This window comes from Paenibacillus sp. FSL R5-0928 (assembly GCF_037970385.1).
Taxonomy (GTDB): Bacteria; Bacillota; Bacilli; order Paenibacillales; family Paenibacillaceae; genus Paenibacillus_AQ; species Paenibacillus_AQ odorifer.
In genome coordinates, this window is sequence record NZ_CP150225.1 from 4613716 (window position 1) to 4844401 (window position 230686).

The 230686-nt window shown below is 44.1% G+C and carries 207 protein-coding genes, 1 tRNA gene and 4 pseudogenes (2 of these 212 running past the window's edge); 43 read left to right on the forward strand and 169 right to left on the reverse strand.

Going from position 1 to position 230686, the window contains the following annotated elements; all coding sequences use genetic code 11:
- From rbsC to MKZ16_RS20870, 7 genes are all read right to left on the reverse strand, one after another.
- Window positions 1–94 carry the beginning of a ribose ABC transporter permease gene (gene rbsC, locus MKZ16_RS20840; RefSeq protein WP_036688938.1) on the reverse strand. Its footprint begins 875 nt before the window's first position, so 94 of the gene's 969 nt are visible here — the first part of the coding sequence; its start codon is at window positions 92–94; its stop codon lies off the left edge, out of view.
- Window positions 95–96: 2 nt separating this feature from the next.
- A complete protein-coding gene (locus MKZ16_RS20845) occupies window positions 97–1578 on the reverse strand; it encodes a sugar ABC transporter ATP-binding protein (RefSeq protein WP_036688940.1) in 1482 nt (493 codons plus the stop codon).
- A gap of 21 nt (window positions 1579–1599) precedes the next feature.
- The gene (gene rbsD, locus MKZ16_RS20850; protein ID WP_038572233.1) at window positions 1600–1995 is read right to left on the reverse strand and encodes a D-ribose pyranase; all 396 of its coding nucleotides are present in this window, start codon (window positions 1993–1995) and stop codon (window positions 1600–1602) included.
- Window positions 1996–1997: 2 nt separating this feature from the next.
- On the reverse strand, window positions 1998–2876 hold the full coding sequence (gene rbsK / locus MKZ16_RS20855; protein ID WP_036689135.1) for a ribokinase: 879 nt from the start codon (window positions 2874–2876) through the stop codon (window positions 1998–2000).
- A 27-nt stretch (window positions 2877–2903) separates the two neighbouring features.
- Entirely contained in the window at window positions 2904–3884 is a 981-nt protein-coding gene (locus MKZ16_RS20860; RefSeq protein ID WP_036688945.1) for a LacI family DNA-binding transcriptional regulator, read from the reverse strand.
- A gap of 147 nt (window positions 3885–4031) precedes the next feature.
- Entirely contained in the window at window positions 4032–4499 is a 468-nt protein-coding gene (locus MKZ16_RS20865) for a DinB family protein (RefSeq protein WP_076105268.1), read from the reverse strand.
- A 60-nt stretch (window positions 4500–4559) separates the two neighbouring features.
- Window positions 4560–5465 carry a LysR family transcriptional regulator gene (locus MKZ16_RS20870; protein ID WP_081384084.1) on the reverse strand — a complete coding sequence of 302 codons (906 nt, stop codon included), beginning with the start codon at window positions 5463–5465 and terminating at the stop codon, window positions 4560–4562.
- Between the two features lie 158 nt (window positions 5466–5623).
- Between MKZ16_RS20870 and MKZ16_RS20875 the strand changes: the two genes are divergently transcribed.
- Window positions 5624–6241 (forward strand): histidine phosphatase family protein, encoded by a 618-nt coding sequence (locus MKZ16_RS20875; RefSeq protein ID WP_076100194.1) that lies wholly within the window; start codon window positions 5624–5626, stop codon window positions 6239–6241.
- 62 nt (window positions 6242–6303) lie between these two features.
- Here the strand turns inward: MKZ16_RS20875 and MKZ16_RS20880 are convergent, their stop codons facing one another.
- The 3 genes from MKZ16_RS20880 to MKZ16_RS20890 all read right to left on the reverse strand — a co-directional run bounded on the left by MKZ16_RS20880 (window position 6304) and on the right by MKZ16_RS20890 (window position 9567).
- Window positions 6304–6549, reverse strand: a complete 246-nt coding sequence (locus MKZ16_RS20880) for a hypothetical protein (protein WP_036688955.1) — start codon at window positions 6547–6549, stop codon at window positions 6304–6306.
- Window positions 6550–7241: 692 nt separating this feature from the next.
- Window positions 7242–7793 carry a polymer-forming cytoskeletal protein gene (locus MKZ16_RS20885; RefSeq protein WP_076105266.1) on the reverse strand — a complete coding sequence of 184 codons (552 nt, stop codon included), beginning with the start codon at window positions 7791–7793 and terminating at the stop codon, window positions 7242–7244.
- Between the two features lie 184 nt (window positions 7794–7977).
- The gene (locus MKZ16_RS20890) at window positions 7978–9567 is read right to left on the reverse strand and encodes a peptide ABC transporter substrate-binding protein (RefSeq protein ID WP_051491588.1); all 1590 of its coding nucleotides are present in this window, start codon (window positions 9565–9567) and stop codon (window positions 7978–7980) included.
- 201 nt (window positions 9568–9768) lie between these two features.
- Between MKZ16_RS20890 and MKZ16_RS20895 the strand changes: the two genes are divergently transcribed.
- On the forward strand, window positions 9769–10680 hold the full coding sequence (locus tag MKZ16_RS20895; protein WP_076100191.1) for a LacI family DNA-binding transcriptional regulator: 912 nt from the start codon (window positions 9769–9771) through the stop codon (window positions 10678–10680).
- Between the two features lie 66 nt (window positions 10681–10746).
- Window positions 10747–11994, forward strand: coding sequence for an MFS transporter (locus MKZ16_RS20900; RefSeq protein ID WP_339203292.1), 1248 nt, complete (start codon window positions 10747–10749; stop codon window positions 11992–11994).
- A 23-nt stretch (window positions 11995–12017) separates the two neighbouring features.
- On the opposite strand, the gene MKZ16_RS20905 is transcribed toward MKZ16_RS20900, so the two are convergent.
- Entirely contained in the window at window positions 12018–12545 is a 528-nt protein-coding gene (locus MKZ16_RS20905) for a hypothetical protein (RefSeq protein WP_036688960.1), read from the reverse strand.
- Between the two features lie 242 nt (window positions 12546–12787).
- Window positions 12788–13837: a phosphotransferase gene (locus MKZ16_RS20910; protein ID WP_036688963.1), complete on the reverse strand. Its 1050-nt coding sequence runs from the start codon at window positions 13835–13837 to the stop codon at window positions 12788–12790.
- Between the two features lie 156 nt (window positions 13838–13993).
- On the opposite strand from MKZ16_RS20910, the gene MKZ16_RS20915 reads away from it, so the two are divergent.
- Window positions 13994–15856: a rhamnogalacturonan lyase gene (locus tag MKZ16_RS20915; RefSeq protein WP_162164293.1), complete on the forward strand. Its 1863-nt coding sequence runs from the start codon at window positions 13994–13996 to the stop codon at window positions 15854–15856.
- 86 nt (window positions 15857–15942) lie between these two features.
- Here MKZ16_RS20915 and MKZ16_RS20920 read toward each other — a convergent pair whose 3' ends face one another.
- The 14 genes from MKZ16_RS20920 to MKZ16_RS20985 form a co-directional block, all read right to left on the reverse strand.
- A complete protein-coding gene (locus MKZ16_RS20920) occupies window positions 15943–16515 on the reverse strand; it encodes a DUF305 domain-containing protein (protein WP_076105264.1) in 573 nt (190 codons plus the stop codon).
- 65 nt (window positions 16516–16580) lie between these two features.
- On the reverse strand, window positions 16581–17345 hold the full coding sequence (locus tag MKZ16_RS20925; protein WP_076105263.1) for an ABC transporter ATP-binding protein: 765 nt from the start codon (window positions 17343–17345) through the stop codon (window positions 16581–16583).
- Window positions 17346–17359: 14 nt separating this feature from the next.
- Complete coding sequence (locus MKZ16_RS20930) at window positions 17360–19699, reverse strand: FtsX-like permease family protein (protein ID WP_076105262.1); 2340 nt, start codon at window positions 19697–19699, stop codon at window positions 17360–17362.
- A gap of 166 nt (window positions 19700–19865) precedes the next feature.
- On the reverse strand, window positions 19866–21113 hold the full coding sequence (locus MKZ16_RS20935) for an MFS transporter (RefSeq protein ID WP_179090013.1): 1248 nt from the start codon (window positions 21111–21113) through the stop codon (window positions 19866–19868).
- 42 nt (window positions 21114–21155) lie between these two features.
- Complete coding sequence (locus MKZ16_RS20940) at window positions 21156–21779, reverse strand: TetR/AcrR family transcriptional regulator (RefSeq protein WP_076105260.1); 624 nt, start codon at window positions 21777–21779, stop codon at window positions 21156–21158.
- Window positions 21780–22363: 584 nt separating this feature from the next.
- The gene (locus MKZ16_RS20945) at window positions 22364–23041 is read right to left on the reverse strand and encodes a DUF1266 domain-containing protein (RefSeq protein ID WP_051491590.1); all 678 of its coding nucleotides are present in this window, start codon (window positions 23039–23041) and stop codon (window positions 22364–22366) included.
- A gap of 16 nt (window positions 23042–23057) precedes the next feature.
- Window positions 23058–24506: a J domain-containing protein gene (locus MKZ16_RS20950; RefSeq protein ID WP_076105259.1), complete on the reverse strand. Its 1449-nt coding sequence runs from the start codon at window positions 24504–24506 to the stop codon at window positions 23058–23060.
- The gene (locus MKZ16_RS20955; RefSeq protein WP_076105258.1) at window positions 24503–26203 is read right to left on the reverse strand and encodes a molecular chaperone HscC; all 1701 of its coding nucleotides are present in this window, start codon (window positions 26201–26203) and stop codon (window positions 24503–24505) included. The genes MKZ16_RS20950 and MKZ16_RS20955 overlap by 4 nt, the downstream gene beginning before the upstream one ends.
- 218 nt (window positions 26204–26421) lie before the next feature.
- The gene (locus tag MKZ16_RS20960; RefSeq protein WP_076105257.1) at window positions 26422–26991 is read right to left on the reverse strand and encodes a hypothetical protein; all 570 of its coding nucleotides are present in this window, start codon (window positions 26989–26991) and stop codon (window positions 26422–26424) included.
- 86 nt (window positions 26992–27077) lie between these two features.
- Entirely contained in the window at window positions 27078–27269 is a 192-nt protein-coding gene (locus MKZ16_RS20965; RefSeq protein WP_076105273.1) for a cysteine-rich CWC family protein, read from the reverse strand.
- A 533-nt stretch (window positions 27270–27802) separates the two neighbouring features.
- Window positions 27803–29128 (reverse strand): adenosine deaminase family protein, encoded by a 1326-nt coding sequence (locus tag MKZ16_RS20970; RefSeq protein WP_143759062.1) that lies wholly within the window; start codon window positions 29126–29128, stop codon window positions 27803–27805.
- Between the two features lie 222 nt (window positions 29129–29350).
- Window positions 29351–29794 carry a hypothetical protein gene (locus MKZ16_RS20975; protein WP_143758655.1) on the reverse strand — a complete coding sequence of 148 codons (444 nt, stop codon included), beginning with the start codon at window positions 29792–29794 and terminating at the stop codon, window positions 29351–29353.
- Window positions 29795–29845: 51 nt separating this feature from the next.
- The gene (locus tag MKZ16_RS20980; protein WP_076105255.1) at window positions 29846–30262 is read right to left on the reverse strand and encodes a DEAD/DEAH box helicase; all 417 of its coding nucleotides are present in this window, start codon (window positions 30260–30262) and stop codon (window positions 29846–29848) included.
- A gap of 146 nt (window positions 30263–30408) precedes the next feature.
- Window positions 30409–30618: a hypothetical protein gene (locus MKZ16_RS20985; RefSeq protein WP_038572277.1), complete on the reverse strand. Its 210-nt coding sequence runs from the start codon at window positions 30616–30618 to the stop codon at window positions 30409–30411.
- Between the two features lie 68 nt (window positions 30619–30686).
- Here MKZ16_RS20985 and MKZ16_RS20990 point away from each other — a divergent pair, with 68 nt between their 5' ends.
- Window positions 30687–30845: a transposase gene (locus MKZ16_RS20990; RefSeq protein ID WP_162636765.1), complete on the forward strand. Its 159-nt coding sequence runs from the start codon at window positions 30687–30689 to the stop codon at window positions 30843–30845.
- 152 nt (window positions 30846–30997) lie between these two features.
- Window positions 30998–31274, forward strand: a pseudogene (locus tag MKZ16_RS20995) (DUF711 family protein); the annotation flags it as partial.
- Window positions 31275–31440: 166 nt separating this feature from the next.
- Here MKZ16_RS20995 and MKZ16_RS21000 read toward each other — a convergent pair.
- The 8 genes from MKZ16_RS21000 to MKZ16_RS21035 all read right to left on the reverse strand — a co-directional run bounded on the left by MKZ16_RS21000 (window position 31441) and on the right by MKZ16_RS21035 (window position 41705).
- Entirely contained in the window at window positions 31441–33399 is a 1959-nt protein-coding gene (locus MKZ16_RS21000; protein ID WP_076105254.1) for a carbohydrate-binding protein, read from the reverse strand.
- An 83-nt stretch (window positions 33400–33482) separates the two neighbouring features.
- On the reverse strand, window positions 33483–33641 hold the full coding sequence (locus MKZ16_RS21005) for a hypothetical protein (protein WP_178944312.1): 159 nt from the start codon (window positions 33639–33641) through the stop codon (window positions 33483–33485).
- A gap of 140 nt (window positions 33642–33781) precedes the next feature.
- On the reverse strand, window positions 33782–34792 hold the full coding sequence (locus tag MKZ16_RS21010) for a glycoside hydrolase family 130 protein (protein ID WP_038572282.1): 1011 nt from the start codon (window positions 34790–34792) through the stop codon (window positions 33782–33784).
- 56 nt (window positions 34793–34848) lie between these two features.
- Complete coding sequence (locus MKZ16_RS21015; RefSeq protein WP_038572285.1) at window positions 34849–35685, reverse strand: carbohydrate ABC transporter permease; 837 nt, start codon at window positions 35683–35685, stop codon at window positions 34849–34851.
- Window positions 35686–35699: 14 nt separating this feature from the next.
- Window positions 35700–36602 (reverse strand): sugar ABC transporter permease, encoded by a 903-nt coding sequence (locus MKZ16_RS21020; RefSeq protein ID WP_076105253.1) that lies wholly within the window; start codon window positions 36600–36602, stop codon window positions 35700–35702.
- A 104-nt stretch (window positions 36603–36706) separates the two neighbouring features.
- On the reverse strand, window positions 36707–38089 hold the full coding sequence (locus MKZ16_RS21025) for a sugar ABC transporter substrate-binding protein (protein WP_038572290.1): 1383 nt from the start codon (window positions 38087–38089) through the stop codon (window positions 36707–36709).
- A 172-nt stretch (window positions 38090–38261) separates the two neighbouring features.
- Window positions 38262–39893, reverse strand: a complete 1632-nt coding sequence (locus MKZ16_RS21030) for a response regulator (protein ID WP_076105252.1) — start codon at window positions 39891–39893, stop codon at window positions 38262–38264.
- A gap of 3 nt (window positions 39894–39896) precedes the next feature.
- On the reverse strand, window positions 39897–41705 hold the full coding sequence (locus MKZ16_RS21035; RefSeq protein WP_076105251.1) for a sensor histidine kinase: 1809 nt from the start codon (window positions 41703–41705) through the stop codon (window positions 39897–39899).
- A gap of 213 nt (window positions 41706–41918) precedes the next feature.
- On the opposite strand from MKZ16_RS21035, the gene MKZ16_RS21040 reads away from it, so the two are divergent.
- Complete coding sequence (locus tag MKZ16_RS21040; RefSeq protein WP_076105250.1) at window positions 41919–42206, forward strand: hypothetical protein; 288 nt, start codon at window positions 41919–41921, stop codon at window positions 42204–42206.
- A 226-nt stretch (window positions 42207–42432) separates the two neighbouring features.
- Window positions 42433–42642: a hypothetical protein gene (locus tag MKZ16_RS21045; RefSeq protein WP_076273775.1), complete on the forward strand. Its 210-nt coding sequence runs from the start codon at window positions 42433–42435 to the stop codon at window positions 42640–42642.
- 551 nt (window positions 42643–43193) lie between these two features.
- On the opposite strand, the pseudogene MKZ16_RS21050 reads toward MKZ16_RS21045, so the two are convergent.
- The 4 genes and pseudogenes from MKZ16_RS21050 to MKZ16_RS21065 form a co-directional block, all read right to left on the reverse strand.
- Window positions 43194–43963, reverse strand: a pseudogene (locus MKZ16_RS21050) (IS5 family transposase).
- A gap of 23 nt (window positions 43964–43986) precedes the next feature.
- On the reverse strand, window positions 43987–44118 hold the full coding sequence (locus tag MKZ16_RS21055) for a ParA family protein (protein WP_080742533.1): 132 nt from the start codon (window positions 44116–44118) through the stop codon (window positions 43987–43989).
- A 66-nt stretch (window positions 44119–44184) separates the two neighbouring features.
- Window positions 44185–44673: a hypothetical protein gene (locus MKZ16_RS21060; protein WP_143759060.1), complete on the reverse strand. Its 489-nt coding sequence runs from the start codon at window positions 44671–44673 to the stop codon at window positions 44185–44187.
- 12 nt (window positions 44674–44685) lie between these two features.
- Complete coding sequence (locus tag MKZ16_RS21065) at window positions 44686–44847, reverse strand: hypothetical protein (protein ID WP_155288153.1); 162 nt, start codon at window positions 44845–44847, stop codon at window positions 44686–44688.
- 108 nt (window positions 44848–44955) lie between these two features.
- On the opposite strand from MKZ16_RS21065, the gene MKZ16_RS21070 reads away from it, so the two are divergent.
- Window positions 44956–45447, forward strand: a complete 492-nt coding sequence (locus MKZ16_RS21070; protein ID WP_339814686.1) for a MepB family protein — start codon at window positions 44956–44958, stop codon at window positions 45445–45447.
- Here MKZ16_RS21070 and MKZ16_RS21075 read toward each other — a convergent pair.
- Window positions 45417–45947, reverse strand: coding sequence for a hypothetical protein (locus MKZ16_RS21075; RefSeq protein ID WP_038572309.1), 531 nt, complete (start codon window positions 45945–45947; stop codon window positions 45417–45419). The genes MKZ16_RS21070 and MKZ16_RS21075 overlap by 31 nt on opposite strands.
- A gap of 107 nt (window positions 45948–46054) precedes the next feature.
- On the opposite strand from MKZ16_RS21075, the gene MKZ16_RS21080 reads away from it, so the two are divergent.
- Both MKZ16_RS21080 and MKZ16_RS21085 read left to right on the forward strand, forming a co-directional pair.
- Window positions 46055–46663 carry an isoprenylcysteine carboxylmethyltransferase family protein gene (locus MKZ16_RS21080; RefSeq protein WP_036688989.1) on the forward strand — a complete coding sequence of 203 codons (609 nt, stop codon included), beginning with the start codon at window positions 46055–46057 and terminating at the stop codon, window positions 46661–46663.
- A 128-nt stretch (window positions 46664–46791) separates the two neighbouring features.
- Window positions 46792–48060: an alkaline phosphatase gene (locus MKZ16_RS21085; protein WP_076105247.1), complete on the forward strand. Its 1269-nt coding sequence runs from the start codon at window positions 46792–46794 to the stop codon at window positions 48058–48060.
- 69 nt (window positions 48061–48129) lie between these two features.
- Here MKZ16_RS21085 and MKZ16_RS21090 read toward each other — a convergent pair whose 3' ends face one another.
- Window positions 48130–48330, reverse strand: coding sequence for a hypothetical protein (locus MKZ16_RS21090; protein ID WP_076105246.1), 201 nt, complete (start codon window positions 48328–48330; stop codon window positions 48130–48132).
- Window positions 48331–48398: 68 nt separating this feature from the next.
- Entirely contained in the window at window positions 48399–48920 is a 522-nt protein-coding gene (locus MKZ16_RS21095) for a PadR family transcriptional regulator (protein ID WP_036688994.1), read from the reverse strand.
- Window positions 48921–49101: 181 nt separating this feature from the next.
- On the opposite strand from MKZ16_RS21095, the gene MKZ16_RS21100 reads away from it, so the two are divergent.
- Window positions 49102–51027 (forward strand): FAD-dependent oxidoreductase, encoded by a 1926-nt coding sequence (locus MKZ16_RS21100; protein WP_052097144.1) that lies wholly within the window; start codon window positions 49102–49104, stop codon window positions 51025–51027.
- A 390-nt stretch (window positions 51028–51417) separates the two neighbouring features.
- Here the strand turns inward: MKZ16_RS21100 and MKZ16_RS21105 are convergent, their stop codons facing one another.
- The 7 genes and pseudogenes from MKZ16_RS21105 to MKZ16_RS21135 all read right to left on the reverse strand — a co-directional run.
- The gene (locus MKZ16_RS21105; protein ID WP_076105245.1) at window positions 51418–52512 is read right to left on the reverse strand and encodes a winged helix DNA-binding domain-containing protein; all 1095 of its coding nucleotides are present in this window, start codon (window positions 52510–52512) and stop codon (window positions 51418–51420) included.
- A 106-nt stretch (window positions 52513–52618) separates the two neighbouring features.
- Window positions 52619–53590: a ring-cleaving dioxygenase gene (locus MKZ16_RS21110; RefSeq protein ID WP_076105244.1), complete on the reverse strand. Its 972-nt coding sequence runs from the start codon at window positions 53588–53590 to the stop codon at window positions 52619–52621.
- A gap of 87 nt (window positions 53591–53677) precedes the next feature.
- On the reverse strand, window positions 53678–54145 hold the full coding sequence (locus MKZ16_RS21115; protein ID WP_076105243.1) for a MarR family transcriptional regulator: 468 nt from the start codon (window positions 54143–54145) through the stop codon (window positions 53678–53680).
- A gap of 80 nt (window positions 54146–54225) precedes the next feature.
- On the reverse strand, window positions 54226–54939 hold the full coding sequence (locus MKZ16_RS21120) for a type II CAAX endopeptidase family protein (RefSeq protein WP_076105242.1): 714 nt from the start codon (window positions 54937–54939) through the stop codon (window positions 54226–54228).
- A 98-nt stretch (window positions 54940–55037) separates the two neighbouring features.
- Window positions 55038–56378: a HAMP domain-containing sensor histidine kinase gene (locus MKZ16_RS21125; RefSeq protein ID WP_076105241.1), complete on the reverse strand. Its 1341-nt coding sequence runs from the start codon at window positions 56376–56378 to the stop codon at window positions 55038–55040.
- Between the two features lies 1 nt (window position 56379).
- Complete coding sequence (locus MKZ16_RS21130; RefSeq protein WP_076105240.1) at window positions 56380–57075, reverse strand: response regulator transcription factor; 696 nt, start codon at window positions 57073–57075, stop codon at window positions 56380–56382.
- Between the two features lie 79 nt (window positions 57076–57154).
- Window positions 57155–57477, reverse strand: a pseudogene (locus tag MKZ16_RS21135) (phosphotransferase); the annotation flags it as partial.
- A gap of 281 nt (window positions 57478–57758) precedes the next feature.
- On the opposite strand from MKZ16_RS21135, the gene MKZ16_RS21140 reads away from it, so the two are divergent.
- Together MKZ16_RS21140 and MKZ16_RS21145 are read left to right on the forward strand one after the other, a co-directional pair.
- Window positions 57759–58106: a PadR family transcriptional regulator gene (locus MKZ16_RS21140; RefSeq protein ID WP_036689003.1), complete on the forward strand. Its 348-nt coding sequence runs from the start codon at window positions 57759–57761 to the stop codon at window positions 58104–58106.
- The gene (locus MKZ16_RS21145; protein ID WP_076105239.1) at window positions 58093–59088 is read left to right on the forward strand and encodes a hypothetical protein; all 996 of its coding nucleotides are present in this window, start codon (window positions 58093–58095) and stop codon (window positions 59086–59088) included. The genes MKZ16_RS21140 and MKZ16_RS21145 overlap by 14 nt, the downstream gene beginning before the upstream one ends.
- 382 nt (window positions 59089–59470) lie before the next feature.
- Here MKZ16_RS21145 and MKZ16_RS21150 read toward each other — a convergent pair whose 3' ends face one another.
- From MKZ16_RS21150 to MKZ16_RS21210, 13 genes are all read right to left on the reverse strand, one after another.
- Window positions 59471–60748, reverse strand: a complete 1278-nt coding sequence (locus MKZ16_RS21150; RefSeq protein WP_076105238.1) for an alpha-L-fucosidase — start codon at window positions 60746–60748, stop codon at window positions 59471–59473.
- A 48-nt stretch (window positions 60749–60796) separates the two neighbouring features.
- The gene (locus MKZ16_RS21155) at window positions 60797–61747 is read right to left on the reverse strand and encodes an ROK family protein (RefSeq protein WP_036689009.1); all 951 of its coding nucleotides are present in this window, start codon (window positions 61745–61747) and stop codon (window positions 60797–60799) included.
- 28 nt (window positions 61748–61775) lie between these two features.
- The gene (locus tag MKZ16_RS21160) at window positions 61776–62468 is read right to left on the reverse strand and encodes a copper homeostasis protein CutC (RefSeq protein WP_038572334.1); all 693 of its coding nucleotides are present in this window, start codon (window positions 62466–62468) and stop codon (window positions 61776–61778) included.
- Between the two features lie 23 nt (window positions 62469–62491).
- Window positions 62492–63931 (reverse strand): leucyl aminopeptidase family protein, encoded by a 1440-nt coding sequence (locus MKZ16_RS21165; RefSeq protein WP_076105237.1) that lies wholly within the window; start codon window positions 63929–63931, stop codon window positions 62492–62494.
- A gap of 41 nt (window positions 63932–63972) precedes the next feature.
- The gene (locus MKZ16_RS21170) at window positions 63973–64965 is read right to left on the reverse strand and encodes a dipeptide ABC transporter ATP-binding protein (RefSeq protein WP_094903192.1); all 993 of its coding nucleotides are present in this window, start codon (window positions 64963–64965) and stop codon (window positions 63973–63975) included.
- Window positions 64962–65963: an ABC transporter ATP-binding protein gene (locus tag MKZ16_RS21175; protein ID WP_038572340.1), complete on the reverse strand. Its 1002-nt coding sequence runs from the start codon at window positions 65961–65963 to the stop codon at window positions 64962–64964. The genes MKZ16_RS21170 and MKZ16_RS21175 overlap by 4 nt, the downstream gene beginning before the upstream one ends.
- A 13-nt stretch (window positions 65964–65976) precedes the next feature.
- The gene (locus tag MKZ16_RS21180) at window positions 65977–66888 is read right to left on the reverse strand and encodes an ABC transporter permease subunit (protein ID WP_076105236.1); all 912 of its coding nucleotides are present in this window, start codon (window positions 66886–66888) and stop codon (window positions 65977–65979) included.
- Between the two features lie 66 nt (window positions 66889–66954).
- Window positions 66955–67878 carry an ABC transporter permease subunit gene (locus MKZ16_RS21185; protein ID WP_036689023.1) on the reverse strand — a complete coding sequence of 308 codons (924 nt, stop codon included), beginning with the start codon at window positions 67876–67878 and terminating at the stop codon, window positions 66955–66957.
- 112 nt (window positions 67879–67990) lie between these two features.
- On the reverse strand, window positions 67991–69595 hold the full coding sequence (locus MKZ16_RS21190) for a glutathione ABC transporter substrate-binding protein (protein ID WP_076105235.1): 1605 nt from the start codon (window positions 69593–69595) through the stop codon (window positions 67991–67993).
- 89 nt (window positions 69596–69684) lie between these two features.
- On the reverse strand, window positions 69685–70689 hold the full coding sequence (locus MKZ16_RS21195; RefSeq protein ID WP_076105234.1) for an asparaginase: 1005 nt from the start codon (window positions 70687–70689) through the stop codon (window positions 69685–69687).
- A 28-nt stretch (window positions 70690–70717) separates the two neighbouring features.
- On the reverse strand, window positions 70718–71875 hold the full coding sequence (locus tag MKZ16_RS21200; protein WP_036689029.1) for an ROK family transcriptional regulator: 1158 nt from the start codon (window positions 71873–71875) through the stop codon (window positions 70718–70720).
- Between the two features lie 530 nt (window positions 71876–72405).
- Window positions 72406–73089, reverse strand: coding sequence for an MgtC/SapB family protein (locus MKZ16_RS21205; RefSeq protein ID WP_244886359.1), 684 nt, complete (start codon window positions 73087–73089; stop codon window positions 72406–72408).
- Window positions 73090–73214: 125 nt separating this feature from the next.
- Complete coding sequence (locus MKZ16_RS21210) at window positions 73215–73769, reverse strand: GNAT family protein (RefSeq protein WP_076105233.1); 555 nt, start codon at window positions 73767–73769, stop codon at window positions 73215–73217.
- Between the two features lie 185 nt (window positions 73770–73954).
- Between MKZ16_RS21210 and MKZ16_RS21215 the strand changes: the two genes are divergently transcribed.
- Entirely contained in the window at window positions 73955–74350 is a 396-nt protein-coding gene (locus MKZ16_RS21215) for a DUF2871 domain-containing protein (protein WP_036689034.1), read from the forward strand.
- 58 nt (window positions 74351–74408) lie between these two features.
- On the opposite strand, the gene MKZ16_RS21220 is transcribed toward MKZ16_RS21215, so the two are convergent.
- Window positions 74409–77057 carry a glycoside hydrolase family 6 protein gene (locus MKZ16_RS21220; protein ID WP_256718548.1) on the reverse strand — a complete coding sequence of 883 codons (2649 nt, stop codon included), beginning with the start codon at window positions 77055–77057 and terminating at the stop codon, window positions 74409–74411.
- A 455-nt stretch (window positions 77058–77512) separates the two neighbouring features.
- Between MKZ16_RS21220 and MKZ16_RS21225 the strand changes: the two genes are divergently transcribed.
- Entirely contained in the window at window positions 77513–77941 is a 429-nt protein-coding gene (locus MKZ16_RS21225; protein ID WP_036685812.1) for a VOC family protein, read from the forward strand.
- A 52-nt stretch (window positions 77942–77993) separates the two neighbouring features.
- Here MKZ16_RS21225 and MKZ16_RS21230 read toward each other — a convergent pair whose 3' ends face one another.
- From MKZ16_RS21230 to MKZ16_RS21245, 4 genes are all read right to left on the reverse strand, one after another.
- Window positions 77994–80336: an ABC transporter permease gene (locus tag MKZ16_RS21230; RefSeq protein WP_076105231.1), complete on the reverse strand. Its 2343-nt coding sequence runs from the start codon at window positions 80334–80336 to the stop codon at window positions 77994–77996.
- A 2-nt stretch (window positions 80337–80338) separates the two neighbouring features.
- On the reverse strand, window positions 80339–81112 hold the full coding sequence (locus MKZ16_RS21235) for an ABC transporter ATP-binding protein (protein WP_036685808.1): 774 nt from the start codon (window positions 81110–81112) through the stop codon (window positions 80339–80341).
- 160 nt (window positions 81113–81272) lie between these two features.
- On the reverse strand, window positions 81273–82547 hold the full coding sequence (locus MKZ16_RS21240; RefSeq protein ID WP_076105230.1) for a HAMP domain-containing sensor histidine kinase: 1275 nt from the start codon (window positions 82545–82547) through the stop codon (window positions 81273–81275).
- 2 nt (window positions 82548–82549) lie between these two features.
- Complete coding sequence (locus MKZ16_RS21245; protein WP_038572354.1) at window positions 82550–83233, reverse strand: response regulator transcription factor; 684 nt, start codon at window positions 83231–83233, stop codon at window positions 82550–82552.
- Between the two features lie 66 nt (window positions 83234–83299).
- Here MKZ16_RS21245 and MKZ16_RS21250 point away from each other — a divergent pair, with 66 nt between their 5' ends.
- Window positions 83300–84571, forward strand: coding sequence for a serine hydrolase domain-containing protein (locus MKZ16_RS21250; protein ID WP_051491413.1), 1272 nt, complete (start codon window positions 83300–83302; stop codon window positions 84569–84571).
- A gap of 40 nt (window positions 84572–84611) precedes the next feature.
- Here the strand turns inward: MKZ16_RS21250 and MKZ16_RS21255 are convergent, their stop codons facing one another.
- The gene (locus tag MKZ16_RS21255) at window positions 84612–84971 is read right to left on the reverse strand and encodes a hypothetical protein (protein WP_036685802.1); all 360 of its coding nucleotides are present in this window, start codon (window positions 84969–84971) and stop codon (window positions 84612–84614) included.
- A 280-nt stretch (window positions 84972–85251) separates the two neighbouring features.
- Here MKZ16_RS21255 and MKZ16_RS21260 point away from each other — a divergent pair, with 280 nt between their 5' ends.
- Entirely contained in the window at window positions 85252–85461 is a 210-nt protein-coding gene (locus MKZ16_RS21260; protein ID WP_036685800.1) for a hypothetical protein, read from the forward strand.
- Here the strand turns inward: MKZ16_RS21260 and MKZ16_RS21265 are convergent.
- The 6 genes from MKZ16_RS21265 to MKZ16_RS21290 form a co-directional block, all read right to left on the reverse strand.
- Window positions 85458–85949, reverse strand: coding sequence for a DinB family protein (locus MKZ16_RS21265; protein ID WP_063829829.1), 492 nt, complete (start codon window positions 85947–85949; stop codon window positions 85458–85460). The two genes, MKZ16_RS21260 and MKZ16_RS21265, sit on opposite strands and share 4 nt — an antisense overlap.
- A gap of 28 nt (window positions 85950–85977) precedes the next feature.
- On the reverse strand, window positions 85978–87081 hold the full coding sequence (locus MKZ16_RS21270; RefSeq protein ID WP_052097155.1) for an LCP family protein: 1104 nt from the start codon (window positions 87079–87081) through the stop codon (window positions 85978–85980).
- An 8-nt stretch (window positions 87082–87089) separates the two neighbouring features.
- Window positions 87090–87899, reverse strand: a complete 810-nt coding sequence (locus tag MKZ16_RS21275) for a GNAT family N-acetyltransferase (RefSeq protein ID WP_076105229.1) — start codon at window positions 87897–87899, stop codon at window positions 87090–87092.
- A 207-nt stretch (window positions 87900–88106) separates the two neighbouring features.
- On the reverse strand, window positions 88107–88334 hold the full coding sequence (locus MKZ16_RS21280; RefSeq protein ID WP_038572358.1) for a hypothetical protein: 228 nt from the start codon (window positions 88332–88334) through the stop codon (window positions 88107–88109).
- A gap of 64 nt (window positions 88335–88398) precedes the next feature.
- Window positions 88399–88599, reverse strand: coding sequence for a cold-shock protein (locus tag MKZ16_RS21285; protein WP_036685790.1), 201 nt, complete (start codon window positions 88597–88599; stop codon window positions 88399–88401).
- Between the two features lie 684 nt (window positions 88600–89283).
- Entirely contained in the window at window positions 89284–91392 is a 2109-nt protein-coding gene (locus MKZ16_RS21290; RefSeq protein ID WP_076105228.1) for a methyl-accepting chemotaxis protein, read from the reverse strand.
- A 176-nt stretch (window positions 91393–91568) separates the two neighbouring features.
- Here MKZ16_RS21290 and MKZ16_RS21295 point away from each other — a divergent pair, with 176 nt between their 5' ends.
- Complete coding sequence (locus MKZ16_RS21295; protein ID WP_038572361.1) at window positions 91569–91973, forward strand: CBS domain-containing protein; 405 nt, start codon at window positions 91569–91571, stop codon at window positions 91971–91973.
- A gap of 54 nt (window positions 91974–92027) precedes the next feature.
- Here MKZ16_RS21295 and map read toward each other — a convergent pair whose 3' ends face one another.
- A complete protein-coding gene (gene map, locus MKZ16_RS21300) occupies window positions 92028–92774 on the reverse strand; it encodes a type I methionyl aminopeptidase (RefSeq protein ID WP_036685786.1) in 747 nt (248 codons plus the stop codon).
- Window positions 92775–93173: 399 nt separating this feature from the next.
- Here map and MKZ16_RS21305 point away from each other — a divergent pair, with 399 nt between their 5' ends.
- The 3 genes from MKZ16_RS21305 to MKZ16_RS21315 all read left to right on the forward strand — a co-directional run bounded on the left by MKZ16_RS21305 (window position 93174) and on the right by MKZ16_RS21315 (window position 96806).
- A complete protein-coding gene (locus MKZ16_RS21305) occupies window positions 93174–94781 on the forward strand; it encodes a cellulase family glycosylhydrolase (protein WP_076105227.1) in 1608 nt (535 codons plus the stop codon).
- 832 nt (window positions 94782–95613) lie between these two features.
- Entirely contained in the window at window positions 95614–95931 is a 318-nt protein-coding gene (locus MKZ16_RS21310) for a transposase (protein ID WP_036683594.1), read from the forward strand.
- 11 nt (window positions 95932–95942) lie between these two features.
- Window positions 95943–96806, forward strand: coding sequence for an IS3 family transposase (locus tag MKZ16_RS21315; protein ID WP_256717136.1), 864 nt, complete (start codon window positions 95943–95945; stop codon window positions 96804–96806).
- 387 nt (window positions 96807–97193) lie between these two features.
- Here MKZ16_RS21315 and cysI read toward each other — a convergent pair whose 3' ends face one another.
- The 5 genes from cysI to MKZ16_RS21340 all read right to left on the reverse strand — a co-directional run bounded on the left by cysI (window position 97194) and on the right by MKZ16_RS21340 (window position 106367).
- Window positions 97194–98918, reverse strand: a complete 1725-nt coding sequence (gene cysI, locus MKZ16_RS21320) for an assimilatory sulfite reductase (NADPH) hemoprotein subunit (protein WP_076100127.1) — start codon at window positions 98916–98918, stop codon at window positions 97194–97196.
- A gap of 46 nt (window positions 98919–98964) precedes the next feature.
- Window positions 98965–100821: an assimilatory sulfite reductase (NADPH) flavoprotein subunit gene (locus MKZ16_RS21325; RefSeq protein WP_076100412.1), complete on the reverse strand. Its 1857-nt coding sequence runs from the start codon at window positions 100819–100821 to the stop codon at window positions 98965–98967.
- A gap of 234 nt (window positions 100822–101055) precedes the next feature.
- The gene (locus MKZ16_RS21330; RefSeq protein WP_076100126.1) at window positions 101056–104316 is read right to left on the reverse strand and encodes an ATP-binding protein; all 3261 of its coding nucleotides are present in this window, start codon (window positions 104314–104316) and stop codon (window positions 101056–101058) included.
- Complete coding sequence (locus MKZ16_RS21335) at window positions 104294–104674, reverse strand: response regulator (RefSeq protein ID WP_036685780.1); 381 nt, start codon at window positions 104672–104674, stop codon at window positions 104294–104296. The genes MKZ16_RS21330 and MKZ16_RS21335 overlap by 23 nt, the downstream gene beginning before the upstream one ends.
- A 61-nt stretch (window positions 104675–104735) precedes the next feature.
- Entirely contained in the window at window positions 104736–106367 is a 1632-nt protein-coding gene (locus MKZ16_RS21340) for a diguanylate cyclase (RefSeq protein ID WP_038572367.1), read from the reverse strand.
- 217 nt (window positions 106368–106584) lie between these two features.
- Between MKZ16_RS21340 and MKZ16_RS21345 the strand changes: the two genes are divergently transcribed.
- Window positions 106585–106854: an ACT domain-containing protein gene (locus tag MKZ16_RS21345; RefSeq protein WP_036685776.1), complete on the forward strand. Its 270-nt coding sequence runs from the start codon at window positions 106585–106587 to the stop codon at window positions 106852–106854.
- Window positions 106855–106871: 17 nt separating this feature from the next.
- Window positions 106872–108227, forward strand: coding sequence for a PFL family protein (locus MKZ16_RS21350; protein WP_244886527.1), 1356 nt, complete (start codon window positions 106872–106874; stop codon window positions 108225–108227).
- Between the two features lie 89 nt (window positions 108228–108316).
- Here the strand turns inward: MKZ16_RS21350 and MKZ16_RS21355 are convergent, their stop codons facing one another.
- Window positions 108317–108727, reverse strand: coding sequence for a hypothetical protein (locus MKZ16_RS21355; protein WP_232061415.1), 411 nt, complete (start codon window positions 108725–108727; stop codon window positions 108317–108319).
- A 207-nt stretch (window positions 108728–108934) separates the two neighbouring features.
- On the opposite strand from MKZ16_RS21355, the gene MKZ16_RS21360 reads away from it, so the two are divergent.
- A complete protein-coding gene (locus MKZ16_RS21360; RefSeq protein ID WP_076106484.1) occupies window positions 108935–109972 on the forward strand; it encodes a glycosyltransferase in 1038 nt (345 codons plus the stop codon).
- Between the two features lie 13 nt (window positions 109973–109985).
- Complete coding sequence (locus MKZ16_RS21365; protein ID WP_036685768.1) at window positions 109986–111053, forward strand: glycoside hydrolase family 99-like domain-containing protein; 1068 nt, start codon at window positions 109986–109988, stop codon at window positions 111051–111053.
- A 33-nt stretch (window positions 111054–111086) separates the two neighbouring features.
- Here the strand turns inward: MKZ16_RS21365 and MKZ16_RS21370 are convergent, their stop codons facing one another.
- Window positions 111087–112547 carry an MFS transporter gene (locus tag MKZ16_RS21370; protein WP_076106486.1) on the reverse strand — a complete coding sequence of 487 codons (1461 nt, stop codon included), beginning with the start codon at window positions 112545–112547 and terminating at the stop codon, window positions 111087–111089.
- A 164-nt stretch (window positions 112548–112711) separates the two neighbouring features.
- On the opposite strand from MKZ16_RS21370, the gene MKZ16_RS21375 reads away from it, so the two are divergent.
- The gene (locus tag MKZ16_RS21375) at window positions 112712–113131 is read left to right on the forward strand and encodes a MarR family winged helix-turn-helix transcriptional regulator (protein WP_036685765.1); all 420 of its coding nucleotides are present in this window, start codon (window positions 112712–112714) and stop codon (window positions 113129–113131) included.
- A 59-nt stretch (window positions 113132–113190) separates the two neighbouring features.
- Here MKZ16_RS21375 and MKZ16_RS21380 read toward each other — a convergent pair whose 3' ends face one another.
- The 6 genes from MKZ16_RS21380 to MKZ16_RS21405 form a co-directional block, all read right to left on the reverse strand.
- Entirely contained in the window at window positions 113191–114858 is a 1668-nt protein-coding gene (locus MKZ16_RS21380; RefSeq protein WP_051491407.1) for an extracellular solute-binding protein, read from the reverse strand.
- Window positions 114855–116261: a response regulator gene (locus MKZ16_RS21385; RefSeq protein WP_076106488.1), complete on the reverse strand. Its 1407-nt coding sequence runs from the start codon at window positions 116259–116261 to the stop codon at window positions 114855–114857. Before MKZ16_RS21385 ends, MKZ16_RS21380 begins: the two co-directional genes overlap by 4 nt.
- A complete protein-coding gene (locus MKZ16_RS21390; protein ID WP_036685760.1) occupies window positions 116254–117999 on the reverse strand; it encodes a sensor histidine kinase in 1746 nt (581 codons plus the stop codon). The genes MKZ16_RS21385 and MKZ16_RS21390 overlap by 8 nt, the downstream gene beginning before the upstream one ends.
- A 134-nt stretch (window positions 118000–118133) precedes the next feature.
- A complete protein-coding gene (locus tag MKZ16_RS21395; RefSeq protein ID WP_036685758.1) occupies window positions 118134–119969 on the reverse strand; it encodes an ABC transporter substrate-binding protein in 1836 nt (611 codons plus the stop codon).
- A gap of 91 nt (window positions 119970–120060) precedes the next feature.
- Window positions 120061–120957, reverse strand: a complete 897-nt coding sequence (locus MKZ16_RS21400; RefSeq protein ID WP_036685756.1) for a carbohydrate ABC transporter permease — start codon at window positions 120955–120957, stop codon at window positions 120061–120063.
- A gap of 17 nt (window positions 120958–120974) precedes the next feature.
- Window positions 120975–121934, reverse strand: a complete 960-nt coding sequence (locus MKZ16_RS21405; RefSeq protein WP_036685755.1) for an ABC transporter permease subunit — start codon at window positions 121932–121934, stop codon at window positions 120975–120977.
- A 1299-nt stretch (window positions 121935–123233) separates the two neighbouring features.
- On the opposite strand from MKZ16_RS21405, the gene MKZ16_RS21410 reads away from it, so the two are divergent.
- Both MKZ16_RS21410 and MKZ16_RS21415 read left to right on the forward strand, forming a co-directional pair.
- On the forward strand, window positions 123234–123551 hold the full coding sequence (locus tag MKZ16_RS21410; RefSeq protein WP_036683594.1) for a transposase: 318 nt from the start codon (window positions 123234–123236) through the stop codon (window positions 123549–123551).
- A gap of 11 nt (window positions 123552–123562) precedes the next feature.
- Window positions 123563–124426: an IS3 family transposase gene (locus MKZ16_RS21415; RefSeq protein ID WP_256717136.1), complete on the forward strand. Its 864-nt coding sequence runs from the start codon at window positions 123563–123565 to the stop codon at window positions 124424–124426.
- Window positions 124427–125661: 1235 nt separating this feature from the next.
- Here the strand turns inward: MKZ16_RS21415 and MKZ16_RS21420 are convergent.
- The 12 genes and pseudogenes from MKZ16_RS21420 to MKZ16_RS21475 all read right to left on the reverse strand — a co-directional run bounded on the left by MKZ16_RS21420 (window position 125662) and on the right by MKZ16_RS21475 (window position 139304).
- The gene (locus tag MKZ16_RS21420; protein WP_076104473.1) at window positions 125662–127209 is read right to left on the reverse strand and encodes an MDR family MFS transporter; all 1548 of its coding nucleotides are present in this window, start codon (window positions 127207–127209) and stop codon (window positions 125662–125664) included.
- Between the two features lie 40 nt (window positions 127210–127249).
- Window positions 127250–127921 carry a hypothetical protein gene (locus tag MKZ16_RS21425; protein WP_076104472.1) on the reverse strand — a complete coding sequence of 224 codons (672 nt, stop codon included), beginning with the start codon at window positions 127919–127921 and terminating at the stop codon, window positions 127250–127252.
- Entirely contained in the window at window positions 127914–128600 is a 687-nt protein-coding gene (locus MKZ16_RS21430) for a hypothetical protein (protein WP_076104471.1), read from the reverse strand. Before MKZ16_RS21430 ends, MKZ16_RS21425 begins: the two co-directional genes overlap by 8 nt.
- Window positions 128601–128612: 12 nt before the next feature.
- Window positions 128613–129257, reverse strand: coding sequence for a YhbD family protein (locus MKZ16_RS21435; RefSeq protein ID WP_076100120.1), 645 nt, complete (start codon window positions 129255–129257; stop codon window positions 128613–128615).
- A 271-nt stretch (window positions 129258–129528) separates the two neighbouring features.
- Window positions 129529–131359 (reverse strand): annotated as a pseudogene (locus MKZ16_RS21440) (fibronectin type III domain-containing protein).
- 330 nt (window positions 131360–131689) lie between these two features.
- A complete protein-coding gene (locus MKZ16_RS21445; protein WP_051491406.1) occupies window positions 131690–132298 on the reverse strand; it encodes a 50S ribosomal protein L25 in 609 nt (202 codons plus the stop codon).
- Window positions 132299–132508: 210 nt separating this feature from the next.
- Window positions 132509–133474, reverse strand: a complete 966-nt coding sequence (locus MKZ16_RS21450; protein WP_036685744.1) for an oligopeptide/dipeptide ABC transporter ATP-binding protein — start codon at window positions 133472–133474, stop codon at window positions 132509–132511.
- Window positions 133467–134450, reverse strand: a complete 984-nt coding sequence (locus MKZ16_RS21455; RefSeq protein ID WP_036685742.1) for an ABC transporter ATP-binding protein — start codon at window positions 134448–134450, stop codon at window positions 133467–133469. Before MKZ16_RS21455 ends, MKZ16_RS21450 begins: the two co-directional genes overlap by 8 nt.
- 11 nt (window positions 134451–134461) lie before the next feature.
- Window positions 134462–135385 carry an oligopeptide ABC transporter permease gene (opp4C, locus tag MKZ16_RS21460; protein WP_036685740.1) on the reverse strand — a complete coding sequence of 308 codons (924 nt, stop codon included), beginning with the start codon at window positions 135383–135385 and terminating at the stop codon, window positions 134462–134464.
- A 16-nt stretch (window positions 135386–135401) separates the two neighbouring features.
- On the reverse strand, window positions 135402–136355 hold the full coding sequence (locus tag MKZ16_RS21465; protein WP_036685739.1) for an ABC transporter permease: 954 nt from the start codon (window positions 136353–136355) through the stop codon (window positions 135402–135404).
- Between the two features lie 64 nt (window positions 136356–136419).
- Entirely contained in the window at window positions 136420–138168 is a 1749-nt protein-coding gene (locus MKZ16_RS21470) for an ABC transporter substrate-binding protein (RefSeq protein ID WP_076104470.1), read from the reverse strand.
- Window positions 138169–138401: 233 nt separating this feature from the next.
- The gene (locus MKZ16_RS21475; protein ID WP_038572383.1) at window positions 138402–139304 is read right to left on the reverse strand and encodes a winged helix-turn-helix domain-containing protein; all 903 of its coding nucleotides are present in this window, start codon (window positions 139302–139304) and stop codon (window positions 138402–138404) included.
- A 1675-nt stretch (window positions 139305–140979) separates the two neighbouring features.
- On the opposite strand from MKZ16_RS21475, the gene MKZ16_RS21480 reads away from it, so the two are divergent.
- Window positions 140980–141273 carry a GNAT family N-acetyltransferase gene (locus MKZ16_RS21480; RefSeq protein ID WP_076104469.1) on the forward strand — a complete coding sequence of 98 codons (294 nt, stop codon included), beginning with the start codon at window positions 140980–140982 and terminating at the stop codon, window positions 141271–141273.
- Between the two features lie 82 nt (window positions 141274–141355).
- Complete coding sequence (locus tag MKZ16_RS21485; RefSeq protein ID WP_036685729.1) at window positions 141356–142201, forward strand: GNAT family N-acetyltransferase; 846 nt, start codon at window positions 141356–141358, stop codon at window positions 142199–142201.
- A gap of 97 nt (window positions 142202–142298) precedes the next feature.
- Here the strand turns inward: MKZ16_RS21485 and MKZ16_RS21490 are convergent, their stop codons facing one another.
- From MKZ16_RS21490 to MKZ16_RS21505, 4 genes are all read right to left on the reverse strand, one after another.
- Window positions 142299–143054 (reverse strand): hypothetical protein, encoded by a 756-nt coding sequence (locus MKZ16_RS21490; RefSeq protein ID WP_143759022.1) that lies wholly within the window; start codon window positions 143052–143054, stop codon window positions 142299–142301.
- A 13-nt stretch (window positions 143055–143067) separates the two neighbouring features.
- On the reverse strand, window positions 143068–143520 hold the full coding sequence (locus MKZ16_RS21495; protein WP_076104467.1) for a flavodoxin: 453 nt from the start codon (window positions 143518–143520) through the stop codon (window positions 143068–143070).
- Between the two features lie 171 nt (window positions 143521–143691).
- Window positions 143692–144057: a VOC family protein gene (locus MKZ16_RS21500; RefSeq protein WP_076104466.1), complete on the reverse strand. Its 366-nt coding sequence runs from the start codon at window positions 144055–144057 to the stop codon at window positions 143692–143694.
- Window positions 144058–144142: 85 nt separating this feature from the next.
- Window positions 144143–144973, reverse strand: a complete 831-nt coding sequence (locus MKZ16_RS21505) for a helix-turn-helix domain-containing protein (protein ID WP_076104465.1) — start codon at window positions 144971–144973, stop codon at window positions 144143–144145.
- Window positions 144974–145204: 231 nt separating this feature from the next.
- On the opposite strand from MKZ16_RS21505, the gene MKZ16_RS21510 reads away from it, so the two are divergent.
- Window positions 145205–146068 carry a class I SAM-dependent methyltransferase gene (locus MKZ16_RS21510; RefSeq protein WP_036685718.1) on the forward strand — a complete coding sequence of 288 codons (864 nt, stop codon included), beginning with the start codon at window positions 145205–145207 and terminating at the stop codon, window positions 146066–146068.
- A 3-nt stretch (window positions 146069–146071) separates the two neighbouring features.
- Complete coding sequence (locus tag MKZ16_RS21515) at window positions 146072–146818, forward strand: RluA family pseudouridine synthase (protein ID WP_076104464.1); 747 nt, start codon at window positions 146072–146074, stop codon at window positions 146816–146818.
- 676 nt (window positions 146819–147494) lie between these two features.
- Here MKZ16_RS21515 and MKZ16_RS21520 read toward each other — a convergent pair.
- The 6 genes from MKZ16_RS21520 to MKZ16_RS21545 form a co-directional block, all read right to left on the reverse strand.
- Window positions 147495–147926: a MarR family transcriptional regulator gene (locus MKZ16_RS21520; protein ID WP_036685713.1), complete on the reverse strand. Its 432-nt coding sequence runs from the start codon at window positions 147924–147926 to the stop codon at window positions 147495–147497.
- Window positions 147927–148118: 192 nt separating this feature from the next.
- Window positions 148119–150560 (reverse strand): DNA gyrase subunit A, encoded by a 2442-nt coding sequence (gene gyrA / locus MKZ16_RS21525; protein ID WP_036685712.1) that lies wholly within the window; start codon window positions 150558–150560, stop codon window positions 148119–148121.
- Window positions 150561–150738: 178 nt separating this feature from the next.
- Window positions 150739–152721 carry a DNA topoisomerase IV subunit B gene (parE, locus tag MKZ16_RS21530; protein ID WP_036685709.1) on the reverse strand — a complete coding sequence of 661 codons (1983 nt, stop codon included), beginning with the start codon at window positions 152719–152721 and terminating at the stop codon, window positions 150739–150741.
- 169 nt (window positions 152722–152890) lie between these two features.
- Window positions 152891–153880 carry an ABC transporter permease gene (locus MKZ16_RS21535; protein WP_036685819.1) on the reverse strand — a complete coding sequence of 330 codons (990 nt, stop codon included), beginning with the start codon at window positions 153878–153880 and terminating at the stop codon, window positions 152891–152893.
- Window positions 153873–154853, reverse strand: coding sequence for an ABC transporter ATP-binding protein (locus MKZ16_RS21540; protein ID WP_036685707.1), 981 nt, complete (start codon window positions 154851–154853; stop codon window positions 153873–153875). Before MKZ16_RS21540 ends, MKZ16_RS21535 begins: the two co-directional genes overlap by 8 nt.
- Window positions 154854–154955: 102 nt before the next feature.
- Window positions 154956–155795 (reverse strand): GDSL-type esterase/lipase family protein, encoded by an 840-nt coding sequence (locus MKZ16_RS21545; protein ID WP_076104463.1) that lies wholly within the window; start codon window positions 155793–155795, stop codon window positions 154956–154958.
- Window positions 155796–156034: 239 nt separating this feature from the next.
- On the opposite strand from MKZ16_RS21545, the gene MKZ16_RS21550 reads away from it, so the two are divergent.
- Window positions 156035–156107: transfer RNA gene (locus MKZ16_RS21550), tRNA-Lys, on the forward strand.
- A 132-nt stretch (window positions 156108–156239) separates the two neighbouring features.
- On the opposite strand, the gene MKZ16_RS21555 is transcribed toward MKZ16_RS21550, so the two are convergent.
- The 3 genes from MKZ16_RS21555 to MKZ16_RS21565 all read right to left on the reverse strand — a co-directional run bounded on the left by MKZ16_RS21555 (window position 156240) and on the right by MKZ16_RS21565 (window position 159868).
- The gene (locus tag MKZ16_RS21555) at window positions 156240–156956 is read right to left on the reverse strand and encodes a CAP domain-containing protein (RefSeq protein WP_076104462.1); all 717 of its coding nucleotides are present in this window, start codon (window positions 156954–156956) and stop codon (window positions 156240–156242) included.
- 304 nt (window positions 156957–157260) lie between these two features.
- Window positions 157261–159225 (reverse strand): WG repeat-containing protein, encoded by a 1965-nt coding sequence (locus MKZ16_RS21560; protein ID WP_076104461.1) that lies wholly within the window; start codon window positions 159223–159225, stop codon window positions 157261–157263.
- A 193-nt stretch (window positions 159226–159418) separates the two neighbouring features.
- Window positions 159419–159868, reverse strand: coding sequence for a hypothetical protein (locus tag MKZ16_RS21565; protein WP_076104460.1), 450 nt, complete (start codon window positions 159866–159868; stop codon window positions 159419–159421).
- Window positions 159869–160037: 169 nt separating this feature from the next.
- Here MKZ16_RS21565 and MKZ16_RS21570 point away from each other — a divergent pair, with 169 nt between their 5' ends.
- Together MKZ16_RS21570 and MKZ16_RS21575 are read left to right on the forward strand one after the other, a co-directional pair.
- The gene (locus MKZ16_RS21570) at window positions 160038–160190 is read left to right on the forward strand and encodes a hypothetical protein (RefSeq protein ID WP_155288159.1); all 153 of its coding nucleotides are present in this window, start codon (window positions 160038–160040) and stop codon (window positions 160188–160190) included.
- 295 nt (window positions 160191–160485) lie between these two features.
- Window positions 160486–160713: a hypothetical protein gene (locus MKZ16_RS21575; RefSeq protein WP_143760468.1), complete on the forward strand. Its 228-nt coding sequence runs from the start codon at window positions 160486–160488 to the stop codon at window positions 160711–160713.
- 337 nt (window positions 160714–161050) lie between these two features.
- Here the strand turns inward: MKZ16_RS21575 and mglC are convergent, their stop codons facing one another.
- The 17 genes from mglC to leuC all read right to left on the reverse strand — a co-directional run bounded on the left by mglC (window position 161051) and on the right by leuC (window position 185913).
- Window positions 161051–162058: a galactose/methyl galactoside ABC transporter permease MglC gene (gene mglC, locus MKZ16_RS21580; protein ID WP_076104458.1), complete on the reverse strand. Its 1008-nt coding sequence runs from the start codon at window positions 162056–162058 to the stop codon at window positions 161051–161053.
- Between the two features lie 92 nt (window positions 162059–162150).
- Window positions 162151–163662 carry a sugar ABC transporter ATP-binding protein gene (locus MKZ16_RS21585; protein WP_036685693.1) on the reverse strand — a complete coding sequence of 504 codons (1512 nt, stop codon included), beginning with the start codon at window positions 163660–163662 and terminating at the stop codon, window positions 162151–162153.
- A 146-nt stretch (window positions 163663–163808) separates the two neighbouring features.
- Window positions 163809–164879 carry a galactose ABC transporter substrate-binding protein gene (locus MKZ16_RS21590; RefSeq protein ID WP_143759021.1) on the reverse strand — a complete coding sequence of 357 codons (1071 nt, stop codon included), beginning with the start codon at window positions 164877–164879 and terminating at the stop codon, window positions 163809–163811.
- Between the two features lie 198 nt (window positions 164880–165077).
- Complete coding sequence (locus MKZ16_RS21595; protein WP_038572394.1) at window positions 165078–166100, reverse strand: substrate-binding domain-containing protein; 1023 nt, start codon at window positions 166098–166100, stop codon at window positions 165078–165080.
- The gene (locus MKZ16_RS21600) at window positions 166097–167926 is read right to left on the reverse strand and encodes a sensor histidine kinase (RefSeq protein ID WP_080742537.1); all 1830 of its coding nucleotides are present in this window, start codon (window positions 167924–167926) and stop codon (window positions 166097–166099) included. The genes MKZ16_RS21595 and MKZ16_RS21600 overlap by 4 nt, the downstream gene beginning before the upstream one ends.
- Before the next feature lie 2 nt (window positions 167927–167928).
- Window positions 167929–169581 (reverse strand): response regulator, encoded by a 1653-nt coding sequence (locus tag MKZ16_RS21605; RefSeq protein WP_036685685.1) that lies wholly within the window; start codon window positions 169579–169581, stop codon window positions 167929–167931.
- A 194-nt stretch (window positions 169582–169775) separates the two neighbouring features.
- Entirely contained in the window at window positions 169776–170240 is a 465-nt protein-coding gene (locus MKZ16_RS21610; protein ID WP_232061416.1) for a GNAT family N-acetyltransferase, read from the reverse strand.
- A complete protein-coding gene (gene purT / locus MKZ16_RS21615) occupies window positions 170230–171420 on the reverse strand; it encodes a formate-dependent phosphoribosylglycinamide formyltransferase (RefSeq protein WP_038572395.1) in 1191 nt (396 codons plus the stop codon). Before purT ends, MKZ16_RS21610 begins: the two co-directional genes overlap by 11 nt.
- Window positions 171421–171569: 149 nt before the next feature.
- Window positions 171570–175256, reverse strand: a complete 3687-nt coding sequence (locus tag MKZ16_RS21620; protein WP_256715458.1) for a dynamin family protein — start codon at window positions 175254–175256, stop codon at window positions 171570–171572.
- A gap of 343 nt (window positions 175257–175599) precedes the next feature.
- Window positions 175600–175866 carry a hypothetical protein gene (locus MKZ16_RS21625; RefSeq protein WP_036676334.1) on the reverse strand — a complete coding sequence of 89 codons (267 nt, stop codon included), beginning with the start codon at window positions 175864–175866 and terminating at the stop codon, window positions 175600–175602.
- A 32-nt stretch (window positions 175867–175898) separates the two neighbouring features.
- A complete protein-coding gene (nth, locus tag MKZ16_RS21630) occupies window positions 175899–176579 on the reverse strand; it encodes an endonuclease III (RefSeq protein WP_036676333.1) in 681 nt (226 codons plus the stop codon).
- Between the two features lie 313 nt (window positions 176580–176892).
- Window positions 176893–179625, reverse strand: coding sequence for an S-layer homology domain-containing protein (locus tag MKZ16_RS21635; RefSeq protein WP_081384340.1), 2733 nt, complete (start codon window positions 179623–179625; stop codon window positions 176893–176895).
- An 87-nt stretch (window positions 179626–179712) separates the two neighbouring features.
- On the reverse strand, window positions 179713–180372 hold the full coding sequence (locus MKZ16_RS21640; RefSeq protein ID WP_076104455.1) for a GerMN domain-containing protein: 660 nt from the start codon (window positions 180370–180372) through the stop codon (window positions 179713–179715).
- A gap of 116 nt (window positions 180373–180488) precedes the next feature.
- Window positions 180489–181928 (reverse strand): N-acetylmuramoyl-L-alanine amidase, encoded by a 1440-nt coding sequence (locus MKZ16_RS21645; protein ID WP_038572397.1) that lies wholly within the window; start codon window positions 181926–181928, stop codon window positions 180489–180491.
- 149 nt (window positions 181929–182077) lie between these two features.
- Complete coding sequence (locus MKZ16_RS21650; RefSeq protein ID WP_143759020.1) at window positions 182078–183670, reverse strand: N-acetylmuramoyl-L-alanine amidase family protein; 1593 nt, start codon at window positions 183668–183670, stop codon at window positions 182078–182080.
- Between the two features lie 186 nt (window positions 183671–183856).
- Window positions 183857–184459, reverse strand: a complete 603-nt coding sequence (gene leuD, locus MKZ16_RS21655) for a 3-isopropylmalate dehydratase small subunit (protein ID WP_036676325.1) — start codon at window positions 184457–184459, stop codon at window positions 183857–183859.
- 29 nt (window positions 184460–184488) lie between these two features.
- Window positions 184489–185913, reverse strand: a complete 1425-nt coding sequence (gene leuC, locus MKZ16_RS21660) for a 3-isopropylmalate dehydratase large subunit (protein WP_036676324.1) — start codon at window positions 185911–185913, stop codon at window positions 184489–184491.
- A gap of 748 nt (window positions 185914–186661) precedes the next feature.
- Here leuC and MKZ16_RS21665 point away from each other — a divergent pair.
- Window positions 186662–187573 carry a LysR family transcriptional regulator gene (locus MKZ16_RS21665; protein WP_076101451.1) on the forward strand — a complete coding sequence of 304 codons (912 nt, stop codon included), beginning with the start codon at window positions 186662–186664 and terminating at the stop codon, window positions 187571–187573.
- An 84-nt stretch (window positions 187574–187657) separates the two neighbouring features.
- Here MKZ16_RS21665 and MKZ16_RS21670 read toward each other — a convergent pair whose 3' ends face one another.
- The gene (locus tag MKZ16_RS21670; RefSeq protein WP_076104453.1) at window positions 187658–187855 is read right to left on the reverse strand and encodes a hypothetical protein; all 198 of its coding nucleotides are present in this window, start codon (window positions 187853–187855) and stop codon (window positions 187658–187660) included.
- Window positions 187856–188287: 432 nt separating this feature from the next.
- Between MKZ16_RS21670 and proB the strand changes: the two genes are divergently transcribed.
- The 3 genes from proB to proC are packed head-to-tail and all read left to right on the forward strand — an operon-like array spanning window position 188288 to window position 191595.
- The gene (proB, locus tag MKZ16_RS21675) at window positions 188288–189391 is read left to right on the forward strand and encodes a glutamate 5-kinase (RefSeq protein ID WP_076101454.1); all 1104 of its coding nucleotides are present in this window, start codon (window positions 188288–188290) and stop codon (window positions 189389–189391) included.
- A gap of 37 nt (window positions 189392–189428) precedes the next feature.
- Entirely contained in the window at window positions 189429–190676 is a 1248-nt protein-coding gene (locus tag MKZ16_RS21680) for a glutamate-5-semialdehyde dehydrogenase (protein ID WP_076104452.1), read from the forward strand.
- 49 nt (window positions 190677–190725) lie between these two features.
- A complete protein-coding gene (gene proC, locus MKZ16_RS21685; protein WP_076104451.1) occupies window positions 190726–191595 on the forward strand; it encodes a pyrroline-5-carboxylate reductase in 870 nt (289 codons plus the stop codon).
- A gap of 52 nt (window positions 191596–191647) precedes the next feature.
- On the opposite strand, the gene MKZ16_RS21690 is transcribed toward proC, so the two are convergent.
- From MKZ16_RS21690 to MKZ16_RS21815, 26 genes are all read right to left on the reverse strand, one after another.
- Window positions 191648–192373: a hypothetical protein gene (locus MKZ16_RS21690; protein ID WP_051490914.1), complete on the reverse strand. Its 726-nt coding sequence runs from the start codon at window positions 192371–192373 to the stop codon at window positions 191648–191650.
- Window positions 192370–193476, reverse strand: coding sequence for a hypothetical protein (locus tag MKZ16_RS21695; protein ID WP_036676314.1), 1107 nt, complete (start codon window positions 193474–193476; stop codon window positions 192370–192372). The genes MKZ16_RS21690 and MKZ16_RS21695 overlap by 4 nt, the downstream gene beginning before the upstream one ends.
- 15 nt (window positions 193477–193491) lie before the next feature.
- Window positions 193492–193989, reverse strand: a complete 498-nt coding sequence (locus tag MKZ16_RS21700; RefSeq protein ID WP_143763131.1) for a hypothetical protein — start codon at window positions 193987–193989, stop codon at window positions 193492–193494.
- Window positions 193980–194576, reverse strand: coding sequence for an RNA polymerase sigma factor (locus MKZ16_RS21705; protein WP_179089120.1), 597 nt, complete (start codon window positions 194574–194576; stop codon window positions 193980–193982). The genes MKZ16_RS21700 and MKZ16_RS21705 overlap by 10 nt, the downstream gene beginning before the upstream one ends.
- Window positions 194577–194659: 83 nt before the next feature.
- Window positions 194660–195412, reverse strand: a complete 753-nt coding sequence (locus tag MKZ16_RS21710; RefSeq protein ID WP_038572407.1) for a DnaD domain-containing protein — start codon at window positions 195410–195412, stop codon at window positions 194660–194662.
- Between the two features lie 31 nt (window positions 195413–195443).
- A complete protein-coding gene (gene asnS, locus MKZ16_RS21715; RefSeq protein ID WP_036676308.1) occupies window positions 195444–196742 on the reverse strand; it encodes an asparagine--tRNA ligase in 1299 nt (432 codons plus the stop codon).
- Between the two features lie 21 nt (window positions 196743–196763).
- Complete coding sequence (locus MKZ16_RS21720; RefSeq protein ID WP_036676305.1) at window positions 196764–197972, reverse strand: acetate kinase; 1209 nt, start codon at window positions 197970–197972, stop codon at window positions 196764–196766.
- Window positions 197969–198841 carry a 3-hydroxyacyl-CoA dehydrogenase NAD-binding domain-containing protein gene (locus MKZ16_RS21725; protein ID WP_036676304.1) on the reverse strand — a complete coding sequence of 291 codons (873 nt, stop codon included), beginning with the start codon at window positions 198839–198841 and terminating at the stop codon, window positions 197969–197971. Before MKZ16_RS21725 ends, MKZ16_RS21720 begins: the two co-directional genes overlap by 4 nt.
- Before the next feature lie 133 nt (window positions 198842–198974).
- The gene (locus MKZ16_RS21730; RefSeq protein ID WP_076104449.1) at window positions 198975–200477 is read right to left on the reverse strand and encodes an AAA family ATPase; all 1503 of its coding nucleotides are present in this window, start codon (window positions 200475–200477) and stop codon (window positions 198975–198977) included.
- Complete coding sequence (locus MKZ16_RS21735; RefSeq protein WP_036676301.1) at window positions 200470–201012, reverse strand: hypothetical protein; 543 nt, start codon at window positions 201010–201012, stop codon at window positions 200470–200472. Before MKZ16_RS21735 ends, MKZ16_RS21730 begins: the two co-directional genes overlap by 8 nt.
- Before the next feature lie 410 nt (window positions 201013–201422).
- Window positions 201423–201941 (reverse strand): DUF5590 domain-containing protein, encoded by a 519-nt coding sequence (locus MKZ16_RS21740; RefSeq protein WP_076104448.1) that lies wholly within the window; start codon window positions 201939–201941, stop codon window positions 201423–201425.
- Between the two features lie 172 nt (window positions 201942–202113).
- Entirely contained in the window at window positions 202114–203415 is a 1302-nt protein-coding gene (locus tag MKZ16_RS21745) for an amidohydrolase (RefSeq protein ID WP_076101458.1), read from the reverse strand.
- The gene (locus MKZ16_RS21750; RefSeq protein WP_036676294.1) at window positions 203402–204055 is read right to left on the reverse strand and encodes a redox-sensing transcriptional repressor Rex; all 654 of its coding nucleotides are present in this window, start codon (window positions 204053–204055) and stop codon (window positions 203402–203404) included. The genes MKZ16_RS21745 and MKZ16_RS21750 overlap by 14 nt, the downstream gene beginning before the upstream one ends.
- 130 nt (window positions 204056–204185) lie before the next feature.
- A complete protein-coding gene (gene dinG, locus MKZ16_RS21755) occupies window positions 204186–207047 on the reverse strand; it encodes an ATP-dependent DNA helicase DinG (protein WP_076104447.1) in 2862 nt (953 codons plus the stop codon).
- A gap of 126 nt (window positions 207048–207173) precedes the next feature.
- Window positions 207174–207815, reverse strand: a complete 642-nt coding sequence (locus MKZ16_RS21760; RefSeq protein WP_038572413.1) for a hypothetical protein — start codon at window positions 207813–207815, stop codon at window positions 207174–207176.
- 111 nt (window positions 207816–207926) lie between these two features.
- On the reverse strand, window positions 207927–208310 hold the full coding sequence (gene panD, locus MKZ16_RS21765; RefSeq protein ID WP_036676288.1) for an aspartate 1-decarboxylase: 384 nt from the start codon (window positions 208308–208310) through the stop codon (window positions 207927–207929).
- The gene (panC, locus tag MKZ16_RS21770) at window positions 208303–209193 is read right to left on the reverse strand and encodes a pantoate--beta-alanine ligase (protein WP_076104446.1); all 891 of its coding nucleotides are present in this window, start codon (window positions 209191–209193) and stop codon (window positions 208303–208305) included. The genes panD and panC overlap by 8 nt, the downstream gene beginning before the upstream one ends.
- Window positions 209194–210060 carry a 3-methyl-2-oxobutanoate hydroxymethyltransferase gene (gene panB, locus MKZ16_RS21775; RefSeq protein ID WP_036676283.1) on the reverse strand — a complete coding sequence of 289 codons (867 nt, stop codon included), beginning with the start codon at window positions 210058–210060 and terminating at the stop codon, window positions 209194–209196.
- Window positions 210061–210399: 339 nt separating this feature from the next.
- Complete coding sequence (locus MKZ16_RS21780; RefSeq protein WP_051490911.1) at window positions 210400–211200, reverse strand: biotin--[acetyl-CoA-carboxylase] ligase; 801 nt, start codon at window positions 211198–211200, stop codon at window positions 210400–210402.
- The gene (locus tag MKZ16_RS21785; RefSeq protein ID WP_076104445.1) at window positions 211190–212539 is read right to left on the reverse strand and encodes a CCA tRNA nucleotidyltransferase; all 1350 of its coding nucleotides are present in this window, start codon (window positions 212537–212539) and stop codon (window positions 211190–211192) included. The genes MKZ16_RS21780 and MKZ16_RS21785 overlap by 11 nt, the downstream gene beginning before the upstream one ends.
- A 10-nt stretch (window positions 212540–212549) precedes the next feature.
- Window positions 212550–213710, reverse strand: coding sequence for an N-acetyl-alpha-D-glucosaminyl L-malate synthase BshA (bshA, locus tag MKZ16_RS21790; protein WP_038572418.1), 1161 nt, complete (start codon window positions 213708–213710; stop codon window positions 212550–212552).
- A gap of 234 nt (window positions 213711–213944) precedes the next feature.
- On the reverse strand, window positions 213945–214637 hold the full coding sequence (gene bshB1, locus MKZ16_RS21795; protein WP_038572419.1) for a bacillithiol biosynthesis deacetylase BshB1: 693 nt from the start codon (window positions 214635–214637) through the stop codon (window positions 213945–213947).
- On the reverse strand, window positions 214634–215056 hold the full coding sequence (gene mgsA / locus MKZ16_RS21800) for a methylglyoxal synthase (RefSeq protein WP_036676275.1): 423 nt from the start codon (window positions 215054–215056) through the stop codon (window positions 214634–214636). The genes bshB1 and mgsA overlap by 4 nt, the downstream gene beginning before the upstream one ends.
- Before the next feature lie 15 nt (window positions 215057–215071).
- Entirely contained in the window at window positions 215072–215875 is an 804-nt protein-coding gene (gene dapB, locus MKZ16_RS21805; protein WP_036676273.1) for a 4-hydroxy-tetrahydrodipicolinate reductase, read from the reverse strand.
- 34 nt (window positions 215876–215909) lie between these two features.
- Window positions 215910–216431, reverse strand: coding sequence for a tetratricopeptide repeat protein (locus MKZ16_RS21810; protein ID WP_036676272.1), 522 nt, complete (start codon window positions 216429–216431; stop codon window positions 215910–215912).
- A gap of 59 nt (window positions 216432–216490) precedes the next feature.
- On the reverse strand, window positions 216491–216820 hold the full coding sequence (locus MKZ16_RS21815; RefSeq protein WP_036676271.1) for a nucleotide pyrophosphohydrolase: 330 nt from the start codon (window positions 216818–216820) through the stop codon (window positions 216491–216493).
- Between the two features lie 167 nt (window positions 216821–216987).
- Between MKZ16_RS21815 and MKZ16_RS21820 the strand changes: the two genes are divergently transcribed.
- Window positions 216988–217857 carry a YitT family protein gene (locus tag MKZ16_RS21820; RefSeq protein WP_036676270.1) on the forward strand — a complete coding sequence of 290 codons (870 nt, stop codon included), beginning with the start codon at window positions 216988–216990 and terminating at the stop codon, window positions 217855–217857.
- 60 nt (window positions 217858–217917) lie between these two features.
- Here the strand turns inward: MKZ16_RS21820 and MKZ16_RS21825 are convergent, their stop codons facing one another.
- From MKZ16_RS21825 to MKZ16_RS21880, 12 genes are all read right to left on the reverse strand, one after another.
- On the reverse strand, window positions 217918–218820 hold the full coding sequence (locus MKZ16_RS21825) for a sporulation protein YpjB (protein WP_076104444.1): 903 nt from the start codon (window positions 218818–218820) through the stop codon (window positions 217918–217920).
- A gap of 154 nt (window positions 218821–218974) precedes the next feature.
- A complete protein-coding gene (locus MKZ16_RS21830; RefSeq protein WP_051490910.1) occupies window positions 218975–219622 on the reverse strand; it encodes a DUF1405 domain-containing protein in 648 nt (215 codons plus the stop codon).
- A gap of 91 nt (window positions 219623–219713) precedes the next feature.
- Window positions 219714–220586 (reverse strand): menaquinol-cytochrome c reductase cytochrome b/c subunit, encoded by an 873-nt coding sequence (locus tag MKZ16_RS21835; RefSeq protein ID WP_036676267.1) that lies wholly within the window; start codon window positions 220584–220586, stop codon window positions 219714–219716.
- 26 nt (window positions 220587–220612) lie between these two features.
- Complete coding sequence (locus MKZ16_RS21840) at window positions 220613–221284, reverse strand: cytochrome b6 (RefSeq protein WP_036676266.1); 672 nt, start codon at window positions 221282–221284, stop codon at window positions 220613–220615.
- Between the two features lie 5 nt (window positions 221285–221289).
- The gene (locus tag MKZ16_RS21845) at window positions 221290–221844 is read right to left on the reverse strand and encodes a ubiquinol-cytochrome c reductase iron-sulfur subunit (RefSeq protein ID WP_036676264.1); all 555 of its coding nucleotides are present in this window, start codon (window positions 221842–221844) and stop codon (window positions 221290–221292) included.
- A 239-nt stretch (window positions 221845–222083) separates the two neighbouring features.
- Entirely contained in the window at window positions 222084–222503 is a 420-nt protein-coding gene (locus MKZ16_RS21850; protein ID WP_036676262.1) for a DUF2487 family protein, read from the reverse strand.
- Between the two features lie 184 nt (window positions 222504–222687).
- Window positions 222688–222867 (reverse strand): IDEAL domain-containing protein, encoded by a 180-nt coding sequence (locus MKZ16_RS21855; protein WP_036676261.1) that lies wholly within the window; start codon window positions 222865–222867, stop codon window positions 222688–222690.
- Between the two features lie 246 nt (window positions 222868–223113).
- A complete protein-coding gene (locus tag MKZ16_RS21860) occupies window positions 223114–224199 on the reverse strand; it encodes a hypothetical protein (protein ID WP_036676259.1) in 1086 nt (361 codons plus the stop codon).
- A gap of 89 nt (window positions 224200–224288) precedes the next feature.
- Window positions 224289–224876 (reverse strand): histidine phosphatase family protein, encoded by a 588-nt coding sequence (locus tag MKZ16_RS21865; RefSeq protein WP_036676257.1) that lies wholly within the window; start codon window positions 224874–224876, stop codon window positions 224289–224291.
- 178 nt (window positions 224877–225054) lie between these two features.
- A complete protein-coding gene (locus tag MKZ16_RS21870) occupies window positions 225055–225501 on the reverse strand; it encodes a hypothetical protein (protein ID WP_051490909.1) in 447 nt (148 codons plus the stop codon).
- Window positions 225502–225653: 152 nt separating this feature from the next.
- Complete coding sequence (locus tag MKZ16_RS21875) at window positions 225654–226241, reverse strand: sigma-70 family RNA polymerase sigma factor (protein ID WP_036676255.1); 588 nt, start codon at window positions 226239–226241, stop codon at window positions 225654–225656.
- A 551-nt stretch (window positions 226242–226792) separates the two neighbouring features.
- Entirely contained in the window at window positions 226793–226969 is a 177-nt protein-coding gene (locus MKZ16_RS21880) for a hypothetical protein (protein WP_141240288.1), read from the reverse strand.
- 196 nt (window positions 226970–227165) lie between these two features.
- Between MKZ16_RS21880 and MKZ16_RS21885 the strand changes: the two genes are divergently transcribed.
- Both MKZ16_RS21885 and MKZ16_RS21890 read left to right on the forward strand, forming a co-directional pair.
- Window positions 227166–227732, forward strand: a complete 567-nt coding sequence (locus MKZ16_RS21885; protein ID WP_076104443.1) for an XRE family transcriptional regulator — start codon at window positions 227166–227168, stop codon at window positions 227730–227732.
- 217 nt (window positions 227733–227949) lie between these two features.
- Window positions 227950–229254 carry an MFS transporter gene (locus MKZ16_RS21890; protein WP_080742539.1) on the forward strand — a complete coding sequence of 435 codons (1305 nt, stop codon included), beginning with the start codon at window positions 227950–227952 and terminating at the stop codon, window positions 229252–229254.
- Window positions 229255–229747: 493 nt separating this feature from the next.
- Here the strand turns inward: MKZ16_RS21890 and MKZ16_RS21895 are convergent, their stop codons facing one another.
- Window positions 229748–230686: the 3' portion of a prephenate dehydrogenase gene (locus tag MKZ16_RS21895; RefSeq protein WP_036676253.1), read on the reverse strand. It continues 156 nt past the right edge of the window; 939 of the gene's 1095 nt are visible here — the last part of the coding sequence; the start codon falls outside the window, past its right edge; it ends in the stop codon at window positions 229748–229750.

Below are 230686 nucleotides of genomic sequence, written 5' to 3' on the forward strand. Positions count from 1 at the left end.
TTAGAATAATCAGCCCTAGTAATGGACCTAGCTTCTGTGTAATTTGCCCGATTTGAAAACCTTTATTTTCTCTCTCACCTTTGATAGTTGTCATTACTATTGCCCCCCTGTAGCTAACGTCATGATTTTTTCTTGCGTAGCTTCTAGTTGTGATAGCTCTCCACTAATTTCCCCTTCATGAACCACTACGATCCGGTCGCTCATTCCTAAAACTTCAGGAAGCTCTGACGATACCATGATAATGGCGACTCCACGTTCCGTTAATTCGTTCATGAGCTGGTAGATCTCCCGTTTAGCTCCTACGTCCACTCCACGGGTAGGTTCATCGAGGATAAGCACACTTAAGCCAATCCCAATCCATTTGGCGATGACCACTTTTTGTTGATTCCCCCCGGATAAATTCCGGACTAAAGTGGAGGAAGACTGTGTCTTGATGTGCAGCCGTTTGATAAGTATGTCTACAAATTCTTGTTCTTTTTTATCAATGATTACACCCTTAGGAGCGAAGCTATATAAATTTGTAAGGACCATATTGTCTCGAATAGAGAAATCAAGCACTAACCCTTCATCTTTCCGATCCTCCGTAACGAATCCTATCCCCGCCTTCATCGCATCATTGGGATTTCGAATCGTGACCTTTTCTCCCCGTACCATAATCTCACCACGGTCTAACGATTCCAATCCGAATAAGGTTCTCATCATTTCTGTTCGTCCAGATCCCATTAATCCTGAGAAGCCTAAGATCTCACCAGAACGAACGGAGAAATTAACATCTTTAAATTGCCCTTTTTTCGTGGCATTTTTGACTTCAAGAACAACCTCTCCGGGTTTGGAGGTACGCTCAGGAAACCGGTCAGTTAATTCACGCCCTACCATCTTCCGAACTACATCATCGAAGTTAGTCTCTGGAATGGGCTTCGTGTCTACTGTTTTCCCATCTCGCATGACCGTTATTCGGTCACATATCGTAAAGATCTCTTCCATCCGGTGCGAAATATACACGATGGAGACGCCTTCCTTTTTAAGGGAAGTTATGACTTCGAACAATTTTTGGATTTCCCGTTCGGTTAATGCCGCTGTCGGTTCGTCCATGACGATAACTTTTGCATGAGTCATAAGCGCTTTTGCAATCTCAATCATCTGTTTCTCACCTACCGAACATTCCCCCGCCTCTTGATTTAAGGGAATCGTTACGGAGAGCTTACGAAATTGTTCATTTGCTAACGCTTTCATCTCTTTCATATTTAAGATCCCTAGTTTGGAGGTTCGTTCCTTACCAATAAACAGATTATCTAGAACCGTCATATCCGGCCACACGTTCAGCTCCTGATGGATAAAAGCGATCCCATAACGTTCAGCCTCTTTGGGATTATTAAAGTATGTTTCCTGACCATCTATAGTAATGGTCCCTTGATCACGCTGATGCAGTCCAATCAGAATGTTCATCAGAGTAGACTTGCCTGCGCCATTTTCTCCCATTAGGGCATGAACTTCGCCATCCTTCAGTTCAAAATCCACACCCGTCAACACACGGTTAGCCCCAAAAGATTTATAAATATCTTTCATCGTAATGTGCATACGCTTTGAACCCCCTTTTTATCAAAAATAGACCCCGGCTTGTAAAATACAATTTGCATAAGGCTTAGCTTCCCCCGTACGAATGATGACCTTCGCATGCTGGGTTAACCATTTAAATTGTTCATGTGAAATCGCCTCTATAGGTATTTCCTTAAATTTGTCATTCAAGTATTCAGAGGTATCTTTATTTTTTTCAGCTAATTCCTCTGCTACGATAACTTTCTCAATGACCATATCCTCTGAAATGATTTCGACAAGCTCTTGAAAGCTGGGAACTCCCAATTTAAGTGCTAAATCAATCTTTGGAACACCAGGTGGAACGGGTAATCCAATATCAGCAATGACAATCGTATCGGTGTGGCCTAAATCAGTAAGCACTTTGGAAATATGACTGTTTAAGATTCCTTGTTTTTTCATAATTAAAGACTCACCTCCACCTCTACTCTTGTTGGCATGCCACCTTGGGCACCAAATTTTGTGACGGATAAAGAAGCCGCGCGATTGGCAAACTTTACACTAGTTCGAATAGACTTGCCTTCAGCTAGAGCAACAGCAAATGCCGCATTAAAAGTATCTCCTGCTCCAGTGGTATCTATAGCATTTACTTTATAGGTGGGAACTAAAACTTCCTGTTTACCATCGTAATAACGCACACCATTGCTGCCCTCGGTTATAAATAACTTATTGGGATATTTGCGTAAAGCTTCAGCAGTACTCATCTCAGGAAATAATATTGCACATTCATGTTCATTGGGTGTTAAATAGGTGGCATTGTTTATAATCGTTTCACTGATAGGACGAGCAGGTGCTGGGTTTAGCAACATAGGCACATTGAATTTGTGGCAAATCTCACTTACAAAAGACACCGTTTCTTCCGGAATTTCTTGTTGGATTAATACCATGTCAGAGCCTTTAATATTCTCAAGTGCCCGTTCAACCAATGCAGGAGTAACTAAATCATTGGCTCCTTTTACAACGATAATGCTGTTATCGCCTTCCGCTAAAATGATGTGAGCTGTTCCGCTTTCGGCATGTGTAACCGGTTCCACATTGGCGGTAAAAACGCGATTCTTTTTCAGATTATCCATGATAGCGGTACCATAGAAATCATCACCTACACAACCAACCATCGTAACTTCTGCTCCAAGACGGGCTGCAGCGACTGCTTGGTTCGCGCCCTTACCGCCCGGAACGGTGGAGAATTGTTCTCCAAGCACAGTCTCACCCGCGTGAGGTCGCTTATTCGAAGTCACTACTAAATCCATTGAACAGCTGCCAATTACACAAATCTTAGCCATTTTCATCAACCTTTCTCATGTTGTCATCTATTCTTTACTTCTTGTAGTTTCCCGCTCCACAAAGCTAACGGGTAGTTGAATAATCTTCTCTTCCACCTTATCTTGCTCAATTAGCTTAATAAGTAAACCCGCGGCTTCTCTACCCATATCATGTGCCGGCTGGCGAATGGTGGATAAAGCAGGTGACAACAAGCTGCTAAGCGGGATATCATCAAATCCGATGATTTGCAGATCCTGCGGCACTCTTTTACCTAAACGATGTGCTTCATGAATGACTGCCGTCGCCACAATATCATTACTGGCAATTACGCCATCTGTATCTATATATTTAGCAAATAACTCCACAGCCCATTGTTCTGCTACTGTATGGGAGAAGGATGAAGTTTGGATCACATTATAGCTGATTCCCATTTCATTAAGTACTTCAATCGCCCCAAGAAATCGATCTTGTGCAGGTTTGATATGCGCCGGTCCTTGTATTACTGTGATTTTTTTGCTTCCCCGTGCGATAATCTCTTGTGCTGCAAGACGTCCGCCCTTTTTGCCATCTGCGTATACGGAAGGGCTATCGTTAGAAGTACGGTCCAGAAATACGACCGGAATTTTCAAGTTAGAATAAACGTCGCTCTCAGGGAAGTTGGTTGACGATATCATGCCAATGACATTATTTTGGATAAAGGTTTGAATATAATCCATCTCTTTGTCCTCGTTCTCATCACTATTGCCAAAGATGATCCGATAACCTTGCTCCTGCATCCGATCCTCTATCCCCCGCGCTAACTGCGGGAAGAAGGGGTTGGTAATATCAGGCAAGAGCAGCCCGATTAATTTAGATTTCCGCTTGTACAATGATCTTGCAACCTCATTAGGGGTATAATTCATTTCTTTGATCGCTGCCTCAACCTTTTTGCGAGTATCGATATTCACATATCCAGATTCATTTATAACCCGTGAGACTGTTGCTACCGAAACTCCAGCTATTTTTGCGACATCTTTGATCGTCATCATTCTTTAATTCATCCCCCAATGTGTAACCGGTTACATGTATTACATAAATTAGATTATCACATAACCTTTTCATTTACAAATCTTTTTTTTGATCATAAAGCTAACAAAAGATACCAATTATATATCGATATCTTTTGTTATTTGAATTTATTTATCTGCAAAGCGATTTAATAATTTTATTGTATTGAAGTGCATACCTTCATGGTAAAGTGTGAAATTTATGAATTCACCGATTGAATTTAAGGTTAATCCACTTCCTGTTGTAAGAGGGGTTACTTGCTCACTTAAGCGATTGTGAAAAGCTTCCTGGATCCGTTTGGGTTGCTCCGTAAGCATCTCAAGTAAAACTTCAAGCGTTGGCGGTTCCTCATTCCACTCGGCTGGTTTAGTCCCTTTCGCAAATAAGCGTTCAAAGCTTGCCGGCAATTGCATAAGCTCCCTAGCAGAATGAAAGGCAAACTTCTCTTGCACCAAATAAATATGTCCCAAGTTCCAGCGGATATTGTTATTAAAACCTTCTGGAATACTATCTAAAATTCCCTCAGAAAGTCCCTCGACAGCACGAACAGTAACACTACGCACAAACTTAAGTTGTTTGAATATGATTTGATCCATTATGACCCCTCCTAACTTTTATCCATAGTTTACCATAAGCTTATCTTTAATTTCCTAATATTATTTTAAACTTAATTGTTTCATAACGAGCGTAATAAACGACTGCATATAGCTTTCTTGAAGTTCCTTCTTTCTGTAACCCATCCATATCGAATGCTTGGAGACTACATTTTCTACTGCTACATTAGCTAATGTTCCCTGATCAAGATAAGGTTTCGCCAACAAAGCGGATACATAACTAATTCCATAACCGGCAATCACAGCTTGAATAACTTCATTCACTCCATTAAATTGAAGCCCAATCGTTGGCTGCTGTACACTTCTTTCTTCACACAACCGGACAAGCCGCTCTCTGGCTGCACTGCCCTCTTCTCTCATAATAAATGCTTCAGACATCACTTCTTCAAAGCTAACCTGCTGATTGGCAAAAGGGTGATGGGAAGAAACCACGAATACATACTCGTCCCTATATAACTCCCGATGTTCGAACACTCCTGTATTATGCGTAGGAAACTCCATATCACTGTAAATCGCTACGTCTGCTTCAAAATTATTCAATTTTTCCATGACTCCATGAGAATTAGTAGTAGTGATCTGAATGTTAACTTCCGGAAAAGATTGTTTGAATAATGACGCCCACCGGGGAATGAGGATGCTTGTTGCCAAATAATTACCTGCAATCCGCAGATTCCCCTCAGGAAATTTGTGATAGTCTTCAATGATTTGCTGGACTTGATCACCCATGGCAAAAAACTTCTCAAGAGGTTCGATTAACCTTTTTCCTAAAGGGGTGAGCACCATCCTCTTTCCTTTAATTTCAAATAACAAAATATGATTCTCCCGTTCAAACTTACGGATTTGCGCTGATATAGCGGGTTGACTGATATGCAAACGTTCAGAGGCTTTGGTCACACTACCTGTGATCGCAACGTAATAAAACAATTTTAATACATGATAGTTCATCATGATTTCTTCCTCACCTAATAAAATAATATCTCTAATCGCCGCTTATCTATCCTCAGCCATTTACTATAACTATACATTATGGATGTTAACTATTATATATTGTTTATTTATATTTTTTTCTCTTATACTTACAACTATTCATAAGGGAGGTTTTGTTAATGACAAAGACAGTATTATACTTAACCCGCCACGGGCAAACAGAATGGAATTTACAAAAACGAATGCAAGGGCATCAAAATTCTGCGCTTACAGCCTTGGGCGAACAGCAGGCCGAATGGTTAAGGGATCGTTTGCAAGTAGAAAACTTAGGCGCAATTTATTCTAGTACTAGTCCAAGAGCATTGCATACTGCGCAGATTTTACGGGGAAAGCGGAGTTTACCTATTCAACAGCAAGTTTCTTTAATGGAAATAAACATGGGGAGCTGGGAAGGAATGAATACGGATCAGATACAACTAGAATCCCCTTTACAATATTCCCATTTTTTCACCAGACCCGATCTATATATTCCTCTAACCTCAGGTGAGACTTATAAGCAGCTTGAAGAAAGAGTAGTGCCGACAATGGAGCGCATCATAAACGATAACGTAGGGCTAGAGGTGCTCATCGTCACCCATCGGATGACTTTAAAAGTCATTATGGCTTATTTTCTTAATAAATCATTGCAGGAAATAGGGGAGTTACCGGATATTCTCTCTACTGCATTATGTAAAGTAACCCTAACTGATAACAATACAACCATCGATCTGTATGGAGATACTTCACATTATCAATGACTATGGGTCAAAAAATAAGAAGGTAACTCCGATTAACGGGGCTACCTTTTTAGCGTTCAACATTAAATATCCACACTTTTGATTATAAAACTGCGGACCTTCATCCATTTGCCTGAAATGAATTCATCAATCGTTTTCGTCTTTGGTCTAACGCAAAAGCGGTGTTTTGCCCCTTTATCAAAGCCCACAGCTTCAAAAATTAGGCTGTCCCCTATTTGCTCCTTGAAGAACACCTGCTTTAATCCCAACCTATTTAACATTTCAAGCTTTACGCTCTCAATATATGTGCGCGAATACTCCTTAGACATATGTGTTCCTCCTAGTAGTGATAGTAATATTATAAGTCAATAGGAAGAAAATCAACAATAGTTCATATATTCATCATCCACAAAAAAACAACCAGGCAGCAATTCTCCGTTATTGGAGGTTCGCTGACTGGTGTTTTGGGTCTGTTGTGATTTGCTTGATAGGTTATGAGCTAAGCTTAATCATTCGTAGCTTTCGGATAACCACTCCGTTGTAGCGCACTATCTTGATATATCTGTAAGATAACTGCAATCTATACACTTATTCGATATCCACAAGGGCTAATTCTAACTTTAAGTGTATTCTATACAATTAAAAACTAGAGAAATAGCCTATAGAGTATTAAATCAGGAAAATAGATGTACAAAATACAGCTATTTGCATTGGCCGGGCGTTTTGAGCATTTTAGTTGTACAAAATACAGTTAAAACCATCTACTGTACACTTCAATGTTTCATACTCCATTACTTCATACTCCATTACTTCATACTCCATTACTTCATACTCCAATAATTCACTGCTTCAATACTCCATTACTTGTTACTTCGAAGCCGTTGGCTCTCATATGGTAACTAGATGGGGTGTAGTCCATTATGAGTCAGCCCATTCATTACTGATTCCTTTTGCCTATCCTATCCGGATAATTCTATCTATTTAGTCCTTCTACTTCTACCTAATCGAAATCATCACTAACTTATTTAACTTCAGTTGCCCCAGTCACTTTACCTTCAATCCCTGCAGTTGCTTTCACATCTTCGTTTGCGAAGTAAAGATTTCCATCAATAGTCGAAGTTTCATGCAGATTAAATCCGTTCGCTTCTACATAAACATCACCTTTAATGGTTCCGCCTTGAACTCGTAAATTTTCACTTTGTACAGTTAACTTAGGTACAGTGAGTGTGTAATTGGCAGTAACTTTGTGATCAGCGTCTTGGGAATAAAGAGCAATCTTACGGTAGATGTCGCCGTCTGCGGCCCCTTTATCATGGAATTCGCCTTCAACAACAACATCTTGGGCAATGGTCACATCATTTAGAATGGCAATAATCCAGTTTCCATCTTTACTTACAGCCTTGGTAAACGCATCTGCTTGATTTACGATTGAAGCTGTAGTAACTGCATCCGTTTGCTCTGTAGCTGGAGCCGTAGTAGCCGCTGAATTAGTTGCATTATTATTATTCGCACCACAACCAGACAAGACTGCAACCGAGACGCCTGCTACTAACATCATTTTAAATAACTTCATTTTAAATCCCCCTTGTTTTTGATTATAAATTAATTATATATTAAAATTTTTAATAAACAGGTGAAAATTTTCACAATATTGTGTCGTTATCTGAAGCGGTTTCACAAAGGTGATTAATTCCATACAAAAAGGACACTCCCAATAACTGCGGAAGTATCCTCATAGTCTTTATTACTATAATTTTTTAGATTAAATACCCTCTTGAAAAAGATATGGAACCATCATACTCTACACTTACTTTTTTAATGTTAGGTTTATGCAAAACATCAGCATAAAAATAATACAGCGGAAGGATGACCATTTGGTCAATGAGCATTTTTTCAGCTTTTGCATAAAGCTTGTTTCGTTCGCTAGTGTCTAATGTAAGCCTAGCTTGTTTAATATAACTATCATAAAGTGCACTGCTCCAGCCCGAATCATTATCGCTGCTCCAAGATGTGAAATAATCTAAAAAAGTCGATGGATCGTTATAGTCGGCTGCCCAAGCCGCTTTTGCCATTGTATAATTCAGCTTAAGACGATTATCAAGCAGATCTTCCCAGGGTTGAACCTCAAAGCCTACTGTAATGCCCAGATTTTTGTTCCAGCTGTTAATAACGGCTTCTGCAATTTCTTCATGACCTTCATTTATAATAATCGAAAAACTAGGAAGCTGAGTTAAGCCCTCTTCCTTCAAACCTTCCTGAAGTAATTTCTTAGCCTGTATTACATCCTCTTTGAAATACCGTGTATCAATAATCTCTGATCTAAAATTCAACTTGGAACCACGAATACTCCGAGGAATAAAACCGTAAGCAGGTGTACCATAGCCGATAGATTCTCGGTTAGCTGCCATGGCTAATGCTTTACGTATCTTCAGATTTTTGAAAGGTGCTTTGCTTAGATTGAACTGATAATAATATGTAGAAGCATACGGCAATGCATATAACTCCTGAGGGAATACAGAATTTAAAGAAGCCTTATCTATCAGCTCATCTTTTGCCCCTACCCAGTCAACTTCATTGTTTAAGTAGGCCATAGTTGGCGAAGGTGTTCCAGCTTTAGGCCGAAGTAGATGCACCTCTGAGAAACGAATTTCTTGCGCCGCATAATAGTTTGGATTTTTAATTAGATGAATCGAATTTTCATCCCACTGTTGCAGTTTAAAAGGGCCATTAGTAACCATAGTTTTAATATTGTACGCCCAATTCTTATCTGCTTTCGCGACTTGCGCATTAATTGGCATGTAAATACTTTCCGCGAGAAGCTGCGGGAAATGTGAAGTTTTTTCATTCAAAGTCACTTGGAGTGTATCGTTATTTAACGCTTTCACACCCACTTTCGAAGACTCCTTTAGCTTCCCTTTATGATAATTCTCTGCGTTAGCAATTATGAACATTTTGAATGCATAGCTATTCATAGACTGAGGTGCAAGCGCTTGTTTCCATGCATACTCAAAATCTGAAGCCTTAACCTGCTGCTGATTACTCCATTTTGCGCTCGGCCGCAAGGAGAACGTGTATGTTTTCCCATCCTTGGAGACTGTCCACGACTTGGCTATCCCGGGAACCGCCTCTCCCGCATCATTCAAACGCACCAATCCCTCAAATATCCCTTTAATGACCGTAGTCGTACTACTATCTGTGGAAGAGGCAGGATCTAGATCTACAGGAATATAATCAAAACCAATACGCAACACCTGTTTAGCCTGTACAGCAGATGCAGTGTTCCCTTCACTTACATTTAAACCTATTAGTAATACTAAAACAAAGAGAACATGGAGCAATTTTTTCATCGACACTTCCCCTATTTCTATTATTTTTATTAACTAGAATAACATGGAATCTATTGATTCCGATAGATTAATTTCACCGCAATTCTTCCATTTCTAGAACCTAGCAGGGTCATCTAACTGCACACTCACTTCCCATTGACGCTTTGGGATCAGAATGTTAATCTTTAGAAAATATCACAAGGATAAGGGAGCTATTTACTGGTGAAAAAGACAACCATGAAGGACATCGCACTTCGTGCCAATGTCTCCGTCGCAACAGTGAGCTATGTTCTGAATCGTGTCGGCAACCAAACCATTCCTGAGAAAACGCGCCAGCAGATTCTTCAGCTTGCCGAGGAACTACACTACATACCCAATCTGGCGGCACGTTCACTTGCGAATCAGAAAACAGGATTGGTAGGTGTGCTCGTTAACACCTCAGCCCATACCCCACACTGGAAGCTCCATGCCCAGTTCTCATTTATACATGCCTTGGAACAACGGTTAACAAATGCTGGTTACCATACGCTGCTATATTCACTTGATGTTGACCAGCCTTCTTTGGATATTATCGTAGAAAGAAAGCTGGAGGCTGTATTTCTGATCGATGTGCGCGAGGAAGCCTTTTATTCGATCTCCAAGCATTTTGTAGAAGGAATTCCTTTGATTCTGATCGACAGCATGATTGAAGATAAACTCTTTAAGCAGGTCCTTTTCAACTATCGAGCAGCTCTACAAAAGGTAAAACCACAGGACCTTTCACAGGTATGTTTAATTATGGAGAGCTTCAATAACTCTTTCCTCACCCGTTTTATTCAGGACAGTATTCCATTACCTGAAGAAGCGATATTCACCGTTGTCAATTTGGAGAAATTAAATACATTCTTACAGGAGGGGGGCTATAAAGAGGCCATTGTCATTAATGAGTTTATTGGAAGTTACGTTGAAAAAAACGGGAGGTTCGAACAACTCTCTGTGCTTTGCACCTGCAATTGTCCGGAAATATTAGGCGATGACGTTCATAAATTCATTTTCACAGGGGATAAAGCGGCTACTGCATTTGAACTAATGGACAAATTATTGCATCATTCTGACTACTCCGCACAAAAAAATAATTGTTATTTTGTAGAATAATTTTTTTGGCTATTCACTTAAGCGTTTAAGTTGAAGGGAGCATAACTTATGTCTGGTCCTTTATTAGTGAAACAAGTTCCCCCTGCTGTTCAAGCTCATCCCTCTCTTTGGGGAAATCGGAGATTCCTGCTGCTACTCAGTTCGTACTCCATTTCCTTATTCGGTAACACTTTTCATAGTATTGCTTTAAGTTTATGGGTACTGCAAACGACCGGCAGCGCCAAAATGATTGCCATCATCACGATAATCAATTTAGTGCTCAGTTCTTTACTTGGATCGATAGGGGGAACTTTTGCGGATAGGGTCAATCGTCGAACCCTCATGCTGATCACCGATCTGATAAGTTGCGGACTCGTAGTGACACTTGCTTTAGCCATTTCCCTGCCCTCTACATCGTTCATTATAGTCGCTATACTGACGGGTCTTACGACCGTTTCAGCTTTATTCCAGTCCCCGGCATACCAAGCTTCTATCACTACTGTTGTTGGTAAAGAACATCTACAAAAAGCGGTAGGATTGTTGAACTTGTCTGAAAACATCTGCCGTACTATTGGTTATTCAGCCGGTGGTATTTTCGTAGCGAGTTTTGGAGCAGCCGACGCTATTTTATTTGATGGAGCTACATTTTTCCTCTCCTTTCTGCTCGTTTTAGCAGTTCGCTCCCTTCCTTTGCCAACTCAATTAAATAACGCACCCAAGAAAGAACGGAAATTCACACAGGATCTGGTTGATGGAATTCGCTATATTTGGAGGTATCCTTTCGCACGCGCCGTTATGATTATGCTTCCTACCTTAACCTTATTTTTTGTCCCCTCCCTGATGTTGACGCAGGTTATGGCCGTCAAAGTGTGGGATTCCACTCCCTTTCAGTTTGGACTTATTGAAGCCTGTATTCCACTTGGTTATATGATCGGGTCCGGACTGATCTTGCTGCTTGGCTCCAAATTGAAAAACAGAGGTTTCCTTATTATGACTGGACTGCTATGTCTCGGTCCCCTGTACCTCCTGTTATCATTCGTCACTTCCGCTGCGATTGCCATTCCTATCATTCTTGTGATTGGCTTCATGTTCTCATTCTCCACGTTGCTGATTAATACAATCCTTAGGCTGGAAGTTTCAGAAGACATCCAGGGTAGGGTGTTCGGTGTATTAGGTTCTATCATGAGTGTAGCCCCATCCATTGGTCTTACTGCTGTCTCGTTCTTGTCTGATCTCTTCAGCCCTGGTCCTGTCATGGGTTCAATCGGAGTCTTACTGCTGCTGTTTGCCTTATCAACTATCACTAAATTAAAGGTAATTCGAAACTACAAGTAATTTCAGAATGTATCCTGTGTTCTTTATCGCCTTCTTTTTCTAATAACGCGTCTAAGATAAAGCTCAAACAGTAATAGAACAACCAGAAAAATCAATAACAGGAGACCCGCTATTCCAGTTAGAAACGGAAATAGGAGTGGGAAGAAAATACTAGGATAGGCCTTAGTAACATCTGAATAATATCCCATACCCATAAGGGAGGTACCGGAGAACTCGATTAGCTTGACACCTAAATGATTGATGCTTCTTTGCGCATAGCTGAGAACCTCTTCGTCTACTTCTCCGTTTTGTGCAATCGTGATGATTTTCCATTTTCTTGTTTCCATGGGTTGACTATCATCGGTCAGTCTTTGGACTATACTTACTTGTTCCTCACCAGTCTTTCGGTCCTTTACTGTGAGAATATCTATCCACGAAAAATATCTGCTGCCTCTGTCCCGATTGGATAGCCATATTTCATCAGGGGTGGAGATTTTTTGATCATTTAATAAGAACTGAACTTTGACAATATCACCAGGCGGGGCTTTCTCCTCTTCATCCCATGGAGTCATATCTGCTTTCCTGCCTGTTTTCACGTATATAGTTGAACAATGGGTTAAAAGAAATCGCCAGCAAAAATAGCGAGACGCCAGATATAACTATAAACTTCTTCATAAGTCCTCCTTTTTAACTTACAGTCAGTTTAAACTTTTGGCGTGAACCCCCTTCCGGTCCATCGGGAACATATTCCTGCAAAGGACTAAATCCAAATTTCCGATAAAACTCCCTGGCAGGTTGGCCTGCTAAATGTTCCTCACCAAAGGTAGTGACGGTTATCTAAATCTCCCAACCATAATAAACATTGTGGAATAAAATCAGCGTAGTCGTGTACTGCATTAATCGTACGGATTACCTCACGAGTACCCAGCTCCCGTTCTGCGTCATCCGAGCTCTCCAGTCCTAGCGAACGTCTGATATTGTAAGCTAACCATTCTAATTTTCCCAAAAAGCAATAGTTAAGCACAACCTGCCAATCCGCATAAATCTTTCCGCCATGCTCCAGATAGCTGCTAATCAAATTTGAGAATGCCTTTTTGCTTAAATCTCCCGATTCAGAACCTGACCAATATAAAGCTACATCTATCAGCTCTAACGTCGGATGAATAGGTCCTGCTGCTTCCCAATCGATTATTATTGGAGCTTGCCGCTCATCCCACAAGACATTTTTGGGGTCTAAATCCCGATGGCTGATAACATATTGATTCGTCAATAGACTCGCTGAAGAATGAATCAATGCCTCCCAATTCTCTATCTTATGCAGGTGATCTGCTAGCAAGCTTGACCATTCTATACCCTGCTGCTCTCCTTTGAGAGCAAGCTCTTTCCAATTGGCAACTGAACCATTAGACGCTATAAGCGTTTCAAAGTGATGCTCATCCGTTCCCTGTGAGAAATCAATATTGTGGAGCTGCGCAAGAATTGCCCCAATCTTTTTACAACAATCTAAATCTATTATGCCTGGAGGTAATGCCGTCCCCTGAACCCATGGAAACAATAAATAAAATTGCCCCTCAACCTCGTGCATACTACTGCCATTAGATACGATTGCCGGAACAGCATGGATCCCCTTTTGATAAGCCAGGTTCGCAACCATTTCAGAAAAAATATAATTGGACATTGCTGTATCTCGTTGCATAATTTGAGGATTTAAGGCCTTTACTGCGTATTGCGCTTTATCCGTTTGCAGGCGATACATTCTGTGCAAGAGTCCACCTGTTATCGGTTCAGGTTCATTCATCAACAGACCCAGATTATATTTGGCACAAAGTGTTGCGAATTTTAAATTATAGCTTATATTTTCCATGTTATGTATTCCTTTCTGTGTGAGTAAAGTCGTACTCATTTAAAATGGTTCAAGTAAATTTAAAACATATTTTTATCTATATGAAATATTATGTACTGTTCACTATGACATCCTGTGTAACCCTCGTGAACCAAAAATGAAAAGGAGGCTTCGTTAATGAGTAAGCGGTTACATCAGTCAGGATATCTTGTAATCATTTGGTTTTTAGTCTTTACGTTAGGGACGGCAGCTTTTGGCTCTCTTTCCTCTGTGTCGGCAGCAGCTGCCCGGCAAGCGGAAAAGCTAAATCGGGGACTAGTAGCAGTGAAGGTATCCAGCGGTGTATTTGTGAGCTGGCGGCTACTCGGAACAGAAGAACTGTCGGTTTCTTTTAATTTATACCGCAATGGCACAAAAGTAAACGTTACCCCAATCACGGACAGCACGAATTATCAGGATAACGCCGGCACAGCTTCGTCTAGCTATACAGTTCGAGCAATCGTTGGCGGTATTGAGCAATCTGATTCTCCAGCAGCAAATGTATGGGCCAACAATTATTTGGACGTTCCAATTCAGATTCCGGCTGGCGGCACTACGCCAGATGGCGTAAGTTATACCTATAGTGCCAATGATGCCAGCGTGGGTGACTTAGACGGTGACGGGGAATATGAAATCGTATTGAAGTGGGATCCTTCCAATTCCAAAGACAACTCGCAAAGTGGCTATACTGGCAACGTCTATCTGGATGCCTATAAGCTGAATGGAACTCGGCTATGGCGAATTGATCTGGGCAAAAATATTCGGGCTGGCGCACATTACACTCAATTTCTAGTCTATGATTTCAATGGTGATGGTAAAGCCGAAGTAGTCTGCAAAACAGCAGACGGTACGGTTGACGGAGTTGGCGTAACCATTGGAAACGCAAGTGCAGATTATCGCAATTCCAGTGGATATATCCTGACCGGACCTGAATATCTGAGTGTATTTTCCGGACAAACGGGGAAAGCCTTAACCACAATTGATTATGTTCCTGCCAGAGGAACGGTATCCAGTTGGGGTGACAATTACGGCAATCGAGTAGACCGCTTTTTAGCAGGAGTAGCCTATCTGGATGGAGTACATCCAAGCATCATTATGGCACGTGGTTATTATACACGCACAGTCGTTGTAGCTTTTGACTGGAATGGCAGTGCTTTGACTCGTAAATGGACCTTTGATAGCAATAGCTCCACCAATGCTGGAACCGCCGGTCAAGGTAATCATAGCTTAAGTGTAGCCGATGTGGATAACGATGGTAAGGATGAGATCATTTATGGTGCCTTAACCATTGATAATAACGGTGCGACCTTATACAATACAGGGCTGGGTCATGGAGACGCGCTGCATGTAGGCGATTTAAATCCGAACCGCCCCGGTCTCGAAGTTTTTAAAGTCATGGAAAATACTAGTTCTCCCTATGGCGCTGCGGTATGGGATGCTGCAAACGGGACGGTCTTATGGGGTGTATACACGGGAAAAGATACCGGCCGGGGGATGGCTGCCGATATTGATCCCAATTATCCCGGGGAAGAGGTATGGGCTCACGGTGTTGGCCTATACTCCATTACAGGCACCAAAATAAGCAGCACAATGCCTTCTGTGAATTTTGGAATCTGGTGGGATGGCGACTTGTCCCGCGAACTGCTGGATGGTGTCAAGATTGACAAATGGAACCCTGCAAGCAACTCCGTTACCAATTTATTAACCGGAGCGAGCGTAGCATCCAACAATAGTACCAAAGCAACACCAAGCCTACAGGCCGACCTGCTTGGAGACTGGCGCGAAGAGGCTATCTGGAGAAAGTCCGATAACTCGGCTCTACGAATCTATACAACTACGAACATCACCACTAATAAAATATATACCTTAATGCATGATCCAGTATATCGGTTGAGCATTGCCTGGCAGAATACAGCTTACAATCAACCTCCGCACACAGGATTTTTCCTAGGCAACGGTATGCCCACTGTGTCTAAACCCAATATCTACGTAGTGCCGTAAGCTTTCTAAAGAATTAGTAAGTGAATAAAAAAGCAATTGCAGTTATCCGGATGTGCCGGGGCAATTGCTTTTTTGTTCGGTTTATATCAGCAATGATCGAGGTGCGTTAATAGTTTTTTTAATTGTTTAATGCCTTCGCATTGAGTGGTTATTATTGCATATAAAATAGGTTTTAGTGCTGGGCAGATATTAAACTGTAAAACGTTGTTTGACATTCGTACAGCGCCCTCATGATGGGGTATCATCTCTCGTACAAAATTCGCATTCACTCCGTTGGTTACAGTTGCCGATCCCATTTCTGAGAACATCGTTTGCGTTATTTGCTCGAATTTCTTCATGTATTGAGATCGTTCAAAATCTGTATTCGTCAGCATTCTACATTTGCACTGGATAGCTTGCATATTGGAGATACTTTTGGTTTGTGCTGAAATGATATTTGTAGCAATACGCTGTATTTCAAGATTGGTCGTGTATTTAAGAATATTACGAGACATCTCAATAGCTGCGATATGATGCGGTATCATCTGTTGAATAAAGGTGTCTGATATACTACACGATAGCGGAACACATGTCATTCTTCTAATCATGGTATTTAGAATATTATAATAAGCATTCAGATAAGCTTGTGTCACATTGCTTAGTTTGCAGTTTCTATCCATAAGGTTCATAACTCCTTTCTGGATAGTGTATGAGAAACGTTATGGGTATGATCCTAGATTCCCAATCAGAATCCCAGCTTTAATAGCCAGGCCGCAAGCTTCTCCTCCCGCCTTTTCAATTCACCATCTACGCGATTATATTTTCCAAGCTGTTGCTCAGCTGCAATGCTGCCATCTAGCATATATAAGACACGCTCAGCTTGAGCAGCGACTTTAGCATCATGTGTGGCGATTATAAGCGTTGTTCCTGATTGATTAATATCTGCTAATATGTCCATGATTTCACTAGCTGCTTTTGAGTTAAGCGCCCCGGTTGGCTCATCGCCAAACAATATATCTGGCTGATTAATGAGTGCTCTGCAGATTGCTGCTCTTTGCAATTGTCCTCCTGACACCTGTGTAATATCACGTTCAGCCAGCGTAGCAATTCCTGTTTTGTTCATTAACTCGGCTGCTCTTTTATTGATAGTTCTACGGCTGCTGGTTCTCGCCCGATAAGCAGACAGGATGATATTGTCGCGGATATTCAAGTTTTTTAACAGATGCATTTGCTGAAAAATAAAGCCCATATGCTTTAAGCGCAGTCCGGCTAATTCGTTCTCTGAAACTCCGCTGATCTCCTGCCCTTTAAAAATAACACTTCCCGCTGTCAACTTATCCATCCCGCTGATCGTATACAGCAATGTTGATTTTCCTGAACCAGAAGGTCCCATGACAGCTATGAATTCCCCCTGTGACACCTGAAGCTGAACATCCTTTAATATCGACTGCGGAGTTCCTTGCCCTGTTGAATAACTTTTTTTTAACCCCTTCGTCTCTAATATGAACATTCTGCCACCTCCTATCATTCGACAATTAGTTTGGCTATACTGGATTTTCTCATTGAGATCGTGCTTGTTACGGTGGTGAGCGCTACAATCAGCATGAAAAGTAGCGGAAGAATAAGATAGGCTACCGCCGGATTGATTACAAACTGTATCTTAGAAGCACCCATAAAAGAGCCTAGCATTTGTGCAATTTTTTGCCCGAGAGTGTTAGCCGCAAAAGTACCAAGAATGACGCCCAGCCCTGATATTATCAGCATCCTTACCAGATACTGCCTACGAATATCTCCTAACGTAAAGCCAACACTTCTCAAAATAGCGGTTTGCGAAGAATCCTTGGCAAGCAGCATTTTCAGAAATAAAGAGGTAATCAATATCGAAATCGAAAATGCGATAACGATGGATAAGCCTGTAACCAGCTTCAATTGGCGAATTGTATTTCCTAATGTCTGAGCTAAATAGCTTTGCAGATGAGTGATTTTTGCTGGATAAAATAATTTGGTGTACTGATCCATTTTTGCCTGGACGGAAATTCCCGGGTTCACATCCAAAGCTACGACATACCAGAGAACCGTCTTCGGATCATATGACAATTGCGCTTTTGCGGTTCGGCCACCATTAGTTATATCCTGATAGATCCCGCTAACAGTCAATTTTTTTGCCACCCCAGCAACTTCTAAAAGAACGGTATCCCCCACCTTTTTATTCAGTTCCTTGGCGTTCAGGTCAGAAAGAGCGATCTCACTTGCACTGCTAGGAGTTCCTCCATTAACATACGAGAGCGGAAAAATAGTAAAGTCACCGGTTTCAACATTTAGCGATTCCCATACACCATCACTACCTAATACCTTAAATCTAGAAGTAATCAGTGGAGATAATTTAGAGATGTCCGGGTCATTTTCAAGCTTGGTTATCATCTCATTAAAACGCTTCTCTATTTGGTTCGATTGCTGCAAATCTATACGAATATCGCTCTGACCGACGCCCATATAAGAAACAAACCGGGGAGACTGAAGGGTATTCAATATATTCACTGGCACTAGAACGATAAACAAACTGATCACAAATACGAAGAACAATAATCCGTACATGGTGAAGCGCCCGTAAACATCTTTTACCCCGAGAAAAGCATTCACGTTAACAAATTTACGCTTACTAAGTGAAAATCTGCTTGTGTTAATCCTTGCTTCACCCCTCGTACCTGACCGTAAAGCTTCTACAACCGTGATGCGATTAAAGCGTCTAAGAATCATCCGGCAAAAGAATACAACAACTCCAAAGATCAAACCTACCGCCAGGACAGGAACAAAATATTGAAGGATACTGGCAGGAGCAACGCCCAAATACAAAGTAATATTGGCTGTAAACAAACGCACCACACCTAAAGATAGTAAATATCCACATACAGAGGCGACGGCTGCCATCACGATATATTTTGCTAAATAAATGCTGCGAATATCTTGCTGCGTGATCCCAATCGCTTTCATGACACCTATCTCTCTGTAATCCTCTTCCAAGGTAGCGATCATCGTAAATCTGAGACATAAAATAGCAATCAGCATCAGCAGAACACTTACCAAAATAATAACAACTGCGATAATCCCATCCGTCAGTGCATTCAGCGTTTTAAATAAAGGATAGTCAATAGAGGGGCCTTTATTGGGCAGATTTGAGGATTGATACTCATTGCGGAAATCATTGAGCTTGGATAGATCCGTAAGCTGAAATTCAATCAGGTATTCAGGTTCGCCGAGCTTTTGTTTAAGCGCTGTAAAGTCAGCAGCGTTTACGACAAAACGTTTGGAGCTGACCATGGCTGGATTCATTTGGACATCCCTTACAAAATCAGTAATCACAAACTTTTTATCGAACTGTTCACCTAAAACGCTAACTACGTCGCCGATTTTCAGATTCTTTTGCTTCATATAATAAATGGGGACAGCGATTTCTCCTGCCGATACCTCAATCACCTTGTTCTCTAAATTCAGCAGCAAATCAAACGAAGGATTCTGCTCTACAAAGCCGATATCCATCACGCTGTTTGCTTCCGAGCCTTGGTTACTGCCTAGATAAACGTTAGATCCATCCAAGTTAAGCATCTCTACGGTTTGTTGATCTTTCACCAGTGGATTAGTAGCTGTAAAGCTCTCGATTGCTGAGCTGTCGATTTGTCCTGCGTGCATCTGCACGAAATGAGGGGCTTTGGATTTAATCAATAGCTGATTCAAGGACCCCGACAACTCCATAATCACTTGCGACGCAGAAGCAACAAGCAAAGCCGATAACATGATAAACACAAATAATCCGAAGGTAATGATTTTATTGCGTTGAAGGTCTCTTTTTACAATTCGTAGCAGCATTGACGGGCCTTCTCCTCTCCTTAGTTGAATCCACCTACAGATAATCACTAGAATTAGTGTCACTGCGCGAAAATTTGGACTTCCGGAGACAAAGGCGGTCGCTATCGCTCCTACAGTTCCAAACTTTCTCTTCGTTTCTTTCCTTTATGGTTTTTAATTCGTTTAATTATTCATGTTCAAGGCAGCGAATGGATTTCATTCGGGGGATCACAAATGCCATAATAATGATGAGCAAACCAGAGATGATAAATAATAAACCGATTCCCCGTCCTTCCCCTGTGCCTATCACCTTACCTACTGATGAAGTAAGCAGACCTCCCTCTCGCAAAAGAGGATTAAACACTTGATCAGCCAATATGCCAGCAAAAGCATACGCAGCCACATAACCGAGTTGTGATAAAATGCCAATGATCCCCCATGCCCGCCCCTGTGTGTCATTTGGGATATGGTTGCGAATCATAACGTCAGCACTGGTATTAACAAAAGGCAACGTTGCAAAAAATAAAAAGCCAGCAGCTGTAATAAAAGCAACATTCGTGGTCAGACCCACCAAAGAAAAAAACAAACCGGCGAATCCTAGGCCGAGCGCTAATACTTTAATATATTTACGATCGATGCTAAAAACTCCAATAATCAGACTGCCGAGCAACATCCCTATAGCACTTACAGACAATACCGTGCCTAGAGTTTTCGTATCCGTAAAGGGTAGAAGCATAGGCGTATATAAGGTTTGGAGAAAACCCACATAAAAAGTAATGACAGACAAAATGATCGTAAGCTGCAGTACACCTTTCGTGTAAATAAGAGCATCCCAGCCCTCCTTCAAATCTTTTACAAACGACTGATTCATTGGGACTCTGTGTTCAGTCTGTAGATTCCTGCGAACAGCCATCACTGCAAGAACTGTAACTAGAAAGGTTGAGATATCTATAAGCAGGATAGTTGTTATATCCATAAAGCTAAGCAAAATCCCGGCAAGGATAGGGGAAAGAAGATATTTTGAGGACGCAGCAAGCTGAACTAAACCACTGGCCTTGGCAAATTGCTTCTCTGTTAATAAATCTGTAATGGTAGCCTTGTAGGCAGGTTCAAGCAAGGATACAAAAATCGAACAAAACGTCACGCCTAGACAAATCTGCCATAAATGAGGTTCACCCAGCAGCATGATGATGAGAACATATACTAGTCCAAAAGCAGATAACAAATCCCCTGCTATCATCATCAATCGACGATCAAACCGATCCGCTAACACGCCGCCAAAAGGACTGAGCACAATGGAAGGGAGAAAAGCACATAAGGTTAAAAGTGCCACGCTAGAGGCAGTCTGCGTCATCTGGAACACATAAACCCCTAAGGTGAAAGCCGTCAACCCGCTGCCAATACTGGATATCCACTCCCCCATCCAAATGATCATAAAATTTCCGAAGGATTTGTTGTTCAGATTATTCCCTCTCCCCTACTCAAACATTTGAAACACATAGTCGAAGCTACCTTTCTCCGCCCCTAGCGTAATTTCCATCGTATAGATAAAAGCTCTTATCTTCTGGATGATTTCCTCAGGCTGCCACTTGAATATACCTTCATCAAAAAGAAATTGAGAGGTGATCAATAGAAATTCCATCGTCTCCCGGGGATACGGATTGTGAAACAGTCTCTCCTCTATGCCCTGCTCAATGACCTCCGTCAAAACAGGAGTTAGCCGCAAAATGGTTTCCACCAAGCTTTTCTGGTGCAGCTGTGCATTATCAGCCTGATGGAACTGCTCAATCATTTGGCTTTTTCTGTCCGTATCCGGCTTTTGCGCCATAATGATTTGCAGCAGCTTTTCATGAACGGTCAGCTTAGGATCTGCAGCAATTTGCTTAGCGGTTGCTACACCAACATCAATAAATCGCAGCACTACAGCATCCATGACCTCTTCCTTCGATTTAAAATAATAGTAAAAGGTTCCCTTCGCAATACCTATAGCCTGCAAGACATCATTCACTGTCGTTTTGGTATACCCTTTCGTAAAAAACAGCATTTCTGCTGTATCCAATATTTCATTTCTACGTTCTTCCGCTTCTTTGGAAATTCTCATCTGAAACGTCCTCCATTCTATCGACCGACCGTCGGTCTATTCCAATTATATACAAATATCAGATCCTGTCAAGATTAATCCGGCATCACAAAAAGAGAGAATTCCAAAAGCTATGTTATAGCAGCTGGAACTCCCTCTTTTTTGGATAAACTGTTGTGTTTTACTGTTGTGTTTTACTGTTTGGTTTTATTGTTTGGTCTTACTGCTGCGTTTTACTTTTAGCTTGCTCTTTGATCTGATCCGTTGAGCGAAACCTTTGCTCGTGTTGTAACACTAAACTTCGTTTGCTTATATCACATTTACACTTACGACATAATAGCCTATCGGACACAGCTGACCTTATATGCTGCATTATCCCCCATTTGGAATCCTAACGGACCGCATAGCCACTATTGACATGAAAAACACCACAAAAGACCCCTTCCTCAAGGAATAGCTGCACTGGAGTCCGAAAACCGGCTCAAAGGGCTATAAATTTGCAAATAGCGTCCTTTGGGTCCTTAAGCAACACGGGATAGGTATTCAATAGGTATTCAATAGGTATTCAATAGGTATTCAATAGGTATTAATTACCTAAGTACGGACTAAGTGGCTTCCGGCTGCAGATTTTGCCCCCAAACGGCTTCCCTGTATAGAATGCTGCTATTTCGCATGAGCTTCTGCAATCCCGTCTCAAAAAGATTATCTAATCCGCCGGATTGTACTAATGAAAATTTGCTGCCCAAGGAATAGGCTATATAATAATCCGCCCAACTGCTATAACGTTCTTGTAGCTGCCTTGCTGCTTCTATTTTGTATTCCCAGGCTTCTTCCTTCTTCAAATAATCCTCAACATAACCAATCCGGCTCAGATAAATTACCCAAGCTAACCCAAAAGCAGAAATGTCACCAGAAGGCAACTGATGTATTCCTTGTGCAACAACCTTCAGATTAACAAAATCCTCATGATCCTTATGTGCCTCAAGATATTTACTGCGTGAGGTTTCGGAAAGTGTGGCTAATCGAGCATGTAAAGATCTATATTCTGCACGGTTGCCATCCTCTAGAAGCCAGCGAATCTGGCGATGAAAGGAGTTAGCATCCTCGATATTCCATCTTTCACAAGCATTTTTGATTAATCCTCTTTTGAAGAAGACATTACTGAAATCAAACTCATAAACCACATAGTATCTCCCTAAGAGACCACGTATGCAGGTAGAGGAAAGACAGCGGAAATACATTTCCAATCGTTTTCTTTGCTTAACATTGTATTCCTTCAGCATATAGAGCCTCCTGATATTAGTTCGAGAATAGGTATGCTGTTTTGCAAATGTTCCTGACTTTCCATAGAATAATAAGAATGAACACTGCATTGACAAGCGGGGGAAGCTCAGATACTGAAAAATAACATATGGTATATACCAACATATAGAACCAGCTTAATTTCAGGAAAACCAATAGATAGAATAATATAGGCCTTATAATGTTCTTTCCAATGGTTACGAGCGAAGAGATACGAAGACGTTGTGGATACAGTTTTTTGTTGTTCAACATGGACTTATTCGCAAGGTAACGAAAATGAATGAACTCGTCCTTTTTAGGCTCATTAGTCTCCGTTTGTGTAAGAGCTTCCTCAATTTGAGAACATGCAATCTTACATTCCAGAATTAAACATTGCACATCTCTATTTCCAGCATCCTCTTGCAACAAATATTCACAATCCTTCATCGCTTCCTCATAACGCTGCAAATAGTAGAGAAGCCGCCCTCTTAATAAGTAACCGTCTCTTTCGTTAGGCCACATAGTGGTTACTCGGTCCAAGCACACCAGCGCTTCCATATAATCAGCAGTATCCAGACAATACTTAGCTCGCATTAATTGCAGATCCGGATCATTCTGAAACAGCTTATTTGCTTCATCGAGGAGTTGGCCAGCTTCAGTATGTTTATCCTCCATCAGCATGAATTGAGCGGATTGCCTCAGATTTAGATAGTGTTCTATGTCGAACTCAAGAGACTCCTGCAAAAGGAAACACTCATAACGCATCTCCATGCTTCCGTCGACCTGCCCTAGTATGTACTCGACTAACTTTTTATCAAAACGTTGAAGAAATATTTCCTTGTCCTCACGAAAATGAAAAAATGAATCCAACGCCTCCCATACGGCATGAGGCAAATTCCGATGCTGATCAAGGAACAACATAAGCTTATCCCTTAGCCGATCGCGATGCTCTATACTCCACATGAAATCTTCATTCAAAAGTGAATGCCACGAAGCTTGCTTAATCCGGCGCGAGAAATCCGCATACAGTTCCCTAATTTGTCTGTCAAAAATATCTGCTGGCTGTTCTTGAAGATCAGCATCAAGTTGGATGGGAAGAGGGCGAAACAGCGCCCACTCGTTTTCATGAGGTATAGAAGGTGCCCCTTCTGCTTTTTCCTCGCCTTCTTCCTCCTCAGCTTCATCTACTCGTATTACTTTTTCTGCTTGTATCACCATTTCTTCTATTTCTTTTGATATTGCTTCCGCTATTTCTTTCTTATCCTCACCTACAAATGAAGGGACAGTGCTTGCTATACGCTGCCCGGAGCGGGCCCATTTCACAGCTGTATCATAAGCTTCTCTAAGCTGCTGGTATCCTTCAGGGTCATCTTCGGGGTGATGCGATTTCAGTTTCTTGGCATAGGCCTTCTTGATGATAGCTAGTTCATCTGTGGGTTCAATCTCCAACATACTCCAGATTGTCATGTGAAGTATGACCACCCTTCAATTTCCGCCAATTGCTCATTGAAAGCTTGTGCCGCTTTTTCAATCACTTTCTCGTTCTGAGTATATAAAGCATCTTCGAATACTTTCAGACATTGTGCGATAAATTTCCGTTGGTCCCCAAGCACCTCTTCATATAAACGCTCACCTCTAGCAAGCAGAAGCCTGTTCTCGGTACGCTCACGCGGATGAATTTTGATACTCCGCAGTTCCAGTAAACGAGCTTCAATTTGCTTTTTCGTCATTGCACCAGCATTTTGCTCGATGATCATCTGATGCTTCTGACCTGTTGAAACTGTTGTAACCTCCACCTCAAGAATCCCATTCACATCATATGTATATCTGACATCTATACTTTCTTCTCCCCGAGGTGCTTGCGGAATCTGAAACTCCATTTCTCCCAGGAAAAGATTATTTTCAACGCGAGGACTCTCCCCCTGATACACATCCACACTTATGATCTTTTGATTATCTGCAGCTGTATATAGACGTTCTACCCGGCTAACAGGAATCGGAGTATTACGTTCAATGATCGGAAAGTAATGTCCAGATGACGTTTGTCCGCTTGAACCTCTACGCAGAACACTGGTCCCTAATGTATAGGGGCAAACGTCCGTCAAAATCATTTCGTCCAGCGCTTGATTACGCTGCTTCAGGGCCACCTGAACCGCAGCTCCAAGTGCGACGGTCTCATCTAGGCTGATATTCGCATAAGGCATTTTCCCGAACATACGGCTGATAATTTGCTTAATCAGAGGCATTTTAGTCGCACCCCCAATCATCACAATCCCATCCAGATCGGAAGGCTGCAAAGAAGCATCCCGCAATGCTCTTTCTATCGGCTGCCTTAGACGTATTAGTAACGGTTGCACCAATTGCTCAAGCTCTAAGCGATCTATAGTCAGCACGTATTCTTCCTCTTTAATAACTATCCGCATAGTCGCAGCAGACTCTGTACCAAGAATTCGTTTACTCTGCTCTGCCTGCTTATACAACATCGACCTCGTTATTGGTGTTAACGATTCCGCGTCCAGCTTATTCTTTTGGATAAAATAGGCCACTAGTATCTCCGTGAAATCTTCCCCGCCTAGATAGTTATCTCCGGCAATCGACTTAACATCCATTACCCCTTCGAAAAGCTCCAGAATTGACACATCAAAGGTTCCTCCACCCAGATCAAAAACAAGAAATGAAGTCTCCTGATTCTGATGCAGACCATAAGCGAGTGCTGCCGCCGTAGGTTCACTAATAAGCCGCTCTACTTGTAAACCGGCCAGCTCAGCCGCTTTCTTAGTTGCTTTCCGCTGAACATCATTGAAATAAGCCGGAACACTGATTATAGCTTTCGTTACGGACTCACCTAGATGATTTTCCGCATCCTCTTTCAGTGACCGCAGAACAAAAGAAGATAACTCTTCAGGAGTAAAAGTCATCGTACCTAGCGTGTATTTTTTTGCTGATCCCATAAAGCGCTTAAAAGTCGAGGCAGTTAACTGTGGATGTGTAATCAGTCGTTCTTGTGCGATTCTTCCAACTAATACTTCTCCCCCTGCATCTACACTAACAATCGAGGGTGTTACATGCTCCCCGAGTACATTGGGAATAATTACAGCCTGACTGCCGTCCCAATAAGCAGCAAGACTATAGGTCGTTCCTAAATCAATTCCGATTGTTCTCACTACTATCTCCACTCCTTTTATATACAATAATATACAAAGAAAAGAGTCCAAGAATCGAAATGTCACTAATTCAACATATTTACATCCAGAGCATAAAAATGAAATTGTCCTTCTGCAATAGACATAAAAAAGATATCTCAAAAGCCACAATGGCTAATGGGATACCTTCATTTATTGGCGGAGGATATTTTTCTGTACATCATCTATAAAAAACAGTCTCATTCATTCTCTGGACGTCTTAACATCTGATCTATCTTCTCTTTTGCACCTTCCCATGAGGTCAATAATGGAAAAGCATATTGTTCACGGGCCCGCAAATTCCATGGATGCGGAATACAAAGCACTTTTCTTCCCCCCTGCAATGCCGGAACCAGGTTATGCACCCCGTCATCGATCAATAGATCGTAGCTAATAAGATTTTTTCGCTTACAGGTAAAGAAATTTTCAATCGGAATAAACGGCATATGCTTCTGCAGCCAGTTCCATTTTTCCACCACCGACTGGGGTTGGGCTGCTGTAACAATAATTACATCATAAGCGTTATGCAGTTTCTCCATTTCTTCTACGACATGTTCGTCAAACAGTTCAAGCTCTTCATACAGACCGGGCCGCCCATAGAAAATCTCTTGTGTACAATCCGGATGACGTAAATGATCCGTATTCCAATCAAGCATTTCCTCATACCGCAGCAGATGCGTGGGATAATCATTATTATTATGGTATATGGCTCGCTTCACTAGATGGCAAATTGTATCATCCATATCTACTGCAATTATTGGCTTCCTCATCTGCGCCTCCATTATTTTTTTAGATTACACTTTAATTATATACAATGAAATTACGGTTTTCGTCGAGAGTTTAATTAAAATCCCGGTTAATGTTTATTAAATGCTTCTACGCATTTTTGGCAGATACAAGCTTTCCCTCTCAGTTCTTCCGGGATCTGTTCTTGCAATTCGAGTGGAATTTCTGTATGGAAACACCAACAGTCACCACTTTCAGCGCCACAATGATTCAATTCTTTACATAAAGGACAATATCGTTCTTCAACCAGTATGTTCATCATATCCAAAATTTCTACTCCCCCAAAAATCACAAACTATTTTTCTTTGGAAAACCATATTAATAAAAAAATCCATCAAATGACAATACGTCAGTAAGTAAAACAAACAACCCCCGTATAGGTTTCCGACATAACCACTTCTGAAGATCCCTAGTTTAGCATAAGCCCAATTTCTCTATTATTCCTAGACTTGTGAACTCGGTTCACTTGCATTAAGATAGTGAACATTACGAACTCAAATGGGAGAATAACAGATGAATGATAAGAAGATGAGCTTTTTAGAGTGGGTTCGGGAAAGAAACAGTCTCGTATTTATCCGCTTCAAACCCCCACTGCCATATTTTCATGTGTACCTCCAACAGTATTATTTCACTCTTCCAAGTGCTATCTTTCCTTCTATAAAATCTTTTCTTATTTCATGCAAAGCTTTAACTCCTTCATTCGTAAGTGCGACCTGATTATAGTTTAATCCAACACCCATCCTTTGCCTATCATCCAGAAGGGATGCAAATCAGTGGTCGTTAGTATCTCTTCACCTATATGGATATTCCAGTATCTGGATTATTGGACCAGACCATATCACCAATTTGAACCTGTTCAATCGGCTTGGCACCTTCTTGGTTATTCACCAGTGTGCCAGGTGAGAAGCAATTACACGGGTTGAATTTATAGATTTGCCTGAATATCCGTGCTACAAGAATAAGTTTCTGTCCACGAACAAGATATAAAATGGAGTTGAGTCCATCAGGACCCGCCCCAAGGATAGGAATAAATCCACCATACCCAATCAAACGTTGCAGGTTATCCATTGTAGACATATTGGGATCATAAACAAAATTCTCGGTTGTCACCCAGAACGGTAATGGGTACAAATACTTGGTCTCGACTTGTTGTATCGACCGTAAGACAAACAAACCGCAAAAATAGTTAAAAATGAATGAATTACGTATTAATTCAATAATTTGTGCCTTAGAAAAATCAAAGGTTTCTGCAATTTTAATAATATTTCCTGTTAGATCATAGTGAAAACAAGGTGGGTCGTCAGAATTAATGCATACTTTCACTTCGTTGTCTATTAATTTTTTGATTGGATATTTATCCCACGACGGATATACTTCTAAGCTTATATTAGAAGCTGGACATAGAGTAAGTAATATTTTTTTATCTGCCAACCATTCTAATAACTTTTCGTCCTCTACAGCACGAACACCATGATCTATTCTATCAAATGGTATCGATTGGATGGCATCCCAAATACCTTCTGGACCAACTTCTTCACCAACATGACCCGTAATAAAGAATCCATTTTCTTTTGCAACAGCAAAAGCCTCAGCTTGCCGATGAGCCGGATGTCCAAGTTCTTGCATATCCATTCCCACAGCAATCAATGAAATCATATCTCTGTACTTCACTAACTCTTGAATATATTTACAGTTATCCTTAACTTGAGCTGTTCTATCGAGGTTTGCAATGAAACGTATATCAATATTATTAAACTTTTGTTTTACTAATTTTAAGCCTTTAGCAAAGCCATTCATAACAGTTTTTAGTGGAATTCCTCTACGTCCATAGCAAGCTGTGTAATCAAACATTGCTTCACGATAAATAATATTTTGTTCTACCATTTCACGAGCACACTCAAAGACCATGTCAGCGAAGTCATTTTCTGTTTGAATTGAAGAGATCGCTGTTAACATCACAGTAATAAATTCATTAGCAATAATTCTCAGAATACTATTTCGCTTTAATCCAAATATTTTTTCTTTTTCTGGCCAGGTTAAATTATCCATATTTCTATTTGAAAGAATCTCAAAAGCCCTTATGAAATAAGTTCTCTCTATTAATTCTTTGCTTGAATTCAAACCGTATTCACAACTACAGTCAGGACAAAGAAAATACTGTTTAGAATGCAGCAAGTGTGATAAGTACGCCCTGCAGAAGACGAAGCAAGGATGTTGGGAGTTCTCTTGATACTAAAAGTGAATTAGGTTCATCGATATCTGGATGAAGAGAACTAACCACAATTACAGCGACTACGGGTACTGTTATTTTATAATCGGCTAACCCTAAGATCGAAATAGTAATCAAAGAAACTGCTGCGCTTGGCTTAGAGTAGCACAAACCTCGGAAATTTCAATCTTGGTTGTCATAAGCTTGAAGGCAAGTAATCCTCCTTGATCATCTCTCATCTTCTTTCCTACTTGAGCGTACACTTCATCAATTTGCTGGTGAAAAGTTTGACGAAGCTGAGCAAGCTCGATTTGATTTCCATGATCGAGTTCCGAAAATGCACTTCGTTTGAAGATTGCTTCAAATAAAATTTCAAAACGGTTGATATCTACTTTCTTTTCGAAGACATTGCAGCATACATCCTCTATTTCATGTGCTTCGTCAAAAATGACGGCATCATATGCTGGAAGAGTACCATTCCCCGTCTTCATTCTCATTTTTAGATCATTAAAGAAGTAAGCGAAATTTGTGACAATTATATGGGAGGTATACATCTTTCCTTTCAGGTCTTCTAACATGCAGTTGCTTGGTTTAGTATTGGCTGGACAATTGGAAGCACTAATCTTTTTTCACACATTGTCTTCAACATCGAATCCTAGAGCCGCACGATCCCCAACCCGTTCTTGTTTCACCATCTTTGAAATTTCACGTACAAGTTTAGCTTCAGAATCATTACTGCGTAACTTTTCTTGCCAGTGAGCTTCTAATTTTGTATTACAAATATAATGATCTTTTTCTTTGACATGTTGGAACTTAAGTGATAACTTCTCCATCTTAAGAATGTTAACTACTCTTGGCAGCTCCACATTAACGATTTGATTCATTAAAGGGATCGTATGCGTACAGACAATAACTGTTTTCTTATTAACGACAGCCCATCGAGCTGCAGGAGTTAAATATCCAAGTGATTTACCAGTCCCGGTGCCGGCTTCGCAGATTAAATGCTGTGAATTTTCTAAAGATTCGCCAACCTTTTTCGTAATCATTATTTGGGGGGCTCGTGGGATATATCCATTTACTAACTTAGACAAATGCCCTTGAGCCCCGAAAGCCCGTTCAATAAATAATATATTGTAAATGCCTTTGTAGGAAGCTTGATAAATAAAATCTATGCTATCACTCTCATACTTATTTATTCATCTAAAATTTTGGAAGCATCTGATTCGTAAAAGTATTCATTTTGTCGATCTTTATACTCCTGCGGAATTTCCTTCCCCCAATATTTTGCATACGAATGTAATGTCCTCTTGTTCCCTCCACTTCCAGGTTTCCCAAAATAAAATTCGAGATAACTCTCGGGTTTGCTAATAGGATCAAAATCCCGATCACTAATATCTTCCACGATGGATTAGGCAACCCTCTAGCTTTTCTACTGACGGGTGGTCAAGTTATTCTTTTCCAGCGATTGAATTGCTTCAGGAGTTAGATATTATTGGAAGTCACATTCTTGGCGACAAAGCCTATGGCTCAGAAGCGATTCGGAACTGGATTACGACTAAACAGGCCACTTACACCATTCCACCTAAAACGAATAGTCAACATCCATGGAAGGTCGATTGGTATCGGTAGAAAGAACTCCACTTGGTTGAATGCTTTTTCAATAAAATCAAACACTTTCGCCGTGTGGCCACTCGTTACGATAAGTTGACTAAGTCATTCCTCGCGTTTATATACATAGCTTCCATTTTTAAATTGACTCAATGATAGTTTTCAGACACGCCCTAAATGACAATATTAAAAAAAGTGGCGTAATGGCCTCCTCCTATGTAGGTGGGCTTAATAGTAGAGCCTTTATTCCGTTCCATGAAGATCACGGCATGATTAAAGCGGCTCAGCGGGGTACCCTTACACTAGAGAAGCTGGAATCTATGACCTTTGGTCGAATTTGGCAGCCTGCTCGGATATGCACCAGTTATAGCAGTAAACGGCTTCAACTGCGCGAACTTCGTTAATCGTGGCGGACGAATCCCAGCTCCAATTCATAGCTTTAAGAATTAATTGAAACCTCAAACAGCAAGTCCCTATTTCACTTCACTTAGGAGACTTGCTGTTTTTTTGTGTTAGTTGGTCAGTCGTAGAAAAAAACTTTAGCTGAATGTAGAGGCATATCATTTGATATACCCCTTTATCCATCTTATTGCAATTAAATCAAACCGTTTCCATTCTATTTGAACTGGAACCAAGTTAAATTTGCAACTGTGGTTGAATCTGACTTAACAAAAGTAACATATACTGTATGGGTTCCTACAGCTGTCCCGGCATTAAGCGAGATATTCTTGACTGACCATGTCTGCCATCCGCCTGTGCTTTCTGCCGTCCAATAACCCAGCATAGTGCCTGTAGGGCTGTCCAAGTGGAATTCTATTCTTCCGCCGGAATTAGCGGATGCGACCTTCAAATCAATACTTGTTTTAGCTGTACTACCAAAATCTACATTTTTAAATGCTATATAGTCGCCATTACTCCCTCCACCAACATCCAGCCCACCATCAGTGCTTGCCTCATAGGAAATAACACCTGAACTAAGGTTATAGCCTTCCGCTTCAAATTTCAATGTGTTGAATTTTGGAGCTTCAGCATAGCTGTTAGTATCTGTTATTTTCAATTCTGTCAATGTAGTTGCCGCAACTCCACCGACGCGAACATTGTTTAATGTAACTCCGGAGACAGTAAATGTATCACTCCAACCCTTCATTACTGAAATTTCACCTAAAGCGCGTAAATTGATATTATTATAGACCACATTTTTTATCGGTCCGCTTTTTGCAGAAAGATCAAACCATCTGGAGTGAACACCGGATCTTGGCCAGAAGCCTTCTACATCTATATTGTCAAATATGATGTTTTGTGCTGGTGTAGTCCCATAAAGATGACCTACCGCTAAAGCGCGCCAGCACCTGTATACATAAGAGTTTTTAACAACAATGCCATCCTGAAGCTGTTTAACTCCATCTCCAACCTTAAATGCTCCACATCTGCTCCAAGCCAAAGCATCATCCACAACTACATTTGACTGGTTTTCAGGACTTCCCGGCCAGTTTGCAGCTATATCCGTAGTTGCTACATCCCATGTCTTAAATGAGTATGTGTCATCCTCCGATACTGCTACCGTGTGCTTTATTAGTACATTCTGGCTCTCTTGAATGTCTATTGCATCATTTTCATAATCAAGTTCATTGTTGTTGAAATGCTTTGTATTCTGGAATGTGACGTTATTGGATCTTGTAACTATGGTAGCCCAGCCCCCGCTGTCTCTTATTGTTATGCCGTCAACCGTGAAGTTGCTGCACTGCAAGGGTACAAGAATATTGTTCAAATAATTCTTTGTATTTCTCATATAATGGCCATTGCCGTCAATAGTCCCCCTGCCGTATATCTTAATATTGTTTGCATTTGTTTCGGTGTAAATAAACCATGTTCCATCCTTACCCAGAGAATTCTTATGAAAATGGGTAGTGTAATCGCTCGGATTTCCTGAACCCCTTATAACAGAACCACCCTCCAGATAAACCGAAACATTGCTTTTTAAAACAAGGTTTCCGCACTTATAAACACCGGCTGGAACGTATACTATACCGCCACCTGCTGCGTTAGCCGCATTTATGGCGTTTTGTATTGCAGTTGTAGCCATAGCGGCACCGGTACTGTCGGCACCGTATTGAGTTTTAACATTGTATATACCTGTACCGGATGAAGCCGGAACATTGGTTTCAAGAGCATCTGCCGCAATAACCAGATCTTTCAGGTTATTGATTTTAACTATAAGATATGTTGGTGATGAAAGTGTAAATGTAAGTGTATTTCCGCTCTTTGTTGCACTAATTCCCAAAGCTTTGGGAGAAATATTATAGGTATTGATTGTCTCGCTTGCTGTTATTGTGATTGTAGTAGTACCTGAAAAAGAGAAATTACAATAATTATAGTTTACAAATACCGCCGAAGTGTCGATTACCGGTATATTTGTAGAGTCTGCTGTTACCGTGTATTGACTGGTCGTGGTATAGATCGACGGTAATGGATAGCTTACAATTGTATCCGCCGCTCTTGCTGTCAAAGGAACGACAGCTAAAAGACTGGCGAGCATACAAACAATTAAGCTTAATAATTTTAACTTTTTCAGCATAAATAAACACCTCTTTCATATTTTTAGGAAATACTCTGTCATCAGTGAATAATGATTTCACCAGTGATGCTCTATTACTCTTTTCATAAAATCGACATATTCCTGTTCAGCTTCGGAAGTGGCAGAGTAATACTAACCTTTTCTGCATCAGCAAAGTTTCCTTTTAAAATACGGTCCTGGTTTTGTTGCACCTTGTGCAGGATTTCTGCGTTGGTCGCTACTACTGAGCTGTATTGTTGCATTTTATGGATAATCTCCCCACGGTCGCTGTTGTTGATTTAGCATTGTTGCACTTCATGCACAAACTCCGCGCAAGCCGCTCCAATCATGGCACATGGCCCCACTGTTACTCCGCATTTCCGCCCTCAGCCTGCTTCCAATCTTATCTATGCTCCGGCTCCAGACAGAGTCGGAGCAGATCGTCCACATGGGCCGTTGCCAGACATTCTACCGTATCCGCAGAGCCATAATAGATCTTGACCTCGCCGTTATCCTCCAGAATCATCCCTCCCGGAAAAATCACATGATTGCGGAAGCCCCCGCCAATCTCATAGTCTGTCTCCGGTGCCAGCAGCGGCTGCCTGCTCATGCCGATCACCTTGCGGGGGTCCTCCAGATCCAGCAGCATAATTCCGGCGGTATAGCGCTTCTTCCAGGTGTCCTCCCAACCATGCTTGCCTCTGGCCGGGTCCACATCCACCGCATGGAAGGTGGTCAGCCAGCCCTTATCCGTCCGGACCGGAGGTGCGGCCGGACCGACCTTGTCATTGGCAAACGGCACCTGCTCGACGGCGAGCAGTAGGCTGGAGTTGCCCCAATGCTTCAGGTCCGGCGACTCGGAGATCCAGGCATCGAAGCGGTCCCTGCCGCCGCGGCTGTATACCGTGAAGGGACGCTCCAGCCGGACATACTTGCCGCCGATCAACTCGGGAAACAGTACCATATTGCGCAGGTCCGGTGTAGACAGGCTGAGCACCTCGAAGTGTTCCAGATCATCGGTAACGGCAATTCCGCCGCGGATGCCATGGTGCGTATCCACGGCAAAACACATATAACAACGGCCGCCGATCACGGTCAGGCGCGGGTCGTAGGCGCGGATAATTTCCTCGTCATGCATTTTGAACACTGGCTTCGGGCCGGCGGTCCAGCTCAGCCCGTCGTCACTGTAAGCAATGCCGAGATCCGTGGTGTGGTGCGGCTCAAGCGTCTGATCGGCCAGTGAGCCGTAATCATTGCGGAAGATCATCACATATTTGCCGTTAAATTTCGTTACACCAGCATTGAATACCAGTGCGGTGGGGTAAGGAATCTTCGCTGCAGCCAGCACCGGATTGCCCGGATACCGCCGGATGAACGGGGCAGATTGCAGAATCGCCGGAACGTGTTGAGTCATGGGGTGTACCTCCTTGAATGTTAAAGATGGATTATGGGTTGCGCAGGGCCGGACCGCTACCCTTTGAGGGAACCGGCCGTCATCTGCATGAAGGATTTGTTGGCGAACAGATAGGCCACGAGAATCGGCAGAATGGACAAGCAGGCGCCCGCCATCATATAGTGGGTCTGGGAAGCGGCCGAAATCCCGTATTTCAGGTTCGCCAGCCCGACAGTCAGCGTCTGCAGCTCCGGCTTCGTCATCGTGAACACGAGCGGCAGCAAATATTCATTCCACGCGCCGCGGAAGGTGAACAGCGCACCTACGCCGAGTCCGGGTCCGAGCAGTGGCAGAATAATTCGCCAGAAGGTGCGGCCAGGGGAGCTGCCGTCCATCAGCGCCGCCTCATCCAGCTCACGGGGAATCCCCTTCATGAAGCTGGACAGAATGAAGAAGATCGAAGCATGGGCGGAGATCAGAATCAATATGACCCCCCACAGGCTGCTGTGCAGATGAAGCTTGACCATCAGATCAAACTGCGGGCGCAGCACGACCGCCCCTACTGCCACGAACATAGTGAAGGATTGCAGGCCGATATACAATTTCTTGCCTGCAAAATCCATCCGGTCCACCACATAAGCCGCCATGGATGATACCAGCAGCGTGCCAACCACCGCCGCCAGAGAGACAATCAGGCTGTTCAGCGTATATCTGGAGAAATTCGCCTGCGCCCAGGCTTCGGCATAGTTCGAGAAGTGCCAGCTATCCGGCAGGAAGGTGGCTCCCGCAGTCAGTTCGGCATTTGTCTTGAAGGAGCCGAGAATGGTGATAACGACCGGAATCAGGGTGATAAAAGCAAATGCCAGCAAAAAAATCCACAGGATGATATTGCCCAGTATGGTTCTTAGTCTCATAATATCCTCTCTCCTCAATCGGTCTGATTCATACGTCTGGATGCGTAGAAATAAATGAGCGATATGATCCCGACGATGACCGCAGACACGAAGGCGACCGCACTGCCGTATCCGAACTCTTGGACCTGGACCGCCGCGCTGCCTCCGCCGACAGGGAAAAATAATTTGTACAAATACAGGAACATCACCTCTGTCTTGCCTACGGGGCCGCCTTCGGTCAGCACCATAATGCTCTCGTAGCCCTTCAAAGCTGTAATGATCGCCAGCATAATGACCATCTGCATGACAGGCCCGAGCATTGGCAGGGTGACATAGCGGAACTGCTGGATTCTGCCTGCTCCGTCCAGGGAAGAGGCCTCATAAACATCCTCCGGGATATTCTGCAGACCGGCAAGGAAGAGCAGCATGTAATTGCCGACCGCCCCCCAGGCTGCAACCAGAATGACGGTGAGCATGGCATATTTCGGCCCCAGCCAGTCCACACCGGAATCGGAAAGGCCCGAACGGATCAGAAACTGGTTGAGAATCCCGTTATACGAGTTAAAGATCGTGAAGAAGACTACGGCCATTACGGCAGTACTGATGACGGTCGGCATGAAGAAAATCCCCCGCAGCAGCTGTCTGCCCCGCAGCCCTCGATTCAATATGGCGGCCAGCAGCAGAGCCAGCGGAATGGTGATCAGCAACTTGCCGCCTGCATAGACAAACGTGTTCACCACCGACTCCCAGAACTGGGTATCCTTCAGGATGCGTCTGAAATTGGCCAGCCCGGTAAACCGGGCCGTTCCGAACCCTTTGTAATCATAGAACATATAGCGGAACGCCCAGGCAATCGGATAAATCCCGAGGACCAACGTGAGCAAGGCACTTGGAAAGATAAAGCTGTATGAAAATAAGGCTTGTTTTGTTTTGTTCATCTGGTTTCTTCCGGCTCCTCTCCCTTGCGGCCAGAGCAGAGGGAGAGGAAAGCTGCTTCCCCATCCCTCTGCTTTGGCCTATATCTCTATCCCTAACCTTCCGTCTACTTGGCGAACTTGCCGCCCAGTGCGGCGGGGTCAAAGCCGGCATCCGGCTCGGCCTTCACGCCATCATTCGCAATCACGCTGTCCAGTGCAGTGTTATAGCGTTTGTTCAGATCGGCGATAATCGCCTTCAGATCGCCGCCGTTCAGCATATACTTGAAGAAGGCGTCATCCGATTTCATCCCTTCCGGTGCTACAGACGGATAGACCGGCCACACTCCATCGTGCTTGTTCGGCAGGAAGCCTTCAATGCCGTTCACATCCGGTGTCTTGGCTACTGCGCTGACGGATGGAACCATGGAGATGCCAAAGCCTTTTTCCTGATAATCCGTCAGCACCTGATCGCCGTACATGAACTCCATGAACTTCCAGGCTGCTCCTTTGTGCTCCGACTTCGAGCTCAGCGCCAGCCACTGGCCCCCGAGGAAGCCCGAAGCCCCCTTCACGGTGCCGTCGATGGTCGGAACCGGAGCGGCTGCCCAGTCAATCTTGGCCGGGAACTGATTCTTGTAGACGCCCGGCTCCGAGGAGTAGGACATATACATTCCGATTTTGCCCTCTGCAAACTGCGACCGCAGCGGATCAATATCCAGTGATTCCACACCCGGCAGCATGCTGCCGTTGTCCCGGATCTGCTTAAAGGCATTGATGATCGGCTCGAAGCCGCTGAAATCGTAGCGGGCCGTCTTGAAATCATACCCGAAGCCGCCGTAGCCGCTCATCTCCGCAATCACCCGCGCCGAACGCCCGAACGCGCTTCCGGGGCTTTTGAAGTTCTGGGCGAAGCCGTAAGCGCCATCCGCTTTACCGGCTTCCGTCAATTTTTTGGCGGTTTCCACCAGCTCCTGCAGGGTAGCCGGCGGATGCTCAACGCCTGCTTTGGCGAACAGATCCTTGTTGTATACAAGACGCATGGTTGTTCCATAATTCGGCAGACTGTAACGCTTGCCGTCGAATTCATTCAGATCCGGCATGGCCGGGAATTTCGTCTTCAGCTCATCGGTGAGGAACTCGTCAATGGGAGCGAGAAAGCCTTTTTTGTAGAAGGTCTGGATGGTATTCTCCTTCACCCGGATTACATCCGGCGCATCGGAGGTCTGGAAGGACAGATCGAGTGCGGTATCGAAGTCGTCGCCCTTGACGACCAGTTCCACCTCAATCCCGTCGGTATTGGTTGCGTTGAACTCGGCTACCTTGTCCTTCACGAAATCCGCATCATGACGGTCGCCGGTCCAGTAGCTGATTTTGGTCTTGTCCCCCGAGCCGCCTGTCTTCCCGTCTCCCTTACCTTCTGCAGCATTGCCGCCGTTACCGTTGCCGCAGGCTGTCAGGCCAAGTGCCAGGACCAGGCTCAGAGATGTTATTAGCATACGCTTCATCATTGGTAGTTCCCCCTTATATATCCCTGCTGTATTCGCTTACAACCTGATTATAGACGGATTGGCGCATCCGGATAAGGCGGGTAAGCCCACTTTAAGGGCAGATTTCTGCAGAAGCTTTATACAGTGAAGGGAGGCCACCTCCGCCCTGCGGACATGCCTCCCCTGCGCATTTTTATTCTTTTCCAAGATAATGCAGTTTGAACTCGGACGGGGTCATTCCGGTATATTTCTTAAACACCTCGCTGAAATAGCGCCTGTGCTCATACCCAAGATCCTGGGCGATCTCCTGAACCTGCCGTCCGCTGATCAGCATCGCCTTGGCCTTCTCCATCTTCTCGTGCATCACATACTGCTGAAACGAAATCCCCTGCACCTTCTTGAACAGGTTGGAGAAATACCCCTGGCTGAGGTTAATCTGCTTCGCTACCTGCTCCAGCGACAGTCCCGTATCCAGATGGCTATCGATATAAGCGGCGGCCTGGCGGATAATCCGCGTGGACTCCAGGGAACGGGTCTCTGTAACCAGCGCACAGGCCTCCCGGCACAGCCCGGACAGCAGGTCCCGGATATCCTGCAGGGAAGGATGCACCTGGTTCTTCATGACGGCAATCCTGCGCTCCAGCGGCTCCACCTGCCCGTAGGGGAACTGCTCCAGCAGGACCCGGCAGATCCTGTAGCCCAGCTCATAGCCGACGCTTTCCACATAACGCGGCTCAGGCAAAAGCCCGCTGTCCAGCAGCTCCGCGAATAGCTGATCGAGCATCTGCAGGCTTTTGGCAGAATTGCCGGAACGCAGGGCGAACAGCAGCTCCTGCTCGACGGCGGCGGAGTAGCTGTGAAGTGCGAGCGGTTTATTCTCGATATTGCTGTAAATGTAGACCCCGTTGCCTCCGGTGTAGAAATGATAACCCAGCGCGCTAATCGCCTGCCTGTACGCTGCGCTCAGCTCCTGAATCGCCGCTGCGCCCAGCCCCACGCCAATGGAAAGCGTATGCCGGGAGAACCGGCTTACATTCGTGCAGCAGGCCTCCGTAACCAGCGCGGCCGTATCCGGGTCCGAGCCGTTCATGATGCAGACATACCGGTCTGTCGCCTCCCGGATGATGACGCCGCGGGTCCAGGCGGAAATCGTCTCTTCGAGAATATTGTGCAGGCTGAACCGCAGCAGCTCGACCTCCTGCACAGGCTGGCCGCTCAGTTTCTCCGTGAAATGATCGATTTCGGCGACAAACACGAAGAAATCATGCTGGTCCAGAGGGATATCGAGATAGGCCCAGCGGGAACGTGCATCCGATTCTGTCGTCTGGTGGTGCAGCAGGAAGATGAGATATTCCTGGCGGAGAATAGGCAGACTTTCTCTGATTTTGGCCTCCATCACAGCAAGTCTGGTGGTCTCCTGACGCTCCTCCCGGCACAACTCCCTGGCCTTCAGCACAGCCTGCATAATCTCGTCCAGCGAAAAGGGCTTCTTGACGAAATCAAGCGCCCCTAGTCGGATGGCTTCCTGGGCATAAGAGAACTCCGAGTAGGCGCTGAGGATAATAATCTTGCAGTCCGGAAGCACCTCCAGAATCGCCCGGGTCATCTGCAGGCCGTCCATTCTTGGCATTCGGATATCCGTCAGCACAATGTCCGGCCGGGTCTCGCGGATAATCTGCAGCCCCGCATCACCGTCAAGCGCCGTACCGACGACCTCAATACCGTGCTCCTGCCACGGCGGCTTGCGCGAGACCATCTCCACCACACTTTTAATATCGTCGATTACACATAACTTGAACCTTTCCTGCTCCAGCTCCCAGTCCATCCTTCATCTCTCCTCCCCTAACGGAATCCACAGATCTGTCCGTGATCCCTTACATGGTTCGCCACCAACGTCCATACGTGCTTCGGCCCCGTAATACAGCGCCAGCCGATGCCTGATGTTGAACAGGGCATAACCTTTCCTCGACTGCGGAGCCCTGACCATCCCCTGCTTGACCCGTGCAGCATCAAGACCCCGCCCGTTGTCGGTAATGCAAATATGCAGCAGTTCCTGCTCCCGGCTGACCGTGATGTCGATCCGGCCGCCGGCGGTCCGGTCGCTGAACCCGTGCTGAATGCTGTTCTCCACCACCGGCTGCAGGATAATCTTGGGCAGCAGGCAGGACAGCAGGGCCTCGTCCTCAACAGTCACCGTGTATTCAAACAACCCTTCATAGCATTTCTGCTGAAGGGCGAAATACTGCTGCATGTGGGACAGCTCATCCTCAAGGGGAATCAGATCCTTGCCGCCGCTGAGCCCGATCTGAAACATCTGCGACAACGACAGGATCATCTCATTCACATCATCATTCTCGCCCATGACCGATTTGCAATAAATGGTATTCAGAGTATTGTACAGAAAGTGCGGCTCCATCTGCGCCGTAAGTGCGCGGATCTCTGCATGACGCTTGTCCTCCTCCTTGGCCTTCACATCTGCAATCAGCACCTTAATCTCCGACATCATCCGGTTGAACTGATAGCCGACCTGGGCAACCTCATCCTCATAACGGCTCTCATAAACTACGCTTAGCTGGTTCTCCTCAACTCTGCGCATCAGCCGCCGCAGCTTGAACAGCGGCTTAAGCAGCACAGACGTCAGCTGATTGGAGATCAGCCAGGTGGCCAGCAGGAAGAATGCGATGACATAGAGGGTGATGCGCTGCACCCGCTGCAGCTTGCCCAGCAGCTGGTCCCTCGACTGCATGCCGGAGATGATCCAGTCCGGCGATGCCGCTGAGCCTGTATAATTAACCAGATACTCCTTCCCGCCATAGCTGTAGTTGTAATCCTTGGGACCGGCTGCTGTCCCGGCTCCGGCAAGCATCGGCTTCCAGGGGAACCTGCCTTGGAAGGGCCAGTGGGACTCCACCACCGCCTCGCCTTCACCGCTCACCAGGTAATAATCCCATCCCGCTTGTTGTCCCCCTTTATTCAGCAGCTCATTTATCCGGCTCTCCCTGATATTGACCACAATAAATACATTGCTGATCGGTGTGTAAGGGTATTCATAAATTCCCCGGACCACGAAGGAGACCACCCGCTGGCTGCCCGTGAATAACCGGTCATAATGTCCTTTGGCCCAGTAGCCGCCCGGCTTCCCCTTGCTCAGACCATATAATTCCGAGTCGTAGAATGAATGGTCCTGCGCCCGGGTCTGCGTAGTGGAATAGAAATCGCCTATCGGGGTAACGATCAGTACATTCTCAATGATCGGCTGATTGAACGTTGCCTGGGAGAGCACATATTGCAGATCCGACAGATGCACATAGTAATTCGACACATCATGGCTGAACACATCGAGCATCATCTTGCGGTACGCATCGCTCAGCATCAGGGACTGCACGGACAGCGCCACATCATTCAGGCGGGAATCCAGCAGCTGTGCCGTCTTGCTTACGGTCTCCTGGCTGCCCGCGTAGGCATTGTCCTCGATCTCCTGCGCGGCAATCCAATACGAGAAGCTGCCCATCGCACTGATGGACAGCGTGATCAGCACGATGAACGAGAACAGAATTCTCTGCTTGATGGATATCCGGTAATACCTGCTGACGATCTGCCGCCGGATCTGTCGGCCATAGGCTGTGAATTTATTCATAGTTCCCCCTTCTTGAGCATGTGTTTGTATGTTTGTATGTTTGTATGTTTGTATGTTCTTGTCACTTGTACCATACGGCTGCTCCAGCCCGGCGTCAAGACAGGGCATGACTATTTAGCTGATTCTGTCCCTTATTATCAATAGGCAGGGGGCCTCCGCTTAACATGGTGCGGATTCATTAATCATGGCTCAGGTTGACGGGAAGCTACGCGATTGAGTAATTATGCTTGTGACGGTCAGTCCACTCCGTTTGATGCCTTTCTGCGGCAAATGTTGAACGATCCAACAGTAGCAGAGCTCACTGATTTTGTTGCCTCATACGTAAAAAATAATACAATTAGCCAAACTGACGGTTTCAAGGGCGATTCTATGAAGCATGAAACAGAGATGGGGGGAACGTTGAGCGAAGTCCTGCCCCAACTGAATACTGGCGGCAACGCAGTGTTCACTTATTATGGCGGCAAGCAATCTGGTCCGCTTCATGTGGTATTCCATGTATAGGTCTGGGAACAATAAACTGCTTCCATTTGCTGCTTCGACACCTGGATGAATAAGGGCTGGGACCAGTTGTTGGCATTACGATTGCGGATGTAGAGCGCTATTGAGACCAGGAACATTGACGGATTGATCGAACGACTGGCTGCTGACGACTATGCGGCCCGTCTTCTGGATACCGGACATCGTCAATTTCAGCTAATCGGCTAATGTTTGGGAGGACTGATCGCGGTTGAAACAGCTGGTCGTTTGTTGGAGGCAGGGACTGGAGGTTGTAGACTTGGTGCTGGTAGACAGCCATCCTGTTTTTCATTCCATTGAAGATGAATTAGCAATGGAAGCGCTATTAGTACCGAACCTTAATATTTCACTGGAGCAGACCGGTTTTGTCGGAGTTGCCTCGGGACAACTTATTCGCGACCTACAGACAGTTTTTCTGTGAAAATAAGGGGAACTAGACGAATCGACGAATTTTAGTTTTTGGAGTCGGCCTTCTAAGTAAGCTTCTTTGTTTTTCAGCATGCTATAGGCTATGACCAGTAGGGTTCGTGCCATAGCAATTGGCGTTAGCATGAAAGAAGTACAAGAATGGCTAGGTCACAGTGTCTATTCCACCACAGCCAACATCTATGCTCACTTGGAATACAGTTTTAAGGTCACTTCCGCAAACCGAATGAATGAAGTAATAAAAATAAAAATAGTCCACCAGATTTTTAATCTATTGAACTGCTCTTAGTAAAGGGCGAGAGGACTCGAACCTCCACGGTTTCCCACTCGATTTTGAGTCGCGACTGCTATTGAGAAGATAGCAGAAATCAAGTCCAAGAAGAGGAGTTTAAAGACCGTAAGGGTTCCCGGTATCTGGGCAAAATGAAGCTTTTTGGGACGTTGGAGAGAACTCGGGAAGAACTCAGAAAGAACAACAACAGAACGGCCCGCTCCCTACCATTGACAAAATAATGAAGCATCTGTGTAGGGCGTATCTGAAAACTATCATTGAGTCAATTTAAAAATGGAAGCTATGTATATAAACGCGAGGAATGATTTAGTCAACTTATCGTAACGAGTGGCCACACGGCGAAAGTGTTTGATTTTATTGAAAAAGCATTGAACCAAGTGTAGTTCTTTCTACCGATACCAATCGACCTTCCATGGATGTTGACTATTCGTTTTAGGCGGAATGGTGTAAGTGGCCTGTTTAGTCGTAATCCAGTTCCGAATCGCTTCTGAGCCATAGGCTTTGTCGCCAAGAATGTGACTTCCAATAATATCTAACTCCTGAAGCAATTCAATCGCTGGAAAAGAATAACTTGACCACCCGTCAGTAGAAAAGCTAGAGGGTTGCCTAATCCATCGACCATGGCATGAAGTTTGGTCGTCTTGCCGCCACGACTGACGCCGATGTGTTGGTTTACTTCGTGTCCATCTGCGTTTTTTTTTGCACCGGCACTGTGTCGGTGGGCTTTGACCGATGTAGAATCGATGCTCAAGTTTTTAAAATCGGGTTCGATGTGAAGGGCTTGGAAGATGGCGAGAAGGAGTCCGGAGTCTCTCCATTTGCAGAAACGACTGTAGGCCGTTTTCCATGAACCATAACGTTCTTCCGGCAAGTCTCGCCATGCCGCACCACTTCGGGCAATCAAGGAAAGGCGTTAAACATCGTACGATTGCTTAATTTCGACGGTCTTCCTGTTTGATAGGGGGAACATGTCCTTTATTTGTTCCCACTGTTCATCGGTTATTTCGTACCGTCTTGGAATCATGCTTGTTTCTCCATTCGTTTTTCTCATATCATACCATAGGATTCTTTAGTTTTCAGACACGACCTAGATAAAGCGTAAGCAAGATTGTATGCAGTGGTCGTTTTGCCTGTACCGCCTTTCTGATTGGCAATGGTAATAACCGTCGTTTTGGACATTTCAATTCCCTCCCTGAAAACAGTAGGCTATTAAAATGAGTAAAAAAGATTTTATATCGTTCTCCTTTAACTGTTTCGCTTCTCTTCAAAGTCAGCCAAAACTGGCTCGGGAAGTTTGCGTTTCAAATGTGCCAGTATATGCTCAAAGCAATATACCAATGATTCGCGGTTTAAGTTCGGTATCCGTCCTAGCAACTCCCACTCGGCATTAGTCAGATTCTCTTTACACTTCAGGCATTTATGGTTTGAAACCGCAAATGATTGTATTGGAGCGGCTCCATCCTCTACTCCTGCAGGTGGTCCACTCTGTTGTAAATGTGCAAGCGCTGGGTTCCCTGCCCAGTCCTCAAGCTTGTAGGGGGCGAGATCCTTCCATCCCATCTCATAAGTATCAATCGCGTCGATGAAAGCTTCATTGACTGCCTGATCGACCGCTGTACGTATTAACTTGGGCTCGGCAGCAGGATCTCCATTCATAATCGATACTCCGTAGCCATCACGAGTATAGGGTCCAATACGGATCTGTACGATCGCCTTTACATAGCGATGTGGCACACTAATATCCAGCTACTTAATCTCCTTATCCCACTCACTGCCTGTTGCAGTCTCAATTCGATCTGTATAGACCTGATTGGGGATATAAACTCCCTTCTTATCTTTTCGGTGTGTTACTGTCCCTTCCGGAAAGCGCTGCTTCAGCGAAGCTATGATCTCCTGATAGTTATCCATCCTCTCATACCTTTCTATTAGTCATATTTTTTCATGATTTTAGAAAATCGTTCATAAACCTGGATGGCCATGTTTACTTCTATCCTACATAGTGACTTACTTGCTACCATGGAAGAAGTATATAATCCTTGCAGGTTTGATTGCTCCGAACCAATTCTTGAACCGCAAAATGCGGAATACGGAGCATATATCTTTACCTTAAATGCGCTGGCCATTAGATTCCGGGTGGCTATAATCACACCCACTAAAGTCGGGCAATTTGTGACACTATGGGAGCGAATTGGAGATCATCCCATCCAACCCTATGACATCTCAGATCCTGCTGATCTCTTCGTTATAAGTACACGAAATGGGAATCACTTTGGCCAATTTATTTTCCCAAAAGCTGTCCTAGGAGAACATGATATTCTATCTGCTAAAGGTGAAGGTGGAAAAAGAGCTTTTCGAGTCTACCCGCCTTGGGACAATCCCACGAGTCGCCAAGCTCAAAAAACGAAAACATGGCAGTCGGAATATTTCTTGGATATCCCTGCAAATAAACCCATAGACTACCTTCGTGCGCAAGCACTTTACGGTTTACCTGTAAATCTTACGGTCTGACCTATCTCCTCCACATGTTCCTTATCGCCCTGCAAAATAAAATAATAGTATACATCATCTCCTATTTTCACTGCTTCGGGATATTTAATTATAAGCGCCGCTTGATGATTCCATTCCTCTCCTTGGTCAGTAGAAGGCATTATCAACTTTGCCTTCTCTTCCTCTTTTAACCCCTCTAATGTCAGTTCAGTGATTTGCGGATTGGAGCCATATGGTTTCAGCTGATGGGAGGCAATGATTTCAGCTACTTCATCTATTGATTGTCCCTCTCCAGACATAGCGGATAATTGAAAAAAACCATCCTCCCCCTGACCCTTCTCATCATCTGCTGAATCGACGACCCATTCCGTTGGATACTTCAAAGAGACTCCATAAGCATTGGATGTAAAGGTTGCAAGCCCAGTTTGCGTAAGCAGCATACCGATTACAGTACCTGCAAGTGCAATAACCACGATAACCAACACCCAAAGCCACCGTTTTTTGTATACATTTGTTTTCACGATATCCTCCTAAATCAATAATTAGTTGACATGTACAATATTAGGAAATAAGATATAAACAAACATATGAGCAATCATTCATATGTATTGGTAAGGAGGAAATCATAATGAGCGATCTTAAAAATATCCTATCTCTACTTCTTTTCTTTATCTTCCTAATTTCTTATCTATTAAAGCTCCTTATACTTTACAAGAAAAACCACATTAAAGGAAACGTTCTGGCTAAAGGCGATAAACTATCTAAGATCCATTATACCGAGCTATTGGTAAAAACCTCTACTTTTTTATGGGGCGCAGCATGGTTTGTTTTTTCCGTAGCAGAGTCCTTTATGGTTACACTTGTAGGTAAACCGTTTGATATTCCTGTAATTCACTTTAGCGGTGTTGGTGTAGCTGCCCTCGGATGTTTTATTTTCATTCAAGCTATGATTGCTATGCGCACTTCATGGAGAGTTGGGATTGATAAGACTACTGTAACCAAACTCATCACACACGGTATTTATAAATATAGTAGAAACGCTGCATTTGTCGGGTTTGATCTCATGTTTCTGGGATTGTATCTGATGTACCCCAATCTGTTAACACTCCTAATATTCATTCTTAACATTGCCGCGATTCATTTACTAATTCTTCAAGAAGAGCAACATTTAAAGTCCGTATTCAGAGATGAATATATCCAATATTCCAATAATACACCTAGATATTTTCTATTTTAAAATCTTTTATCACAGCTCGGATAATTTATATTCGCTATATCATTTTACATTTTTTACAAGACAAGAAAACATTCTCTTAATGTAACTACTATAATATGAGACTGTAAACATACATTAGGAGGGAAATTATGAAATCACCGAAAAAGCATGGCGTCAAAACAGCAATTGTAGCGACAGCGGCAACGGCTCTTTTTGTATCCAGCATAGTCACTACTCATGCACCTAATCAAGCAGACGCAGCATCTTCGAACACAAGAAATGTAATTCTGTTTATTGGAGACGGAATGGGTGCTGCTCAGCGTGATGCCATCCGGCTTGCCACCGTAGGTGAAAAAGGAAATCTAGCAATGGATTCGATGCCATACGTTGGATTAATTCATACAAGCTCCACTGTCCCTGTTACAGATTCGGCTGCTTCTGCTTCAGCCTATGCCAGCGGTGTGAAAACTTATAATGGAGCTATCGGAATGGATGCCGATAAAAAAAGTGTTAAAACCATTATGGAATATGCTAAAGATGCCGGAAAATCAACAGGTGTCGTTACTACTAGTCAGATTACAGACGCGACTGGCGCCGCATTTGGTGCTCACGTCGAAGACCGCTCAAAGCAAAGTGATATCGCCCTCCAGCTTCTGACTAAGAGCAAGGTTGATGTTCTGCTTGGTGGGGGTGAGGATTTCTGGTACCCTGCAGGCAATCCCGGGAAATTCCCAGATGAACCCGCTGAAGATCCTTCAGAGAAAAGCAAAGGAACACAAGGTAACCTTGTTGATAAAGCTAAACAATTGGGCTACACCTATGTAACGAACAAAGCGGATATGCAAAAAGCAAAAGACGGCAAGCTACTGGGAATATTCGCAAACGAGGAAATGTTCCAGCAAAATCCTGAGGGTGAAGGGGATATTTATAATCCGGTGGTATCGCTGCCCGAGATGACTAAGAAAGCTATAGATACGCTAGCAACAAATAAAAAGGGATTTTTCCTTATGGTGGAAGAAGAAGGCACTGACGAATTTGCACACCAAAACAACGCTAAAATGACGATTAGATCAGGTCAAGAACTGGACAAATCCGTGCAAGTAGCCAAAGACTTCGCCAAAAAGAATCCAGATACACTGGTTCTAGTTCTTGCCGATCATGAGACCGGCGGATTTTCTATTGAAGCAGTTGACGCAGATGATGAGTCCGGTGACGGCATATCCAAAGAAGACGGTCCATTCGCCATCGCCAATTCCAAACACAATTTTGTAGTGGACTGGACGACCTCAGGCCATACTGCGGTTGATATTCCAATCACAGCTATGGGCAAAAATGCACAATTATTTACTGGAATCTACGAAAACACCGAAGTATTCACCAAGCTTATGCAAGCATCAGGTTTTAAAGCCAAAAAATAAAGGCGAACAATAAAAGACTAGCCAAATTAAGGAGGATGCCCCCTGCTCTCTATTGAGCAGGGGGCATCCTCACTTCTGATTACCTCGGTTGATATTAGCATCAATTAAAGCATTTTTGTGCTTGTTATCTTCTTCTTCTTCTTCTGTTACAACTACGCTTTTCAAAAATAACGGACTGTTATTAGTAATCATCAAATTATACTCATTATCGTTTGCTACTTTTGTATCATACTTAAGTATTTCTTCACAGTCATAAGCTTGACTCTCCAATCTTATATTCTATTGTACCTCCTCATATTTTAAAAAATGATTGGTTCATAGGGTGCTAAACTGTTTCCTTATGCTTCTAATTTACGTGACAGCTCCTTAATTAACTCGATCTCTCGTAAAACCATACTTCGGGTGTAAAAATAGAGCTCCTCAGAGTAATCCATATCCTCACTATTGCCTACTACTTTGGATAACTGCTGTAAATGGTCCAGCTTTTCGTTCATATAAGTCTCTCTGTAATCAAGCAATCTTCTACGTGTCTCCTGATCCAAAAGCTCATAATAAGCAAGACGAATAGACCATTCATTATCAATTCGAATAGTCTCCAGCGTAAATTCTGTTAAGCAGGTGTTAAACCGCTCCTCACCCTCAGTAGTTATAGAATATACATAACGTTTAGGCCGGCGTTCCTGAATTTCCGTTTTTTTGATTACCCATTTTCGCTTTTCAAATAATTTCAGCTTTGGATAAAGCGAGTTATTGTTTACGATTTTATCATTGCCCATTACAAAAATAATGTTTTTTTTAATTTCATAACCATGTTTGGCCCCTTTCATTAATTGGGCCAGAATCAAAACTTCAATATCCATAATCATCCTCCGGGCTTCCGGAATACGTATCCGGTTCATCATTTTCTTATATTACCTCAATTACTACAATCCTGCCAAATCACTCGTGATTTTTTGCACATACTTTCAGCCCTCCCTTTCGCTAATATAGGTTAAAATAACCTATTTATTTTTAACCTATATGTAGAGAGGAAGTTATCATATGGAATTCACACATTTATTTAGCAAGGGCACAATCGGAAATATGGAGCTTAAGAACCGGGTCATTTTACCAGCGATGGGCACGAAAATGAATGCGCCGGGTGGATACGTCAGTGATCGTCTGATTGATTACCATGTAGCACGAGCTAAAGGCGGCAACGGCTTAAATACTGTAGAAGTAACAACTATTCACCCAACGGCGGCCTCCGATGATGCTCCTGCCCTTTATGATGATAAATTTATTCCAGGTATGGCTCAATTAGCATTAGCTATTCGAGAGGCAGGAGGCAAAAGCTGTCTACAGTTATGGCATGGAGGTAAAGTAACTCCCAACCTAATTCAGGTCTCCTCTTCACCTGTTCCATTTGAAGGCGTAAGTCATATACCACGTGAACTTGCGCATCATGAAGTCGGCGAGATGGTTCAAGCTTACGCAGATACAGCCTCACGTGCGAAGAAAGCCGGATTTGACAGCGTGGAATTCCATGCCGGCCATGGTTATTTGCCCCAACAATTTCTAAGTCCTGCAATGAATTTTCGTCAGGATGAATACGGCGGTTCTTGGGAGAATCGTTGCCGCTTCCCGTTGGCTTGTATCCGCGCTATCCGGGAAGCGGTTGGACCTGGGTTCCCTATCTTGATGAGAATTTCTGCAATTGAGGATCTACCGGGCGGACTTACGCTGGAAGATATGAAGCTCTTCTCGAAGCTCGCTGAAGAAGCTGGAATTGATGCTATTAATGTATCTCGTGGGGTCCCTGCTGGCGCTGCAATTAAATATGAAGTTCCGCCAATCGATTTACCTGTGGGCTTCAATGTAGATAACGCAGCACAAATTAAATCTGTGGTTAACATCCCTGTTATTGCCGTAGGCCGTATTAATGATCCAGCAATTGCAGACCGGATAATCGCGGAGGGTTTGGCTGATTTTGTAGCCATTGGGCGTGCGCAGCTGGCTGATCCGGAATTCTGCAATAAAGCTTTAGCCGGACGTGCAGACACCATCGTTAAATGTGTGGGTTGCGACCAAGGCTGCTTCGATGGATTCGTGAATCCTAATGTGCCATTTATCAGCTGTGTGTTTAATCCTGCAACCGGCCGTGAAAGTGAATATGAATTGCAGCAAACGAATATCCCCAAGAAAATACTTATTGCTGGTGGTGGCCCTGGTGGATTAGAAGCAGCTGTCACACTGAAACGACGTGGGCATCATCCAATATTATGCGAAAAAAATGACATTCTAGGCGGACAGCTTTATATTGCCGGCGCCGCACCACGTAAAGAGGAAATGGCTGCAGCCGCTCTGAATATGGGAGAAACCGCTAAACGTGAAGGTGTAGACATTCGATTGAATACAGAGGTTACACCTGAATTAATCCAAGAAATTGGTCCAGATGAGGTCATTCTTGCAATCGGATCTTCTCCTATTATTCCGCCTGTGGAAGGCGTCGACAGTTCACATGTGGTCAATTCACATGATGTGTTGTGGGGAACGGTTCATCCAGAAGGAAGAGTCGTTATTATCGGTGGCGGTTTAGTGGGGCTTGAGGTCGCAGAGCTGCTTGTAGAACGCGGACATCAAATCACTGTAGTTGAAATGCAAGCCGATGTTGCTAATGATCTAGGACTTTTGCGTAAAATCTGTGTCATGGAAAGTCTATATGGACATGGCGTTGAATTAATAACCAACAGCAAATGTATGGCGATTCAAGGGGATAGCGTAATTGTTGAAAAAGACGGCGAATCTCACAGCCTACCTGCTGATTATGTAGTAATCGCCGTAGGTTCACGCGCCCTCAACAAACAACCTCTTCAGGATTTCTTGGAGGAAAGCTCCATCCCTTATCATGTAATTGGCGATGCGGTGCAAGCGCGTAGAGCGCTTAATGCGATTTGGGAAGGCGCTGAATTAGCTAGACGAATCTAATTAAGCTAGCTATAAGATTTATGAAACAAACCCGGCAGGTCGCCCTGCCGGGTTATTTTTTACTCAGAGTGCATTCGTGAGCGGTTATCCGGTAATCGGTATCCATTCAACCATTCACCCATTATGCCGTTCTGTCTTTCGGACTCAGGAGGCGCTATTGAGCTAAAAGTAGTCTTTTTACGAATCTATCGGACCCAGATGCCGCTATTCCGCAAAAACAGGGGGCAAAAGTGGTGCTGCGACGGGAATAACTGCATTGGAGTCCGAAAAGCTCAGCAAATCAGCATTTAGGAGCTAATAAGTGCACTGGTGTCCGTTAGCGTTAAAGGTGCGCACAAAAGTATGGTAAGAAAGATGAAAACGGTGAGAATGATGAGAATAGTGAAATACTCATGTCAATGAACCACTCACATTCATTTTGAGTATCGGCAGCCCAATAAATGCCGCATATCGCTCAGCTTCTTTAAGTACCAACTTTTCCGTATCGCCCAGATCGGCAAAAGGATGGATCACAATCTCAATCCCCTTGGTCTTTAGGGTTCTTTTCCATGTACCCACAACCTGACCCTCCACAACAATCGTTGGAAGAAAAACACCATTATTCCCCGGAACTATCAAAGGAGCAACGTCGGGCTCTAGAACGGCACTTCGGTCTTTATAACCAAGAATGTACTCATCAAAACCCGGAAGCAGATGAACGCCCGAGTCCTCAGCAGTTGGCTCTAGCCGATGAGCAGACATCCAATACTCACTGCCATCAATAACCTCTGATTGCAGTTGACTTTTGGCCGCTTCCAGTCCTCGTCTGGCATCTGTAAGGGTTATGCCTGCCCACCAAGCAAAATCTTGAACAGTTGCTAAACCATGTCCAGTGAAATATCTCCGAGCGAGTTCATACAATGACTCTTCGTAAGTAAGATCGCGAAAATGAGGCACCCATTCCTCTAGCAAAACAATCGTTTGCTGCTTACCATTCATCGGCCCGAAACAAATCAGCCCTTGGTACGCAACATTCCACAACATATGATAACCACGCTGGTTCCCTGTGTGAATACCTTCTTCTTCTATTAGCTGAAGTAAAAGAGCACGATCTAGCTGCTTTCCACCTTGTAAAGCATTAACTATAATATGTCTACAACGTTCTAGTGTCTGATCATCTAGCCCAAGCTCTGCATTTCGTCGCTTTGTTTGTCCCGCTAAACGCGGCACAGATAGCTGATGCATCCACTTTACATCTTCCGGTGGGACAAAATGAAGCGTACCACGCAGCGTCCAATTCAGAATCATCTTGCGATCAACGATAGCACACTCTATATCAGCTAAATTCGAAGATGGAGTACGTAATCCGATCGCCCACATCGCCTGCATGTAGTCCTGCGCCTGTATTGCCCCTAATTCTTTAACGACCTGTTCGGGCTTGATTAGCTTGGAATCAACGATCTTCTGATTATATAAACGCTGAGCAGCTATCATTTTATTCGTCACACTTTACCTCCTTAAGTGAACCTTATCAAACCATCGTCTAACCTTATAGGAATGATTTTAATATAATTTTTTCCAATCTCATAGTTTTTCTTATTTCTTAGCTATATTATTGGATAGGATGAAGTTTCGATTCAATCTCTTCCCGGCGTTCTTCCAGAAAAGAAGGTAAGGTCAAATTCTCGCCCAGCGCATCAAAAGATTCATCAATCTCAAACCCTGGACCATCTGTAGCAAGCTCAAAAAGAATATGGTTCGGATCACGGAAATACAAAGAATGGAAGTAATAACGATCAATGACCCCTGTGTTCTTGAACCCTGCAGCTGTGATTTTAGCAGCCCATGCGGTTAACTCTTCCAGATCCTTCACTCTTATAGCCACATGATGAATACTGCCTTTTCCCGGTCTTTCCCGGTCTTGATCATTAACTTCTTTGAGCTGAAGTTCAGTGTACAAGCCGCCTTTAGCTGTTTCATAAATATCCACCATTACCTTCGGGTCACCCATGGATGGCACTCTACGAACTTGTGTATAGCCTAAAACATCCTCTAAAACAGCCTTTGTACGGCTAGCCTCACGGACAGTCAATTCAACGGGACCCAAACCAACAATGGCATATTGTGGTGGAATATCATCAGTAATCCAAGGTTCTACCAGCTGAGTCACATTATCTTTTTCTGCGGACACCAGATGAACCGTTAATTCATCACTATCCTGAAAAGTAAGCGAATTACGCTCCTCTATACTTACGATAGCTTCATGAGCGATTTCAAATGTATCTAATCTGTTAGCCCAATATACTAAGGCCTCATCGCTAGGAACGAGAAGAGAGATTGCAGAAATACTGTTCGTTCCTTTCCGGGTCTGCCCTGCATTTGGCATTTCAAAAAAAGATACCTCGGTGCCTGGAGCGCCATTAGGATTGCCATAGAATAAATGGTACATGGTTGGATCGTCCTGATTTACGGTTTTTTTGACAAGTCTTAGTCCCAGTACTTCTGTATAAAACCATAGGTTTTGTTTAGCGTCTTTAGTAATCATTGATACATGATGTTGTCCGGTTATTTGTTGTTGGCTCATTTTAATTTCCTCCTAATATGATTATGGTTTACTAGTAAACTGATGCTGAAAAAAGGAAGCTTTATTCACAATAAAGCTTTTACAATACTACTGAACTCCTCGGGAAATTCGATTCTCATTCTGGCTATGGCGGTGAATCTTCTTAAGCATGCTGTAAAATACTTTCTTCTCGTCGTCCGTCAGTGGATCGAATAACGAAGCTTGGAAATCCGATTGCAAAGGAAGAACCTTCTCGATAAGCGCTTGGCCCTTTTCAGTTAAAGAAATATACTTCACCTTCCAATCCTGCTTACGCTCAATCCATCCTTCTTTTTCTAATCTGCCAAGCATATGTGATACTCCACCTTTAGTAATGGTTAAATGCTCGGCAATTTCCATCTGTGTCACAGGCTGATGTAATAGTATTTGTACTAACGCATCAAACTGGCTAACCGTTAAATCAAACTGCTTCAAGAACTCATTGGAAAGATCGTTACTATTGTCATAAACTCTTACCAGCCGCAGCCAGATCAACAAGCTTAGTTTGTTGTCTTCAGTGAATCCATTGTCTCGCATTATGCCACATCCATTGCTTTGGAATTGGATCTATTTGATTATCAGTTTACTAGTAATCTGATATGAAGTCAAGTTTCGTATTAACTTAAGAAATAGAGAAGCACAGATAAACCATTACTAAACATGTGCGCGCCTATAGGCACTAATATATTTTTTCTTTTCTCATATAGGTAGGCAAAGATTAATCCAGCAGCCATATAAGAGAAGATATTCCACATTTCGTTATAGTTACTCTGGAACACCACGGCTCTATAGACATGTTGAAAGCCAAATAAAAAGGAGGATATCAGATAAGCCAGAAGACGACTCTTCCTGCGGATCGTTCTATAAATGGTAACCCGATATACTAATTCTTCAATCAAGGGGCCAATCCATACCACGTTCACTGTAAAAATAAATGGATACGAGGACAACATTGCCCGTAAATCCACCTCATTAACAGACTTTGTAATAGGATGAAAAATGGAGATTAGTGTGGGAATCAACATACTTCCGATGATAATAATCAAACAAAGTCCCCAAATCATCCATAACATATTACGGACCCAGTATTGTCTGAAATCATGGATAGCTTGTTTATAGAACCCCCTAAAACCTAAAATCACTCCTATGTAGATCAGACCATTCAACAGTAAGGCCATTCGATTTTGTTGTTCTGGCTGCCAAATAAAAACATGGTTAAGAATCTCCATAACCGGCCTGATCAAGAGAATGGAGAACAATCCTAAAAAGTACATTACTGCTAATATAACGCCCAAGATCAATTGCCTTTTACTTAATTTTTCATCAATCATTATAATCTATTCCCCCAAGTAAAATTGTTAATAAACTGAATATCAACCATTTTAGCATTAGGAAATTTCATACGACTTAATGTAATCTTACATAGACCTTAAATTTGCCGGTTCAGCTCAATTATAATTTCAAACTGGTTATCTTGCGTATTCAGCTGAACAGTCCCTCCATGAGCAGCTATTATTTTTTGAACAATGAGTAGCCCTAATCCAGAACCTGCCGGGTTCAAGGCTGATGGTTCGCCGTAATTAATAAAAGTAAGCTTGGCTCCATCATTCACCTTTTCCAGCACAACTTGAAACGTAGAACCTTGCTCCTGATAAGCGATGGCATTATAAAGCAGGTTTGAGAATACTCGATTCATTCTTTTTTTATCAAACTGTAGAATTATTTCTTCTGGCTCGATTACAAAATCAGGGATCAGACCCGCAACCTCAAGCTCGGGCAACATATGTATCATTTCTTCTCTCAAGTATTCTGAGAAATCATCTGGTGTAACATCCAAGCGGAATTCGGGACTTTCCATTCTCGATAATTCAAACAAATCCTGAATTAATACATTGGCACGGATACTATTTTCGTATATTATTTTGGCAAATTCCAAATGTTCTATCCGACCGCTCACCTGTTCTTTTAGTTCAAGCTCTGCGTAACCCATAATACTTGTTAATGGATTTTTTAAATCATGGGATATATCTAATATTAGATTTTTTCGATTGTTTTCACTCTGTTCTTTTAACGAGGTCTGGATCTGAATCACTTCTGCCATATGATTAAAAGCCTGCTCCAGTTGACTAAACTCCCGATTCCCGCCTACCTGCACTCTTGCTGAATAATCCCCATTCTTAACTTTTTCAACAGCAGCGGACAACTGGTCTAAGGGTTTAATGAAACTAACCGCCGTAATTCTCGCATAAATCATCGTGCTTAGAATCAGAATCAACAAATAACCTAACCCAATAAACCCAAGCATTCGAAGGGTATGATCCTGCATAGGTGAATCTGAATTCCAATGGAAACTGCCTGTCATTTTCACTTGTATAGGTAAAGAGACGATCAGCCAAAATTGTTCCTGCTCATTATATTCAACAGTGATCATATTTTTGTTAGCGCCAGTATTCATTAGAAAATCCGTAAATTCTTTGACACTAATCTGCTCGGACGTAAATGGATTGTTGCCAATGGAGTCTATGACTTCGTAATTGGAATTCACAACCTGTAAACTGCCCCCGACATCATTAATAACACTAGTGTCAATTCTTTGATAGTCATTTTGCATAAGCTTAGCAGCCGTTAACTGATTATAAATAATATCTTTAGATCCCAGCCTGTTCATGCAAAATAAAGCAACAATCACCAATATCGTTATAACCGTTGTTATAAGAAAGATCGCGATATAGTTTTTTAACAATTGATAGGATATATTTTGTTTTCTCATCTTATTTACCTGGGTTGTAGAATTTGTAACCTAGTCCACGCACTGTAACGATATATTCGGGATGGTGTGGGTCCCGTTCGATCTTATTCCTTAGACGGCTGATGGTAACCATAATCGTATTATTATCACTATAGAAATCTTCTTCCCACGCTGCTGCATATAACTTTTTGGGCGTAAAAATTTGATTAGGACTCTGCATCAGACATTGTAACACCTTATATTCCTTGGCATTTAAAAGAACCGGACTTTCATTTATGTACAACATACATTCCTTTAAATTCAGCTTCAATTCTCTATGTTGGATTGTTTCTTCAGTTATCGATTGGCTAAGATCGTATACATTTCTTCGTCTCAGCTGCGCCTCAACCCTAGCCACAAGCTCTGAAGCACTAAATGGCTTCACCATATAATCGTCCGCTCCAAGACCTAAGCCCACTATCTTATCAATTTCTTCACCGCGGGCAGTTAACAAGATAACCGGAATATGGCTTTTCTCTCTTATCTGTCGCAACAGATTAAGCCCATCAAGCTTGGGCATTACAATATCCAGAATGGCAAGATTTATTTCATGTTGATTAACAACCTCTAAAGCCTCAATGCCATCCTTGGCTTCGAATACTCGATAGGATCGATCTTCTAAATGTATTTTCACTAGTTTTCTTATATCAGTTTCATCTTCAGCAATCAGTATATTCATCGCTCAATTCCCCTAACTAATCTCAAATAGCTGAGTCTTTTCACTCAGTATAACTTGCCAAATACCACTTCGGTATATAAAGCCTAAAGAAAAGATCTGGAACATCATGATTAAAATACCCATGGATTCGGCCCGATGCGAACTCTGGACTCGTTAGTGCACACCAAGAAATGCGATTAAATTCCTCCCAAGGATCACCATAATCAAATCTATTAAAATCAATAATTCCAAGTTCCCTCGACTTCGTAATGATCATATTCCTACATGATAGTCGCCGTGTTGAAAAGTCTGCGGCCGCCCCTCCAATAAGTAACGATTCGCCTCCACAAACTCAATGACCTGCTCTGCTCCCTTTAGAACAATGCCGAATGTTTGATATTTCGTGATGTACTTATCGATCTTCCACCCCAAACTGAAGAGGTCATTTCACAACCTCCTTTTAATCAAACTGCTTCACAAAATAGAAAAATTTTCTTATTTATTTCTTAGAAGATTATTTTATTCAATTGATGTTGGAACAATAATAGTGTATGATGCATAGTATAGATCGAATACTGTATGACACATAGTAAGTATAAGCGGCTTCGAAGTCCTCTCAAGGACAACAAGCGTTTAAACCAAAAATATAAGAACAATTTATAAGAGATTATAAATCCTTATATTTTAAATAATGAGGTGGGTGAATGAGTACTTTATTAAATTCTTTAATCACAGAGCTTAGAAGAGGTACGTTAACGCTAGCCGTTTTAAGTCAATTACGAACACCCCAGTATGGATATTCGCTCGTTCAATTGTTGGAGGAATCCAGCATCATCATCGATCAAAGCACCTTATATCCATTACTTCGCCGATTAGAGAAACAGGAATTAGTGACGAGCAGCTGGGACACATCCGAGAGCAGACCCCGTAAGTATTATGTTCTAAGTGACTATGGCGTAGAGATTTTTTTACAGCTAAAGGAAGAATGGCTTAAGAATTCGAAAGAACTCTACGGCCTATTACAAGGGGAGGATGACCATGAAGCTAATTGAGATTTACATTCATGAAGTTACTCGGAGGTTACCGGAACAAAATCGGGAAGACATCGCATTAGAATTACGATCAACCATCGAGGATATGTTACCGGATGATTATGACGAAAAAGAGGTAACGGCCGTCCTTGAAAAATTGGGCAATCCAGCTATTTTAGCTAGTGAGTACCGCGATCAGCCCATGTATCTCATCGGCCCACGCTATTTCGATTTATATGTTACGTTATTAAAAATGATTATACCAATCGCTGTAGTTGTTTCTTTAATCGCTCTGGTTGCTGATTACTTGATTGGCTACAGCGGCGATAAAACAGTTGCGGATATTGTTACTGCAGTTATAAGTACAGGAATTGGAACCTTCCTTGAAGTAGGAATCCAAGTCTTTTTTTGGATAACTGTTGTGTTCGCTATTATCGAACGGGCGGATAAAGGAAAGGAAGGGCATCCGCTTACTACAAAATTAAGGAAATGGACTCCTGATGATTTGAAGGATATCGCGCTTGTCCATAAGAAAAAAGCAATTACAAGCTTCGAAGTGTTCGGAAGTTTACTGTGGACTGCCATTTGGGCTACTGTTTATTTTAATGCTGAACACCTGATCAGAGTCTATAGAGGCGGTGAAGGCGCACTTAACTTCGTAGCCCCAGCTTTTAATCAGCATGTGTTACTTGATTATTGGCCTATTATTCTTATTGTGATCGGATTAGAAGTCGCATTAACTATATATAAATTAATCAAGAGACAATGGACTAGAGAATTAGCATTATGTAATACGGTCCTCGAGCTCATTGTACTTATTGTATTCGCTGTTATCCTTATAAATCCGAATGTATTTAACCAAGAATTCATTAACTACATGTCTAATTTATTAACTACTACAGCTAACCAATTTGAAACGGGGCTAGTAGGTGGAGGTATAGCAGTCTTGATTTTAGTTGCGGTCCTCAATATATATGAAGGCTTCCGCAAGGCTCGCCTCTAGTATTAGCAGAGCGGTGATTCTCCTGTTATTTGGAGAATTGCCGTTTTGTTTTCTGACTCGTTGAATGCCTGCTTCAAATGCTTCAACAGTATTGTCACCCTCTAAGAGTTACGGACCCAGATGACGTAATTTGCACATTTTCTGCCTTTGGAACAGGGCTTCGGACTCCAATGACGTTATTCCCTCGAAAGAGCTCCATATCGGGGTGTTTCAAGCCAATAGCGGCTATAAGGTCCGTTGGCATCCCAAACGTTCGGTATTTCTAGGTTTAGAGTCATCTGTGTCCGATAGGTGTTTCGTATGTGCAAATGTTGGCGAAGAATACGAAAAAAAGGAGTTGTCCCATAAGCCATGAATGGCTGCTAGGACAACTCCTTCTGATTTAATTAAATAGTTCAAGCTCGATAACCGTATCCATCTCATCAGGTAACATCGCGCCTTTTAATGTAATAAACGCTCCACCGTCAACATCCGAATATTCCTCAGCCATCCACGGCGCCTCCACCTTTAGCTCGGTACCATCACGTAGTAATCTGGCCTTTTTAATCTTCCCTTTCAAGCCTTGGAAATAGATCGGGCCAATTCCACGGTCGTAAACGTGCGCATATAACTTATTGCCCTTTTGCGTATAACGTCCCCACTCTGGCTTAGGTAGCAAAGACTTCCCGCATCCATAAATACTGTCTCCATTAAGGCGCATCCACTCCCCAACTTCGTCAAGGATAACCAGTGATTCCCGTGTCATTTCACCTTTAGCATCTGGTCCAACATTGAGGAGCAGGTTACCATTCTTACTGATACATTCGACCATCGAGCGGATGACTTGTTTGGTCGATTTATAATTCTTATCCTCGGAATGATAACCCCAGTTGTCATTAAGGGTAATGCAGGCTTCCCAAGGGATGGATTGGCCGTTTATGTCAACAATGCCGCCAGGCGGAATGATCTGCTCGGGGGAGAAGAAATCTCCAGCATATTCCTCAGGTTCTGCCGCACGAATATTGCCACCTAATCGATTGTCGATAATAATATCAGGTTGTATGGAACGAATCATCCGGATAAGCTCCGTCGCCTTCCACTTCTCCCCTGTCATATTATCGTAGGAGAAGTCAAACCACATAATGTCGATTTTACCGTAATTGGTGAGCAGTTCCTTTACTTGCCCATGCATATACTCCAAGTATCTATCGAAATCAATCGGCTTATCTTTAGCCGCTTCGTTATCCCGATCAGGATGTGCCTTATCTCCATATCCGGGATAATCCTCATGGTGCCAGTCTATGATAGAGTAATATAGACCTACTGCAATCCCTTCAGCCCGGAAAGCGTCTACATATTCCCGCACTAGATCACGCCCAGCGGGCGTATTAGTGGCTTTGAAATCAGTCAGCTTACTATCGAACAGACAGAACCCGTCATGATGTTTGGTCGTAAGAACAGCGTATTTCTGACCCGCAGCTTTTGCTGCACTTGCCCATTTCTTCGGATCATATCGAGAGGCGTCAAATTCATCGAAATACGTCATGTAATGCTCTCTACTCATCCGCTCGTTACCGCGTATCCATTCCCCTCTAGCAGGAATTGAATATAATCCCCAATGGATAAACATCCCGAACCTATCCTGTAAGAACCATTTCGTTCTTTCTTCTCTTGCACCCATCTCACCAACTCCTCGTTAATGAAAGCTATAATCAATCTTTCACTCCACCTAAGCGGTATGAAATAATGCTGCGGCTCCAATTAAACCTACATCGTCTTTGAGAGCGGCAGGTTCAATTGTAAAAGTACCCTTATATGGATCCATGACAAATTGCTCCGTCTTCTCCACCAGTGCAGGGAATAACAAATCTCCAGCCTTACTCACGCCTCCACCGATCACGATCCGATCAGGATTGAACGTATGAACTGCATTGGCTAGACCTAGTGCCATATAATGAATACTGCGGTCAATAACCTCGACGGCCACGGCATCGTTAAGTGCCATGGCTTCAAATACGTGCCGCGAAGTAATTTTTTCTCCATTTATATTAGCCAGTTCCGTAATCATCGACGGTCTGCTCTCCATACTTCGCAGCGCCATATCCCGAATCGCTGTGCCCGAAGCGAAAACTTCCCAGCAGCCGAATCTTCCACAGCTACATTCCGTTCCGTTCGGGTCAATAATATTATGACCTAGTTCACCAGCAAATGAATTTTTGCCAAGAAGCAGCTTGCCGTCAATGACGATACCTGCTCCAATCCCTGTGCTAAAGGTAACATAAACCATGTTGTCTGCACCTTTGCCAGCTCCTCGGACATACTCACCCCAAGCCGCAGCGTTCGCATCATTCACTACCTTTACTTCAACGCCTAGCTCCGACTCCATCCAGTGCTTCAGCGGAACATTATCCCATTCCGGAAGATTGGTGCCGTGAATAACGATCCCGTCCTGGCTATTTACAGCTCCGGGAGAAGCCAGCCCCACTCCAGTGAGTGGTCGTCCTTCGGATACGGAGCGGATCATATCGATCATTCGCTGCACCACTTCTTTAGCGGTACGTGCCCCAGCCGTTTCCATCAGTTCCCGTTTCAACACGGTCCCCTTTGAATCGAACAATGCTGCGGCAATTTTTGTGCCTCCTAAATCGATTCCAACTACGTAGCTCTCAACCTTCTGCATAACCCATTCACCTTTTCACTATCTATTATTAGCCGTTAGAATGAATACTCTCTGCTAACGCCCGTAAGGCTGCTGGATCGATTGGCGACAAAGCGTCTTTATCATAACGAACAGCCGACCCAAAATGCACTTCTGTTACTCCAGTCTGATGTATAAATGAAGTAATACCTTCCGGCTTCAAACCGCTTCCAGCCAGTATACTTACCGTTTTACCTCTTGATTCCTCGACTAGCTTCCGCATAGCAGGAATAGCTTCTGGTGCCGGACCTGGCCCAGCAGAAGTGAGTACACGCGTAATTTGCGGATACTTACAAAGCGTTCGATAACCTTCTATTTGATCCTTCAACTCATCAAAAGCACGGTGGAAGGTTACTTGCAATCCATCGGTCAACGGCAATAATGTTTCAAGCGCTCGCTCGTCGATAGTCCCTTCCGGTGTTAACGCACCAATCACAATCCCCGCCGCTCCGCTGGCTGCAATTTGCTTTATCTCTGCTGCCATGGTCAAAATGTCATACTTTGAATAGCAAAAAGAACGGCTGTGCGGGCGAACCATAACAAACGCAGGAATGCTAACCGATTTAGCAACTTGTTGCACCAATCCTATCCCTGGTGTTAGACCGCCTTCCGTAATCGCAGTAATGAGCTCCAGGCGGTCAGCCCCGTTCGCTTCGGCTGTAAGAGCATCGTCCATACAGGTAGCGATGACTTCCAATCTCATAACTTTCCCCCACTCTTCCGTTGTTATTGTTGTGCCTGTTTCATGACATAATCAGCGAGCAGTCGAGCACCATAGCCCGTTGCTCCAGCTTCTGAATACCCCACATCCTGCTTGTACTGAACCGTCCCAGCCATATCAATATGAACCCAGCTCAGCGATTCCGCTACAAAACGCCGTATAAAAAGCGCTGCTGTAATCGCACCTGCAAAAGGTGAAGTACTAACATTACGTAGATCAGCGTAATTGCTTCGAAGATCGACTTCATATTCATCCATAAGCGGCATGGGCCACAGTCGCTCACCATTGCGCTCACCGATTTCGACGAGGTTCTGCGTCATCTCTCCATCACCCCATATGCCGGCGATACCTAATCCTAGCGCTGCGCCAACATTTCCAGTAAGTGTTGCAATATCGATGACCTTAGTTGCCCCGATATTTGCTGCATGAATAAGCGCATCCGCGATAATAAGCCGCCCCTCGCCATCCGTATTTGCAACCTGAACCGTCAGCCCATTAGGATAGCGTATAACAGACGATGGCAGCATCGCTTCAGCATCTGGTACGTTATCAACAACTGGGATCAATGCGGTCACATTTACATGAGCTTGATTCCGTACTAAAATATCCAGCGCCCCAATAACAGCTGCTGCGCCACCCATATCCATACGTGCATCGCTGATATCACTTGCGGTCTTAACATTCATCCCACCCAAATCGAAGGTAACACCTTTACCCACCAATGCCAGCATTGGCAATTCAGGGTTACTCTCATAGCGAATTTCAACGAGGGCCGGGGAGTGTTTACTGCCTGCTCCAACCGCCAGCAACCCATTCATCTGTAGGTCAACCAGCTCCTGCCCCCGGTAAACATGAACTTTCACTGCTGCGTTATCACGCTCGAAATATTCGACCATCCATTCTGCGAACCGATCCGGATTTAGAGTCCCGGGCACCTCATTCACCAGATCGCGAGCAACCACTGCTCCTTCAGCGCGTATGCGGCCAGTACTTAGTACAACTTCCAGTTCAAGCTTAGTCAGCTCAGGCCAATCGGCTGTCTGGAGCAGCAAATCAACTGAATTGTCTATTTTAGTAACGCCACGATAGGTTTGGAAACGATATAATCCGAGAAGCCAGCCTTCAATCCATGCTTGCAGCTCATCCGCAGCGGAAATATCACTTTCTGCTGTCCTACGAACAAATGAAGCGAAATTCAGCCCTTCTCTTAGAGCTAAGCGGGCGGCAGATCCCGCTGCTCGACGAATTTTCTCAAGCGTAAGAGCCTTGCGTTTTCCCATTCCAACAGCTAACACATCGGACTCTTCCTCAGAACGAGCATATAACCATGTCACACTGCCACTCTGTTTGTGAGCTTCACCCAGCCGAAGAGGAAAAGGCTCCTCTTCATAGGCTAAGTAGATAAGCATATCCGCCCCATTAGCAGAATCGAACAAGATATTCATAGCTGTCCCTTCTTTTCCGTAAAGTGTACTCACATTTAAAATTATCGTTCTAGTTTCAACATTTCTTCATCAAACAGATGACAAGCGAGCTCATGACCTGGTTCAACTTCCCGGAATACAGGCACATGTTGCTTACAGATCTCCATACAGGAAGGGCATCTTGTATGAAAGCGACAGCCCGTCGGCGGATCAACGGGACTTGGAAGGTCACCTTTTAGAATAATGCGTTCCTTCTTCAAGCTTGGATCGGGCACGGGAACTGAAGATAGCAGCGCTTGGGTGTAAGGATGCAAGGGACGGTCATACAATGTATCCTTATCAGCCGTCTCCACAAGGGAACCCAGATACATGACCCCAATTCGATCACTAATATGCTCGACCACACTAAGATCATGAGAGATGAATAAATAGGTCAGGCCATATTCCTCCTGCAAGTCCTGTAACAGATTCAACACTTGAGACTGAATCGATACATCCAGTGCTGACACGGGTTCATCCGCCACGATTAGACTAGGGCGCACCGACAAAGCCCGGGCAATCCCAATCCGTTGCCGCTGTCCACCGCTGAACTCAAACGCAAATCGCTCAGCGTGCAAACTGTTCAATCCAACGGTCTCCAGAAGTTCGCAAGCTAGCTTATCCCGCTCTTTGGAGGACAGCTTTGTATGAATAAGCAGGGGTTCGGCGACAAGATCCTTCACCTTCATGCGTGGATTAAGTGAAGCGTAAGGGTCTTGAAACACCATCTGCATATCTTTGCGCAGAGGCCGCATTTGGTTATCTGAGATATGGCTAATATTTTGCCCCTTAAACCACACTTCTCCATGATTGGGTTCCAGTAAGCGAGTCACTAGTCTGCCCGTAGTCGATTTCCCACAGCCACTTTCACCTACAAGGCTGAACGTTTCTCCTTTACGAATGGCGAATGAAATCCCATCAACGGCGTGCAAATATTTAGTCGTTCCGAAGAAGCCCTTCTTCACAGAAAACAACTTCTTCAAACCCTTAACTTCAATTAGTGGAGTCTCTTTCATAAACATCCCGCTCCTTCCGTGTCCTCCTGCTGTGTAAGCCAACAACGGCTTTTGCGCTCTAGTCCCTCAATCGGAAGTAGCTCAGGTTCGTGCGACAGACAACGCTCCATGGCAAAGTCGCAGCGAGGCGCAAACTTACAGCCGGCAGGCATTTGTGAAAGGTCTGGCACATTCCCTTTTATTGACTCCAAGCGATGTACATTCTGGCGCAGCTTAGGTACCGATTGAATCAATCCCTTGGTATACGGATGCTGCGGTCTGGCAAACAGCTCCTGAACAGAGGCTTCCTCCACCACACGACCTGCATACATTACAACTACCCGGTCACATAATTCGGCAACTACTCCAAGATCATGGGTAATGAGCAGCATTCCCATATCCTGTTCATCTTTCAACTGCTTCATCAGATCAAGAATTTGCGCTTGAATCGTTACATCGAGTGCGGTCGTGGGTTCATCGGCAATCAACAGCTTAGGATGACAAGACATGGCCATTGCAATCATGACCCGTTGTCTCATCCCGCCGGATAGTTGATGCGGATATTCATCGATTAATTCCTCTGCGCGAGGGATACCTACAAGCCGCAACATATGAATCGCATGCTCACGAGCCTTCTTGCGTCCATAACCCAAATGCAGTCTAATCGGCTCTGTTAATTGCAGCCCAATCCGCAGCACTGGATTAAGAGAGGTCATCGGCTCCTGAAAAATCATTGCCAGATCATTTCCCCGGATTTGGCGCATCTCCTTCTCAGAAATCTTCGTCAAATCCTTTCCTTCAAAACGCACAGAACCTTCAGAAATTCTACCCGGCGTATCTTTAAGCAACCGCATGATCGATAATGAGGTTACACTTTTGCCACAACCAGATTCACCAACCAGGCCTAGCACTTCACCTTTTTTAATAGCAAAGTCTACCCCCGCAACCGCAGTAATACTTCCATCGCCGCGTTTGAACTCCGTTTTCAGCCCTTGTACATCCAGCAAATGTTGAGTCATGTCTTGTCCCTCCTTAGTTTTTCATTTTGGGATCAAGAGCATCACGCAGTCCGTCCCCGACCAGGTTAAATGCAAGTACAGTTAAAAAGATGGCTATCCCCGGAAAATAAACGATATGTGGAGCAATACTTAAATAATCACGTCCCATACTTAACATTGCGCCCCAATCAGGCTCCGTTGTTTTTGCACCCATTCCGAGAAAGCTTAGTGATGCAGCGGCCAAGATCGCTCCGCCAATCTTCATGGATAGATTAACGATAATGCTGGGCACGGTCTCAGGAAAAATATGACGCCAAATAATCCGGCGATGCTTCGCTCCCATGGAACGAGCAGCTTCCACAAACAATGTTTCTTTCGCAGACAGCGTTACGCTCCGAATAATTCGGGCGAACGATGGAGTACCAAAGACTGCAACCGCGATAACAACATTGGATAGACCCGGACCGAGGATGGCGACGATCCCAATGGCAAGCAGCAAGTCTGGAAATGAAAATAGTACATCACTGCCACGCATAATAATCCGATCTAGCCAACCGCCATAATATCCACTTAACAGACCTAGGATGGTTCCAAGTACGCTTGCGATTAAGACGGAACTGAGACTGACAGCTAAGGTTAAGCGAGTACCATCAATCAAACGGCTTAGAATATCACGGCCATATTCGTCTGTCCCGGCCCAATGTGCAGCAGAAGGACCCGCCATAAGGGCATCGTAGTTTGGTTCATCAGGATTATACGGGGTCAGAAATGGCCCGAAAATTGCAATTAGGAATAGCAATATAATAAAAAATGCGGCCACAAGGGGCATCTTTTGTTTACTGAACTTACGTAAAAAAACACCCATACGGCCTTTTGTTTTCTCCGGGGCCAGTACCTCTCCGGGTAATGGAGATTTTGCTCCCATCACCGCCGAATTGTCACTCATGATATCCCTCCTGATCCTAAATTCACCCTATAAATCTATTGAAATTCTGCTTCTTAGTCGCATTAGCTACTGAGAAAACCTTATTTTCGGATTAAGTACGCCATACAATAAATCTACTAATAGATTGATAAGAATAAATTGTGTAGCAAACAGAAGCAGTAAGGCTTGAATGACTGTATAATCCCGGAACAAAATGGAGTCTACTAGCAGCCTGCCAAGACCCGGAATACTGAATACCGTCTCAACCATTACAGAGCCGCCGAGCAGGAACCCAAACTGAAGTCCAGCTACGGTAACCACCTGAATCAAAGAGTTGCGCAGCGCATGCCTGCCGATAACAACATACTCGCGTAAGCCTTTTGCACGTCCTGTACGGATATAATCCTCCCGAAGGGTCTCCAGCATAGATGACCTAGAATAACGGGCCAACATAGACATAATTCCCATCCCAAGTGTAATGGAAGGAAGAATATAGGACTTCCAGGAATCAACACCACCTGTTGGAAACCAACCAAGCTCTACCGAGAAAATTTGAATGAGTACCAAGCCTAACCAAAATCCAGGAATAGACATCCCTGAAATGGCTGTCAACGTCCCTAAATGATCTGGCCACCGATTGCGATAAACGGCTGAAACCACGCCAATTAGAAGACCAATAATTAGAGCCCAGGCCATACTGAGAAAAGTCAGCCACAACGTTGGCATTACTCTGCTTTCTAGCATGTCGGTAACCGGGATCCCTGAACGGATCGAATTGCCCAGATTCCCACTTAGCAGATCACCCATGTAGTTTATGTATTGCTTCCACAAAGGCAGATTGAGACCCAGCTGCTCCTGAATTCCACGAATCTCTTCAAGTGTGGCATCTTTACCGGCAATAAGTCGGGCTGGATCGCCTGGGATTAAGTGAATAAACAAAAAGACAAGCACCGATACAATGAACAACAGCGGAATAACCCCGAGGAGTCTTTGTAAAGCATATCTACCCAACTCATAAGCCCCCTTCAGTATCGACAAATGATTTAGTGAGGCCGCTTCCCACCATACTACAGAAGCGGCCTCGTTCATTTCTTGGGATATTAAACCTAACGTTTGTTTAGCATTATTTCACTTCTGCATTCAGGACATTAATGGAACCATCCGGGAAGACCTTAACTCCTTCCAGATACGATCTTTTGCCTGAGATGATTTGGTCGACGCCCATGAATGCCCATGGAGCATCTTCCCATATTGTTTTTTGAATATTGCCATAAATGGATTTAGCCGCTTCTGGATCAACAGATTTATTCGCCTCAGCGATCCACTTGTCTACATTTTCATTTTTATAATAAGCTGTATTTGAGCCAGCAGGCGGGAACATTTCACTACTGAACAACCCTCTGGTTGCACCATCTGCATCACCTGAAGACGGAGACCAGCTGACATACCACATTTGAATTTTTGCTTCTTCTGGCGTCTTAGCAGAGTTAATTTGGTCGGACAATGTGCCGCCTTCCATGGATTTCACGTCTACCTTAATCCCTACAAGTGCTAGCTGTTGCTGAATAAATTGCATACCCTTCATAGTTTCGGATTCATTTTCACCCCAAATTTCGGTTTCGAATCCATCAGGATATCCTGCCTCAGCAAGCAATTGTTTAGCTTTTTCAATGTCATAGTCATAACCTGTTTGTGGGGAATAGTATTGTGTTTTGGAAGACATCGTGGAATCAAGCTTAGCGCCAAGACCCGATTTCACAACTTTGATATAAGCTTCTTTATTGATAGCATAGTTAATGGCTTGACGAACCTTCACATCATCAAAAGGTTTTTTCATCGTATTTAACGTTACATAACGAACAATTGTCGAATCGATGGTATCTACAGTAATTCCTTCAAGACCTTCAACCTCAGATACTTGCTCCGTTGGCATTGGATAAATGAAATCTGCCTCGCCGGTTTTTAGCATGGCTATCCGTGAACCATTCTCTGGTACAGGTCTAAAGGTCACACTATCCACTTTTGGCAACCCCGCTTGCCAGTAATCAGGGTTCTTAACGACAACCAAGCGGTCGCCTTGCACCCATTCTTTGAACTTAAATGGTCCCGTTCCTACAGGATTTTTCGAAATATCGGTGCCATTTTCTTCTAAAGTTTTCGGACTAATAATAGGTGCCATAGCTACTTTATTTAAAAATGCGTTGTACGGCTCGCTGAGTGTAATAACCACGGTTTTAGCATCAGGAGTCTCCACTTTCGCTACCTTTGCGAAGCTTTTGCGCAGTCTTAGATTGTTCTTCTCATCTTGAATACGGGCGATGTTTACTTTAACCGCTTCAGCATTAAAGTCAGTACCGTCTTGGAATTTAACATTCTCTTGCAGTGTGAACGTGTAGACCAACCCGTCTTCACTTATGGAATGGCTTGCGGCAAGAACAGGAACTACGTTCATATTCTCATCAAAACCCATCAGACCTTCGTACATCGTTCTGGCAGCGCTGATTGAATGCGTATCGCTTGCGTTATGAGGGTCCAGCGTAATAAAGTTAGAATTGATGGCAATTACAATGTCTTTATCATTCTTTGTAGTTGGGGTGCTAGTTTCAGTTCCACCAGCAGTATTGCCGTTTTGTCCCTCGTTGCTCGCTTTGTTGCCGCACCCTGCAGTCACTACTACTGTAATAAGCAGCAGCATGAACATTGACCATACTTTTCCTTTTGCTTTCATTTTTTACACTCCCCTATTCAAACGATGTATTAGAAAAGCTTCTAGTCCGATTAATCACCAAACTTGAAGATTATTCTTGACCTTATGCTCTAGATCTCCCATTGAAATACAGCACGGCGTTCGCCGACCACAGTACCGCCATCATTAACAATCGTGTTAGGCACAAGTGCATATAAGCGATCAATTGTGTCTTGATTGCTGTAACCAATACGTTCTAGAATCGATGCGATAATACATGGCCAGACTTGTTCTGATCCGTCGGATACTTTCAGTGATATACCCATTCGTTCCTTACGGAGTCCGATACCGTATACCCCTTTTGCTCCACCTTTAGCTGTCAGATTGTCATCCTTCAGGAGCTCTGAGCATACAAATTTCGTGTCAGCAATCATAACTGGGTTATCGTTCATAAGTTTTGCAATGGCAGCGGCTGCCTTACGTATATCCGTATCCTCAATCAAATCGGGACACGCTAGCTTTAGATAGGAATAAGCGATTTTATGAAGCGGAAGTGCGAAGATAGGAAGTCCACAGCCATCAATACCTTGCGGGATGGACGCTTTGGGAACTTCAGCGATATAAGCCATCATCTCAAGAATCTCCTGTTGTACAGGATGGTTAGGATCGTAATAAGTGTCTATATCCCAACCCATATATTTGCTAAGGCCCATTAAACCTGCATGTTTGCCTGAGCAGTTATGAAAGATTTTACGAGTTGGCTCATTTGCCCGGTGACGTTCTGCTTTGGCTTCTTCATTCAGCGGGTATGTAGAGCAGCAATGAAGTGACTCTTCTTTTAATCCCATTTTCTGAAAAAGAGCTTCAAGCGCTTCAATATGGAAGGCTTCTCCCCGGTGTGAAGCGGTAAACAGCGAAGTTTCTTTACTTGTCAAACCATATACTTCATCGATCCGGCGTTTCATTACCGGCAAAGCTTGGAATGGCTTAGCAGCAGAGCGAAGATAAGTCATATGCTCCGGATCGCCTGCTTTGTACAAAATGTTGCCCTTCTCATCGACTACACTAACTGCACCATAATGCACATTCTCCAGCAGGCCAGCACGATATTCTTCTACCAATGTTGTAAATCCCATCTGTACAACCTCCCCAGCAGTAGTTAATTTAATCTAAGGCAAAAAATCGATTCTGTGATAAAAGTCCCGATCCGATAATTACACCCTTCTCATTCAGCAACGAGCGATGAATCGTAAAGGAACCACGAAGCGGCTCCCATGTAAAGCGCGAGAGGTACAGCTGCTCAACTTCTTCGTATATATCCGGGAATTTGTCCACGAGTTCTCCACTTAAAATCACGCTGTCGGGGTTATACATGCATACGACATTATTAATGGTGATGGCCATATACATGAGTGCACGGTCGATCAAGTGAATCGCCCATTGTTCTCCTGCATGTTTTGCTGCGAATAACTCCTCAATCGTACGGATCGGGCGAATCCGATTAGCTTCAGATAATAAAGAACTGATATTTATATAGGTCTGTAAACAGCCCGCTTTGCCGCACTCACACATCATTCCGTTAGGATCCACTGTCGTATGCCCAATTTCACCCGCACTGTTCATCACCCCTCGATAAATCTCTCCCTCGAGAATCATCGCAGAACCCACGCCTTGACCGAAACCCAATAATGCCGTACGGCTGGAGCCGACTGCGGCTCCTTTAAGATGTTCAGCAAGAGCCCTTACTTTCAGCTCATTGTCCACAGCGATTTCAAAACCTGTCAGCTCTTTCAAGCGTTTGGCTAACGGCACATTTTTCCATCCAAGCTGAACAGAGAAGACAACAATTCCTTCTTCGTTATTCACAATGCCGGGAAGTCCAACGCCAATACCCACGATACGTGTTCTGTCAATCACATGCTGCTGGAACAATTGATCGATGGCATCCTTAATTCGTTCCAGCGTTCGATCTGGACTTTCGTCTGGTGTACGGGGAAATTGACTACTGCAGATAAGCTGTCCTTGTAAGTCCACAATTCCAATAGACATAAGACTGCGATCCAGTTCAACGCCAACCGATAATACAGAAGTGTCAATCATACCTATTAACGTTGATTTCCGACCTAATCCTGATGATACTTGCTCAGAGTCGAGTAAATATCCTTCCTCCGTCAACTCTCCGACGATTCGACTTACAGTCGTAGGGCTCATACCAGTCTGTTTAGCAATAGAAGCGCGAGAAATCGGTTGTTGATTTTTTATAATTTCGAAAACCGTTAAACGATTTTGTCGCTTCATGAAATCCTGATCGTGCTTTTTCACGGGCATTCTCCTAATTATTTTCTCCAGTGCATTAATTGGATTAATAAACCACAAAAACAAGAAAATATTTGCAAATAAAGCGCTGATAATGTATTGTTTGATTTAAATTTTAATTTAGTTTCTCCAGTGATGGGATTAATAATAAAGGGTCATGGTTTATGTGTCAATATAAATGACATATTTTTTATTTAAAAATAAATGTAAGCGGTTAACGAAAGATAACCGACACAAAAACCATTAAATATATAACACAGACATAACACACATACCCATGAATTAGCATTTAATTTGAATCTTGAACCTATTAATTGGGATAGAAAGACTGAAAGAAGTATTTTGCTTGGATGAATGTGAGGGGGTTGAATGAAAGATTGATAATGGGAGCTGGAGCAATCTGTAGATTGAAAATATACAGAACGATGTGTGAATCGAAAATACAATGGAGGTAACACTCGCATCAAAAGGAAGCTCTCTAAAGGGAGGTAACCTTTGATGCGAAGTGAGTTAGTTACATCGAGGGTGCTAAAAAATCATTGAAACTCAACGGTCTTAACGGCTGCGTCCTCTTGGATCATCGATAACAATTGCACTGGATTAAATGATTCAGGCAATCTTACAACGATTTCTACGTTTAATTCGGATTCTACACTGTTATTTTCAGCATGAAAACTTAGAACAGCGATTTTGTGTTCTTTAAGTAACTCTTGAATTCGGCCCATAGCGCCTTCTGTGTTAGCTAGACTTATAACGAGCTGTTGGGTTTTTGGTGCGGCCAGCCAGCTGTTACGACTGTGTAAGATCTTTTGCCCAAGTAAAATGATTATCGTTGCTCCTACGCCAAGAATATAAAGACCAGACCCTATAGCCATGCCCACTCCGGCTGTTGCCCAAATCCCTGCAGCAGTAGTGAGCCCTTTGACTGTGTGTCTTTGCATAAAAATCATCCCTGCTCCCAAAAAACCTACTCCGCTTACTACCTGAGCAGCTATCCGAGCGGGATCAAGAGAAAGATTAGGCCAATCCGCTTGGTCCTGAAACCCATATTTGGAGATGACCATCATGAGTGCAGCCCCTAAGGCTACAACAAAATGTGTTCTAACTCCAGCTTCTTTCATCCGGCTTTTGCGTTCATATCCAACTAATACGCCACAAATTCCCGCGCCAATTACACGAAGCAAATACTCAAACTCCATACCTTCACCTTCTTTCATCATGATATGTATGTTGGATTAGTACCACGTAGGATAAATTCGATAATCTATTTATTGTATCACAAACAAAAAACCATAATACGTCCTCTCGCATTATGGTTAACTTGCTTTTATTAATTTTAAACTTCTTAGTTCGTATCGGAAGCTAACAAAGAGCAAATCTCCGCATCTACAAATCTACCTTTTTCAAAAAAAGATTCGCGTAACAACCCCTCATACTTAAAGCCCGCTTTCAAAAGCGACTTCTTGGAGGCAATATTAGCCGGATCATAAAACGCCTCAATTCGATGGAGCTTCATATGCTCAAAGCCATACGCAATAATAGCTGTCAGAACTTCCGTCATCACACCCTGCCGCCAATAAAGTGGAGATAATTCATACCCAATCTCTGCTTTGAAATTTCTGTGCGCCCAGTTATGATATCCGCATGAACCAATCATTATATTATCCTCACGCCTGGCTATTCCCCAGCGAATGCTTTGTTTGCCTTTGAAACGTTCATCCCATCTTTCGATAAGGTTGATCGCTTGCTGTATATCGGTGAAGCTATCCAGATCATAATACTGGGTCACTTCATCTTTTGAAAAATAATCATATATTTCTTTAGCATCATCCAGTGTAATTCTTCTCAAAATAAAGCGGTCAGTTTCGAGCACCGGAAATACTTCAATGTTATCATTCATATTTTCCTTAAGTCTCCTCTCATTTCTCTAGTAGTACAGTTCGTCGTGGAAAGTGAAACTTCCTTTAGGATATAATGTATTTATAAACTAGTGATTTTTTTCACCTTGTAATCATTTGTTCATATTGCGTTCTTAATTGCTTGATACACTTCAATCATAACGATAACTACAAAGGAGATATTCTTATGAAAAAATTGTATTACACGTCTTTTTTCTATGCAATTCTTGGTTTGATAGCCGGAGTGGCCTATCGCGAAATTACTAAAATGAATGATTTCACAGGAGATACTATATTAGTTGCGCTTCACACCCACATTCTAATCTTAGGATTCTTTTTCTTTATTATTGCTATGATCTTAGATAAGTTATTTAATATCCATGAGGCTAAATCTTTTGGTGCATGGTACATTGTCTATAACATTGGTCTTCTAATCACGATTGGTGCAATGGCTACACGTGGAATGCTGCAAATTAACGGCAGTGATATTAGCTTCCTGCCCCATATTGCGGGGCTTGGTCACGCCATTGTTGGGGCTGGAATCATCTGGCTGCTTGTGCTACTCGGTAAACGAATTAAATAATACAGAAAGAGCCGCCAGGATCACTCCAGCGGCTCTTTTAAATATCCCCTGCTTTCCGTTACGGAGCAATCCCCCATACGAGAGCATCACTTTGATAAAGCGTCACTTTATCCCAGTTAGTATAAGCAGTTTTAGTAGCATCAAAGGAGTAGTCATTGGCTTCGTTAAAATTAGTCCAATCGGATTTATATATTCTGAGCTGAATATCTCCGGACTGGCCTCCAGCTGGAATGGAACCAGCTGCAGAAGTAAACGAAAGCTCAACGTAAGTGTCTGCATTCGTGCCTGTGTAGTCTGCAAAGGCGACTTGAATATTACTGTTGCCAACTTGTGCCCAGTCAATTGCGCTGTTTAACGTCTGATTACTATCTTTAGTGAAATAATAACGGATTTTAAGATCGCTTAAGTTCACTGCGGCTGTGCCGTTATTTTTAATATTAAAATAAGGTTTGATCTGATTGTCTGTCGCATTAGTATCTCCCGCCCGATACTGCAACGTCAGACTAGTTGCTGCCGGAACTTGTGGAACAGCACTCGCTTGTGCCGAATACACACTCTCTCCCGCACTATTGGTTGCGCTTACAACATAGTAATAGGTTGTTCCGTTCGTTAAGCCCGTGTTGATGTAGCTCGTTGCCGTTAGCCCTGTTGCTACAGTGGTGTACGGTCCTCCGCTTGTGGTTGCACTTTTCACAGTGTAACTCGTCGCACCACTGGATGCGCTCCAGCTCATGCTCACTTTCGCATCTCCTGCTGTCGCTACCAAGTTAGTTGGTGCCACTGGAACAGTTGCCACCGCTGCTGGGATCGCACTTGCTTGTCCCGAATTCACACTCTCTCCTACACTATTGGTTGCGCTTACAACATAGTAATAGGTTGTTCCGTTCGTTAGGCCCGTGTTGGTGTAGCTCGTTGCCGTTAGCCCTGTCGCTACAGTAGTGTACGGTCCTCCGCTTGTGGTTGCACTTTTCACAGTGTAACTAGTCGCTCCACTGGATGCGCTCCAGCTCAGGCTTACTTTCGCCTCACCTGCTGTCGCTACCAAATTGGTTGGTGCCGCGGGAACAGTCGCCACTGCTGCTGGAGTCGCACTCGCTTGTGTAGAATCCGCACTCTCTCCCACACTATTGGTTGCGCTTACAACATAGTAATAAGTTGTTCCGTTCGTTAAGGCGGTGTTGGAGTAGCTCGTAGCTGTTAATCCTGTCGCTACTGTGGTATACGGCCCTCCGCTTGTGGTCGCTCGTTTTACCGTGTAACTAGTCGCACCACTGGATTCGCTCCAGCTCAGGCTTACCTTTGCATCTCCCGCTGTCGCTACCAAGTTAGTGGGTGCCGCTGGAACTACAGTGCCCCCTCCGTTGCTCAGAGGAATTACAGGGTAAGCATTCTGTACCAGCTGAACAAATTGATCATGGAACCAGTGACCTGATACAGGCGCATTAGGTAATGCACCGGTCAGTGTGCCGCTTGAGCTGGTATAAGTCGGATCACACATTCTGTCAAAGCCCTTGCCTTCATTATTTGGAATGGCACTGCTGGAACCATCAGATTCTCCCGGAGGTTTCACCCAGACAAATGCGTCCAAATGTGAGGCTGCATAACCTGCAGGGGCTGCTTGTGGAACTTCTCCAATTCCAGCGCCGCTGGCATTACACCAATTGCCGCGATGGAGACGTTTATCAATCCGACCGGAATCTGCATAAGCGTTAACGGTTGTTCCGCTTGCACTAGTCGGACGATTAGGTCCACCCCACCCGTTACGGGAGGTATCAATAAGGAAGCCGATCGTGGAAGGCCAACCTTTTGCTACAAAACCTGAATACAAAGCTGCTGTGAAATCGGCTTCATCAAAATACGGATTCCATTCATAATAACTTGCGGAGCGAAGCTGCTGGCTGCCTATCGTAAGATTCGGATCTGGAAGATTAGGTTCTACTAGTGGAGTGGTATTGGCTGTATTCGTAATAAATCCATCGACACTAGCAAGTCCAGCTGTAGTGCCTGACACAACCGAAGTAAAGAGGTCGATAGCGGGGCCACGGTTAGTATCCCATCCGAGCCAGCCGGAGTGACCAATATCCATGTAAGTATATACATTCGGAATGGCATGGAGAGCATTTAAAGTGTAACGCGTAGCATCACGGTAAATATTCGTGGAGTTAGCTTGAGCACACTGTGGTGTGCTGAGATTGGTGACTAGATTCGGAAGCGAGTCCGGCTCTACGATAGTCACTATACGAATGTCACTATATTTGGGCTTTGCAAAAATACTGGCGATTACGTCAACATAATCTGACTTATAGGTTGTAAGACCCGCAGCTGTCAGTGGCAGCTCGCCATTGGAGGCAAGAGCGTGGCAATCCCGACCAGGCATGTCATAAATTACGAACGTGGCTGTAATCGGCGTATTGGGTTGCTTTTGCGCGAGTACGGCATCTAAAGTCTGTTCCAGACTTTTTCTACCTCCATTGTCCTCTCCGCCATAAATTGCAGCAATTCGATCCAGCCATACGGCTGTCGGATATTTTTTTATGGTCTCCATCTTGGAAACTAAAGTACTATCGGTAACCTGAGCAATAGAGGTATCAATCAGTGCGGCATAATCAGGATTCACATATGCTGTAGCTCCTACAAACGGATTGTCAACATGTGCCTCACTGGCATACGTGGTAGAAGGAGCATATCCGGTGATAACTAAAGCCATGATCGTAAGCAATAACAACATTTGCTTCCTTAGTGCTTTTGTCATTTATTATTCTCCTTTCGACAATTAAATAAATTCGCAAATAATTTATTAATAGCCACGCGATGCTACAATTGCAGTATTCACTCCTTTAAAGAATTGTCACCTCCTCTATGCCTTACCCGCACTCACCATCACCTCCTCTCAGTGGTAAAGATCAAACACGAGCCCAAATAAACCCCAACTATTTAACATAAATATAATTTTATTTAATTTATAGAAAATTATCCCTTTTCTTGAATACTACCATATCCTATTTTTAATTAGAAGATAGTAGATGAAATAAAAGTTTAATAATGAGACTAAAAGTATATTTGTTTATAAACTGGTAAATGATACAATGTGGATGTGATAAGGTATTTTGAATTTTAAGAACTTTTGATGTGCCGCTAACAAACCTTTAAGGAGTGAAAAAAATGTCTATCGATGTTTATCTTAATTTCAACGGGAATTGTCGTGACGCAGCAGAGTTTTACGCAGAGGTGTTTGGCACTGAACGTCCACAAATCATGACCTTTGGTGAAACACCACCCGATCCCAATTTCACTCTTCCTGAGGAAGCTAAAGATTTGGTTATGCATACCCGCTTGAATATCGAAGGCAGTAATGTAATGTTTTCTGATGTTTTTCCAGGCATGCCTTTTATCGAAGGAAACAATATTAGTCTTTCCGTAGTTAGTAAGGATTTAGATAACATAAAGAAATATTTCAATAAACTTCAAGAGGGCGGTAAAGTAGTTATGGAACTGCAAGAAACCTTCTGGAGCTCTTGTTATGGTAGTCTAAAAGATAAATTCGGCATCGATTGGCAATTCAATTATGATGATGGACGAATGAATATGTAAAAAAAACAACGAGTATGGAGTAACCTCCTGCTCGTTGTTTTTTGTCTTTTGCTTAGTCCATAATCAAATCGTACACACTAACCTTCCGAATTCGCCGGGCAACAAGCATAGACACCGCATAAGCGACTACTAGAATGGCTGCACACAATAGCAATACTTGTGGCAAACTAACCGCCAGTTGGACGTTATAAATCCCTAAACTCGAGAGCAATAGTACAAACGCAGAGTCCGAGAAAAAATAACCGCCTATACTCCCCAAAGCTACTCCCACCACAATCACCGGAAACAGACTAAAGGTAATCTGCGTCATCAGATTAAAAGTGGTATAACCCATTCCTTTAAGAATGCCGAACTCACGCTTCCGCTTCAGAATCAAAGTCTTAATCACTAAATATAAAATCAGACTGACTACTATAATCGTCACCACAGTGATGACTGCTGTCATAGAAGATACTGCGGCAGTGAATGTACTGAGCGTACTATCAACCGTTTCTCGAATGTTAGTAATGTTCCATTTTCCGGGGAAACGTGCTTCCAGATCCTTCACAAAAGCTTGCGCATCTCCCCCCTCTTTCAGATACACATTGATGGACAGAGGGGTGTACTCCGGTTGAAGTCTTCTCATTCCATCACCGGTCATACTCGCCACCATTCCAAGTTGGCTAATCTGCTGGCTTAAGCCAGTGACCAAATAATTCTCCGTCACACCATTAAAAGTGATAGGTACCTCGTCCCCTATTTCTGTATTTTTCAACTTTGCAATAACACCGGAAATCACAATTTCATTATCATAAATAGGCTCTCGCCCTTTGTATATGGTTTGTGTCTCCAGCTTGCTATAATCGTCAGATACCCGGAGCATAAAGCTGGTATTTTTAATCGAAGCGACCATGCTATCCAATACAGTCAACTTTTCAACCCCTGGCATGGCTTCTAATTCTGTAAACTTCCCCTGCTGTAGGTCACCGTTTTTCGGCAACAACAAAAAGTCGCTGCGTTCTATACCTACCAGTTTTATAACTGCTGAGGTGTCTCCCTTAAAGTTGAAATTCAATATAGAGCAAAAAATACTAGAAAAGGTTAATCCGGCAACGATCAATACGATCATCATATTCTGCTTCATTTGCCTTACTAAAGCTTTAAGGCTTAAGCTGAATTGCAGATTCATTCGGGATGTTTCGAGTGGAATTGGGTTCCTCTTAAAATTGTGAGTGAGGATTCCGCTCTGCAGAGCTGTAATTGGAGTAATGTTCCGAATTCGCCGGCTCGACAGATAGGTAACAAGTAGCACTAGTCCAGAGACAATAACCAAACTAAGTACTGCACTGACCCCTTCAAAGGATATTGGCCACAGAAGTCCGATTGAAGACGAAATCATATTCCCTACCAACGGCATAACCAGCCCAGATAACCCACCTCCCGGTATAGCTGCGATGATTGACACTGAGGTGAACTGTAGCAGAAGCGCGTTTTTAATCTGCCATGAAGTATAACCGTTGGCTTTTAAAATACCGATATTCGTCAAATTGTCTTCAATATGTCCCAATATTTGAAACCTGATGACAATAAGCGAGATTAGAACCATAATCAGGGCAAATACGATCAGAATGGCCGCTAAAAGATTAACAAAAACACGGTTCCCTTGGAGACCAACCTCTGCCCGCATGACTTGAAATTGATCCGTATTTCCTGAGGCAAAAATCCGCTCACTTAGCATTTGTTCCAGCTTTACATCCTTTGAAGGATCGGTTAAATCTGCTGATAGAAAGCTGTACTGAGCTTCTGTTTCAAGACGTTTCTCCAACTGCTTATAACCTTCATCATTCAAAAATACTTTTAAAGCTCCATTAGTTAACGTCCCTAGCAACGGCTCCTCAATAAAGCCACCTATGGTATAAGAGAATGGCTTATTATCGTATACAAAAGAAAAGGTATCGCCAAGGTTATACCCCGATCCAACATGGAACAAATAAGGCAAATAGATCATATCCGCATCCTTAGATCCTAGCGGAGTCGTTGTCTTGAATAGTCCCTTGGTCCGCGGTGTATCCATGTTAAGAATTATAAAAGCTACCGTAGTGTCCGTTTGTCCGTACTTCATTTTAGCGTCTGCTAACAGAATTGCTGCTTCATTCTCCCAGGTTTCTGTATATGAATAACTATCCACAAGCTCCTCATACTCTTCTAGATGATCATCTTTTGGGAAAAATGCACTTATTTCTGGAGTCCTTAATTCAGTCATTTTTTCTTGCTGAAAAGAATTTAGCTTTAAACTGACCGTAAGGCCAATGTTCAGCAGCAGCACAGCTATCATGATCAAAATGAAGAGTGTAAGCGTGGCGCTTTTTCTTTTACGAATATTTGACCAAGCTAGTTTTCCTATTAGGCTGCTCATCCCTACCACCCCAATTCGGTTAGAAAGGACTGTACTTGCTGCTGCCGTTCAGGTCCGTTATCTTCGCTATAAGGGGTAAGACGCAAATCACCAACGATGACTCCGTCCCGCAGATACAATATCCGATTACCACGCAACGCGGTTTTAAGATCATGTGTAACCATAATTATGCTTTGCCCTTGCCTATTCACCTCAGTGAGGACGCGCAATACACCTATTCCTGCTGAACTGTTTAACGCACCTGTCGGCTCATCAGCGAAAACCGCTTTTGGACTGTTGATCAATGCCCGGATAATACCCGCCCGCTGAGCTTCGCCACCTGAGATTTGCGCCGGAAACTTGCCCCAGACAGAGTCATCCAGACCTACATCTGAGAGTAGCTTTTTGGCTTTTTTCACAGCCCCTGCTCTATCCTTTTGTACAAGAAAAGCACTAGATAATACATTGTCGAGGACACTCATCGTATCCAGCAGATGAATCTGCTGAAACACGAACCCACAATTCTTCCGCCGGAATATCGCAAGCTGATCATTACTCATGGCTGTGATATCCTGACCTTCAAATAGAACCTCTCCAAGCGTTGGCTTATCCATACCCGAAATGGCATACAGCAGTGTTGATTTACCAGAACCAGAGCTGCCCATGATAATCGTGAAATCACCATGATATAAGGTCAGATCCAGATTTTTCAAAACATGCTGCTGAGTTCCTCCATGGGAGAAGGTTTTTCCAAGCTTATTAGTCTGCATCAGCACTTTATTATTCACTTCGCTCATGTTGAACACTCCATTTACATTCATGCTCATTAATTGCGCTAAAAGAAAATCATTGCTCTACGCGAAATATAATGGCTGCAATCACAAGCTCATTCGTAATTGCAACCTTATCGTACGTTAAATGTTCTTAACATGTCTTTGTGCAATCCTTAGCTAATTCTTAATTCTGTCCTGCTAAAGGAATTAGCAGTTTGACTGTAAATCCATCCTCCCGATTGGAGCACACAATGTCGCCTTGCATTTTTTGCATCATATAACGGGAAATGTACAGGCCTAGACCCGCACCATTCTGGCTCACGGCCAGACTGCCCCGAAAAAATTTATTAAATACTAAAGGCAGCTCCTCCTCAGGAACTCCGGGGCCATAATCCAGAATATCTACCTCCAGATAATGATCCGTAATCTCGAACTTAATATCAATAGGTGTGTCTATGTAGGCATATTTGTAGGAATTATTCACAACATTATCAATCACCTGCTGCAGCCGCAAGGAGTCCACCGTAATGATACAGTCAGGCACTGCTGCTGCTAAAATCCGTTCATAGAAATTTACATTATTTATAATTTGGATCAGCAGGTGGCTTTGCTCCTCCGTTAAGCTGACTTTAAGTTCATTTAGTTCCTCTAAGGTCGAATGGAACATATCGGTCACCAGACGATCAATCTGATCCGCTTTGGAATACAAAGTGTTAAGCTGTCTGCTGGTCTTCTCATCCCTTGCGCTTAATAACATCAGTTCCGTGATCGCCTTTAACGAAGCAACTGGTGTTTTAATATCATGACTGAGACTAGCAACCAGTTCTTTTTTACTTTTATTCGCCAAATATTCGCTGTGTCTAGCCGCTGCAAGCTCTTCCCGCATCATATCAAAGCTTTCGGTAAAAGCACCAAACAGATGATTACGATCCATCTCCAGCGGAACTTCCAGATCACCTCTCGCGATATGCTTCGCGAATAGCTGCATTTTGCGAAATGGACGGAGAACCGATCGATTCAGGAACCAAATATAGAGAATGCCTAAAACCGTAAGCAGTAGCAGCATCACAATAGAAACTTGTATAAATTGTTTTTTCATATGTATAAAAATCGCACGGTAATCATTATTAATAATCACCTTACCCACCATCTTATCCTGAACAAAAACGTCCACTAGAGTATCCCGATTGTTGATGGCTTCGTTAACGGTAACGGAAATCGCATTTCCCGTCTGATATTTAAGTACTCCCGCGGTATCGATAATGGCAAATTCATAAGGACCTTCCTTGTACAGCTTCGGATCAAGCCTGTCCCAGTTCTGTTCCGTGAGCTTCACAATGGTATTGATAGCCACTCTATCTGTTCCTGTCTCCTCCTGCAAATTAAGAATTAGGAATGTGAGCGTTAAACTTGCGGCAAATATAGTAAGTAGAAGAGCCAACAGCAGTTTTTTAGTCATAACTATTTGTCCTCAAAAGCATAACCGATGCCCCATACTGTACGGATGTACTGAGGATCATTAGGATTCTGCTCAATCTTCTCGCGTAGATGGCGAATATGTACATTTAAGGTGCCATCCCCCGCAAAAACATCTCCCCATACCTCTGTAAATAACTCCTCTTTGGGGATTACCCTATTTTTATGCTGAATCAAATAGCTGAGCAGTTTATATTCCATCGTTTTCAGCTTGAGAGCTACGCCATTAAGGCTTGCCCTCCTAAGTTCAGGGTCTATCTGGATAGAGCCGGCTTGAAGGACCGCTGCCTCAGCTATAACTTCGTTATTGTGGCGTTTAAGCACTGCCTTCACTTTTGCGAGCAGCACTCTCAGGGTATACGGCTTATGAATATAGTCATCTCCTCCGATATCAAGAGCAATCAATACATCATCTTCACTGGAGCGGGCACTAATAAACAAGATAGGAATCCCCATCGTCTGACGCAGCTCTTTGCATAACTGGAAGCCGGATTCACCGCCTAAATTAATATCAAGCAGTAACATTGAGACTTGATGCTCACGCAAAAAGCTCCGGCAGGCAGCAGCGCTTGTAACAAACGCGGTTTGAACATCAAACAAATTAAAATATTCGCAGGTGCTCTCCGCAAGTTCAGTTTCATCATCAATAATTAAACAATCATATCTCATGCATTTCTCTCCGCTTCAACAGAATTTAGTATTATGTTAGAATATGCCTTTAAGGAGGGGTTACCTGTGGATAAACAATCCCAGCGTCTGGAGCAATATTTAGAAAAATACGAACAAAGCTGGCCACTGAGCGGCACAGTCTTAATAGCTCAGCATGGAGAAATCAAGCTACAAAAAGCATACGGATATGCGAATCTTGAACATCAGGTTCCGAACACTATAGATACCAAATTCCGGATCTGGTCATTAACCAAGTCATTCACTGGCATGGCAATTCTGATGCTAAAAGAACAAAAACGTCTGCGACTGGAAGATCCGATCCTTAAGTATCTTCCTGAACAGCATGCATTCGAGGGGATTACCGTCCTTCATCTGCTGGGACATACCTCGGGTATAGCCAACTACACTTCTCTACCCGAATACAATCAAAAATTAAATAAGCTGAAGCTGACTCCACTGGAGATGTTACAGCTATTTGTGAGTCAACCGCCTGCATTTATGCCTGGCACATCGTTTTCCTATAATAATTCAGGTTATTATTTATTAGGAATGATTATTGAGAAGATTACAGGCATGACATTTGAAGATTATATCACTACTTTTATATTACAGCCTCTTGGCATGGTAAATACAGGAGTTTATAACAATCAGCAAATCATTTCAAAATTAGCCTCACCTTATCATTCCTCATGGGGTGAGTATACTCAGGGTGAATACATAAATATGAGCTCTATCCTATCAGCGGGTGCTATGTATTCGACGGCTGCTGATCTTTTCCTGTGGGATCAAGCGTTATACTCCGATCAATTAGTATCCCACGATACTTTGGAGATGGCTTTTCATTCAAGTAATCTCAAATATCGTTTTGGTTGGTTTTTGGACGAACGTTATGATCGCAAAAGAATGTATCACGGCGGCGCTTATCGCGGCTTCCGAAGTGAAATGCACAGATATCCAGAAGAGCAGACGACCGTCATCATGTTGACCAATTATGATTGTGTCCCCATTACCAAGTTAACGGAATCTCTATCTGGATTAGTATTCGGTGAGCCTGCCGAGATGCCGATATTCCCGCAAGCCTTCCCACTTGATGATAGCATGTATGCTGAATATATGGGGACCTATGAGGGATTTGGCTGCAAAGCGAGCGTAGAGCGTAGGGGCCAGGACTATTATTTTGTCTGGAATGATGAAGAGGTTACACCGTTCTATCCTATCTCAGAAACAAGATTCCATCATACCAAGCATGACAGTGAATTTGAATTTAAACGGAATGAACAGGGTGAGCTTTCATTTCTGGGGATGAAAAAAAACAAACGAGTGCCGCATAAGCCATGAAATGGCTGCTGGGGCACCCGCCTTTTTTTTCAGCTAAAGCCTAAGCCTTGGCCAAAATAATAAATTGTGTGAGCATCACGATTACCGCTGAAGACACCCCCAGCGAATTAATGATTGTTAAAGCATTTGGATAACTTTCTTTCCGAAACTGTGAGAACAAAGATACCGTCCATAACACGCTGAAAAATAACGACGACAACCCAGATACAGCTTCACTATCAATTCGTCTGCTCCGGAGAAACAATCCGGCAAGGGTGGCGACAGTATAAACAATATATATTACTAGCTCTATCGATGTGATAACGATCGCCTCGCCGGCAGAGAACAAACGCATTAACAAGTATTGAAAACCTAAACAGATAAACACAAGCTGGTTAAAAGATAGTCTCTTCACTCTCATAGCTTAGCTCCTTTAGGATATATTTTCACAAAAAGATAACGCTTACATTGTACTAGTGATTGAATATATCTTCTGTGACTTTCCATACCCTGCCAAATATTAGTCAGATAATATCCTCACATACAAAAAAGGAAGTACACTTTGCGAAAAAGATCCGCAAGGCATACTTCCTTTTTTTACGATTCGATTGTAGATTTAGACGGAATGGGACATCTTAGTTCCAAAATAGAATGAACAGTGGATTTATAAGATGTTTTCTTAAAATTAGGAGGTCATTGCTGTGAGAAACAAACAATCTATTGTCTTCGTGACCATTCCATTATCCGAGATCAAGAAGTTCATCCTTATTGATATTGTTGCTGGATGGGTCTTTTATTTTGCTATAAAATTTCCCTTCCATTCCTTAATTGCCGCCTCTGCCGGAAGCATGTTTGGTCCTATCCTCATACGCCAATCCATGAAGTTAGTTCAAAATCGCGCCAAGGTTTAAGGTTTCAAGAACTGCTCAATCTGTTTTTTATGATGCTTATCATGTGGGATAAAACTTCTCAAATACTTGCGAACGCTGAATTTTTTGCGATCTCCGTCCTTATATTCCTGATTGAATTCATCTTCCGTTAACCCTGCAGCTGCATCTATGATTTTAGTTCTATAACGAACAAATTGTTCAATTAATGTTTGTTCAGATAATAATTTAGCATATTCTACAGCGTTAGCATTAAACTCGTTAAAATCCAAATGCTTAGTTGTGATCGGTTCCCGGAGAATTATTTTCTTAATCGCACCTTCATAAAAATATTTATCCCATAACATGAGATGACAGATGATATCCTTTACAGTCCATTTACCAGCTGCAATAGGCTGATTCCAATGTTTGTCTGATACTTCCCCTAAAGATTCTACGAACGGGATGAGGGACTTAAATTCGAGTAACATTTGCTCATTTGTTTTTGCAGCCAGAGAGATCAACCTCCACATGAAAAATAAAATAATTCAGTCACAACATCTATGCTGCGTCATCCGCAGAAGCTGCGGCCAGATCCATATCGGTAGAGTCAGGATTCAGCCAAATCTCAATCAACTCATGGGTACGCTTCACATCATTTTCGTCAAGCATATAATACCATTGATCCTTCCGTCTGCCTTCACCCTGCAACATATGGCTTGTGATCTCAGGAGTACCCCCCTCGAGAATTACTCTTTTCGCCAAATCAAGAATAAAGTCTGACTTCATATTGGTTTGGAAATTACTGCCTGCTATTTCGATGATTTTCTGTATATTAAGGATATTATCTACTCTCTTCATCCGTTCAAGCGCAGATTTCAAAAAGATCCGCTGCCGCTCCGTTCGTTTAAAATCAGAATCCTCACGGTATCTTACATACATTAATGCTTCAGCGCCAGAATAAATCGGTTTGTTCGGTTCAATTCTTAATTTCTCATGATCCGGGCTCTTGTTCTCAATCACCTTGGTAATCGGAAGTTCAACACCCCCTAGAGCATCTGTAACGCCCACAAGACCGTTGAAATTAATAGTAGCGTAATATTCGATAGGCGCGTTTAATAAATTTTTAACGGTGTCTACACTCATCTGAGGACCGCCATAGGAATGTGCTGCATTAATCTTGGTTTCTTTCCTAGCTCCTTTAACATTTTCCGCTCCGATAATTTCTGCATAGGAATCACGAGGGATCGACACGAACAATACTTTATGATCAACTGGCCGAATCACAGTATATATAATCGAATCAGAAAGCCCGTTCTCTTTTCCCCGCTGATCAGTACCCAATAGGAGGATAGAAAATGGACGATCCTTATTATCCGTCGTGGGTTGGAATCCAGGAGCTTCAGCATTTTCATTATTTTTTAAAGGAACGTATGACCCATCAAGCGTGTGTTCAATAGTCGGAGCCACAACATTATTAAATCCGAAAATCAGCAGTTCTTTACGAAAAACATAAGATCCTAGCCCAGCAATAAGTACGATAGCAAGCGTAAATAGCCAGATCTTTTTTTTCTTGCTGGTCTTAGTTTTCTTCTTCACCTTCTTTTTCTCAATTCTACTTAAAGAAAAAGAAGAAGCTGAATGGGTAATCTGTTTATTTTTCATTCGGATCCTTAACCCTTCCTGATGACGGATTCTACCAGCCGATAATAGGGAATCATGTAGGTTGTCTCAAAGCCTAATCTATGCGCTAAGTTGAAAGAACCTTCGTTATCCAGACGACACGCCCACACCGGCTCAAGCTGATGTTCTAGACAGTATTCGATTAAGGCTGAACAGACAGCGCAGGCATAGCCCTTCCCCCGATGTGCTTCTGAGGTTTCTATGCCAATTTCCAGTTGATGCTCATTAACAAAACCCGAAAATGCCGTAGAGGCAATTTCCCCAGCGTCAAGAATATTGAAGCCCAGCCCCTCAGCAAGAAATTGCTCTTCATTCCTCCAAAAATCCTTAGGATTGACACCTCCTGTTGCCGCCATAAACCGTTCTTTGTTCATTCGCACCACTTCAAGGTCTTGGTTAAGATAAGAAGCTTTCTGGTTCAGATATCTCTCGCGGTTAAAGCTGAAGTTGACCCTTGTATTTCTATGGAGCATTTCCTGTTCACTCCAATGAGCGATAACTTCCGGCCAACCTCCCGCTGGATCAGCCTGCAGCAACTCTTGATGATGCCGAATCATATTTTTATTGGTTATGTAATCAAAAAGGTCGCGCTTAAACTCTTCATTATCCGACTCACCAATTAATAAAGACATTCCACAAGGGTGTGCAATGTAAAAAGCACGCGGGTTAACGATATCGTCAACATATAAGCTGCCAGGTATGACTTGCTTCACCACTGACTCAGCGAACATCGTATTTATTTTCACTTTTCCTAAAGGCTCAATAGCTTTGTAATAATCTTTACTCTCTAGTCGTTTCATAATTTTCTCCTTAGATATCACGTAATGTTTTGATAGATAACCACCAGTATGTGAGGATATTTTTTGCTGGATGACACTGTTACCTAAAATATCCCATTATTATAGACGATCTTCGGGTCGATAAGTTTCTATTTATAAGAAATTTGTGAGACAAAAAAAGACCATATCCTATCAAGGATTGGTCTACCCTATTTATTAATGATGATCTTAGGTTTTTTTCACAATCATATCGATCTCGCTCTTCAGTAAAAGATATCTGACGACACTTCTCATGATCGGAACTTTAGTCAACTTATGCTGATCTACATAACTTTTCATTTGATCTTTAGACAGCCCAAGCAAGCTTCCCGCTTCAGATACCGTCAATACTTCCTTGTTACTTGTAGCGTTAAAGGTTTTCTTAACTTTTAAATTCCAGTCTTCAAACACCTGCATTTACATCCGCCACCTTTCTATAAAAAAATCCCCAAACGATACGTTTGGGGATTCATTTTACTACTTACAGTTTTACAACATTCTCAGCTTGTTGACCACGATTGCCTTGAACTACGTTAAATTCTACACGTTGTCCTTCATCCAGGGACTTGAATCCGTCACCAGTAATTGCGCTGAAATGTACGAATACATCTTCTCCACCTTCAACCTCGATAAAACCAAAACCTTTGTCTGCGTTAAACCATTTCACTGTTCCTGTTTGCATAATATAATTACCACCTTATTTTTATTTACATGTTATTCTTATCCTCAAAAAATCTCTTACAAAATCTCTAAAAAAATAAAAATTCACATATGGTACAAGGTTATTAACGTCTAAAGAATAACCCTCTACGCTATGTGAATTCGCCAGGTAAATACTTTCGATAGATTGATTATAGCACAGCTAACACCAAATAGATACTCTTCTGCATTATGAACAAAATGGGAAGAAAGAAGGAGCTGTGTCATAAGTGATTCTACGAGTGGAGACTGACCTCCTCACTTTCAAAATCTTAAAATCAACAAAACAGCGATTCTTCTGTTCTCGAAGAATCGCTGTTCGGCGTTTTTTGGTCATTCGCGGTCTGCTTCAACTACACTTTCATTATCCTGCGGGGCTTTCGGACTCAGTTGACGTTATTTACATGTTTTTATCCTTTACAGCTAGAATTCGGACACCAGCGACGTTATTCCTTGGAAAGAGGCTCATATTAAGCATTTTTTGGGCCAATAGCTGCACTGGAGTCCGATAACATTCCAAATATCGGATAATCCTACGTTTAAGGACCACTGTGTCCCTTAGCAGGTTACTAAGCGTATTTTCCAGTGACTAAGCATGTGCTTTCGACACAGCAGTCATTTTCATAGCTTAGGGGATAGCCCTTTTTCTAAAATTTGAAAAGGGAATTTAAATTTTAAAATAGGACAATTTATCCAACAGGTCTTGCACCATTGAGCTAAGTGACTCCGACGAAGCTGAGATCTCTTCCATAGAAGCAAGCTGCTCCTCTGAGGCTGCTGCCACACTTTGGGAGTCAGATGAAGCTTCCGAAGCAAGATCGGCTAATTGTTTAACTGTAACTGAAATTTGCTCCGTACCCGCGGTCATCTGCTGTGCAGCTGCTGACACCTCTTGGATTTGATCAGTCACCTGCGTCATCTCTGTCAGAATCGAAGTAAATAAAAGATCACTATCAGATACACTTTGCACACCAAGAATTACTTTTTCATTGCCGACAGCCATTGCTTGTGAAGCTTGATTAGTATCTTGCACCACATCTTCAACCAAAGCAGTAACTTGTTCGGCAGCTTTTTTAGTCTGATCTGCCAGCATACGAATTTCTGAGGCCACTACAGCAAAACCTCGGCCATGTTCACCCACTCTGGACGCCTCAATAGCCGCATTTAGTGCCAACAGATTGGTCTGTTTACTTATGTTCGAAATCAGGCCTATAATCCCGCTGATCTGAGCAGATCGTTCGCCTAAACGTTCGATTGCCAGACTCGTCTCATCCACAGACAGCTTTAACTCTGACATTTGGTTCACTGCCATTTGAAGCTGCGCACTGCCCTTTTTCGTCTGATCGGTAACTTCATCTGCAGACGCAGACACCGATGACGAAGAGTCAGCGATCCGTTGCACTCCAACATTCAGCTCGCTCATCGCCATTGAAGAATCACCCGCATAATCACTCTGCAGCTGCGCTCCTTCGGCTACTCGTCCAATTGCCACAGCAATTTGTTCAGCAGCTTTCCCAGTCTGCTCAGCGTTAGCTGTCAGCTCTTCAGAGGTAGCTCCCACAGACATTGATAAATCAGCGACAAGTCCAAACATTTCTCGAAGCTTATGGGTCATATGATTAAAATGTGTAGCCATCTTGCCGAATTCATCATCATTTCGAACCTGCAGGGTTTGAGTCAAATCACCCTGAGACATCAGCTGAAATTTATCAGATAACAAGCGAAGCGGTTTAACTACCATCAACCATAGCTGAAGACCAACAATAACAGCTAAAATCAAAATACCAATAATCATAATGATAAAAAATTCTGTTTTGGCTTGTTCATAATCAGCCATGATAACATCCTTAGAAATCGCTGTCTGTGTGTACCAGACCTGGTCACTTCCAGGCATTGGTATCGGAACAAAAGTCCGCAGCACGTCTTCTCCCTTGGAATTTATCGTGTATCCCAGTGTGGCCTCCCCATTCTTCACACGCTTCCACAGTAATGTTTTATCTTCTGTATCACCGAACTCTTTGAGTACACTTTGAGGATCATTTGGATTGGCTGCATATTTGCCATTACCAGTGATTAAAGAAACATAACCTCCCAGAGGTTTATAGTTAACAGCTTCTTCCTGCAATTGGGTTAACGAAACATCGAACCCTACAGTCCCAAGAAATGCACCCGTTTTATCCAAAATCGGCAGCATGACCGAAATCATCTCTATTGCTCCACCAGTCGTCTCATAGGAATAGGGTTCAATATAGACCGGTTTTTTCTCTTTTTCAGGTAAAAGGTAATAATCACCTGCACCTTCTACATCGTAATTTTTTAAGGGTTCAACCTTAATTGCACCTTGATTTCTAAAGACATAAGGAATAAAACGCCCCGTACCATCATCATATGGCATCTTATTTATATTAGCCTGATCGTTCTGATCAAAAGCATTGGGTTCCCATAATATGCTCATCCCAAAAATTTCTGGTCTGTGCTCAAGCATAGTTTTCATTGTAGAAACAACATCTTCACGGTCCAAGGTTTGACGTTCTCTTGATTCAATCAGTACCTCAGCGAGCGCTTCACCCGTCGACTGAATGTCTATCATTCTATTCTGAATGGTCTCCGCATAACTTTTCCCTGCGATCTCTGCCTGAAGTTCACCGTTGGATATGCTCACACTACGCAGATTAGCCAGGTTTGCGACTAAACTAAAGAAAAAGATCACAATAATTACTAAACTTACCACCATAACAAACTTAAACGTTAAAGAAAGCCTTCGATACAATGCCATCTGAACAACTCCACTCTAGGATAATATATCTTTAATCGACAAAATACGACCTCTATTCAATAGGACTTATTACCTATAATTCAAGGGATGAAAATTTAAAATTCTATCCATTCCAAAAGTATGTTTAAATAAAAGTAGCCTAATCAAAAAAACATAATACAAAGGAGTTCATGCCGATGGAAATATCCTCTTTTTTGTTGCCAAAAGATCAAGTTGCCTATATCACTAACTCACTATCCATGCTGGAAGCCTTAGAACAATTAGAACAGCACCATTACACGGCTATCCCTATTATTGATAATGAAGGAAAATATGTAGGAACACTTTCGGAGGGTGATCTATTGTGGAAGCTGAAAAACACAGCAGATTTAACCTTTGACAATATAGGGGAAGTTCCAGTAAGCGACATCCAAAAGCATGTTCATAACGAAAGTGTTCTCATAAATGCAGAAATGGAGGATATGCTGACGCTTGCTGCGGATCAGAATTTCGTTCCTGTGATTGATAATGAGGGTGTATTTGTTGGAATTATTAGGAGAAAAGATATCATTGAATATTACACTCGCAACATTACAGATTAATAAAAAATGACCAATCTCCATTACGGAGACTGGTCATTTTATTTTTCATCAAAATTACAGTTCAGTCAGGATAATCGTTCCTTGTGGGGTAATCGCTAAAGTATGCTCATATTGTGCTGACAATCCGCCGTCAATGGTACGCGCAGTCCAACCATCCGCATCAATTTTTGTTCTGTAACTGCCTGTGTTCAGCATGGGCTCAATGGTAAATACCATCCCCTCTTTAAGACGAGGCCCTCTCCCTGCTGGACCATAGTGAGGCACTTCCGGAGCTTCATGCATTTCTGAACCGATCCCGTGGCCAATAAAATCACGTACTACAGAAAATCCGTTAGACTCTGCATAAACTTGGATGGCATGCGCAACATCCCCGATACGGTTGCCTGCAACCGCCTGCTCGATTCCACGGAATAACGATTCCTTAGTAGTGTCTAGAAGTTTGGTCGCCTGTTCACTAATATTGCCAATGCCGTAAGACCAGGCCGAATCTGCCAACCAGCCGTTTAAGTTAACAACCATGTCAATGGTTACGATATCCCCGTCTTTTAGCGGCTCTTTTTTCGGGAATCCGTGGCATATTACATCATTTACAGATGCACAGGTTGCGTACGGGTACCCATTATATCCTTTTTGCTCAGGAGTAGCTCCTTGAGACAATATAAATTTTTCTGCAAATTCATCAATTTCCCAGGTCGTAATACCAGGCTGCAAAATTTGCGCAATTTGACGATGACATTCAGCGAGAATTTTTCCCGCCGCACGCATTTTTTCGATCTCTTCCATCGTTTTCATGATAATCATAATATCGCCTCTTCTGTACAGAACTCATCGCTCTCGGGCAACGGTTCTTCTTTTGTATTTAGTTTACCCTTTATATTATGAAAGAAAATCGCGAGAAATCCAAATCATTAGTCAAAAAAAATTATATTTTCCTTCCTGAATCTAAAAATAACATCATTTTTTTATGATAATGTTAGATGAAAGACGAGTGCCTGATCAGCACTTCGTCTTATTTTCTAATAAAACATAAAATTATTGTTATCGTTAAATTATTTATTATTCCTAAAAATTCCTTTATATGTTATATTCAAAATAACTGAGGAGGTGATACATGCCTGTAATTGAGTGCATTTACTGCAACCACCTGAAGGATACGCATAATCTAAGAAGCAACCCTATTTGATTAAGGAGGAAATGTTGATGAAATTCAGTAAGCATTTTTCGTTCCGGAAAATCAGTTTGTTAGTATTAATTAGTATCCTTACTCTTTCTATTTCTTTACCTCAACAGCAGGCAGCGGCAGCAAACACTTCTGTTAAGGGCTTTTATGTAAGCGGTACCACTTTGTATGATGCCACCGGCAGTCCTTTTGTAATGCGTGGGGTTAATCATGCACACACTTGGTACAAAAACGATCTGGCTACTGCAATACCGGCCATTGCAGCCACTGGCTCCAATACCGTCAGAATTGTACTTTCTAATGGCAGCAAGTGGTCTCTCGATACCTTGGCGGATGTCCAAAATATTCTTAAGCTTTGTGATCAGTATAAATTGATTGCCATGCTGGAAGTGCATGATGCTACTGGCTCAGACAACACATCTGATCTTAACGCTGCAGTCAACTATTGGATCAGCATCAAGGATGCTTTGATTGGTAAAGAAGATCGTGTCATTGTGAATATTGCTAATGAATGGTACGGTTCTTGGAACACTGCAACATGGGCCAGTGGTTACCAAGCGGCAATTCCGGCGTTAAGAAATGCGGGCATTAAGAACACTTTAGTTGTAGATGCAGCGGGATGGGGTCAATACCCACAATCCATTTTCACTAGTGGTCAGGCTGTATATAATTCAGATACCTTAAAAAATACTATTTTCTCGATTCATATGTACGAATATGCCGGAGGTAATGCTGCTACCGTTAAGAGCAATATCGATAGTGCCTTGGCCATTGGAGCCCCCGTGATTATCGGCGAATTCGGTGACAAGCACACGGGTGGAGATGTCGATGAAGCCACCATTATGAGCTACACTAAGGAAAAAAAGGTAGGATGGCTCGCCTGGTCCTGGTATGGTAATGGCGGAGGCGTCGAATATCTGGATCTAGCCAGCGGTCCAGCAGGAACACTCAGCAACTGGGGAAATACAGTCGTTAATGGAGCAAACGGAACCTTAGCAACCTCCGTGCTTAATAAAATTTATACAACGCCTGGTTACCAACCTGTGCCGGATGGTGGCACAACTCCTACACCTACACCTACACCTACACCTACACCTACACCTACACCTACGCCAACACCAACGCCAACAGCAACAGTAACAGTAACACCTACAGCCACTCCTACCGGCTCGCCATCCAGTAATCTGGCACTTTACTACCGTGCAGCAGATACCAATGCTACAGATAACTCAATCAAACCTTACTTCAACATTTATAACAACGGAACAACGGCAGTCAATCTAAATGGACTGAAAATTCGTTATTACTTTACTAAAGATGGAAGCGCCTCCCTCAATGGTGTGATCGATTGGGCGCAGATCGGTGCTTCTAATATATCGGTTGCCCTTGGGTCCACTAGTGGAACGAACGCCGACTCTTACGTTGAGCTTACTTTCAACGCTAGCGCGGGCTCCATACCTGCTGGTGGACAGTCAGGAGAAATCCAATTACGAGTGCATAAAAGCGACTGGTCTAACTTCAATGAAGCAAATGACTATTCGTTCGACCCAACCAAAGTTTCCTTCAGCACTTGGAACAAAGTAACCTTGTATCAAAACGATGTACTGATCTCCGGCATCGCTCCTTAAAAACATAAACCAGCGAGCCTCCCAAGATTGGAGACTTGCTGGTTTTTAAAATTAGATCTGTTGTAGCGCAGATGTTAGGATAATGCTTACTTATAGTAGCTCAAAAGATGACTGTTGTTAGATTTGTCAGTCAACAGTGATTTACTGCTGTTAGTCTACTGCTGGATTAGTCTGCTGCTGGACTGTTACTACTTTGATGTTAGTTTACTATTGCTCGTCTATTGTTCCGCTAGTCGATTGCTGCTCTTTTGTTTGGCTATTCTGCGTACTACTCTACTGTTGCTCCTACTGATCTGATTTCACTCTTTCACACTATCTAATTCGACTCTTTCATTACTCTGACGTTAATCTACTATCGCTCATCTGCCGTTCATCTGCTGCTCATCTGCCGTTCTTTACTTTTTGAACACTCGGTTGTGGTTTTCGGACTCAGATGACGCTATTTGTGCGATTTAAGCCGTTTTGAGCAACTTTCGGACTGGAGAGACGCTATTCTTCTGAAAAAGGCCTGTTCCTGCCTCTTTTCATCCCCATAACGGCGCTGGGGTCCGAATACTCTGCAATTAGGCAAGATTTCAGGAAATAAGGGCTCCTGAGTCCGTCACCTTGTTAGTCTACTGCCGCTCGTCGCGCTCATCTACTGCTCTGCTCATCTGCTGCTCATCTGCCGTTCTTTACTTTTTGAACACTCGGTTGTGGTTTTCGGACTCAGATGACGCTATTTGTGCGATTTAAGCCGTTTTGAGCAGTTTTCGGACTGGAGTGAAGCTAGAATAAAAAGTGGACAGTAGTTAACAGACTGGCGATAATGAGTCCACGGAGGTGTGTTCACATGGGAGAACATCGACAACGGTATAACGAAGAATTTAAAAAACAGACAGTGCAGTTCATTCAAGAGCAAACAAAGACAGTGGGCGACTTGGCGGAAGAGCTCAACATCCCAAAAAGTACCCTGCATCAATGGATGAGCCAGTATCGAGAACTAAAGAATGAACCGGCAGCTAGCGTGGATCGAGTACGGGAACTCGAGGCACAGTTGAAAGAAATGAGCCGTCAACTTCAAGAAAAAGATAACAAGATTGCTGATGTGGAAGAGGAATTAGCGATCGTAAAAAAAGCAGTGCACATCTTCAGCAAACCAAGGAACTGAGATTCCAGTTTATTGAAAAACATCGCTCCGAGTTTCTCTTGGAGAAGATGTGCATGACCCTACATGTGTCACGGAGCGGGTACTACAAGTGGCGGACAGAAAAAAACAGTACGCATATGCTTCGTAAGGCTGCGATAATGAAGCGAATTCAGTATCATTTTGCCGACCATCAAAAGCGGTATGGGAGTCCGAAGATCACCCGCCTGTTACATCAAGAAGGTTATACCGTTACCGAACGCACGGTGAGTGTGTACATGCGACATATGAAGCTTCGCTCCATTGTCTCCAAAACGTATCGCGTACAGACCACTGACTCCAATCATGACCATCCGATTGCCCCGAATACGCTGAACCAGCAATTTAAAATACTCAAACCCAATTCAGTATGGGTTACCGACATTACGTACATTCCTTGCCGGGGAGGGCGCTTGTACCTGGCTAGTGTGATGGACCTTTGCACGCGCGAAATCGTGGGGTGGCGCTTGGAGAACCATATGGAAACTAGCTTAATTTCGGGCGCCTTACAAGATGCTTACGAAGCTAAACAACCGGAAAAGGGTCTATTACATCACTCCGATAGAGGTTCTCAATATACTTCTCATGAATACACGAAGCAGTTGAAAGCGTATGGCATGGAGTCCAGCATGAGCCGCAGAGGTAACTGTTATGATAACGCCTGTATCGAGTCGTGGCACAGCATTTTGAAAAAGGAGCTCATTTATTGTAATCCACGATTCAAAACTAAGGAGCAAGCCTACCAGACACTTTTTCAATATATTGAGTTTTACTATAACCGCAAGCGAATGCATGGCGCGCTGGGGTATCTTTCTCCAGTTCGTTTTGCTGAGCAATTGACTAGAATGTCTGTTGCATGACTGTCCACTTTCTTGACAGAGGTCCAGAGAGACTCTATTCCTCTGAAAAAGGCCTGTTCCTGCCTCTTTTCATCCCCATAACGACGCTGGGGTCCGAATACTCTGCAATTAGGCAAGATTTCAGGAAATAAGGGCTCCTGAGTCCGTCACCTTGTTAGTCTACTGCCGCTCGTCGCGCTCATCTACTGCTCTACTATCGCTCATCTACTACTCATCTTCCGCTCATCTGCTACTCATCTACTACTCGTCTGCGCTCACCTACCATTCTTTACCTTTGGAGCATTATGTTTACGACACGACACCTCGGCACCTAACTACGCCCAAACCACAAAAAATACCCCGGCAGCCATCCAACTGGCCCCGGGACATTTTTAAATCTACTTTCATTTAGTCATGGAAATTAAGTCCAGAGGTAACGGCTTTAACATAATCTGCACGGATCACGAAATCTCCAAAATGCTCACCTTGTTGACGTTCTTTGGCATATCGGTGAAGAATAGGTTCAAGCGTCTCTAGGATCTCCTTCTCATCTATGTTTTCTTTATACATTTTATTCAGGCGATCACCCGTAAAGCCTGCTCCTAAATACATATTATATCTGCCTGGAGCCTTGCCGATAAACGAGATTTCACCCAGCGCTGGTCTAGCACATCCATTAGGGCAGCCGGTCATCCGGATTACAATTTCCTCGTCGCGCAAACCAGCTTTATCTATAACAAGCTCCAGCTTATCTATCAACGAAGGCAGATAACGTTCCGCTTCAGCCATCGCAAGTCCGCAGGTTGGCAGTGCTACACAGGACATGGAGCTGCGCCGCAATGCAGAAAGATGTGCTCCATCTGTAAGTCCATGCTGTTTAGCCAGCTCAGCTACTTTTCGTTTTTTGGCAGTAGTGACGTTGGCAATCGTTAGATTCTGATTCGGCGTTAGCCGGAAATCTCCAGTATGGATTTTAGCAATCTCCCGCAAGCCAGTCATCAAGGTGTATCCTTCTTGGTCATGAATCCGTCCGCTTTGGATATAAAGTGTCAGATTCCATTTTCCATTGGTACCCTTCACCCAGCCGTAACGGTCTCCGTTGTGATCAAAATGATAATCATGTGCCGCTTCAAGCTGCCATCCGAGTCTTTCATGCAGTTCGTCAACGAACCATTCCAGACCGTGGCGGTCAATCGTATATTTGAACCTTGCATTTTTGCGGACAGAGCGATTGCCATAATCCCGCTGGATCGTTACGGTCTTTTCTGCCACATCAATCAACTGTTCGGGACGGCAAAAACCAATAATACGTCCCAACTGAGGATAAGTACTGGTATCCCCATGAGTCATCCCCATACCGCCGCCTACAGAAACGTTAAAGCCTACTAGCTTCTCATTTTCCAGAATAGCGATAAAACCCAGATCTTGCGAGAATACATCCACATCATTAGAAGGTGGCACCGCTAAACCAATCTTAAATTTACGAGGTAAATATACCGGACCATAGATTGGTTCTACTTCCGCACGTTCGCCTAAGCTATCTACTACCTTTTCACCGTCTAGCCAAATCTCATGGTAGGCGGGAGTACGTGGGGATAAGTGATCACTCACTTTGCGCGCCCATTCATAGACCTCTGCATGCACCTCTGACTGGTAAGGATTCGGATTACTCATTACGTTACGGTTAACATCGCCGCAAGCTGCCAGCGTCGTCATCAGCGTATCATTAATGCTGCGAATGGTTTTCTTAAGATTCCATTTGAGTACCCCGTGCATTTGAAACGCCTGTCTGGTAGTCAGACGTAAGGTCCCATTACCGTATTTTTGTGCCAGATCATCCATCACTAGCCACTGCTCTGGTGTCGCTACCCCGCCTGGGGCAACTACACGAAGCATGAACTGAAATGCAGGCTCCAGCTTTTGCCGTTCACGCTCATTGCGTAAATCCCGATCGTCCTGCATATAACTTCCGTGAAATTTCAGCAGCCGATTATCATCTTCCGGCAAACCTCCGGTAATCGGATTGCTTAATGTCTCAACAAGCGCGCCCCGCAGATAGTTACTCTCTTGCTTAATGTGTTCAACATCACTTGGAGGCCCGCCGATCGGCTTAACCTTTTCATTGTTTGCCATTGTTGTTATCTCCCCCCGAAGTCATTCGATAACTTTCCTCTATCCATTAGTAAACATCACGTTGGTAGCGCTGCGCCTGCTGCATATTATCCAAATAAGCTGCCGCTTCTTCAGGACTCAGCCCACCCTCATGCTGGATGACAGTAATCAGAGCAGAATGAACATCATGTGCCATATGCTTCTCGTCACCGCAAATGTAAATATGAGCTCCCGCTTGCAGCCATTCGTAGACCTCGCGGCTCTTTTCCAGAATGCGATGCTGAACATATACTTTCTCTTCGGTATCACGGGAGAAAGCAACATCCAGCTTAGTTAACAAGCCGTCTTTTAGCATTCTCTGCCAGTCCGTCTGATAGAGGAAGTCCGTCACGAAATGCCGATCTCCGTAGAACAGCCATGATTTACCTTCCACCCCAAGCTCGCCACGTTCCTCCAAGAAAGAGCGGAAGGGTGCAACGCCTGTCCCCGGTCCAATCATAATGATCGGCGCATCAGGATTTGTTGGAAGCTTAAAGTTAGGATTATGTTGAATGTAGATGGGCAACGTATCTCCCGGCTGGACTCTTTCAGCACAATGTACCGAGCAGACCCCATAACGCTCACGGCCATGTGCCTCATAACGTACAGCTCTAACCGTTAAATGAACCTCATCTGGATTAGCTTTATAGCTGCTAGCAATTGAATAGAGTCGTGCTGGAAGCTTGCGCAAAATAGTCACAAAGTTACTGGCTGAACCTTCCCATGGAGAGAAGTCCTGAACCAAATCGAGCAGATCGCGGCCTTGAATATATTCCTTAAGCTGTTGCGCACGTTCTGGCGCCAATAAATCCTTTAGTTTGTTAGAAGAAGATAACTTCGCCGCTTGCTCAAGCAACGGTTTGGTTAATACAGTGATTTCATAGTGGTGAAGAAGTGCCTCACGTAAGGAACCTTCTTCCCCTTTTTTATTAAATGGAACAATATCATTAGGATTCCAGCCCATAGTATGAATAATAGCGTCTACCAATTCAGGATGATTCTCCGGGTAGACACCCAGCGCATCCCCTGGCTCAAATTGTATGTTAGAGCCTTCTAGTGATAGCTCCAAATGGCGGGTCTCCCGGTCGGAACCGCGTCCGTTCAGATTTAGATTTTCTAATACTTCCGCTTTAAAAGGATTGTTGCGGGTATACAAAGGCTCCTGAGAATCTGTGTCTTCCGCAGCTTGAACCGCTTTTGCCGCAATGGCCGGAGCATTTAAATGTGCATTTAAGGCACCAATCACGCCTTCAAACCATTCGGTAACCGAATCATCATAATCAAGATCACAATCCACACGCGGACTTAACCGCTTGCCGCCAAGTTCCTCAAGCCGCTGATCGAAGTCTTTGCCGGTCTGACAAAAGAATTCGTAAGAGGTATCCCCCAGTGCCAACACTGAGAACTTCAGATTCTCTAATTGAGGGGCTCTTTTGCTATAGAGAAATTCATGGAACATCCGTGCATTATCTGGCGGCTCGCCTTCACCGTGAGTACTGACCAGCAATAGGAGGTTCTCAACCTTCTTAAGTGCATTGGGCTTAAAGCTGTTCATCGCAGTGATCGTGACCTGAAATCCTTGCTCCTCCAGCTTGCGGGACAAGCTCCCAGCCAGCCGTTGGCAATTCCCTGTCTGGGACCCAAACAACACGGTCACTTCACGTGAAGCTACAGGTTGACTAACGGCACTACCTTCCGCATTTCCTATCGTATTTGATTGCACTGCTTGAACCCCGGCACCTGCCGATGGTGCAGTAGTAAGGCCCATGGCCGACAAATAACCGCTAAGCCATATTTGCTGTGTCTCCGTTAAGGATGGTAGAAGACGATTGAGTAGCTCGACTTGGCTCTCGTTAAAAGGACTGTTCGTTACCTGTAGTTGCAACAATATCCACCTCTCCTAAACATGAAATCTTCTGATGATCCGTACCTCATGAAATCAGGCTATCACAATAATTGTAAACGATCAATGATGTCGATTTAACCTAATAATTGTAATTTATTGAAAAAGTATCTATATAGTACGTAAAAACCGATCAAAACAGTATGATTTAACCTGTTTTGATCGGTTTCATTATAAAAAGTGATACTATTTATAAAATATTGTGATAAATAAAAGCTATAATTTTTGCTTACTTTCGGGAAATAACACCTCGCCGATCCCCGTCTTAATCTTCACTATCTCCTCAAGCGTATTCGATAGCTCGCCGGGCGGATAAGGTTTAGTTAAATATTTTTGAATTACATCGTTTAATTGATTCTTATCCGATTGATCCAGAGCAGAAGAAATAACGATAGGGATATTTTCAGTTCTTGGATCTTCTTTAAGCATTCGGATCAAATCCCAGCCATCCAGCTCTTCACCCAACATCAAATCTACCACTATCGCCACAAATGGTGTTTTCAAGGCCTGATCAAAAGCTTGCTGTGGATGGTAATGATGGGTAACACGGAAGCCCTTCCCTTTAAGCTCTTCTGATAAAAGCAACGAAAGACTGTAATCATCTTCAACGATCATTACATTAGGCTTGAGCTCTTTATCGGTGCTCCATTTATTAAGCTCATCCTGTTGCCGGCTCGCTTCCGCATGGAGGATAGGGAGGCTAAACCAGACGGTAGTGCCTTCTCCTTCTACGGAATCTATACCGATATTTCCCTTTTGCTTCTCAATGATCTCCTTACAGATAGCAAGTCCAAGTCCTGTTCCTCCAATTCTTTTAGAGGCGCTATTATCCACTCTTCTGAATTTTTGGAATAGCTGTCCTATTTGATCCTTAGGAATGCCAAGACCATTATCCTGGATACGTACAATAATCCTATCCGACTCGTTATGCAGCAGTACTTTAACTTCATTGTTATCAGGCGAGAACTTAATCGCATTACTTAACAGATTCGTCAGAACTTGGACAATCTTATCCTTGTCCACATCAACATCCGCATTCAAAGCCTCATCCACTAGGAGCACATGATGGGTACTGCTCAGTTTATATTGATCAATTACGCCTAATACAATTTCACTGAGATTCAAATGCTCCGTGATATATTGCTGCTTACCTGACTCCATTCTCTGCAAATCAAGAAAATCATTTATGAGCTCCGTCAGTCGTTTAGCTTCTTTATGAATCGTCTCCAGATATTTAAGCTGCTTCTCAGGCTTCATGGTCTTAGACAATAGCAGTTCTGTGAAACCAAGCACACTCGATAGCGGTGTTCTTAGCTCATGACTTACCGTACTGACAAGATCAGATTTCATAAGGTCCAGCTCATATTCTCTAGTGATATCTCTATAGACAAACAATGTACCAATACGCAGCTCGCGACGGAATACAGGGATCGCATACACATCAATATGCTTCATCGATTCAGTTCCAATGGAGTATTGCATGCTGCTGGATTCCAGAGCATCCTCAGCAATCGCTTTTTCAAAAAACATCCGAAGTTCATGGTTCTCATTCGAGTGCTCGATGAAATAATCCATCCATTTCTGTCGGGGAATCAAAGTTCCTTCTGTCCACTCATAATTAAAAATGTTGCTCAACGCTTTATTCATCTGCAGGAGCATACCTTCTGTATTCACAAATTGTATGCCCTCGTTCACATTATTTACGATGTCCCGATTCAGCTTTCGTCCATGTTCAATCTCTTCATACATGAATAAACGTTCAATCGCCAGCGCTACGCGGTTCATCATCCCCTGAACCTCATTAATCTCTTCTTTGCTGAAGGAATGACCAATCCGGCTGCCACAGAACACTGCAAGAATCTCATCCTCTGCGTTCACAACAGTAGTGTAGAAGTCGTAAACATAGACCTCACTCGCAGAAATCCCTTGCTCTGGTTGTGTGGCCAAACGCTTGATTAGGTACGTTTTTTCCGCTTGCAAGCGATATAACATCTCATTGTTCTCATGATCAAGATAACGCTCCACATTCTCCTGCGGAATGCCTTTCACAGCCGCGATATTATCTTTCACAAGCAGGAAGAAACTCGAATCAAAGGCATACAGGCGATGCATAAACTCAATAAACTTATCGGCAAATTCATGCTTATCCAAGGTATAAGTAATATCATGATTCAGCTGATTATTAAGCTCAAGCATCATCTTGGTCTGTTCTGTATTTTTTAACGTTTCGGCTAGCTCCTGCTGCACGCTCTTCATTGAGGTGATATCGTTCGCAATAAGGATGTATTGATAAATCACACCCTCTTCATTCAGGTACGGCACAATCGTTAGTTGCAGCCAGATGGGCAATCCGTCTTTGGCTAGAATCTGCAGCTCATTGTTCCACACTCCGCCTGTATTTAATTTGTTAAAAATTTTCTGATAACCCTCGTCAGAGATATTATAAAGTTCAAATAACTTATAGGTGTAACCGATAATCTCAGACTTTTTATAGCGGGTATATCCACTTAAATTATCATTCGCGTAGGTAAAGACACCTTTAGCAGTAAGGATCCCGACCGCAGACGATTGATCCAAAGCTTTCATCATACTTTCAATTTCACTAAGCGAGCGTTGCAGCCTATATTGCTGATCCTGAAGTTCATCCTGCTGCGCATGCAGCTCTTCATTCTGCATCATCAATTCTTCTTCTTTATCTTGAATACTTCTAGCCATATTAAGAAAAGCATCATAAAGTCGGCCAATTTCATCTTGATTCTTAAGCTTGCCCAGAAGAATTTCTTCTCCTGCAGCCAGGGAATGGGTTGCCCCTTCCAGCTTCAGAATAGGATCTATAAGGTTCTTCAGAATCCGCCAGATCATAAAGGTGAAGATTAGCAGAATAATCGTGCTGAAAAAGAATGCGATAAAGGTAAATTCATTGGCACGTTTGATGTAATCCATAGCCATAGTATTTAATGCGGCATCGGATCGTTGCTTGTACTCTTTTGTATACATTAAAAAATCATTCACTGATTTCGTGTTCCCATCTGCGGATAGAGCTCTCAAAGACACATAATCATCTGCCTCGACAAACCGAATCGCTTCAGGTAAAACTTTAGTTTTGTACTGAACATAAAATGCTTTCAAACCATCTCTAAACAAGGCTTCTTCCGGAGATAAATTGAGATTAGAATAGGTATCCAGAATCTTATCAAAGTTAACAAGTCCTAGGTTTAGGAGATCTAATTCATTGGCACTCTTAAGTGCGCTGAATCCCCTCGCTCGGAAAAAAACCTCATTTAATGCAGTCGCCAATTCGTTAATCGTGTCCGCCTTATTCTGCAGAACTTCACGGTCTCTACTTAATTTGTTCTGCTCATTATTTATGAAAAATAAAAATACAGATCCCATAATAATGATTAACGAAAAAACCAAGGCAATGATACGAAAATATCTATTTTTAATACTGTGATTAGAGCTGCTTCCCTTTGTCACTTAGGATCCCCTCCACAATCTGCAAGAGTTCCATCGGACTAAAAGGTTTTGGCATAAAATAACGTGCGCCTGCATCTACCGCTCGAAGACGATCTACATCTTGGGCTTTGGCTGTTAACATTAAAATAGCTGTAGCCTTCTTTTTCTCATCATCCAGTTGGCCTAGGACTTCAATCCCTGTCATTTCAGGCATCATATAATCCAATATCACCAAATCATAATGATCCTGTGACAATTTTGAAAGCGCCTCTAATCCGTTCTCGGCAGTATGGATCTCCACGTCTTCCAAATCTTCTAAGGTGTCTACAATTAACATTCGTAATACTTCTTCATCATCCACTACCATTACCTTTTGCATAGCTGCCTAATTCCCTCCGCTTTAGATCTCTCCTGGTGCTCACAACATATTCAGAAACCAATTAGAACAAAAATCTATGAGCCAACCGCTCTATTCTCGACAATAACTCAGGCATATGAACCGGTTTCACTACATAATCATCGGCACCCATCTGCAGGGCATGTACAATATCCGCCTGATTATTTCTTCCCGTCAGCATGATCACTAATATATTTACTTCCGGATACGTTTTGCGGATTCTTTCCAGAACTTCTACTCCATCCAGATCAGGCATCACACCATCCAGCAAAATAATATACTTCTCATCCACGGCATACCAATCCGATTGCAGAAAATCAAGCCCATTCGCATAGCTGCTAACCTTCACCTCAGCAATATTATCCGGCTCCCAAATGGCGAACTGACTGGTCACAATTCTACGAATTAGCGTATCATCATCTACAACAATCACATTCAGAACCGAATGCTTTTTAGTAGTGGATAAATGGTCCGAATAAAGCGTTGTCTGATTCCTTCCAGCATGCTTACTGGCATAAAGAGCCTGATCTGCTTCCTCAATCAATTTATCGGCTATATTCTCGGCATCTGTTACCTCAGAAATCCCGCTAGAGATGGTCACATGAAAGATTTCATTTTTCGCAAAAAAGTCAGTAGCCGCAAACCGCTCTTGAATACGCTGTATAACCAACATTGCAGATTCCGCATCCGTGTTAGGTAAGAACACTGCAAACTCTTCTCCCCCATAACGGCAAAAGGTATCCTCCAGACGGATGGAATTCTTCACAAGCTCGGAAAAGCCCTGCAGAACTTCGTCTCCGATTAGGTGACCATATGTATCATTAACGTTTTTAAAATAATCCAAATCAATCAGCGCTAACGAAAATACGCGGTTGGTCCGCTTAAAATCACCAATCAACTGCTTCATGACTTGATTAAAGTGTTTGCGATTGAATGCGCCGGTCAAATCATCCACGATGATGGACTCCTGCCATTCTCTCTTAAGCTGAAAGCGATTTTTGATCAATACCAGAAATAAATCAATATCTACAGGCTTCGGTAAAAAATCCATCACCCCCAGCGAATACGCATGCATTTGCGTCGCTTTGGAGTACTCCCCACTTATAATGATAATGGGAATTCGTTCCTTTTTAGCCTTGCCGATAATTTGGTTCAACACCTCAATCCCACTTTTATCCGGTAAAAGAATATCCAGCAGAATGAGATCTGGTTTCGTTTCATAAAAGATTTTGAGTCCCCGTTCAGCAGATAAGGCTATGCTTACATAGTAATTCTGCTTCTCCAACGACTCTTTCAGATAAGCAACTAACTCTACATCGTCGTCGATAAGAAGAATATCATTCTGCGTGAGCGTCTCAGCAGGTCCCTTTTTATCCAATGCTTTAACAGAGCTTGAAGCTGCCAATGAATGGACATTAAACAATGGAATCAGTGGATATAAATAATCCCCCCATTCCTCAACCGACCAACTCTTAAGACTGCTTTCCATGAAATAGGGCAGCGTATCCTCGGCAAATTGTTCGACATCTGGTAATCCGACAGTTCCAGCAGTGCCTTTTAAATTATGCAAAAAACGATAAATGTCCTTTTCCTTCACTTCCGCCTGTTCCGTCCATTCCTGGAGGGTCATCTTCGTTCTTTGCTCAACCATGTCTTTATATTTTTGTGTAGTCATATTTACTCCTTCAGACTATCATATCAAACTCTCAGTTCATCACATTTTTTATAGGCTGTCAAATGAATTTTCTATAATTTCAGCTGTCAAAATAAATATTTAATCAAACTGACAAAAAACCTTTGGTTGAAGCTTGTTTCATCATTTGCAATAATAGTTGGAATGGTTCATTCCGTATACACGGTGAAATCAATAAATATAAAGGGAGGCTGTATTCATGAAGGGAATTATTACTGTATTAGGAAAAGATAAAGTAGGGATTATTGCTAAAGTATGTACATATCTAGCCGAACACAATTTGAACATTCTGGATATTTCGCAGACGATCGTTCAGGATTATTTTAACATGATGATGATTGTAGACATTTCTAGCTCAACTAAAGCTTTTGAGAATATCGTAGAGGAATTACATTTGCTTGGCGAATCGATTGGCGTGGAAATCAAGCTTCAGCATGAGGATATTTTTAATATTATGCACCGAATCTAGGAGGATGGCTGACCATGATATCACTAGTGGAAGTACAAGAAACGAATAAGATGATTCGTGAAATGAATCTGGATGTGCGTACCATAACAATGGGGATCAGCCTCATGGATTGTGCCCACACGGATATGCGCACCTTTAATCAAAATGTATATGACAAAATCACCAGATCCGCTGAAAAGCTCGTAAAGACGGGTGAAGATCTGGAAAGACAATTTGGGGTTCCTATCGTTAACAAACGGATTTCTGTCACACCCATCGCTATTGCCGCTGGTGCGGTGAAGACAGATACCTATGTACCTGTTGCTGAAATCCTGGACAAGGCTGCAAAAGAGGTAGGCGTTAACTTTATTGGCGGCTTCTCTGCACTTGTACAAAAAGGCTGCACCAAAGGCGATCGTATTCTGATCGACAGTATTCCTGAAGCACTGGCAGTCACTGAAAGAGTCTGCTCCTCGGTCAATGTCGGTTCCTCCAGAAGTGGAATCAACATGGATGCTGTGAAATTAATGGGCGACATTATTATCCAAACTGCAGAACGCACCAAGGATCGGGATTCCATCGGCTGCGCCAAGCTGGTAGTCTTCTGTAATGCAGTCGAGGACAACCCTTTTATGGCCGGAGCATTTCACGGGGTTGGGGAGCGGGAATGTGTCATCAACGTTGGCGTCAGCGGTCCTGGTGTAATCAAACGTGCGCTTGAAGAGGTTCGAGGGCAGGATTTTGAAACCTTATGTGAAACCATTAAACGGACAGCCTTCAAAGTCACACGTGTCGGTCAGCTAGTTGCTCAAGAGGCTTCCAAACGGATGAATGTTCCTTTTGGGATTATCGATTTATCCTTAGCCCCTACTCCAGAAATCGGAGATTCCATTGCCGAAATCTTTCAAGTCATGGGTCTGGAGGAAGCTGGCGCACCGGGAACAACCGCTGCTCTGGCGATCCTAAATGACAATGTTAAAAAAGGTGGCGTGATGGCCTCCTCCTATGTAGGTGGCCTTAGTGGAGCCTTTATTCCAGTCAGTGAAGATCACGGCATGATTCAAGCCGTTCAGCGGGGTGCCCTTACACTAGAGAAACTGGAAGCTATGACCTGTGTTTGTTCCGTGGGACTGGATATGATAGCTATCCCAGGAAGCACCACCAAGGAGACCATTTCCGGTATCATCGCGGATGAAGCTGCAATCGGCATGGTGAATAACAAAACCACTGCGGTTCGCGTGATTCCAGTAATCGGCAAGGACGTAGGTGAAATGGTCGAATTTGGCGGCCTGCTCGGATATGCACCAGTCATGGCAGTGAACGGCTTCAACTGCGCGAACTTCATTAATCGTGGCGGACGAATCCCAGCTCCAATTCATAGCTTTAAGAATTAATAGAAACCTCAAACAGCAAGTCCCTATTTGTACTTAGGAGACTTGCTGTTTTTTATTAATCTGATGCTGAGAATGTTAGTTTACCTTGATTAAGCCCGTTGGATGCCAATATTAGGTGTTCCGCCAGTCAAATCGATAAATAATACATAATCATTTCCATCTGTGCCCTTCAGCACGAGACCAGTCTGACCTACAGCACCTACAGAAAAGTATCGAACTTGTTGCAGGCTGGTAGGAGCGCCTGGTGGCAATGTTGCTTGGTTCGTAGCGATCAACCGGGTTGCAGCTCTAATGGTGCCTGCCCCGCTAATTTCACCGGTTACCCCCAGATGACCAAGTATGGATTCACTGCCGTTCACATTTAGGCTTCCCATTATGGTCTGACTACCATTCAAATGAAGATTCGAATCGATAGTCTCATTTCCATTAACGTGCAGATCATTTTGAATGGTCTGACTTCCTGTAACTAGAACGTTATCGAAGGTTGGCAAGGCGATCATCCCTTTCAGGTTTTATAGCATATCTTATGTTAAACAAGCCAGCCCTGTCATAGATAGATATACAGCTTTCACTAAATCCGCTTTTTATCTTCAGGGCTCTGATTAATGGTCTTATACCTAAAGTCAAAATAACCCCCTACACATATAATGATTAGCAAGACTCGGTGCTAGAGCGGACGACTGGCTCCACAGAATACAGGAGGAATTATGAAGAAGACAGCTAATAGGCTCACTCCTGAAAGGCCTTCAAGTCACGAAGTCACCATCAGCCAAGTTAATCCATCGCAACACCATAACCTCATCCTTGAGATGAACTCTTATAGAGCAGAGCCGCTGCAACGGGAACTCAAGCAATTAAGAATATTGCTGCTGGTTCCTACAGAGGCCAGCGATAAAATGCCTAATGTACGACTTTTTAAAGATCAACTAAGGCATTTGGTCAAAGAAGTACTTGCTATTAAATTCCAGCATAATCTGGAGGAATATTTAGCCCATTTTCAACCTGATCTAATATTAGCTCTAGGATCGGAGACCCTATTTCCGGAGGAGAACCTCCCTGCTCTGAAAACTTCCAACGTTCCCAAAGCGGTATGGATGGCAGATGCAGCTTGTCTTACTCCAACAGAACGTAATCTGGCATTGTTATTCGATTATATTTTCACACAGAACATAGCTAATCTGATCTATTATCAGGGTTTATGGGGCAAACATTCCAGTTATCTCCCATATGCTGCGGATACGGATCTCTATTATCCAAGACGTGTGGAGGACTGTTATCAGAGTGACGTACTCATTCTCGGCGATTTTCAAATCGATAGTGTGCTTTACACGTTGGCGTATTCAGACCTGCTTCAAGGCCTTAAGGTAATGATCGCCGGGCGTGGTTGGGCCCCCCCCAGAAATTTCCTGGATATCACCCATAGTAAAGATATGTCCAGTTATTATAATGGAGCAAAAATCGTCATCAATTGCACTGGTTCTATGCAGCAGATTATGGAGGTCACCGCTTGCGGTGTATTTCAGTTAGTGGAGGATCATCCCCATCTTCATAATTACCGAATTGCAGAAGAAGATCTCATTCGTTTCCAGAACTTCAAAGAGCTCTCCGAAAGCTTTAAGCACTATTTTTCACATAGTGAAGAAAGGAGAATTTCTGCCTCTCGTGCTCTAAAGGAACTTAAATATAACCATTCTTATATCCAGCAAGGAAAGTTACTGCTGAGAAAAATATTCAAGGAACCATAGGGGGTGGCATGACTTGAGATGCATTGCTTTTGTATTGCCTCAGTTTCATCAGATCACAGAGAACGATTCCTGGTGGGGTGAGGGTTTTACAGAATGGACAAATGTCAGGAAGGCTGCAGCCCTTTATCCTGAACATGATCAGCCCAAGAAGCCATTAAATAATAACTACTATGATTTAACGGATCCTAAAGTGAAACAATGGCAGGCAGAGACTGCAAGGGCTCATGGCATTTACGGTTTTTGTTATTATCACTATTGGTTTAATGGCAGGCGACTACTGGAACAACCGGTTCAGCAGATTCTTGCGAGCAAAGAGCCTGACTTCCCCTTTTGCCTTTCTTGGGCTAACGAACCATGGACACGTAGCTGGGATGGCACCGAAGAGGATGTACTGATGCCACAGGAATACGGAGAAGAACGGGATTGGCGAATGCACTTTTTTGCGTTGCTGGAAGCCTTCAAAGATGATCGTTATATCCGGGTAGAAGATAAGCCTGTCTTTATCATTTATAGATCTGCTAGTATCCCGCGCTGTGAAGAAATGCTTCAATATTGGCGCGAATTGGCTCTGCAGAACGGACTTAAAGGACTTCATCTGGTCCGGACACTAGGCGGTTTCCCCCTACAGAAAGAGCAAGGATTCGATGCCAGTCTGGAATTTGAGCCGCATTACACATTCGCACATGGCGGGGTTAAGCATTTATGGAGCTCAAAGCAGGTGGAGGATCAGAGGCATATCGTAATTGATTATGATGAGTTATGGGAATCCATGTTGGAGCGGACACCCCATAGGGACGGAGAAATCATATATCCGGGAGCCTTTGTCAACTGGGATAACACACCACGGAAAGGCCCTGCCGGACAAAGCACCTTAGGTGCTAATCCTCAAAAATTCGGCCAATACCTTTCACGACAAATTGAGCGCGCCAAAAAAATGTTCAAAAGTGAATATATTTATATCAACGCCTGGAATGAATGGGCTGAAGGCGCCTATCTGGAACCGGATGAGCGTTATCAATATCAATACTTGCAAGCCGTTAAGGAAGCCCTACAATTTCATCACAAAGAAGATCCTTCTTAGCCGTAGCGCCAGAAGGATCTTTTTCATTTTATGTTATCTTTCCGATGACTGCACTCTGGCGCTTCTTGCACTCACCAATCTCCAGCCAGTTAATAAAGCAGCCACTAGACATATGGATGCCGAGGTTACAAACACTACATGCATACCCTCGATAAATAACTCTGGCCGGCCGGGAACTAACCCTGTCACTCTATAGCCGGCTTCACTGCTCATCACTTGAAAAAGAATTGTAGTAGCAATTGTAATGCCGACAACCATACCGACATTACGAACTAACGAATTGACACTACCCGCAGAACCAAGCTGTGTTCTTGGTACCTTAGACATAACAAGCGAGTTGTTCGGCGATTGAAACAGGCCACTTCCTATACCCAGCATAGCGATCCACACACCTACCAGCACAACAGAACTTCCTACATGAAGCTGTGCTAATCCGAACTGTGCAATAACCATGACCACCAGCCCCGCAAAAGTCAAAAATTCAGAGCCTATTTTATCCGATAGCGCACCACTCATTGGAGCCACGACTACCATACATATCGGCAACAGCATTAACAAGAAGCCTGCATAGAATGGCGATAAATTAAGCATGTTCTGTGCATAAAACGGCGCGATAATATTGAAGCAGAAATTCGCTGTAAATACGAGAAAACCACATAATATACTTAAAGAAAACAACGGATTCTTAAATAATGACAGCTGCAACAACGGTTCTTTTCTACGAAGCTCCGTCCATATGAAAGCAATGAAGCTGACGACAGCAACAATTATTGATGTAAAAATTAAGCTGTTACCATACCCTAGCTGTTGTCCTAGTAATAATCCTGCGAACAAAGTAATAATAAAAACAGCGAACAGTAAACTGCCCGGCACATCAATCGAAGATTTCACTCTCGTTAAATCCTTAGGCAATACCTTCCAGCCAAAAAATATAGCGATCAGACCAATAGGCACGTTAACCCAAAAGATATACTCCCAGCCTAAGGTGGAAACCATAATCCCGCCTAAACTTGGACCAGCTATACTTCCCAGAGACACGAATGTACCAATGAAACCAAGGGCTTTACCACGCTCCGTGGCAGGAAAGATATCCGTAACAATTCCCTGACTGTTCGCCATGGTCATCGAAGCACCCAAGGCTTGAATAACACGTGAAGCGATCAAGGCTGGTAAACTTACACTAAGCCCACACAGCATAGATCCAATAACAAATATAATGGTGCCAATCTTAAAGATTCGAATCTTTCCTACGATATCTCCAAGCTTGCCGAAGAAAAGTATCGCTGCACAGATCGCCATTAAATAACCTGTAGTTACCCATTCGATTTGCGCCATGGGCAACTTCAGTTGTTTGGATAGCTCAGGCAGAGCAATATTGACAATACTACCATCAAGGGTGGACATAAACGTAAATATATTCAGAACAATTAAAATCATCCAGCGCTTCTTCTGAATTTCTTTATCCTCCTGGTAGGTTGCACTTACAGAACTCATAACTAACACCTCATTAAATATTAATAATCACCGTTTAGTTGCGCACGCAACCAAACTCGCCATACCCAGTGTACAACAATTTAGTTGCGTGCGCAACGACTTTATTGTACACTTTATTTCAAGGCAAAAAATGAGCGAACTTATAACCCAAAGAGGTGTCTATATTGGCAAGAGAGCCTATCGGGAAGCTAATTTCCCATCTTCACCGTCAAAATCAAAAGAAACTGGTTAAGCAGTTTGTCCCTTATGGAATCGGTAGTGGTGGACAGCATAGCTTTCTTAAATTGATTCTTTCTCGGCCAGGCATTACTCAGGATCAGTTAACTGCCGAATTGAAGTTCGATAAAGCAACTACAGCACGTTCTGTGAAGCAATTAGAGAATTCGGGATATATCGAGCGCAAAGACGATCCTAATGATCGACGCTCCCACCTTCTATATCCTACCCCGAAAGCCATCGATTTCTTCCCAGTTTTACAGTCCATCTTAGATGAATTTAATAAAAGCCTTGTGGGCCATTTAACCGATGAAGAAGTAGAGCAACTACATTTCCTGCTGCAAAAAATCAGTACAAACGAAGAATAGAACATAAGAAAAAGGATGTCCCAAAGCCACTCGGCTGTTGAGGCATCCCACTTTTACGTTTACTTTTGCTTTACAATTTCAGCAACTTCTTCCGTAATCTCTTCCCCGCCCATACTCTTCCATTTAGCTACAAACACATCAAAATCACTAAGCGGTGAATCACCCACAATAATATTTAAGAACGTCTCATTCTCCAGATTCTGCAGTTCCGGCCACTTGGTCTTCATAAGTCGGGTGTTCCCATAAAAGACCCCACGCACTCCCTCTATAGCAGTTGAGGTTAACACAGCTACTCCATATTTATACGCATTCGCTGCTTTCCAGCCTTCAAGATCTTTTTTGGGCTGCTCTGTTTCCGCTACCCATTGATCATAAATGAGCCGGGTATCAGAATTTAATGTATCCGGGTCTATCTTTCCGTGCAAAGCCTGCTGGATATCAGCATAATGTTTCTCAATCGCATCCCTATAATCTATCAAAAGATCGAACGGATAATAAGCACGCAGCTGAATGCCTGTCTGCGCAGAGAAATCACCCAGCTTTTTTACCTCCTCTTGATTAGGATCTTGTCTTCTTTCGAGTCTTGTAAACACGTTCAATTGCTTGATTACAGCCTCTGGATGTTCAAACCCTTTACGCACAACAAGATATCGATCTGTTACCGGAGCCAAATGAGCGACAAACTTACCGGAATCATCAACTGGAGCTGCATATGCTCTCCATTCTGCCTTCGTATCCAAAGCCACTGCCTCTGACAAAGGATAATAAGGCATCCACCAAGGACCAAAAAACATCCCTGATTTACCTGTAATAATAGGCTCCTGAGTTTCCTTATATAGTGCAAAGTCCGGATCCAGCAACCCGTGTTTATACCAATCAGCAAGTTTAGCAAGCGCTTGTTTGGTTTCTGGTGTAATGGAGCCATACACGATATTTCCGTTGTTATCCTTAATCCAATTCGTGGGGAAAGCATGAAATGCACTAAAAACAGCATCCAGACCATTAACTAATGGTTTAGTTCCATATACGATATTTTTGTAGCCGCTTAGACCGACGGTATCTCTTTTTCCATTCCCGTCAGGGTCTTTTTCAATAAAAGCTTTGGCAATTTTCTCGATGTCTTCAAAAGTTTGTGGAGGTCGCAGCTCCAGCTTCTCCAGCCAATCCTGACGTACCCAGAGCAGCACGGGAGAGTCTGCATCAATAGCTACATTCGGTAATCCATATAATTTACCGTCGCGGGAAGCGTCCTCTAACGCCTCTCCCTTTGTAGAATTGTACATATCCTTGATAAGTTCAGATCCATATATTTTATATGTCTCTGTCAAATCTTCAATCATGTCATTATCAATTAATTTCTTCAATTGATCCCGATCCACAACCATGGCATCAGGCAAATCGTTGCTATCAATGGCAAGCTGCACCTTTTGCGTAAAAGCATCCTCACCCTTCGCTTCCCAGGAGTGAACCACTTTGATATTCGTAATGCTCTCTAAATAACGGGTGATTGGATTGTTATCGTTGCTGTCACCTGTATTAAGTCGCGAGTCGGGAACCTTAAATCCCACCCGGATCACAATCGGATCCTCATATTTACTATAAGCGATAGAAGTATCTTCATCCCCTGCCTGAGGGCTTGCAACTGAATCTACAGTACCGATATTGTCACGACATGATGTCATTCCAATGACCATAAACACTAGGAGGATAGATTTCCAAAATTTCATATTTGGTTTTTCCCCTCCGCACGGAATTCACTTGGTAATTTACCAATACGTTCTCTAAACAATCTGCTGAAATAACGATCATCCTCAAAACCGGACCGCGAAGCAATCTCACAGACGGGAAGTGTAGTCTCCAGCAGCAGTGATTTGGCAAGCTCCAGCCGCATTCCCCGTAAACATTCACCAAATGTCTCTCCGGCAAAACGAGCGAAACACTGGCTGAAATAACCACGGCTCATATTAATGACGGCTGCTACGTCGCTCTGATTGATTTTGTCACCTGCATGGCTCTGCATATAACGAACTGCGCGAATAAGACAGGACATAACCTCTTTAGTTAATCCAAGCTCCAGCATTCTTCGTCCCACATGATCAGAAAATCGCCGCAGCCAGTTCTTCCAATGACACCAGTTCAGATTATGGGAAATGTCCTTTTCCAGTTGAGCAGCATCTTCAGGCTTTAAAAGTAAAGAACTCCAACTTTGTATTAGAGAGTGTGCAAACGCCAGAAACTGATCAGAACGGGGTTTCTGCTGAAGTATGTTTGCTACAAATTTCTCCCACTCCTTTCCATCAATTGTCCACTTCAAATTCTGTGCTTGCTCCAACAGATTATCCGCCTCTTGTTTTGAATAGGGAGCCCCTGGTTCCTTCTTTATGTCTTCATATTTCAATGAGGTCAAATCCTCAGGTTCAGGATGATAAAATAGAATACGGCGTAATTTCGCAGTGAGCTGTTCCTCCAGTTCCTGCAACGGTTGATCTCTCAATCCACTGATCAGTGCGGTCTGCCATCGTCCGGATAGCTGGATCTTTAGTTCACGCTTGCTCTCATCTATTGAGAAACGATGCAATAAGGGCGACATCCACATCTCATGAAAAGTAATAAGCGGATTATTTTTCACGCTGGACAGCTGAAATAATTCTTCTTCATTGCATTGATGATTTAATGGCAAATATAGCAGAGCCTTATCAGCAGCCATACGTTTACTCTCCCCACGAACCAGAGCATCCCGCGTATTGTCCTCCCATTTAATACGATCGACAAGACGTCTGATAGTTTCATCCGCATTTTCCATCTCAAGCAGTGTTTTTACAATATAGTCAACGGCACCTAAACGCATAGCCTCCTGAACATAGTCAAATTCATGATGACAAGTAAGGACAACACAGCGAATACCTGTGAACCGTTGTCTAACCATTTTAATAAGCTCGAAGCCTGAAATGCCGGGCATGGTCAAATCCACAAATAATAAATCTACTTCCTGCTGTTGAAGCAGCTCCAAAGCAGATTTACCATCACCTGCCTCCCCAACTATAACAATCCCTAAGGATGACCAATCAATCAGGGATATGAAGCCTTTTCGCACGAGTCTCTCGTCATCGACAACTACAGCCTTAATCATCGAAGTCCTCCTTACCTTTCCTCGGAATCACAATGGATACAACCGTACCTTCTCCTGGCTTACTGAACATCTCTAGCTTCATTTGTTCTCCATAATAGGTTCTAAGCATCCGGTTCACATATGAAAAACCAATTCCAAGTCCCCGTTTTTTTGCTCCATCATCAGACAACAGCTGATCTAATGTATCTGCATCCATCCCAGCTCCGTTATCTTTTACACATAACTGAACTTCTCCTTCACCATGTTTCATTATCTCAACATCTACCTTGCCATTATCGCTTAATCCATGATAAATCGAGTTCTCCACCAGAGGCTGAAGCAAAAATCTCGGGACAGCCACAGACAATACATCCTCATCAGCTTCAACGTTAAATTCAAATTCATAATCATAACGAATACGCTGCAGCTCCATATAATTTCGAATCGCTTCAATTTCCTCGCCAATGGTAACAATGATGCTTTGCTTGCCCAGATTATAATGCAGCACCTTTACAAGAAGAGTGACCAGCTTGTCGATCTCCTTCTGGCCGTTTAACCGGGCCATCCACTGTACCGTATTTAAGGTATTATGCAAAAAATGAGGATTGATCTGGCTGAGCAACTTCTCAATCTCAAATTGGCTTTTCTGCTTCTCATTATGGGCAACCGCAACAATCAGCTCATTCACCTGTTTTTTCATCTGCTGAAAGTTGGTAAGCACAAAATCAAATTCTTCCACATTCGTATAGGCTACCGGAGCGGTAACATTTTCCGCCATTCGGTTGATTTCGAGGTTAACCTTACGCAACGGACCATAAATTTTCCTCCAGATGATCCAAGCCAGAAATCCGGCAAAAAGAAGGGTGGAGAAGGCAAGTAAGATCATTTTATAAAACCAAGAATAAATTTCACTGTTGAATTCTGATTTTTTCACAACGGCAATAAGTTTCCAGCCCTGAGGACTCGCGTAACGAAACAGATGATATCCACTAAGCGTTTCATGGGTGAGATTAGAGTTGCTTCCCGCAGCTTTAATAATACTTAGCGGAAGTTTGCCGTCGATCACTTTTGTACTGTTACCTTGCTGATTAACCAGCAGATGATTTACTTTCATCCCGTAGGACTCCTGATTGAAGATTTTGCGAAACAAACTATAATTCGTCTCCAAATAAATATAAAGCTTATGCTGGCCCGGCACACGGACAATCCGCTGCTCCGAGAACACGAGATTGTCACCAACAGCGTACATAGTGGGGTGTGGTCCATAATAGTCAGCCCCGTTATATCGCATAAAGGACGGCAATGTACTGATATCAAAATTTCTGCGTGCGCTCATGTTGGTAAACAGAACGGGATCATCGCTGTCCGGCATAATGTAGGCTGTAAGTCCAATATAAGGGTTCGTAAAATTGACTAGATTGATCTTCTGGTTGATGGAATTCATCATTTGCGATTTGCGAAAAATTTGTTTTTCCTGAATAAATGAGGACATCTCCTGCACAATCTGACCGTCCAGAGCAAACTGCTTGGAGGCAAAATCCATATTGTCGATGGCATTCTCCAGGCTTGAGGCTTCCTGTCTCAGACTAGCGCTGATCCCGTTGCCAATTTTACCTGAAAGGATGGAGTAAATAGAGGTGTAGGTTACGAATCCTACTAAGAGAAGCGGAAGTAGTGTTCCGATTACTAGATAGATAAATAAGGTATTGCGTAAGGATTTGACAGCTGGAGTATGACTCCGCAGGGGTACTCTTACCATCTGGATTATCCTCTTCTTTCTATCTGAAAGCGTTTTATATTAATGTGAGAATACCACATTTATCCTTAATTGAATAGAATAAGGCAGAACAGCCTCCACGCCGCCCCGCCTTATTTTATAGTTACTAGCCGTGTTTATTTAACGCTTTTACGGGCCTCGAACAATTCCTCAGCCTTTTTAATCGAGAAATCCATAACTTCGGAATAACCAAGACCATTTACCTTATCATGCATTTCTTTATTCAACTTATCATATTCCGCTTGATCTTTAGCAAAGACCATTTTCCAGGAAATCTGTTGAATAACCGTACCGATTTGTTTATTCTTTTGTTCCACTGTTTTATCCATGGTTAACGGCTCTTTGCCAGTGAAGCCTTGTGGTGCTACAGCCAATAGATTGTTTTTCTCAAAATACTCCTTAGGAGTCAGAACGCCCATCTTCGCTCTCCAGTCACTATCAAGCTTGGAAGGGTTACGTTCCAGGGTTGTTGTCCACAGATTATGATCGAATGGCTCACTATTCTCTGGATTCACCATCGCCGGAACCACAAACGAGAAGTTCATTTGATTGGAGCCATAGTAGTAGTCACCACCGCCGTATTCAGCAGGAACTTGAGTATTCTGTTGATCAGTATAAGCTTTCCAACCAAAATCAGTCACTGCAGGTTTGCCGTTTGCATCAATATCCCAGGTCAGACCTTGAGGTCCGTTAGGTACTGCTGTACCACTTCCTGCAGAAATCATTGCACCTTCCGGTGTGTACATCCAGTTAATGAATTCCATAATTCTAGCAGGTTCCTTAGCTTTTGCGCCGATTGCAATAATACCGTTACCACCGTAAACATTGAAGCCTGTGGAATACATCAATTCATCTTTGAACGGAACTAGCGCAAAACCTTTACCTTCGGCTGTTCTTTCTGGTGTATTGTAGTTAGCAGCTCCTAGCCATGGGAACCAAGAGAACAATAGACGACCATCTTTGTATTTCGCTACAACATCGTCGAATTTTTGCGTCATAGAGTCCGGATCAACCAGCCCCATTTGGTTAGCTTCAAAATACAGTTTGAGCGATTTCATGTACCAGCTATCTTCGGATAAAAAGTCATAATACTTTTCTTCATCTGCCTTAACATACACAGCAGTATCAGGAATTTCGTCATAGCCCATCATGTTTGCGAACTGTTTAGCCAATGTCATTTTATAGTTGCCATCCCAATCAGACCACATCGAGAAAGCATAGGTTTTTTTGCCTTGTTCGTTCTTAGGCTCGAGCTCTTGCATTTTTTTCAGCACAGGCAGATAATCTTCAATCTTTGTAATTTCTGGCGCTCCAATTTGTTGGTAAAGATCAAAGCGCAGGTCTGGACCCCAAGTCATATCTTTTCCTTCAGAAGGTCCGGATGGGTTAGAAGCTACGCTGTTCCCCATACCAAAGACTGATGATCCACCGCCAAAAGCTACCTTTGCTTTCTCAATAGCTTTTGGGAAAGTGCTAGAAATGTCTTTTCCGTATTTGTCCAAAAGACCGTCCTGTGTCCAGTCCAAGAGCAGCTTTCCTTTGATGGCATTTGGATAGTGGTTCTTGTCGTCACCGAAAATAATGATATCTCCAAGATCACCGGAAGCCATCATTGCAGAGATTTTGGTATCTCCACCAGTCAGGTTTGAAGCTACAATGTCCATTTCAATGTTGAACTTATCCTTGATGATTTTTGCAAACCATCCGGTCTGTGGACCGGCATAGTTAGCGGTTGTTGAGAATACAGTCAGCTTCAGCGGCTTGGAATGATCAAGCGCTCCGTCATCCGGTGCTGCTGTCTCCTCCGCCGGGGCATTTGTGGCAGCCGACGTAGGTTTCTCTGTGCTCGTGTTTTTGCCCGAATTAGCCGTATTATTCCCCCCGCCACATGCTGCAAGAACGAAGACCAGGATTACGGATAGCATGACAAGCGATGCTCTTCTTAATCTCATTGCTTTATACCCTCCCTTTCATCTCTTCACTTATAGTTCAACTCTGCTTATAGCAGAGGAAAACCCAGTTCTGGTCCAGAGCGGCCACCCATCAGCCTTTAACCGCACCGATCATAATTCCTTTGACGAAAAAGCGTTGGAAGAACGGATATACGATCAAAATCGGCAATACGACGATCATCGTTACAGTCATCCGCACAGAGGTTGGAGTCTGCATATTTGCTGCACTAGCGGCCATATCTGGTGAATTACGAATTAAGGCTGCGAGCGAGCTGGATTCGTTCAAATAACGCCATAATAAGAACTGGAGCGTAAAGTATTTCGTATCTGTCATTAGAAACGCCGTATCAATAAAGGCATTCCACTGATTCACCGCTGAGAAAATCGTAATCGTAGCCAAGATAGGTGTTGTAAGAGGAACAATGATACTCCAGAACACCCGGAAGTAACCTGCTCCATCCATTGACGCCGACTCCTCAAGTGAGGGCGGAATAGCCTCGACGAAGGTTTTGACCAAAATGATATTAAAAGGAGTAATAATAGTTGGCAAAATATAAGCCAGGTAATTATTAGTCAGATGCAAGTTATGCATGGTGATATACCATGGGATCAGCCCTGCGCTGAAATACATCGTGACTACAACACTGCGGTACCAAATACTCCGGCCCCACATTTCCTTTTTGGTGAACAAGTACCCAAGAAATGCCGAAGATCCAACGGTGAGCAAAGTACCAACAACTGTTCTATAAATAGAGACTGTCGCCGCATGACCTAAACCACTGATTCTTAGAACCTTACTATAGTTATCAAAATGGATCTGCCTTGGATAAAATTTGATATACCCCGCTGCGCTAAGATCATTCGAACTGATCGTATTAATGAACAAATAGTAGAATGGATAAATGCATGACAGGGTGAACAATCCAAAGAGTGTGTAGATAATAATTTGAAAGATTAATTCTCCAGAAGTTAGTTTTTTCTTTCTCAAATGGGATCACCCCTGCCTTAAATGATAGATTCGTCACGCACCATCTTGGATAAGGTGTTTGCCGCGAACAGTAGAATTACACTGACGACCGACTTCAGCATACTGACAGCAGTGGCAAACGGAAAGTTGTTAGCGAACGCAATATTGTATACATAAAGATCCAGCACTTCTATGGAATCTTTATTCATCGCATTTTGAAAGGCAAAGTACTGCTCCATCCCGTTATTGACTAGGTTACCTATGGAGAGCAGCAGTAGGACAAAGAAGGTTGGGACAAGACCCGGAATGGTAATATGCCAGATTTTACGGAACCGGCTTGCACCATCCACCTCAACGGCCTCGTACAATTCTTGATCAATGCCTGCGATTGCAGCAAGATAGAGAATGGCACCCCAGCCTAACGATTTCCACCAATACCAAATAATCATCGTGACCCAAATATTCGAGCTGGAGGCTAAAAAGTTATAACCCTCATCAACGATTCCAAGCTGCACTAAAATATGTGTGATGACCCCGTTATCAACGGAGAACAACGAGAAGGCCAATGCATATACCAGAATCCAGCTGATAAAGTTCGGAATCGTGGTTAGCGTCTGCACCATCTTGCGATACCAGCCTGACTTAATCTCGGTCAGAAAAATCGCAAAGATCACTGGAAATATCGAGGTAATTAGTCCAAGTGAACTCATGGCAAGAGTGTTCTTCAGCACGCGCACAACCTCTGCGGTCTGTGTTGGATTGGATACAATCGTCTTGAACCATTTCAACCCGACATATGGCGTGTCAGACAACGGTATTCCGGGAATGAAATCATAAAATGCATAAATCCATCCGCTGATCGGCAGATAATAGAAAATAAAGGTGACAATAAGAAACGGAAAAGCCATGAAGAACAATTTATGTTTGTTCTTCATCTTCCAGCGGGATCGATGAACCGGATCGACGCTGGGAAGTAATTCACCAGAAGGTACCCCCATGTCGGAATCTCCTATACCCAGATTTTGATTACGTTTTCATAGTATCAGAACCTTTATGTATGGCGAGATAGAACACAGAACGGCCTCACTGGAGAACCGTCTGATGCTTGTGAACCAAATTCGCATATATTTCGACCATTTTCTACCTAATCACTGTGGGTCTAGTGATGGAGAGCCTACATGCCTTTTGGCTTATAAAAAGCGGCAGGATGACGGGAATTCCCCTCATCCTGCCGCTGAAAGAAATGGTTTCTAAGGGGCGCTTGGGAGCTATGGGCAACTAGACCCTCCTCGTTCCCTACATCAACTATGGTACGTTTTTCCTCTTCATCTGCTACATCAACTATGGTGCGCTTTGTCCTCTTCGTCCGCTACATCAACTACGGTGCGCTTTGTCCTCTTCGTCCGCTACATCAACTATGGTGCGCTTTGTCCTCTTCGTCCGCTCCATCAACTATGGTGTGCTTTGTCCTCTTCGTCCGCTCCATCAACTATGGCTCGCTTTGTCCTCTTCGTCCGATACATCAACTACGGTGCGCTTTGTCCTCTTCATCTGCTACATCAACTATGGTGCGCTATGTTCTCTTCTTCCGTTATGGTTTTTCACACTTCATAGTTTTGGCATCGGACCCAGATGCACTTATTTCCCGAATTCAGCGTTTTTCGTCGTATTATTGGACTCAGGTGCAGCTATTCACTCAAATATAGTCCAAATGCGAGCATATGCATGCCGATAAGAGCTATACAGTCCGAAACTACGGCAAAGTAGCTCAAAAATCAGCAATAGCGACTATACGGTCCGCAACACTCCTCGAATCATTCTTAGGCGCACTTCTATCGAGAATCCATCATCTTTGTTCGTACTGTCGGACCCAGATGCACTTATTTCCCGAATTCAGCGCTTTTCCTCGTGTTATCGGACTCAGGTGCAGCTATCCACTCAAATATAGTCCAAATACGAGCATATGCATGCCGATAAGAGCTATACAGTCCGAAACTACGGCAAAGTAACTCAAAAATCAGCAATAGCGACTATACGGTCCGCAACACTCCTCGAATCATTCTTAGGCGCACTTCTATCGAGAATCCATCATCTTTGTTCGTACTGTCGGACCCAGATGCACTTATTTCCCGAATTCAGCGCTTTTCCTCGTGTTATCGGACTCAGGTGCAGCTATCCACTCAAATATAGTCCAAATACGAGCATATGCATGCCGATAAGAGCTATACTGAAGCTAGAATAAAAAGTGGACAGTAGTTAACAGACTGGCGATAATGAGTCCACGGAGGTGTGTTCACATGGGAGAACATCGACAACGGTATAACGAAGAATTTAAAAAACAGACAGTGCAGTTCATTCAAGAGCAAACAAAGACAGTGGGCGACTTGGCGGAAGAGCTCAACATCCCAAAAAGTACCCTGCATCAATGGATGAGCCAGTATCGAGAACTAAAGAATGAACCGGCAGCTAGCGTGGATCGAGTACGGGAACTCGAGGCACAGTTGAAAGAAATGAGCCGTCAACTTCAAGAAAAAGATAACAAGATTGCTGATGTGGAAGAGGAATTAGCGATCGTAAAAAAAGCAGTGCACATCTTCAGCAAACCAAGGAACTGAGATTCCAGTTTATTGAAAAACATCGCTCCGAGTTTCTCTTGGAGAAGATGTGCATGACCCTACATGTGTCACGGAGCGGGTACTACAAGTGGCGGACAGAAAAAAACAGTACGCATATGCTTCGTAAGGCTGCGATAATGAAGCGAATTCAGTATCATTTTGCAGACCATCAAAAGCGGTATGGGAGTCCGAAGATCACTCGCCTGTTGCATCAAGAAGGTTATACCGTTACCGAACGCACGGTGAGTGTGTACATGCGACATATGAAGCTTCGCTCCATTGTCTCCAAAACGTATCGCGTACAGACCACCGACTCCAATCATGACCATCCGATTGCCCCGAATACGCTGAACCAGCAATTTAAAATACTCAAACCCAATTCAGTATGGGTTACCGACATTACGTACATTCCTTGCCGGGGAGGGCGCTTGTACCTGGCTAGTGTGATGGACCTTTGCACGCGTGAAATCGTGGGGTGGCGCTTGGAGAACCATATGGAAACTAGCTTAATTTCGGGCGCCTTACAAGATGCTTACGAAGCTAAACAACCGGAAAAGGGTCTATTACATCACTCCGATAGAGGTTCTCAATATACTTCTCATGAATACACGAAGCAGTTGAAAGCGTATGGCATGGAGTCCAGCATGAGCCGCAGAGGTAACTGTTATGATAACGCCTGTATCGAGTCGTGGCACAGCATTTTGAAAAAGGAGCTCATTTATTGTAATCCACGATTCAAAACTAAGGAGCAAGCCTACCAGACACTTTTTCAATATATTGAGTTTTATTATAACCGCAAGCGAATGCATGGCGCGCTGGGGTATCTTTCTCCAGTTCGTTTTGCTGAGCAATTGACTAGAATGTCTGTTGCGTGACTGTCCACTTTCTTGACAGAGGTCCACACAGTCCGAAACTACGGCAAAGTAACTCAAAAATCAGCAATAGCGACTATACGGTCCGCAACACTCCTCGAATCATTCTTAGGCGCACTTCTATCGAGAATCCATCATCTTTGTTCGTACTGTCGGACCCAGATGCACTTATTTCCCGAATTCAGCGCTTTTCCTCGTGTTATCGGACTCAGGTGCAGCTATCCACTCAAATATAGTCCAAATACGAGCATATGCATGCTGATAAGAGCTATACAGTCCGAAACTACGGCTAAGTAGCTAAAAAATCAGCAATAGTGACTATACGGTCCGCAACACTCCACGCATCATTTTTTGGCACACTTCTATCTAGAATCCATCATCTTTGTTCGTACTGTCGGACCCAGATGCACTTATTTCCCGAATTCAGCGCTTTTCCTCGTGTTATCGGACTCAGGTGCAGCTATCCACACAAATATAGTCCAAATACGAGCATATGCATGCCAATAAGAGCTATACAGTCCGAAACTACGGCAAAGTAACTCAAAAATCAGCAATAGCGACTATACGGTCCGCAACACTCCTCGAATCATTCTTAGGCGCACTTCTATCGAGAATCCATCACATTTGCTCAAGCTATTGGACTCATTCTTGGGTTCATCGCATTCCCTCATACTATCGGACCCAGATGCACTTATTTCCCGAATTCAGCGCTTTTCCTCATGTTATCGGAATCAGGTGCAGCTATCCACACAAATATAGTCCAAATACGAGCATATGCATGCCGATAAGAGCTATACAGTCCGAAACTACGGCAAAGTAGCTCAAAAATCAGCAATAGCGACTATACGGTCCGCAACACACTTCATGCAGCGAAATCAGGCACACTTCTATCGAGAATTCATCGCATTCACTCATACAGTCTGACTCATTCTTGGATCCACCGCATTCCCTCCTGCTATCGGACTCATTCTTGGATTCATCGCATTCCCTCATGCCGTCGGATCCAGATGCACTTATTTCCAGGATTCATCGCATTTACTCATCCTTCAACGCAGCTCCCTTACTTCGAGGGTTCATGCTCATTTGTACTCCCAACCACACATAAAAAAGCAGCCTCTCAAATGAGAAGCTGCTCCATCACTTTACAACCATAGTTTGTTTACACCAATCACTGCATTCCGTATAATACGCACTAATTTCCGCTCATTATTCGAATGCCCAACGTCTTCTGCCACAGCCTAATGCCCGGGCGTCTGAACTTCCCCCTCCGCGGAGGCATCCATTTTCTGACGCCCCATAAAAAAGGAAGCCAGCAAAGCTAATGCAGCTGGAATAACCGCCCAAGCGAAGGTGTTCGCAATGGAAGAGGAAAGTCCCTCTGTAATTTTGCTCAAAATTTCCGGTGGAATGAGTGCTCTAGTCTCAGGCGACAACAGGGAATGCGGATCTTTAAAATCCATAACCCCAGCAGCCCCCGCAGAAGCAGCTCCTCCTCCATTTGCTGTGAGCAACTTAGTTAGACTGCCCGAGAAATAATGGCTTTGAATAATGCCAAATGTGGTAATTCCAATGGTCATGCCAAGCGAACGAATGAAATTCAGTGTTGCGCTGGCGGAGCCGCGTTGCTGCGCAGTCAGACCATGAATAGCTGCTGTGCTTAACACAGAGAAGGAAGCGCCGATGCCCAATCCGATTAAAATCATGTACAAGGTAACCAAGAGACGTGAAGCTTCCGGAGTAAGCGTTGCTACCAGTCCTGTGCCGATCACCAAAAGTACAAACGTAGGTATCAGCAGATTGCGGTAACTGGTTTTTGCCATCAGGAATCCTCCCGTTGTGGCGGTAATTACTGAGCCGACCATCATCGGCAGCAGGACAAGTCCTGAATTGGTAGCCGAACCCCCTAATACACCTTGGATAAAGATCGGGATATATACGGAAGCCACGATAAATGCAGCACCGCTAAATAGCGCGCACAGAATGCTGACGGCGTACAGTCTTTTTTTGAATAAAGCAAAGGAAATGATCGGCTCTTTCGCTCTCGTCTCCACAAAAAGGAACACTGCCGCCAATATAGCAAAAGCTGCAAATAAGCCGAGGATCATCGATGAGCCCCAAGCGTACTCTTTTCCACCCAGCTCCAACGCAAACATTAAGCAGATGACAGAGCCCAGCAGTGTGCCCGCACCCAGCCAATCAATAGGTTGTTTAGAATGCTCGTGTGATTCTTTATAAAAGAATACGACCATCACAAAAGCCAACAGTCCAAGCGGCAAGTTAATATAAAATATCCACTGCCAAGCAATATGATCGGTGATATACGCGCCTAGCAATGGACCAAAAATACTTGATAATCCAAACACCGCACCAAATGCACCGCCCAGCTTTCCCCGTGTCTCCAGTGGTACGGCGTCGAACATTATGGCAAAAGCAATCGGCACTAGCGCGCCGCCTCCAATTCCCTGAACCGCCCGATAAGCAGCCAACTTAGTAATTGTCTCTGCCGTCCCGCAAAGCGCCGAACCTGCCATAAATACAATAATCCCAAAAATAAAAAACTTTTTACGCCCATACATATCAGACAGCTTGCCAAAGATAGGCATCCCCGCCATCTCAGCTACGAGATAAGCTGATGTTACCCAGACAAATTTGTCCATACCGCCTAGTTCCCCAACAATATTGCCCATTGCTGTAGCAACGATGGTGCTGTCCATGGAGGCCATCAGTATTCCTAACAGCAGACCTGCGATAACAATGCCCAGATTGGGCGCTTTGGCAGCACTCATTTATTCCACTCCCCATTGTCAAAAGATCTATAACTATGTGTTACAACTTCACTTGATGCCTCACTATTGCATTCTTGTGAATCTCCAAAACACTACGGTATTCCACAGTATCAATCTCACAGTCCACACCGATGATTACCCGATCTCCTCTGACAATATTTGCTTTTGTATTATTCAGCTCTATCGTATCGCCTTCAATGAGCCCAGCCTCAAAAAGCACTTTAGGATTCTGCTTCATCAAATGCAGGAATTTTCCGGTCTTGCTTTTTTTGATCGTTAAAGCACTGCCTCCAACCTCTTTCGCTCTACTTATTCCATATAAATTGATCTCCAGTTGCTCCGCACTTAGCAGTCCTGCCACATTGAGAGCGCCCGAAATACGCAGATGTTCACCTTCACAATCACCATTGACCTCCAAATTACCATTAAGATGAATATCGTCGATTTTTACGGAGGTTGCTTTAATTTCACCCTGACCCCGCAAGGAATCCCCTTCAAGATTACCCAAAAGTGTCATCTCACCGGTTATTTTCATTTTGGTCATTAGCAGGTTTCCATCTACTCTGGCATTTCCAGTCAGGCTCAGCTTCTCACAATCTACATCACCTGCAAAATGACCTTCCCCAGTAACTTTAATGTCCCGAAAGAAGCCTCCCGCTGAGGTCGTTGTGCCTATTATTTTCAAATTACTCCGAGTTGTTTCTTCAGTCACTGATCTTCTCCACCTTTCCAACCTTTGCTTCTGGATGTACTGTGATCTGATCACGATACTCTATCCGTTCGATAGTACAGCCTGGCCCTACAATCACAATATTGCCCCTGATAACATCCGCTATTGTATACTCTAAATCAATAAAATCTCCTTCAATAGTCCGAGCCCGCAGCTCCGATCTTAATTTAGGGATGATTCCACTTAACATTTTGCTCCAGACTCCACTATTCGTTTGCCGGATCACTAGACTCTCCACACCAATTTCATGCGCCTTTCCCTGCCCTTGCAGTTTGAAGTCTACATGTCCTGCACTAAGTAAACCTCCGACACTAAAGCTTCCTTCCCCCGCAAAATCCTCAAGCTCACAATCACCCTTGATATTCAGCATTCCATGAAGAGTGCAACTTTCTCCCCGAAAGCTCTCACCGACAGTAATCATTCCATCCACCTTTAGGGAGTTAAAACGCAAATGTCCCAGCACTTTCATCGTCCCATTGCATTCCGCTTCTTCCGCCGAGAGATCATTCTTCAAATTCATATGCCCATTTCCTTTAAAAATTCGCGTCACGATGGGTCCCGTTACTTTGCCTACACCATCGATTTGCACACTGTTATAAGTACCTCCTGCCCCCCCGCTGACTCCGTTTATAATCAGATCCGGCAGCTGTCGTTTATCCATTACAGTAACCCCCTATTCAACAAGCTTAAAAGCAAGCTTACCTTTCAATTGTTCTATTACATCTGCACTGAGTATTTTACTGACCAGCTTTACCCCTTCATCGAACCATAACTCCGCTGGTGCCTGAGCCAGAATAAAGGATGACACCCCCATTTTGCGGATAAAAAACAACTCCCAGCTGTCACTCTCAAGATTGGAGGCTTTATTCATTAAGGTTCGAAACAGGAGCTCTGCTTCCTCCATATTCATCTCCCCTGCACTAAGCAGGCGGTCTACAGCCAATAAATAAGTGAGCTGATCGAAGCTATATCCATTCTTGACACCAAGCCTCTCTCCAAATTTCCCCAGTGTCACTGACGAAACAATGTTACGTTCTATAATTTCCGCAGCAGATACACTTACTCTGTCAAAAGAAGCCTTATCTGATAGCTTATCAGCCATTTCATCCAAAGAAAGTCCATCTTTCATATTCACAATATTATCGATACGGGACAAGATCATGTCTTTTGGAAAAAAAGTCTCCTGTCCAGTAAACGTAGATTTACGGATAAACCATTCCTCTGGAATCAACTGCTTCCGCTTCCAGCGGTACAATTGCCCATAGGATATACCGGTTAATTCCAATAGCTGCTTCTTCGAGATCAAATCCTCTTCCATGCTTATCACTCCTTGAAGCCATCGTAACATAACACTGTTACGTTGTAAAACCAATAAAATAAACTCACCTCATACCTACCTACGCTAGTGACCATCGAGTCCTAACGTCTCCCCCAAAGATTTTAAAGCATACCTTAAGAGCAGACCTCCGTCTTGAGAAGGATTTAACGGTTATTCACTATTTTTCCCACAAAAAAAGACTGCCCCCGCCGCTTATAAATGGCAGCATGGAACAGCCTTCTCTTAGAATGATTTTTACGAACTGCTAATCTTACTGAACAAAAGTATAATGTGCTGAATCATATTGCGGGCCGGATTTCTCATAAGTGAACCAGTACTCAATACTGCTGCCAGCGCTTAATCCACTCACCGTCTGCTTCCATGTTCCTGAGTTATTAGTCATCCGGTAATTAAGCTGGGAACCACCGCTAATCTTGTAATGTACATCTACATAAAGAGCACTGGTTACAGGTGTAATATAGATACTCGCCTCTGTAGCAGAAAGTCTCGTTACCCCTGCTGTAAAGTCAGCCGTCACATGATCACCGCCTCCGCTGCCTCCAGTGGAATTAGTAGTAACTGTTGCGGTATTACTAGCGGAGGATAAATTACCTGCTGCATCCGTAGCTTTTACTGTAAACGTATAGGCTGTGCTTGGAGTAAGTCCACTAACAGTCCCCCACAGTGGACACCTGCTGTGTTCCGCGATAAACAATATAACCTGTAACGCCAACATTATCGGTAGAAGCGGACCAGGTTAAGCTAACTCCTGTATCCGTCTTACTGGTTACCGTTAGATTAGCGGGAGCGGTTGGCGCGGTTGTATCCCCAGTATTACCACCACCCGTCAAATATTGACCTGTGAATGGATTAAACCGGTGCAGGGACATTATTAACCAGCCTGTGCTGGAAACACAGTTTTGCTGCGCCATCACCCAATAACTGTTGCTGGACCCTTTCAGCGAGTAGGGAATACCCCCGAGCGAAGCACCGCTTGTGCCTTGTTTTTTAATAATCTCTGTATTAATGGCGTCTGCCTTTGAGGCATTGCCTTGCAGATAATAAGCGAGTGACATGAATGCGCTTCCTTCAAACCATACGTCAGCACCCGTATTGCCAATTTGATTTCCGTTATCGTCATACGCCGGCAATACTTCGTCTGTCCAGTCAAAATCGTATCCGGTGAGCGTATTCCCAGCATCATTGTAAGTAAGCGTCTGCTTGTAACGCGGATTTGCTAGTGTTCCCGGGGTGCCGGAGGCATTTTCCACATAGGTTAAGCTTGCGCCGTAGTTATGGGCCCCGGATACGCCTAAAGCTAACACTCCCCAAGGGTTCACGTCTAAAGGTATTTTGGGGTCGATCAGATTTGTATCGTTTTTCCAGCCCCCCTTGAAACGTTTGACAGTGTCATCCCACACATAATTATCCAGGAAGGTTTTGACTCCAGAAGCCGCACTGTTATAAGTGGCTGCCTTTGAGGAATCCACCGAAGCATAATACTGCAATACCCGGTAAATATCGATATTGTGCTCGGTTGAGCTCCAAGGCTCATCGGAATTACTCCAACCACTCCATCCTCCTGCAATACTGCCATTAGCCTTTTTATACTGTAAACTCCAATCGAGTGCTTTAAGTGCCATCGGACGATACCGTGTATCATTATATTGCTTCTCATAAGCCATAGCAGCCATTGCCATCCATACAACGGGTCCCACATGTTTACGGATTTCTTCTCCGAAGCCGTTGTTATACCAATAAGAATTCAGCCAGAAGCCGGAAGGATCTTGAATGTCCCGCATTTTGTTCAAAACCTGCTCTGCCCGCGTCCGTTCACCCTTTACAATAAAGGCGATAGCTGCAACCGCTTGATCATACGTGTATACAATCTGTTTGGGGTTGTTTGGTCCCCAGAAATCTTCAAAGCTATCTACCAGTCCCTCAAAAGCATACCCCGCTGTTGCATCCTGCTGGGCTTTCAACCAGATTAAAGCACGATTTGAAGCGTCACTTGCAGCATCTGCATTCGCTTTTCCACCAAAGGGTAGAGCTACCCCAAGCACCAGCAAACTTGTCATTAAGATCGAAAACAGCTTCCTCATCTTCATAACTTTCCTCCTCTTAATCATGATGAACTAGGCAATGAGAGTTCTTTGAAGCATAAAAACTAAAGCGTTTTCAAACAGCAACAACAGGGACTTTTGAATATTTCACCATGGTAATTGTCCTCATTTTCAGGCTTAGAAACCCGTTCGTCAACGATTTTATGTAAATTTTTAACTAAATGAGGCGAAACAACCAAAATTGCCATTTGAGAAACCATACGAAAGACCAGCATATTTTTTATGAATTCATATTTATGAAGGCAAAACAAAAAGAGCAGACAGCTCCTTTATAAGGATTCTATCTGCTCTTTACTATTTATCTCTATACTATTCTGCTTTATCTTCGCCAGCAGTTTCAGCTGCAGCGGGTTCAGCAGTATCTTCTTCTGTTGGCTCTTGCGCTGCTGGAGGTGAAATACGGACAATCAAAGTGTCCTCAGGCGTTAATACTTCCCAGCCTTCATGCTTCGGCAAATCAGATACCAGCAATTGATCACCAATATCTAGTCCACTGATATCCACTTCAAAGGATGCAGCTATTTTATCTGGAAGTGTGCGAATATCCAGCTCATGCAATTCAATTTGTTGCACGCCGCCGCTCTTCACACCTACTGGTTCACCTGTAAAGTGGAACGCTACTTTTGTATCCAATTTGGCCTTCATATCAATCTGCTGAAAATCAATGTGCAGCAGTTGTTTAGAGATTGGCTGACGTTGGATTTCTTGAATAACCACGTTCTTTTTGCCCGAGTCTGGCAATTCCAAAGTAAGAACAGCCCGTGGGTTGCTGGCTAAAATACCTGAAATTGTCTTAGCATCCGCTGTAAAGGACTGGCTATCTGAACCTGCACCGTACACGACTACCGGTACAAAGCCTTTTCTGCGCTGTGAAGAAGTCGAGCCGGATCTTTCTGTCAAACGTACTGTTGTATTCACGATGATTCCTCCTAAGTAGGGATTTTATACTAGACCGATTAGATATGTACGCCTAACCTAACCACTCTCTAATTACCCCATTGACCTGGCTTTGAAACCTCTCAAGACTTTTGAGCCTAGGTAAAAATAAGGTCAAATTGTATTATTATACAATTCAACATTAATTATTCATGACTTAGGAGTAAATCATTACTATATTTGTGACAACTATTAAACTAAATGACAAGCTACAAAATGGTTACTGCCAACATCACGAAATACCGGGATTTCAGATCTGCAAACCTCTTGCGCAAAGGGACAACGGGTATGGAATTTACAGCCAGAAGGCGGGTTTACCGGACTCGGAATATCTCCCTTAAGTACAATTCTTTCCCTTTTCAGCTTTGGAATAGGAATCGGAACAGCCGACAGCAGCGCTTTGGTATACGGGTGGAGCGGATTCTTAAACAGTTCATCTCTTGAAGCCGTCTCCATCATAGAGCCCAGATACATGACACCGATTCTTGAACACAAATGCTCCACAACACTCAGGTCATGGGAGATAAACAAATACGTTAACCCTCGACTCTGCTGGAGCTTACTAAATAAATTAATAATCTGTGCTTGGATGGAAACATCCAGTGCTGAAACTGGTTCGTCTGCAATGATCAGCTCAGGATTCAAAACAAGCGCACGGGCGATCCCGATCCGCTGCCGCTGCCCCCCGGAGAATTCATGCGGAAAGCGATCAATATGATAAGAAGATAAACCGCAAGCTGCTAGCGCTTCAAGCACCAGATCTCGCACCTCGGACCTTGAGCATAAACCATGATCCAGTAAAGCTTCACCAATGGCATCTCCTATACGAACCCGTGGGTTAAGAGAGCTATAAGGATCTTGAAAGATCAACTGCATTTGGGGTCTAATATTGCGCAATTCAGCGGGAGACAGGGAGTGAATGTCTATCCCTTTGAATTTGATCTCACCTGCCGTTTTATCCGTTAGCCGTAAAATCGTCCGTCCGACTGTACTTTTGCCGCTCCCAGATTCCCCTACAAGCCCAAACGTCTCCCCAGGTTGAAGGGTAATGCTAATATCGTCAACAGCCTTTACATGCCCAACGGTTCGGTTAAGGAGCCCCTTAGTAACAGGGAAATATTTCTTTAAATGATTGACCTCAAGCAGTGCCTCAGGCATGAACAACCGCCTCCTCATACAACCAGCAAGCTACCTTTTGTCTGCTGGCCACCTCTTTAAGCCGGGGCTGCTGGCTGACACATACAGGCATGCAATGCTCACAGCGGTCATGAAAATAACAAGAGGGCACCAGCTCAAGCGGATTTGGCACTTGACCTGGTATGGAATACAGCTCATCCTGTCGCTGATTGATTACCGGCTTCGATTTGAGCAGCCCTTTTGTATAGGGATGTTTGGGGTTGTTGAACAATTCAACAACCTCCCCCTCCTCCACAATCTTTCCGGAATACATAACAATCACATAATCGGCCATCTCTGCCACTACGCCAAGATCATGGGTGATTAGTAGAATGGACATGCCCGAGCTATCTTTAATTTCACGCAGCATATCCAGAATTTGCGCTTGAATCGTTACATCCAGCGCCGTAGTCGGTTCATCAGCAATCAAAAGTTTTGGACTGCAGGCAATGGCAATAGCAATCATGATCCGCTGCAGCATACCTCCACTTAATTCATGCGGGTAACTATCAGCAATTTGCTCTGGTCGTGATATGCCTACCTGCTTAATCAGTTCAATCGCCCGGATACGCGCCTGTTTCTTGTTCATCTTCAGATGTACAATCAGCGGCTCCATGATTTGCTCACCGATCTTGATTACAGGATTAAGGGAGGACATGGGCTCCTGAAAGATCATCGCGATCTCATTCCCGCGGATGGTTCGCAGTGTGTTTTTGTCCATTTTCAACAAATCTTCACCCTGAAAATCAATTTTCCCTTGGGCTACCTTGCCCCCTGGTTCCTCGACAAGTCCCATGATGGACATCGCAGTCACGCTTTTGCCGCAGCCTGATTCTCCAACGATACATACCGTCTCTCCCTCGCGAACACGGAAGCTTACATCATCAACGGCTTTCACTTTTCCTTCTTCCGTGAAGAAGTATGTACTTAGACCGTCTATATTCATTAAATCACTCATCTGAGGGTCACCTACCTCTTCTGTTTAGGATCAAGCACGTCCCGGAGTCCGTCACCAAAGATATTGATCGCGATCACTGTCGCAAAAATCGATAACCCTGGTGGAATCCACAGCCACGGCCGATCCTGAAAGTCGATCATATTATTCGCAGCATCAATCATATTGCCCCAGGTTGGAGTTGGCGGCATAACACCTAGCCCAAAAAAGCTAAGAACCGATTCACTCAATATAGCGCCACCGATGTTAAGGGTAGCCATAACGATCAGCAACGGAACGATATTCGGCAGCAAATGATTAAATAATTTACGCCGATCACGGAGGCCTAATACTACCGCCGCCTGCATAAACTCACGTTCTCGCAGACTAAGCATTTGACCCCGTACCATACGTGCCATACCCGGCCAGCTCACAATACTAAGCATCAGCATAACGATATACATCCGATAATCCGTTGGAATCTTCCACTCCGATAATAACGCACCAAAAATAAAGAGCAGTGGCAGACTCGGGACCGTCAATAAAAGATCCGCAATCCGCATAATGATTTGATCGGCAATACCGCGGTAATACCCAGCAATAGCCCCCAAAAGAGCACCGATAAACACCGAAAGAACCATTGATGCTAGTCCTACGGTCAGTGAAATGCGCCCCGCCTGCATTACCCGGGTCAGAATATCTCTGCCCAATGCATCAGTGCCCAGCCAATGCTTCATATTGGGTGCCTTGTTCATCATAGCCATATTAATTTTGTTATCCGTATAAGGTGAGAACAGCGGACCAATAAAACAAAGCGCAAACATAAAGATCACCACCACAAATCCGGATACCGCCAGCTTGTTCTTCAGCAACCTCCGCATGGATTGCCGGAATAAAGAGGATTTTCCTTTGGTGGTCTGCGGCTTCGCGATCCCAGCTACATTACTTTGAACTGCCACGTCAGCTTCCTCCTCTCTATAGCCGAACTCTAGGATCGGCAATCCGGTACAAAACATCCGAAAGCAACGTTCCTATGACGGTAAGTATGGCAATAAACATCGTAAAGCCCATCAGCAAAGGATAATCCCTTAGTCCGAAGGACTGCATATACAGTTGGCCAATCCCAGGCCAATTGAATATTTTCTCAATAATAAGTGATCCGCCAAATAGTGCTGGAAGCTCAAAACCAACCAGTGTAATTGCGGGCAGCAAGGCATTACGTAAGGCGTGTGTAAAGAGCACCTTGCGTTCTTTTAGGCCTTTGGCGCGTGCCGTACGGATATAATCCTGTTTTAAGACATCAATCATATTGCTGCGGAAATAACGGGTGAGCGAACCTAATCCCAGAAGGGTCATAACTACAACCGGAAGGGTCATATGCATTACGATCTCCTTAAAGTAAGCCAAACCCGTAGCATTACTACCCGTGGTGATTATTCCACCTGGAGGCAGCCACTTGAGATCGACGGCCAGGATTTTGATCAGGAATAAGCCTATAAAAAATGACGGCAGCGACATTGCTGCAAATATAGCGATCATCACGAGTGTATCGAACCAGGAATATTGCTTATAGGCAGAGATGACGCCAATAATGACCGCAATCACCCACGTTAGAAACGTAGATACGGCAGCCAGCAAAAAGGAATTCCAAATATAATCATTAAAAAGCTGCAGCACAGGCTTTTGTTGGGCTAAGGAATACCCGAAATCACCATGCAGCGCATTCTTCATCCAGATCCCATACCGTTCAAGCACAGGCTTGTTTAAGCCGTAGATTTCACGAAGCTCAGCTTTGCGTTCAGCGGTCAATTTAATATTTCCGGTTATGAAATCACCGGGAGTTGAAGCATACAGACAGAAGATCAATAATGATGCCGCAAATAAGATGATGACCATGTACAACAGTCTTTTCGATAAATAAGCGCTCATGACAGACTCCTTATGATTCGTCCCCTGCCCTTGAATCCAGTCAGGGCAGGGGACACTGGTTTATTTATTTCAGGCTCCAAGTTGGCAGACTGCCAGCAAGACCGATGAACGGGCTGACCGATAGATTCTCAATACGTCCGTTATAGGCGTATACCGTCTTTTTGTAACTTGTGAAAATAATAGGCAGTTCATCATTGAAAAGCTGATACAGCTCTTTATATACCGCTTTGCGTGCCTCAATATCAGTAGTGGCCAAGGCTTTGTTGTACAGCTCTAGGAATTTCGGATTGTCATAATCCGTGATTTCTCCATCGAAGAATTGCATGAACCCGTCAGACGGATCAGTCAACATGCTTGTGGAGAAGGATACGAGATCGTAGTCCCCACCTTCTACTTTCGATACCAGTGAGTTAAAGTCTGCGAAAACCTCAGGCTGGAATTCGATACCCAGCGCTTCAAAATTCTCTTTAGCTACAGCGATGAAAATATCTGTGTTTTTGCTCTTCGAACCGAGGTAATGGATGCTCAGCGGTTTGCCATCTTTTTCACGGATCCCCCCCGCGCCTACCGTCCAGCCAGCTTCATCGAGCAATTGTTTTGCTTTTTCCGGATCATATTTGTAAGGATTAATACCTTCCTCAGTGTAAGACCAGGAAATCGGCGATGCCGGGATGTTGGCAATAGAACCTGCACCTTGTGCTGCATCCACATAAATACTCTGACGATCCAAACCGTACACAATAGCTTGACGTACAAGCTTATCCTTGAGCTGCTCATGCTTGAGGTTAACTTGCAAGTAACCATAGGTACTTGGAGTGTATGGAATAATATTCACAAAACCAAGTGCTTTCAGCTTCTCGATATTCTCGTCTGTCGCACTAAAGGAAGCGTAGTCCACTTCACCAGTTTCTACGAACTGCCATACGTCGCCTTCCGTAGTTTTGTAGATGAAATGCTCCGTCTTTGGTTTACCTTTGAAATAATTCTCATTCGCTACAAAACGCACTTCTTGACCTGGAATAAATTTCTCCAGCTTGTAAGGTCCATCGCCAAGTGGCTTCTCATGCAGCTTTTTAATGTATTCAAGATTTCCAATTTTATAGTCCTTGCCATAGTAAGCTTTCGATAGTACATTCGAGCCGAGCTGTACCAGCGCTGTTGCGTTTGGTTGCTCAAGGGTTGCTGAGATCGTCTGTGGATCAATTACTTTAATGCCCTCAACTGTAGGGGATGTACCTTCCTTATAGGCTTTGCCGCCTTTAACATTTAGCGATGGAAGCTGGGAGCTACCGTCATACGATTTGTCGTATTGGATCGTCCATGTAAATGCCACATCATCCGCTGTTAACGGTGAACCGTCGCTGAATTTCAAATCTTTTCTCAAGTGGAACGTGTATGTAAGCTGATCATCTGAAACATCCCAGCTCTCCGCAAGCTCCGGCGTTGGAACACCTTTGTCATCAACAGTTACGAGAGAAGCGTATAGCAGTAAAGAGACATTGCCATCATAACCACTTTGTTGAAAATAAGGAGTGAACGCTCCGCTTGGGTCCGTAAGCCCGACGATAATGGTATCTGTACGTTTCTGGGCCACCGCTGGAAGTTTGGATAAATCCGTGGCAGTAAAAGGTTCGCTTAGAGCACCCGCAGGAACAATCTCTGGTGCAGTGGTTGCTTCCACGTTGGTTGAATTGGAGCCTGCAGCCGCATTGTTTGCGGATGAGGATTCGTTATTACTGTTGTTAGCGCAAGCAGAAAGTAACAGTGACCCCGTAAGCAGTAATGAAGTGATTACAATCGCATTTTTTCTCATGTACCTATCTCCCTTTTCTCTCTGATAGAATAATAACTATAATTCCTACCCGTTAAGTATGAATAACATCTGATGTTCATTATAGAAAGGTTTTCGAGTTCTGTAAAGAGAGAACTTCAAAAAAATTCTCCATAAACAGAATTAGGCGATAATTAAAACAAATAAAAAAGCCAAAACCCCTCTCTGCATAAGAGAAGCCCTGGCTTTCAGACGGTTATTTTTTTTCAAAATCATTATTTCAAATACTCGAATAGCTGCTCATTCATCCGATGAATACCTTCAAGACGCAGACTGTATCCGGTGACATTCTCTCCTTCAATATAGGCATGAAGCAAACCTGCACAACGAAGATTAAAAATATGATCATGCACAATCCCCTTCGAGATCCCCGCATGCTTAACAATTTCGGTAAACGTCTTACGGCCATCACTAAGGGCTTGGAGGATTTTTAGCCGGCTTTTTTCACTCAGACTACGGATCGCTCTGTACATAAAAGGGGAGATTTCCTCATTCTCCATCGATATCCACGCCGCATAATGGCAGATCGTTAATTCCCCATAGCAATAGATAATATTAGCAGGCTGAAAATGATACTGTGGAATCAGTACGAGCTTCTTAAGCCCATCCGTAGGCATGAAGTAAAATCCGTTGGTCGTCTTGTTCACGAAATCCGCAGTGTCCAGTTCATTAAGCTCCGTGTTCTTCGAATCCGCATGCTGCTGCAGTTTGCTCAAAATCGCAGGATTGCATTGGCTAAAGTACTGGCGGTTCCACTCGGAAAGTAAAAATACTACGCGGTTACGGTAATCCTCCATATGGCTTGGAAATACCTTTACATATTTTGATAAGGTCTCATATAACTCACCAACCGATAACCGTTCAATCCAGTTCAACACACTGTCTACATCATCCTTAAATGGACAACAGTAAATGAGCAGATTCAACATTTTCCACTCATTGTTTAGTTCGGTTTCTTTCAGACGGGATAACAGCTCTTCACTGAGCGTGCTTTCAATTTCATTAGCCCACGCTACCCCTAAATCAATCTTCTTATAGGATTTTTTGCAGAGATAAGTATGTAAGCTGTTCAACAATTCATAAATCGATCCAAATTCAACCTCAACCTTGTATTCCACAATGATTCCTCCTGCTAGCGGTTCTTTTCAGTAGTGAGATATTCTCTTAATCTTATTGTATTATCCTGAGAATACGCAAGCTACTCTATAAACGGGAGTGTATAAAAATTCATTAGCTGCTGTTTCAGCACCGAATTTTCTGCATTTCACGTTGATTTAGCTGTCATTTCCGCGAGCGTGGGCGCTATAGGACACAGCTGAGCTTGTGCTAATAGCGTCTGCCGTAGGCTTCAGCGCGAGTTCAGGACTCTGCGCTATCGGACACAGTTGACCTTATTCTAATAGCGTCTGCTCGATCCGCAGGCTTCAGCGGAAGATCAGGACTCTACGCTATCGGACTCAGTTGACCTTGTGCTAATAGCGTCTGCTGGGTCCGCAGGCTTCAGCGGGAGATCAGGACTCAGCTCTATCGGACTCAGTTGACCTAATTCGCAGTATTATCTCCTTTTCAGCATGCTATCGGACTCCATAGGCACTATGGGCATTAAAAATACCTATTTCGTGCCTATTCCAAAGGAATAGCTGCTCTGGTGTCCGAAAATTTACTCAAACGGCTAAATATGTGCAAATAGCGTCTGCTGGGTCCGAAAGCATCAGTGGGAAATTAGAACTCTGGTCCGAAAGGTTCTACGGAGGATTAGGATCCTACGCTATCGGAAACCTATCGGACACGTTGACCTTATTCGCAGTATTATCCTTTTTTTGCGTGCTATCGGACTCCATGGGTGCTATTGGCATAAAAAACACCTATTTCGTACCTATTCCAAAGGATTAGCTGCTATGATGTCCGAAAATTTACTCAAAAGACTAAAAATGTGCAAATAGCGTCAGCTGGGTCCGAAAGCATCAGTGAGGAATTAGGATTCTGGTCCGTAAGCTTCTGCGGAGAATTAGTATCCTACGCTATCGGACACAGTTGACGTTATTCGCAGTATTATCCCATTTTTTGTGTGCAATCGGACTCCATAGGCGCTATTGACACTATAAATGCCTATTTCGTGCCTATTCATAAGGAATAGCTGCACTGGGGTCCGAAACTTTGCTCAAACGGCTAAATATGTGCAAATAGCGTCTGCTGGGTCCGAAAGCATCAGTGAGGAATTAGGATTCTGGTCCGTAAGCTTCTGCGGAGAATTAGGATCCTACGCTATCGGACACAGTTGACGTTATTCGCAGTATTATCCCATTTTTTGTGTGCGATCGGACTCCATAGGCGCTATGGGCATTAAAAATGCCTATTTCGTGCCTATTCATAAGGAATAGCTGCACTGGGGTCCGAAAATTTACTTAAATTACTAAAAATGTGCAAATAGCTTCAAATGGGTCCGTTAGATTCCGCGGAGGAATAGGACAACCAAGGGTTCGGGGTTACGGGGTTACGGGGTTCTGGCATTTCGGGGTTCCGGGGGTTCCCAGCGTTCCCAGCGTTCCCAGCGTTCCCAGCGTTCCCAGTTTTCAGCTTACCAAAACAAATACTCGAGGTTAGTTAACTCTCACTTGCTATATTCTGCTTGACCAAGTTGCCCACATGAACAAAAAATACAGCGCAGCGATCCACGGGTAACAAGGAAAGCAACATTCAGCCCGAAGAACAATCAATCTGGTTCGTTCCTCGCTTTTTGCAATTCATGGTAGTAAAATATAGGCAATAACTAATTAGGAGTGAAGCCATAAGATGCAAATTCAAAATGAAAACGGACGTTTTTTTGTTGCTAATGACGGTAAGGACCTTGCCGAAATCACATACAGTTTGGATAAAGAAACCGGGGAATTGGTCATTGACCACACTCGTGTCTCCGAAGAACTGCGCGGGCAAGGTACTGGACAAAAGCTTGTACGTGCTGTTGTGGACAAGGCTCGGAATGAGAATTTAAAAATTGTACCCGTGTGCTCCTATGCTGCGCATCAATTTGAGAAGCACCCGGAGTACAAAGACGTGCTGAGCGGGAATACTGGCGGGAGAGCTTAAAACCTGCTCCCGTTTCCGCGAAGCTTTTTTAGTAACTATGCGAACTTATAATAGTTCAAATACACTTTAGGGGGAAACGGGTTTGACGACTGCCGACACTTTTAAGAATATTGAGGAATTGCAACAACGCTGTGAGCAATATGAAGGAATCTCATTAAAACTGAATTGGGATATGCTCCGCCAGCCATCAAGCGCAGGTGATACGGAATGGCTTGTGACTTATGAGGACGAATTACTGGTCGGTTTCTTGGGACTCTATGGTTTTGGAAGCGATATGGAGGTCTGTGGCATGGTTCGGCCAGGCTACCGTCGACGCGGAATCTTCACCTCTCTGTGGAACCGAGCACAAACCATAATCAAACGCAATAAAGTCTCTACTCTTCTTCTAAATGCACCCGCCGCTTCTTCATCTGGAACTGCTTTCCTGCAAACCTTGCCTCTACAGTTCAATCACGCTGAATATCAAATGAAATGGGATGGCAATTCCATGGTTTCTTCTGATGTTAGCTCAGCGACAGGGACTGTGGTCTTACGGCCAGCTCGTGAAGAAGAGGCACACATTCTGGTCGAACTGGATTGTGGAGGTTTTGATATGAAGACAGAAGATGCTGCCGAGCAGTATGAGTTGCACAAACAGGAAGGTATGCAAGAGAATATTATGATCGAGATGGATGGCAGGCCTGTTGGGAAAATGCGAGTGTGGACTGAAGATAATGAATCTTGGATCTATGGATTTACAGTCGACAAAAAGCTACGTGGGCTTGGCATTGGCCGCAGCGCCCTTCTTCAGACCATCGAACGAGAGCGCCAAAATTATAATGGTGTAAATCTGGAGGTCGCACTGGATAATCCCAATGCACTTAAGCTGTATGAGAGCTGCGGCTTTGTCATTCAGAATAAACAGGATTATTACCGATTTATCGGCTAATCCCCCGACCTAACTCTTGAGATTTTAATAAAGCAGTAACAATAAGACCTCCTTACTTGCTGGTGTTCTAACCTGCAGATAAGGAGGTCTATATTTATTATAGTAAATAATTCGCTTCGCCTCTCTCATTTCTACGATCGCTGCAGCTTAAGGAACCGTCAGCTAACACTTCACGCTCAAGAAATACGGATAACAAACGAACATAATCCAGTGACTCCATAAGCGAGATTGCCTCTCCAGCAAAGCAGTATTTACGTCCATCCAGCAGCGAGAAAACTTCCACGGTCTCCGCTGGCTCACCATAAGCATGATGGCAAAAAACATTGGCCATATGCATAAATCCAGTGATGATATCCTCATTGCCATTAACCATAAACTTCTGAATGTTCACGCTTCGGCCACTTAGTGAAGAGTTCCAAGCCAGTTGCGTAATCATCGATAACTCCAAATTCAACGCTGGAACTGGGACATGCCACTGTTCATATAACATCACTGGAATCTCCTGTAGATGATTGCTTGAAACGATACGCATAAGCTCATCAGCTACACTCGTTTTGATATCCCAATATTGCAAAAGGGAGGGAAAAGCATCTCCCCTAGGAGGCCACCGTCGCTCTAACAGAAATTGTATAGGTGTCTCTCTCCGCACTTCCGGCAGCAGACTATAGAAGTCATTAAGCGTATGCCCCACAGCATATTGAACCTGCTGGCGCCAACGTGGGAGACCCGTCGCTTGAGCTCCGCTAGCTAAATTCTCAGTCCCGCCCAGCATAATATGCTCCATGCGATAATCGTGCAGCCGTTTATACGGAGGGGTATGTACAGCCCTTACTTTGTTAAACCAACTTCCCACTGGCCCCCCCATCTTAGGTTACCGCCATACAGGCTTCGATGAATTGACGTCCGAATTGACGGCAGGCTTCTTTTTCTACAGCATTAGGGCCATACTCAATCTTTAGGCTATCTTGCAAAATGACTGCTCCACGCTCCTTTAACTTCTCCTCGATAACATCCACTGCCCCACAATAAATGGCGTAGCCTGTATCCCCACTACCAAAAACTGCTGACTTCATGGCAGTCAAATCAAGTTCATCCATCTCCTCATAGAAATCAAGAGATTCATCCGGCAACTCTCCGTCTCCCCAAGTATATGCCCCTAGCAGAACGCCTTCATATGATTTTATCTCAATCGCATTACATTCAGTGACCGACTTCAAAACAGCCTCACCGCCTGCTTGGCGTATTCCTTCTACAATCAATTCAGCCATTTCTTCAGTGTTGCCAGTTAAACTAGCATATGCCACAAGCACTTTAGCCATAAACTCCTGTTCCTCCCCTACTAACACCTTAAATTTAAATCATATACGCTTCACCTCATTCTATTTGATAATGATTATCATTGTCAATAAATAAAGTTAAAAAAACGCAAACTCCCCGTTATTACACACGGTTGAAGTTTGCGCTCCGTCTCATTTTTCTTAAAAAGAAGCTTAATAAGCACCTTCCAGCAAGGTTATGTGATTCCCATCAGGATCACGAAAATTCATTTCTTTACCCCCATATTCCATCGTAACAGGTGGCTGACAATCCAGTCCCTTAGCTTTCAACTGCTCGTATGTCTCATCAAGATTATCACAGCCGAATACTAAATTAACAAAACCTGTCGTAAGATTTTCCCACTTTGCAGCATCCCAAATAATAATTCCCGGCTGTTTCTTGTCAAAACCAAGCTTTGCCCCGTCGAAATTACCGTAACCTTCGAAAGGCATAGGAATTCCTAGTACCTCCGTATAAAATTTAGCTGACGCCGCAGTATCTTTAGTGTAAATGTTAGTCCCTTCAAAAGACGAAATCATAACTTGTCCCCTCTCATTTTCATAATATGTCTCATTTCTTACATGGGTTTAGTCTAACAAGGTTAACACGCTTTGTATTGCAAAATTACGACATTCTTCGGCCTGCATAGACCAAGGCTTCAAGTGGGGTTCTTCCAGCATATTTTTTGAAATTATTGATAAAATGGGACTGGTGACTGTAACCATACGCGAAAATAAGATCCTGCATATTCTTTGTCTGCCCAGGTAAATGACACATCTCCCGCCATACATTCTGAAACCGCACGAGATCTGCTGTTTTTTTGGGCGATACACCTATATATTCTTGAAAAAGCCGTTCAAGTTGTCGTCTGCTTAAATTAGAACTGGTCTCCAAATCCTCAGCGGTCACAATCCCTTTTTGTTTAACCATAGTATAGACTGCATTCATCATCCGATCGTTAGTCCGCCCTCTACGCTCAAGACGACGAAGCAGATAGGCTTCAGCGGCTGCAATCCTTTCGTCCATCGAGTTTACTTTCTCCAATAGATGACCAAGCTCTTTTTTAAAAGTGCCAAAATATTGTTCTACATCGACATGTGCATTCAAGACATTCCGCAGATGATCATCTGCAAAAAAATGAACTGCCCAGAAATGAAATCGGATCCCAAAGGTTGAACTCCCCCCTGGCTTTCTGTCTGAAGAGACTTCAAATGGAGTGTCATTGATGCCGGAGAAAAAAGTATTTGTATTGCCTGATACCCTATCCAAATCCCAAATAATATCCATGCAGGTGTCCGGAATTATTGTCTCCGTCTCAGGTTGTTGTATAGACTCCACATCTACAGAACCCCAAAAACAGCGAATAAACGGCTGCAAGGCATGGCTGGGCAGAAACTCACTAGTGTGGTTGGGTTTTGCAGTTATAGGGAAATACAGCGGTGAGAGATTGAACATAGCTTTAGTTCTCCGATCGTAAATAGGGTAAGGATTCTACTATATGATCATACACAATCAAGTCTTGCGGCACCAGTTGAATAGCCGCATAAGCATGGAAATATTATACACCTCATTAGCATTGGACAAAATGATTGGTGAAGCTGGCTGAGGCGTAATTTGTTTGTAGCAATCAGGTGAAATGTTGTACAATAAAGGCTAAATGAATTTTTTTGAAGGATGGATTAAATCATGTATATAGCGAGCGATTGGAAAGACTATGAAGTAATTGATACAGGCGGTGGAGAAAAGCTCGAACGCTGGGGCGATATTATCTTGCGTCGTCCTGATCCACAGATTATTTGGCCTCTAAATAATGAGACCGCTAAATGGCGTGATGTGCACGGACATTATCACCGTTCCTCCGCTGGTGGCGGACAATGGGAAATGAAAAAAACCATTCCGGACGATTGGAAGATTAGCTATGGTAAATTAAAATTCCACTTACGTCCTACAAACTTCAAGCATACAGGACTATTCCCTGAACAAGCAGCCAACTGGAGCTGGATGATGGACAAGATTGCAGCGGCTAACCGTCCAATCTCAGTGCTGAATCTTTTTGCTTACACAGGTGGAGCTACTGTGGCAGCGGCGAGTGCCGGTGCGTCTGTCGTTCACGTGGATGCAGCCAAAGGTATGGTGCAGTGGGCGAAAGAAAACGTTCAACTGTCTGGTCTTGGAGAACGTCCAGTCCGCTTTATCACGGATGATGTATTCAAGTTCGTACAACGTGAACAACGCCGCGGAAGTAAATATGATGCGATTATTATGGACCCTCCTTCTTACGGAAGAGGACCTGGTGGAGAAATGTGGAAGCTTGAATCAAGCTTGTACCCTTTCCTTGAGAGCTGTATGGAGATTATGAGCGACAACCCTTTGTTCATGCTCATTAATTCCTACACCACTGGTATTTCTCCAACTGTACTGCGCAACATGTTGTCCATGACCATGGGCAAACGTTATGGCGGAAAGCTTACCTCCGGCGAAATCGGTCTTCCGATCACCTCCTCCGGCATGAACCTGCCATGTGGTATCCTGGGTCGCTGGGAGGCGTAAGCCATGACACAGCATAGTTCCGGCAACAATGAGGCTGTAAGCGGCGGATCACAACGCTTTGAAGTGTTGTACGAAGACAACCATCTTCTGGGGATTGTAAAACCCGTGAATATTCCTGTTCAGGAGGATGCAACAGGCGATCCTGACCTGCTGAACCTGCTGAAAGAAGATGTGAAGGAACGTTTCAACAAACCCGGCAACGTCTATATAGGTCTGGTCCACCGTTTGGACCGACCGGTTGGGGGAGCAATGATTTTTGCCAAGACTTCAAAAGCGGCTTCAAGACTATCCGAGAGTGTCCGTACTCACGGTTTTCATAAGGTGTATTTAACAGTCGTGCATGGTAAACCGCCAGCCACTCGTGGCCGTCTTACAGATACGCTGCTTAAAGACGCAAAGAGTAACACCGTCACCGTGGTTCGAAAAGGAACTCCCGGCAGCAAGGAAGCAATTCTGGATTACACAGTGCTTGACAGTGCAGAAGGATACAGCCTGCTTAAGATTGATTTACTTACAGGGCGTTCCCACCAAATTCGGGTGCAACTAAGTTCGATCGGCTGCCCATTATACGGTGATCAGAAGTACGGGGCTTCAGTGAACAAACCGGGGCAACAAATTGCGTTATGGTCAGCACTTGTAGGATTCCCTCACCCTGTTACTAAAGAAGAAGTGGAACTCATCTCTCTGCCCCCACAAACCCATCCTTGGGATCTGTGGCCGCGGGAAACACTAAAAAAAGGGCTGTTCTAAAGCAGCCGTTTCTAGGCATTGAAACGATCCCTGTTATTTAAAAACGAGGCAGTGATTCTCCGGTTAGTGGAGAATCACTGCCTCGTTTTTGGTTCTGCGTCTGCTACTTGAACAGACTATGGGAAGAGGGTCCACGCACGCTGAAGTGTTCTTCCTAGCTCCGCAGGATATGCTTAGTCCGATTATTCCAGCCGGGCATTGAATATCCCTTTGAGATTAAACATCATTTTGAGATTAAACATCTCTTCTACCTTCCAACCTGAACTTAGCCAACTGATCCACCGCTCTGTTTAGCAGTGGATCAGTAGTGGATCAGCAGTGGTTCAGCAGTGGTTCCTAGATGGAATCTGAAATGAAAAGTAAGATAACTGCATTCTATACACTTATTCCGAATAAAAAAGCAGTAGATCGGATTTTAAGTGTACTTTTTACAATTAAAAATCAGGGAAACTGCAAAAAGAGAAGTAAATCAAGAAAATAGTTGTATAAAATACAGTTAAATTTCATCAATCGAGTAATTAGCAAATAATAGCTGTACAAAATACAACTAAAGCATCTAGATGCCTCTAATTGCTCTAAAACACTCTAAATGCTTCTACATACTCTAAATACTTCTAACACTCTAAATGCTTCTACATCCTCTAAATGCACTAGTGATACAGCAAAGCTATTTGCTTCAAGGTGTAGAACCCTCCGGTGTAGTTGTAACAACCATTTTGCCCATTAAGTAGAGCAGTAACTGTTGGTTATGAGAGGAGATCGGATCAAGCGCTTCCGCAAAAAAATCACTGCGGATCTTTAGACCGCGTGCAGTTTCTTCCTTTCCAGTCTCCGTTATGCTCACCCATACAATCCGCCGGTCCGAAGCATCTCTTTCCCGCACAATAAGCTCATGCTTCTCCATCCGATCAAGTAACATCGTAACCGCTGCAGGACTGGTCGCCAAATGTGGAGCCAGATCAGAAGGCTTCATGGCGTCGCGTTCCTGAAGCAGTTCAAGTACAGTAAGTTGGGCATCCGTCAGCGTTGGAGCAAGATTACTGTCCATATGTAATTTATAATCTTTTAAAATCTTATGCCAAATTTTACTGAATTCAGAAGCATGCACACTTATTCCTTCCTTTCCTCGCGGTTCTATCCGGTATATCTACATTTTCGCGAAACAACTTCCATTTCCTGCAAAAGAAGAAAAAATAAATCTGCCGGACCTTCAGCATAAAAAAATAAAAAACGACGCTTAGTCAACCCTCCAAAAGAGCGGACTAAACGCCGTTATAAAATCACTTGTTAATCGCTAGTTTTAATGAACCGATGGGAAAAGATTTATGATCTCATCCTTTTTCTCCACAGCTACAATCTGTTTGCCTGTAGAACGACGCTCGCCCAGCGGCGCTGATTCAGAGGAGAACGTATGGTGGGCATTCTCACGAGTAACGGCATTCAGTTCTAATGGCTCCTTGCAATAGAAAGCCCCTGCTAACCTGCTGCCATTTGGACGTATTCGTTTGCCTTCCTTGAATTCGAAGGTTGGCATTCCTTTGCCACCACGGCTTTGTGATGGATAATCCACAAGTAATGAACGTTTCGCATAACCAATATCAGAAATAGCAAGGATTTCGCCTTCATCTTCGCTGACCCAGAAGCAGGAAATCACCTCGTCGCCCTCGCGCAGCTGAATTCCTCTTACACCAGATGCAACGCGACCCATAGGGTTAACCTCATTCTCATGGAATCGGATACTCATTCCCTCACGGGTAACCAGCACAATGTCCTTGTCATTCGTACTGGAAGCCACTGTAATGATCTCATCACCCTCGGCTACCTTACAGGCCGCTACAGCTCCAGAACGGCTTGTAGAGTATTCCTTGAGCTCTGTACGCTTCACCTGACCCCGACGGGTGACGAACACAAGACTTTGCTGCGGATCATCTAGATTATTAACCGGAATCACACTAACGATTCCATCTCCTTTAGACAATCCAATGACATTCACAATCGCTGTACCAGGCTCTTTCCATTTAAACTCCGGAATCTGGTGCACAGGAAGCAAGAAGTATTGCCCCTTGCGGGTAAATACCAGCAGACTGTCACGGGTATTCACATCCAGCAGCCTGACGATATGGTCACCTTCTTTGACGCCTGAGGTATGACGCTCCCCACCTGAACGGGTGAAGGAAAGCATACCAGTCCGCTTAATATAACCATCTGCTGAAAGAGCAACTAGCACATCCTCCGCGTTGACCAGAGCTTCAAGGCTAACCTTGAGCTCCTCTACTTCGCCTTGGATCAGAGAACGGCGATCAATGCCGTATTTGTCGCGAATCTCCAGCAGTTCCTTACGGATTACAGAAACTAGCTTTTTGTCGCTTTCCAAAATGCCGCGCAGATGTGTAATCTTTGCCATCATTTCATCTAACTCTTTCTGGAGTGAAGTGATCTCCAGATTGGTCAGACGATACAATTGCAAAGTAAGGATCGAATCGGCTTGGCGTTCACTGAAGCCGAACATCCATACGAGATTGTTCTGAGCATCCTGACGGTTTTTCGATGCTTTGATCGCAGCGATAACCTCATCCAGAATGTTCAGTGCTTTAACTAAGCCCTCTAAGACATGAGCACGGTCTTCTGCGCGTTCCAGATCGAACTGGGTGCGATGAGTCACAACTTCACGCTGATGCGCGATATAAGCTTCCAGGATGGCTTTTAGACCAAGCTGCTGAGGCGCTTTGTTAACAATAGCAACCATATTGAAGTTATAGGTAATTTGAAGATCGGTTTTTTTGAGCAGATAGGCCAACACGCCTTGAGCATCAGCCTCTTTTTTGAGTTCGACTACAATCCGCAATCCCTCACGGCCGCTCTCATCACGAACCTCGGCAATGCCATCGATCTTTTTCTCCAGCCGAATATTCTCCATGGAAGTAACCAGCCGTGATTTTACAATCTGGAATGGAACTTCCGTAATCACGATTTGCTGCTTGCCGCCCCGCATATTCTCAATCTCTGTCTTGGAGCGCAGGTAAATACGCCCTTTACCTGTGCGGTAAGCATCCATGATGCCGTCTCCGCCCATGATCGTGCCGCCTGTAGGGAAATCCGGACCTTTCATAAAGGTCATAATTTCTTCCAGCTCAATATTTGGCTTCTGCATCACTGCGATACAAGCGTCAATTACTTCACGCAGATTATGTGGCGGAATTTCAGTAGCAAAACCCGCAGAAATCCCACTCGTGCCATTTACGAGCAGATTCGGATACCGGGAAGGAACCACAACAGGCTCTTTGGCGGTATTGTCAAAGTTATCTTTAAACAAGACGGTCCGCTTCTCGATATCACGCATCATCTCCATTGCAATGGGAGACAGCCGTGCTTCTGTATAACGCATTGCCGCAGCTGGGTCATCGTCCATGGAGCCCCAGTTGCCGTGACCGTCAACTAGCACATGCCCCATCTTCCAAGGCTGTGCCATACGTACCATACCATCGTAAATAGAGGAGTCACCATGTGGATGGTAATTACCCATTACATCTCCGACGGTTTTGGCTGACTTGCGGTATGGCTTGTCAGGTGTGTTGCCGGAGTCGTACATCGCGTAAAGAATCCGGCGCTGCACGGGTTTAAGTCCATCACGGACATCGGGGATTGCCCGGTCCTGAATAATATATTTGGAATACCGACCAAAGCGGTCACCGACGACCTCTTCCAGAAATGCCGGCAAAAATTGTTCTGATAAACTACTCACTTTGCTCACCTTCTGTTCCTCAAACTGCCCGTTTTAAAATAGTGTGCTGATTCTCGGGTACTTCAGGGATTTTTGGAATTCCGGGCACTATCGCTCCTACAGTTCCAAAAATCTTCTAGGTCCCATAAATCACCAAACTCTTAGAAAATCGGGATTATCGTCACTTGCAGCACTGACATTACTCTACAATTTCGGTGAAATCGACATTTTCAACAATCCAGCGTTTACGTGGATCGACTTTGTCACCCATAAGTGTTGAAACACGGCGCTCCGCCTTAGCGGCATCCTCAATCTGTACCTGAAGCAGCGTACGCGACTCTGGATTCATCGTTGTCTCCCACAGCTGATCGGGGTTCATCTCACCCAACCCTTTATAACGCTGAAGCTCGAAGTTTTTGCCGAATTCCTTTAAGTAATTTTGCAGCTCTTCATCACTCCATGCATACCTTACGGTCTCCAGCTTACCCGTTTTGCGGGTCAACTTATAAAGTGGAGGCTGAGCAATAAAGACCTTACCTGCATCTAATAAAGGCTTCATATAACGATAGAAAAATGTCAGCAGCAGCACCTGAATATGCGCTCCATCGGTATCGGCATCGGTCATAATGATAATTTTGGAATAATTGCTGTCTTCGACAGTGAAATCCGGACCAATTCCAGCGCCTATCGTAGAAATAATTGCTTTATACTCGTCGTTCTTCAGGATGTCCAGCAGCTTAGCCTTCTCCGGATTCATCGGTTTACCTTTTAGCGGCAATATCGCTTGAATCTTAGAGTCACGGCCTTGCTTAGCCGAACCACCCGCGGAATCACCTTCCACGATGAACAGCTCCGTACGTGTAACGTCCTTTGATTGTGCAGGAGACAGCTTACCGCCAAGATTCGAGCTTTCGCTGCGTTTCTTGCCTGTGCGGATCTCATCGCGGGCTTTACGTGCCGCTTCCCGGGCTTTCGACGCTTGAATCGATTTCTTCAGCAGGCTCTGCGCAACTTGTGGATTTTCTTCCAAGAAACGCGCCATATTTTCAGAAACAATATAATCTACTGCACTACGGGCGGAAGCACTGCCAAGCTGATCCTTCGTCTGTCCAACAAATTCAACCTCGGACATTTTTACACTGATGACAGCCATCATGCCTTCCCGCAGATCATTACCTTCCAGGTTTTTATCCTTTTCTTTAAGCAGTTGCGTGCGGCGGGCATATTCATTTAATACACGAGTGTATGCAGTTTTAAAGCCGGTCTCATGTGTGCCCCCGCTGCGAGTTGGAATGGAGTTTACGAAGGAAGCCAAGGTTTCTGTGTAGCCTCCGTTGTATTGAAGAGCTACTTCTACCTCGATATCATCCTTTTCTGCACTGAAATGAATAACATCATGGAGAACATCCTTACCTTCGTTGAGGAACTGCACAAATTGACTGGCTCCACCTTCATAAAAGAACTCATCCTGACGGTTGCTCCGCTCATCTTGCAGTGTAATACGCAGACCGGAATTCAGAAAAGCAATCTCCTGAACCCGCTCTGCCAGCGTGTCATAATTCAGAGCAATTCCATTTGGGAAGACACGAATATCTGGCTTGAAAGTAATTTTCGAACCAGTTTTATTGGTGTTACCCAAGATTTCAAGACCAGTTACAGGTTCGCCGACATGCTCTTTGCCCTTCTTGTCCACCCAGTACTCAAACCGCTGACGATGGATTTTGCCCTCACGATAAATTTCTACTTCGAGCCATTCAGACAAAGCGTTTGTGACAGAAGCCCCTACGCCATGCAAACCGCCTGATTTTTTATAACCCGATCCACCGAACTTACCGCCCGCATGCAAAATTGTAAATACAACTTGCGGTGTAGGTACCCCTGTCTTATGCATTCCAGTCGGGATCCCCCGTCCATTATCGCTAACGGTTACCGAGCCATCCTTGCGAAGCAGTATGTCAATCTTTGTACAATACTTGGCTAAATGCTCATCTACGGCATTATCTACGATTTCCCATACTAAATGATGTAGTCCTGAAGAACTCGTACTGCCGATATACATGCCAGGTCGTTTGCGTACTGCAACCAGACCCTCGAGCACTTGAATGTCGTCAGCATCGTATCCAGTACGGCCATTCTCGCCGTTATTAGAAACTTCAGCAAACATATCGATCTGTTCGAGCATTCATGCTCCTCCTTCTTTTCTCTATACTAAGAAGAAACGGATTGGCCGTCCTTTTTGTTAAGAACGGTATCCGTTACTGCCAAAAACCTAAGGATAGAATATAACGTGAAATTATACTCTCCTATATTTCTAAGAAATGCAAACAAACGTTTTGGTCACTTTGTTCATTCTAATTCAAAATATCCCTTTTCGTAAAGACGGCGAATGAAATGATCACCGAAGCGGCTCCCCATACAGCCAGCACAGCCATGGAAAATGACAAGGACATCCCTTCAATGGGGGCGGGGGTACCAGACAAATAGCTGGTCAGTCCAAGATTTACCATAAATAAATATTTCGCTGTTGTCCAGGCAGAGGCCATATTGGTCAGTATACTACCTGCAATCAGCGCGGCCATCATAACTACTATACTCGCGGCAGTACTGCGAACAAGCACCGAGATCATGAATGCGAGCAGTGCAACCACTACGCTGACGAACCAAATCAAACCACCTTGCATAAGCATATATTTCCACTGGGGCACTGCATGTACAGTAGACATATCTAGCGAATCACCACTTATTTTAAAGCCTGTGAAAACAGGAATGTTAAATCCTTTAAAACCAAAGGCGAGACCAGAGATAAAGTAGCTGATTGCAAATGTGGAAAGTACGATAAGCGAGACAAACATTAGCAGTGCTGTCATTTTGCTAAAAAGCACCTTCCAACGCTTGACCGGCCTAGTCAACAGCATTTTGATAGTTCCAGTTGTCCTTTCGGCCGAGACCAAATCTGAGGCCACCGCCATAATAAGCAACGGAATAAATAATGTAACCGAATTATCCATAAATTCACGGGTAAAGGTAACCCCGCTAGGTTCATTCGGATTAACGTCATGGTGAAGATAATACTGAAGCTGTTGTACAAATATTCGCCGATAAGTCTTCCATTCCTCTGGAATCCGGTCACTTCCCAGTGAATTTTGATTATCGATAATCTGCTGCTGGATCTCAAGCCGCCAATCGGAATTAAACTTCTCCCGGCTCCGTTCGGCTGAACGCATCTGTGCATAGGTGAACATAGGCACCAGTACAATCAGAATCAGCAGTATAACATAAAACCGTTTCTTTTTTATAATCTTCAAGCACTCATTACGGATTAGCGGAAGCAAGTTACTCAACATTCTCACCCTCCGTTAGTTTCAAGAATAGCTGTTCCAGTGTCGGATTAATTTTATGCACAGCCCTCACCTCGATTTCAGCAGTAACCATTACGGCTACAATCTCGGGGATCAGATCCTGATCCATGATCGTTATTAAAGAATTGGGGCCCATCCCTGCAATAATTGAGTCATCTAATGTGACGTCTTCTAGTTTCTGAATCTGAATATCTGAACGATCAGCCAGCATTTCCCGAGCCTCAGCAAAAGGCTCCAGCTCCCAAAGTACATACGGCGAATTACGAGCGATCAGCTCATCTACCGCACCAACAGCCAATACACGCCCTTTACTAATTATCGCTACACGGTCGCAAAGAAGTTGAATTTCGCTTAGCAAATGGCTCGATACGAACACCGCCAGCCCTTCATCCGCCAGCTTGCGAATGAATTCTCGCAGCTCCTTAATACCTTTAGGGTCAAGTCCATTCGTCGGCTCGTCCAAAATAAGCAACCGTGGACGTCCCAACAGTGCCTGCGCAATGCCTAATCGTTGTCTCATCCCAAGCGAGTATGTACTTACCTTATCATGTATCCGCTGATCTAATCGAACAATATCTACCACTTCGCTAATACGTTCATTGTCTACACCAGGCTGCATCCGGGCAAAATGCTGCAAATTCTCCCACCCGGTCAAATAGGTATATACCTCAGGATTCTCAACGATAGAGCCTACATATTGCAATGCTTTTTCCGGATTTCGGTTCACATTGTACCCACATACTGTAATCTTGCCCTCAGTAGGACGAATCAAATCCACAAGCATGCGGATCGTGGTCGTCTTCCCAGCGCCGTTAGGGCCGAGAAAGCCGAAAATCTCCCCTTTTCTCACATCGAAAGTAACATCATCTATTATCCATTTCCGTCCTATTTTTTTACGTACCCCGTCCACAGACAAGACGACTGTGCCGGAGTCTTCACTATTCGCTTTTGTCATATTTAATTTAGCTCCTTGTGACTGTCATTTTCTCGGTTTGTACTTGCTCAAAGGGCATTTACCTACATGATCTTACTGCAAAATTTAACACTCACCTATATACTACTGCACAGCCTGTATGAACCGTTCTCCGATTCGCTGATAGCCATCACCATTAGGATGAAAATGATCGGTGGATAGATACTTGTCCAAATGTCTGTTAAACAAGTCAAACGTAGGAACCAAGGTCATGTTGCTATGCTTATTAATAATATCCATTGCCGTATTATTCCACTTCGTTACCGCTTGATTGCCTGGTGCCAGTAATTCTGGAATATCGCCAAAGGGATTATACAGCCCCATATAGTAAACTTGCGCATTCGGATTGATCTGTGAGATTTTATCGAGAATCTTCTCCAGTCTAGCTGCTGCCTCTGGCAGAGCGGCTAATAAAGACTCTGGAGTCAGCTCCTGCTCAGAGGTTGATGAAGTTGTGTTTCCTTGCTGCGCCCCATTATTCTCAAGAATATCCGAATCCTTAAACAGATCATTTCCTCCGACAGATAGCAAAACAACATTCGACATGCGCAAGGCATACTCCACACCATCTTCGTTCAGTTTGCTTAACAGCCCGGCAGTAGTCAACCCGTTAATCCCCATATTGCCTAAAAAGTCTACGGTGACACCTTTTGCAGATAAACCAGTAACCGTACGCTTAACAAACCCTTCTCCGGTGTTATCACCAGTCCCCTTGGTAAGCGAATCCCCGAGCGCAACAATTTTGAGGAGCTTGACAGTCTCCGTCACCGGTGCGGCTGTTTGCTGAGGCAAGCTGCTCTCGGTAACCTCTCCGACCGGATAGATAATATCTTTAACCGCATAAACTAAACCAACCATCAAAACTATAGTTGTTACTATGGAAATCAAGCTGACGCTGCGCCATGTCCATTTCGAATCCTTCAAAGCTATCCCTCCGTATGCCGTTCTATTATGTATTGTTCCACAATTTACAAAGATCTTAACTATGTTACATAAACATAATTCTTCCATGCAAGTTTTGCAAATGTCTAGCAGAGAAAAAAATCCCGCTGTTACAGTGTTTTTGCCGAGGAGCGAGTGTGGACTTTTTTAAAAATAAAAAAATACTGGCTTTTTAATTAATGCCATTATATAATATTTACCGTTGACTCTTTAGACATTACGGGTTATTAGCTTAGCTGGTAGAGCAGCCGACTCTTAATCGGCAGGTCGCAGGTTCGACCCCTGCATAACCCATATAGCTAGACAGAAGAGGTAAGGACAAGTTCCTTGCTTCTTTTTTTGTTGCATTTTTAATCTTCACCACACAAAAAAACCGCTCCCCGACTTACATCGGAGAACGATTTCTTCCTGAAGCATCTACTCGTATTATTTACCAATAAACTCTTGAACCCAGTAATTATTATCATAACCTACACCAATATAATTGAAGTTAGCATTCAAAATATTAGCGCGGTGACCTGGACTATTCATCCATGCCTTCATAACTTCTTCTGGTGTTTTTTGTCCCATTGCGATGTTCTCGCCTGCGGCTTTATAAGTGATGCCAAAGGATTTCATCATATCAAATGGTGAACCATACGTAGGTGAAGTATGTGAAAAATAGTTGTTCGAACGCATATCCGTAGCTTTTGTAGCGGCAACTCTGTGCAGGCTGTCCAATCCAGCTACAGGTGACAATCCAGCTGCTGCACGTTCTTTGTTTACCAGCGTTACGATTTGCTGAACATAGGTTCCTTTATTGCTCACAGCACCTGTTGTAGTTGTATTATCTGTCGGCTTAGTTACAGTAGTTGTGTCTGCTGGCTTTGTAACCGGTTTTGTAGTTGTAGTTGTGGTCGTGTTGTCTTTGTTTGGTACTGTTCCAGTTTGCGGCTTAGTTACCACGATTGTGCTATTCGAAAAAGGGAATCCCTCAAGATTAGCTTGTTTAAAATATTGTAATATTTGCTCATAACTTGTGCCTTTTATTGTTACTGTCGATTCATTCGATGCCGCATTTGCTTCCAATGGAAGAGAAATACTAAGTGCCATAACAGCTGCCACACTACCACCGATGATTGCTTTTAATGTCTTGTTCTTCAATCTGCCATCTCCTTTTTTCTTGCGTGTAATATATGCTTCTGCCTAGAGTGACCATCTACAAATGTTACAAAGTTGTAATTTGTTCCTCAGTCATTGTAGCATAAATCTCTCAAATGTGCGCTTCTAATTTTTTACATATAATAGTCTTGACTGTAAGATTTCTGATTCCTAGATACATTCGCTTTCTTTCGCTGTTTTCCTGCCTAAAAATACCAATTCATTTATTATTCGCGAAAGAAAGCACAAAAAAAGTCGCCCTCCCCGAAAGGACGGCAACTTCAGCAAACCTATGGATACCTGTCGATTAATGAAACGACTGCCAGAACTCGCCCTCCGTAGAGATCAATCCCATGATCTCCGCATAAGGAATCCGGAAGGTTGGAAAACCTGCAGAATACGGAGCGATCTCATAAGGTGCGAAATACAGATACAACGCTTCATTATCCACAAAGAAGGGTTGATCCGAGGTAATTCCTTTATACGTATCCGGAAAAACATATGAATATTGTGGATCGTTCTCGATCTGTTTGCCCACAATTTTACTGAGCTTCTCCACATATCTGCTGCCCGGCTTGAACAAATCTCCCAGCTTATAGAACCTGCCGCTGCGCAAATTAATATGCGGATAGATTTTGGTAGGCATTCCATGTGCTGCTCCAAAAGGAAAACGATATCCGGTCAGCTCCAGCACCAGCAGGTTTTTACGGAAGAAAGAGACTGAAAAATCACCATTATAACTAAAGTCCTGGGAAACCCCTCCACTCCCAACGTCTTCAGCAAGGGATAGCTTGCGCAGCTTATCGTTAACCTCTCGCGAAACTTCCGCACTGGCAATCCCTTCAACGACCGGATAATACACCAGATAATCCCTGTTCGGTTTGTATTTCTTCTCCACTACGGAATAGGGAGGTCTCAGCGGAATGACTCCATTTTGGCGCCAAACCTGCTTTCCCTGCCGATCATAATAAGATGTGCGCTGATCTACAACTGCTCTTATCAAACGTCCGCTAAGGGTGAGTGTTCCTGCACCTGGAATAACTGGAGGCTGGGCTGCCTTTTTTCCACTTCTATCGATAAAATAGGTATCTTTAGCATCAAATACAGACGCCAATCCTTCCTGATAATTGTTCACGCCAAGCAGGGTGTGATTGCTCAGGACCGCTCCCGTTTCCGCATCTGCAATTACATAACGTGATCCGCGATAAGGCTGGCTGGGGAATACAGGCGTTCCTATGGCTACTCTGCCTTCACCTAGCTGCAATACTTCATAATATTTTGCCGGGATGATCATTTTCCCTTGTTTATCAATCAGCCCGTAGGCGTTGCCATAATTCTCAGCGGTATTCACCACCGCACGTCCCTCTGAAAAAGGTAAAGCAGAGGTGAATTGCGGCTGAATACCTACAGAACCATCCGTATTTAAATAGCCATATTTACCGTTTTCAGTCGCTTGATAGGCGAGTAAACCTTCTCCCGGACTTCCTACAAAAGGATGGTTATAAGTATGCAGGATGTTCCCAGCCGGATCGATGAGCGCATACTCTCCTTCTTTGATTTTAACCAAAGCCACGCCGTTCATAAAATCATTGGCATCCACATAAATCGCGGGCAGCACCTCTTTACCTTGCGCGTCCACATATCCATATAGCGATTGGCCACCGGTTGTATTTTGTTTTGAAAATAGTGCACGCCCCTCATGTAATGAGTTCAGATAATCATACCGGGCGGACGTCACTTCTTTGCCTTTTTCATCAATAAAAGTGTACCCCTTGGCATCCGACACGACCGCGCGCTCTTCCGAAAAAGGCGCAATAAATGAATAGATCGGCTTCACTCGTTCTCTTCCAGTGCTGTCAATGAGCCCGCTGCTATTTTTTCGCTGAACTACGGCAAGACCGTTCTTTTGAAAATCTTCAGCATATTCGTACCGAGGTTCAATCTGAACACGGCCTTCGTCATTAATATATCCCCAAAGTGTGCCCTCTTTGAGATTAAACGGCGCCGGATGCAGACCCGTGGTCCGCAGATCGTCCCCCACCCACTCCGGCAATAAGTATGGCGCCTCAAAAGGCTTATTAGAGTAATCTACACGATATAATCCCGCTTCTGCCGGAATCGTGACAAATAACTCCTCTTCCGTGCGTATGAAATCCTCATCCTGCTGAGTAATATATTCGTTCCAGCCAATGCCATCCCATTTCCATACATCCGCCTGTATCAGACCATTGTCATTCCCTTTCCCTAGCTCATTCAACCTAATCCTTAACATCCAGTCGCTCCCCTTTAACAAAGGCATTTGCCTATAGAATATGGGAGAACGTTGGTTTATGTGCTTTTTGATCTTTGGGGTTGGGGGGAGAGGAGCTTTGGTGGGGAATCCGCAGAGGGGGTAGGCGTATTCTAGGGCATTTTTGCCTCTCTTTCCTCCTCTGTATATCATTTCAGCTAATTCTGCGGGATTTTTACCTTTCTTTCATTCGCATCACGTAGCTCGTTTCAGCCAATTCTGCGGGATTTTTACCGTTCATTCGCCCCACGTCGCTCGTTTTAGTCAATTCTGCGGGATTTGTACCTTTCATTCGCCTCACGTAGCTCGTTTCAGCCAATTCTACGGGATTTTTACCGTTCATTCGCCACACATAGCTCAGGTCGGATAGTTCTGCGGGATTTTTACCGTTCATTCGCCATACATAGCTCGTTTCAGCCAATTCTGCGGGATTTTTACCGTTCATTCGCCACACGTAGCTCGTTTCAGCCAATTCTACGGGATTTATACCGTTCATTCGCCTCACATAGCTCGTTTCAGTCAATTCTGCGGGATTTATACCGTTCTTTCGTCCCACATAGCTCGGTTCAGCCAATTCTACGGGATTTATACCGTTCTTTCGCCCCACGTAGCTCGTTTCAGCCAATTCTACGGGATTTTTACCGTTCTATCGTCCCACATAGCTCATTTCAGCCAATCCTACGGGATTTATACCGTTCTTTAGCCTCATGGTGCTTCTGTTCTGTTACTAATATTAGTTTGTTGATATTGTTGGGGAGCTATGATGAATATGATGTGTTTTCGTGGTGCTCCTGATGGCGATGGTCGTGTTATTGCTGCTGATATTGATTTGTGGGCGTGATTGCTGTGTTCATGCTGATAATATTGAGTGGAGTGTGATAGCCGTATTTGTGTTGATGACATTAATTGGTGATGGTAATGATGCTGTAGATGTTCCGTGGCGGTGAAGGTGCAACTATTGGGTCGAGTAAATCCTATTGGTGGAATATTAGATTTGATGGAGCAAGGGTGGCAATGTTGATTGAAGTTTGTGGTGGTAAATAATGTTGATGTTGATGTTGATGTTGATGTTGATGTTGATGTTGATGTTAGTGTTGCTGGCGCTGTTTAGTTGTGGTTACATTTTCGCGGGTAGTTTTTGTGGTGTGTTTGTTTCATGTTGGTAGTAGCCATTGTTGATCTGTGTGTTGGTGGTGACGACGCTATTTGGTCGTGGTCGCATCTTAGTGGGTAGTTTTGGTGTTGTGTGTAGTTGGTAGTACTGTAGTTAGTGGTGTTTTGGTTGACAGTGCTGTGGTTGGCAGTACCGTAGTTAGTAGTACTTTAGTTAGCAGCGCTGTAGTTAGCAGTGCTGCTAGTGGCATTATTGGTGTAGTTGGCATTATTGGTGTAATTGATATTATTGGCGTAGTTGATGGTGGTGCCAATGGTACTAGTGGGAGCGGAAGTGGTTTATCCCCAACTAATTAAACCAGTTTTTGTGGGTAGTTTTTCATACATAGTTATGGTGGGTAGTTTTCGTGCTCGTGCGTAGTTTTTCTATGCGAGGAGCAAGGGGGCGACGTTAAGTACTTGTGAATTGGTACTTGTGAATTGGTACTTGTGAAATTGTACTTTTAAATTGCTTTTTATGAATCGGTACTTTTAAATTACATCTTATGAATTGGTACTTTAAATTGGTTCATATGAATTGCTTCTTATGAATTGCTTCTTATGAATTGCTTAATCTCAGCAAGCGAAATGGACAAACCAAAAAGCGTTTGCCATAAATAGCAAACGCTATGATCACCATACATCCAACACGCAACTATTTCTTCGAAGAATACTTCCGCATATCAAACGCGACGGCGGCAATGATGATTAGACCTTTGATAATCAACTGATAGTAAGGGCTGATGCCAATGAAGGTCAGGCCGTAGTTGATTAAGGTAAAGATAATAACACCGACCAGGACACCTGGCACCGTTCCGATACCACCGGTTGTAGACACCCCGCCCACTACACAAGCAGCAATCGCATCAAGCTCATACATGTTCCCGTAGTTATTGGTTGCGCCACCTGTTCTTGCAGCCTCTAGCACACCCGCCAGACCATAAAGGGCTCCAGCAATGGCATAGATATAGATCAAGTTCTTGGAAACATCGATGCCAGATACTTTAGCTGCCTGTATGTTACCGCCGATAGCGTACATGTTCTTACCCAGCTTGGTTTTATTGAACACCACCCATACGATGGCGGCGACACCCAAGGCTATCAGCACAATATACGGGATTGAATATTGCCCCTTGCCAATAAACCCGGAACCGATTGTAGTGAAATCTGGACGCAGACCGCCAATCGGCTGCGATTGGTTCGGATCCATGTCAAAGTACAAGGAATTCAAGCCGTAGACGATAACCATCGTACCCAGTGTTGCGATAAACGGCGGGACATTCAGCTTGGAGACGACAATACCATTGACGAGTCCGCAGAGAAGACCAGCGATGATAGCTATAAGGATCGGAAGCCACACTTGCACCTGCGGCAGATCAGGAAAAAACCGCCGGGAATAATCCGGAATTTGCAGCATCGAAGCAGAGATTACCGCCGTAAAACCAACCACACGTCCAGCAGACAAGTCCGTCCCAGCTGTGATAAGGATGAAGGCAACACCAAGCGCGATGATAATCCGTGTTGACGATTGAATAAGAATGTCCCGTAAAGTATTTACAGAGATAAAGGCCGGCTCATATAAGGCAATACCCATAATCAGAATTACCAAGACAATATAAATGGCATTTTGAGTAATATAAGATTGGGCTCTTTTAGCGTTCATTAGTAGTGTTCCTCCTTAAAGTTACGCGAAGAGTAATTCTCTTCGTAAACCAATCTAGTTTCGCCCAGCAAAACTATCATTGAAATCCTATCCTAATGCTGTGCAGCGAGCCGCATAACTTCGGTTTCCGTAGCTTGCCCGCCTTCTAGTATTCCGGTAAGCCTACCTTCCGACATGACCATTACACGGTCAGACATTCCGAGCAGCTCCGGCATTTCTGAGGAGATCATAATGATGCTTTTCCCTTGCTGCGCCAAGTCGGCAATAATCGAATAAATCTCGAATTTAGCCCCTACGTCGATACCGCGAGTCGGCTCGTCCAGAAGCAGGATTTCGGGCTCGGTTAGAAGCCATCTGGCGAGCAGCACCTTTTGCTGATTACCACCAGAAAGATTCATGATCAGCGTTTTGGTTGTTGGAGTTTTGGTCCGTAATTTTTCAATCATTTTATCGACTTCTTCTTTTTTCTTTTTTCCATCTAGTAAAAGTAGTAGTTTCTGGTATCGATGCAGGTTAGCGATTGCGCCATTCTCATGAACAGACAAAACTGGAAAAATACCGGTGACACGCCGTTCCTCGGTAAGCAAGGCCATTCCGTGTTTCTTAGCATCCTTGGGAGATTGGATATGAATGCGCTTACCATCGATAGAAATCGTCCCCGATTTGATAGCCCTCAGGCCGAATAATGCTTCAATAACCTCTGTTCTCTGAGCGCCTACCAGACCACCAATCCCTAAAACCTCACCTCGTCTTAATTCAAAAGAAACATCTTTAAACGATCTTTCCTCAGGGGAGGTTAATCCTTCCACCTTCATATATACTTCGCCAGGCACGTTAAAGCGTTCTGGGAATCGATTGGTCAAGTCGCGGCCGACCATTTTGGAAATGATAAGATCTGTAGTCAATTCCGCCGCTGGCCAGGTTCCGATTTTTTTACCGTCCCGCATAATGGTAACCTCGTCAGAAATTTCGAGAATCTCTTCCATTTTGTGAGATATATAAATAATAGCTACGCCTCTACTCCTAAGATCCCGTATGATCCGAAATAAATGCTCCACCTCCACACTGGTCAGGGAGGAAGTAGGTTCATCCATTACAATAACGCGGGAGTGAAAAGAGACAGCCTTCGCAATTTCAATGGATTGGATTTTGGATACAGACAGCTTACCCACTAATGTCTCGGGATTCAGATCGATATCCAGATCTTTAAACAAATTCTCCGTGTCAGTGTACATTTTCTTATGGTCAATAAACTGAAAAGGTCCAATCCCTTTGGTTGGGAAACGTCCTAACCAGATATTCTCCATCACACTTCGGAACGGCACGGGATGCAGCTCCTGGTGAATCATGGATATCCCATTTTTCAAAGCGTCATTTGAGCTTCCGATAGAGGTCTTCTCACCCTCCAAAAAAATCTCACCGGCATCCGGTGAATAAATACCAAAGAGACATTTCATTAAAGTGGACTTACCCGCACCATTCTCGCCCATAAGGGCATGCACCGAACCTGGTCTGACCTTTAAACTAACTGCATCCAGCGCTTTGACGCCGGGGAATTCTTTAGTAATGTCATTCATTTCTAGCAAAAACTCAGCTTTTTCCATGTTGTTACGCCCCCTACGCTTTTTTCTTTTTTCATGAGAGGCACAGCGGTTTCATCCTGTTCCCTGCCTGAAAGAAATCCGAGGAGCGAATATCCGCTCCCCGTTGCTGCTATATGATCATGAATTCCATCTAGATTAGAGCGTTATTATTTGGCGTCATCGATATTATCTTTGGTGATCTTTTTATAGGAAATCCACACGTATTGGTTGTCTGTGATATCAAAGCCTACGTTATCTTTTGTAGGTGTTTCTCCTTTAGCAAGCAGAGCAGCAACTGTGATCGCAGCTTTACCTTGGTTGTTCGCATCATTCAGCACGGTACCAAGCATCGTTCCATCTTGCAGCGCTTGAATCGCAGGAGCAGTAGCATCTACACCTACTACCGGCATAAATTTATCACCCGTGAAGTAACCTGAAGCTTTCAGAGCTTCGATTGCACCGAGAGCCATATCGTCGTTGTTCGCAAGCACAGCTTCAATTTTGTCGCCATGGGAGCCAAGGAAGGCTGCCATTTTTTCTTGCCCTTTTACGCGGTCCCACATCGCAGTATCTTCAGCCAGCTTTTCTACCTTGATGCCGGCATCTTCAATTGCTTGGATGGAGTACGTAGTACGAAGCTCAGCGTCTTGGTGCCCCGGTTCGCCTTTTAGCATTACGTATTGGAGGACACCGTCGCCGTTTTTATCCGCTTCAGGATGTGCCTTCCAGTAGTCCACGATCAGTTGACCGGACATAGTTCCGGATTCTTCCGCTTTAGCGCCTACATAATAAACCTTATCCCATTTCTTCATATCTTCTGGCAGCGGCTCGCGGTTCAGGAAGACCACCGGAATATTTGCCGCTTTTGCTTTTTCGATAATAACGCCAGCCGCAGTACGGTCAACCGGATTGATCAGCATGCCTTTATATTTTTTGGTGATGAACAAGTCAACTTTGTCATTTTGTGTGGGTTGAGAATTTTGGCTATCTACGATATCTACAGTAGCAATGCCTTTGGCAGCAGTGTCGATTGCGTTACGAACACCCGTCATGAAGGTATCGTCAAATTTGTAAATGGCTACCCCTACTTTTGGCGATTCAGTGGAAGAACCCGCATTTTCAGTTTTTGGAGCATTGGTAGCTTTACCACTGTCTGCATTATTGTTGCTATTGCCACAGCCTGCCAGAGCGGCACCCAGTATTGCGCTTGCTAAAAGAACGGAAGTGATTTTTTTCATTATTCATTGACCTCCTGTTTATACTTCTTTTTTTTGGTTTAACCCCGAATTCTCTCGGGCACATCCATATTATGCCTTAGGTGAAAACGGTTTCGAATATAAAATCCTACTCACTTTTATAAAAATTCTACTGAACCCAAAAAACGAATACCTCCCATTTTAAGGATGGCATTCGTCTTTTCAAAAATAACCCGTCCACTATCTGACGAAGGGAAATAACAATTTTTGATTCTCAGGCCACAGCATATTGTCCAAATCAATGAGTTTAGTGCCCGTATCGACACGTTCAGGAACATCCATTCCTTCGATTACCTCAACGGCATGTTTTACGGCTAAATACCCGTTACTAAAAGGATTTTGGATTACGGTCGCTTGAACCGTCCCCTCCTGCAGCAACTCCATCATTGACGGGGAGCTGTCGAACGCAACCATTTTAATATTATGCAGCCCTCGGCTCTGGATAGCTTTTGCCGCCCCTTGTGAAGCTGTCTCATTCAAGCTGGCGATCCCGCGAAGATTTGGATGTTTCAGCAGCATTAACCGTGTCAGCTCTTCAGCATCACTAATACTCGAAGTGGTATAAGAAATCTCTACTACCTGTATGTTCGGATATCGGGCAGCGTAATTTAAAAATCCCTTTTCCCGTTCCTCTGCATCTCTTGCACCATATTCAATGCCGTTTGAAGACTCCTGCTCCGCCCCCAAAGATGAATTTGTGAAGTTAATGATGCCGACCTCCCCGTATCCATTTAGCAGTTGAATGAGTCTTTCTGCAGACTTTTGTCCCGCTTCATAGCCGTTTGAACCCACATAGGCTCTTACTCTGGCCGAACCGACTTCTGCATCCACAGACAATACGGGAATCTTGGAATATGCCGCCCGATCGACTACTTGTGCAAGTCCCATGTAGCTACTGGCAGCTAAAATAATAACGTCCGCTTTTTCTTTAATGGAGTCCTCAACCATTCTGACCTGTTCCGCAATATCACTCTCCGCATTCGGAGCTTTGAACGTTAATTTCACATTAAATTCCTGTGCCGCGGCTTCTGCACCCAATCTAACTGTATTCCAATAGTCGCCTTTGTTCATTTTCACAATAAGATGAATATTGCGGGTTTTGTTCGTATTGATATAATTAGGTGCCGAATTAAAACAAGACGTGATCGTGGTCCATAACACCACACATACCAGCAGGGTTAGCCAAAAACGAACGATTTTCATACCGATGTCTCATCCTCCTCATGTCCAGGATTGCCCTCGCCTGCTGCGAGTGCCGGGAAGATAAGAGTAACCGTAGTGCCTTCTTCAATTTCACTTTCAAAAGAAAGACCATAATCACGCCCATAATACAGCTCAATACGCTCGTTAACATTTCTAACGCCTACCCCGGAGCCATGCATACTCTTACTGCCGCCAGTTAAAAGAACCTTCATAGTCTCCTCGGACATACCCAGTCCATTATCACGAATGCGGATGATGACAAGATCATCCTTCAGCTCCGCTTGGATCGAAATAAAACCTTCATCAGGCATCATTTCAATCCCGTGATACAGGGCATTCTCCACAATAGGTTGTAAAATTAGCTTAATAGTCTGACACTGCAGCACTTCATCCTGAGCCTCGATCTCGTAGCGGAACTTATTTTTGAACCGAAAGCTCTGAATCACAAGGTAATGACGAACATGATCAAGCTCTTCCTGCACGGTAATCATATTATTCCCTTTACTAAGGCTAATCCGGAAAAACTTTGATAAGGACTGAATCATCGTGACTACCTCCTCAGTCTTGCCGCGTTCAGCGAGCCGGATCACAGAATTCAGGGTATTGTACAGAAAGTGCGGATTGATCTGGGATTGCAGCACTTCAAGCTCACCTTTACGTTTGGTTTCCTGTTCATAAATAATCTGATCCATCAGTTGGCGGATACGTTGCAGCATAAGGTTAAACCGTTTGGACAGCTGTTCCACCTCATACGCCCCGCTGACATCTATTCGAGTGTTGAGATCCCCTTCGCCCACCTGCTGAAGCGTCCGTTCCAGCTTGCGGATAGGGCGGGCAATACGTGCAGACAAAAAGACGGATACAATAATTACGCATAAAATGACTACCGCTAAAAACCAGGATAAAAAAGTGTTTAGATCACGTTTGGTGGTTACAATCTCATCGTAATAAGCCACGCCCACGATCTTCCAGCCTGTCTGTTCCAGTGTCCTTACGGTGATAAAACGTTTTTCACCCGTAGACTCATCCAAATAGCTACGAAAAGCATATTCCAGTACTGGCTCCACATTCTCATATTTTAAGCCAGCGTAAATCAGCTGCTGCTGGGGATGGTACACAATATTTCCTAGCTGATCGAGGATGTAAGCGTATCCTCTTTTGCCAAGCTTAACCTGCTTGCTCAGCTCATCAATGGTTCGAAAGTTAAAATCCATCAGCAGGATGCCGGTTTTTAAGACTCCGTTCTCCTTATATTGAATTAATTTGCTGATAGACACGACCCAGATATATTGACCTTTGAATAAATTCTGAATATGAGGTGCGGAATAGGAGAGCTCTGATGTTCTTTGCGCCGTCGTAAACCAGCTCTGAGTCTCCAGCTGTGTGTTGCTGCGCAGCTTCTGACCGGGTGTACCCACGACATATTTCCCCTGTGGTGTAAAAACAGCCGCCGAGACCAGATCCTCTCTGCTCCCCATTAGCATAGCCATTCTTTCCGTCAATAAAGCGGAATCCACGGAAGGGCTATTCGTAATCTGCTCCTCCGCTGTCTCAAAAATATTGCGCATTCCCTTAACATAAAGACCCAGATTGTAATTCACTTGCTCAATGATCTGCTGCATATTCATATTGGCATTCTCTTCTGCGGTCTTGGCAAACTTGTTGTACAGCATAAGACTGACAACGACAGCTACCAGCACGGCAACAGATGTAAAAGTGAGTGTAATCGTAACTTGAATGCTTCGGAGCTTGGAGGACAACCGACGTTTTCCGCCTTTGGGATGCTGCGGTCTTAGATGAAAGGAATATGGTTTATCCTTCAGCATCTTTACCCTCCTCTGGAGCTGTTTTTATACTCTTTAGGAGATTGGCCATATTTTTTGCGGAAACAAAAGCTGAAATAGTTAGGATCGGCAAAACCTATTTTTTCTGCAATTTCAAAAGCCTTCAGCTCCGTGGATCGCAAAAGTTCCTTGGCTGCTTCTAACCTAATTTGCAAAAGATAACTAACGAACGTCATTTTCATTTCCTTCTTAAAAATACTGCTAAAATAGCCGGTACTTATATGTAAATGCTGACAAACCTTGCCGATGGAAATATCAGATTCAACATAGTGGCTGCGTATATATTCTTTAGCTTCATCAATAAGCAGCTTATAGGAAGATTGACGTTCTAATGCAATCGTATCCATTAAACCGCTACAGACTGCAATAATCCATTGCTTGGCTTCGGCCATACTATTAAATTTATTAATGGCAGTTAGCGACGAAATGCCAGAACCAATATACTTTGCAGCCTCACTGCCGGATTCTTTAGCCACTCGCAGGATAGATGTAAAAATCTCCAGCAAAAAAATCTGATAATCCTGTGTAGACACCTGCTCTGCGTCAAGACCAGCAAATAACTCCTCAACAACCTCTTTAAGTTCTTGCACCGTACCTAGTTTAATCGTCCGGATTAAGGATTGCTGGGTTAGTTCATCATAGGTTAGCAGTGTGCTGGAACGTGACTCAACATCCTCAATCCAGATCACCCGGTTATTGCCGAGAATAAGCCGATAATCTAATGCCTGCATGGCATCCCCAAATGAATTAAATAACAAAGCAGGCGATGAACAGACCGTTCCGGAGCCTGCCGTTACCGTCAGCTTCAGAAAACGCTGTACGTTCTGGCGGATTTCTTCAAGAAGCTCAAAAGTCTTTCCAGTGATATCAGTTTCTTCCCCTTCTTCATGGATTGTGAGCAATACGACCTCATCACGATGAATAAACACCCTTCCAAAACCATGCTTCGAGCATATTTCTTCAGCAATATTCAGCACAGCGAATAGCTGTAAATTCTTTTCACCAGTGTCTCGTAAAGAAATTTGCCTGCCTGCTGCACCCCCAGCCGATTCCCGCTCAGGACGAATATAATCCACACTAATTACCGAAGCCTGAAACCACCGTCCCGTTAATTTTATGCCATATTCAGAGCTTTTCTCAGCAATTTCATCCGTACGCAATCTACGCGAAATAAGGGACGATAAAAATTGCTCCCTTAACACAGGCAGACTTTTCCGGTAATGCTCACTGAGTACAAATACATTTTCTTTTTCTGCAATTTCAGCCTCGATAGTGGCTCTAACCTTAAGCAATACTTCAATTAATTCCTGCGAAGAGAACGGTTTCAAAATATACTCATCAATTTGCAATTTTATCGCCTTCTGAGCATATTCAAATTCATCATACCCAGTCAAAATGATAATCTTAGTGTTAGGATGATGACTACGAATCCATTCAGCCAACTGAAGTCCATTCATAAAAGGCATTTGGATATCGGTAACTACCACATCCGGCAGCAAACGGTCTATGGCATCCGCAGCTTCCCGTCCATTCTCCGCCTGCTCAACAATCTCAAATCCGTAACGCTCCCAGTCAATCTGCCCGATAACGCCTTCCCTAACGTCTTCTTCATCTTCAGCAAGAACTAGCTTATACATGTCTCATCCCTCTTTGGAAACGTTTTAGATGTCATAAATTTTATTGTATATGATTCAAACCAATCCATCTATGGTTAAGTTATTTAAATAGTTTTAGGTATTAATATATTAAATACATATAAAAAAAGAGTTCCAGAGCAAAAAAAAACCATCCCGCCGTAGCTGGGATGGGGATGATCGGTAACCTATAAGTATTATAGCAACGCTTTGTTAAAGCGATAGCCTGCTGTCTTTTCGAAACCGATATGACGATAAAAAGCATGTGCCGGTGCGCGTTCTACGCGGTTGCCACTTCTGAGGAAAAGCTGACAGCAACCTTGCTCACGTGCCCATTCTTCTGCTGCGGCCACAAGTCTTTTACCGAGTCCGTTTCCTCTGAGTTCTTCTGATACGATAAGTGCAGTAATCTCTGTGATACAATCTGTCTGTTTGTAATACGAGCTTACCTGTCTAAGGCCGATCATACCCACAACTTCATTATTCAGCTCTGCTACAAGTGTGCATTGGAGATTGCTGTTCTCCATGCTTTCCAGTCTCTCTTTCATCACGCTTAGCGTTGTTGGATAGCCGAATTCCCGCAGAAGCGCTGTAACTCTCTCCAGATCATTCAAGCCGCATTTGCGAATTTCCAGTACAGGTGCCATGGTACTACTGTTCATCCTCATATACCTCCACTTTTAGCATAGACGCCGCCTGCTTGGCTATCGTCCGCGCGATTTCCACATCTTCCGCCGCACTTAACGCTACTGCCATCCGCCGACCAGGACGAACTTCCGGTTTACCAAATACGCGAACCTGAGTCCTGGGCAGTTCCAAAGCTCCTCCAATTCCGGTCACAGCAAAGGCTCGTCCTTCTCCATCAGCCTTCAGCGTAGCTGAGGCACCAGGTGTCAGCAATTGTATTGACTGGACAGGAAAACCAAGAATAGCTCTGACATGCACTGCAAATTGAGATAAATCCTGCGTCGCCATCGTGACCATCCCCGTATCATGGGGTCTAGGTGACACTTCACTGAACAATACGCCTCGATCTGTCAAAAAAAGTTCCACTCCAAAAATACCGAAACCTCCGAGCTGATCCGTTACTGCTTTTGCAATAGATTGCGCTTCTTCAAGCAGCTCTGGCTTCATAAAGTGAGGCTGCCAGGATTCCACGTAATCTCCATCCTTCTGAATATGTCCAATAGGTGGACAAAATACCGTTCCAGATACAGAACGCACCGTCAAAAGAGTAATCTCGCTCTCAAAAGTAACAAAAGCCTCCACGATAACTCGCGTTCCTTTAGCTCTCGCTCCATCCAAAGCAGTGTTCCAGCAGTTTTCTGCATCCTCAGGGCTTTTGCATACGCTCTGACCCTTGCCAGAAGAACTCATAATCGGCTTAATGACACAAGGAGTGCCTAGCTCGGCTATAGCTTGTTGCAGCTCTTCCAGACTATCCGCAAAACGGTAATCAGCGGTTGGCAGTCCAAGGTCTTCAGCCGCAAGACGACGAATCCCTTCTCTGTCCATGGTCAGCCGAGCCGCCCGCGCCGTCGGAACAACGAAAAAGCCTTCTTCTTCAAGCTCTTGAAGAGCATGAGTGGCAATTGCCTCAATCTCCGGAACAATGACATCCGGTTTCTCAGAGCGAATCAGCGCTTTCAGCGCCTCTGCATCCAGCATATCAATTACATGTGAACGATGAGCTACACCCATCGCCGGTGCATCGGTATAACGGTCTACAGCTACGGTCTCTACGCCAAGGCGTTGAGCTTCAATTATGACTTCCTTACCCAGTTCCCCGCTGCCCAGCAGCAACAGCTTGCGGCTTTGAGCTGAAAAAGGAGCTCCCCACATTGTCGATTCCAACCTCTTTCGGCAAATTGACTGTCTCGTTTTTATGAATTTCAGAAAACGTAACAGTTTCATTGTATATTTTCAGGCTTCTTTATTTTCATCCATCATACGCCAGATTGCAAGTGTTCTTCGACATTTTCCTACAAACTTCACAGAACTTTGTCGACTTTATCAACGAAAGTTTGTTCTAGACGTGATAATTGGTGGCTTATTTGGCCCCAATGATCTGCAGTCTCACCCCCTTTAAGGAGATCTAACATCGCTTTCTCTTGCTCCGCAAGCCCTTCTTGCAGGCTTTCGGCAGCAGATTTTAATTCTCTGCTGATATTCTCGACGTAATGAGCAATTAATTTTCCCTTCTGCACTGCCGCTGCAAGATTAACCGCTTCTTTCAAAAGCGGCTCTGCCGCACCTTTGACCAATTCCCGCCCAGTTCCCTCAAAGAAATAACGCGGGGATTTGAAATGGCCCCATAAAGCGGACCACTGCACAGGCTGAAGCTGGCATTCCAGATCCTTAGGAGATGGCCAAGCCTGCTCCTCATTCTCCATAAGATGAAATTCCTCCGTGGAAAAGAGTAGCTCTGTAGCTGCCGCTTCAGCAGCTTCATGAACAAGCCTGCGTCCCGTGCTCTCTAGCCGCAGCGTTGTTGCCCATAGCTCTTGCTCAAGCTCGCGCTGAGTAGTACGCATTAGTTCGGCACTACAGGCAGAGAAAATGGCTTTTAAATTCCCTGCATCCTCACGCAGTAAGGAGGGATGAAAAGATTCCTGAAAATTTCTATTGAAGGAGAAGCTAATCCGCTGGCACACATGATAGATCAGTTCTTCACTTTCGTGAATAAGATCTCTGCTAGGACGTTCCTCAGTCTCCAAAAGAGACAACCGCTTCATGGCGAACTGACGCCGTTCCTGCAGTTCTTTTAACCCGGCTTCACGCTCGCCCGCCGCCTTGGAAGCCAGATTCTGCCATTCCTCAGCCCGGCGCCGAACCGATGCGATACTCTCAGCAGCTGCGTTAAGTGAAAGCTGAGGAAGCTCATCACCAGCAAAGCTGGATAATGCTTGCTCAAATTCATTGAAGCGGGAGGTTCCATAAAGATCGTGATTATGTTGAGTTTTAGCTTCTAGAGCAAGCAAGCTGGACAAAGCATAGATTCTCGGAGACCGCAAACCTCCGGCACGCAGATTTTGAACGACATGTGCTTTAACCTCATCTAGTTCTTCTTCGCTTGAAGCGAGATCGGAGGCATTAATAATAAAGAACATTTTATCGAGAGCAAAGCTGTCTTTAATGCGGCCCAGCTGGGCCAAGAGGCCGCGATCCGACTTCGAAAAAGCGTGGTTATAATAGGTCACAAAACAGATCGCATCCGCATTTTTCATGTAACTAAAGGTTACGCCAGTGTGGCGTGCATGCAGTGAATCTGCTCCTGGTGTATCTACGAGCACAATCCCGCTCTCCGTCAAAGGACAGGCATAATAGAGGTCAATCCCCTGCACAAAGCAAGCTCGGGTCTCTTCCGCAACTAGGTTTCGATATTCTTCCAAATCAACGGTCCGCACCGTTCCTAGCAACGGCTCCGCTTCAGCCCAACCGGATGCTGCGGCTCTTAGAAATCCTGCATGCGGCAGCGCAGAGGGGTGGATTCCCCGTGTTGGCAGGCTCGCAAGTACTGCTGTCCACGTATCCTGTTGCGGCTCTCCAAGCTGCAGCACGCTAAAGGAATGGCAGATGTCATCCCAGAAATCGGCCATGCTCTTCATCGTTACAACCGCGCTGGCATGGCGGAAGTCTCCTTCCGGCGCCAATATGCGGTTAACTGCGGCCGTGGCAGGGTGTGGCGACACGGGCAGCACTTCTTCGCCGAGTAAAGCGTTGGCGAAGGAAGATTTGCCTGCGCTGAACGCACCGAACAGCGCAAGGGTAAAGCGGCCGCCGGCGAGATCCTCCGCCCGTGCGGCCAGACTGCGCGCCGCCGATGCCATCGCTGGCTCGCGGCGCAGCAGCTCTGCCGCAGCCGCCAGCGCGTCAGCGGCTGCCGAGAGCCGGCGGCGTCCGCCCGCCGGCGAAGCCGTTCCCGCCGCCCAGCTTGCGGCGGCGGCACTTCCAGCCGCGGCGCGTTCGCGCGGCTGGGTCTCCCGCGGTGCGGCGCTCTGCGCAGCCGCACGCAGGGTGACCTTCACCTCCGGCAGGATGCCGGGGGTGAGGGTCCGGCGCGGCGGCAGCAGCGCCGCTAGCTCGTGCGCGCGGGCGTCAGCCGCGCGGTCCAGGGCGGCTATCGCGCGGGCAGCGCTCGCCTGCCGCGTAAGGGCCTGTTCGCGGCGCTGGAGTTCCGCGCGCTGCTCCTCGATAAGCGATGGCAGCTTCGCCAGCAGCTCATCGCCAACTAACAGCGCAGCGCGGCGGAATTGGCTCTTCAGATCTGCCGCAAGTGTGCGGCAAAAATTGAGCAGCGCCTCGCCGCTATACCCCGTTCCCGGCTTAACTGCAGCCGCCAGCCATTCCTGGCTCACCGCCGGGAACCCTTGCTTCAGAGTCGTCTCTGCCTCCTCTGCCCACAGTCCGAGATTCTCCGCCCATTGACGTACCAGCTGAATCAGATGCCATTCCAGCTGAGCGGAAACCTCTCGGGCCAGTAATCCTTGCCAGGCATCCAGTCGTTTGTCTTGTTCCTTCTCCCGCCGTCCGGCTGTAGAGAACAAACCTAAGCGGAAGCCTGGACTGACACTCTCCACATAGCTCCCTGCCGCCTCTCTAACATCCGCAGGCATTAAGTTAGCATTATTGAGTAAGGCATCAAGATCACTTCGCAGGCTCGCTCGTGATTGCTGAGGCAGCTCCTCAAGCAGTGCCTTCTCTTCCTCCAGCGATTTCAGCTCATCCATCACAACTGTAATCTCTGCACCCTCTAGCTCAGCTAAAAGAGTTTCCCGTTCCTCCTGCTGGTCTTCACGGAACGCGGTTAGCGAAGAATCTGCTGTATGATGAATGGAACGTGACAAGCTATATTGAAGCAATTGTTCCCTGTGCTCCAACAGCTCTGTTATAAGGTTCAGCAGATTATCCCAATGATTCAATGGGTGCTCTTTCATTTTGAGTGAGGTAAACAGAATCCCCGCACAATGAATCCCCCACTGCTCAAAAGCATTTTCAAGCTGGCGTTTATATTCTTCAATGGAAATTTCTTGTTCTCTGTGCTTGTCTATCTGATTAACAATAAGATAGAGCGGTTTGCCCCAGTCACTAAGATTTTTGGCAAATGCTAAATTATTCTCTGACTGTACATGGTTATAATCCATAACATAAAAGACGACATCAGCTAAATGCAGCGCGGAACGAGTGGCCGCCTGGTGGCCATCATCCGTCGAATCCACGCCAGGTGTATCCAATAGAACACCATGCTTCCCTAGAAGAGGAATCTCATTCCAGACTTCAATAGCGGAATATTCTCCGCCATTTCGACAATATTCCTGTAATCTTTCTGGTGTTGTCTCTACAGGGTCAGGTTCATTTTCACTTCCCTCAACCCTTGGATAGATAAGCACTCGTGGAGCCCCGCTGCGGATTGAAACAATATTGGCACTAGTCGGCACAGGTCCGGAGGGCAACACTGAGCTGCCGCATAAAAGATTAATCATGCTGGATTTCCCTGCCGAAAAATGCCCACAAAAAGCAAGGGTCAGTTCATTCCCACCCTCTTTATTTTGTAAATCTTCATATATTCGTTCAGCGCTCTCATCGCGCCAGTGGCGCATTAAATCTTTCAGTTGGGAAAGCAGCGATGCTGTTTCACTTAATGTCTCTCTCTGAATTCTAACCCGTTCCGCTCCCACAGACATTCCACCTCCACAGTTACCTTCTAATCATGCACTGATCTTAATCCATTCATGAATACTGATTTAAGCTCTTTTTTATGCAAAACTTATATAGGTGCAATTTCTGAAATTTAGCGCGGAACATTTTTATAAATAATAATTACAGTTTATCACCAGTTTGACACAAATTAAATACACACTACTTACAAAATAACCTATCATCTCCTACGAAATGATACAAAAAAAGAAGCGACGTTGTCGTCCTGTAAAGCCAACAGTCGTTCCTCGTAGAAATATAAGGATATTCAATAAAAAAAGGAGCCAGCCCCAAGGGCTGACTCCATTTCAGGTCACTTCTCAATTATGCAGTTTCCAAAACAGGCAACAGAATTTCGAATACTTTTCCGTGCTGCAGAATAGTCAATCCACGAGATTTGTCTCTCATTACGACAACCTCTGGTTTTACAGACATACGCTCCAGATAGTGCTCAGGCACATCACCGGAATGACTGATCGTAATGCCCTCTACTTCTTGCTCTTCATTTTCTTCCAGCGGGCTTTCCACTACGCGGTCAAAAATATCCGAGAATACCTCAAAATTATCTGTGTATACAGAAATGCATTTCATCTCTATCCCATCCTCTTCTTCAACTCTAACTTTTAACTTTTTGGCGTATGATCTTTAGCTTTCCTGACGACAGCCGTTTTCATACGTTTTTTGCCCTCTCGACATACATCAAGGAGCGGACAAACCTGACATTTTGGATTCTGAGCCTTACAGTGATATCGTCCAAAAAAGATTAGCCGGTGATGCGTGAGCGTCCATTCATCACGTGGCACAGCCTTCATCAGCTTTTTCTCCACTTCCAGCACAGAATCTTTCCAGCCTGCCAATGCAAGTCGTTTAGCAACCCGCTCCACATGAGTGTCCACAGCAATGGCAGGAACTCCAAATGCGTTGGACACTACTACGTTAGCGGTTTTACGACCTACTCCTGGCAACGTTACAAGTAAGTCATGTGCCTCAGGCACTTCTCCGCCATACTGTTCTATGAGTATAGAGCACAGGCTTTGGATATGCTTAGCTTTGTTACGATATAAGCCGATGCGCCGGATATCCCCCTCCAATTCCTCCAGCGGCACAGAAATATAATCGATGGGGGCTTTGTACTTTTGGAACAGGTCCTCGGTCACTTTGTTCACCGTTGCATCCGTACATTGGGCTGACAGCAGCACCGCTATTGTTAATTCAAAAGCGTTACTGTGATTCAGCTCGCAATGTGCATCCGGAAACAAATCTCCAATCGTATCCAAAATGTGGCGGACGTCTGCAGCTTTCATAGTGTCCCCTCCACGGAGCAAAAACGCTCAGAAAATTCTAACGAGCGTCTCACCTCAAATGTTAGAAATATAAGCAAAGTACGTATTATAACGTATGGATTCATACATTTCAACACATACGATACTGGCATTATATTTCAAGTATTAACGCCTTGATTGTCCTAATAAGAACAGTAAGCGTTTAAGAGAGAAATATAAGACATACAGTATAGGAGCAATACTTATACTTTCTTATATTTCAAAAAAAACGTCTTGACGCAGGTAAAGCCCCCTGTGTCAAGACGGTGATTCACTCAGAAATCCACCATTGCAACTATTGTTTCACAATTTCAACCAAAATATCATTATTGAAATACATTATAATATTATCATTTTCTTTCAAAGATTGCACGGATAAAGTCGAATCTCCCTGATGAATATAAACATTAGCAGGAACAAAGAATTGATATTTATCGTTCAAATTAGGTCTCTTCGTCACCAATGAGTTTGTTGCACTCTCATAACGTGAGAATGTTCTACTGAGCTGAGACATAATACGAATCGTTGTAGATCCATCCGGATCCTTGCGAATCTCTACTCTGTCCCCTGCCGTCAAGTTGCTAAGAGCAGTCGTTGTCGAGCCGTCACGAATGATTTTGACTCCTCCACTTACTGCTAAGGTCTGTGCAGCTCCAGCATAATCCTTCACGACTACGCTATTCCCAGCGGCATCTACAGAACTTACCTGGCCTGTTGTGAGCTTAACTGCTTGAATAGCCAGCGGTGAGCTACCATCAAAGGTCACATTAAGATAATCTCCCGCTTTTAAATCCGTTAGCTTAATGCTCTCACCAGCTTCATTGGTCAACGGGATTGCCAAAGTATTAATATCACTGGTTCCCCCATTCCATTTGATGCTCAAACGGTTGGTTCCGGAATTCACCGTTGCCGCTTCAACTTGCAGCACAGTCTTCACTTTCAATACCGCTATCAGATCCTGGCCTGTAGTCAGTGAGGCAGTTATATTGCTTCCAATAGGAACATCGCTTAGGGTTGGACTAGTCTTGCCAAAGAGATCAACAAGTTGCGGATAAGGCATCGTTAAACTTTGTCCATCATTAAGCTTCAGAACAAGAGTTTTCGACGTAGAATTAACAGCCGTTAAAGTTCCATCGTACTTTGTGACAATTTCCAAAGACAAAGCACGCTGTCCTATTGCCTTCAGATTAACTTTGCGGTTCTCGATAAGTTTCGCACCCATATTAGTTAAGTTAGGCAATGCACCTTCATAAATCAGCTTTGTTTTCTCATCCAACTGAACCACATGGGCTTTTTTGCTGCTATCCATAACTGTAAGGAGCTGTGTTTTGCTATTATAATCCACAATTGTTGCTCCACTATACTGCTCAATTTGGCGGCTTAACACTTCAATTTTGGTGACTTGATCGCTGCTGTTTAAGGTAACCTGAATCTTGTCCCCACCTACTGCATCAGCAATAAGATCATCAGCTACTGCTCCACTCATGTTCGGAATAACAATCGTCGGTTTAGTGCCAAGCAGTTTAACCTCACGATTTCCGTCTGCTTTTTTGTAAACAACTGTGGAACTAGTCAGCTCGGTAAGTACCCCGTCAACTGTCCGTTCAACACCTTCTGTCACTTCTACAGTGCGGATCACATTATCTTGAATCGTATATTTGACCGCATTACCTGTCTTCAAATCTGCAGGTTTCAGCACTGATGCTTGAGAGCTGAATAATGAAGTCCCATCTTCCCATTTAAAAGTTTCTACAGTACCCGCAGTATTTTTGAAAGTAATGCTTTTACCAGTAAGATCTACACTTTGAATAGTGCCTGTTGTTGTTTTGTTAACAACCCCTGAAGTCACTTGAACCTTTACTACTTTATGTGAACCACTATACGTTTCACGTTGCAGTGAAACTACACTATCTGTTACCAGCGAAGCAGGTTCAATTCCAGCTCCATTTACATCCACAAAGGAAGTAGTCTCATCGTAGTAGTATTCTGTGAACCCTGTTGGTGACTTTAACCAAAGCTTATTACCTGGAGCTACCATGGCGAAGTTTCCTGACAGAGTCTCTACTTGTTGTGTAGGGTCAGTCACTTCAACATAAGCCGCGTTATATGTCGCGCCAATTACAGTAACCTTAGTGTAGGGTTGGACATCACTTAGATTGATTCTGCTTTCAGAAGCACTTGTGTAATAAGCAGTGCTTGCTCCCAGGGTATATGTAGAAGTCTTTCCGTTGTTATAGACGGATAGTTTCCCATCTGCTAATTGACTGATCGTTCCTGATACCGTGTTGTCGTATTCAACCGTATTGTGAGCTTCAGCGCGACTGAAAAAAGTCGCCAATTGCGCACGTGTTACAGCGCCTTGCGGATCAAAACGATTGCCATCAAGTCCATTGGCTAGGCCTAAATCAACGGCAACGTTGATGTAACCACGTTTGTTGGCAGACACTTTGGTATCATCTGCAAAGCCAGTTGGCTCACTAGCAGCCCCTGCTGCATCTGCGCTTTTTCCAAGGGAGCGGATTAACAGCTCCGCAATCCATTCCCGGGATGCTTTACGCTCTCCCCAAGAAGTCTTCAGATTATCTGGAGCCATTTCGGTTGCTTTATCGAGTAATCCTTGTTGAAAAGCCAACACAACATAATCCTTGTAATAATTCGTAACCTTAAAATCGGTAGGCAATGCTACCGCAGAAGAAGCATCCACTTTATCCTGCAACTTCATAAACCGCAGGGCCATAAGCACTGCTTCCTGTTGAGTTACAGAATCTCCAGGACGGAACAATCCATTATTCCCAACCACAATTCCTTGTGAAGCGAGTTTGTAAATATGTTTTTCAGCCCAGAAGCCTGTCTTCACATCGCTAAAAATCCCTACAGATTGAGTAGTGGTTGATGTCGGTGTAGTGGCAGCTGTGTCTGCAAACACTGCACTTGCACCACCAAAAACCATAACACCAGCCATAACAGCCGACACTGCTTTATTAGAATAAGCCTTCAATGGACGTTTTGACCTTTTTTGCGCGGACAATAGATTATTCCCCTCTCTATGACTCAAATAAATAGTATGTTTAAAAATTCGTCAGCTAGATGCCTAATTCCTTTGTTGCATGACCAATTAAGAATTATCTCTAGTCATAGGATGCAATAGGTCCACATGGCCCATCAGACTTTCTACCTTTTCACCATCAACTAAAACTTCGATACTCTTTACTTCCGCAAATTGAAAATAAGTTTTGGCAAGTGAAGTAATGGCAAAGGATTCTCCACCCGCACCAAGCTGAGCTTCATCTGGTTTATGAATATCCATTACGATTTGACCTTCAACGAATTTCAGTGATTTGAGTTCAATTTTCCCCCATAAAGGTACAAGATCTGTATTCTCATTACTTTGCAGTGCTTTGAACGTCTCTGTATATTTCTCAGCATCGTCAGAGTAGTTAATCGTAGTCTTAGCAGGCACTAAATCCATAATTTGCGAATCTGTGTAATAAACTTCAATACTCTGGCTTTGCTTTTGTGTCTCATTTTCTACCGGCTTCGATGACGGCTGTGTTTCTGCATTAGTATTATCTGCTGTCGGTTGCGGAGTGCTAGCCACTTCGCTTTCCTGATCATCAGACGGAGCTGGGGTACTTTCTCCCGCACCACTTACAACGTTTGTAGTATCTTGCTCCACTCCATTAGCAGGAGCTGCAGTAGGCTTATCTCCACAGCCAGCAATCACTAGTAGAAGCAGCGCAGCAACCCCAACCATAGTCCATTTTTGTTTAAACATTAATAAACGCCTCCTCTAGATGAATACGGGCAGACAGGTACCGCAAAACCACTTCTTGCCTTTTTATAGATAAAAGCAGAAAGCTGACTTTGCGGCGCTCGTCTGCCACTGGTCTGTTATTTTATACCCAAATATTCCTTGATTCCACTCACTATTGAAGCAGCAACTTTGTTTTGTAATGCTTCCGTAAATAGCAATGTCTCATCCTTCTTATTGCTAAGGTATCCTACTTCAAGTAGAACAGCAGGCATTTTCGTTTCACGAATGACATGGAAATTCCCGTATCGTACACCGCGATCACTAAGCCCTGTAGCCTCAACTAGATACTTATGCATCACTTTCGCTAAGGCCTTACTGGCTTCCCGCTGATAATACGTTTCTGTCCCGCTTGCCGCAGAAGATGCGGAACTGTTGGCATGTACAGAAATGAATAGATCTGCTTTTAAATTATTAGCCATAGCCGCCCTATCCTTGAGCTCCAAGAATGTATCGTCACTGCGTGTCAGTACGACGTCGATATTACTTTCTTTTTTCAGCAATGCTGCTGTCTTAAGTACTATAGCTAAATTAAAATTCTTTTCGTATTTTCCTGTTACTCCTACTGCACCAGAATCTTTAGCTCCGTGCCCTGCATCCAGTACTACGAGCTTCTTGCCATCATTACCTGGCTGTGTTGAAGTATCATCCGTACTTTCTGCATTCAGGTCAATGATAACCAACTTAGAATCAGTTCCAGATACGCTGATGTTATAATTCTTAGGATAATTCAAATCAATTACAAAACGTACAGTATAAGGGTTGGAGCTATAAAGCGAATACCGGACGCCTGATACATCAGGATAATCCTTCACTTCCAGTTTGCCATTCAGATCAGGATCAAGAACTTGTCCCGTACCAAACAGATCTGAGAAAGTGGCATTAGGAAAATCAATAACTAACCGATCCGGCCCTGTCATTACACTTACTTTTGGCGCTGAATTACCTTCCATCGCAATGCTCAAACGATTCTCACTAAAGCTCAAACCATTTATCATGGTTAAATTCTTAGTAGGATCTACCGGCGGAACAACCTCAGATCCACCATTTCCAGAGTTTCCATCTGAACTTCCGTTTTCATTTGAGGATCCTGGGGTAATAAGGTACACGATCTTCTTTGCATTATCCCAAGTGACGGTGAGACCAAACTGCTCACTTATGAACCGTATAGGTACAAGTGTCGTATCACTCCGCAGGACAGGTGCAGTGGTAAGCTGTACTGTTTTGTCATCAACCGAAGCTGTCTTTTGATTAACAATAAGTTTGATGACCTTACCTTGCTGTTCAATCGTCACCGTTTTGCTTTTTTGATCCCAGCCCACGGTATAACCAAGACTCTCGGAGATCAATCTCAACGGTACCATGATAGTATCATTCACATTTTCAACCGGTACTTTTTGCCCTGCAGTAATCTCTTTGCCGTCCAGATAAATCTTGCTATTCGCGGCAGCAGCATGTCCATGCTCAGGCAAAACCAACACAAAGAGCAACAAAAACAACATCAAACTGAATTTCTTCATTCTTCACCTCTAAGAATCTAGTATTCGCCTGTGAATGGCGATCGTGGTGCCCTGTCTCCGTCAACCTCAGACCTCTATTAGACGCTGGTAATCTATAAAGGTTGCGAATATATTCCATAAAAATTGAGAAATCTCACCAACCTCAAGTCTTAAAGCCCCAGATATTCCTTAATCCCGGCAACAATTTCTCTCGCTAATTTCTCTTGAAGCTGCTCACTATACATCGCCGACTCATTCCCTGAATTTGTAAGATATCCTACCTCCAGCAAGACTGCCGGCATAGTAGTTTCTCGTGTAACATGTAGGCTTTTCGTACGAATCCCGTTGTCTTTAAAACCAGTAGCGGCTAATAAATGCTTATGCATAATCTGAGCAAGAGGCAGACTATCACTGCGAGAATAATAGGTTTCACTGCCATTTATTTTATCTCTATTTGGATATCCAACATCTAGCGAATTCGCGTGCACTGAAATAAAGAGATTCGCTTTAGCAGCCTCCGCAATTTTCACGCGATCCTGAAGCCCCAAGGTAGCATCATCCGTTCGAGTAAAGACCACGTCAACTAATGCTTCCTGCGTTAACAGCGTTTGTACTTTGCGGATGACGGCCAGATTGAAGTCTTTTTCCAGCTTGCCTGTGAGACTGACAGCTCCAGATTGAGTTCCGCCATGCCCCGCATCTAGAACTACAATGGGTTTACCTAACGTTCCATTAGCCCCTGGGGTGTTGCCTCCGCTGCTAGTTACATTCAAATCAATCGTAACCAGCCCGGTGCTTTCATCCGTACTAAGCTGGTACGGTTGATTTCCAACCGTTTGAATTACGAATCTGACAGTGGACGGACTCACACTGAACAGTGCATAACGGATCTCAGAAACGAGCGGGTAGCCGACAACGTCCAGCTTACCTTGAGGACCTCCAGTGCTGGTAACACCCGAAAGACTTCCAATGAAATTCGGATCGAAAGCAGCACCCGGAAAATCTACGACGATTCGATCAGGGTTGCTCATTTTTGTAACGTTTGGCTTAGTAGCCCCCGATACAGCGATAATAAGCCGATTCTCAGTGAATACTGCCCCGTTTACTAGAGGGCCTGTTGGAATTCCTGCTGTGCTTCCTGGTGCCGTAGTTGTTTGTGGAACTGGTGTCGGGCTGGGTGAAGTTACTACACTGCCAGCAGTTGTCCCGTTGTCACTTCCCGGCGTAGCACTTGGAGTTGGGACAGGTGTAATAGTTGCTGTTGGATTGGTAGTATTCCCCTCAGGTGTCATTGCAGAATTGCTAACTTGTCCACCTGTCAAATAGACGGTTTTATCAACATTATCCCAGCCCACCTTTAAGCCGAACTGCTCGCTTACGAAACGAATTGGAACGAGTACTGTGCCGCCACTCTGCTTAGGAGCTGCATTTAAATCAAACGTCACCCCATCTGCATCAGCTGTTTTCCGTCCTACCGCCAGCTCAATGCTTTTACCATCCTGGTGAACGGTTACTTTCCGGGTCTGCTGCTCCCATAACACCTCGAATCCAAGATTCTCTACTACCACTCTGACCGGAATCATAACGCTACCATTTACGTTTTCGAGCTTAATTCCTTTTGGCAAAGCAAGTTCCTGATTGTCCATAATAATTCTGCCTGCGCTGCTACCAGCTGCGGCAGCTTCTTGTCCGGTGGATGATAATAATAATAATGGCAGTAACAAAAGCAGCAATATACGAAGCCCAGCTCTTCTCATTCTCATTTTCCGCTCCTTCTGCAAGTAATAGATCCTAGATAAGTATTTAGACGACAGAAATCACCAAATGTTTCCTTAATGACCAATGAATATATCGATTATAGCAAAAAAACTTCTATTTCCGACACCCGGAAATAGAAGTTTTGCGTATTTTTTGTAAAGTTTAAGAATCAGACCAGTTATATCCTCTTTTTAAGAGAATAGCTTGGCAGCATGACGCTCTTCATAAGCAGCAATTTCATCCGCATGTTGAAGGGTCAAACCGATATCATCCAAGCCTTGCAGCAGGAATTGACGACGGTGCTCATCCAGATCAAAGTTGATGCTCAGTCCGAATTCATCTTGTAAAGCGTTGTTCTCAAGATCAACTGTCAGCTTGTAGTCCTCATGCTCAGCTGTCCGTTTGAACAATTCATCCACTTGCTCTTCCGAAAGCTTAATCGGCAGAATGCCGTTCTTAAAGCAGTTATTGTAGAAGATATCCGCATAAGAAGGTGCAATTACAACTCTGAACCCGTAATCCATAATCGCCCATGGTGCATGCTCCCGAGAGGATCCACAACCAAAGTTAGCGCGTGAGATCAGAACAGAAGCCCCTTGATAACGTGGTTTATTCATTTCGAAGGCTGGATTATCGTTACCTTCTTCATCAAAACGCCATTCATAGAACAAAAACTGTCCAAATCCCGTCCGTTCAATCCGTTTCAAAAACTGTTTCGGAATAATCGCATCCGTATCTACATTTACCCGGTCAACTGGTGCAACAATTCCTGTTAATTTTTTAAAAGCATCCATAGTTTTATCCTCCCGTGTTCTCTCTAGTTCTATGAGCTGACGGCTTCCGTCTTATAATTCCAATCACGTACATCAGTGAAACGACCTTTGATCGCAGCTGCGGCTGCCATAGCTGGAGATACCAGATGTGTACGTCCTCCGCGTCCTTGGCGTCCTTCAAAGTTACGGTTCGAGGTAGATGCACAGCGTTGTCCAGGCTGCAGAACATCCGGGTTCATGGCCAAGCACATGCTGCATCCCGCTTCACGCCATTCAAAGCCAGCTTCAGTAAAGACTTTATCAAGTCCTTCTTTCTCAGCCTGCATCTTAACACGGCCCGAGCCTGGAACAACAATGGCAGTAACCTTTTCAGAAACCTTATGACCTTTAGCTACCACTGCTGCAGCTCTCAAATCTTCGATCCGTCCGTTAGTGCAGGAACCAATAAATACATAATCAATCGGAATTTCAGAAATAGGTGTTCCAGGAGTCAAATCCATATATTCAAGCGCTTTTTCAGCAGCTTTACGTTCATTTTCAGTGGTGAAGTCAGCCGGATTCGGTACGCTGGAGTTGATGTCAGTACCCATGCCCGGGCTAGTACCCCAGGTCACTTGTGGAATCAATGTTTCCACATCAAATTCAACAACCGTATCGTACTGAGCGCCCTCGTCGCTTACAAGACTCTTCCATGCTTCTACAGCAGCATCATAAGCCTCGCCTTGCGGTACGTATTGACGTCCACGCAGATAATTAAAAGTAGTTTCATCAGGGGCAATCAAGCCAGCTCTTGCTCCACCTTCGATCGACATATTGCAGACAGTCATACGTTCTTCCATCGACAATTCACGAATAGCTTCGCCTGTATACTCAATTACATAACCTGTGGCAAAATCAGTACCGTACTTAGCAATAACACCTAGGATCATATCTTTTGCTGTTACGCCAGGGTTACGTTTGCCTGTAAAGCGTACTTCCATTGTCTTAGCTTTGGATTGCTGCAAACATTGCGTAGCCATTACATGTTCAACTTCACTAGTTCCGATACCGAATGCCAGTGCGCCGAATGCACCATGCGTGGAGGTATGGCTGTCGCCGCAAACGATAGTTTTGCCAGGATGTGTCAAGCCGATTTCAGGACCCATTACGTGTACAACGCCTTGATCAATATCATTCAGATCGAACAGTCTTACACCAAAATCAGCACAGTTCTTAGAAAGGGTATCAATTTGTTGCTTGGAGATTGGATCTTTAATGTTAAAACGATCTTTAGTTGGTACGTTATGATCCATCGTTGCGAAGGTCAGCTCAGGACGGCGAACCTTCCGGTTGCTGAGACGAAGCCCTTCAAAAGCCTGTGGAGAAGTTACTTCATGAACCAAATGCAGATCAATATAAATAATGCTAGGTTTACCTTCCTCTTGATGAATAACGTGATTCTCCCAAATCTTCTCAAACATTGTCTTGTTGCTCATAATTTCACCTCATTAATAGAATCGTTCATTGGAAGAGAGCGTGGAGTCTCTCTTGAATGATCTAAATATAACACCCCTGTCTTTATAATTCCAAGATATGATATCTATAAAAGTGATAGCCTGAACCTATAAGCTAAGTTAGGGTATGTCGAGGCACAATATGTAGAAGCGATGCGCAAGTGTGATGTGTAGGTGCGATTCGCAAGCGTAGTGTGTAGAAGCGATGCGCAAGCGCTATATGTTGGAGAGATGTGCAAGTGTGATGTGTAGGTGCGATTCGCAAGCGCAGTGTGTAGAAGCGATGCGCAAGTGTGATGTGTAGGTGCGATGCGCAAGCGTAGTGTGTAGGTGCGTTTAGTTGTATTTTGTACAGCTATATTCCTGTGAATCATTCGTTAATGAATATAGCTGCATTTTGTACAGCTATTTTCATGATTTATCGCCTTATAGCTGGGAACTCTAGTTTTTAGTTGTATAGAATACACTTAAAACCAAAATGATCCCTTTTGCATACGAAATAGCTGTACAAAATACAGTTATTTCATAGATACTCTCAAGATCCGGCGCTAAAAATATACTGTTAGAGGATATCGGATACTTCGGTCAGTGTACAAGGGTTACTCTCTTAAAATCAGGCCCAGCAAATTCTGGGGAGTGATGAAGTGAATGCTCCTTCGGTTTGCCTATACAAAACTATAATCCAATAGGATATACTTATAAGTAAATCATTTCTCTAAGGAGTCCATATATGGAACTGAGACAACTGCAGTATGTGCTGCAAATCGCAGCCGAAAAAAACTTCTCACGTGCAGCGGACAAGCTGCATATTGCCCAGCCCTCGCTCAGCCAGCAGCTTTCCAAACTGGAAAAAGAGCTCGGCGTAATGCTGTTTCAGCGTAATACCAGCTCAGTTGAGCTGACCTACGCAGGTTCTAAATTCGTTGAACAAGCCCAGATTATCATTGACGCAGTGGAGCTGCTGCGGCAAGAAATGTCCGACATATCAGAACTGCGTACTGGACGTGTAGTTGTGGGTAGTATGCCGATTACAGGTGCACATCTTCTGCCGCATGTACTTCCAGTTTTTAAACAAAATTATCCTGAGGTAGAAATAACGCTGCTCGAAGACTCGTCAATGAACCTAGAGAAGCTCACGGCAAGTGGCCAAACCGATTTAAGCCTGCTCTCCTTACCCCTCGAAATTCCTGCACTAGCTTATGAAGAGCTTGGAGAGGAAAGAATCGATCTCGCTGTTCCTCCTGAACATCCACTCGCTAAACGAATCCTAGATGGAACACGGACCTCACTTGAAGAGCTTAAGGACGAACCTTTTATCGTACTTAAGGAAGGTCAGGGCTTCCGCAAAATGACTGTGGAACTATGCCGGAAAGCCGGATTCGAGCCACGAATCGTTTTCGAGAGCAATAATATGGAAACCGTTCAATCCCTAGTGGCAACAGGTATGGGCGTGACTCTTGTTCCTCGTTTTATCGCTCGTGCACCGCGGAGTGAATTTGTTCCAGTCTACTTACCGCTTGCTGATCCAGTGCCTAGTCGTACGCTAGTTGTAGCATATCGACGCGGACGATATTTGTCCAAAGCCGCAAAGGCTTTTGTAGAAACATTCAAATCAACCGTGTCTGAATTAACGGAAGAATAGAATATATACAAATAAAGTGCCCCAGTAACCATTCGTGTGGTTGTCGGGGCACTTTTCAGGTGAACCTCTTGTAACAGTACTAGATTATTTACGCAAATTACGCTGTGTAATCAGGCGGTTCTGATCATCCGACACACGTGCTTTACTTGAATCAGCCAATCCCTTATCAACTGGAGCCCCGGTGTGCTCTTCCACAAATTCACGAGTCACACTATTCTGAAGCTCTGCAACTTCGTTTGAATCTTGATTCTGTCCCTGCTCGGCTTTATTGTCTTTAGTCAATTTAATCCACCTCCTGGTAACAGATTATAAGTTCTTTACCCCTCTACTTTGAGGTTAAACATAATATATAGAGCTTTCTGCATGAAGAAATATATCCTACGTTTTCCCTTTGCAATGCAACCAGCTCCATGGTATTCTATTGAAAATAAGTGAAACGTGCAGACGGGACCAGTAAGAATGAGTCTAACCGCGCCTAGAGAGTAGATTCCGACAGGCTGAAAGAATTTACCGCGGTTTTCGTTCCGAATCCTACCCCCGAGCGGCCTGTGTCAAACAGGACGGATCCTCCCGTTATGAGAATGAAGTCGGATGATCCCTCATCAATGAAGGTGGTACCGCGGAAGTTTATAAGCTTTCGTCCTTTGCTAAGTCTAAGGATGGGGGCTTTTTGTTGTTTTCAGGACTTAATAAACGAAGAGGATGTGGACAGAAATGACGACGCGAATCGTGGTCAAAATAGGCAGCAGCTCGCTGACCGGACCCGAGGGCGGTTTGAATCGTGAAGCAGTCTCCTTTTTTGCCTCAGAGATTGCCGAGTTGAAGAAAAACGGCTGTGAGGTGTTGTTAGTAACCTCTGGTGCGGTAGCCGCCGGCTTCCGCAGTATCGGTTATCCAGCACGTCCGAAGCTGCTGCATGAGAAGCAGGCCGCTGCGGCTGTGGGTCAGGTACTGCTGATGCAGGCTTATCAGGAAGCTTTTGCCCAGCATGGAATTACTACCGCGCAAATATTGCTGACTCGCACCGATTTCTGCAGCCGCAGAGCCATGAATAACGCTATGATGACTGTAGAAGAGCTACTTCGCCAAGGAGCGGTGCCCGTATTTAACGAAAATGACACTGTCTCCGTAGATGAACTGAAATTTGGCGATAACGATACCCTCTCTGCGCTAGTAGCCAACCTGTTAAAAGCCTCTAGACTACTTGTCTTAACCGACATGGATGGTTTATACAGTGGAGATCCCCGCAAGCATCCGGATGCTGTCCGCTATCAGTTCGTAGATGACATTACACCGGAGATATATGCTATTGCTGGTGGAGCTGGCTCTAGTGTTGGAACAGGCGGTATGCGATCCAAAATCGATGCGGCCAAGATCGCTACTCGGGGTGGTGTTCCTGTCTTTGTCGGAAGAGCCACCGAACCTGGAGATTTACAGCTTGCTGCAACAGGAGAAGGTAGGGGCACTTATTTTGCAACGAAGCTATCCTCTCTCCCCGTCAAAAAGCAATGGCTTGGCTTTATGTCTACCCCTCTCGGCTCCCTGTACGTGGACGAAGGGGCTGTAGAAGCTTTGCTTCATGGCGGTCACAGCCTGTTGCCTGTAGGCGTCAAACAGACAGAGGGTAGCTTTCACGCAGGAGATGTTGTAGAAGTACTTGGACCCGACTCCAAATTGCTTGGACGTGGGATTGTAAATTACGATGATGCTCAGCTGCGCAGCATTCAAGGTCTGCCAAGCCGTGAGATTGTACCAAAGCTGGGAGAAGTACACCGGCTTGAGGTCATTCACCGTGACGAATGGATTACACTGAGATAAACATTTTTTTTCAATTCAAATATAGGGAGGAATCGTCATGAGTGAAGTAATTAATAAGAGTAAATTAGCCAAGGAGACTACAGGAGTTCTAGCAAGCTTAACAACTGGCCAGAAGAATAAAGCACTGCTGGTCATGGCCGATGCGCTTCGCCGCGAAGCTCCCGCCATTATCGCCGCCAACGCGGAGGATTTGGAACGAGGAAGACTTAATGGAACTCCGGAATCCATGCTCGACCGGTTGGCGTTAGATGTGGGTCGGATTAACAGCATTGCCGAAGGCCTGCAACAAATCGCTATATTACCGGATCCTATCGGTGACACGCTAGAAAGCATTGAACGTCCTAACGGCCTCAACATCCAGAAGCTGCGTGTTCCGCTTGGTGTGATCGGCATCATCTACGAGGCACGTCCCAATGTAACTGTTGATGCTGCAGGTCTATGTCTCAAAACCGGCAACGCTGTTGTGCTGCGCGGTGGCTCTTCTGCCCTGTCCTCCAACCGTAAAATTGTCGAGGTTCTGCACAATGCTCTTGCTGAAACCTCAATGCCGCCTAACGCGCTTCAGCTGATTGAAGACCCAAATCGTTCTTCAGTAGATGAAATGCTAAAGCTGAACGGACTTTTAGATGTGATCATCCCGCGCGGAGGCAGCTCTCTTATTCAAAATGTAGTCCTTAACGCAACCGTTCCCGTAATTGAAACTGGAGCAGGCATCTGCCATACTTATCTCGACACAACTGCCTTGCCAGAAATGGCACGGGACATTAGTTTAAATGCCAAAGCTCAGCGCCCTTCGGTATGTAACTCTATGGAAACACTACTCGTTCATCAGGATTACGCGAGCAAATATCTGTTATCCTTAGCCGAAGCATTCCGTGAGGTTCATGTAGAACTTCGCGGCTGTCAACAAACCATCTCTCTTGTCCCATGGGTATTACCTGCAACCGTAGAAGACTATGCTACAGAATACAACGATTATATCCTTAATATTAGAATCGTCAGTGATTTGGAAGAAGCTATGCAGCATATCGCCCAGTATGGTACGAAACATTCGGAATGTATCGTAACAGAAGATCAGGAGAACGCCACACGCTTTTTACAAGAAGTGGATGCTGCCGCTGTTTATCACAATGCCTCAACCCGCTTCACGGATGGCTTTGAATTTGGATTCGGTGCAGAGATTGGTATTAGTACCCAGAAACTCCACGCTCGTGGCCCGATGGGTCTGCCTGCACTAACTTCAACCAAATATAAGATCTACGGAACGGGACAAATTCGGGGTTAGTATACACGTTTAAGTATTCTATCACACAACTTTTAGGAGGATTTTAGCCATGTGTCAGCAACCTTCAGTTCCACTCATGAATCATAATATTGTTTTTTATGGCGCAGGCTCCATGGCAGAAGCCATCGTTCGCGGGATGATTAGCCGCAATATCGTGAAGTCCGATAATGTCATCATGCTCAATCGCAGCAGCAGTGAACGTCTGGCAGAACTAAAAAGCCGTTATGGTGTAATAGGCACAAATGATCCCGAACAAAAAATAGAATACTTACGGAACGCACCCGTAATAGTACTGGCAATGAAACCTAAAGATGCTGCAGAATCCTTACGCAGACTAGGTCCAATTCTTTCTCCGGATCAGATCGTAGTTTCTGTCATTGCAGGTCTATCTATTCGCACCATGCAAGGTCTACTTGGCAAAGCACAGCCTATTGTTCGCACAATGCCTAACACTTCCAGTTCCATCGGTCTGGGTGCCACTGGTCTAGCCTTCTCCAAAGAAGTAGACGAAAGAGGCCGTCGCCTTGCTCTTAATATCTTTGAGGCTGTCGGGCTTACAACAATCATTGATGAGGAACGTATGGAAACCTTGACCGGAATTTCAGGCAGCGGGCCTGCGTATATCTATTACATGATGGAAGCCATGATCGCCGCTGGTATCCGTGGTGGGCTGCCACTTGATCAAAGCACCGAATTAACTGTTCAAACAGTGCTGGGTGCTGCCCGAATGGTACAACAGACGGGAGAAGAACCCGCAGCACTCCGTAAGAAGGTTACTTCCCCTAACGGTTCAACACAAGCAGCTATAGAAGTGCTTGAACGAGGGGAATTCTTTGAAACTGTGATTGCTGCAGTTAACCGATGTGCCGAGCGCTCACGTGAAATGGGTGCTGCCCTAGAGAAAGAGCTTCGTTCTTAACCAAAAAAAGATCGCAGCCCATCCCCTCATCGGGTGGGAAGCGATCTTTTTTTTATCTTGTTACAACATTTCCATAATTATCTCTTACGATTACCTTTAGATTTACAGGAGCCGCAATGGTCACGTTCAATGCATTCCTGGAGTTATCGAATACTAGATGTCTAGGTATGTCTCCTAAGATGACGTAAAATGTGTCTCCGACTTGTTTAGTTTGCAACAGCCGCTTCTCTTGCTCTTGCTTGAGTTGCCCTTCTGCCGTGGAATAACTCCCAAATACATTCAACTCGTTCCCAGCCGTTCGATCAACCATAATTCCATAAGGTTCAGCAGCCTGGATTATAAGTGTGCCTACACCCTGTGGAACATTCCCCTTCCATTCCGGCAAGGAATAATTCTCCTCCGTAGATGAGATCACATGTCTAAGTTCTTGTGTTAATCCTAAAGAGCTGACTCCTGCGAATACTAAACAGCACACTGCCAGAAATCCGACGAACAGAACACTTAGCACATCATAGTACATTTTCCCTTTACCACGGAACCATAAGGTGTAAATTACAATTTCTAAACCAAGTAAGATAAAAATGAGCGGCCACCAAGCAAGTGTTGTCTCGAACACATCCGCTCCTTTCCACTGCGAGACCATTATTAATGCCCCGAGAAATAAAAGGCTCAGTCCCATCGACAACGTACCTACACGCCAACTTCTAGATTTCCCTTCGTTCACTGGAAACTCGCTAGTTACCATGACTCCCGGCTCTACTTCTACTGGATTATTCAAGATTGACCCCCCGCCCCTTTTCTACTCTTATTATTCTTACTTCCAGTCATCAGCTTCACCCCACCACCGATCAATAACACGGAGACGACAATGGTCTTAAAATATTCATTTACGCGATATTCCAGCCGCCATTCTGGAAATCTGATATCGATGGCAGGAACTGCGACATTCACAACAATAAAGTATAATCCGAGACACATCAGGACTGCTCCGAGCCAGCCTTGATGATTTAAGAAACCTTCGATAACCGGCTTATCCTGCAAAGGTTCACGTCCATATCGGCTAACTAACTGTAAGCCATCGAATAAGCTATAGAACCAAATGACCGGGATAAGGAAAAAGAGCAATGTTAACCGCAATAGATCCATGACATAAATACTTCCTAAGAAAAGAAGCATGAGCTGGAGCCCTCTTTTTTGCAGTCCCAGATACATCTGTCCAGCACCAGGAAATGCGGATAGTAATGTCGCTAATACTTTGCTGCGTCGTCCTTCCTCACGTCCAGCCTCCATCTCTTCGAATAATGTGCGGTCAACAAGCATTTCTCCTGCTTGTTTACGATGGATCAACTGAACTGCATCAAACATGCAATACAGCCAAATTACTGGCAATACTCCAAACAGCAGCAAAAATGCATCACTCGAAGTAATTCCGGCCAAGAACAACATAACGGTCATGAATCCGAAAAAAGAAATCAGAAAGGATAGTCCACGCTGCATCAGCCCCATATGAAAATGACCCAATCCAGGAATGAAAGACAATAAGATGACATGCACACGTTCATTATCCTCCGTCTTTACGGGCATAGTAGAACTAAAATCCAGCATTGATCCATCAGGCGCTACAATTGGAGTGGGCATTTGCAGTAATTTAATTACCAGATGAATCATCGAAAGGATCCATAGAAGTAAGAATCCGATCACTCCCAATGCCAGAATTCCCTCATCCCCTTCAGCCATAGCGATTAAGAATGACATAAATAACACACCAAAGCTTAGCAAAAAATAAACAATCCCTTGTGGGCGTCTTCCCATATAATAATGACCTGCTCCAGGAATCATATTAAGAAAAAGACCCTTAATTTTATTACGCTGCTGTTGCATTGTTCATTTCTCCTCTCATTTCTGTCTTCCGTCCATAATCCGGCTCAACCATCCGCTGGTGGCTTGCATGAATTGTTCGCTATAAGATGGCGAATTATCTTTCTTAGGGACAATAAGCTCCATTTCACCCGTGAGTAACTTATCAAACATCCCGGAAGACATAATCAACAGCGTTAACGAAGCAGCAACGGCATAATGAAAGATTGTTTTTTCATACCAGCGATAACGCCGTGATCCTTCTTCTTTCCCCGCTACTTCTTCTATGACTACTGAAGATCTCACCGTAGCAACCCAATCTCCCATAACTCTCTCTGTAAAAGCAGACGAATTCTCCAATGAAGGCAGATCCTCCTTTAGCTCATCCAGCATCTCCATGTACGAAACAAATGTGTCTTCATCCTTGAGCAGCAATTGTTCCCATTCATCTCGCTCTATACTATCTTCTTGCCCTTCAAGATAAGCTTTTGCCTGCTCGCGGCGATTTAGGTTTTCTCCACTCTTCATCATAGCCATTCGTCCTCCTTCCAATGTTTTCGCATCCATTGTCTCGCCCTATATAGTCTGGACTCCACCGTCTTCAGAGTAATTTCATTTTCAGCAGCAATTTGCTCATATTTTTTATTTTCCAGATAATAAGCCACCATAATTTCCCGATGACCCTCCGGTAAATTGTTGATCTCACCCGACAGACGATTCATCCGGTCACGACGGACAACAGTGGCTAGTACATCCTCCTCATTAGAAGGTGTCTGGCTCAGCACAAGCTCATAGTCAACAGGTAACTCTCGTAGCCGATCACGTTTACGTTTGGCATCAATAGCCTTATTTAAGGCGATCCGCGTAATCCATGATTTTAAGCCTTGATAACGGTAGTCAGGGAGAGATTTATACATCTGGAGAAAAGCTTCCTGAGCAGCGTCTTCAGCCCCTTTGACTTCACGTAATACAGAATAGGTGATTTTGTATATATGCTGACTGTATGTATTTACAAACTGGCGAAACGCATCTTCGTCTCCTTGGCAAATCCGCTTGATTAATAGCTCTTCCTCAATGACTCTCCCCTCCTTCCCACAGCAATAGACGCTGAGTTCTTCGCCCACCCCTGCACTTATCTAAAAAAATAAAAAAAGAACCGTACAGACTCTAGCAATAGCTAAAGCAATACGGTTCTCTCCTAAACGATCTATCTTCCACCATTGCGGAATTTTTGTGTATACGTCTTTACATCCTGAGCGTTCTTGACCCGGTTACGGGCCCATTCCAGCAATATCCGGTCGATATAACGAAAATGAACCTTCCCCGCAAATACGGATTCCTTGAGCGCTAACAGAATCAGCTCCTCAGGATATCGGTCTTGATCCACCCAGCTGGAAATCGTCTCACATTCCATTGGAGACAGCGGGCGCCCGAATTCCTTCTCGAAAATACTGAATAGATTCCGGCTCTCCTCTTTATCTCCAAGTGAAGAAGGAGATGTGGGGGGAGTTCCGAATCCTCCACCTGACGCAGCAGCCCGGGGAGCTGATGTTCCATATGCTCCCTTGTCCTTATCTTGCTCATTTTCTTGTACAGCTGTCGCAAGATAAGCACCTAGCTTTCCATATAGCCCTGAGAAATTGTAGCGTTCATAATGGATATCTCTTAGCTCATCGTTGTCTCCATCGATGCTAATGAAACCTTCCTTCATGAGCTTCTGCAATTCTCCGGCGAGAACGGAAATGCTACGACCAGTTACAACCTGAAGCTCCTCCAGAGAAGGGAACTCAATCCCTTCCACTTGCCTGAAGGAGAGCAGATGAATCAGCAGCATCGCTTCGCTGCCGCTTAAATTCAGCTTCCGGTAATACTTCAGTAAAGCGTAAGGTATGACGGCCATTCCGTTCTCCAGACCGAAGGAGACGCCTTCGCTCCAGGTACTCCATGTCTTGCCGTCCATGTGCTTCCCCCTTTGTTCAAATCCTAAGAACTTATGGGTAGAGGCGGTACAGTGTACGTGGGAATGGAATAGTCTCACGTACATGGTCAAGACCACAGATCCAAGCTACAGTACGCTCAAGCCCAAGTCCAAAACCGGAGTGAGGTACAGATCCGTAAGTACGCAGATCCATGTACCATTTATAAGAATCCATCGAAAGATTGTGCTCTTTATAACGCTCTTCAAGCAGCGCAGGATCATCGATCCGCTGTGAACCCCCAATAATCTCTCCATAACCTTCAGGAGCGATCATATCAGCACACAGTACGACTTCAGGACGATTTGGATCCGGCTTCATGTAGAACGCTTTGAATGAAGCAGGATAATGAGTAATAAATACAGGTTTATCGTAGGCTTCAGCGATTGCTGTTTCATGAGGTGCACCAAAATCATCACCCCAAGCAATATCTTCAAAGCCTTTATCATTCAAGAACTTGATCGCATCGTCATAAGTAATGCGTGGGAATGGTGCTTTAATATTCTCCAGCTTGGAAATATCGCGGCCTACCGCTTCCAACTCCGCACGGCAATTCTTCAATACGGATTGCACTACGAAGCTAATAAACTCTTCCTGAACCTTCAAGCTTTCTTCATGATCTGTGAAGGCCATTTCAGGCTCGATCATCCAGAACTCGATCAAGTGGCGACGAGTCTTAGATTTCTCCGCACGGAAGGTTGGTCCAAAGGAATATACACGGCCCAGTGCCATAGCTGCAGCTTCCATGTATAACTGTCCGCTTTGGGTCAGGTAAGCATCCTCATCGAAGTATTTCGTGTGGAACAAGTTAGTAGTTCCCTCTGCTGACGTTGGCGTCAGAATCGGAGGATCCACCTTTGTAAATCCGCTCTCGTTGAAGAACTGTTGGATTGCCCGGATAATCTCCGCACGAATAACCAGAACAGCCCGCTGCTTCGAGGCACGGAGCCAGAGGTGACGGTGATCCATCAAGAAATCAACGCCATGCTCTTTCGGAGTAATTGGATAATTCTCTGTAAGGTGCAGAACTTCAATTCCGGTAACAGTCATTTCAAAACCGGATTGACTGCGAGGCTCCTCACGAATAATACCGGTCACATACAATGAGCTTTCCTGTGTGAGGCTCTTAGCTGCATCCCATACCTCTTCAGGCACTTCTGATTTCACTACAACTCCCTGAATATAACCTGTACCATCGCGAAGCTGCAGGAACTGAATTTTACCACTGGAGCGCTTGTTGTTTACCCAACAACCGATAACAACACTTTCTCCAACATGTTCATTCACGTTCTTGATTACACTCTTGTTAGCCATGCCTTCAATCTCTCCTCTAATTTAGCCGTTAATTCCTTGCACAATACGGTTTGTATCACGTGCGATGACAAGTTCTTCGTTAGTCGGAACTACAAGCACCTGCACTTTGGAATCTACCGTAGAGATACGACGCGGGTCGCCGGAGCGAACTTTGTTAGCTTCAACATCCAACTCAATACCCAGGAACGTAAGGTTATTTAGCAGTTTCTCACGTAGCAATGAAGCATTTTCACCAACACCAGCAGTGAATACGATAGCATCTACACCGTTCATAGCAGCCGCATAAGAACCGATATACTTGCGCAAGCGGTACTCATACATTTCAAAAGCTAGCGTGGAATTAGGCTCACCTTTTTCCATACCCTCAATAATATCACGCATATCACTGCTTACGCCCGAAATTGCTAGGAGTCCACTATGTTTGTTCAACATGGAGTTAACTTCGCCTACGGACAATTCTTCCTTGTTCATCACGTAAGGAACAATTGCTGGATCAAGATCACCACTGCGAGTACCCATCATCAAACCTTCCAGAGGAGTCATACCCATGGAAGTATCCACAGACACTCCATCTTGAACAGCAGTTACACTACCTCCGTTACCGATATGACAAGTAATGATCTTCAGATCTTCCAACGGACGCTCCAAGTACTCCGCAGCAGCTTTGCTTACGAAGTCGTGTGATGTACCGTGTGCGCCATACCGACGAACTTTATATTTATTGTACAGTACTCTAGGAATCGCGTACATATAAGCTTTTTCAGGCATTGTTTGGTGGAATGCAGTATCGAATACAACAACCTGCGGTACACCCGGCATATTTACTTCAGAAGCCGTAATCCCCATCATTGCTGCTGGGTTATGCAGTGGTGCAAGGTCAAACAATTGACGAATTTTAGTCTTGGCATCAGCGTCCACGAGTGCGGAAGCTTTGAAGAATTCACCACCATGTACTACACGGTGACCCACAGCATTGATTTCTTTAATGGATTCAATAACGCCATGCTCTTTATCCGTTAGGCAAGCTAGAACTTTACGAATCGCTGTGTTATGCTCCAAAATTTCACTTACTTCTGTTACTTCAGCTTTACCAGTAGGTTTATGGTTCAGAATGGAGGAATCCATCCCGATACGTTCCACCAAACCTTTAGCCAAAACGGATTCATCAGCCATATTGTACAATTGATATTTTAAAGAAGAACTACCGGAGTTAATTACTAGAATATTCATATACGGTCACCATCCTTGTCGTACTGGAAGAAGCCTTCGCCTGATTTCATACCCAATTGTCCTGCACGCACCATCTTCTTAAGGATCGTGGAAGGACGATATTTCAGCTCACCATATTCACGGAACATATTTTCAAGTGCAGCAAGAACCGAATCCAGACCGAATCTGTCAGCCATTTCAAGCGGTCCATATTGGAATTGATAACCAATACGCATAGCATCGTCAATATCCTGTGCGGAGGCAACGCCTTCTTGCAGCACGTGCATAGCTTCATTGATAAACAAGCAAATGAGGCGTGATGTTACAAATCCTGGGGATTCATAAATCATTACACCTTTTTTCTCAACAATTTCATCAACAAAGGATTTTGTATCTTCAAAAGTAGCATCTGAAGTTTTCAGACCGCGTACAATTTCAACAAGATCCACTTTAGCTACAGGGTATATGAAATGCATTCCGATCACGCGTTCCGGATACATTGTAGAACTTGCAAGTTCAGTCAAGCTAAGTGTTGACGTATTGCTGGCAAGAATAATGTGGTTTGGACATACTTGATCCAGTTGATTTAATATTTTTTTCTTTTCTTCTAAATCCTCAACGATTGTTTCGATAACCATGTCACAAGAGCTCAGCTCTGCGAAATGTGTCACTTTTTGAATGCGGCTAAGAATCAGCTTCTTCTCAGCTTGAGTGATCGCCCATTTCTCCAGTTGCTTATCTAGACTTGTCTCGATCATTTCGTAGGAGTAGTCCAGTTTCTCAGGGGTTTTCTCCACCAGCAATACATCCAGGCCCTTGGCTGCCAGCATTTCGGCAATCCCTTGTCCCATTGTGCCACCGCCGATGACACCAATTTTCTTGAAATTCATAAAAAAGTCTCCATCCTTTCAGGTATCTATACTTTTGTATTGTACCTTGTCTGTCGCAAAAATTTATAAAGCCCGACATATAATGATATCTTAGCATGCCTGAAAAGTAAAAAAAAATAACCAGCATAAATATTTATGCTGGTAAACGCACGCTGTCACGAAATTGACATCGAAATTGCTCTCCAGAGAGCAATTCTTCCTTCATTAAAATGTCAAGGGAGTAATCAAATACATTTCGTTGCTTTTCAAGGTGGTCGTGAGTACGCACCATCAATTCATCCAATATTTTACTGTTTTCCTTCATAAGCTCTTCAGTGGTAACCATTTCCAGCTTGGCGATACCCAACGAAGTTAATCCGGATTTCATCATGGTTTCGACAATATTCAGGGCTTGATCAAAATCGCCACGCGAACCAGTGCTTCGTCCGCCATAATACATTTCTTCTGCAGCCGCTCCACCAAGTGCGATCATAATCTGATCTTCGAGATAATCTTTGGTGTACAAATACTGCTCTTGCTGAGGATTGTGACGTACATAACCAAGGGCTTGCCCCCGCGGAGTCAGCGTAACCTGACTAACACTTCCCGGACGAAGCAGCTCTGCCATAATGGCATGTCCCAATTCGTGGATTGCCACCCGTTTTTTCTCTTCGTGGTTAGTTTCTCTGTCCGTTTTTTCCCCCATCATAACCTTGTCAATCGCCATCGACAGATGCCGCTGCTCAACCTCTGTCAATTCCTCACGCATCATATAAATTGCTGCCTCATTCATAACACTTTCGAGCTGAGCACCGGAAAAACCATAGGCTTCTTCGGAAATTTTGTCGAGGTTCACATTTGCATGAAGCGGCTTATTTTTGGCATGCAATTCGAGAATCGATTTGCGGCCTTTTTTATCAGGCATGTCCACTTGAATATGACGGTCAAACCGGCCAGGACGCAGCAATGCTGAATCAAGCATTTCTTTACGGTTAGTGGCTGCTACCAGCAGAATGCGCGGCGTTTCGTTGTTATAGATCCCGTCCATCTCGGTCAACAGCTGATTCAAGGTCTGATCATATTCTCGCTGCTGTCCGCCTTCACGCTTACCGCCAATTACGTCAATTTCATCTATGAAAATAATAGCGCTTTGCTTGTTTTCCTTAAGGGCGCGGGTACGGGCATCCTTAAACAAATCGCGGATACGGCCGGCACCGACACCTACGTACATTTCTACAAACTCACTGCCTGATGCTGCCACAAATACAGAGTTCGTATAATGTGCTGCTGCTCTAGCCATAAGGGTCTTACCTGTTCCTGGAGGGCCTGTAAGCAGAATCCCTTTCAAAGGCCGAATCCCGAATTTGCTGATTTCCTCATGCCGGATCAGAAAATCCAACGCTTCACGAAGCTCCTGCTTTGCATTGTCTTGCCCGCCAATTTCTTCAAAAGTAAGCTTTGAAGGTCCATCCTTCTTGCGTTTCTTCCCGGCACCTGCATTCACCGCAAGTCCGCCTCTTAAATGAGCAATGATAAGTAAAGCCGTGAGCATCCCAGCAGCAATAACGATCGGGAATATATTAATGCCTAGAAAAGCCATAAAAATAAACAAGACAGGAACAAATCCGATTAGAATTTCTTTAAGGTATTTAGGCATTATTCCATACCCCCAATGTCGCAGGTTTGCGCGGCAAAATAATAAATTTGCTTTCTTTTCCATTACTCAAGCTTACATAGACATTATTGTCGTCAATTTCTGTTGAGGCTATCACATTTTTATATTGCGGATATTGCGCTTTGAGTCCATCAAGTTCTGTGGGTATAAGTGTATATTTACGGCTCTCCATGGCTTCAGCTACAGAGAACATCGCTTTATCCCAGTATTCATCCAGCAGTTCACTGGAGTTCTGTTCTACATCAAGTTTCAGTGTACGTCCATCAATCATCGATTTTCCTTCTTTAGAGACGTACTGAACCAGTTCACGTAATTTCGTGCCTGGCTGGAGATCAAGTTTCAAAGTGACCTCATTGCGGTTAATACTGATATGAGAATCATTGACGCCCTCATATTGAGATACAATCTTCTGAAGTGGTTCCTGCATTGCAAACTGACGATACAAAAAGAAGCCACCAAACAATAGAGTAGCCGACAGTAGAGACGTTATCAGCACAGGTACAAGACGTAATTTCAAGAAACGTCCTCCTCTCAAAGATGACAAAATATAAAGCTCAGTATAATAATTTATAGCTACTTGAGAGCTCATCAGAGAGACTGAAGTCTCTTATTGCTGTTCTAATTACAAGTAGTAGTATATCACAGGTGTATATACTAATTTCAAAATAAATGTGAATATATTTAAAATTTAATTTTTTAAATATTTCCATCAATACCAAATATATTCCTCGTTTTCGACAAAATCGGCCTTGATTTTTAATCAATCGGCCTATTTTTGTATGTGAATTTAAGAGAATATTCGGTGATAACCACCCATTCAGTATATCACTTAGTATATCACTTTTGTACATCAAATAAATGTAAACAAGCGAACTTATAATAAGTTCGCTTGTTTACATTGCCACCCTTAATTTCCTTATGTTCGGCTTAACTTTTAGGTAAACTGTAACCTTCACCCATTCGGGACCCATCCGAAAACCGATAAAATTGATAATAATACCGACCGCTCTGTTTATAAAAAAGCTGCCAAGCATACTCTCCGTTATATACTCCCGGCAGCAAGCGTTCAATCGTTATGTCCGGAAGATCAGCTTTGATAATGCCGCGTATTTGGGCTTCTGAGGTTCCTTTACTTAGTTCCTCAGCAAACACTGCGTCGTCGCCTTCAGCATATTTTCCATCTACCGTAAAGCGGACCCAGACCATAAGAGCAGTCCCGGCTTCATTTTTTCCTGTTAAAACCCAGTACACTGCATTTTCATCCCAAACCGATTTTTGTGCTTTGGTTACCTCTGTTAGACCCGCTCTGGTTTTGGCAACATCCTTGGCGATATCCCGCTCGTTCCATTGATCTTTCATAATATAGGCATAGAACTGGATAAGTCCAAACCCCAGGAGCAGAATCAGAACTGACCCCAGGAGGATCCATTTTTTCCTTTTCTTCAAGGTACAGCTCCCTTTCTAGTAATATATCTTTTTTGATTATATAACACACCCGCGTGTTTATCCAAAATTTCATAATTTTCTAGCTTTCCCAGCCTTTAAAATGTACAAAAGGCCGCAACTTTTGCTAAAAGCAAAAAGTCGCAGCCTATTATTTATTCGTTATTATCCAGACTTAACGCTTCAATAAACCTTCGAAGGCTTCTTGCGCTTTACGCCGGATAGCTTCCTCATCCAGGGTTAAGCATTGTCCATGCTTGATGACCTGTTTACCATTCACCCACACATGCTCAACATCCTTAGCGCTAGCAGAGTAAACTGCATGAGACAACAGATCTGTGTGTGGCAGCAAATGCGGCTGATCTATATCAATTGCAATGAAATCAGCTTTCATCCCAACAGCAAGTCTACCTACATTATTTAAAAAGATGGACTGGGCGCCATATTCTGTAGCCATACGTAGAGCTTCTGGAGCTGGAACAGCCGTTGGATCACCGCTGACACCCTTATGAATGAGAGCTGCAAGCCGCATCTCTTCAAACATATCCAAGTTATTGTTGCTTGCCGCGCCATCCGTGCCAAGAGACACCTTCACACCAGCTTTTAGAAGATCAGTAACCCGAGCCACTCCGCTAGCCAGCTTCAAATTACTGCCCGGATTATGAGAGACACCCACATTATGGCGAGCCAAGATCTCAATCTCTTCATCATTTAAATGAACACCATGTGCAACTATCGAGGGACGTGTGAACATTCCAAGCTTCTCTAAGTGAGCTACAGGACGCAACCCGTAATCCGCCACATTTTGTTCCACTTCACGTTTCGTTTCGGACATATGCGTATGCATCGGTAAATCCAGATCATGCGCTGCCTGCACGAACTTAACCAGGAAGTCCGGAGGGCAAGTATAAGGGGCGTGCGGCGAGATCATAGTAGTAATTCTACCGTCCGCCTTTCCATGCCAGTTACGGGCAAAAGAAATCGCTTCCGCAAGCTTGTGATTCTGTACATCCTCTGGACATAACCCGATCACACCACGCATCAATACGGAACGGATACCTGATAACTCAGCTACCTCAGCTACTCGGTCCATATGATCATACATATCGAGGAAGGTCGTAGTTCCACCCTTCAGCATTTCCAATACAGATAAGGAGGTTCCCCAGTATACATCATCACCGGTGAACTTTTCCTCCATCGGCCACATTTTCTCCTGAAGCCACACTTGTAGCGCTAAATCATCTCCATATCCACGCAGCAAAGACATCGCCGCATGACCATGTGTGTTTACAAGTCCAGGCATGAACAGCAGACGACTGCCATCAACCACTTGCACTCCAGCTTCCATCTGAGGCTCTTCTTTTCCTATGTAAGTGATTAAATCATCTTCAATAGTCATATATCCACTCAGAACCGGCTCATCCGTTCCCGGAGTCAGAAAATACCCGCCCTTAATTATCGTTTTATTGCTGTTCATGTTCGCTTTCTTCCTTTCCATCCCGCAAGTAATAAGCAAGACTTTGCAGATCAGTTGTAAAATCAGCTGCATGCACCCGGATATTCGGTGGTGTCTTCAGAATCACAGGGGCAAAGTTCAAAATCGCTTCAATCCCAGAAGAAATGAGAATATCTGCTACATTTTGAGCTTCTGAATCAGGTACGGTAATAATGGCAATGCGAATACCTTGCTCACGAATCGTGCTGCCTAGTTCATCCATTGGTTGCACAGTAAGGGAGTTGATCTTACGTCCAACCTTAGGAGCGTACGAATCAAATATAGCGGTGATTTTCATTGTATCTTTAAGATATGCATTGTAATTAGACAAGGCATGTCCGAGATTACCTGCCCCTACTAAAGCTACATTAAGCTGTTGATCCAGCTTCAGAATATGACGGATTTTCTCAATAAGATACGTTACATCATAGCCGATACCTTTTCTGCCGAAGTCACCAAAATACGCTAAATCCTTACGAATCTGTGCGGGATTAAGATCCAGCTTTTGTCCAAGTTCCTGAGAGGAAACTGTTAATATTTCGCGATTCTGGAGATCATTCAAAAAACGCAAATACACAGGTAGTCTGCGAACAACGGCTTCTGATATTTTATCCGATTTCATATTTTTCCTCCTAAAAATAGTAATGTTCTTGTGAAAATCCATATTCAAACGTATACCTCTCCTTATTAAGGGCGGTACTGTAACTTACCGCCCTTAAGGATAAGGAGGAGCTAAACTGAAGACGAGCATTTTAAGAAGCGCCGCCATCCTCTAGCCATTCCGCTATGCGGGGGACCATTTGATCAGTCAGCATATGCTCCATTTTGGGACCAGGCAATGAATAAAGGAAATACTTCCCGTAATGAGATTCAATAACCCTTGTATCATAAACAATAACTATTCCGCGATCCTGCGCCGTGCGAACCAGTCTTCCGAATCCCTGCTTAAAACGAATAACCGCTTGAGGAACAGACAATTTCATGAACGGATTCTTCTTCTGAGCCTGCAATAACTCCGACTTCGCTTCCGCCAACGGGTGATTCGGCGGTTGAAACGGAAGTCTCACGATGGCCAGGCAAGTCAGTGCTTCACCTGGAATATCTACACCTTCCCAGAAGCTGCTCGTCCCCAGCAGAACGGATGCTGCACTGTCCTGAAAGCGGCGGATCAGCTTGCTCCGGCTGCCACCTTCCACGCCTTGACCAAGCACCGTAATCTCTTGTGAGGCCAAAGCCTCTTTAAGCGGATCATATACCTGACGCAGCATTTTATAAGAAGTAAACAGAACCAGCATCCGCCCACGTGTTGTTTTGGCAGCTTCTGCTAACGACTGTACGAGTGTATCGACAAATCGAGCATCGCCCACACTGCCCTTCACACTAGGAAAATCACGCGGTATAACTAGCAGCGCCTGCTCGCGATACTTAAAGGGAGAAGGAAGGAGTGAAGTCATTAGACGTCCCTCTTCCGCAGCTTCGTTAAGTCCGAGATTATCAATCATAAACTGAAAAGATTTATCTACAGACAGCGTCGCCGAGGTAAGCACGATGCTTTTTTTCTTATCGAAGAACAACTCTTTAAGCTGGCTGCTAACATCCACAGGGACGGCATACATCTGCAGTGATTTGCTGCGGTAATTTCCATTTGCCTCCAGCCAATATACTACATTATCGTCATTCAGCCCCATAAAGAATCTTACTTGCTCACGTATGGAAGCCAAATCCTTAAATAAACCGCTAATATCAGTAACAAGACTGTCTGCTGAGGATTGGCTTTCCTGGTCACGCATCTCATTAAGCATTTTATCACCCTTACGGATGATGTCGCTTAACGTCAGATTCATAGTGTTCTCAAGCGCAACTAATTCATCCCAATCCTTCGGCTTACGGGCGGGAAGCAAACGCATAACCAGTTGTCCCGCTTCCCCTGCTGCTGCATCACTGCGTTCCGGCAAAAGGCTGAACAGCTTGTCGCTGAGTGCATCCCAGGTTTCTTTGACAGTAAGCAGATCCGGGTAGATCCGATCGATGACTCCGCTCCATTCTGAAGCCTCTTCACTGCCTGACGACTGTAAGATCTGGCGCAGAGCAGGAAGCTGTCCGTTTCGGCTATCTTTATACAGTCGCGATAACGTGTGTGCCACAGTGAAATGCTTCATATGCATGCCAAGATGTTTACCAGCCACATCTTCTAAATGATGTGCTTCATCAATTACAAGATGCTCGTAAGCTGGAAGCAGCTGGTGCCCAGCTTTAACATCTGCGAATAGCTTGGAGTGGTTCGTAATGACCACGTCAGCAATCCCAGCTTCATGCTTGGCCCTATGATAATAGCATTTGCGGAACCAAGGACAGGAACGTCCCAGACAGGAATCGGTATCGCTTGCCACCGTCTCCCAGAAATCACCGCCCCGGCCGCTTAAATTCAGCTCTTCATCATCCCCTGATTCACTTTGAGTGAGCCATACGATCATCTGAGCTGCAGTAAGCGCATCTTCCCTTGGGCTTATAAAGTCCTTTTTATTAATTTTATGCTCAAACTTACGCAGACACAAATAATGTCCTCTTCCCTTAAAAATAGCAGCTTTAAACGGAAAAGGAACTACCTGCGTTAACAAAGGGATATCCCGCTCGCGCAATTGGTCCTGCAGATTAATGGTATGAGTGCTGACCATGACTTTTTCATTGGTGCGAACGCTTTGATAAATGGCAGGCAACAAATAACCGAGCGATTTACCGGTTCCTGTGCCCGCTTCGATCAGTAGGTGTTTGTCTTCGGCAAGTGCCGTCATCACCTCATTGATCATAATATCCTGAGCTTCCCGGCTTTCATACTGCGGTAATGTGTCTTTAAGTCGTTTGGTTACTTCGTCCATATAATCAGTAAAAGATAAATTCGCTAGCGGATTCTCTACATGCTCATCTCTAGGTGGCGCTAACTCCGTCCAGTCTCCTACTGCAAGCGCTAATTGACGATAGAAAGTCAGATCACCTTCGGGCTGTAGCGTCTCCGCTTCCCGCTCTCGCAGCAGACCATCAAAGTACCAGCCCAGATCACTATCCTCTTCGGTAAACAGCTCACAGAGTCTCTGGATCGTAAGCAGCGGCAGCTCGTAGAGCTCCTCCAGACATTTCAACAGCACTAAAGCAGTCGCAAGTGCATCACTATCTGCCTGATGCGGACGATCATGTGTCACTCCAAAATGAGCACTGACAGAGCCTAGCTGATAAGATGTGAGCGAAGGAAAGCAAATTTTCAGAAAATCAATCGTATCCAAAATCCGCCCTTGAAATGGCAAATAACCACAACGATCTAAAGCATTTTGTAAAAAATGGAAGTCGAAAGCGACATTATGCCCTACAAGCACAACATCATCCAAGAGCGGAACAAGCTCCATCATCATCTCATCCAGCTCAGGCGCATCCTTCACATCATCATCGGTAATCCCCGTCAGACCTGTTATAAAAGGAGGAATCGGCGTTCCGGGCTTGACATAGGAACCATATACCCGGGAGATGGACCGGTCTTCTTCTATAATTGCAAGGCCAACCTGGATAATTTCACCCACGGATTGGGTTCCTGTTGTTTCAAAATCAAGCACGGCAAATTTCATTATAATTCTATTCCCTTTCAATTGAGACTCTTAATCAGCATAACAGAAGTTGCGAAAAAAGGCGATGCACACCACTGGTTCAGGGGATGCATCGCTTGAATAGAAATTTCCAAAACCGTTATTCTTTTACAAAAGGGAAACCAGCTGATTTCCAAAATGCAGCTTCCCTCCACGACGGCGGCATACCTCTAAGTTAACGTTTGGCTCCGGAAGCGCCGGGTCATGCTGCAAGGCAAGGTCAAACAATTCCTGCGCTTCATTAAAACGTTCCTGTGAGGCTCGTATGCAGCCTAAAGCATTATATACCATGGCTTTCAGCTTGGTCTCCCGTATCAAGCCCAGCATATGGTTCAGATGACTCCAAGCGGCTTCACCGTCACCTTCCTGCAGATAAGAGATGGCTAAATATAATCGAGCAGCCAAGCTATCCGGGTATTGCGCAATAACTTCTTTAAACTGATCAATACACTTTCCATACATCAGCAGCTTATAATATCCCTGACCTCTTACAAAGGAATCCATACACAGCTCTGGTGCTTCCTGTTCCGGCACTTCCTCTTCGACCACTGCTGTAAAATCCGCACTTTCGCGAAAGTGACTTAGCTTCTCAGCAAAAGCGAGCCATTCATCCATCACTTTATCGCTCAGTCTATGCAGCATATTATAATTGCATAAAAGCTCGTTCCGGCGGGCACCCTCCGCTGTAGGGTAATCTGTTACGATCTCCTGAAGCACCTTGTTCATTTCAGCAAACAAATGTTGAAACATGGGCTATCCCCCCTTACTGAAGATGAAATCAGTTCAGCTTGCCTGACTTCATTTTCTGCGAGATCGGGGTCTTTCATCCCTGCCATTCATTACATGGCGTAAGTCCATACATTAAGCGATTGTAGCATGCAATTCATGATCAGCCAGCTTCACTGGTTTGTTATTCTCATCCACGAATACCACCGTTGGCTTATGTGACTCCAGTTCTTCCGAGGACAACATCGCATACGAAATGATAATTACTGTATCGCCCGGCTGAACAAGACGAGCTGCGGCACCATTGAGACAGATCACTCCGCTTCCACGCGGTCCAGGGATTACATAGGTTTCCAGTCGCGAACCATTATTGTTATCCACAATTTGAACTTTTTCATTCTCAAGAATGTCCGCGGCTTCCATCAAGCTCTCATCAATGGTAATACTGCCCACATAGTTTAAATTCGCTTCCGTTACTGTTGCGCGGTGAATTTTGGATTTCATCATATGTCTAAACAAGTGCAGCAACCTCCTTTGGAATAAATACATTATTATCAATCAAGCGTGTTCTGCCAAACTTCACGGCGAGCGCTATAATAATTTCCCCAACCACTTCTGATAAAAGAGCTTCATCCTCTAATCCTTCAAGATCAGGGAATGTTAGGATCTCCGCATAATCAATCACCGCTAGAGGAGAGCTGGAAATAACCGATGTCAACAATTCCCGCACTTCAGCAACGGTTGTTACTTTTCCTTCTTCAATAGACTGACGTGCTTCACGTAAGGAACGAGATAACACCAATGCCTGACTACGCTCCTCAGGAGACAAGAATACGTTACGTGAGCTGAGTGCAAGTCCATCCCCTTCACGAACGATCGGACAAGGAATAATTTCGACATTCATATTAAGATCGGACACCATTCGGCGAAGGACAGCAACTTGTTGAGCATCCTTCAGCCCAAAGAAAGCATAATCCGGCTGTACAATATTGAAGAATTTATTAACCACTGTGGTTACACCATCAAAATGCCCAGGGCGGGAAGCCCCACAAAGCCGGGTAGTAAGCTCCGATACCGAGACAGTAGTCCGAGTAGGCTGCGGATACATTTCTTCCACACTGGGGATAAATACAATATCTACTCCCTCACGTTCAGCGAGTTCCAAATCACGACGCTCGTCACGCGGATAGGAATCATAATCCTCGTTTGGCCCGAATTGCAAAGGATTCACAAAAATGCTCATTACCACTGTGTTGCTCATTTCTCCAGCCCGGCGAAGCAGACTGGCATGTCCGTCATGCAAGTATCCCATCGTAGGAACGAACCCAATCGGGGCGTGCCCGCCTTGTCTCATATACTCCAAAGCTTCGCGCAGCTGCTCAATGCTTCTGACCACTCTCATTTATTTCCCTTCCTTTCTGGCAGCGCCATATAAAGATTCCAAGACTGTTTCATCTGCATTAAAAACGTGACCTTCATCTGGGAAGGAACGTTCCTTCACTTCCTTCACATATTGGCTGATGCCCTCACGGATCACATTACCCACATCCGCATAGGTTTTGACAAAACGTTTCTCACGATAAGGTGAGGCATAACGCAGCAAATCATGGAAAACCAATACCTGTCCATCACAGTAACGGCCTGCACCAATCCCAATGGTTGGGATGCTAAGCGCTTCAGAGATTGCCTGGGCTACTTCTTCCGTTACCAGCTCCAAAACGATTGCAAAAGCACCTGCTGCCTCAAGCGCCTTAGCTTCATCCATCAGGCGTTGGGCATCCTTGGCGTCTTTGCCTTGAATCCGGTAGCCACCAATCATATTCACGGATTGAGGAGTAAGCCCGATGTGTCCCAGCACAGGGACTCCCGCAGCCACAACCGTAGCTACAGTCTCACAAATCTCAAGTCCACCTTCCATTTTGACGGCATGAGCCCGCCCTTCCTGCATCAATCTGCGCACACCCCGCAGGGTTTCATCTATACTCCCGTGATACGTCATAAATGGCATATCAGCCACGATAAATGTACTTTGTGCTCCTCGAGTTACCGAGCGGGTATGGTACACCATATCTTCAATCGTTACCGGTAAAGTTGTATTGTATCCAAGGACTACATTCCCAAGAGAGTCACCAACCAAAATAAGGTCGATACCTGCTTCTTCTGCAAGAACTGCAGATGGATAATCATAAGCGGTCAGCATGCTCAGTGGCACACCTTCTGCTTTCATTTTTTTCATTTTTACAATATTTAGTGCTTGTTTGTTTGCCATTTCTCTTTTCGTCCTCCTTTTTTAAGTAACCTGCCCGTAAAAATCGCAACAAAAAAACCTTTTAGCAATCATTTGCTAAAAAGGTCCGAAGGGCAAAAAAGAGTCACTTGCGATCGTCCCTTCTGTCTCGGTCCTTACGGCTCAGAGCAGAATCCAACGTAACCGTCAAACGCAGTTATGAAGGTACTTTCAGTAATAAAAAATATAAAAAAGTTCTACAATTCAAGAGTACAGTTCGATAAACGATACCGCCTCCGACCCATAGTATATCAAAAAGAGCGCGGAATTACACGAAAAAAAATATGACAAGGGATGATACCCCTGTCATATAAATAAATCTTATAAGAGTTCAATTTCACCTGAGCATACGTTAGAGATCTCTCCTGAGCTGTTTTTAAGCAGTAGACCACCTATTTCATCCAAACCCACTACCACACCTTCAGAACGCCCCTGAGGGCTGTTCAGTGCGATCTGGCGCCCCAAAGTCACAGACATGGACTCCCAAAGCTCCTTTATAGGTTTAAAACCTTGCTTCATGTACAGATTGTAGTGCATATCCAGTTCGTCCAAAACCGCCCTTACCAGCTCAGAACGGTCAACTGGAGCCCCCCCCCGCTCAATCCGAAGTGAAGTGGCGACCTCCTGCAGATGATCGGGATAATCTTCCTCTGTCATGTTCGCGGAAATGCCAATTCCAGCAATGCAATAATGAAGCTCCCCTTCTCTTAGAGAAGATTCGAGTAAAATCCCACAAATCTTACGACCGCCTGCGAGCAGATCATTCGGCCATTTGATGCCAGCATCTACACCGGTCACCCGTCGAATTGCCTTGCAGACGGCAACTCCAGCCAGCAATGTCAGCTGCGGAGTCTCCGACAAGGGTAATTGGGGCCGTAACACAATACTCATCCAAATGCCCTTGCCACGGGGAGAGAACCACTTTCTTCCCATTCGGCCTCGGGCACCCGTCTGTTCTTCTGCGATGACGGTTGTTCCTTCCGGCGCGCCGTTTTCCGCTAAAAACTTAGCTTCTTCTTGTGTGGACACCACAGATTCCAGCAACTGAACGTTGCCTATCCAATTCGAAGCGGAGGTCTCTCGCTTCAGCTCAGTTAGCGACAGCGCTTTATCATCGCTCATGTCCATCCATCCTTTTTGCTTCAAGCAGCAATAATTGTTTATCATTAGGTAAATCACCTGAAGCGACCGCTTGCAGGAGTCCATTTAACATTTTGCCGAGCCATGGCCCCGGATGTTTGTCCAAAGACTCCAGCAGCTCATTGCCTGTAATCTCAAGCTCCGAAAGGCTGGTTAGCGGCATTTGCGCGATCCATTCTCTTGCCGCTTGTACATTTACAGCGGCAGGTGCGGTTGCAACCTCTGACGATTCCACGATGGAAAAGGCAGAAGAGGCCGCAGTGGGAAGAGTAGGTGCGGCTGCTGGCAGTATCGCCAGCAGCGAGAGCCACCCTTCGGCGGCTTCCACGCCGAAGGCCAGCACGGCGGCGATCCATTGCCGCCGCAGACCTTCCATGCCGCCCATATCCGGCGGCATGACCTCTAGCGCAGCGGTCCAAGCTTCGCGGACCCGCAGCACCTGGACGACGCCGCTCCGCGTCGTCCCCGAGAACGTCCATGCCCGCAGCAGCACATCGGCCTCTTGGGCCGACTGCTTCAGGGCATGGAGGAGAAGCGCCCACCGCAGGCGGGCGCTCTCCAGTTCCCCGATCCCGGCCGTTAAGGCGGCAGCAGCCGCCATATCGGTTCCGGTCCAGGGGAACGGGGCTTTGCCGCGCGCCAGCAGCTCGCAGCGTGCTAGCATGCCTAGGCCGCGCAGAGGATGCGGCCCCTCGACGATGCGGTCCAGCTCCGCGCGGACTCGCTCCACAGCAATATGCGCCAGCTTATCCCGCTGGCGCATCAGGCCCCTCCACGTGTTCTTCGCGATGGAGAAATCCAGCACCGATGCAAAACGAATGCAGCGAAGCATACGAAGCGCATCTTCGTCAAACCGCTCCTCCGCATCGCCTACACAGCGAATCACCTGCAGCTGTAGATCCTTCTCACCTTCAAAAGGATCAATAAGTTCCCCATTGAATCCACAGCAAATCGCGTTGATCGTGAAATCACGACGACGAAGATCCTCCTTCACATCGTTCACGAAAAAAACATGTTCAGGACGACGATGGTCTACATAACCACTTTCTGTCCGGTATGTCGTCACTTCAAACCCGCAACCATCCTGTATCACGGTGACCGTACCATGAGCTAATCCTGTTGGCACACTGCGCGCAAAGATAGCTATCACTTCCTCCGGCAGTGCTGAGGTTGTAATATCCATATCGTGCACTGGCCTACCTAATAGCTCATCGCGAATACATCCTCCAACCCAATAAGCCTCGTGGCCATTTTGGGTTAACTCGGAAATTACAATCTCCGCTGCAATTGCCATCGCAGAAGGTGCCATTGTCCATTCCATATGTGACTCCTTACCCCCGAACTGGGTCCAGTCCAAGTACCTTGCGCCCCAGCACCCGGTAATAAATATCTTCATATTGTTTCGTTATCGAATCCTTACAGAAATCTTTGCAGGCTGTTTGTAAACAAGCTTCTCTGAACTGTTGCACCATACGTTCATCCGACAGGAGCTTAACTGCATATTTAGCCATAGTCGTTGTATCGCCAATCGGTGCAAGGAATCCAGTCTTTCCATGCTCTATAAGCTCAGGAATGCCTCCGGTTTGCGAGCCAATCGTCGGTACGCCGCAAGCCATTGCTTCCAGAGCAACCAGACCAAAGCTTTCCTTCTCGGAAGGAAGCAGAAGCAGATCAGCTAAAGAGATCACCTGAGCGATTTCATCCTGCCTTCCCAGAAAACGAACTTTATCTTCCAGACCCATTTCGCTAATTTTGGCTTGAATTTTGGGAAGATCCGGACCTTCCCCTACAAGCAGCAGGCGGGAAGGCAGTTCACGATTCACTTTGGCAAAAACGTCAACAACATCGCTGACTCTTTTTACAGGACGGAAATTACTGATATGCATCAGAATCTTCTCATCAGGCGCTGCGAAATCTCCCCGCAGATCCGTTACATCACGCGGATAATAGACCCGATGATCCACGAAGTTATAAGTGAGATCAATGTCGCGGGTAATATCGAGGACATCCCTTGTTTCTCTAATAAGATCCTGAGAGACCGCCGTAACGGCATCACTTTCATTAATCCCCAGGCGAATCAAATCTTTAAGCGATTCATCCTGACCAAGCACCGTTATATCCGTGCCATGCAAAGTCGTTACAACCTTCATATCGTTCCCAAGCATTTGCTTTGCAAGGAAAGCACACACTGCGTGTGGCACTGCATAGTGAACATGGAGAAGATCCAGATTTTGCATTTTGGCAACCTGAGCCATCTTCGTAGCAAGCGCTAGATCGTACGGGGGATAGCGGAATACATAATAATCGTTTACTTCTACCTCATGGTAAAAAATATTTTTCTGAAACGTTCCCAACCGGAACGGGATACTATGTGTAATAAAATGAACTTCATGACCCTTCTCGGCCAAGAGTTTACCTAATTCAGTCGCAACTACGCCTGAACCGCCAAGAGACGGATAACAGGTAATTCCTATTTTCAGCATACGATCCATCTTCCTGTCTCCTTCTTCTCCAGTATTGATTCGTGTAATGAATCATCTATTGTTTGTCGGCCGCTTTCAAAAAAGCGAAGCGAACACCGTTTCTTTCAAAATCACAGGACTTCATTTCTCTAAGCTGTTCAAAAAAAGCTCTCAGGAGCGCAATGGCGTATTAATTCCAAGCACTCCTGGATCAATCATAATCAGCTTATTATATTATCATACAAACTTCGTTATATCCGTTCCTTAAGTAAACAATTCCACCGTATGAGGTACCTTGGTTGCAAACCCTTCTGCATAAGGAATCAGCCTGCGCTGGCCAAGCAGCATATCTCTCGAACGGACTCGTTCAATGTAGCCTTCCGTTAACGGTGTGGATACAGCATCCTCACCCGGAGGTTTGGTGAACTGGGAGCGATAGCAGGACAACGCCTGCTCCTTCAAGCCATATTGCTCAGTAACATCAACAATAAGATCGGTACGTCCTAAATCATTGATAAAATAGAAGTACAGCTGTGGAGCAGGAATTGCCGGCTTGTCCGGCATATATTTACGTAGCTTGGCATTAAAAACAGCCTCTTCCACCAGCTTGCTACAGGCGATATGATCGGGATGACGATCCTCCCAATAAGGAGCAAAAACTATCGTAGGAGAAAAGCGGCGAATTTCAGCAGTCACAGCCGCAACATGCTCTGCTGTAATAAAAAGCCCTCTATCTGGCAGACCCAGGTTTGTCCGCACGGATGCTCCGAGAAGGTCTGCAGCTTGCTGCGCTTCTTGCTTGCGAAGTTCTACTGTACCGTTCGATGACATTTCCGCGGCTGTTAAATCACAAAGTCCCACCTTAAGTCCCGCAGCGGTATGTTTTGCAATTGTTCCTGCCATACCGATCTCCGCATCATCTGCATGCGCACCAAATACAAGAATGTCCAGCTTCATTCATCAACACCTGGTTTGTATTTATGAACCAGTGCACGCCAAGCAAAATCACCACGATCAATCGCCTTCACAAGAACCTCCGCTGTGGCAATATTCGTAGCTACCGGTATCCCGTATACGTCACATAGACGAAGTAGAGCTGAAATATCAGGTTCATGTGGCTGCGCCATTAATGGATCACGCATGAAAATAATAAGATCCAGTTCATCCTGTGCTACCATTGCACCGATTTGCTGATCTCCACCTAATGGACCAGACATGTAACGATGAATTTTTAAGTTAGTTACATCCATAATCCGTTGGCCAGTAGTCCCTGTAGAAAAAAGTTCATGACCTTCAAATACATGTTCATAAGCTAATACAAAATTTACGATTTCATCTTTTTTACGATCGTGGGCAATAAATGCGATCTTTAACATGGTGTTCTCTCCTGTCTATTCTATAAAGTGCTCGAATCCATAGATCAAGCCTGTATATCCCATTACCTTTTCAATACCCATCTTAACGCCTGGCATATATCCCGCACGCTCATAAGAATCATGGCGAATCTTCAAGGATTGTCCGAATCCGCCAAAAATCACTTCTTCTTGAGCAAACACACCAGGAAGACGGACACTATGTATCCGGAATCCGTTATAGTAACCACCACGGGCACCTTCAATGGTTTCTTCCTCTTTAGGATTACCTTGACGAAGTTCCTCACGAACTTCCGAAATCATCTCTGCGGTTTTGACCGCAGTTCCAGATGGAGCATCCAGTTTCTGGTCACCATGATACTCTATAATTTCCAGATGCGGGAAGTACTTTGAAGCTTGCGCCGCAAATTTCATCAATAGAATAGCCCCAATGGAGAAATTCGGAGCAATAAGTCCGCCTATCCCCTGTTCTTGACACTGCTTGTCCAGTTCCACCATCTGCTCCGGTGTGAATCCGGTTGTACCGATAACCGGACGCACTCCGTACTTAATAGCTAGCGCTGTATTCGTATACGCTGACTGTGGTGTAGTGAAATCCACAAGGACATCTCCGTTGCTTCCCGCGAGGGCGGCCTCAAGATCAGAAGTTACAATAACGCCTGAGTCTTCCAGACCTACCAGACGCCCTGCATCAATATCGCCCGAAGAACGATCTACTGCTGCTGCTAACTCCAGCTCTTCGTCCTGCAATACAAGTTTAACAACCTCTTTACCCATTCTTCCGCCTGCGCCGGATACAACGACCCTGATCTTGTTATTCATATTTTTTCCATCCTCGCTCTCACTAGTTATATAGTTATTGCATATACGATTGTATGGATTTCTGAAGGTCTCTCATCAATTCCCGCAAGCCAGAATCATCCGGATGTAACGAAATCACTTCTTTTAAGGCAGTCATAGCCTGTAAATGTTCATTCACTCGACTATGCGCGATAGCAAGCCATACATAAGCATCCCCATATAATGGATCAAGGGTAATCGCCTCTTTGAGCAGTGTAATCGGATGATAAGGGTTGCGAGTTTTGTTGTCTTCATCTTCTATCAACCGTTTGGCTTCCTGTACATGCATCATAGCCTGCAAATGCTGCAGATGCAGACTATACTCAGGTTTGCTGGTGTCCAGCTTTACAGCAGCCTGAGCATGAACTAAAGCTTTATCTAGCATACCACTGCGGGCATACGTTATGGAACAACGATATCTAACCTCGGCATCAGCAGGGCTTGCCGCAATTGCAGACTCGAAGCAAACAATAGCTTCGGCAAAGTCACTGCGCAATATCGAGCGGTAGGCCTCTCTTACATAATCCTTATGATCCATATACACACCATCCTCACGGCTAAATCCCGTTCGTTTGGTACAGCATATGTTATAGAGGCCTAATCGGTGTCTTTCGGTGTCCAACGTCCCGCATCACGGGTATTAAATTTATGCATTACCTTATTATGCGCTTCCGTCAGGTCTATCCCGAGAGAATTTGCAAAACAAACGGTAATAAACAGAATATCTCCCAGTTCAAGTTCAATGGAATTCTCAGCTTCATCAGACTTCTTAGGCTTCTCACCGAACTCATGATTGACCTCTCTAGCCAGTTCTCCGACTTCCTCGGACATGCGGGCCAGCATAGAGAGTGGACTGAAGTACCCTTCCTTAAACTGCGATATATAAGCGTCTACTTCACGCTGTATGTCACCAAGACTTTTGTCCATAAAATGTAACTTCTCCCCCTCTGTATATCTTGCCTTCTGTTTGCCCCTATGTTATCGTAAAGACGTTTTGAAGACAATCTTTTTTGAATATTTTAACACACGCAAGAAAAGGTATACTTATTATAGGAAAAGAAAAACTGCCTACAAAAGGCCTAACGAGGGATTTCATGAATTCAAAAAAGGTAATTACAATCAGCAAGACAGTCGCTCCCATCTTGCTCGGAGCCGCAGTATATGCCTTCGGGCTACTGTATTTCATCATTCCAAATCAGTTGATGGAAGGCGGCGTAACCGGGATCACACTTCTCCTTAATTATGCCTTTAGTATTCCCATCTTTTTATCCACACTGCTGATCAACCTTCCTTTGTTTCTGCTGGGCTGGAAAGTCCTAGGCGGGCGGCAAATTGTGTATACAGGTGTAGGGATCGGGGCGTTGACCTTTTTCCTGTGGGTTTTCGAACGAATGATTACTGCGGGATGGATTATCCCCTTCAGTACCGAACACGACTTTATTCTTGCGGCACTGTACGCAGGAGTAACGCTTGGAACGGGGCTTGGGCTAGTATTCCGTTTTGGGGGTACAACAGGTGGTGTTGATATTGTCGCAAGAATTCTGGGACGGAATTTTGGCTGGAGCATGGGGCAGATTATTTTGGCCATCGACATTATTATTATTGGCTCTTCCATCCTCTACATTCCTAAAGAAAAAATACTTTACACACTTGTCGCAGTTTTCATCTCATCACGAGTTATAGATTTTATCCAAGAAGGTGCCTATGCTGCCAAGGCATTTACAATTATCAGTGATGATGCACCGCAAATTGCCGATCTGATTACAGCGGAAATGGATCGTGGTGTAACCCTCATCCCTGCCATTGGTGCTTATTCCAAGCAAGCCAAATATATGGTGTACTGTGTAGTCTCAAGGCAAGAAATCCGCCGGCTAAGTCTGCTGGTCAAATCCGTTGATCCACGCGCCTTCGTAATTATTAGCGATGTACACGACGTACATGGAGAAGGCTTTCGAGAAACCTAAATAAAAAGGAGTGTAGGCCATTTCAAGCCCACACTCCTTTTTACTGTTTATAATTTCACCCTACGGAATCGGCTTCCAATTCTGATTCTGACCACGGTACTTGCGATAGGCTACATAGGCTAACGCAGCTATAATGAAGCTTGCGGCTAACCCTCCCCAAATCCCAAATTCTTGCGATGCCAGTGGCAAGGACAAAGCAGGTTCATCCTTCTCTTTTCCGAACATTACTCTTACCGCATCCTGACCGTATGATACAATTTCAAGCAGGCGGGCACGTTCAACCTTTTGTGAAGACGAAGGAATGCCGGCCGCATATGAGAGCCAGGAATCAAAAACATTCACAACTTCAGGCTGGCGGGAGACAATCACTGCCGGCCGGATGTTATCATACCTGCCCTGCAGTCTTTCCAGAGCTGTTTTCCAGCCCGCCAAATCATTTGCAACCGCACTTTGCTCCATCGCATTTAGATCCTCACGAATCAGCTTGTAGTACTGAAGCCAGATAGGCTGACGCGGATGATTAAGACTGTTGGCAGCTAGACGTAGCTTGGCGGCTGCCGCTTCCCATTGCTGTGGATTTATTTTCGCGCCTGCCACGGTAGTTTTCAGGTCCATAATGACCCCTGACAACGCGTTAATCCCCTCCACAGAGGTCATTCCCTCAAAGGATGTGGACACAAAGATCTTGGAGATCGCTTCGGTCTCCTGTCGGACCTTCATTACATCCCCTTCCAAAACATACCCATACAACGCCTCAGCGGCTTGTTCCAGCTGCTGTGCTCCAGTCTTTCCGCTCATTACTGCCAAACCGTTGCCCGAACTAACGTCGGCGCTTTGCTTCGAAGCATTGCCAGACCCTTCGCCAGCATCCCCTAGCGCCGCTGAAGCCTTTACAACATCCATACTGGTCAGTAGCCAGCAGAATACTAGCACAACCACTACATAATATCTCCCGCGGAGCATGAGACTCCCCCTCCTACCTAAGAAGAAACGACGTTGTCGTCTTTTAAAGACGATATTCGTTTCTCGTAAAATTATAAGGATAAAGTATAGTATAAAACTTATACTTCTTATAATTCTAAATGTATGGCAGGGGGACAAGGGATAGAACTGCTTACTAACGTCTATTCTTGAACTGATAGATTGACTCTACCGGTCTTTGTCTTCTACTAAACAACCAAGCAGCTGCAACACTAAGCAGCGTAAGCGCCATAGTAAAGTACTGTACCTGAATTACATAATCGTTCAAAACAGAAGGTAACCACGGATAGATTCCGTAAGAATAATCCAGCATATCGTTGGCGAGTGTCCATAGTAAGGCTAATGGAATCATTTTGCGGAAAGAAAAAAACCTTGCATAAATCAACGCTTCAACTGCCATCCCCGTATGGGAGATTACCAGCATCCAATCTTTCCAAACCAAAACATCACCGTGATAACCCCCGGCAAAAATAATACTCACTGCCCATATCCCGTACTTCACTGACGTAACGACCGCCAAAGCCTCAATAAGTTCCCTTACATTGTTTCCTGTGTAGCTTTTTGGAGGGAAGAGCATCAGCAACAGAGCCAAGGTAAAAAACAAACTTGCGGTTGGGCTATCCGGAACAAATGGAAGCAGCCAGTGTGGATAATTAGCCGCAGTGAACTCCAGTTGATTGCCATACCATATGTAACCATAAATTGTACCCAGGAAATTTACGATAAATAACAACCAAATAATTCCCCGGTTCTTAAACAGTTTGTTAAACCAATGAACTGGCATACAGATTATTAACCTCCCCAAGTAATGGCACTTTGCATTTAGACATACAAAAACCTGACCGCATGCACGATCAGGTTGCGTTATCATTATTTTACTGTTCGCTTTTTTGTTTGGCAAGCCAGCCGGCCAATGTATCAATATCCGCTTCTGATAGACCTGCGCCCAAGGCGGTATCATACATTTTCGGCATCTGCCCTTGACCCTCTTTTATAATAGTAAGGATTGCTTCTTTGTCATGGGTGTCTCCAACTCCACGAAGTGAAGGTCCGCCTGCCCCTTTCAAATCCGCTGCGTGACAGGTGATACAAGTGGCTTGTTTGTAGAGCCCCATAGCTGGATCATCCTTGTCCACAATCGCTACTTCTTTTGCCTTAACGGCGCTGGAGGTTGGAAGACCTTTTGCCCTGTTCTCCGCCGCCTTTTCTTCCCGTTGAACATCTTCAGGAATCTGACCCGTTTCAGCCATTTCATGTTTATATTCAGTCCAGGCTGTATTGGTCAAATAAACAATTGCTGCAAGTGACAAGAACATTAAAGATGAAGCAATCGGCCTACGGTAAAAGCGACGCTCTCTACCCGTATCCAGAAAAGGAGCCAACAGAAGTGAACCAAAAGCCACACCAGTAACTCCTAGTGTACCCAGAACGATATAATCGCCCGAAGCATAAGGGAGCTTCAAATACTGATAGAGAAACAAGAAATACCAGTCAGGAATCGGGATAACCGTAGCACTAGCATTTGCTGGAAACCCTAGCGGAGCTGGCTCTGAAATAGTAAGTACTAATATTCCTACAAGTACAACGACTCCGACCATCCATTCCTTCAATAGAAAGTTAGGGATAAAGGCTTCCGATTTGCCGGGGTAAGCCGTGTAGTCCGGAGGTGTGATAAATCCGTTCCCTTTGCGAACTCTGGAATCACCGACATATACAACCTTTTCCTTAGAATTGTTTCCATGCGCCATCCGTATTCCTCCTCTCTCAGATTAACTTACAACGGTCCGGAAATCCCTTGTCTGCGGATCATAATAAAGTGTCCTACGAGCAGACTAAGAAGCACCGCTGGGAGGAAGAATACATGTAGTGCGAAAAACCGAGTTAAGGTTTCGGCGCCAACAATCGTTCCGCCTTGCATCAGTTCCTTCAGCACCGGCCCCATTACTGGAACAGAATTGGCTATTTCAAGAGTTACCTTTGTTGCGAAATAAGCTTTATTATCCCAAGGCAACAAGTAACCTGTTAAACCAAGCCCCAACATTACGAAGAAAATCAGCATTCCAACTACCCAGTTCATCTCACGCGGCGCTTTGTAAGAGCCTGTAAAGAAGACGCGCATCGTATGAAGGAACATCATAACAATTACTAGACTTGCACCCCAGTGATGCATCCCGCGGACAATCTGTCCAAATGCAACACTTGTCTGTAAATACTCAACACTAGCATAAGCATTAATAATGTCCGGAACATAATACATCGTTAAGAACATACCTGATAAAATCTGAATGACTGTAATAAAAAAGGTCAGTCCGCCAAAGCAATACACGAACGCAGAGAAATGATGGGCCGGATTAACATGCTCAGGAACCTCGTGATCGGCCACGTCTCTCCAAATTGGCGTAACATCCAAACGTTCGTCAATCCAGTTATAGACATTTTTAAACATCAGAACTACGCCTCCTCACGAGCTACTGTATTTGGCACAATGTCTCCCAAAAGCACCCACCCGTTATCGAATTTCGTTTTATACTGATCAAGCGGCTTAGGAGCAACCTCGAGATTTTTGCCAAGCTTTGTATAACGTGCACCATGGCAAGGGCAGTGATATTCGTCCGGATGAGCTTTATTGTTGTTCCACCCGACCGTACATCCCAAATGTTTACAAATCGGTGAAAGCGCATAAATATCACCCTTCGCGTCTTTCCGGATCCACGCAGTGAGTGTCGCTGTACTGTCGTACCATCCGTCCTTCTGTTTCAATTCAAAAGTAAATTCCTGGGGCTCTTCGGTGATTTTGCTTATCTCAGCAACCTTGATAAAATCTCCAGCACCCTTCTTATGTAATATCGGATCTACGACAAAACGGACCATTGGAAGAATTGTACCCGCCCCCATAAAAGCAGTGGCGCCACCAAGCGTGTAGGTCAAAAATTGCCTGCGCGACATCTCTTTACGGCTGGGTGGTTGTTCAGGCCATGTCTCCTGTTGTTCATTATGGCTGCTCATACTGTTATATAACCCCCTTCTCAAGATATAAGAAAGTATCTGTGGTGTCCGATCAGAGATGTCTCAATATAAATAATCCGTTTTCAAATCTTTTCAATGAAATACATCACATACCATTTGGATTCAACCTAATAATAGCTTAGGCTCCAAAACCCGTCAAGAATATTGTCTAATTTGTGACAGGCTAAAAAGCGGTTTCAACCTGTAATTGTTGATTTTCTGTCACATTTATAAGGAGTTCATCTCCGCCACATCTCTTGAATTTTGATACTAATTCCACTGTTATTCTTCCCTTCTGGAGAAGCCTCAATGATAGGCAGAGAGAGAACTAAATCGCTTTCATAGATTTGGCTTTCTTGGAGAGGTACATCCGCTGTCAACACCACAACATGCTGGAAACCACTGGATTTGACTTTTTGACAAATCTCATTAATTAAATTCACATAACCCTCTCCAGCATACTGAATGGCTGGGTAAGTCACGATCCGCCCCTTGAACGGTATTTCCACCATATCCATGAAATTACGTAATCTTTCGAGTGCCTGAACGGTCTCAGGAGGACTCTCAAGTCCAGTTAATCCTGTAAAAGGTATGAGACATGTATCATAGAATTTTCGATTTTCTTCCCAAGTGTCCACTTCAAAATCGCTGAATTTCATTCCCATTCATCTCCCTATGTATAATTGTTAATCTTTTTGATCTTTCGCAGATCTTCCTGAAGTTATAGAACCCATTATATTGAAGGAGGAGGAGGAACGTCCAGATTTAGATTTTTTATTTTCGTCCGATTAAGCAAAGTGAGTAGATTATAAGCAAAAAAAGAAATGCGCTAAGCGCATTTCTTTATGCCAAACTTTTAAGTTCCTCAGTAAGATTTCGGAAAGCCATCTCATCTCCGGTAGCCAGCGCCGTGTCAATCTCACGGTGCAAGATGTCGGAGCGACGCTTTCGCAGCGCTTCATCCCACACCATTTCTGCCGCAAGTCCTAGCATCACTTCATACGTAGCCTTCATTTTGTCCATTCGATACACCTCCGCTGTTTAAGAGATCCTTTTTTCTTGTTATTTGATATTTTGATATCCATCAAGATGATTATGTTTTCGGTTTCAAGAGAAGCGGCACCTACTAAAGCATATTCATCAATCCTGTCTTCGTTCTACATATTTGCCCATTACGCTCAATACTTCCTCTATTGTACCCATCAGCAGCATTAACGGATTCCTACATCTGCGTATGTAATCCCCATAAGCCTTTTCGCATGCGCACCTCTACCGAAGATACTTAGGTACGGCTGTCTCTATCCCCCATGGCGTCATCATCACAGCGAGTCCACCAGAAGTCTCGCCCAATTTAAGCATCCCTAGGTGCACCATCATCCGTATTATTCGTTGCTCTAGAATAGAAGCAGCACTGTCATAATAAAACGGTTTAATTAGCCACCCCACACCATCCACTAAAGAAGGTACTGTCACCCAATTACTGGCGCTGATGCTTATCCAATACACAAGTGAAGGTAGATTTGGCACAGCCCCTTTATATAGTCTTAACCAAAAAGAGAATATCTGCATCAACGAATCACATTTTCCATCGTTTAACACAGCCTCACCGGTCGCAGTAAGCCTTAGCCGGAAGCCTTCCTCAGAGATCCAGCGGCGGTGACGAATATAGTCATACAAAAGCGCAAATCTTGGAGGATAATGCTCACAAGCTCTCCCATAACCAAATCTCCAACCGCCTTTGCTAAGAAGCTCCTCCGGAATATGAAGCGCGTTCATCACACCTTGCTGGTACCGCCTATACATTGCCCCTTCCTGATTCAGTTCTGGCTCATTGTCCTTAATATATCTCAGCAGCATTACCAGATCACTGATCATTAATTCTCCTTCACTGCGATACATAACAGGTTCAGGGCTAGTTGCGATGCTCTCTTTGATATGTGCACTCATCGTCTCCCGAAAACGTTCTTTTAAATCCTTGGGTACCTGGTACAAATATCTGGTCTGCTGTGAGGAACCACTAAAAAGCCAGCCTCCACTTTTGAAACGAGAGACCATCTCCCGGAAACCTCCAGTTTTCCCTTCAGGTGCATCAAAGGACGCTTGCCTTGCCACAGCCAACAAATCCTCAAGACTAAAGTATGTGCGTTCATCAAAAAGCAATGTATTCAAAAACCGTAAATCCTCCGGAGCGCATTCCCGGATATGAGACTCCATAAAACTTCTGCTTCCAAGCATAATCAAAATACTTTGGATCAAGTCGTGTTTGGAATTCTGTTTGCATTCACACCGGTAGCGGCCCGCTATGGCGGTCAGCTGTCCAATATCTGCATAAGTAAGCATATCCGCCAGATTCATGTTTTATCGCCTCACCGTTTTACTACCATTATGGGGAATACTGCCTATTTTATTCCCTTTATTGCAAAAAAAATAACCCGAAGCCCGGGTTAATGCTGATTTTGCAGGATATGGCGAGTACAATTATATAAAATAGGATTCCATTCCCGCTCTTTCTTCTCCAGAATCGTCAAGGATAGATTGCCAATTCGTTCAGAATACTTATCCTTGTAAAGAGCAGTATACAGCTGAGCAAGAAATCCTCCATGGGATATGACGAGTATATTCCGATTGGGATGCAGTGCAGAAATATCTTCCATAAAAGCAAGAGCCCGAGCCTGAAGCTGTTCGTCGGTTTCTTGACCGAGGGAGAGCTGGCTCCATTCCTTACCCCACTTCTCTTCACGTTCTGCGGCAGTAAGCCCTTCTACCTGCCCATAAGCACGTTCCCGGATACGCTGATCAGGTTCTAATAGCGGAATTCCTAACTTGTCAGCAATAATCTTACCGGTCTCAGCAGCGCGGGAAAGATTACTAGTAACGCAGTAGTCCCAGCTGTACGGTTCCTGTAATAAGCGGTCAGCAAGCATTGCAGCTTGCATCCGTCCTTCATCATTAAGTGGAATATCACTTTGTCCCTGTATTTTCCCTATCGCGTTCCAGTCCGTCAATCCATGGCGTATCAAGCCGATTAGCATGTTGCCTCCCCCTTTTCAGCAAAGTATTTGTCTCTTAATGTAACATGGATGAAATAAAAAGTCTTCTTTTTATGAGTTTTACAATGCAAAAAGCCCCTCATTACATTAAGTAAAGGGACTCCTTCAATGTTCTGAATATTATAAACAACGGAAGCAAAGACATACGTCTAATAACCCTCTATGATCGGCGATAACGATTCAGCCTAGTTAATGAAAATACTGCAAAGCCTACACCTAACATCGATAACATCATCCAGTATTGAGGATGAGTGGGTCCCATACTTACTACAAGGGGTTCAATGATCCCACCTTCAGAGCCCAAAATTGGATACGTTGATTGCCATTCCATCGAGGATCCAGCGACACCTGTCTCCACAATTCCACTCTGAGCAACAACTGCATCACCTGGAGTTCTGAACATCGTAAAATAAAGAACGCTGGACAGAAATATTGCCAGAAAGCATGCGATCCATAAGCTAAGCCGATGGCGAACAATAGCAGAGGTCCCAGCAGATTTCCCGTCACCGGGCATCAACCATGGACTCTCTAAATAAATCCGCTCCATGACTTTAACATTTATGGCTTCAGCACGCTCTTCACTGATCTCTTCCCTCAAATCTTGCATAAGCAGGCTGCTCTCTTGCCATAGAGCCCATTCTGCAGCGCAGTAAGGACAAGTTTCAATATGTCTTTCAAGTAAAATCCGCCTAGGATGTGTGGGGGGAGCGTCCCACAAGAGCGGAATACATTCTTGCGCTTCCCTGCAATTCATTCGCCTTACACCCTCTCAACCTGCTCTTCAACTTCAGGCTCATTGAAATAGGATTCGAGTTGAAGCTTCACACTACTCCTGGCACGAAACAATAATGATTTCACTGAGCTTACACTCTGATCTAAAATTTCTGCGATTTCTTGATAGTCCATTTGATCATATTCACGTAGGATAAGTGCAGAGCGTTGTTTTTCGGGAAGATTATTTATCGCCTCACGGACCAAATTCATCCGTTCATTGCGCAATGCAGCCTGCTCGGGTGCAACTTCAAACGGTGCTACTGGTGTATATCCACTCTCTTCCAGAGATACATTACCGGCACGGTTCTTGCGAAGCTCACTTAGCACAGTGTTGCGGGCGATAGTGTACAGCCATGTTGAGAATGAAGCATCTACCTCTCGAAAGGAATGCAAGCTACGAAATGCCTTGTAGAAGGTCTCCGAACAAAGGTCCTCTGCGATAAGCTCCATATGTGAATTTCTAAGCATATGATATACAAATGCTAGTATTTTACGTTGATAACGACGCATTAATTCTGAATATAATTCTGTGTTTCCTTGTTTGATTTGCTGGATCAACTGGGAATCCGTCATGGTGAGATTGGCCCTCCTCGCCCTTGCACGTCTTTTCCCATCCGGTCCGTACTTATTATACCGGTTTGGGCTTTAAAAGTTGCGGTGTTACTGCAAATTTTTAGTTTTTTTATGAAATACACCTATGTATATTCAACTACCCGATAATTAAGGCATGATGTATATGAAGAAGACAAAAAGAAATAAGGCATACTTCTAATTTTACATAAATATAGAAACGAATCTAGAAACATACCTGCTCTATTGTACCACATATTCTCATAGGATGACATTAATAGACTTAAGATAGGTCCTCTCGCCAACAAGACCCGACATTGGATTTCTGACTTAGAATCCGGCTTTAAAAATAACACATTTATCAATTTTTAAAAACTGTTGACAAAATGTAAACGTATACATATAATAAAAGTACAGTATGGTTTCTCTCCACTCCTATCCAATACTTAACGGTTCCAATTTATTGTGAACTGTAGCCGCTTACTTTGTAAGCGGTCTTTTTTTGTCCTGAAAGCGCTCTACCTTTTTTAGATGGTCAATATCAGATTATTTTACTATAGCGAGCGAATTAGCTTCCACAAATCCCCACAATCATCTATTACCCAGTCTGCGTCCACTTGAAGAGGTATATGCTCATTACGTTTCCAAATGCCTTGCAGCCCTGCGTTACGGCTCGCTTGTACGTCATTCATTGGATGATCACCTACAAATATAGCCTCCTCTGCGCTCACCCCATTGGTATCCTTCCTTTTTCAAAAATAAAGGATTAAACCGGGGACGGTGATAAACCTACGGGCAGGTTCGTTACATAGACGTCAGATTTTGTTTAGCTGCGTGTGTTATCCACCCTCTAATCCTAATCGTATGGAAAAGAGTCAAAATAAACAATATACTAGCTATAAAGTTATTTATTGAGGTGAATTTGAAATGGATGAAATCGATGAATCAAAACAACTGGTACTACAAATCGGCGGTGCCTTGAAAAAGTACAGAAAAGAAAAAAACATGAGCTTAGATGACTTAGCGGAATTAACAGGCGTAAGCAAACTTACTCTGGGGAATATCGAACGTGGCGAGACAAATCCAACTTTGGCGATAATATGGAAAATTTCAAAAGGCATATCTTTGCCCCTATTAGCTTTGTTCAAATCTGAAGACCCTGTTAGTCTGTATCGAGCAGGTGAAGGTCTCCGGTTTTCTAATGATCAAAAGAATTGGATCATTGAACCCGTCTTTAAAAACTTAAGCAACGATATTGAAATGTGTCGGGCTTACTTACAGCCAAATAGTTCGTATCACCCTGAAGGTCATCATGTGAATACAACTGAAATTGCGACAGTAATGACTGGTTCCATTGAAATTCGAGTCGATGGAGAAATGTACACATTGAATCAATATGATACGATCAGTTTTCGTGCAGACCGCCCTCACTCTTATACCAATCATACAAATAGCGAAACAGTGCTTCATATCTCCTTAAAATATGGTTTCTAAAAGTCGAAAATTTCACCTATAAAATGCAACTCAGTATTCCATTCTATATGGAAACTCTGAGTTGTATTTTTTTAACTAATTTAAGCATTTCAAGATATAGGACAATCTCAATAAAGTAAACTTTAAAATACTTATTGTTAAATTTAATATATTATACTATACTTTCATTGTCCGCGCGGATATTAGTACGCATTAATTCTGGGAGGGAAAATGAAGAATGCCGAATAAAAAATTCGTACCATCATCTTTAGGGCTGCTACTACTCGGCATTATTATTATTGCCGCAAATTTACGTGCTCCCTTAACCTCGGTCGGTCCTTTAGTGGGTCTCATAAGGGATGACGTTCATATTTCCAATACTTTAGCAGGCTTGATCACAACGGTACCTTTACTTACCTTTGCCTTATTATCGCCTCTAGTACCAAAACTAGGACGTAGGTATGGAGTTGAACTTTTAATTTTGTTCGCTCTGATCTTTTTGACTGTTGGTATTGTAATACGTTCTTTATCTGGGGCTGCAAATCTGTATATTGGAACTGCAATTCTTGGATTTGCAATTGCCATTTGTAATGTATTAATGCCAAGTTTAATCAAACGTGATTTCCCTAATAAAATCGGTGCCATGACTGGTGTATTTGCAATTTCAATGAGTTTATCTGGAGCGATCGCATCGGGAATCAGTGTACCGCTAGCTGCAAACGCAGGTTTAAAATGGCAGGGTGCATTGGGAATTTGGGCGATCCTAAGCTTTATATCGATCCTCTGCTGGTTGCCTCAATTAAGAAAGCATACGAAGGAAACAGCCTCGACGAGTCAACAGATGGCCGGCAATGATGTGAATGTTTGGCGTTCCCCTCTTGCCTGGCAAGTAACCTTGTTTATGGGGATGCAGTCCATGATTTTCTATGTGCTAATCGCATGGTTGCCTGAAATTTTAAAACAGCAAGGCATTGACTCAAGCCAATCAGGATGGTACCTCTCAATAATGCAGTTAGCGCTGCTTCCATTTACCTTTATTGTCCCCGTTATTGCAGGGCGAATGTCAAATCAACGTTCGTTAGTGTTCATCACAACCATTTTGCTTTTGACGGGAACGCTCGGACTGCTTTACGGAAGCTCCAATATCATTCTGTTGTGGATTATCATACTCGGAATTGGTGGAGGCTGCGCCTTTAGCTTGTCCATGATGTTTTTCGGTTTACGTACTAAAAGTGCGCATCAAGCAGCGGAACTATCTGGTATGGCGCAATCGATCGGATATCTGCTTGCCGCAATTGGTCCTGCCCTTATAGGATATTTGCATGACACGACAAATAGTTGGAACCTGCCACTTTTCATACTGCTTGGCGCTTCGGTCTTACTCTTTATTGTCGGTCTAGGAGCAGCAAGAAATCGTTTTGTAGGTAGCCAAGCTAGTTACGAGGAAACAAACTCAAGTACCAGAGAATTTCTTGGAAGAAATACTGATCGAAATGAAGAAAGCGAGTTTGGGAACAGTTGCAACAAACCAAACCTAAATTAGAGTCTGCGGGTATAAATCCGGAAGCATTTTGCGGCACTCCTTTCTTTTCTTCGTTGATCCAATAAACATTTAGCTTGTGCGAAGACGCTATCGGACACAGTTGACCTTAAATGCAGCATTAATCCACATTTGGGATGCTAACGGACCGCATAGCAGCTATTGGCACGAAAAACACCCAATATAAGCCTCTTCATATGAAATAGTGTCAGTGGAGTCCGAAAGACTGCTTTAAAGGCAAAAAACGAGCCAATAACGTCATTAGGGTCCGTAAGTACTAGGTGGTACTTATACTGGTACTTATACTGGTACTTATACTGGTACTTATAGTGATACCGATGGCGATGGCGATACCGATGACGATACTGACGGCGGCATGTTGAAGTAAGCAACCAACAAACCAACAAACAAAAAAAATAGCGATTCTCTATTCACATGAGAATCGCTGTTTTGCTGTTTATTACGATTTGAAAATGAACCCGAGCGAACCTTAATACTACACGTATACCGTATAATCATGATGCTGCAACAGGATCTTCGCCCGCTCCATATCGTTCTCCTGACGGAAAGAGAGACGCATAATCCCCGGAACATCTTCACGGCTTTCGATAATTTGTACGTTGCTAAGGTTAATTCCTTGATCCCCCAGCTCTGTAGCAATACGACCGATAATCCCCGGATGATCCGGTACATCAATATGTAGGTCAAATAAAGGTGCTATCATACCTTTACGCCGTTCAGGCAATTGACTACGGAAGCCATTGGCTTCATGAAATGCCTCTTCAATCCCTACACCATCTTCACTTTCCAGCAAACGAACAAAAGAAGAAACTTCCTCGTTCCAATCCTTCAACAAACGAAGCATCACTGAACGATTGTTTAACAAGATATCACGCCAAATAATTGGATCACTGGACGCAATCCGTGTAATATCCCGAAAGCCCCCTGCAGCTAACGTACTATACAAGGAGTCAGTATCATCATAAGCTTTAATCTGATTTACCAGCGCAACCGCAATAATATGTGGCAAATGACTAATGGCGCCTACAATCTCATCATGACGTTCTGGATTAAGGCGTACAATCTGCGCTCTAGTAAGGTGGAGTAAGGACTCCAACGCATGATAAGCCTCGTCTGGCACTCCCGGTGGAGGTGTTAATACGTAATAGGCATTCTCAAACAACAGCGATGAAGCTGCCTCAACACCTGAACGCTCTGATCCTGCCATAGGGTGACCGCCGATAAAATGTACTCCAGGAATATCCAAAGAGACCGCGCATGCGGCAATACTAGCTTTCGTACTTCCAACATCTGTAATGATGCAGCCGGGCTTGAGCGGCAATTTGCTTAACTGCTGCAAATAATCCTCTAGCATACCCACAGGCACACATAAAAAAATGAAATCGGCATCGATTGCCGCTTCCTCCACAGACAA

What these genes read in the sequence shown, in the direction of transcription:
- MKZ16_RS20845 (WP_036688940.1), bottom strand. Translation starts at nt 1,578, where the DNA reads ATGCACATTACGATGAAAGATATTTATAAATCTTTTGGGGCTAACCGT.
- rbsD (WP_038572233.1), bottom strand. Translation starts at nt 1,995, where the DNA reads ATGAAAAAACAAGGAATCTTAAACAGTCATATTTCCAAAGTGCTTACT.
- rbsK (WP_036689135.1), bottom strand. Translation starts at nt 2,876, where the DNA reads ATGGCTAAGATTTGTGTAATTGGCAGCTGTTCAATGGATTTAGTAGTG.
- MKZ16_RS20860 (WP_036688945.1), bottom strand. Translation starts at nt 3,884, where the DNA reads ATGATGACGATCAAAGATGTCGCAAAAATAGCTGGAGTTTCGGTAGCA.
- MKZ16_RS20865 (WP_076105268.1), bottom strand. Translation starts at nt 4,499, where the DNA reads ATGGATCAAATCATATTCAAACAACTTAAGTTTGTGCGTAGTGTTACT.
- MKZ16_RS20870 (WP_081384084.1), bottom strand. Translation starts at nt 5,465, where the DNA reads ATGATGAACTATCATGTATTAAAATTGTTTTATTACGTTGCGATCACA.
- MKZ16_RS20875 (WP_076100194.1), top strand. Translation starts at nt 5,624, where the DNA reads ATGACAAAGACAGTATTATACTTAACCCGCCACGGGCAAACAGAATGG.
- MKZ16_RS20880 (WP_036688955.1), bottom strand. Translation starts at nt 6,549, where the DNA reads ATGTCTAAGGAGTATTCGCGCACATATATTGAGAGCGTAAAGCTTGAA.
- MKZ16_RS20885 (WP_076105266.1), bottom strand. Translation starts at nt 7,793, where the DNA reads ATGAAGTTATTTAAAATGATGTTAGTAGCAGGCGTCTCGGTTGCAGTC.
- MKZ16_RS20890 (WP_051491588.1), bottom strand. Translation starts at nt 9,567, where the DNA reads ATGAAAAAATTGCTCCATGTTCTCTTTGTTTTAGTATTACTAATAGGT.
- MKZ16_RS20905 (WP_036688960.1), bottom strand. Translation starts at nt 12,545, where the DNA reads ATGACTCCATGGGATGAAGAGGAGAAAGCCCCGCCTGGTGATATTGTC.
- MKZ16_RS20910 (WP_036688963.1), bottom strand. Translation starts at nt 13,837, where the DNA reads ATGGAAAATATAAGCTATAATTTAAAATTCGCAACACTTTGTGCCAAA.
- MKZ16_RS20915 (WP_162164293.1), top strand. Translation starts at nt 13,994, where the DNA reads ATGAGTAAGCGGTTACATCAGTCAGGATATCTTGTAATCATTTGGTTT.
- MKZ16_RS20920 (WP_076105264.1), bottom strand. Translation starts at nt 16,515, where the DNA reads ATGGATAGAAACTGCAAACTAAGCAATGTGACACAAGCTTATCTGAAT.
- MKZ16_RS20925 (WP_076105263.1), bottom strand. Translation starts at nt 17,345, where the DNA reads ATGTTCATATTAGAGACGAAGGGGTTAAAAAAAAGTTATTCAACAGGG.
- MKZ16_RS20930 (WP_076105262.1), bottom strand. Translation starts at nt 19,699, where the DNA reads ATGCTGCTACGAATTGTAAAAAGAGACCTTCAACGCAATAAAATCATT.
- MKZ16_RS20935 (WP_179090013.1), bottom strand. Translation starts at nt 21,113, where the DNA reads ATGATCATTTGGATGGGGGAGTGGATATCCAGTATTGGCAGCGGGTTG.
- MKZ16_RS20940 (WP_076105260.1), bottom strand. Translation starts at nt 21,779, where the DNA reads ATGAGAATTTCCAAAGAAGCGGAAGAACGTAGAAATGAAATATTGGAT.
- MKZ16_RS20945 (WP_051491590.1), bottom strand. Translation starts at nt 23,041, where the DNA reads ATGCTGAAGGAATACAATGTTAAGCAAAGAAAACGATTGGAAATGTAT.
- MKZ16_RS20950 (WP_076105259.1), bottom strand. Translation starts at nt 24,506, where the DNA reads ATGACAATCTGGAGTATGTTGGAGATTGAACCCACAGATGAACTAGCT.
- MKZ16_RS20960 (WP_076105257.1), bottom strand. Translation starts at nt 26,991, where the DNA reads ATGAGGAAGCCAATAATTGCAGTAGATATGGATGATACAATTTGCCAT.
- MKZ16_RS20965 (WP_076105273.1), bottom strand. Translation starts at nt 27,269, where the DNA reads ATGATGAACATACTGGTTGAAGAACGATATTGTCCTTTATGTAAAGAA.
- MKZ16_RS20975 (WP_143758655.1), bottom strand. Translation starts at nt 29,794, where the DNA reads ATGTTAGAAGACCTGAAAGGAAAGATGTATACCTCCCATATAATTGTC.
- MKZ16_RS20980 (WP_076105255.1), bottom strand. Translation starts at nt 30,262, where the DNA reads ATGATTACGAAAAAGGTTGGCGAATCTTTAGAAAATTCACAGCATTTA.
- MKZ16_RS21000 (WP_076105254.1), bottom strand. Translation starts at nt 33,399, where the DNA reads ATGCTGAAAAAGTTAAAATTATTAAGCTTAATTGTTTGTATGCTCGCC.
- MKZ16_RS21005 (WP_178944312.1), bottom strand. Translation starts at nt 33,641, where the DNA reads ATGCAACAATACAGCTCAGTAGTAGCGACCAACGCAGAAATCCTGCAC.
- MKZ16_RS21010 (WP_038572282.1), bottom strand. Translation starts at nt 34,792, where the DNA reads ATGACTCAACACGTTCCGGCGATTCTGCAATCTGCCCCGTTCATCCGG.
- MKZ16_RS21015 (WP_038572285.1), bottom strand. Translation starts at nt 35,685, where the DNA reads ATGAGACTAAGAACCATACTGGGCAATATCATCCTGTGGATTTTTTTG.
- MKZ16_RS21020 (WP_076105253.1), bottom strand. Translation starts at nt 36,602, where the DNA reads ATGAACAAAACAAAACAAGCCTTATTTTCATACAGCTTTATCTTTCCA.
- MKZ16_RS21025 (WP_038572290.1), bottom strand. Translation starts at nt 38,089, where the DNA reads ATGATGAAGCGTATGCTAATAACATCTCTGAGCCTGGTCCTGGCACTT.
- MKZ16_RS21030 (WP_076105252.1), bottom strand. Translation starts at nt 39,893, where the DNA reads ATGGACTGGGAGCTGGAGCAGGAAAGGTTCAAGTTATGTGTAATCGAC.
- MKZ16_RS21035 (WP_076105251.1), bottom strand. Translation starts at nt 41,705, where the DNA reads ATGAATAAATTCACAGCCTATGGCCGACAGATCCGGCGGCAGATCGTC.
- MKZ16_RS21055 (WP_080742533.1), bottom strand. Translation starts at nt 44,118, where the DNA reads ATGTCCAAAACGACGGTTATTACCATTGCCAATCAGAAAGGCGGTACA.
- MKZ16_RS21065 (WP_155288153.1), bottom strand. Translation starts at nt 44,847, where the DNA reads ATGGATAACTATCAGGAGATCATAGCTTCGCTGAAGCAGCGCTTTCCG.
- MKZ16_RS21070 (WP_339814686.1), top strand. Translation starts at nt 44,956, where the DNA reads ATGGAAGAAGTATATAATCCTTGCAGGTTTGATTGCTCCGAACCAATT.
- MKZ16_RS21080 (WP_036688989.1), top strand. Translation starts at nt 46,055, where the DNA reads ATGAGCGATCTTAAAAATATCCTATCTCTACTTCTTTTCTTTATCTTC.
- MKZ16_RS21085 (WP_076105247.1), top strand. Translation starts at nt 46,792, where the DNA reads ATGAAATCACCGAAAAAGCATGGCGTCAAAACAGCAATTGTAGCGACA.
- MKZ16_RS21095 (WP_036688994.1), bottom strand. Translation starts at nt 48,920, where the DNA reads ATGGATATTGAAGTTTTGATTCTGGCCCAATTAATGAAAGGGGCCAAA.
- MKZ16_RS21100 (WP_052097144.1), top strand. Translation starts at nt 49,102, where the DNA reads ATGGAATTCACACATTTATTTAGCAAGGGCACAATCGGAAATATGGAG.
- MKZ16_RS21110 (WP_076105244.1), bottom strand. Translation starts at nt 53,590, where the DNA reads ATGAGCCAACAACAAATAACCGGACAACATCATGTATCAATGATTACT.
- MKZ16_RS21115 (WP_076105243.1), bottom strand. Translation starts at nt 54,145, where the DNA reads ATGCGAGACAATGGATTCACTGAAGACAACAAACTAAGCTTGTTGATC.
- MKZ16_RS21120 (WP_076105242.1), bottom strand. Translation starts at nt 54,939, where the DNA reads ATGATTGATGAAAAATTAAGTAAAAGGCAATTGATCTTGGGCGTTATA.
- MKZ16_RS21125 (WP_076105241.1), bottom strand. Translation starts at nt 56,378, where the DNA reads ATGAGAAAACAAAATATATCCTATCAATTGTTAAAAAACTATATCGCG.
- MKZ16_RS21130 (WP_076105240.1), bottom strand. Translation starts at nt 57,075, where the DNA reads ATGAATATACTGATTGCTGAAGATGAAACTGATATAAGAAAACTAGTG.
- MKZ16_RS21140 (WP_036689003.1), top strand. Translation starts at nt 57,759, where the DNA reads ATGAGTACTTTATTAAATTCTTTAATCACAGAGCTTAGAAGAGGTACG.
- MKZ16_RS21145 (WP_076105239.1), top strand. Translation starts at nt 58,093, where the DNA reads ATGAAGCTAATTGAGATTTACATTCATGAAGTTACTCGGAGGTTACCG.
- MKZ16_RS21150 (WP_076105238.1), bottom strand. Translation starts at nt 60,748, where the DNA reads ATGGGTGCAAGAGAAGAAAGAACGAAATGGTTCTTACAGGATAGGTTC.
- MKZ16_RS21155 (WP_036689009.1), bottom strand. Translation starts at nt 61,747, where the DNA reads ATGCAGAAGGTTGAGAGCTACGTAGTTGGAATCGATTTAGGAGGCACA.
- MKZ16_RS21160 (WP_038572334.1), bottom strand. Translation starts at nt 62,468, where the DNA reads ATGAGATTGGAAGTCATCGCTACCTGTATGGACGATGCTCTTACAGCC.
- MKZ16_RS21165 (WP_076105237.1), bottom strand. Translation starts at nt 63,931, where the DNA reads ATGAATATCTTGTTCGATTCTGCTAATGGGGCGGATATGCTTATCTAC.
- MKZ16_RS21170 (WP_094903192.1), bottom strand. Translation starts at nt 64,965, where the DNA reads ATGAAAGAGACTCCACTAATTGAAGTTAAGGGTTTGAAGAAGTTGTTT.
- MKZ16_RS21175 (WP_038572340.1), bottom strand. Translation starts at nt 65,963, where the DNA reads ATGACTCAACATTTGCTGGATGTACAAGGGCTGAAAACGGAGTTCAAA.
- MKZ16_RS21180 (WP_076105236.1), bottom strand. Translation starts at nt 66,888, where the DNA reads ATGAGTGACAATTCGGCGGTGATGGGAGCAAAATCTCCATTACCCGGA.
- MKZ16_RS21190 (WP_076105235.1), bottom strand. Translation starts at nt 69,595, where the DNA reads ATGAAAGCAAAAGGAAAAGTATGGTCAATGTTCATGCTGCTGCTTATT.
- MKZ16_RS21195 (WP_076105234.1), bottom strand. Translation starts at nt 70,689, where the DNA reads ATGGGATTTACAACATTGGTAGAAGAATATCGTGCTGGCCTGCTGGAG.
- MKZ16_RS21205 (WP_244886359.1), bottom strand. Translation starts at nt 73,089, where the DNA reads ATGATGAAAGAAGGTGAAGGTATGGAGTTTGAGTATTTGCTTCGTGTA.
- MKZ16_RS21210 (WP_076105233.1), bottom strand. Translation starts at nt 73,769, where the DNA reads ATGAATGATAACATTGAAGTATTTCCGGTGCTCGAAACTGACCGCTTT.
- MKZ16_RS21215 (WP_036689034.1), top strand. Translation starts at nt 73,955, where the DNA reads ATGAAAAAATTGTATTACACGTCTTTTTTCTATGCAATTCTTGGTTTG.
- MKZ16_RS21220 (WP_256718548.1), bottom strand. Translation starts at nt 77,057, where the DNA reads ATGGCTTTAGTTATCACCGGATATGCTCCTTCTACCACGTATGCCAGT.
- MKZ16_RS21225 (WP_036685812.1), top strand. Translation starts at nt 77,513, where the DNA reads ATGTCTATCGATGTTTATCTTAATTTCAACGGGAATTGTCGTGACGCA.
- MKZ16_RS21230 (WP_076105231.1), bottom strand. Translation starts at nt 80,336, where the DNA reads ATGAGCAGCCTAATAGGAAAACTAGCTTGGTCAAATATTCGTAAAAGA.
- MKZ16_RS21235 (WP_036685808.1), bottom strand. Translation starts at nt 81,112, where the DNA reads ATGAGCGAAGTGAATAATAAAGTGCTGATGCAGACTAATAAGCTTGGA.
- MKZ16_RS21240 (WP_076105230.1), bottom strand. Translation starts at nt 82,547, where the DNA reads ATGACTAAAAAACTGCTGTTGGCTCTTCTACTTACTATATTTGCCGCA.
- MKZ16_RS21245 (WP_038572354.1), bottom strand. Translation starts at nt 83,233, where the DNA reads ATGAGATATGATTGTTTAATTATTGATGATGAAACTGAACTTGCGGAG.
- MKZ16_RS21255 (WP_036685802.1), bottom strand. Translation starts at nt 84,971, where the DNA reads ATGAGAGTGAAGAGACTATCTTTTAACCAGCTTGTGTTTATCTGTTTA.
- MKZ16_RS21265 (WP_063829829.1), bottom strand. Translation starts at nt 85,949, where the DNA reads ATGTGGAGGTTGATCTCTCTGGCTGCAAAAACAAATGAGCAAATGTTA.
- MKZ16_RS21270 (WP_052097155.1), bottom strand. Translation starts at nt 87,081, where the DNA reads ATGAAAAATAAACAGATTACCCATTCAGCTTCTTCTTTTTCTTTAAGT.
- MKZ16_RS21275 (WP_076105229.1), bottom strand. Translation starts at nt 87,899, where the DNA reads ATGAAACGACTAGAGAGTAAAGATTATTACAAAGCTATTGAGCCTTTA.
- MKZ16_RS21280 (WP_038572358.1), bottom strand. Translation starts at nt 88,334, where the DNA reads ATGCAGGTGTTTGAAGACTGGAATTTAAAAGTTAAGAAAACCTTTAAC.
- MKZ16_RS21285 (WP_036685790.1), bottom strand. Translation starts at nt 88,599, where the DNA reads ATGCAAACAGGAACAGTGAAATGGTTTAACGCAGACAAAGGTTTTGGT.
- MKZ16_RS21290 (WP_076105228.1), bottom strand. Translation starts at nt 91,392, where the DNA reads ATGGCATTGTATCGAAGGCTTTCTTTAACGTTTAAGTTTGTTATGGTG.
- MKZ16_RS21295 (WP_038572361.1), top strand. Translation starts at nt 91,569, where the DNA reads ATGGAAATATCCTCTTTTTTGTTGCCAAAAGATCAAGTTGCCTATATC.
- map (WP_036685786.1), bottom strand. Translation starts at nt 92,774, where the DNA reads ATGATTATCATGAAAACGATGGAAGAGATCGAAAAAATGCGTGCGGCG.
- MKZ16_RS21305 (WP_076105227.1), top strand. Translation starts at nt 93,174, where the DNA reads ATGAAATTCAGTAAGCATTTTTCGTTCCGGAAAATCAGTTTGTTAGTA.
- MKZ16_RS21310 (WP_036683594.1), top strand. Translation starts at nt 95,614, where the DNA reads ATGGGAGAACATCGACAACGGTATAACGAAGAATTTAAAAAACAGACA.
- cysI (WP_076100127.1), bottom strand. Translation starts at nt 98,918, where the DNA reads ATGGCAAACAATGAAAAGGTTAAGCCGATCGGCGGGCCTCCAAGTGAT.
- MKZ16_RS21335 (WP_036685780.1), bottom strand. Translation starts at nt 104,674, where the DNA reads ATGCAAAAGGTAATGGTAGTGGATGATGAAGAAGTATTACGAATGTTA.
- MKZ16_RS21340 (WP_038572367.1), bottom strand. Translation starts at nt 106,367, where the DNA reads ATGACTACACAAAAATATAAAGACATGGTTGAGCAAAGAACGAAGATG.
- MKZ16_RS21345 (WP_036685776.1), top strand. Translation starts at nt 106,585, where the DNA reads ATGAAGGGAATTATTACTGTATTAGGAAAAGATAAAGTAGGGATTATT.
- MKZ16_RS21355 (WP_232061415.1), bottom strand. Translation starts at nt 108,727, where the DNA reads ATGATCGCCTTGCCAACCTTCGATAACGTTCTAGTTACAGGAAGTCAG.
- MKZ16_RS21360 (WP_076106484.1), top strand. Translation starts at nt 108,935, where the DNA reads ATGAAGAAGACAGCTAATAGGCTCACTCCTGAAAGGCCTTCAAGTCAC.
- MKZ16_RS21370 (WP_076106486.1), bottom strand. Translation starts at nt 112,547, where the DNA reads ATGAGTTCTGTAAGTGCAACCTACCAGGAGGATAAAGAAATTCAGAAG.
- MKZ16_RS21380 (WP_051491407.1), bottom strand. Translation starts at nt 114,858, where the DNA reads ATGAAATTTTGGAAATCTATCCTCCTAGTGTTTATGGTCATTGGAATG.
- MKZ16_RS21385 (WP_076106488.1), bottom strand. Translation starts at nt 116,261, where the DNA reads ATGATTAAGGCTGTAGTTGTCGATGACGAGAGACTCGTGCGAAAAGGC.
- MKZ16_RS21390 (WP_036685760.1), bottom strand. Translation starts at nt 117,999, where the DNA reads ATGGTAAGAGTACCCCTGCGGAGTCATACTCCAGCTGTCAAATCCTTA.
- MKZ16_RS21395 (WP_036685758.1), bottom strand. Translation starts at nt 119,969, where the DNA reads ATGAGATTAAGAAGAGCATCGCTTGTCATGCTATCCGTAATCCTGGTC.
- MKZ16_RS21405 (WP_036685755.1), bottom strand. Translation starts at nt 121,934, where the DNA reads ATGGGGGTACCTTCTGGTGAATTACTTCCCAGCGTCGATCCGGTTCAT.
- MKZ16_RS21410 (WP_036683594.1), top strand. Translation starts at nt 123,234, where the DNA reads ATGGGAGAACATCGACAACGGTATAACGAAGAATTTAAAAAACAGACA.
- MKZ16_RS21420 (WP_076104473.1), bottom strand. Translation starts at nt 127,209, where the DNA reads ATGAGTGCTGCCAAAGCGCCCAATCTGGGCATTGTTATCGCAGGTCTG.
- MKZ16_RS21430 (WP_076104471.1), bottom strand. Translation starts at nt 128,600, where the DNA reads ATGGATAAACGACAGCTGCCGGATCTGATTATAAACGGAGTCAGCGGG.
- MKZ16_RS21435 (WP_076100120.1), bottom strand. Translation starts at nt 129,257, where the DNA reads ATGGAAGAGGATTTGATCTCGAAGAAGCAGCTATTGGAATTAACCGGT.
- MKZ16_RS21450 (WP_036685744.1), bottom strand. Translation starts at nt 133,474, where the DNA reads ATGCCTGAGGCACTGCTTGAGGTCAATCATTTAAAGAAATATTTCCCT.
- MKZ16_RS21455 (WP_036685742.1), bottom strand. Translation starts at nt 134,450, where the DNA reads ATGAGTGATTTAATGAATATAGACGGTCTAAGTACATACTTCTTCACG.
- MKZ16_RS21465 (WP_036685739.1), bottom strand. Translation starts at nt 136,355, where the DNA reads ATGAGCGCTTATTTATCGAAAAGACTGTTGTACATGGTCATCATCTTA.
- MKZ16_RS21470 (WP_076104470.1), bottom strand. Translation starts at nt 138,168, where the DNA reads ATGAGAAAAAATGCGATTGTAATCACTTCATTACTGCTTACGGGGTCA.
- MKZ16_RS21480 (WP_076104469.1), top strand. Translation starts at nt 140,980, where the DNA reads ATGCAAATTCAAAATGAAAACGGACGTTTTTTTGTTGCTAATGACGGT.
- MKZ16_RS21495 (WP_076104467.1), bottom strand. Translation starts at nt 143,520, where the DNA reads ATGGCTAAAGTGCTTGTGGCATATGCTAGTTTAACTGGCAACACTGAA.
- MKZ16_RS21500 (WP_076104466.1), bottom strand. Translation starts at nt 144,057, where the DNA reads ATGATTTCGTCTTTTGAAGGGACTAACATTTACACTAAAGATACTGCG.
- MKZ16_RS21505 (WP_076104465.1), bottom strand. Translation starts at nt 144,973, where the DNA reads ATGTTCAATCTCTCACCGCTGTATTTCCCTATAACTGCAAAACCCAAC.
- MKZ16_RS21510 (WP_036685718.1), top strand. Translation starts at nt 145,205, where the DNA reads ATGTATATAGCGAGCGATTGGAAAGACTATGAAGTAATTGATACAGGC.
- MKZ16_RS21515 (WP_076104464.1), top strand. Translation starts at nt 146,072, where the DNA reads ATGACACAGCATAGTTCCGGCAACAATGAGGCTGTAAGCGGCGGATCA.
- parE (WP_036685709.1), bottom strand. Translation starts at nt 152,721, where the DNA reads ATGCTCGAACAGATCGATATGTTTGCTGAAGTTTCTAATAACGGCGAG.
- MKZ16_RS21540 (WP_036685707.1), bottom strand. Translation starts at nt 154,853, where the DNA reads ATGACAAAAGCGAATAGTGAAGACTCCGGCACAGTCGTCTTGTCTGTG.
- MKZ16_RS21560 (WP_076104461.1), bottom strand. Translation starts at nt 159,225, where the DNA reads ATGTTAAGGATTAGGTTGAATGAGCTAGGGAAAGGGAATGACAATGGT.
- MKZ16_RS21570 (WP_155288159.1), top strand. Translation starts at nt 160,038, where the DNA reads ATGGCGATGGTCGTGTTATTGCTGCTGATATTGATTTGTGGGCGTGAT.
- mglC (WP_076104458.1), bottom strand. Translation starts at nt 162,058, where the DNA reads ATGAACGCTAAAAGAGCCCAATCTTATATTACTCAAAATGCCATTTAT.
- MKZ16_RS21585 (WP_036685693.1), bottom strand. Translation starts at nt 163,662, where the DNA reads ATGGAAAAAGCTGAGTTTTTGCTAGAAATGAATGACATTACTAAAGAA.
- MKZ16_RS21590 (WP_143759021.1), bottom strand. Translation starts at nt 164,879, where the DNA reads ATGAAAAAAATCACTTCCGTTCTTTTAGCAAGCGCAATACTGGGTGCC.
- MKZ16_RS21595 (WP_038572394.1), bottom strand. Translation starts at nt 166,100, where the DNA reads ATGAAAATCGTTCGTTTTTGGCTAACCCTGCTGGTATGTGTGGTGTTA.
- MKZ16_RS21600 (WP_080742537.1), bottom strand. Translation starts at nt 167,926, where the DNA reads ATGCTGAAGGATAAACCATATTCCTTTCATCTAAGACCGCAGCATCCC.
- MKZ16_RS21605 (WP_036685685.1), bottom strand. Translation starts at nt 169,581, where the DNA reads ATGTATAAGCTAGTTCTTGCTGAAGATGAAGAAGACGTTAGGGAAGGC.
- MKZ16_RS21610 (WP_232061416.1), bottom strand. Translation starts at nt 170,240, where the DNA reads ATGAACAGTAGTACCATGGCACCTGTACTGGAAATTCGCAAATGCGGC.
- purT (WP_038572395.1), bottom strand. Translation starts at nt 171,420, where the DNA reads ATGTGGGGAGCTCCTTTTTCAGCTCAAAGCCGCAAGCTGTTGCTGCTG.
- MKZ16_RS21625 (WP_036676334.1), bottom strand. Translation starts at nt 175,866, where the DNA reads ATGAAATGCATTTCTGTATACACAGATAATTTTGAGGTATTCTCGGAT.
- nth (WP_036676333.1), bottom strand. Translation starts at nt 176,579, where the DNA reads ATGAAAGCTGCAGACGTCCGCCACATTTTGGATACGATTGGAGATTTG.
- MKZ16_RS21640 (WP_076104455.1), bottom strand. Translation starts at nt 180,372, where the DNA reads ATGTTTAAACAAAAATGGACTATGGTTGGGGTTGCTGCGCTGCTTCTA.
- MKZ16_RS21645 (WP_038572397.1), bottom strand. Translation starts at nt 181,928, where the DNA reads ATGAAGAAATTCAGTTTGATGTTGTTTTTGTTGCTCTTTGTGTTGGTT.
- MKZ16_RS21650 (WP_143759020.1), bottom strand. Translation starts at nt 183,670, where the DNA reads ATGAGAATGAGAAGAGCTGGGCTTCGTATATTGCTGCTTTTGTTACTG.
- leuD (WP_036676325.1), bottom strand. Translation starts at nt 184,459, where the DNA reads ATGGATGCTTTTAAAAAATTAACAGGAATTGTTGCACCAGTTGACCGG.
- leuC (WP_036676324.1), bottom strand. Translation starts at nt 185,913, where the DNA reads ATGAGCAACAAGACAATGTTTGAGAAGATTTGGGAGAATCACGTTATT.
- MKZ16_RS21665 (WP_076101451.1), top strand. Translation starts at nt 186,662, where the DNA reads ATGGAACTGAGACAACTGCAGTATGTGCTGCAAATCGCAGCCGAAAAA.
- proB (WP_076101454.1), top strand. Translation starts at nt 188,288, where the DNA reads ATGACGACGCGAATCGTGGTCAAAATAGGCAGCAGCTCGCTGACCGGA.
- MKZ16_RS21680 (WP_076104452.1), top strand. Translation starts at nt 189,429, where the DNA reads ATGAGTGAAGTAATTAATAAGAGTAAATTAGCCAAGGAGACTACAGGA.
- proC (WP_076104451.1), top strand. Translation starts at nt 190,726, where the DNA reads ATGTGTCAGCAACCTTCAGTTCCACTCATGAATCATAATATTGTTTTT.
- MKZ16_RS21695 (WP_036676314.1), bottom strand. Translation starts at nt 193,476, where the DNA reads ATGCAACAGCAGCGTAATAAAATTAAGGGTCTTTTTCTTAATATGATT.
- MKZ16_RS21700 (WP_143763131.1), bottom strand. Translation starts at nt 193,989, where the DNA reads ATGGCTATGATGAAGAGTGGAGAAAACCTAAATCGCCGCGAGCAGGCA.
- MKZ16_RS21710 (WP_038572407.1), bottom strand. Translation starts at nt 195,412, where the DNA reads ATGGACGGCAAGACATGGAGTACCTGGAGCGAAGGCGTCTCCTTCGGT.
- asnS (WP_036676308.1), bottom strand. Translation starts at nt 196,742, where the DNA reads ATGGCTAACAAGAGTGTAATCAAGAACGTGAATGAACATGTTGGAGAA.
- MKZ16_RS21720 (WP_036676305.1), bottom strand. Translation starts at nt 197,972, where the DNA reads ATGAATATTCTAGTAATTAACTCCGGTAGTTCTTCTTTAAAATATCAA.
- MKZ16_RS21725 (WP_036676304.1), bottom strand. Translation starts at nt 198,841, where the DNA reads ATGAATTTCAAGAAAATTGGTGTCATCGGCGGTGGCACAATGGGACAA.
- MKZ16_RS21730 (WP_076104449.1), bottom strand. Translation starts at nt 200,477, where the DNA reads ATGCCTAAATACCTTAAAGAAATTCTAATCGGATTTGTTCCTGTCTTG.
- MKZ16_RS21745 (WP_076101458.1), bottom strand. Translation starts at nt 203,415, where the DNA reads ATGAACAGCAATAAAACGATAATTAAGGGCGGGTATTTTCTGACTCCG.
- MKZ16_RS21750 (WP_036676294.1), bottom strand. Translation starts at nt 204,055, where the DNA reads ATGAAATCGGATAAAATATCAGAAGCCGTTGTTCGCAGACTACCTGTG.
- dinG (WP_076104447.1), bottom strand. Translation starts at nt 207,047, where the DNA reads ATGAAATTTGCCGTGCTTGATTTTGAAACAACAGGAACCCAATCCGTG.
- MKZ16_RS21760 (WP_038572413.1), bottom strand. Translation starts at nt 207,815, where the DNA reads ATGTTTCAACATTTGTTTGCTGAAATGAACAAGGTGCTTCAGGAGATC.
- panC (WP_076104446.1), bottom strand. Translation starts at nt 209,193, where the DNA reads ATGAGAGTGGTCAGAAGCATTGAGCAGCTGCGCGAAGCTTTGGAGTAT.
- panB (WP_036676283.1), bottom strand. Translation starts at nt 210,060, where the DNA reads ATGGCAAACAAACAAGCACTAAATATTGTAAAAATGAAAAAAATGAAA.
- MKZ16_RS21780 (WP_051490911.1), bottom strand. Translation starts at nt 211,200, where the DNA reads ATGAGCGATGATAAAGCGCTGTCGCTAACTGAGCTGAAGCGAGAGACC.
- MKZ16_RS21785 (WP_076104445.1), bottom strand. Translation starts at nt 212,539, where the DNA reads ATGGAATGGACAATGGCACCTTCTGCGATGGCAATTGCAGCGGAGATT.
- bshA (WP_038572418.1), bottom strand. Translation starts at nt 213,710, where the DNA reads ATGGATCGTATGCTGAAAATAGGAATTACCTGTTATCCGTCTCTTGGC.
- bshB1 (WP_038572419.1), bottom strand. Translation starts at nt 214,637, where the DNA reads ATGAAGCTGGACATTCTTGTATTTGGTGCGCATGCAGATGATGCGGAG.
- mgsA (WP_036676275.1), bottom strand. Translation starts at nt 215,056, where the DNA reads ATGTTAAAGATCGCATTTATTGCCCACGATCGTAAAAAAGATGAAATC.
- dapB (WP_036676273.1), bottom strand. Translation starts at nt 215,875, where the DNA reads ATGAATAACAAGATCAGGGTCGTTGTATCCGGCGCAGGCGGAAGAATG.
- MKZ16_RS21810 (WP_036676272.1), bottom strand. Translation starts at nt 216,431, where the DNA reads ATGGATCATAAGGATTATGTAAGAGAGGCCTACCGCTCGATATTGCGC.
- MKZ16_RS21815 (WP_036676271.1), bottom strand. Translation starts at nt 216,820, where the DNA reads ATGGACAAAAGTCTTGGTGACATACAGCGTGAAGTAGACGCTTATATA.
- MKZ16_RS21820 (WP_036676270.1), top strand. Translation starts at nt 216,988, where the DNA reads ATGAATTCAAAAAAGGTAATTACAATCAGCAAGACAGTCGCTCCCATC.
- MKZ16_RS21825 (WP_076104444.1), bottom strand. Translation starts at nt 218,820, where the DNA reads ATGCTCCGCGGGAGATATTATGTAGTGGTTGTGCTAGTATTCTGCTGG.
- MKZ16_RS21830 (WP_051490910.1), bottom strand. Translation starts at nt 219,622, where the DNA reads ATGCCAGTTCATTGGTTTAACAAACTGTTTAAGAACCGGGGAATTATT.
- MKZ16_RS21835 (WP_036676267.1), bottom strand. Translation starts at nt 220,586, where the DNA reads ATGGCGCATGGAAACAATTCTAAGGAAAAGGTTGTATATGTCGGTGAT.
- MKZ16_RS21840 (WP_036676266.1), bottom strand. Translation starts at nt 221,284, where the DNA reads ATGTTTAAAAATGTCTATAACTGGATTGACGAACGTTTGGATGTTACG.
- MKZ16_RS21845 (WP_036676264.1), bottom strand. Translation starts at nt 221,844, where the DNA reads ATGAGCAGCCATAATGAACAACAGGAGACATGGCCTGAACAACCACCC.
- MKZ16_RS21850 (WP_036676262.1), bottom strand. Translation starts at nt 222,503, where the DNA reads ATGAAATTCAGCGATTTTGAAGTGGACACTTGGGAAGAAAATCGAAAA.
- MKZ16_RS21855 (WP_036676261.1), bottom strand. Translation starts at nt 222,867, where the DNA reads ATGGACAAAATGAAGGCTACGTATGAAGTGATGCTAGGACTTGCGGCA.
- MKZ16_RS21860 (WP_036676259.1), bottom strand. Translation starts at nt 224,199, where the DNA reads ATGAATCTGGCGGATATGCTTACTTATGCAGATATTGGACAGCTGACC.
- MKZ16_RS21865 (WP_036676257.1), bottom strand. Translation starts at nt 224,876, where the DNA reads ATGCTAATCGGCTTGATACGCCATGGATTGACGGACTGGAACGCGATA.
- MKZ16_RS21870 (WP_051490909.1), bottom strand. Translation starts at nt 225,501, where the DNA reads ATGCAAGATTTGAGGGAAGAGATCAGTGAAGAGCGTGCTGAAGCCATA.
- MKZ16_RS21875 (WP_036676255.1), bottom strand. Translation starts at nt 226,241, where the DNA reads ATGACGGATTCCCAGTTGATCCAGCAAATCAAACAAGGAAACACAGAA.
- MKZ16_RS21885 (WP_076104443.1), top strand. Translation starts at nt 227,166, where the DNA reads ATGGATGAAATCGATGAATCAAAACAACTGGTACTACAAATCGGCGGT.
- MKZ16_RS21890 (WP_080742539.1), top strand. Translation starts at nt 227,950, where the DNA reads ATGCCGAATAAAAAATTCGTACCATCATCTTTAGGGCTGCTACTACTC.